The following is a 230,217-nucleotide window of genomic DNA, read 5'->3' as shown; positions in this document are numbered from 1 at the left end:
TGTCGCTGCCGGTCCGCACATGTGATCCGACGACGGTGTGATGCTTTTTCACTCCGTCGTAATTGACGAAAACGCTGGAGGCGCCGATGTTGCTGTGCTCACCGATGGTGGCATCGCCGACATAAGTGAGGTGCGGCACCTTGGAGTGCGCGCCGATGGATGCGTTCTTGGTTTCGACGAATGCGCCGAGCTTCCCGGAATCGCCGACAACGGTGCCGGGCCGCAGATAGCTGAACGGTCCGATATTCGCACCGGGACCAATCACGGCCTGATCACCGTGGGTGCGGACAACATGCGCGCCCTCGCCGACGATGACATCGGTGAGCGTGGAATCCGGTCCGATTACCGCGTCCTCACCGATGACGGTGCCGCCGAGCAACTGCACTCCCGGCCGGATCTCGGCGTCCCTCGCGATTCGCACGCTCGCGTCGACCCAGGTGGTCGCGGGATCGATGATCGTGACCCCGGCGCGCATATGCCGTTCGAGGATGTAGCGGTTGAGGGTGCGCGCGGCCTCCGACATCTGCACCCGGTCGTTGACGCCGGTGACCTTGGCCGAGTCGAGCAGGCGTGCGCCGTGCACCGGATGTCCGGCCTCGCGGGCCAGTCGCAGCACATCGGTCAGGTACAGCTCGTGCTGGGCATTGGCGGTGGACAGGCGTCCGATCATGGTGCGCAGCACGGTCGCGTCGAAGGCGTAGACACCCGAGTTGACCTCGGTGATCGCCGACTGCTCCGGGGTGGCGTCGGCATGTTCGACGATTTCGGTGACCTGGCCGTCGGCATTGCGGACGATGCGGCCGTAGCCGTTCGGGTCGTCCGGTTCGAAGGTGAGCACGGTGACCGCGGAGCGTTCGGTATAGCTGCGGTGCTCGTCGAGCAGCGCGGACAGGGTGTGCCCGTCGAGCAGCGGCACATCGGCGGAGGTGACCAGCAGGTCACCGGTGAAATCCTCGGGAACCGCCGCAAGCGCGCACTGCACCGCGTGGCCGGTTCCGAGCTGTTGTTCCTGGATGGCGGTGGTGATGTCGCGGCCGAGTTCGGTGGCGACGGCGGCGACCGCGGCGCCGACTTGTTCCCGATCGTGTCCTACCACGGTGATGAGGAACGCGGGGTCGATCTCGTTGGCCGCATGCAGCGCGTGCGCGAGCATGCTTCGACCGGCCAGCGAATGCAGCACCTTAGGAGTCTTAGACCGCATTCGCGTCCCGGCACCGGCTGCGAGAACGACGACGGCGGTCTGCTGTGGCATGGATCTCCCTCGGCTGCCTGTCATCGTGCTTGGGCTGTCGTCGTGCTTGGTCAGCGCTGTCGTCGTGCTTGTTCAGCGATGTGCGCGGCCAACGATAAGCCATCGTGCCGATGTGCTCCGCCGCCAGGACTCGAACCTGAACTATCTGAACCAAAATCAGAGGTGCTGCCATTACACTACGGCGGATTGTCACACCGGCGGATCTGCGGAACCCGCCGCTGCGCCAGCGGCACGGCATGAATCCTCGCATGAAGACCTCCCATTCGTCGAACTGCTTTGCCGAATTAGTGCGTACCCGTCGCCGCAATCTGTCCGCACCGGTCGCGTTATCTGGGCCGATGCTCTCCCGCCTCCCGGAACTTTTGCTGGTCGTCGGGTGCCTCGACTTGTTTCCGTCGCGGGCCGGCGGCCAGGTGGGGGCTGGATTCTGGGTGTGCCCGACGAGTTACCCATGTTCGTGCGAGATCGGTTGTCGCTCTGGTGGACGGGGGTGACGGCAGGGGAGCTGGAGCTGTCTGGAACAGTTGGGGCCGACGACTATTGGCATGCGCGAGGAGGCGGGACGGTGTCTTCGAGTGAGCCGCCCAAGGTGTCCCGACCGCGGATGACGGGAACACAGCGGCGACAGCAGTTGATCGAGATCGGTCGCGCATTGTTCGCCGAGCGAGGTTACGACGCGACTTCGATCGAGGAGATCGCGCAGCGGGCCCAGGTCTCCAAACCCGTGGTGTACGAACACTTCGGCGGCAAGGAGGGGCTCTACGCCGTGGTCGTGGACCGCGAGATGTCGATGCTGCTGGACATGATCACCTCCTCGCTTACGCAGAATCGGTCCAGGATCCGGCTCGAACGGGTAGCGCTCGCCCTGCTGACCTATATCGAGGAGCGCACCGACGGATTCCGAATCCTGGTGCGCGACCAGCCCGCAGCCACCGCGGAGGGCCGCTATTCGAGCCTGCTGAACGAGGCCACCAATCAGGTCGCGCATATTCTCGCCGGGGACTTCGAGCGGCGCGGCTTCGATACCAGTCTGACCGGTTTGTACGCGCAAGCACTGGTCGGCATGGTCTCGACCGCCGCGACCTGGTGGTTGGACGAGCGGAAACCGTCGAAAGAGGTTGTGGCGGCACATCTGGTGAACCTGTGCTGGAACGGACTCAGTCATCTGGAAGCCGACCCGCAGTTGAGCTCGGAATGGCGTGCGGGCACGGAGGACTGACCGCATTGGTAGCCAGTGAATTGCGCACTGTGCCCGTCCGAATGCTCGAATTCGCTGGCGGGCGCTCACCTGGTGGTACGGTTCACCCATCCTCAGGGTGCTGTTCGAGCGGTAAGTCGGTCTACTTCGGGATGTCGGTCTACTTCAGGATGGCTGGTTTTAAGGATGACAGGCGGATCTGATGGCTAGGCAAGCGCGCGCGGAGATCACCCGCGATTCGGTCCTGGCGGGCGCTGCCGATGTCTTTCTGCGCTTGGGGTATGCGAATGCGAGCCTGAGCGAGATCATCGCGCAGTCGAACGTGACCAAGGGCGCCTTGTACTTTCACTTCGGTTCGAAGGAAGAGTTGGCGCGCGCCGTGGTCGACCAGGGCAATGAGCGCCTGGTCAGTTCGTGTCAGGGATTCTTCGATCCGAGAGTGCCCGCGCTCGAGGCATGTATCGGGATCACTTATGTCGTCGCGGACCTATCCATGAACGATCCGATGGTCGGCGCGATGCTCAAGCTGACTCATCAGATCGGCGACTACCGCGGCGCCCAGGGCGACAATATCGCCAAGACCTGGGGTGATACCTACCGCGTACTAGCCGAGCGGGCCATCGCCCAGGGCGACCTCGAGGCCGATCTGGACGCCGAGGTGATCGGCTTGCTACTGCAGGAAATGACCGCTGGTGTGCACATCACGGCGGTCGGCACCGATTCGATCGATCAGATGGCGACGCGAATGGAACGCGCCTGGTACTTCCTCTTGCCGTCGATCGTTCCACCGGAGAAGCTCTCCTACTTCCGCGAATTCGCCGCCCGCCGCCTACGCCGCTACGTGCCGTAGGTCGGTCCACACCCTGCATGTCGGCAACAGTGTCACCGTGCATTGGTAGGTTGTCTGTTGCCGACTGATTTCGTGAGCACATGGGTAACTCGTCGGGTACGCCCAGAACTCGACCATCCGCTTCACCGCCGGCCCGGGACGACAGTGACGTGGCACCTACGACCGGCATGAGGCTCGGGGAGGCGGGGGAGCGGCGGTGATTAGACTCGGTTTCCGTCTTGAAAACCCCGCCTGAGCTCAGGAGTGTGTTGATGTCCACCCACCGTCCACCCCTTGCCGGACTGGCCGCGGTGGCCGGGGCCGATTCGGCCATGCGTACCGTCGCCGACCTGGTCGGGAAGTCGCCGGTCGAGCTGGTCGGGCCGTCGGCGGTGCGGCCGTTCGTCGCGGCGACGATCGCGACTCAGCGGCCGCTGGTGGTGGTGACGGCGACCGGGCGGGAAGCCGATGATCTGACGGTCGAGCTCGAGGAAATCCTCGGCGCGGCGGTCGCGCAGTTCCCGTCGTGGGAGACGCTGCCGCATGAGCGGCTGTCGCCGGGTGCCGACACCGTTGGCCGCAGGCTCGAGGTGCTGCGCCGGCTGGCGCATCCGGAGGATCCGGTATTCCCGGAACCGTTGCGGGTCGTGGTGACGACCGTTCGCTCCCTGATGCAGCCGATGGCCGCGAGCCTCGGTGATATCGAACCGATCGTGCTGCGCGTCGGTGCCGAATTCGATTTCGACGAATTGCTGTTGCGTCTGATCGAATTCGCCTACACCCGCGTCGATATGGTCGGCAAGCGCGGTGAGTTCGCGGTGCGCGGCGGCATCCTCGATCTGTTCCCGCCGACCGCGGATCATCCGGTGCGCGTGGAGTTCTGGGGCGACGAGGTGACCGAGCTGCGGCCCTTCGCGGTCGCCGACCAACGCTCGCTGACCGAGGTGACGGTGGATGTGGTCGTCGCGCCGCCGTGTCGAGAACTATTGCTCACCCGCGCCGTTCGTGAGCGCGCCGCCGAGGTCGCGGTGGCCAATGCCGCCGATGCCGCGCTGGTCGAGATGTTGGAGAAACTGGCCGAGGGCATTCCGGTCGAGGGTATGGAGGCCCTGCTGCCGGTGCTGCAGCCCGGCGAATTGCGGCTGCTCACCGAGGTTCTGCCGGACGGGACCCAGCTGCTGCTGTGTGATCCGGAGAAGATCCGCACGCGCGCGGCCGATTTGGTGCGCACCGGTGAGGAGTTCCTGGAGGCATCGTGGACCGCGGCCTCGTTCGGCGGTGCGGCGCCGCTCGGTGGGCACGGGCTCGATCTGGCCGCCTCCGGTTACCGGGCGCTGCCCGAAATCCATGACAGCGCAAACGCACTCGGTCTGCCCTGGTGGACGCTGAGCCCGCTGACCTCCGGTGATCCCGCCGAGGTGGTGCTGCCGGTGCTGGCCGGTCCGGCCGCGCGCGGTTCCGACGAGCTGGTGGCGACGATCTTCGCGTCATTGCGCGCGCATGTGCTGACCGGTGGTCGCGCGGTCGTGGTGGTCGCGGGTCACGGTACGGCGCATCGCATTCTGGAACGGCTCTCGGATGCCGACGTGCCCGCGGCGCTCTTGACCGTCGGCGCCGAGCCGACGCCCGGACTGGTCGGTGTGCTGTGCGGTTCGCTGCACGACGGATTGGTCTTCGACGACGCCGGTCTGGTTGTCGTCGCCGAATCCGACCTCACCGGTAATCGGGTCACCGCGCCCGCGGAGGGTAAGCGGCTACCGGCCAAGCGCCGCAACCAAGTCGATCCGCTGGCGCTGAACGCCGGCGATATGGTGGTGCACGATCAGCACGGCATCGGCCGGTTCGTGGAGATGATCGAGCGCACCGTCGGCGGGGCGCGGCGGGAATACCTGGTCATCGAATATGCGCCCGGGAAGCGCGGTCAACCCGGTGACCGGCTGTTCGTGCCGATGGAATCACTGGATCAGCTCTCGCGCTATGTCGGTGGCGAGATGCCGAGTCTGTCCAAACTCGGCGGGTCCGACTGGGCGAATACGAAACGCAAGGCGCGCAAGGCGGTACGCGAGATCGCCGGTGAGCTGGTGCAGCTGTATGCGGCGCGGCAGGCCGCGCCCGGACATGCGTTCGGTCCGGACAGCCCCTGGCAGAAGGAGATGGAGGACGCGTTCGCGTTCACCGAAACCGTCGACCAGATGACCGCCATCGCCGAAGTGAAGTCCGATATGGAGAAGGCGGTCCCGATGGACCGCGTCGTCTGTGGTGACGTCGGCTATGGCAAGACCGAGATCGCCGTACGCGCCGCGTTCAAGGCGGTGCAGGACGGTAAGCAGGTCGTCGTGCTGGTGCCGACAACGCTGCTGGCGCAACAGCATCTGCAGACCTTCACCGAACGCGTCTCCGGATTCCCGGTCACGGTGAAGGGTCTGTCCCGTTTCACCGATCCGGGCGAATCCCGTGCCGTGCTGGAGGGGATGGCCGACGGAGCCGTCGATATCGTGGTCGGTACGCACCGGCTGCTGCAGACCGGTGTGCGGTGGAAGGATCTCGGCCTGGTCGTCGTGGACGAGGAACAGCGTTTCGGTGTCGAGCACAAGGAGCACATCAAGGCTCTGCGCACCCACGTCGATGTGCTGACGATGTCCGCAACGCCGATTCCGCGCACCTTGGAGATGAGTCTGGCGGGCATTCGGGAGATGTCGACCATCCTGACGCCGCCGGAGGAGCGGCATCCGGTGCTCACCTATGTCGGCGGGTACAACGACAAGCAGGTCACCGCGGCCATTCGGCGGGAACTGCTGCGGGACGGCCAGGTCTTCTACGTGCACAACCGGGTCTCGTCGATCGATAAGGCCGCCAAGCGTATTCGTGATCTGGTGCCCGAGGCGCGGGTGGTGGTCGCGCACGGTCAGATGAACGAGGACATGCTCGAGAAGACCGTGCAGGGATTCTGGGAGCGCGAATTCGATGTGCTGGTCTGCACCACCATCATCGAAACCGGACTCGATATCTCCAATGCGAATACGTTGATCGTGGAACGCGCCGACGCCCTCGGTCTTTCGCAGCTGCACCAGTTGCGTGGGCGCGTCGGCCGCAGTCGTGAGCGCGGGTACGCCTACTTCCTCTACCCACCGGAGAAGCCGCTCACCGAGACCGCCTACGACCGGCTCGCCACCATTTCGCAGAATTCGGATCTCGGCGCGGGCATGGCGGTGGCCATGAAGGATCTCGAAATCCGCGGTGCCGGAAATGTGCTGGGTGCCGAGCAGTCCGGACATGTGGCCGGAGTCGGCTTCGACCTGTACGTGCGGCTGGTCGGTGAGGCGGTGGAGGCGTATCGGGCCGCCGCCGACGGTAAGCCGATTACCACCGAGGAGATCAAGGAGGTGCGCATCGACCTTCCGGTGGATGCGCACATCCCGCCCGACTACATCACCAGCGATCGGCTCCGGTTGGAGGCCTATCGCAAACTTGCTGCGGCGCAAGATGATTCGTCGGTGGAGTCCGTCGTCGAGGAGCTTGTCGACCGGTACGGACCGCTGCCCGTCGAGGTCGGCAGGCTGGTGTCGGTGGCGAAACTGCGCCTGCTGGCGCGCGAATACGATGTCACCGAAATCGCGGTCACCGGAACCACATTGAAGGTTTCACCGATGAGTCTGCCCGATTCCAAGCAGATGCGCTTGAAGCGCCTGTATCCGAGCGCGGGCTATCGCGCGGCAAGCGGTGTTGTGCAATTGCCGCTGCCCCGGGTGCAGGACAGTGTCGGTGCGGACCGGGTGCGCGACCTCGTCCTCTTGCAATTCGTCGCCGATCTGCTGCTGCAGTTGGACGGCAAGCCGAAGGGTTTCGTCGAGCTGCGCGTCGCCACCGAGGTAGCGGCTCGATGAACTCCAATCGCGAGGAAGCCGTCCTGCGGGCCGCCCGTCATGCCGCCGCCGCGGGACCGGCGAACGGCACCGGTCACCGCGAGTCCGAGCCGGTTATCGGTGCCGCCTCGGAGTCCGAACGCACCGATGCCGCGGTGGTGGCGGCCGGTCTGGCCGGAGCGGTCGACGTGATGGACCGGCTGTGGAAGTTCGGCGGCTGGGAAGTAACCCAAACCCACGACTCGCTGCGTCCCTATCTGCTCGAGGAAACCTACGAACTCCTCGACGCCATCCAGCACAACGACGCCGAAACCATCAAGGAAGAACTCGGCGACCTCTTGCTGCAGGTGCTGTTCCACTCTCGAATCGCCCAGGCGGCAGGCGAATTCACGGTCGACGATGTCGCCGCCGCACTGGTCGCCAAACTCGTCAACCGCAGCCCCCACCTCGCCGACGAGCCCATCGATCCGTCGGCCACCGTCGCGGAAAAGATCGCCGCCCAGGAAAAGGCCTGGGAGGAACGCAAATCCGCCGAAAAGTCCCGCCGCTCCTGCCTCGACGGCATAGCCATGGCCCAGCCCGCCCTCGCCCTTGCCGAAAAGATCCGCTCCCGCAGCCTCAAGGCGGGCCTCCCTGAAGACCTGATCCCGGACACCCTCCGCACCGTCGACCTGGGCGGCGAAGACAGCGCCGAAGAACGTCTTCGCAAAGCCACGCTGTCCTTCGGATCACAAATACGCGCCACCGAAGACAACGCCGAAGCCGCCCGCGGCGAGCGCACCCCACTATCGCCCGCCGACTGGCGTAAGTACTGGGCTCAGTAGCAACGCGACAGCGCACGAGCTGTCGTACCAGCCGACTATCCTGTGGGAGCAGGGGTTTGTGACCGGGTCGAGACGAAGGGTGGTGGGTGTCGTGGCGCAGCCGATCGCGTATGGCGACGTTGACCACGAGGCGGCCCTGAAGTACGCGGTGCAGCTCATCGACCATCGATGGGCTCAGGTCATCGAGGGGCGGATCGTACTGGTGTCACCGATGTGGGATCACGAGAAGGTGGTTTCCAAGATTCGCCGTCAGCTCGACGCGCGGGTCGACGAGCTGGACTGCTTGATGGGTTCCGGAAACCTGGACCTACCCGGGTCGCCGAATTGGTACATGCCAGATTTGGCTGTGATCCCGGCCGATCTCGCCGAAGGCGCGGGTGCGCTGCTGCCCGACCAGACGTTGCTGGTGGTGGAGGTGACCTCGGATTCGAATGCGGAGACCGACCGTGTCATCAAATGTAAGCGTTATGCCCAGTATGGTGCGCCGCTGTGCCTGCTGGTCGATCGACAGCGTCAGGAGTGCATTCTGTTCGCTGATCCGCATGACCTCGGTTACGCGGTCGTCGACGGTCCGCACCCCTTCGGAGCGCCGGTAAAACTGCCGTCACCGTTCGGATTGACCTTGGATACCTCCGGCTTCTGACGGGCCGACAAACTGATCGGGAGGCGTCAGGTGTTAGGCGTGTTTTCTTCGCCGGGGCATTATGTGCAGGGGCGGAATGCGACTGCGGCGCTCGGGGCGGAGATGACGCGGTTGGGTATCGGGGGGCCGGTGTTGATTGTGGCGGGGGCCAGTGCCTATCGGTTGTTGGCGCAGACGTGGCAGGAGTCGCTGACCGAGGCGAAGATCGAGTATTCGGTGCATCGGTCCGGGGGTGAATGCAGTCGGGCCGAGATCACGCGGGTGACTGCGGCTGTACAGGAGAGTGGGAGCACGGTGGTGTTGGGGGCCGGTGGGGGCAAGGTGATCGATACGGCGCGGGCCGTGGCCGATGATCTGGAGCTGCCGATGATCAGTTGCCCCACGACCGCGTCCAGTGATGCGCCGTGCAGCGCGTTGTCGGTGATCTACACCGATGCCGGGGAATTCGAGGCCTATCAGCTGGTTCGGCGGAATCCGGCATTGGTGCTCGTCGATACCTCCGCTGTCGCGCAGGCTCCGGCGCGACTGCTCATCGCGGGGATGGGTGACGCGCTCGCGACCTGGTTCGAGGCGCGGACCTGCAGTGCCGCGCGGGTCCGGAATATGCGCGGCGGCGCCTCCACCCGCAGCGCCACCGCATTGGCCGAACTCTGCTACCACACCTTGCTGGCCGACGGAACCCATGCCCTCGCCGCGGTCCGCAATCACACGGTCACCCCGGCCCTGGAACGCATCGTCGAGGCCAACACCCTGCTCTCCGGCCTCGGCTTCGAATCCTCCGGCCTCGCCGCCGCGCACGCCATCCACAACGGCCTGACCGCCGCTGTGCAAACCCACCCGTACCTGCACGGTGAAAAGGTCGCCTTCGGTGTTCTCACCCAGTTGGTGCTGGAAGGCGCCCCCACCGAAGAGATTTCCACCGTCCTCGAGTTCTGCACGTCGGTCGGCCTGCCGACCACCTTCGCCGCACTCGGCCTGGCCGAGGCCGACAATCGAACCTTGACCGCCATCGCCGACCGGGCCACCGCTCCCGGCGAGACCATCCACAACGAACCCTTCACCGTCGATACTCCGCTCGTTCTCGACGCCCTCCGCACCGCCGACGCTCTCGGCGCCAGCTGAGGTAAGTCGTCCCTGACCGGGCGCAATGACACCGAACTCTCACCTACCCGCAAGCATGTCGTCACCGTGCGGCGGGAAGTCTGTCAATAGGTCTTCGCTATCCTGGCGATGGAACCCGAAGCCAATGGCGGGCAAATCCGCCGGGGAAGGACGTTCGGTTCGGTGCCCATCAGCAGAGTCGCGGAGCATCCGCGACCGAATCATGTGCTGTTCCATTTCAGCGATACCCATTTGATCGCCGGCGACGGCAAACTGTACGGCGACGTGGACGCGGATCAGCGTCTTCGACAGCTGCTCGACCAGGCCGCGGCCAGCGGCATCCGCCCGACCGCGCTCGTTTTCACCGGTGACCTCACCGATATGGGCGAGCCGGACGCATACGAGAAGCTGCGCGCCATCGTGGAGCCGTTCGCCCGCCAACTGTGTGCGCCGATCGTATGGGTCACCGGTAATCACGACGATCGCGGCGAACTGCGCCGGGCCCTGCTCGGCGAGCGCCCGTCGACGAAGCCGCTGGATCGGGTGCACATGATCGACGGCCTGCGCATCATCGCCCTGGACACCAGCGTCCCCGGCCACCACTACGGCGAAATCCGTGACGATCAGCTGGCCTGGCTGCGATCGGTGCTCGCCGAACCCGCCCCGTTCGGCACGATTCTGGCGATGCACCACCCGCCGGTGCCGTGCGTGCTCGATCTCGCGGTCACCGTCGAACTGCGTGATCAGCGCAGGCTGGCCGATGTGCTCGACGGCAGCGATGTACGCGCGATTCTGGCTGGGCACCTACACTTTTCGACCAGCGCCACGTTCGCGGGCATCCCGGTCTCGGTCGCCTCGGCGACCTGCTACAGCCAGGATCTGGCCGTCGCCGAGGGCGGCCTACGCGGCCGCGACGGCGCGCAGGCCTTCAACTACGTGCACATCTATCCGGACACCATCGTCCACTCGGTGGTCCCGATCGATCGCGGTCCGACCGTCGGCGTCCCGGCCACCCCGGAAGCGGCGGCACGCAAGCTGGCCGAGGAGGGCATCGTGATCCCGCCCGCCGCGCGCATCCCGCGGGTCATGCGGCGCCAGGCGCAGACTCCGGAAGATGACGAGGCCGTGCACTGACCCGTTCCCATGGCGCGCGGTCCGGGAAGTACGCGGAGAGGAATTCGGATACCGCGTGCACCCGGTCGGCCTCCGCGACCTCGGGGAAACTGCCGTCGTTGAGGCAGAAGAAATCGACATCGCGATGTCGGGCGAGTCCGTCGAGCAGTGCGAGCCCACGTCGACTGGTGGTGTCGACATAGCGCATCCGCGCCACCTCCTGCGGCACGGCCCGCCCGGTGAGCATCGCGTAGTAGTGGTACAGCGAGTTCGTCACCGAAATATCGGTGGCCGCACGGAATCTGCTCGCCCTCGTCCGCGCGAAGTCGGTCGCGAATTCCTGCTCCATCTCGAGTAATACGCTGCGCCGCAGCGGAACCGGGGTGTGTTCCAGATGCCGGGTGATGATATGTCCGAATCGTCCGGCCAGCAGCTCCCGGTTCACCCGCGCCGCATTTTCGAAACCGCTGCGCCGCTCGTTATTTCGGCCCGGTCCGATTCGGGTGCCCGCTTCGATGAACCGGCTCACCCCGGCCGAGGTGAAGAACATCGACGGCCGCACCGGCCGGGCGAAGAACATATCGTCGTTCGAGTACAGGAAATGCTCGCTGAGCCCATCGATATGCTGCAGTTGGCATTCCACCGCATGGGAATTGAAGGTGGGCAGCTCGCTGGTATCGCTGAAGTGATCGATCGCGCGCACCACCGTCACCCGCGGATGCTCGTCGAGCCATTCCGGCACCGCGGAATCGGTCGCGATGAAGATCCGGCGGATCCATGGCGCGTTCTTGTATACCGAGCGCAGTGCGTACTTCAGTTCGTCGATCTGGCGGATCCGGGCGTCCGCGTCATCGCCCTCACCGACCACCACCTGGGCCAGCATTCCCGCACGGCGGGCCCGGAATTCGGGATCGGCGCCATCGACCCAGGAGAACACCAGATCGATGTCGAAGCCGACATCGGTCGGGTACGGCGCGAACATATCCGTCAGCGTCGGCCAATTGCGATCGAACAGGCGCACTTCCGTACGCTCGACATCGGCGAGGTCGAAGACATTGCGGGTGAGGGCATTCGGACGCGGACATTCGACGGTATCGCCGTGGTACTCCCACAGCTCCAGGTCCACGTAGTGCGCCGGATCGGCATCGCGACTCAACCGGAAGACATTGTGCCGCACCTCGGCACAGCCGAATCCCGCGGCGACGGCGGTGGCCGTCACCCGACGCACCATTGCCCGGTGCGCGGTATCCGTGGCCAGTGCCAGCCGATGTTCGCCATCGCGTATCAGCAGGAACGGCACCTCCGCGGCCGCCAGTTCGCCGCGCAGATAGCCCAGGTCGTCCAGCATCGCGGGGGAGACGACGAGATTGCCCGCCGTCGGCCACGCCACCATATCGACCGCGCCGGAATTCCTTGCCCCCATATCAACCATGTGTCTGCTCCCCACGTCCGTGTGTGTGCCGAAATGTCCCGTGGTGCCGCGCTACCACCCGGGCGCCGCCGCGCCCGACGTCGATGGACGTCGTCTGCGGTTACCGTGCCCGGCGCGGCCGAATTCAGAAATTCGGGACGATGCCGTAGTGCAGGAACGAAGTGATCAGCCGGGTCTCAGACGATCGGTACACCATGTCGTTCTCACCTCACTCACGGCCGGACGCCAACGCGTCTTCTTGGGGTAGTGCTGTCGGTGCGGGCAAGGCGCGGCGGCCGAGCGGTACCGAGAGCAGCACGCGGGCCGGACAGACATCGGCCGGCGAATGGAGAAGCCCTGATGAACAGGGTGCTAACAGCAATGATGCATCGACTGTGCCGACCCGTCAATCCGGACGAGCGAGGGGTGTCCCGGACAGGTGGCTCGCCGTCGTGTCCCATTGAAATTAGGGTAGCCTTGCCTGATAATCTCGAGGAAGGAGCGCGGAAGTGCGGGTAGTCATTCTGTTCGGTTCGGAGATGGGGACGGCCGAGGCCGCCGCGGAGTGCGCGGCTGATGAGCTGGCCGCGCACGACGTCTCGGTCCACGACATGACCGACTTCGATATCGACGATCTGGACACCGGCGACTTACACATCATCGTCTGCTCGACCTACGGCGATGGTGAACTACCGACCGGCGCCGAATTCTTCTTCGACGCACTAGCGGCCCGCAAACCGGATCTCACCGGGCTGACCTTCGCGGTCTTCGGGCTCGGCGATTCGGTCTACGGCGATACCTTCAACCGCGGCGGGGAGATCGCCGCCGAACTGCTCACGGCCCGCGGCGCCACCCAGATCGGCGAGCACGGACGCCATGACGCGTCAACGGAGATCCGTGTCGGGGATATGGTCCGCGACTGGACCAGGGCGCTGCCCATCACCGGAGACGCCGTATTGGTGTCCTGAGAGGTGCCTGTGAGCACTTCGGACAAAGGTCGCAGCGCCAGCGAACAAGGCGCACAGCACCTTAGACTTGCAGGCAACGTGGCACAGCCCGCCGCGTTGCAGCGATCAAGAGGTGACGAACATGGCAGCCGGAGTGAGCCCCGTGCAACGTCAAGACCACGCGACTTCCGATCATCCCGAACTGGACGTGCTGCCGGAATGGCCGCAGGAGACGATCGCAGTGCTGGTCACCACCGATCCAGCGCCGCATGCGATTCCGGTGTCCTGGCCGGTGCGCGCCGGTGACCGGCGGATTCTGCTCAGCCTGAAATTCGATCGTGGTTCGCTGGCCCGCTTGCGCGAACGGCCCGACGTCGCACTGCTGATTCTCGGCGGTGGCAATGTCGCGCTGTGCGCACGCGGGCAGGCGCGGGTTGTCGCCGAGGAAATGCCCGGCGCGACAGACTATGTCGCGGTGCAGATCGATGTCGAGGTCATCGATGACCACCGGCAGTCGGCCTTCGCCGTGGCGCACGGAATCGAACGCACCGTACTCGACGCGAGCGAATTGCATGCGCTCGAAGGACGCGTGCAGACATTGCGTGCCTGGGCCGATATCCAGAACTGAACCGGCACAACCCTGTCCGGTACAGAGTAATAATCGCGATGAAAGGCGGCGCGAACGCGTCGGATGGAAGGGGATCATGAGCGTCACATTGGCCAAAGGCGGAAATGTCTCGCTGTCGAAGCAGGCCGCCAACCTCACCAAGGTAGCGGTGGGGCTCGGTTGGGATGTGCGAACTACCACCGGGGCCGACTACGACCTCGATGCGAGCGCGCTCGCCACCGGGTCGAATCAGCGCGTGCTGTCCGATCAGCACTTCGTGTTCTACAACAATCTGCGCTCGCCCGAGGGCACGATCGAACATACCGGTGACAATCTCACCGGTGAGGGCGAAGGCGATGACGAGGTGATCAATGTCGATCTGGCGGCGACGCCGCCGACGATCACCAATATCTTCTTCCCGGTCTCCATTCACGATGCCGATGCGCGCGGACAGTCGTTCGGCCAGATCCGCAACGCCTATATCCGCGTGGTCGACGCGACCACGGGCGCCGAGCTGGCCCGGTATGACCTCACCGAGGATGCGTCCACCGAGACCGCCATGGTGTTCGGGGAGTTGTACCGGTACGGCAACGAGTGGAAGTTCCGTGCCATCGGTCAGGGGTATGCGTCCGGGCTCGCGGGCATCGCCCGCGATTACGGCGTCAACGTCTGATGGGCGTGCGGGTGGTCGGGATCGGAACCGGCCGCCCGCTCCGCCTCGAATACCGCGATCGCCGCGCGGGTCTTGCGCTTGATCGCTTGCAGCACATCGAGATCCGGCAGGTCCGCGAACTGCTCACCCAGTACTTCGGGCAGATCGGAGTAGTGCAGCACGCATTCGTCGACGCCGAGGTTCGCGCAGGCCGCGAGCAGGTCCGGATGCAGATAGCCCGCGACCGCGGTGCGCACTCCGGCGGCGGCGGCGACCATGGTGACGCGTTCGATTGCGCGCAGCAGCGGCGGAACGGGGCGGACCGGCCGCAGGGTGGCGCGGGCTTGGCCGAGCAGCAGCGAGGACAGATCATTGCAGCCGATCACCACTCGTGACACTCCGGTGGTCACGACCCGGTCGACCTCGAGCAGCAGCGACGGAATCTCGATCATGGTGGCGACCGGGCAGTCGCCGATCACGGCCCGGGTTTGCTCGATCGCCCACTGCAATTCGTCGACATAGGTGACGAAGGGAAAAAGCACGCCGATATCGGCGCCCTCGTCGCGCACCTGCGCAATACCCTCGAGTTCCGCGATGAATGCGCCGGGATAGCGGCGCGCGCGGCGAATGCCGCGTAGTCCGAGCAGTTTATGCGGCTCGTCGATGATCTCTTCGACGCCGTCGAGGGTATTGCATTCGGCGGTATCGGCCTCCATGGTGCGATACCAGATCGTCGTTCCGCTCGCCCGCTTCGCAATATGCCGCAGATATGGCACGAGATATCCCGAAACCGATTCAGGTGTCGGATATTTCCCGGCCGCGCGGAACACGTACTCACCGCGCACCATCCCGACCCCATCGAAGTGGTCGAGCAGTTCAGCGGAGATCCGCTCACAACTCAATGCCAGGCTCTGCCGCATTCCCGGCACGCTATCAGGTTGCTGCACAACACTTTCCGCCGCCCAGTCGGTCCGTATTCTACGAGGTCAGGATGGGGTGGGTAGGGATTGTGGGATGGCATGGGGGTGGGCGGAGGCGGCGGTGTCGAGCAGCGCGAAGTATCGGCGCAGCATCAGCGCGGCGGTACTGGCCAGGCCCGCGGTGAGGCCCCACCAGACGCCGGCGGCGCCGAGGCCGAGCGGAAAGGCCAGCAGCAGGGCGGTGGGTAGGCCGACGACCCAGTAACCGACCAGGGACAGGCGGAAGCCCGCCTTGGTCTCCTTCAGACCGCGCAGCAGACCGGTGCCGATGTTCTGTGCGGCATCGAAGAATTGGAGCACGATGCCGATGAGCAGCAGCGAGCGGGCCAGCCCGATCGTCGCGGTATCGCCAGGTTCGAGGAAGGGGCTCAGCACAAGCTTCGGAGCGGCGATATAGACCACGCCGGTGACCGCGGCGACGATGCCCGCGTGCTGCAGCGCCAGCCAGGCCAGTGCACGGGCATGGCCGTATTCGTCGCGCGCGATGGCATGGCTGACCAGGATGGACGCGCCGTGGGACAGGCCGATCGCGACCTGGAAGACGATATAGATGATCTGGTAGACCACATTGTGCGCGGCCAGTGCGGCCGGTCCGATGCTGCCCATCACCAGCGCGAGCACGGAGAACATGCCCGCCTCCGAACCGTAGGTGAGCGCGATCGGCGCACCGAGCTTCAGTTCGGCCCGGATGGTCGGCATGTGCAGCGGCCACGGACGTAGCGGCAGGGTGGCGCCGAGTTCCGCGTCGGCGCGCACCATCGCGAAGAAGACGCCGAAGGTGATCAGGAAGACCAGTGAGGTCGCGACGCCGATGCCGGTCAGTCCGAGTGCGGGCAATCCGACCCAACCGTGCATGAAGGTAAGGGCAAGTACCAGATTCAGCGCCACCGAGCCGAGTGTGACCAGCAGCAGCGCCTGCGGACGCTGCATACCGACCGTGTACTGCCGCAGCACTTGGAACCACAGGCAGGGCAGCAGTCCCGGCGCGAGCGCGAGCATCAGCGGCCGCGCGTCGGCGAGTACGCCCGCGTCCTGGCCGAGCCATCGCAGCGCCCAGCCGAGTCCGATCAGAACTGCGCCGCCGATGATTCCGGCGAAGGTGGCGATCAGGAAACTCGACCGGACGATATCGCGGACCTCGCCATCCGCCGATTCGCCACGCTTGTCCGCCGCACTCACCGAGGAAGCGATCTGATTTCCGGTCCCGGTGATCAGCCCGACGCACATGGTGCGAATCTGGTTGAACAGCACCATCGCCAGCCCGCCCGCGGCGACCTCGCGCACGCCGAGTGTGCCCATCAGCGCGATATTGGTGGTGGACACCGCGATCTGCGCGAGTTGGGTGAGCGCGATCGGTGCGGCCAGTGCGGTGAGCTGTCGCCCATCGGCACGGAAGGTGGCCAGATTCACCATCGCACCTCCACCGGTCGAATCCCGAAACCGATCGCCACTGGTCCCATCCCAACTCGTCGCTGAGCCCGCACATTCAGGTTGGACAGATTGAGGTTAGGTAAACCTAACAAGGTGATCATTTCAGGCGCACGGGGTGTTGCGCAAGCGTCCCGCTGTGCATCGAAAGCTCCGAGCCCGGCGCGCGGATCCCTCATCGGGCATCCACGAGTTGATCGCGTCGCGTGGGGGCGTAGCGGTCGAGCATGGCGTGTACGTCGCGTTCGGTGGCGGCGTCGAGGAGATCGCGTTCGCGCATCCACTCGTCGTCGAAAACGGTGTCGAGATACTTTTCCCCGCCGTCGCAGACGATGGTGACCACGGTCGAGCCGGGCGGGAACTCCTCGAGGCGGGTCAGTGCGGCGTGCACCGAGCCGCCCGCGGAGCCGCCGATCATCAGGCCGAGTTCGGCCGCGACCGCGCGGGCGGTGGCGAAGGCCGCGATATCGGAGACCTTGACGCCCTCATCGAGCAGCGAATAGTCCACGGCGGTGCCGATGGTGGCGCCGGGCGGGGTGCCGGTGCCGGACTGCCAGTACGGACCGCCCTGGCCGCCGAAGGCGATCGAACCAACGGGCTCCACACCGATCACCCGTGGCGTGCAGCCGAGTTGGCGCAGCCGGGTCGCGGTGCCGAACAGCGAACCGCCGGTGCCCACCGCGGAGAGCAGGATATCGACGCGCTCCACGTCCTCCAGCAATTCTTCGGCGACCGCGTAGTACCCGACCGCGTTCGCGTCGTTGTTGTGCTGTTCGGTGAAGTACGCGTCCGACAACCCGGCCGCCATCGCCTCGGCCAGATCTTCCCGCGCCGAGGTGGCCAGATTGTCGTCGCCGTCATCGGCGACGAATACCAATTCCGCACCCATTGCTCGCATCGCGCGCAATTTGTCCTTACATGCGTGGTGATCGACCACGGCGGTGAAGCGATATCCACGTTCGGCGGCTACTACCGCGAGGCCGAGCCCGGTATTCCCGGATGTCGACTCGATAATATGCCCGCCATCGCTCAGCAAACCGCGACGCTCGGCATCGTCGACCATCGCGCGCGCCATCCTGATCTTGGCCGCACCCGTCGGATTGAACTGCTCGAGTTTGAGCAGCAGCCGGGTACCGGTCGCGGTGGCCGCCAGTTCGAATAGCGGGGTGCGACCGATCAGATCCGTCACGCGCGTGACGAGCGGCATGGAGGTCTCCTCGTTCGGGCCGTAAGGGTATTGGTCGAATGGGGTGCCGGATTATCCGGCGTCGAGCGTCCAGCGGAGTCGATCGTCGGTGTCGTGCAGCACCACCTTCGGCGGAATCGGCAGTTCGTGAAAGGCCGATTCGTTCGAATCCATCTGGTAACCGGCGGTATTCGGATAGATCAGCAGATCGCCGACCTCGGCGCGGCGCGGTAGCGGGATGCGCCGCCAGCTGAGCATGTCGGACTCCAGACAGCTGGCCGCGCCGACACAGGTCGGGGTGAGTTCGCCGGGGCGCGGCGGCCAGAGTATGGGATCGGGGAGGTATTCACTGTCGAACCATTGCTCGGACAGGCTCAGGCTGGTGCCGTCGACGGTGAGCAGTTGGTAGGGGTGACCGTCGACATGGCGGGTCTTGCTGCCCTGCACCCGGAAGACGCTGGATCCGGCGCGGTCGAGCAGTGCCCGGCCGGGTTCGATGGCGAGCCGGATAGCGTTGTCGCGCAACCGTTCCGCGAGTGCGTTGTGTTCGAGAACGGCGGTGAGCATGGCCGGACCCGGGGTCGGGAAGTGGTACGGGTAGTACGAGTCGAAGGACTTCCCCGCATGGAACCACTGGCCGTTCGCATGTTCGGTGAACTCCGACCAGGCGCTCGCGGACACATAGTCGACGCCGAATCCACCGCCGATGGAGATGGTGGTGGCCGGATGGCCCAGTTTGCGCGCATCCAGGCAGCGGGCGATCAATTCGTCGGCCTGTTCGGCGCGTGCGACGGCGTCGTAGCCGGAGAGGTGGAAGCTGAAGCCCTGCAGGCGAATCGATTCGTGGCCGACCGTGCCGGAGGCGCCGATCACCGAAATCGCCCGGTCCAATTCCTCGGCGGTCATGCCGAATCGGCTCGCCGATCCATCGGGCAGTACCCGAAGCAGTACGCGCGCCGCGGTGGTCGGGGTGGTGCATGCAGCCAATCTGTGGAGCTCGTCGAGGCTGTCCACGGCGAGCAAAGCGCGGTGCCGCACCGCCAGCCACAGCAGATCATCGGATTTGGCGGGACCGGTGATCATCAGCTCGTCACCGCGAATACCTTGTGACAGTGCGGCCTTCAGTTCGCCGACACTGGAAACATCAACGCCCGCACCATATTCGGCGCAGGCACGAGCCACACAGGCCGCCTTGTTGGCCTTCTTGCCGTAGTAGACGATCCCGTCCACACCGGTCTGTTCGAAGGTCCGCTGGAACCCGTTGATATTCACCGCGACCCGCGGCGGATACATCAGATGGAATGGTCCGCCGATCGCAAAGGCGATATCGCCGAGCAGATTCGGATCGGCGAGCAGCCTGCGCTCCCAGTCGTCGGTGCGCGCGGGCAGGGCTGGCGCGCAGATGTTCAGCAGCCCCTGCACTGCCGCCAGTACCGCGGGATCGGGAGCATTTTCGGTACTCGACGGATGCTCGCCGAGTTTGACCTTGTCACGGGTCGAGCCGTTGTCGAACAGCAGCGTGCCGTCGGGTTCGGCGGTGCCGGGGGTGTGCACCTTCTTGTCGAACTCGACGGCGCTGATGTCTAGTCCCACAGGGGCACCTCCGTGCCGCGGCCCTCGGCAATGGCGCGTTCGGCGAGTGCGTGCGCGACGGCGATATCGGTCAGCACCAACCCGCTGTTGTAGACGAAGATCCGCTCGTCGTCGGAGCGCCGGGCGATCGCACGGCGACTCAGGATCTGCGGCAGTTCGGCGTCGACGGTGCGTAACCTCCCGTCGGGACCGGCCATATCGGTGCCGGTCAAGGCCATCTGCTCGGCACTGGTCGCGATTACTCGATCGGCCTCGACCAGCGTGGACGGCGCCAATCCGTAGCCGACGAGCACAACGGTGGATCCCGGTGCGAGATCCTCGGATTCGATCGCGACCTCGGTACCCGGCCCCGCCGTCGCCAACACCACATCGGCGGTGCCTGCGGCGGCACGCGGATCCTCGACGGTCTCGAGCAATGCGTGCGGATAATACGTGGCGAGGTGGTCGCGCACGGCCGCCAGCCCCTCCGGATGTGTCCCGTAGAGCATCAGCTTGCGCAGCTGTGGATTGGCGGCGAGCAAGTGCGGCAGCGCATTTCGGCCCTGGGTACCGGTGCCGATCAGCAGCACGCTCTCCGCGCCGCGGCGGGCGGTCTCGCGCACCAGCAGCGCCGAAACCGCCGGGGTGCGCAGTGCGCCGACCCTGGCACAGTCCATCATGGCGATCGGCGCGCCCGTGCTGTCGTCGTAGAGCGTGATGGTCGTGTAGTAGCGCTTGGTGCTGCGGTCGTGTCCCGGATCGAATTTGTAGGAGGTCTTCATCGCGACCACCCGGCGACGGCCGTCGCGCCCGAGCATGGCGTAGGCCACCGACCAGCCGTCCGGATTCGCGACGCTGAGTTTGCGTGGATTATCCGAATCACCTGCGGCGAAGGCGAGATACGCATCCTCCACTGCGCGCACCACATCGGCGGGCGTGATGGGCACGTCCGCGAGGTCGCTGCGGCTCAGCACACGTAGTGGTGTGCTCCGGTCACGAGTGCTCAACGGTTCCTCGATCATGTTGTGTCGTATCCAGCCTTACTGCGGTCCGGGTGGTAGCCCGTGCCGGTACACCGTCGATCGCGAGCGGGTTGCTTGCCGCTCGGAACGGGGCGACGATCCGTTGCCCATAACCATTTTCGTCGGCCTCGGCGGCCCGCCGTCGTCGTTCGGGCAGGCGGACATTGACGCGCTTGAGCCAGCGATCGGTGCCGTCGTAGCGCGCGGTGAACGGTACCCGACCGTGTACGGCCACGTCATTGTCCACCAGTAATAGCTCGCCGGGGGCGAGCGTGGCGGTGACGCAGACGCGCTCGAGCTCCGCGGTGAGGCGCGCGTACGCGAGCCGGAATTCGGCATCGGCATTGTCGAGCGGGGTGTATGCCGGATCGTAGCGAAGCGTCAAATCTGCTGTGCTGTCGGCTGATTCGGTGCTCCACAGCGTCGGCAACGGGCTTGCGGAATAGCGCTCGTGACCGGTGCCGTAGGAGACATCGGGCAGGATCGGCAGGGTCGGCGTCCCGAGCGTCCGGCGTTCGTCGTCGGATAGTTCGGCCCGGCGCACCGAGGACACGGTGGTGCCGACGCCGTCCGGATTGCGCAGACAGGCCAGCATCAGCAGGTTGGCCCGATCCGGGTGGAACGCGTCCTCGGTATGCGGGCTGAGCAGGGCTTTGCTACTGGCACCGGATTGCTCGTGTTCGTGGCCGGGGGAGGGCACGATGTTGTTGACCAGCCGCCCGCCCTGCTGGCCCTGCCAGCCGAACGGTTCACCCGCGCTGCGGGCGAGCAGCAGCATCACGATATCGAGCTCGAATGAGCTTGCGCGTCGGTCGGATTCACCACTCCAGCGGGCAGCATCGACCCAGCTCGGCGGGGTCGGGCCGAATTCGGCATCGGTCAACGGCAGGCTGCCGACGATGGTTGCACCGGCCACGGTGGCGGGCGGGCGCATGGCGATGCGTACCGCATCGGGCACCTCGCCGATGCGCGCATCGATCTGCTCGAGCAATGCCGGATCGGTCAGCGTGCGCGCGGTATCGGCTGTGCCGTCGGGCCGGGAGTCGAGCGTGATACATATCTCACGGGCGAGTGCGCGTACCGCATGTCCGGCGGTGGCCGGCAGCTCGCGCCGTTCGATATCCAGTGGGTGAAGCGTCTTACGTTCGGAGAGAACGCCTTTCACCAGGAATCCCTTCTTCGCATCGGGTCGAAAAGCGGGGGTATGACGATTCGATCTGCGAAGCTAGTGCTTCCGGCCACGTTAAGCAAGCCTTACCTAAGCGGGTCGTGGAATTGCGAACGTGCACGAACTGGAAGCGGAGTCCGCCGCAGCCGGCTGTAGCTGATCTGCGGCATCGTCTCGGGGTGGCGACTGATAGCTGTGGTGCGGCAAAACTTAACGGCCGGAACCCTATTAGGCTAGCCTGTCCTAGCTAGATTCGCTAGGTTTCGCGGTCGCGCGCGGGTGGCTCGTAGTTTTCGAGGAAGGCAGCACCATGGAATGGAATCGACGACAACTCCTGCGATCGGGACTCGGCGTCGGCGCGGTGCTGTTGGTCGCCGCGTGCTCGGACGGCGGCACTGCGGACGGCACCGCACGGCGCGGTGGCACCCTGCGGGTCGGTGCGCTCGGCAGCGCGGCGCGGATCGAACGCGATCCGCATGCGAATCTCAGCAACGACAGTGATTTCCTCATCACCTCACTGGTGTACGACGCGCTTACGGTACCGGGCGCGAACCCGAATGTTGCTGCGCGCCTTTCCAGTCGGTGGGAAGCCGATGCACAGCGGCGCCGCTGGAGTTTCACCATTGCCGACGGCGCGACCTTCCATGACGGAACCCCGGTCACCGCCGATGATGTGGTGTGGTCGCTGCGTCGTCTGCGGACCGTCGGCGGTGCGTCGAAAATGCCCGCCGACGTCGCGGACATCACCGCGGACGGGCCGAACCGCGTGGTCATCGCGGTGCCGGAACCGAATTCCCAACTGCCGCTGCTGGTTCGCTTGATGACCTTCACGGCGAAGAAGGACACCACCGATTTCACCAAGGCCATCGGCACCGGGCCGTTCCGGTTGGAGTCCTATCAGGGTGGCAATGCCCGGCTGGTACGCAACGATCGGTGGTACGGTCCGGCGCCGCTGCTGGACGCCATCGAGGTCACCATGTTCGACAGCGTGACGGCGTTGGGGAATGCGGTGCTCGGCGGGCAGATCGATCTGGCCTCGAATGTCGGTGCGATCGCGGGACGTACCGCCGAGGGCCGCGGTGATCTGCGGGTGGTGCGGCGGTCGAACGACACCATGGTCGGGGTCGCGATGCGGACCTCCGACGGGCCGTTCGCCGATGCGCGGGTGCGCGAGGCGATTCGGTTGGGCGTCGATCGCAAGGCCCTGGTCGCTCAGGTGCATTCGGGCTATGGCACCGTGGCGAACGATATCCTCGGCACCGGTGATCCCTGGTACGACAACACCATTGCGCAACGAGCCCGCGATGTGGACCGGGCGAAGGCGCTGCTGCGCGATGCCGGATTCGATACCGGGCACAGCTACCAGTTCCGCACCAAGGCCGAGGCGCCGGGCGAGGTCGAATCGGCGAAGGTGATCGCCACCCAGCTGGCCGATATCGGGCTGCGCCTCGATGTCGTGACACAGGAGTCGAATACCTTCTATGACCAGACCTGGTTGAAGGCACCGCTGTACACGGTCTCGTGGGGTACCAATGATTCGACGCTGTTCTTCGCGACCAAACTGATGTCCTCGGCATCCAATCGCAACGAAACCGCCTTCAAGGATGCTGAATTCGATGCGGCCACCGCGAAAGCCATTGCCGCGCCGGATGACTCGGAGTACGCGGCAGCCTGCCGTGATGTGCAGCGGATTCAGTACACCCGCGGCGGCTATCTGGTGTGGGGCATGGCCGACGGCATCGATATCGCGGCGTCGCGGGTGCGTGATGTGCCGACCCTCGGCGGCTTCGCGAGGGTGCAGTTGGAACGAGCCTGGCTCGCGGAGTGATGTTCTTCGCCCGGCTCCTCATCCGGCGCGTGGTCCTGCTGGTCGCGCTGCTGGCGACGGTGTTCGCGGCCGTCGATCTGCTGCCGGGCAATGCCGCCCGCGTGGTGCTCGGCCGCGATGCGACCGCGGACCAGGTCGCGGCGAAGGAGCACGAACTGGGCCTCGACCATCCGCTGCCGGTGCGGTTTCTCGAATGGATATCCGGTGTGGCGACCGGGGATTTCGGTCGCACGGCGCGCGGACGATCGATCAATGAACTACTGGCCGACAAGTTTCCGCCGACGCTGCTGCTCGGCGGACTCGCCTTCCTGGTCACGGTCGTCGCGTCGCTGCTGCTCGGCGGCTGGTGGGCGGGGCGGCGCGGCCTTGCCTCTCGGTTCCTGCAGCCGACAACCGCCGCGGCGACGGCGATTCCGGAGTTCGTCATCGCGACCTTGTTGATCCTGGTGTTCTCGTTGGCACTCGGTTGGCTGCCCGCCGTCACGATTACCGGGCGTTCCGGATTTCCGGCCGCTCCCGACATGCTGGTGCTGCCGGTGCTCGCACTGGCGATACCGCAGATCGGCTGGAATACCCGGGTGGTGCGGGCTGCGCTGCTGGATTCGGCGCGCTCGCCGCATGTGGAAAGTGCTGTGTTGGACGGACTTTCGACCATACTCGTGCTGATCCGGCACGTGCTGCCGTTCGCGCTGCCGACGATTGTGGCGAGCTTCGCGACCACCGTCGGCATGCTGCTCGGGGGTGCGCTGGTGGTGGAGACCATCTTCAACTATCCGGGCCTCGGTGCGGTGCTCGCTGGATCGGTGGCCGATCGGGATACCTCGTTGATCGCCGCGGTAGTCGCGCTGACCGGGGTGGTCATCATGGCGATGCTGGCGCTGGCGGACGGTATTCGGGCCTGGGCAGCCCGGGGGCGGATATGACCGGCGCGCAGCGGATTCCGACGATTCGGATCGGGAGGTCACAGGTGCGCAGATGCCTCACGGTTACGCCCGCGCTGGTGCTGGTCGTCGCTGCCGCGCTCGGGCCGAGTCTGGCGACTCGCCCGGCCGAGGAGGCGGTCGGGATACCGTTCGCGCGGCCGGGTGCGGATTCGGTGTTGGGCACCGACCGGCTCGGCCGGGATGTGCTGGCCCAACTGCTCTATGGCGGTTGGGGTCTGCTATTGCTGGCGGGTGTGATCGCGATCGCGGTGACGGTGCTGTCGTGCGTGCTCGGCGCGATCGCGGCACTGCGCCCTCGGGTCGGTGTATTGATCGAGGGCGTCGCCGATTTCGCGATTCTGCTCCCGGCGGTGCTCGGGATCTTGCTGGTACTGACCGCGTGGCCGGATGCGGGCGGCTACGGGCTTGTCGTGGTGGCTCTGCTCTTCGGAACTCCGTACTGCGCGAGAGTTTTCGCGGCGGCCGCCGCCGGTGTCGCGGCGAGCGGCTATGTCGAAGCCGCCCAGGCCAGCGGTGAAACTCTGCCGCACTTGGTATTTCGTGAGGTGATTCCGAATCTGCGTGAGGTATCGGCGGCCCAACTCGGCCTCCGTTTCGTCGAGGGCGTGTACGTGGTCAGCACCGCATCGTTCCTGCAACTGCCGACCACACTCGGAGCGAGCAACTGGGCGGTCATGGTGCGCGAGAACTCCTCCGGCATGCTGCTCAACCCCTGGTCCGTGCTGGCGCCGAGTCTGGCGATCGCGGTGGTCGCGGTCAGCGTGAATCTCGCGGTGACCTCGTTCGATCAGCACCGTCCGCGACGATTCGCGATACGGAGGACGCGCGGTTCCGAGTCACTGGGGCAAGCACGTGTCGACCCGCGCGAGCCGGTCGCGGGCAATGCGCTGGAGGAGCAGGGATGAATGCGTCTGTGGTCGTCGATGCGTTGGCGGTATGCGGATCGGATGGTCAGGAGTTGTTCGAGCCCACCAGTTTCAGCGTTGCGACAGGTAAGGTTACCGCGCTTACCGGTCCATCGGGTTCGGGCAAGACCACGCTGATGCGGGCACTGCTCGGGCATTTGCCAGCGGGAGCCCGGCGATCCGCGGGTTCGGCCGTGGTGGCGGGGCAGGACGTATTCGCATTGAATCCTGCTGCGCTGCAACGGTTACGACGTGATCATATCGCCTATGTCGGACAGGACCCCGGCTCGGCTCTCAATCCATTGATGCGGGTACGGGCCCTGCTCGACGAGGTCCGCCACCCCGCTGCGGCCGTCCCCGAAACCCTGGCGCTGGTCGGTCTGACCGATGAACACCTGCGCCGTCGTCCCGGTGAACTCTCCGGCGGTCAGCAGCGTCGAGTCGCTCTCGCGCGTGCGCTGGTTCGCCACACCGGGATCGTCGTTCTCGATGAACCCCTGGCCGGTCTGCACGGTTCGCTCCGTACCGAAATCGCCCGTCTGCTCGCCGATATCGCGGCACAGCGCGCTGCGGCAATCTTGTTGTCCGGCCATGACACCGCGACTATCCATGCCATCGCCGATGACGTGATCGAACTGGGCGCGGTGCATCGTGTGTCGAATTCACCGCGACCGAACGGGGGGACTACCTCGATCGTGTGGATGGGGACGGCTTCGGCGCGGCGACTCGGCCGAGCGGTCGATAACGGAAGTTCGGCTCCGCGGCCGGGCGAAGGCGCTGTTGCGGTGCGGTCGAGGACAGTCGAGTCGGCTGCGGAACCGGTACTGCGTGCGCAGGGTATCGGTGCCTCGATCGGCGGGCACGAAGTATTGGCCGATATCGATTTCGTGCTGCCGGGCGGCGCGGCACTGGCGATCGTCGGGGCGTCCGGCGCGGGGAAGACCACTCTCGCCCGCGTCATCGCAGGACTGCATCGGGAAGTGGCCGGATCACTGGAACTGCGAGGTGAGTCGATCCCGGTGGACCTCGGTCGGCGAGCTCGTAACGGCCGCAATGGTATTCAGCTTGTCACGCAGAATCCGCGCTCCGCGCTCAACCCCCGGCGCACCGTCGCCCAGACCCTCGGCCGCCCGCTACGCCGAATCGGTGGAGTACCGAAACGGCGACTGGGGCAGCACATTACCGAATTGCTCGACTCGGTCGAACTCGCATCGGACCTCGCCACCCGCTACCCGCACGAACTTTCCGGCGGCCAGCGCCAGCGGGTGGCACTTGCCAGAGCGCTCGCGGCCGAGCCTGCCGTCCTGGTCTGCGACGAGATCACCTCGGCCCTCGACCACAACACCGCTGCTTCGATCATGCTCCTGCTGGATCGCATCCGTGCTGAACGCGACAGCGGCCTACTCGTGATCACCCACGATATGACCCTGGTCATCGGTCACTGCGCCCGCCTGGTGGTCCTCGACCACGGCCGCATTGTCGAATCCGGCTCGGCGACAGCGGTCCTCACCGATCCGGCGCACATCGCAACCCGCGAACTCCTCGGTTAGGTATTTCCCGCGCACAGCTTGTGCGCACTGCACGGTAGTTCTGCGCGGCCGAATCGGCGGCTGCGTCGTCGGCGATCCGCTCGGTAGTCTCGGATCACGGAGCGCGTGACCACCGGGCATGCGCCACGGGTGGGGTCTGCAGGGGAGGGCTACATGGCGCTGGGCTCGCCACGACGCGTCTGTCACGGGGGTGGTCGTTCGGATCTGGATGATGGAGGAGTGCTCGCGAAGCTGTCCGGCGTATTGGCCGCCGCAATGGTGACCCTGCTGCTCGCCGGATGCGGTGCCGAACGCAATCTGCCGCCCATTCCCGAAGGCATCCCGCCCGGCCCCGGCACACCGCTGCCGCTGATCGATCTGGATGCGCCCGGCCGCACCGCCGTGCAGTTACGCGATTGGGCCGACGAGCAATCCGACAGACTCGGCATTCCGACTGTCGCATTGGAGGCGTACGGCTATGCCGCGGCGCTCATGGGCCGGTCCCGGCCCGACTGCGGGATCGCATGGACCACCATCGCCGGAATCGCCAGTGTGGAGAGTAAGCACGGCACCCATCGCGGTTCGGCGGTCGACGCCGAAGGCGCCGTGCGGCCGCCGATCATCGGTATCCCACTGGACGGCGCGCCGGGCGTGGCACTGGTCGAGGACACCGACGGCGGCAAGCTCGACGGCGATCCGGAGTTCGACAGGGCGCTGGGCCCACTGCAATTCATTCCGGAGACCTGGAAGCGCTGGGGTGTCGACGCCAACGGCGACGGCGTCGCCGATCCGCAGAATATCGATGACGCCGCGCTCACGGCGGCCCGTTACCTGTGCGCGAGCGGTGGCGATCTCACCTCCGAGCGCGGCTGGCAGCAGGCGCTGTTGACCTACAACCAGTCGAATGCGTATCTGTTGACTGTCCGCGATCGCGCCGCCGCCTACAGTGTCGGCCGCCGGGCATGAGCACCCGTTGGCGGAAACTACGGGTGCACATCGCGACAGTGCGCAGCGATTCGTCGGAGTGCCGGTTACTGCGCAGTCGACGAGGACGCTAGGCTCGCAGGCGCACGGCTCTTCCCGTCAGACCTACCGTGCCAACAGCCGAAGGAGTGTCGTTTTCGTGGCCATCATCGAACAGGTCGGAGCTCGCGAGATCCTCGATTCTCGCGGAAACCCCACTGTCGAGGTCGAGATCGCCCTCGACGACGGCACCCTGACTCGGGCTGCCGTGCCCTCAGGTGCCTCTACCGGTGAGCATGAGGCCGTCGAATTGCGCGACGGCGGCGAGCGCTACGGCGGCAAGGGTGTGCAGAAGGCCGTCGAGGGTGTGCTCGACGAGATCGCGCCCGCCGTCATCGGCCTGGACGCGGTGGAGCAGCGCACCGTCGACCAGGTTCTGCTGGATCTCGACGGCACCCCGGACAAGTCCCGCCTCGGTGCGAACGCCCTGCTCGGCGTCTCGCTCGCGGTGGCCCGCGCGGCCGCCGAATCCTCGGGCCTGGAGCTGTTCCGCTACCTGGGCGGCCCGAACGCGCATGTGCTTCCGGTGCCGATGATGAACATCCTCAACGGTGGCGCGCACGCCGACAGTGGCGTCGACGTCCAGGAGTTCATGGTCGCCCCGATCGGCGCGACTACCTTCAAGGAGTCGCTGCGCTGGGGTGCCGAGGTGTACCACGCGCTCAAGTCGGTACTGAAGTCCAAGGGCCTGTCCACCGGCCTCGGTGACGAGGGCGGTTTCGCGCCGTCCGTCGCGGGCACCAAGGAAGCACTCGATCTGATCGGTGTCGCGATCTCGAAGACCGGTCTGAAGCTGGGCACCGATGTCGCGCTCGCGCTCGATGTCGCCGCCACCGAGTTCTACACCGCCGGCAACGGTTACAAGTTCGAGGGCAGCATCCGCTCGGCCGCCGAGATGGCGCAGTTCTACGCCGAACTGCTCACCGCTTACCCGCTGGTCTCCATCGAGGACCCGCTCTCGGAGGACGACTGGGACGGCTGGATCGCGCTGACCGACCAGATCGGTGACAAGGTGCAGCTGGTCGGCGACGACCTGTTCGTCACCAACCCGGAGCGGCTGGAGGAGGGCATCACCAAGGGCGCGGCCAACGCGCTGCTGGTGAAGGTCAACCAGATCGGCACGCTGACCGAGACTTTGGATGCCGTTGAGCTCGCGCACCGCAACGGCTACAAGACGATGATGAGCCACCGGTCCGGTGAGACCGAGGACACCACCATCGCCGATCTGGCCGTCGCGGTCGGCAGCGGTCAGATCAAGACCGGTGCCCCGGCGCGCAGCGAGCGCGTTGCCAAGTACAACCAGCTGCTGCGCATCGAGGATGCGCTCGGCGATTCCGCACGGTACGCGGGTGACGTCGCCTTCCCGCGGTTCGCGTTCGAAGGCTAGTCAGCTAGGGGAGCGGCATGACCGAGCGACGTGCGCGTGGATCCAGTCCGGCTGGACGCGGGAACCGCCGCACGTCGCGCTCTGCCAGATCGCGCCCGGCCGCGGATTCGCCGGCGGCCGCACCGAAGCGGACGACCCGCAGGCGGTCCGAATCCGCCGACAAGGCCAAATCGCAGAAGATAGGGCTGCGCACCGGCGGACACGAGGACAGGCACGATCGCACCATCCTCGGCCTGTCTACCGGTAAAGCGGTGATCCTGGCCATCGTCGTCGGCGCACTCGCGCTGACGTTGGCCGTGCCGCTGCGCACCTATTTCACCCAGCGCGCCGAGGCCGCACACCTGGCGCAGGAGCGCATCGAACTCGAGGCCGATGTCGCCAAGTTGCGGGATCGGCGCGCGCAGCAACAGGATCCGGCGTACGTGCGCTCCGAGGCCAGGGACCGGTTGCGGCTGGTCATGCCGGGCGAGACGCCCTATATCGTCCAGGTGCCCGGTATCGAAGCACCCGCGCCGCCCGCCGCGCCGACCCAGTCGAAGGCGCCCGAGCCCTGGTACACCGAACTGTGGCGCAGTATTTCGCAACCGCAGCAGGCCCCGGCGGCCGCGGTCGCACCGGCCGGGCCACCCGCCGCGCCGCAGCCAGCACCGGAAGGACCCAGGTGACCGCACCGAACGAACGCGATCTCGAGATCATCGCCAAGCAGCTGGGACGCGAACCGCGCGGCGTACTAGCCGTTGCCTACCGCACCCCGGACGGGCTGCCCGCGGTGGTCAAGACCGCGCCGCGGCTACCCGACGGTACCCCCTTCCCGACCCTCTACTATCTGACCGATCCCCGCCTTACCGCCGAGGCGAGCAGGCAGGAATCCGCGGGCGTCATGCGGGAAATGACCGAACGCCTCGCCACCGACCTGGAATTGGCCGCCGCCTACCGCGCCGCCCACGAGAGCTATCTGGCCGAGCGCAATGCGATCGAATCGCTCGGCACCGATTTCACCGGCGGCGGCATGCCCGAGCGCGTGAAATGCCTGCACGTCCTGATCGCGCACGCCCTGGCCAAGGGACCGGGCGTCAACCCCTTCGGCGACGAAGCGGTGGCCATGGCCGCCGACCACGGCCTCCGCGGTACCGCAATCCCCGCCGACTGGCCGAAATACCACCCGCCCCATACCCCGACCGACGGGCAATGACATGGGCGTGGTGCTTTGACCGGGCTGATATGAGCGGAGCTGAGCATGAGTGATCGGGTAGCGGCAGTTGATTGCGGGACGAATTCGATCCGACTATTGATCGCCGAGGTGCTCGGCGATGGGCGGTTGGCGGATGTGCATCGGGAGATGCGCATTGTGCGGCTCGGGCAGGGGGTGGATGCGACGGGGGCGCTTGCGCCGGAGGCGATCGAGCGCACCAGGATCGCGCTCGCCGACTATGTTGCGCTGATGCGGGATGCAGGGGTCGGTCGAGTGCGGATGGTCGCGACCTCCGCGACCCGCGACGCCGCGAACCGCGAGGACTTCTTCGCCATGGCCCGTGCCGAACTCGGCACCGTGGTGGCCGGTGCGGAGGCCGAGGTGATTACCGGTGACGAGGAGGCGCGGCTGTCCTTCGCCGGTGCGGTCGGCGAATTGTCCAGCGAGGCAGGGCCTTTCGTGGTCGTCGATCTGGGCGGCGGATCCACCGAACTGGTCGTCGGCGACAGCACCGGGGTGCGGGCCGCATTCTCCGCCGATATCGGCTGTGTCCGCATCACCGAGCGCTGCCTGCCCGGCAACCCACCGACCGCCGAACAGGTCACCGCCGCACGGGAATTCGCCACCGAACGACTGGATGAAGCCTTCGCCGAGGTGCCGGTCGACGGTGTGCACACCTGGGTCGGCGTCGCGGGCACCATGACCACTCTCGCCGCTGTCGCCCTCGATCTGCCCGAATACGATTCGGAGCGAGTCCATCTCACCAGTCTCACCCTGGACCAGGTGCGCGAGGTCTGCGATCGCCTGATCGGCATGAACCACGACGAGCGCGCCGCCCTCGGCCCCATGCATCCCGGCCGCGTCGACGTGATCGGTGGCGGCGCCGTCATCACCGAGGTGCTCGCCTATGAACTGTCCCGCCGTACCGACATTTCCGCCCTCATCGTCAGCGAACACGACATCCTCGACGGCATAGCCTTGTCCATCGCCTGAGGTGTTGTCGCGGACATCCGCGAATACCCCGACGATGGGTCACTCCACCTCGTCGAGTGCGGCCGCCCAGGTATTGCACGATGACGTGGCGGCGGCGCGGTAACCGGATTCGACCCAGCGCCGACTGTTCACCCCCGTGCCGTGCGTCGGATCCTCCTCGGTATCGGATTGGATATCGATCAAATCAACGGCCTCGGCCGGGGTCAGCAGGCCACCGGCCTGCGCTGCCGCCAGCATTACCCCGGCCAGGCATTGGGCCTGGAGTTCGATGCGTCGACTGAGTTCCAGTCCGAGCGGCGACTTCTCGCCAGCGGTATCGATATCCCTATCGGCGGTGCGCAGGATGCCGGTGGCGGACTGCAGATGGTGGCCGTATTCGTGCATCACGACGAACATCAGGTACTGCGCGAGTTGTGAACCCCAACCCCGATGGATCGGATCGTCGGTCGGCCAGTACACATTGCCGCCGCAATAGAACGCGGGATCGGTGGACTGGACCTGTTTCGAGCAGCCGGCCGTCACGGTGTCGACCACCACGAGTTGCGGGGGCACGAGGCTCATGCCCGCGGCACGCAGGGCCGGATCCCAGGCCTTCGTCAAACAGTCCAACTCGGTCTGCACGAATTGCCGCTGGCCCGCCGCGCTCATCTCGATCGGCGGCAGCTGACACCGCAGCGGGGACAGTCGCAGCTCGGCGTGCAGCGTATTGGCTGTCAGGGGAGGTTCTTGGACCGCACCGACGATGGGCTCGGCGTCCACCGCCGATACCGACGCGCATCCGGTGCCGAGCAGCGACACCAGCGCGCCGATCACGGCGAGGAGCAGCGCCGCATGGGCGCTCGAGCGCTTCATCAGGTTCCCCCGTCCGGCCAACAAACGAGGTTTCCCCGTCCAGCGAGGCGAACTTTACCGGGAAATACTCCGGTTTTCTCGTCGAGTGCTGTGGGTCACCGACCGCGGCCGACAAATATTCGACGTTGCTTCGAATTCGCTGAAAGGGCGCGTGGAGCCGCGCATAGGCAAGGTGGACGCACCGGTAGGCAGATTGCTACGGCGGTCGCGCTAATCTGTCCGACGATATCGGCCGTGAGCAGGGAAACTTTATTCAGGATGCCGGAAATTCCCTGCCGTTATGGGATGGTCTGAGCATGTCCGACGCAGCAATGGCAGAGCAACCGGTTCGGGAGCGGACTCTGTTCGGTCACCCCATCGGGTTGACCAACCTCTTCGGAGTCGAACTCTGGGAGCGGTTCTCGTTCTACGGAATGCTCACCATCCTCGGGTACTACCTGTACTACTCGACGACCGAGGGTGGACTGGGGCTATCGAAGAGCACCGGGGTCGGGATCGTCGGCGCGTACGGCGGACTGGTGTATCTGTCCACAGTGCTCGGCGGGTGGATCGCCGACCGGTTGATCGGCATGGAGCGCACCGTCTTCTACGGCGGCATCGTGGTGATGGCCGGGCATATCGCGCTGGCGATCCTGCCCGGATCGATCGGTGTCGGAGTCGGCCTGGTGCTGGTCGCGCTCGGCAGCGGCGGACTGAAGGCCAATGCGTCCTCGCTGCTCGGCACCCTCTATCGGTCGGGCGATCCGCGCTTCGACGGCGGCTTTACGCTGTTCTACCTCGGCATCAACCTCGGTGCTTTCGTCGGCCCGCTGCTCACCGGTCTGCTGCAACGGAATTGGGGCTTCCACTACGGATTCGCCGCGGCCGCGGTGGGCATGGCGCTGGGACTGACGCAGTATGTGGTGTTCCGGCGCAATCTCGGCACCGCGGGCAGGCAGGTACCCAACCCGCTGCCGCGCAATGCCGCCGGGCCGATCCTCGGCATCGTGGCCGGTGCGGCCATTGTGGTCGCGCTGGCGTTGAGCACCGGGCTGGTGAACCTGGACAACCTCTCCGAGGTGACCACCGGCGTCATCATCGCGACCTCGCTCGCCTATTTCGTGCTCATGCTGACCAGTACCAAGGTGACACCGGTCGAGCGCAGCCGGGTCCGCGCCTTCATTCCGCTGTTCATCGCGAACGCGGTCTTCTGGTCGCTGTTCCAGCAGATCTTCACGGTGCTCGCGGTGTATTCCGATGAGCGGATGCGGTGGACCATCTTCGGCTGGACCGCACCGTCGAACTGGATCGGCTCGGTCGAGCCGGTGTGGATAATCTGCCTGTCGCCGCTGTTCGCGCTGATGTGGACCAAGCTGGGTAACCGCGCGCCGAGCACACCGCACAAATTCGCCCTCGGTGTTATCGGCATGGGTCTGGCGTTCTGGATGTTCGTGCTGTTCTCGGGAAGCAGCGGCAAGTCCGTGCCGGCATTGGCGGTACTGCTCGTCATGGGCGGATTCGCGGTTTCCGAGCTGCTGCTCTCCCCGATCGGTCTCTCGGTCACCGCGCAGTTGGCGCCCGAGGCGTTCCGTGCCCAGATGATGGCGCTGTACTTCTTCTCTGTTGGCATCGGAACCTCGATGTCCGGTACTTTGGCTCGGTTCTATGACGCGGACCACGAATTCGCGTACTTCGGCATCACCGGAGCAGTTGCGATCTGTGCCGGTCTGATCGTCGTCGCACTCACACCATGGGTGAGCCGACATATGGCCGGTGTGCATTAGAGAAATCGACGGAGAACCCGTCGACTACAGCAAGGAGATAGTGTTGGTGACCCCAGGAACTCGATGGGGCGGTCTGTTCCGCACCAAATCGGTCGAGCAGTCCATCCGGGATACCGATGAACCCGATTCGAAACTGCGCAAGGATCTGACCGCCTGGGACCTCACCATCTTCGGTGTCGCCGTGGTCGTCGGTGCGGGCATCTTCACGCTCACCGCGCGGACCGCGGGCAATGTCGCCGGTCCTTCGGTTTCGCTCGCCTTCGTCTTCGCCGCCATCGCCTGCGGGTTGACCGCACTGTGCTACGCCGAATTCGCCTCGACCGTTCCGGTGGCGGGCAGTGCGTACACCTTCTCCTACGCCACTTTCGGTGAACTCGTCGCGTGGATCATCGGCTGGGATCTGATTCTGGAGTTCGCGCTCGCGGTATCGGTGGTCGCCAAGGGGTGGTCGCAGTATCTCGGTGAAGTGATGGGCTCGCACTCCCCGATCGTGCATCTGGGGCCGATCGACTTCGATTGGGGTTCGGTCCTGCTCATCGCGGTCCTGGGGGTGCTGTTGGCGGTCGGCACCAAGGTGTCCTCGCGGGTTTCGGCGGTGGCCGTTGCCATCAAGCTGAGCGTTATCGCGGTGGTACTCGTTGTCGGCGCCACCTACTTCGACAAGTCGAACCTGACGCCCTACATCCCGCCGTCGCAGTCCGGCGCGGAAGGAGCGGGGCTGCACCAGTCGCTGTTCTCCTATTTCACCGGCGCCGGTCACAGCACCTTCGGTTGGTACGGTCTGCTCGCCGCGGCCAGTCTGGTGTTCTTCGCATTCATCGGTTTCGATGTCGTCGCGACCACGGCGGAGGAGACGAAGAATCCGCAGCGCTCGGTGCCGCGCGGCATCCTGGGCTCGCTGGTGATCGTCACGATTCTCTATGTCGCGGTATCGCTGATCCTCACCGGAATGGTGCCCTACACCGCGCTTTCCGGTGACCGCGCAACGCTCGCAACGGCTTTCGCGGAGCACGGCGCCACCTGGACCAAGAACATCATCTCCGTCGGCGCGCTCGCCGGACTCACCACGGTCGTCATGGTGATGTTCCTCGGACAGACCCGCGTGCTGTTCGCGATGTCGCGCGACGGATTGCTGCCGCGTCAGCTCGCACACACCGGCAAGAACGGCACTCCGGTTCGACTGACCGTCGTCGTCGGCGTCGTGTGCGCCGCGCTCGCCGGCTTCGTGGACTTCGGCACCCTCGAAGAGATGGTCAATATCGGCACTCTCTTCGCCTTCGTGCTGGTCGCCATCGGTGTCCTCATCCTGCGCCGCACCCGCCCCGAGCTTCCGCGCGGCTTCCGTGTCCCACTGGTCCCGCTCATCCCCATCCTCGGCGTGCTTGCCTGCCTATGGCTGATGCTCAACCTCTCGGTGGAGACGTGGCTACGTTTCCTCGTCTGGATGGTCCTGGGCCTGATCGTCTACTTCGCGTACGGCCGCCGCCACTCCGTCCTTGCCAACACATCGGATGGCGATTCCTCCGACGGCGCACCGGTGGGCGCCCACGATTAGGTCGTAGCACTCGGCCGCGCGATGACAGCATTACTCTGGCCACCACCGGAAATGCATTAGCCTGCAGAGAGAATTCCGGTACGGCAGTACGAGTCGGTACGCTGGCCGGGCGCCCCTATAGCCCAATTGGCAGAGGCAGCAGACTTAAAATCTGCAAAGTGTCGGTTCGAGTCCGACTGGGGGCACGAGGTGACTCCGGCGCAGGAGCAGTTCGGGAGGGGTTTCCGCGATGTCGTTGAACTCGTTTGGGGGACGAGCCGTGGGCGAGGTTCGACCGCGATAGCGCCCTCGGCGGTGTGCTGCGGGACAACGAGCTGAACCCCGACCGCGGCCGCCTGCCTTCGACAGATATCGAATGTCGTTGCGGCAATAGCCAAAAAATAGCTGATAAGAATGCGTCCTATGACAGGGACTGCCTCCAGCGAATTGACAGTTCGGCAGGCCGACTCGAACGACCGGACGGACGACGCACGGCTTGCGCGGGCGGAATTTCGGCCTGACGTCGAGGGGCTGCGCGCCGTCGCTGTCCTGGCCGTCGTTGTCTTTCATGCGGGTGCGCCCGGCATCGGTGGTGGGTTTGTCGGTGTCGACGTCTTCTTCGTCATCTCCGGGTTTCTCATCACCGGGATGTTGTGGCGTGAGGTGGCGGTTACCGGCACGATCGGGCTCGCGCGGTTCTATGGCGCTCGGGCGCGCAGGTTGCTGCCTGCGGCGGGCATCGTGCTGGTGGCGACCGCGGTCGGTGCGGCGGTGCTGTTGCCGCCGTTGCAGGCCCGCGGCGTGCTCGGCGACGGGATTGCCAGTGCGTTGTACACGGGAAACTATCGGCTTGCCCTGCACGGCACCGACTACCTCGCCGCCGACATGCCGCCCTCGCCGTTTCAGCACTACTGGTCGCTCGGGGTGGAGGAGCAGTTCTATCTGGTGTGGCCCGCGCTGATCATCGGCATAGCGTGGTTTGTGCGCCGCCGCCGGCCGGGAGCGGACGGCTCGCCGGTGCCCTATCTGGTTGTCCTCGCCGTAGTCGCCGCGGTGTCGTTCGCGTTTTCGCTGGCCTGGACCAGCACGCTGCCGTCGTGGGCGTTCTTCGCGCTACCCGCACGGGCGTGGGAGCTGGCCGTCGGTGGCATAGTGTCGCTCTCGATCCGGTTATGGCGCCGATTTCCGGCACCGCTGGCCACCGTCGCCGGGTGGCTGGGGCTGGCATTGATCCTGCTGAGTTGCATCCACTTGGACGGGCGAACACCGTATCCCGGTATCGCGGCGCTGCTGCCCGTCCTGGGCGCCGCGTTGATCGTCGCCGCGGGCTGTGCCACACCTCGGCTGGGAGTCGGTCGCCTACTGTCGGCGGCTCCGCTGCGGGCGCTCGGTCGTCTTTCGTACTCCTGGTATCTCTGGCACTGGCCGGTGCTGCTGCTCGCGCCACGGTTGGTCGGTCATCCGCTCGACGCGGTCGGCTCGGCGGGCGCGGTTGTCACGGCCGGTGGACTAGCCGCGCTCACGTTGTGGTTCGTCGAGGATCCCGCTCGTTTTGCGGCGCCGCTGCGGAATTCGGCCACGCTGAGCCTCGTCGGCGGCGGTGTTGTCACCGCGATCGCCGTCATCGCCGGGATGGTGCTGCTCATGCTCGTGCCCGTCCCGGTTGGCCGTGGCGCGGCGGCCGAGGCCCTCACGGTGGTGGCGGCGCCAGCCACGCCGCCGTCGGAAACCGTCGATCCGCACGACGCGGCGGTACAACAGGTGACCGCGCAGGTGCAGGCCGCCGTCGCGGCGTCGGCCGAATCGCATTCGGTGCCGTCGAATCTGTCCCCGGCGCTCGCCGCCGCGTCCGTCGACAAGGCGGCGGTTTTCGGAAACGGTTGCGTGCGTTCCTGGCTCGATATCGGGCAGCCCGAGTGCGCTTCGGGTGATCTCGGCTCGGCAAGCACGGTGGCGCTGGTTGGCGATTCGCACGCCGCGATGTGGAGCCCGGCGTTCGAGCAGGTTGCCGAGCAGCGGCATTGGCGGTTGGAAACACTGAGCAAGGTCACCTGCCCGCTCATGGACTTGCCCATAACCAGCCCCTATCTGGGCCGGGAGTACACCGAATGTGTGCAGTGGCGGCACCAGATCCTGGCTCGGCTGCAGGCCGAGCATCCGCGCCTGATCGTGCTGAGCATGTCCCGGCGATACGGCGGCGACTTCGGGTTCACCGCCTACGACCAAGCCTGGCTCGATGGCCTTGCCCGCCTGACCGCACAGCTGCGGGCGACCGGCGCGGATGTCCTTGTCCTGGGTCCGATTCCGGACCCGCACACCACCGTGCCCACCTGCCTATCCGACCATCTGGACGACGCGCTGATCTGTTCCCCGCCGCGGCCGGTCGCCGTGAACGATGCGGGCATCGCAGCCGAACGGGCCGCGACGGCGGCGGGCGACGGGCAGTACGTCGACCTGACCACGCTGTTCTGCACCACTGACCGCTGTCCGCTCATCACCCGCAACAACCTGATCTACCGGGACGACAATCATCTGACGGTCACCTATGCCAAGTCGCTCGCGCCGATCGTTGCCGCGCTGGCCGACCGCGCGCTCGCCCGTGGCTGAATCCGGTGCGTGCGAACGGAAACCGGATCCTCCGGCCCGACCTGATCAGAATCGCAACGCCGCAGGTGCCACCGCGCACGAGGACATCATGACGCATACGTGAGCGGCTCAGGTCGCGAGAACGGCGTGTTGCCGATCGGGGCGGCGATAGTGAATTCCACCGAATCAGGACCGTTGTCGACAGCTATTCCCGGTGCGGACCGTACTCGGCGCGCATGGGCGTAAACGGGGATTTTTCAGTGCAAATTCATCGGCTACTAATACTACGGCTATCCTCGGGTATCTCGCTGCTATCAGCGGCCAGAAATCTTATCCAGTTAACTCTTGGCACTGTGCTGGTCGAGTAATCTCTTCGGCGGGCGGACGATCCTAGATCTTCCGGAAGATTCGATGCCTACCCGGTGCTGAAGTATTCGAAAGAGGTCGCACATTTGTTCGCATTTCAAGGCTGACGCCGGCCGTCGGCAGCGCGACCCGACTGATCATGGTTAGCATTAGCTAACCAATTGCTGCCATATCGATCCGACCTGCTCCTTCGTGCTCACACAGCATGTCGTACCACGTTATAGAGATCTTGACGGAGCGGCAAGTGTCTGCGCTATATTTGCCATCGGATGCGGAACCGTGCTCGAAACTTGTGACTTTGGTCCCTGGGCTTGTGCAGGGGGCGACCTCAGGATGGACGGATGGCCGAGAGGTTCGACCGATTGGAACGTCTTGCATGTGTCGACGAAATCGGGTGCCGATCGCCATGACGGTGCTCCCCTGAGTATGCGATCCGGTTGTCGTAACGATGTTGCAAAATCTCAACAAATTGATATAGGCAACTTAACGGCAATATTTCTGAGATCCTGCAATGAATGCGATCAGCGGAGATCGAAATGAACCGATCGAAGAGCGGCAACGATGACAGTTCTGACTCGCCGAAATCGTTGCAAACCGGCTCATTCAGTTCTTCCGGAAACCCGGATTCGGGTAACGGTTCCAGCGCGCGCTCCGATGGTGATGGAGCCGCGCGAGGGCCGTCATTCGTTCTTCCGCTGACCGCTGCACAGCGGGGAATCTGGTTTGCCCAGCATCTCGCGCAATCGTCGCCGATATCTGTGGCCCAATACGTCGAGATCACCGGCGAGTTGGACGTGGAATTGCTTGCCGAGGCCTGCACAACCGCCAGTCGCGAGTTCGGATCCGGACACATGCGCCTGACCGAGGTCGACGGAGAGCCATGTCAATTCGTCGACGAGGAACACGGAGCTCAGGTATCGATCATGGACTTGCGCCGGCACCCCGATCCGGTTGCGACTGCGCACAGCATGATGATTCAGGACTATTCGGCTCCGCTGGACCTGCTGCATGACGACCTCATGACGAGCATTGTGTTCCAGGTCGGCGAGGACCATTTCCTGTGGTATCAGCGCGCGCACCATATCGCGCTCGACGGATTTGCCGCCGTGACCATGCTGCACCGGGTAACCGAGTTGTACAACGCGTGGGTGCGGTCCGAGGACGCGGCGCCGTGCACGGCGCAGAACCTGAGGAACGTCGTCGAGCAGGATTTGGCGTACCGCGGCTCCGACCGTTTCGACAACGACCGGAAGTACTGGCTGGAGCACCTGGCAGGCGCGCCTCCCGTCGTCAGCCTGGCCGGTCGCGTGGGCCGGCCGACGATTCATCCGGCGCTGGTCAGCGCGGAGCTCCCCGACGCCACCGCACAGCTGCTGGAAAATGTCGCACTCGAGCACGGCCCGAGCGTGACTCCGATCATCGTCGCGGCGTTCGCCGCCTACCTCGCGCGGATGACCGGAAGCGACGAAGTACTGCTGAGCCTGCCGGTTTCGGGTCGGCACTCTGCCGTGCTGCGCCGTTCCGGGGGGATGGTCGCAAATGTGGTCCCGCTGCGAGTGCGGGTAGCCGGCCGCAGCGTCGGTGAACTGATCGCCGCTGTGCTGAGCGAGTTGACGAGTGCTCTTCGGCGGCAGCGCTACCGCCAAGAGGACATATTTCACGATATGGGGATTGCACGCGACGAGGCGGCATCCTTCGGGCCGGCCGTGAACCTCATGATGATCGAGAACGAGGTTGTGCTGGGCAACACCACCGGCCGCCTGAACGTCCTCACCTCAGGTCCTACCGCCGACCTTTTCGTCAATATCTACCCGGGCGCGGGCCGGGACAGTACGCATATCGACTTCCAGGGAAATCCGAATGCCTACAGCCCGGAGGAACTCGCCGGCCACCACCGCCGGTTTCTCATGTTCCTGCACGAGTTCCTCGCCGGAGGAGCGGGCTGTCCGGTCAGCAGACTGCCGCTGCTCGAAGCGCAGGAACGGTCTGCGCTGCTGCCGGTGCGGGGGCCGAGCGGGGTCGAAACACGGCTGCTTCCGGAGATTCTGGCCGAGAGCGCGCGTCGCAATCGCCGCGCGTGCGCGATCGCCTCGTCCGGGCAGACACTGACATATGGCGAGCTGGACGCCAGATCCTCCCAGCTGGCCCGGCATCTGATAGCTCTGGGCTGTGGGCCGGATACGGCGGTGGCGATCATGCTGCGCCGCTCGGTGGAATCGGTCGTGGCGACATGGGCGGTCGCGAAATGCGGTGCTGCCTTCGTGCAGTTGTCCCCCGAGTATCCGTCGCAGCGGATAGCGCATGTGATCACCGATAGCGGTGCGACAGTGGCGATTACGGTCGATGCGCTGTGCGAGCTGCTGCCGCAGGAGATACACCGCGTGGTTCTCGACGACCCCGCGACCCGGTGGGAATCCGGCACCGCGGGCGGGCCGATTTCCGACGATGACCGTATCCGACCGCTACGGCCGTCCAACGTCGCCTACATCACCTATACCTCGGGATCCACCGGAACTCCGAAAGGCGTCCAGGTCACTCATACCGGTCTTGCGAATCTCGTCGCCGACCGCGCCGCGACGTACGGCATCGACGCGAGCTCCCGCGTGTCCTATGCCCTCTCGCCCAGTTTCGACGCCTCCCTGGAACAGTTTCTGACCTGCTTCGCGATCGGATCCACGTTGGTGATCGTGCCGCCGGAGGTGACTGGCGGCGAGCCGCTGACGCAACTGCTGGCCGACGAGCACGTGACGCACCTGACGCTGACGCCGACAATGCTGGCAACCGTGGACCCGCACCCGACGACCGACTTGCGAGTGGTCGTGGTCGGCGGCGACGTATGTCCACCGCACGTCATCGAACGGTGGACACCGTCGTTGTCCATGTACAACGAATACGGTCCCACCGAAACCACCGTGACCGCCGTCGGGGCCATGCTGACACCCGGCCACGCCCACACGGTCGGTGGCCCCATTCGTGGCGTCTCCGCAATGGTGCTGGACCGAACACTCCAACCGGTGCCCAAGGGCACCGCGGGCGAGTTGTATCTCGCCGGTCCGGGATTGGCCCGTGGATACAGCCAGCTGTTCGTCGAAACCGCCGCCCGGTTCGTCGCCGATCCGTACGGCGGCACCGGCGAGCGGATGTACCGCACCGGCGATATCGCCCGCTGGACCGGCGACAACGCCGAGATGACGCTGGAACTGATGGGGCGCAGCGACTTCCAGGTCAAGATCCGCGGATACCGGATCGAACCGGGTGAAATCGATGCCGCCCTCACCACACACGAGGACGTGGACATTTCCGTCACGGTGCCGGTGCAGAACAATGTCGGCACGACCGTGCTGGCGTCCTATGTTGTCCCGGTCAGCGGCCGTCGGATCGATCCGCTCGAACTCCAGCGCTTCGCCCGCGCTTCGCTGCCGCCGCATATGGTCCCGGCGGTAATCCTCGCGTTGGACAGCCTCCCGGTGAACGCCTTCGGCAAGCTCGATCGCAGTGCTTTGCCGAAGCCCGGGTTCGGGACCGCGCCGGTCGGTCGGGCGCCGACTTCAGCCCGGGAAAAGACGGTAGCAAGGCTGTTCGCCGAGGTGCTCGGCGTGCCTCGGGTCGGGGCGGACGACAGCTTCTTCGCCCTGGGCGGTGACAGCATTCTGTCGATCCGACTGGTCGCGCGGGCAAAGGCCGAGGGTCTGAGCTTCTCCACCCAGGATGTGTTCGTGCACAAGACCGTCGCGGGCCTGGCGGCCACGGCGACGGAAGTCGGCGATACACCCGCGCTGGCCGAGTTGCCCGGTGCCGGCGTAGGGCCGATGCCGTTGTCGCCGATTATGCGCGCAATGCTCGATCGAGGTCACTACGACCGGTTTGCGCAGGCCGTACTCGTGCAATTGCCCGATGGCGTCGATCGAGCGGGTCTCGTGCGCGCGGTGGGATCCCTGCTGGACCGGCACGACATGTTGCGCGCGGTATTGCGCGGCGACGATTCGGTTGACCGGTATGTCGAGGTACGCGATCGGGCATCGGTCGATCCGGACGCCGTGCTCGTCGATGTTCGGCTCGATCGACGTGACGCCACTGACGTGGACCGCCACCTGCAAAACGCCGCGGACCGATTGGACCCGGGCAATGGTGTGCTCGTTCAGGCCGTCTGGATGCAGGATCGCAACGGCTCGGGATCCGACCTGATGTGGCTGGTGATCCACCATCTCGCGGTCGACGCGGTCTCGTGGCGCATCATCCTCGCCGACCTCGCGCAGGCCTGGTCGCAGGTCACCGACGGCGGCGAAACGCATTTCGGCCCGGTCACCACCTCGTTTCGGCGGTGGGCGCACGGCCTTGTCGAGCAGGCGCCGGACAGGTCGTCGGCGGAGCTCGACCGGTGGAAAGACGTACTCGAGCGGGGCGATCAACTACTCGGATCGCGCCGTCTGGTGCCGGATCGTGACGTCGGGGCCACGGCGGGCCGGGTACATCAGCACATCCCGGCAGCGGTTGCCGAGGCGGTTCTCACCACCATTCCGGACCGCTTCCACTGCAGTGCCAACGATCCGCTGCTGGCGGCCCTGGTACTGGCACTGGGTGAGTGGCGGCGCCGGCGCGGTAGGGCGGCGGCCGCCGGAGAGCTGATCTCGCTGGAGGGACACGGCCGCGAGGAGCGGGCCGTACCCGGCGCCGATCTCGGCGCCACCGTGGGCTGGTTCACCACACGCTTCCCGGTGCGGATCGAATGGGAGCACGTCGACCTCGATGATGCGCTGGCCGGCGGCCCGAGTGCGGGACTGGCCATAAAGCAGGTGAAGGAGCAACTGCGCGCGGTGCCCGGCAACGGCATCGGCTATCAGATGGTGCGCCAACTCGATTCCGAGGGCAGCACCGGGCTCGCAGACCTGCCCGAACCTCAGATCAGTTTCAACTACCTCGGGCGGGTGGGCGTCGGTGAACACGCGGGGCCCTGGGCACCGACCACCGAATTCACCGCGCTGACCGCGACGAGCGATCCCGCGATGGCACTGGCCGCCGTGCTCGACATCAATGCGATCGCCGAGGAAGGTCGCGACGGGCTCCAACTGGACGCGACCTGGGAGTTCGCCTCGCTGGTGTTGGATGGCGCGGAGGTCGACGAGCTCGCCGGGCTGTGGGTTCGAGCCCTGGGAGCGCTTGCCGATCACGTCCGATCCGACTCCACACCCGTCTTCACCCCATCCGACTTCCCGCTCGCCGTGGTATCGCAGGACGACGTCGACAGCTGGCTGCGGGAATACCCGTCGATGACCGACGTGTGGCCGCTCACCGCCCTGCAGTCCGGGCTGCTGTTCCACACGATCTACGACCGGGACGGCGACGACGGCTACATCGTGCAGGCGGCGCTGACATTTGCCGGGCAGGTGGATGGGGAGCGGATGCGGCGGGCCGCGCAGGTACTCATCGACCGGCACGACAGCCTGCGAACCGCGTTCGTCGAAAGTGCCGATGGGCCGCGTCAGATTGTGTTGCGCGACACCGGGGTCGATTGGGGCGAATCGAGTATCACCGACATCAGCGATGCCGGGCAGCAGACAGCGGCACTTCGGCGAATCGCGACGGCGGCCGCGGCTCCGTTCGACCCGGCCCGCCCGCCGCTGGTGCGTTTCCGCCTCGTGCGCACCGGCGTCGACATGTTCCAGCTGCTGGTCACCAACCACCACCTCGTGCTGGACGGCTGGTCGATGCCCCTGCTGATCCACGAGTTGCTCTCGTTGTACACATCCGATGGCGATGCCGCCGAGCTCGGGGCCCCCCGTTCGTACCGAGAGTATCTGCGGTGGCTACAGGCGCAGGATCGCGACGCCGCGACCGCCGCATGGCGCGACAAGCTCGCCGGAATCGACAGTCCCACGCGGGTCACGGGCGGGCCGGATCGGACCGTCACCGCGCACGCCGGTGAAGTCGGCCTGAACCTGGACGCCGCGACCACCGCCGCGATTCTCGATCTGGGACGCTCGCACGGCGTCACTGCCAACACGGCCCTGCAGGTGGCGTGGGCATTGCTGGTGGCCGTCCTGACCGGACGGTCGGATGTGGTGTTCGGCAATACGATGTCGCACCGACCGCCGGAGATTCCGGATGTCGAGCGCATGGTCGGGCTGCTCGTCAACACGCTGCCCGTCCGCGTGCGGCTCCAACCCGACGAAACCGTCGGCGACCTGCTCGTCCGCGTCCAGTCCGAGCAGGCCGCGATGCTGGACCACCAGCACATCGGCTTGGCGGAGCTGCAACGGGCCACCGGTGTCACCGATATGTTCGACACCGCGACGGTGCTCGAGTCCTATCCGCTCGACCGGGAACTGTTGGCCCGCAAGCTCTCCGATGCCGGACTGCGGCTCGTCGAGATCGACGCACACGATGCCACGCCGTATCCGCTGAGTTTGCAGGTGACCCCGCCGCGGTCGAGTCGCGACGGGCGACCGGATGCCGACGAGCCCGGCACCTACACGGTGACGCTGAAATTCGCGACCGAACGATTCGATTCGGCGGATGCCCGCACGCTGCTCGAACGATTCGAGCTGCTGCTCACGCAGATCGTCATGGATCCCGCCCGGAAGGTCGCCGCGATCTCGTCCTACTGGGATTCCGAACGCGCGGAACTGCTTTCGGTCGGCAGCGCGGAACCGACCGCGGAGCTCATGCTGCGCGACATTCTGTGGGAGACCGCGCGCAGGCATCCGGATGCCGTGGCCGTCCGGTGCGGTGACACCGCGTGGACATATCGTGAGCTGGAGTGTCGCGCGGACGGTTTCGCTCGGCTGCTGGCCGGCCACGGTGCTCGCACCGAGTCGATCGTCGCATTGGCCGTACCCCGTTCGGCCGAACTGGTCGTTGCGATCTGGGCGGTGGCGAAGACCGGTGCCGCCTTCCTACCGTTGGATCCTGGCAATCCCGCCGCGCGGATCGGGGAGTTGTTATCCGACTCGCGGACCGGTCTGGGCGTGACGATCAGTGCTGTGGCACCACAGCTTCCGGATAGCGTCGACTGGTTGATCCTGGACGCCGCGGATTCGGACGCTCAGGAGGGGCTACCGCGTCCGGCCGGGGCCGACCGGCTGTCGGCCGACAATGCGGCATACGTGATCTATACCTCCGGATCGACCGGTAAACCGAAGGCGGTCCACCTCAGCCATCGAGGTCTGGCCGACCTGGTCGCGGCGCAAGTCGACGCCTTCGGCGTGGGTACGGATTCGGTGGTGTTGCAGGTCGCGTCGCCGGGATTCGACGCCTGCCTGTCGGAGCTGCTGTTGGCGCACGGCAGTGGCGCCTGTCTCGTGGTGGCGCCACCGGAGGTGTACGCCGGGACCGACCTCGAGGAATTGCTTCGGTCGCAGCAGGTTTCGCACGCGATCCTCACCCCGTCCGTGCTGAACACCATGGATCCGTCCCGGACACCATCGTTGACATCGCTCGCGGTCGTCGGCGAAGCGACCGGGCCGGACACCGTGAACCGCTGGGGCACTGGGCGACGGCTGATGAATCACTACGGACCGACCGAGTGCACGATCTGGGCGACGGGGTCGGATGCCCTCGTACCCGGCGAGCCGGTGACGATCGGTGGCCCGATCCGAGGCGCGTCCGCGATGGTTCTCGATACGTGGCTGCGACCGGTACCGGTCGGTGTCGCGGGCGAACTCTATATCGGTGGGCCCGGACTTGCCCGCGGGTATATCGATCGACCGGGCGTGACCGCGGCGCGCTTCGTCGCGGATCCGCGATCCACCCGCGGCGAGCGGATCTACCGCACCGGTGATTCCGTGCGCTGGGTGCGCGGACGCGTCGGGTTGGCCCTCGAATACTTGGGCCGCTGCGATCAGCAGGTCAAGATTCACGGCCTGCGGATCGAGCCGGGGGAAGTCGATGCCCTTATCGCGCGGCACCCGGACGTGGCGAGCGTCGCCACCGTTGTGGTGAATGGGCCTGCCGGCGAACCGGTTCTGGTGTCCTATGTCGTCTCCGCGCCGGGCGCTGCCGTGGATGTGGCGGCACTGAATGACGACCTCGCCGGCCGGCTGCCTCGTTATATGAATCCCGCGGCGATCGTGCGGCTCGACCAAATGCCGCGCACGCCTACGGGAAAGATCGATCGGACGGCATTGCAGCAGCGCGCCTTCGATTCCGACGCCGCAGGCGGTAGACCGCCGTCGACGCCGATGGAGCAGGTCGTGGCGAAACTCTTCGCCGATGTGCTCCACATCGACACGGTGTCCGCCGATAGCAACTTCTTCGCGCTCGGCGGAGACAGCATCGTTTCGATGCGGCTGGTGGCGCTGGCGAGATCCGTCGGGCTGACGCTCACGCCGCGAGACGTATTCGAAGGCAAGACAGTTGCCGCTCTCGCCGCACTGGCGGGTGGCGATGCGGCTCGCGCGGCAATCGAGGAACCCCCTCGGCTCCCGACGGCGGATCGCGCCTCGGGCTTCCTGCTCGTCGCGCTCGCCCAACAGGACATCGACCGGCTCGTGCGGCAGTACCGCGGCCTGTCCGACGTATGGCCGTTGTCGCCCACACAATCCGGGATGCACTTCCATTCGACGTTCGACCTGGATGCCGGGGACAGCTACACCGTTCAGACGATGATCGGTTTTTCCGGTGCGGTCGACGGTGAGCGCCTGCGCCGTGCCGCTCAGGCCGTGGTCGACCGGCACGATATCCTGCGGGCCGCCTTTGTGGAGACCTTGGCCGGACCGTGCCAGATTGTGCTGGACCATGCCGAGATCCCGTTCCGGGAGATCGATCTCGCCGGTGGTGGCGATGCGCGATCCCCGGCCGACCCGGGAGCGATTGCCGCAGCGGACGCGGCGGCGGGATTCGACCTGTCGGCTCCTCCGCTCCTGCGCTTCACGCTGATCCGGCTCGATGCGGGGTCTTTCCGGCTGCTCGTCACGAATCACCATGTGATCCTGGATGGCTGGTCGATGCCGTTGTTGATGCGAGAACTGCTCGACTACTACGGATCTCCCGCACATATCGACTCCGCCGGACCTGCTCCCTCCTACCGCGACTATCTGTCCTGGCTGGGGCGGCAGGACAGCGCCGCATCCAAAGCGGCATGGGCACAAGCCTTTTCGGATGTCGACGCACCCACGCGGGTGTCGCGCGGTGCCGGTGCGGCGGGCTCCGTATCCGCCGCCGAGGTCGTGGCCGAGCTGACCGCGGATCGTTTCGGAGAACTCCGTCGAGTAGTGGCGGAGACTGCCGTCACCATCAATACCGCGGTCGCCGCGGCCTGGGCCTTGAATCTGCGTCTACTCACCGGTGAGACCGATGTGATTTTCGGGTCCTCGGTGTCGGGTCGGCCCCCGGAGCTGCCGCTGGTCGATCAGACGCTCGGCATGTTCCTGAATACGATCCCCGTGCGAGTCCCGCTCGACCCCGCGATGACGGTGCGCGCATTGCTGATCGGCATTCAGGCGCGGCACGCCCGCATGCTGGAGCATCACCATATCGGCCTACCCGAGATTCACCGCAGTGTCGGCCTGCCCGAACTCTTCGATACCGCCATCACCTTCCAGTCGTTCCCCGTCGACCGGATGGCACTGCAGCAGCTCGTCGACTCGGCGGGCTTGCGGGTGGACGAACTCAGCGGTGTGGACGCGACGCCGTACCCGCTGAGCCTGGCCGTGGAGCCGGCGCAGTCCGAAGACGGCGAGGCACGGGGACTGCGGATCACCCTCCGATTCCACGACCAGGTATTCGACACCGCGTCGGCGCGCCGCATCCTCGACCGCTTCGTCGGGTTGCTGTGCCGGATCGCCGCCAACGCCGACGTGCGGCTGGTCGAGCTGCCGCTCGACGAGGACCCGGGGCCGGCGTGGCCGGTTACGGGTGCGCAAGCCGCTATCCCGGACACATTGGACCGGATACTCGCCGCGTCCGCTTCCGATGTCGCCGAACCCGATGCGATCGCGGTGCAGTGCGGTGCGGCGGTCATGACCTACCGGCAGCTCGACGAGCGATCCGCTCGGCTGGCTCGGGTCCTGCTGCGGCACGGCGTCCGGCGGGGACAGGTCGTCGCCTCGGTGCTGCCACGATCCCTGGCGGCGACGGTCACCGTGTGGGCCGTGGCGAAGACCGGTGCCGCATTCCTGCCGATCGATCCGACCCTGCCAGCGGAGCGGATCCAATTTCTGCTGTCGGACTCGGAAACCGTGCTCGGGTTGACCGACACGTCCGCCAGGAAGCATCTTCCCGACAGCGTCGACTGGCTGGTCCTCGACCAGGAGCAGACGCTCGACGCCGTGGACGCGGCTCCCGCAACACCGATCACCGATGCCGAACGCGGCGGACCGATTCGGCGGGATCAGACCGCATACGTGAGCTACACCTCCGGGTCGACCGGGACGCCCAAGGGCGTCCTCGTCAGCCATCGTGGCCTGGCCGATATGGTCGCGGCGCAGCGGCGAGTACTCGGTGTCGACCTGATGTCGGTGGTACTACAGGTCGCCTCGCCGAGCTTCGACGCCTCGGTGTTCGAGTTGTTGATGGCGCATGGCTCGGGCGGGCGACTGGTCGTATCGCCGGCCGATGTCTACGCCGGACCCGAGTTGGCGGATCTGATCAGGCGCGAACGTGTTTCGCATGCCGTGGTGACTCCCTCGGCGCTGGCGACAGTTCCGTGCGACGGTCTCGACGGGCTGCGCGTACTCGCGACAGCCGGTGAGCCGGTCGGGCCGGAACTGGTCGATCGATGGGCGCCGGATCGCACCATGGTCAACCTCTACGGGCCGAGCGAAAGCACTATCTGGGCCACCGCCAGCGACGCACTGGCTTCCGGTGTCGCGATTACGATCGGCAGACCGGTCGGCCCCGTCGCGGCCGCGGTCCTGGATACCTGGTTGCGGCCCGTGCCACACGGTGTTGCGGGTGAGCTGTACCTGTTCGGCGCCGGCCTGGCCGATGGGTACGTCGCCAGGACCGGGTTGACCGCGGCGTGGTTCGTCGCATGCCCGTTCGGGGAGCCGGGGCAGCGCATGTACCGCACCGGTGACGTGGTGCGCCGCGGCGCCGATGGCGCGATGGAGTTCTTGGGGCGCAACGATTTTCAGGTGAAGGTGCGCGGCACCAGGATCGAGCTGGGGGAGATCGACGCGGTGCTGGGTGCGCGCGCGGATGTGGCATATGCGGTCACGGTGCCGCGCCGCGATGGTCGGCGACCGGTGCAGCTGGTGTCCTATGTCGTGCCCGCGACGGGGACGCTGGTATCGGGTGAGGAGTTGCGTGCGGCGCTGACCAAGGCGCTGCCACGGTACATGGTGCCGTCCGCGGTGATGGTGCTGGACGAGGTGCCGCTGACCGCCAACGGAAAGCTGGATCGGGAGCGGCTGCCCGAGCCGGTTGCGGTGGCGCGCGAATTCCGGGCGCCGTCACCTGGTTTGGAAGAGCTGATCGCGCAGACCTTCGGGCAGGTGCTCCATGTGGACCGGGTGGGAGTCGACGACGACTTCTTCGCGCTGGGCGGCGATTCACTGAGTGCCTCGCTGGTAGTGGCGCGCATAGGCGCGGCCCTGAACGTGCGAGTGCCGGTGCGGTCGGTATTCGAGGCGCCCACTGTCGGTGGATTGGCCGCGCGCGCGGGGACACTCAGCGGTGGGGGTCGGTTGCCTTTGCGGCCCGGAGTGCACCCCGACCCCGTGCCGCTGTCGCTGGCGCAGCAGCGGATGTGGTTCCTCAACCGGTTCGAGCCGGACTCCGCGGCATACAACATTCCGGTGCTGCTGCGGCTGTCGGGACGGTTGGACACCGCGGCGCTGGTGGCCGCGCTCGCAGATGTGATGGCACGGCACGAGGTACTGCGGACGATATATCCGGAAGCCTCCGGCGACCCGCAGCAGGTCGTTCTCGACGAGCCCGCGGTGCCGGTGGAGACGGTTCGAGTGTCGGCGGATTCGGCCCCGGACGTGGTGAGCGCGTTCGTGCGGCGCGGATTCGACGTGACTGCCCGAGTGCCGATGCGGGTGGGATTGTTCGAGCTCGACAGCGACACCGGAGAATTCCTGCTGGCGCTGGTGGTCCACCACATCGCCGCCGACGGTCAGTCGATGGGGCCGCTGGCCCGTGACGTGATGGCGGCCTATGCCGCGCGACTGGCCGGGCACGCGCCGGAATGGGAGCCGCTCGCTGTGCAGTACGCGGATTTCGCGTGGTGGCAACGACAGCTGCTGGGGGCCGCGGATGATCCGGCGTCGTTGCTGTCGGAGCAGTTGGAGTTCTGGCGCTCGACGCTCGCTGGCATACCGGACCGGCTGGAACTACCGGCGGACCGACCACGCCCGACGGTCGCGTCGATGTCGGGAGGCCGGGTACCGGTGGAGATCGATGCGCGGCTGCACGAGCGGCTGCTCGCGCTGGCACGGTCGCGGGGGTCGTCGCTGTTCATGGTGATGCATGCGGCGCTGGCAACGGTATTGGGGCGGCTCGCTGGCAGCGATGACGTGGTGATCGGCACCCCGGTCGCGGGGCGCGGCGAGCCCGGTCTGGACGATCTGGTGGGGATGTTCGTGAACACGCTCGCATTGCGGACCCGGGTGGATACGGGCGAGCCGTTCACCGAGTTGCTGGCGCGCGCCCGGGAGACGGATCTGCTGGCGTTCGAGCACGCGGACGTGCCGTTCGAGCGGGTCGTGGCGGAGTTGAAACCGGAGCGGTCGACGGCGCGGCATCCGTTGTTCCAGGTCGTCTTGGCGTTCCAGAACGTGTCGACGGTCGATGTGGCGTTGCCCGGCGTCCGGGTTACCCGTGCGGATGTGGATACCGGGGCGAGCCAGTTCGACCTGCAATTGGTGCTATCCGATTCATCCGGCAATGCCGTTGTAGCGCAAGGTATCTCGGGGATGATGACCTATGCGCGGGATCTGTTCGACGAGGCGACCGCGGTGGCGATTGTCCGACGGCTGGTGCGGGTGCTGACAGCCGTCGCCGATGATCCGGCCATAGTGATCGGGGATATCGACTGGCTGGAAGCCGACGAGCGCTCGGCGCTCACATCACGGGTAGGGGCGTCGCGGGTGGGGGCGCGCACCGTGGCGGCGTTGGAGCCGTCCGGATTGCTGCCGGAGGTGTTCGCCTCGGCCGTGCGCGACAACGGCGACGGTATCGCCGTTGTCGCGGGGGATGCCGCGTTGTCGTATGCACAGCTGGAAGAACGATCGAGCCGGCTGGCGAGATTGCTGATCCGTCGTGGTGCCGGACCGGAGCGTCCGGTGCTGGTTGCGGCGGCGCGGTCGATGGAATCGGTCCTCGCGTGGTGGGCGGTGGTCCAGTCGGGTGCGGCATACGTGCCGGTGGACCCCAGCTATCCCGCCGGCCGGATCGAGCAGATGGTGTCGGATTCTGCTGCGACGCTCGGGGTTACGGTGTCGTCGGCGCGGGCCCAGCTGCCGGATTCGGTGGACTGGATCGTGCTCGACGACCCGGCCGTCGCCGCGCAGGTCGATGCGACCGCGAGCGGCCCGATCGGCGATGACGAGCGGACCCGGCCGCTGCGCGCCTCGGATATCGCCTACGTGGTCTTCACCTCCGGATCCACCGGGGTACCGAAGGGCGTCGCCATTACCCATTCCGGCATGGCCGACTTCGTCTCGGGGTGGCGCGCCGACCGCGAGTTGCGGGACACGTCCAGGGTGTTGCATTTCGCCTCGCCGTCGTTCGACGCCGCACTGATGGAGATCCTGATCGCGGTCAGCCGGGCCGGTGCGCTGGTCGTGGCGCCGACCGGGATCTACGGCGGCGGTGAGCTGGCCGAGTTCCTGCGCGTGCAGCGGATCACCCACGCCTTCATGACCCCGGCCGCGCTCGCGTCGGTGGATCCGGCCGGGCTGAACGATTTGCGGCTGGTGCTGTCCGGTGGTGAGCAGGTCCCGGCGGATCTGGTGCGGCGGTGGGCGGGCACCGACGTGGCAGGCGCCCGGAAGTTCCGGGTGCTGTACGGGCCGACCGAGGCCACGATGATCGCCACGGCGACGGGTGCGCTGCAACCGGATGACCGGGCGACGATCGGTGCCCCGCTGCCGGGAGTGCACGCGCTGGTCTTGGATGCCCGGCTCCGGCCGGTGCCGGTCGGGGTGGCCGGAGAGCTGTATCTGGCGGGCCGCGCGCTGGCGCGCGGATACCTGAACAGGGCGGCGATGAATGCGGCGCGGTTCGTGGCGCACCCGTTCGGGGCGCCGGGACACCGTATGTATCGCACCGGAGATGTGGTGCGCTGGAATATCGACGGTGCCCTGGAGTTCCTGGGGCGCAACGATTTCCAGGTCAAGATCCGCGGCTACCGGGTCGAGCTGGGCGAGATCGACACGGTGCTGAGGGCGCGGGCGGAGGTGGCGTACGCGGTCACCGTGGCGCGGCGGGACGGCACCGGTCCGATGCTGCTGGTGTCCTATGCGGTGCCGGCAGCCGGGGCGAGCCTCTCGGGCGAACAGTTGCGGGCGGCGTTGGCCGAGGTGCTGCCGTCGTACCTGGTGCCCGCCGCGGTGATGATCCTCGATGCCATCCCCCTGTCGCCGAACGGCAAGCTCGACCGCGCGGCCCTGCCCGCACCCGTCGTCCAGGCCAAGCGATTCCGGGCCCCGGCGTCACCGGTGGAGGAGGTAGTGGCCGGCGTATTCGCCGACCTCCTCGGCATCGACGGTCCCGTCGGCGCCGACGACGACTTCTTCGAATTGGGTGGCAACAGCCTGGTGGCCACTCGCGTAGCCGCGCGGATCGGTGCCGCGCTCGACGCGGCCATCCCGGCATCGATGATTTTCGAGGCGCCGACGGTCGCGAGGTTGGCCGCGCGCGCCGAATCGCAGGCCGACACCGGTCGGGTGGCGCTGATGGCACAGCAACGGCCGCCGCGAATTCCGCTGTCGTTCGCGCAGCAGCGGATGTGGTTCATGAACCGGCTCGAACCCGACGCGGCCGCCTACAGCATTCCGATCGTGTTGCGGCTGTCCGGCAAGCTGAATGTCGACGCGCTGCGCTCGGCCGTCGAGGATGTGCTGAACCGGCACGAGGTACTGCGGACGGTATACCCGTATGCCGAGGGCGAGCCGTCGCAGGTCGTCCTGCCCGTCGCCGCGGCGATCGCGCCGGTGACCGTGGCCTCGGTCACGGAACCGGAACTGGCCGAGTCGTTGTCGGCGTTCGTCTCGGCGGTGTTCGATGTGACGGTCGAGGCGCCGGTGCGGGTGCGGTTGTTCGAGCTCGGGCCGGACGAGTGGGTTCTGGCCGTGGTCGTGCATCACATTTCCTGCGACGGGTCGTCGCTGGGCCCGCTGGCACGGGACATGATGACCGCGTACGCGGCACATCTGCTCGGGGAGACACCGAGTTGGCCGCTGCTGCCGGTGCAGTACGCCGACTACGCGATCTGGCAGCGGACGGTGCTGGGTACCGAAGACGATCCCGAATCGCTGCTACGGGCCCAGATCGACTACTGGACCCTCGAATTGGCGGAGCTTCCGGTGTTGTTGGAGCTGCCGACCGACCGCCCGCGTCCGCCCGTGCAGACCTATGCGGGCGCGAGCGTACCGATAACTGTCGATGCCGATCTGCACGCGGAATTGCAGCAGGTTGCGCGAGCACACAACACGACGCTGTTCATGGTCTTCCACGCCGCGCTGGCGGCCACGCTGGCTCGCCTGGCCGATACGGACGATATCGCGATCGGCACGCCGTATGCGGGACGTGGCGAACCCGAGCTCGACGATCTGGTCGGGATGTTCGTCAACACGCTGGTGCTGCGAACCCGGTTGACCTCTGGGATGACCTTCACCCAACTGCTCGAGCACGTACGCGGGACGGATCTGGCCGCGTTCGGGCACGCCGATGTTCCGTTCGAGCGGCTGGTGCAGGAGCTGAATCCGGTGCGGTCGCATGCCCACCATCCACTGTTCCAGGTGATGTTGGCATTCCAGAACGTCGGCAGGGCCGAGTTCGAACTGCCGGGGCTCTCGGCGTCGGCGGTGACGGCCGACATCGACACCGCACTGTTCGATCTGCAGGTCACGGTGTCGGATTCCTACGACTGCACCGGTGTCCCGGCCGGTATCAGCGGCGCGGTGACCTACGCGAGCGACCTGTTCGACGCGACGACGGTGACCACGATCGTCGATCGCCTGCTGCGGTTGCTCGGCGCATTGGTGACCGATGCGGCACAGCCGGTGCACGGGGTGGACCTGCTCGGCGCCGATGAACGGGAAGCCGTTCTGACGCAGTGGAATTCGACCGATCGCAGGCTCCCACCCGGCGAGACGCTCCCCTCGGTCTTCGCTCACTCCGTGCAGTCGTGTGCGGACCGGACCGCGCTGGTATCCGGTGAACAGTCGCTGACCTATGCGGAATTCGCGTCTCGCGTATATCGGTTGGCGCGGTGGTTGATCTCCCGTGGAGTGGGTCCGGAGTCGTTGGTGGCGCTGCGGATGCGGCGCTCGGTGGACCAGGTCACCGCCATGTACGCGGTGCACGCCGCCGGCGGCGGGTACGTGCCGGTCGACCCGGACCTGCCGGCCGACCGCATCGAGTACATGCTGTCGATCGCCGCACCGGTGCTGGAGCTGTCGTCCCTCGACGGGCTGGAGCTGTCCGGATTCGATGACGCGCCGGTCACCGATGCCGATCGGCTCGCGCCGCTGCGACCGCACAATGTCGCATATGTGCTCTTCACTTCCGGGTCCACCGGGCGGCCGAAAGGTGTTGCGATATCGCATTGTTCGGTGGTGAACCAGTTGCGGTGGGTCACCGAGACCTACACGATGACGTCGAATGACGTGGTGATGCTGAAGTCCCCGGCCACATTCGACATGTCGGTGTGGGAGCTGTTCGCGACACTGGCGGTGGGAGCGCGGCTGGTGATCGTGCGAGCCGACGGGCATACCGACCCGGCTTATCTCGCCGAAACCATTGCCACCCAGCGGGTCACGATCACCGCGTTCGTGCCGTCGATGCTGGCGGTATTCGCGGACGCGGCGCCTGCGGAGGCGCTGGCGTCGGTGCGGACGCTCCTGGTGGGCGGTGAGGCATTCGGCCCCGAGGTGGTGGCTGCGGTCCGGCGGCTGGTGCCCGGGGTCGAGTTGCACAATCTGTACGGGCCGACCGAGTTCACCGTGTGCGCGACCGCGCATCGGGTGACCGAAGCCGACAGCGGGAACATGCCGATGGGCATACCGGTATGGAACGCGCGAGCATATGTACTCGACAACCGGTTGGGTCCGGTACCGCCCGGTGTCGCCGGGGAGCTGTACTTGGCTGGCTCCCAGCTCGCGCGCGGCTATCAGGCACGTCCTGGCCTCACCGCGGAACGGTTCGTGCCCGACCCGTACGGTGTCGGCCAGCGCCTGTACCGCACCGGCGACTTGGTGCGCTGGCACCGCACCGGCGAATTGGAATACCTGGGCCGCACCGATTTCCAGGTGAAGCTGCGCGGCCTGCGTATCGAGCTCGGTGAGATCGAGGCAGTACTCGCCGAGCATCCCAGCATCGCGCGGGCGATCGCTGTGGTGCGCTCCAGCGGTGCGGTGGACCACCTGGTCGGCTACCTCGTGCCCGCCGCGGGCGCGGCGGTCGACACGGCGGCGGTCTCGGCGCACGCGGCAACCAAACTGCCCGACTACATGGTGCCCACCACGATGATGGTGCTCGACACGGTGCCTCTCACCGCGTCGGGCAAGCTGGACGGCACGCGGCTACCGGATCCGGTGCTCGCGGTAGGGGAGTTCCGGGAGCCATCGTCGTGGCTGGAAGGGGAGGTCGCACGGGCCTTCGGAGCGGTACTCGGCGTGGATCGGGTGGGCGTCGATGACGACTTCTACGCATTGGGTGGTAACTCGCTGAAGTCGGTGCAAGTGGTGAGCGAGTTGCGCAAAGAACTCGACTACGAGGTTCCGATCAGTTGGATGTTGTCGGATCGTTGTCCGGCCGATCTGGCAAAGCGGATCGAGTCCGGAATGCGCTCGGGTCCCGCCGTCGACCGGACCGATGGCGGCTTCGACGTGCTGTTGCCGATCCGGACCGGCGGTGAGCTACCGCCGCTGTTCTGTCTCCACCCGGCAGTGGGCCTGTCGTGGTGTTACCGCACACTCGACCGGTACCTCTCCGAGGGGCGACCGATCTACGGTCTGCAGGCGCCACAGATCGGCGGCGAACTCCCGGGTCCGACGTCGATCGAAGAAATGGCCGTTCGCTACTTCGACGAGATTCGCGCGGTGCAGCCACACGGCCCCTATCACCTTCTCGGCTGGTCGCTGGGTGGTGCGATCGCCCATGCCATTGCCGTCGAGATGCGCGCCGCCGGTGAACAGGTCGCGCTACTGGCGCTGTTGGACGCCGAGGTGGACGGTGTCGATGGGTCGCCGCTGCGGGACGTCACGGCCGGAGAACTGATCAGCAATCTGGGTCCGGTCATGGGCGTCGATTTCGTGAACCCCGATGCGACCGCGGCGGAGGCCGCCGACCTGATCGAACGGCACCTGGGGGCCGGCCACGGTATCGACGCCGCACGGCTCGAACGCCTGACCGACGCCTACAACCTGGCGATCCGGGCGGCCGGCGCGTGGCGGCCCGCGGTCTTGGACAGCGACATGCTCTACTTCACCGCCACACGTGAAAGGCGATCCGATGCCGCGGGTCACGAGGGATGGGCGCGGGTGGTCCGCGGGCAGCTGTCGACTTTCGACATCGATGCGACCCACCTCGCCATGACCGAACCGGGTGCGATTGCCCAGATCGCCAGGATTCTCAATGCACGACTGGATCGATAACCGCGTTCAACTCGGCGAGGTGGTGGGCGCGCCGGAGCCATCGGTTCGGCTGTCCTCGGGCGGGAGGGGCGTTGTGATGCCCACTATCGCCCCGACCGACGCCCCGAGTGCGCCACCGAGCACGGCGGCGGGTCCGGCAATGACGGCCATGCCGACGGCCGCGCCGAGGAGCGGGCCGGCAACCAAGCCGGTCGGCAGGAACGGGATACCGGCGACGAACCCGGCGGCCGCGCCGACCGCGCCGGCGGCTATCGCGACGGGCGCGGACACTCCCGCGCCGATGCCCGCGCCGATTGCCGCACCGACGCTCGCGTCCACGGCGGTGACCGAGCATCGGCGGGGATCTACGGGGACGTGCTCGCAGAACGCCTGGATCGGCTCCTGATCCATGGCGGGCGGCGCGTCCGGTGCGTCCACCGCCCGGATTCGGGTCCAACTGTCGGCGCCGAGCGGATTCGCCGGGAATGAACGTTGCCCCAGCTCATGGTGCGAGAGCCAGTCCGCCGTCGTCGATGGCGTGGCGGGTGCCCGCGCGGTGTCGCCCGGGGATGCGCCGGCAACTCCTGTTCCGAGGATGACCGCAAGCGGCAACATGCTCGCAATCAATATTGGACGCGATATCGGACGCGATCCGCGCCAGCGACCGGCTTCCGGCATTCCGCACCTCCTGGGACGTCTACCTCTTAGTACTTCCGAAACTCGAGTATTTGTCGCACGTTGCGGCGCAGCTAGCTTAAGCGGCCGACGCGGCCGGATCGGGGAGAACTGTCGAATGTCGTGCACGCCAGGCAAATCTGTGGCTATGTCCAGCTGGTGGATGACCGTCAGACTGTGAGAACCATGCGGTATCGGGCCCGTCCCTGGTCCATTGCGGCATATGCCTCGGCGGCTTGATCCAGCGGCCGTTCCTGCATGCGCGTGCGCACGCCGGATTGGACCGCGAATTGCATCGTTTCCTCGATATCGCGCGCAGTGCCCGACGCGTGGCCGGTGACGCTCAGCCCGCGATTGATCAGCTGCGTCGGGCTGATCGGCAGTGGCTCGCCGGAGACGCCGATGGCGATGAGCTCACCGCGCGGCAGCAGCCCACCGACCGTTTCGGCCATGGCTGTGGCACTGCCGACAGTCCCCAGCACCACCGACACGCCGCCGAGCCCCCGCAGCGCTTCGCTGACGTCGCCGGCGGTCGAGTCGACGTAGTGGTGGGCGCCGAGCGCGCGGGCGTCCTCGGCTTTGCCCGCACCGCGGGCGATCGCGATCGTTTCGAAGCCCATCGCGTGGGCGAACTGCACGCCGAGATGGCCGAGTCCGCCGACACCCAGAATGGCGACGCGGTCGCCGGGTACCGCCTGGGATTCGCGAAGGGCGTGGAAGGTGGTGACCCCGGCACAACCCATCGGCGCGGCTTCGGCCAGGGAAAGCGCATCAGGGATGCGGGCCAGCGCATTGGCCGGGACGGTCACCGACTCGGCATATCCGCCGGGGTACTGCCAGCTAGGGACCTGGATGTTCTGGCAGTAGATGAAATCGCCCTTCCGGCATGGCACGCACTTGCCGCAATGCCCACCGAACCAGCCCACCGCAACGCGGTCGCCGACGGCGTAGTTGTCGACGCCGGCGCCGAGTTCGGCGATGGTGCCCGCGATCTCGTGCCCCGGTGTCAGCGGCCACGACATGCCAGGAATGGCTCCGCTGACGAACGCGCGGTCGGTGCCGCAGATCCCGCACGCCGAGACCGCGAGGCGCACATGGTCGCGGGGCGGTGAGTCTGTTTCGACATCGACCAGTTTCAACGCCGCACCGGCGGACTGCACGTGAACAGCATGATGAGTAGACATCGGTATCCTCGCTTTCCCTGGGGAGCGGCGGCGTCGGGGACCTCACCGCAGCGGACCGAGGCAGCGGCGCCGGAAATTCTCGAACGGTAATCGGGGACCAGATGGAATATCAGTTCTCACGGTTTATCTTTGTTGCCCTCGGCAACACCGGAGGTCATCACACGCCCCAGTGCAAAAGGCACCGGCCGAAATGATGCCGTGGAAATTATAAGTCCGCCGGTCTCGCCGTCAGCTGACAATGATCGAAGCCATGGCCTGCCGGAACGCGTGCGGCGGGCATCGTGAATCAGCTCGGGCGATTCGAGGCAGCCGATTCCTTTTCACGGCGGGCGAGGTCTACCTGATGGAAGGCGCGGCCGCCGAACAGGCCTGCCTCGATCACGCGCGCCGAGAAAGAAGGCTGATTGCCATGACCATCCCCGTCACCATGCACGCCCTGCAGCAGACGTCGCTGCACGGCCCGCAGGACATGCACCTGATCACCGACGCGAAGGTACCGGTCCCCGGACGCGGCGAGATCCTGATCCGGGTCAGTGCCGCCGGCGTCAATTTCGCCGACATCTCGCAGGCCCGCGGCACATTCCTGGGCGGCCCGAAGCCACCGTATCCGGCGGGCTTCGAAGCCGTCGGTGCGATCGTGGCCGTGGGCGAGGCAGTGACCCGCCACGAGACCGGTGACCGCGTCATCGGCGTCGGATACGGTGCTTTCGCGGAGTACATGGTGCTGCCCGCCGCCGCGGCGGTGCCGGTGCCGGTGGGCTGGCAACCGGAGCAGGCGCTGGGCCTGGTCGTGAACTGGCCCACCGCACTGGCCGCGCTCAGACCGCTGGGTCGCATTGCCGCCGGGCAGACCGTGCTGATCCATGCCGCGGCGGGCGGGACCGGCCAGGCCGCGGTGAAAATGGCCAAGCACTACGGCGCGACCGTCATCGCCACCGCTTCGCCGGGCAAACACGACACCGTGCGGGCATTGGGCGCTGACCATGTCCTCGACTCCCGAGGTGCCGATCTCGCCGCCGAGGTATTACAGCAGTTCGTCCAGCCGGGCGCGCGCCCGCTGCAGACCGCTCTTGACCGCCGCCGTGGTGGTGTCGAGGATTTCCGCGGTCTCGGCTGCCGAGAACGCCAGCACCTCGCGCAGGATCAGGATCGCGCGCTGGCGGGCGGGCAGGTGCTGCAGGCTCGCGATGAGCCGGTCGGAACCGTCGCCAATGACGACCGGCAAGAGGTGGCGAAGGAATCGAACCCCAGGTCAGCGCGGGGCGGGGCGACTCAGGCCGTCAGCGTCACCTCGCTCCACAGGTCACCGTTGACGGCGATCTTGCCGGGGACGACATCGGGTGCCTTGTCGGCTCGGATGACGGTGTGATCGTGCTGCACCAGCGAATCGACCAGCGATTTCTTGGGTATGGTCTTCGCCCATCGCTTGACCAGTCCGAACGGAATCATCGCGTAACCGTCCGTCTGCCAATCTTCTTCGATGAAACGTCGGGGGGTGGCGTTGTGCGAGCCGTGGTGTCCCACCTTGTAGAAGGCCAGGCGGGAAACAAGATCGACGTTGCGTGGCTCCGACAGCACGTGCTCCCATGCACCCTGCTGCGCGTCTCCCGGAAACAGCAGCCGGGTTCCGGCGATATCGAGCACGAAGAAGACACTGGTGTTGTTGACCGCGTTCTCGAGAATCGAGGCCGCGCGCAGCAGCCGGTCGTCATCGTCGACCAGTTCGTCCAGGTCAAGATCGGCCTTCGCCTCGAGCAGCCGGTCGGGCATGGGATTCCGTGCGATATAGCGCCGGTTGAACAGCGGTGTCGGCCTGCCCTCGGTGTCCGCGGCGTTGCTCGCGCGGACAAATGGCCACGATTGCTTCGCGGGCGGATCCATCCGCTTCAGGAATCGGGCATCGCGTGGCGGCCCGAGGATATGTGCGACGAGTCCGATGCGATCCACACTGATCGTATTCTCGGTTTCGTCCTTGTTCGGTAGGAACCGCACCCGGTGGGGTGCGGCGAACCCGCTGAAATTCCGGCCGAGCAGACGATCTGTCGCGGCGGCATTGCCTTGTGAGTTCACCGCGAACGCCTGTGCCTGTTCAGCGGTCGCCGACATCCGACGCCCGTTGCCGCGTCGTTCGATGAGCGCGAGCAGACCGTTCGCGGCCTCGGTTTGCCCGCTGCGGATCCGTCGCGCGTCTACGTCATCGGGGTCCTCGACGAACGGCACCCACACCTCGTCCACGGTCACCTGCTCCCATTCCCGGCAGGCGAATCCGGTGATGTGATCGGCGTGGTGATGGGTGGCGACCACGACATCGAGATGCGGGCGGCGGTGCGGATCGGCCTCGGTGAGGTCGGCGATGATCGCCTGCACGGAGTCCCGGATCGGGCGTGCCCGGCCCTGGCTGTGCACGCCACAGTCGACCAACATGCGCCACGTTTCGTTCTTGCGCCGCACTGTCACGGTGAAGGCGTCGCCGAATCCGACGTTGTACATCCGGACGGCAATCGTTGTCGGCGTCGACATGTCGTACCTACTCATCTGATTGTGCGTGGATCGCCGCGAAGTCGAGGCGGTGGATTGCGTGCTCGGCAGTCCACGCGCTCAATGCGTCGTCGGCTTCCAGTCGGTCGAACCAGGTACGCATCGCGGCCAGTCGCAGTTTGCCCGCTCGGTGGAACGCGATGGTGGTGTCGTCAGCCGCCGACGACTCGTCGCTGAACGGCAGCGGCTTGGCGATCACGTAGTCCACACTCCCGTCGGCGCTGACGACGAGCGCGGTGGCGGCGCGGATCACCGGTTGTTGCTTCCCCCGGCTCGCATCTTCGAGATCCGCGCGACGCTGCAACAGCTGAATGGCCAATTCGGGACGCGGCAACCGATCACCCGCCATGCGGTACGAGACGTGGATTCCCTCGCAGCTGATTTTGAACTTCGGATCCAGTCCGATTCGGGCGGCATTCGCATTGGCCCATCCGATGAGTTCTCGGGCTACCTGCTCGAAAACGGAGTGCCTGGTCGGGGAGCTGTCGCGACCGGAGGTGCCGTTGCTGTCGAGCACAGCGGGGGTACGCAATTCGCCCGGATTGCCTATCGGGTCGAGATCTTTCGATGCCGACAGGATGACCCGGGACAAATCCACCGGGTGATTGCCGTCGCCGAGGTGAAGCGGGGTATCCGGCCTTTGCCAGACCAACGCTTCATCGGTCAACGAGGTGACGCTTATCGGCCAGATGCCGCGCCGCCGCAGCGCCTCCACGAGCGTGCTGCGCAGGTGTTGCCGGTCTTCCGGATAAAGTCCGCGATCCGCGGTGACGATTGCCCGGACGACATCGCCGAATGTGACGTCCAATACCGGGAGGTAGTCGAAACTGCGCACGACCATCCCGAGCATCCGGTCCGCGGTCTTGACCGCCTCGTCGGCGATCCGGGATACCAGATCCGGGTGCAGGCGACCCGGAGGGAGCACTCCGGTGCCGCCACTGGCGATCCGCAGCAGGTCGGCGATCGCGTTCTGGTAAGCGTCCAGGTACGCGTCGAATACCGCCGCCACGAAACAAGCACCCCGTTCGTGTGGCTCCTGTGCCGCGCGAAATCGTTCGGGTGTGCGGCTGCGGTCCTTTATCGCCGAACGCAAGGCCGCGCCGCGTCCGGTGGACTCACCGAATTCCCTGGCCAAATCCAGCAGCCCCGCGCTCTTTTCGAGTTCTCCGGAAGTCGTCGCGATGGCATCCAGTACTACATCTCGGTGGGCGAAATGCTGGAACAGCGCGATCAGGTCGGCGACGGCCTCATGCCAAGCGAAGACATCCCGGTTGGTGGATTCGTTGTACAGCCGCCGGATTCGATGCACGATCGCATGCGTCACCTCGTGCGCGATGATGTCGCTCGACAGGCAGGTGAAGATGACCTGTCCGGGGAGATTCGCGCCCGGATTCTCGTCATCGGCCTGGTAGTAGCCGAACAGCAAGGCGCGCCGCTTCGGATCGAAATAGGCGTTCTGCCCCTCGAAGGCGTGCGGGACCAGCCGCAGGATCTGGTCGCGGTGCCACCGGAATCGCCGTCCCATGAATCGTTCGAACCGCTCGATGACACTCATCGCGACCGCATAGACGACCTGTTGATGCGCACGGGGATCACCTTCGCTGGGCCGAATTCCGTCCTGCGCCAATAGATATGGATCGTCCAGGTCGACCGGCTCATACCAGGCGTCACGGCTGGCGTCGAAATCGACCACCTGCACGAGGGCCCCGTCGGGTCCCGGCCCGCGGATATGTTCGAACGGGATATCGAGGGTGAGGAACTGGCCGGACAGCCGCGTCGACATCGGGTCGAAGGCGAAGGTACGCAGTCTGCGCCGGGCCGGCGGGCAGATTCCGATCGCGTGCGCCGCTAGATTCGCGGTTTCGTCCATTGCTCGTCCTCCCACATGACGTCCCGGGGGATTCGTTTTCCATAGCTCGCATCGCTTTCGCACCGCGACCGCACGCTCGCGTGCACCCTGGCGCCCGGCGGAACCCTGCGTCGGCGGTAGGTGAGCAGGGCCCAGATCCGGCCCATCCGGTGCACGTTGCCGTTCGCATGCGCGGGGCTCACCGCACAGGTATCCAGGTACGTGCCGGCGCGCAGTAGCAATCCGGCCTCCAGCGCACCGTCGGTGATCCACTTGAGCGCGATCTCGGCCAGCTTGGGATCGTCCTCGAAGGTCCCACCGACGTCGGAGTGGACACCGGCGAACCAGGCCTCGGTGAGCACCGGCCGGTCCCCCTTCGGGATGACCAGGTATTCCTCGTACGGCCGGCGCTTCTCATCGATGGAAACGGCGTGGTGTGCCTTCATCACATTGGGCACCTGCCTGGTGAAGGGCCACTTCAGTTCCCAGCGAAGCAGCCCGGCCGCCTTGACCGTGTCCCATACGCCGAGGAATTCGATGGGAATCGAGTAGCCGCCGTCCGCGGACTTCGTGCAGAACGTGCGGGCGTATCGGCGAAGTTCCGGCCAGTTCGTGGCCTTGCGGGTGTAGGCGCTGACGACATACTGGACGAGATTCTGACTGCCCGGACGCAAGAGGCCCGGCTCGTGCAGCAGTCCGGCCAAGGCGCGCGCGGTATACGCGCCGCGGCTGAAGCCGAAGATGAACACCCGGTCGCCGACCTGCCAGTGCTCGATCAGATAGGTATAGGCCTCGGCGAGATTCGAACGCAGCCCGCTGCCGACCGCCAGTCCAAGCACTCGGGAGAACCAGCGGGCCGGTGGCGACCATGCCCCCTGCGCACTGAAGGTGCCGACACCCGGGTCGTAGTAGGCGATCTGTTCGGTGGCATCGCTCAGATCCAGCATCTCGAACAGGCGGACCACATTGGTGCTACCGCTGGCGCGGACCTGATTGCCTGTTCCGTCGAGACAGATGACGATGTTCTTACCAGTGGACACGCAAAAAGTGTGGCCCCGTCGAGCCGGGAAGTATCGAGTAGTGCGGTACCCGAATTTCGCGTCGATCGGCGCTGGATTTATCGGTGTTCGTCGGCGCTGTACGTAGTCCGGCGATGCGCTCGGCGAAGAAATGGAATCTACCGCTCGATGTTATTCGATCGGAATCCGATCACATTTCCCTAGGGGGTTGAAACCGACCTTTGTTCCGCAAGAAGTTGTCGACTCAATCAACTGACCGGCGCATGATTATATCTATCCGGTGCCGGTTGTCGGGGAACGTCAATGGAAATCGGAAATGATTGGAAGTCCAATGTTCGTCAAGAAATTGATAGCGACCGCCTTTATGGCCGTCGCGGCGACCAGCATAGCCACTGTCACCGCACATGGTGAGGGGATGCTGGCCGATGTCAGCATCACTGCTGCGGATGGCCCGATCGCCTACACGACGAGTCTCGCGGCCGATCACACGAGCGCACTGGTAAGCCTCGACTCCGGCAGATTCGTCCTCGCACCCGATGCCGTCACCGTCCTGGCGGACAATGGTGCGGTAGTCGGCAGCATTCCGACGACACTGCGCACCGAGGCCGGACAGAGCCTCGCGGTGACACCCGCGCTGGACAGCACCAGCACACAATTGACCCTCACGCCGGTCGGTGGACCGACGACCGAGGCTGTCAACTCCCAGAATATGCCCGGCGTACATCAGGCATGGGGACCGATTTCGATCGCTGTCGGCGCCACCATCGGCTGCTTGGTCGGCGTTGCGATCGGTATCTGGTTCTTCCTGGTCGGCGCCATCTTCGGCTGCGCCATCGGTGCAGCCATCGGTGCAGCCATCGGCTTCTTCTCGCCGTTCCCGTGATAGGTCGAGCCGGCAAAGACCCGCATATCGGTCCCGATATGCGGGTCTTTCCTTGTGCGCGTGGGCGTTACCTGCTGAGTGCCGTCTCGCGCGCCGGTCGGCGGCGATCGGCGGTCCTGGTTCGACGGACCATCCGTCGGCGGACCTGGGGGTCGTACACGGCCAGGTCATCGTCGAACGCCAGTTGTTCCCAGAGGAATATGTCGGTGTCCGACGCCTTTTCAGTGGACTGCTGCGGAGGGTTTTCCGCCGCGGCGACATTCGGCTGGGGAGCGATCAGGCGAACCTCGAAGTTTCGCTTGCACAGGCTCATGACACCGGCGGCCAGCGCGGCACCGCATGCGGTGATCACGCCGAGCGTCGCGGCGGAATCGAGACCTGCGTTGGCGATTCGGTGCTCACCTGCGAGGTCGATTGGCGAATTGTCGCCGAAGAGCCAGCTGAAAAGTCCGGCGCGGGTCGCGGATTCGGTGATTTCGCGCAGCTCCGGTGCCTTGCCGTTGAGGTAGCTCAAGGCGGCGAGTGCGAAAAGCGCGGCCGCACCGCTGCAGCCCAGCACCAGATGGGAAAACATCCGGCTGCGGAACCAGAAAAACATGACGGTCGTGACGACCGTACCGGCGACCGCCAGGGTGGTCAGGACGGCCCAGGTGCTGCTGATGCTGACCACGGATTGGTAGGAGCCGGTGGTGAATCCGTCGATTCGGCCGAAGGCATTCGAGGTGACTGTGCCGTTGGGGCCGGTTGCCGAAATCCAGGGCTGGAACAGCAGCAGAAAGGTGAGCAGACCCAGACCCGGGGCACATAGATAGCCCCAGTCGGATCGTAGATCGAAACGTTGCGCGGTCACCTCGCCGATGAGATCGTCATCGTTCTCGGGGCGACCGAGCTGAACATCAATTTCTTGCCAAGGCGTTGTGTGTGCCATTTCTAACCACACCTGCTGTGCCACTTCCGGATTCGAGGAAGTGGGCGCTGCGGGGCATGTCCTCCTGGGACGAATAAAAGGAATTGGTACAGACGACATCGTCTGTTAACGAAAAGTTACGTTAGAACTTCGCGGGCTATGGGGCAACGTGACCCCGTCCACACAAAACTTGTGAAACGGTCGTGATCGGAGCGTCGTCGAGCCGCACGAATTCGCTGAAACTTGCTCTGTCTTAGGTGTTTTCGCGGTTGACATATCGGGCAGGAGGACGGGCGGGTGCGGCTCCGGCAACCGCGCTGGTTGTGACCTGATAGACAGCCACCTCGGGATGCCTACCAGCGCACCGAAATCGAGCTACCGGACACATGGCAGCGAACGGCACCGCCCCCGAGCCCATCCAACAGCGATTCGAGGCCGACCTCGAATCGGGCGGCTCGATCAGCCTCGCCGCGGTCAGTTCGCGCACCGCGACCAGCGCGCCATAGCTGGTGCGGCCGTGCGGTCAGTCGTGGCATGACCGTCGCGTCCTCGACCGGTCCTGGGCTCGTGTAGATGTTCGGCGAGCACGCGGTGGACCTGACCGTGCGGCATGGCCCAGATCGACGCGGCAGCGCCCAGGGTGGTCGGCGCCGGTCGGGATTTCATCCTGCGCGGTGCCGACGGTCGGATGAATTGCCGTTAGTCATGGGCCGGTGATCGGGTAGGGGCGAGCGCTTGGGCCGCGTATGCCCCGCATTTCTGTTGATTGCTCTGAAGTTGCTGCGGCGCCGTGTGGTCTCGGCCAAGATGAGTCCCGTTGGTATGCGAGTTCTTCCCGTTTCACCCACACTTACTGGAAGGGAGCTCGATCATGGCAGCACAGGACACAGCTACTGAACAGCGGTCGGCGAACGGCACGCGCCCTGGCGACGAGATGGATATAGCCAGGAGGGACGCCGAAATGGCGCAGATCCAGTGCCAGGCATACTGCAGTGAGGCGCGTATGGAGGCGCAGAACGCACGCCAGGCCGCGAACCAAGCCGAGGCCATGGCGCGTCAGGCGCAGACACAGGCACGTCAGGTAAATCATCAGGCACAGCTGGCGCAGCAGAATGCAAACCAGGCGGCGCAGCAGGCGCAGCAAGCACGTCAGCAGGCGCAACATGCCGCAAATCAGGCGCAACAGGCCCAGAGTGATGCGGATCGTGCGCAGAACAATGCACAGCAGGCCCAGTCGGAGGCCAATCAATGCCTGCAACGGGCCACCTCGGCGCAGGAACAGGCCGAGCAGGCCACCCAGTTGGCGCAGCAGGCCGAAGATCAGGCGGCGCGGGCGAACGAGCGGGCCAATCAGGCGGACATGCAGCTGAATCAGATCCGGCAGCAGACCAGGCATATGCAGTTGATCAGTCGCTGACCAGGGTGTAAACGACGTGGGGTGACCACGTAGCCGGCGACCGGCTCACACCGAGCCGAGTGGTGGGGTCGGTCGTCCGGCTGGGTACGGCAGCATCCCGGGCGACTGGCGACCATCGCCACCTACACTGGCCCGCATGTCTGTGCCACGGATGCTCGCACTGTCCGCGTTCGCCCTGCTCACGCCGCTCGCGGGGGCGGCGTGCTCATCCGAGGGGGCCGGGTACAAGTCCGAGTGTCAGGTCAGCGGTTGTACGGTGACCTTCACGCGCGGGGTGAATGCCAAGGCCAGCGTGCTCGGCATCGAGGCGGAACTCGTTGCGGTGAACGGCAATACGGTCACGTTGAAGGTGGCCGGTCAGCAGGTCGATATTCCGGTCGGCCAGACCCAACCCGCCAACGGATTCAGCGCGACGGTGCAGGAAGTCACCGATGACAAGGTCGTAATTCGGCTCACCACCGGCGTCAACGGCAATTGATCCCTAGCCGCGGGTGACGGCGTCGCCGATCGCCTGATCGAGGATGGAAAGACCGAGGGCCAGTTCGTCTTCGGTGGCGGTCAGAGGTGGGGCGATGCGGAAGACGCCGCCCATGCCGGGAAGTTGCACGATATTCATATGCAGGCCCAGTTCCAGACAGCGCCGTGTGACGAGTGCGCCGAGCGCGTCGGAGCCCTGCTTGGTTTCGCGATCGAGGACGAGCTCCAACCCGACGAGTAGGCCGCGGCCCCTGATATCGCCGACTACGCTGTGCCGCTGCCCGATTCGCGCCAGGCCGTTGTGCAGATAGGTGCCGAGTGCCGCGGCGCGCTCGTCGAGACGGTCGCGGACGAGGACGTCGAGCACGGTATTGCCGACGGCCGCGACCAGCGGATCCGAGACGTGGGTGGTGAAGAACAGGAATCCGCGATCGTGTGCCCGCTGCTCGATGTCGGCGCTGGTGATCACGGCCGCGAGCGGCAGGCCCGCGCCGAGTGTCTTGGATAGCGTCAGGATGTCCGGCACCACCCCGTCGCGTTCGAAGGCGTACCAGGATCCGGTGCGGCACAGACCGGTTTGGGCCTCGTCCAGGATCAACAGCATGCCGCGCTCGCGGCACTTGTCCCGCAGCGCGGTGAAGTAGCCGGGTGGTGGTTCGACAACGCCGCCGGAACTGAGTATCGGCTCGACCAGGCAGGCCGCGAGGCTGCCGACCGACTGGGCATCGATCAAATCGAAGGCGAAGTCGAGTTGTCGACGCCAGTCGAGTTCGCCAGCGGGCGTGGTGAAATCGGGACGATACGAATTCGGTACGGGAATGGCGAAATTCCCCGGCGCGGCCGGGCCGTAGCCCTTACGGCCCGCGCTGTAGGTGGCATTCGCCGCCGCCTGCGTCATACCGTGCCAGGAGCGTGCGAACGAGACGATCTCGTGTTTTCCGGTGACCAACTTGGCCATTCGGATCGCGGCCTCGTTCGACTCCGCACCGGTGGTCAACAGCAGGACCTTCTTCAGCGGTTCGGGCAGGGTCTCGGCCAGACGGCGGGCGAGGTCGACGACCGGGCGACTGAGCATGCCGCTGAACAGGTGGTCGAGTTCGCCGACCTGGCGTCGCACTGTCGCGACGATATCCGGATGCGAGTGTCCGAGAATGGCACTCATCTGCCCGGAGGTGAAATCCAGTATCTCCCTGCCACTTTCGGTGTACAGAAAGCTGCCTGCAGCCCGCGCGATGATCTCGCGGGTGAATTCGCCCGCCCCGGCATAGCGGACCAGGTGCCGATCGGCGTCGGTCCAGAACTCGTCGGCGGACAGTGCTGCGGAGGTGGGAGCGGCCATATTTCGACGGTAAACGCGATCCGAGCATCGGGTCCATCTCACATTTCCGGCTGCGCTGTTCGGCAGAGCCGCACAACAATGGGCCTATGCTGAATCCTTGGCGACTGCGCCTACTCAGTCAGCTCGACTCGCTCGGCACCGTCCGCGCGGTTGCGCAGGCGGCCCACCTCAGTGCGTCCAGCGTGTCCCAGCAGCTCGCGGTGCTGGAGGCCGAAACCCGCACCCAGCTGCTGGAACGCACCGGCCGCCGGGTCCGGCTCACCCCCGCCGGGTTGATGTTGGCGCGCCGCGCGCGGGCCATTCTCGATCAGATGGACAGCGTCGAGGCGGAGCTGCGCGGTCTCGGCGAGGAACCGGTCGGGTCGGTCCGACTCGGCGCATTCCAGAGCGCCATCCACTCCTTGTGCGTGCCCGTGGTGACGCGCCTCGCGCAGATGCATCCGCATCTCGATATCGAACTGATCGAACTGGAACCGCACCAGAGCATGCCCGCGCTGCGGGTCGGCGACGCCGACATCATCATCACCACAACCGATTTCGTCGAACATCCGCTCGGCTCGGATGTGGATATCGTGCCGCTGGCAACCGATCCGATCGTGCTCGTGCTGCCGCCGGCGCGCGCCGCCCGCGGGCCCGCCGATCTCGCGGCCTATGCCGATGCCCCGTGGGCGTTCGATATGCCGAAGTCGTATATGGCGAATCTGGCCACCCGGCTGTGCCGGGAATCCGGATTCGAACCGCGGGTGGTCTGCCGATTCAGCAACTACCTGATGACACTGCAGCACGTCGAAGCGGGACTTTCGATCGCCATGCTCCCCGGCCTTGCGGTCGATCCGCGCTATCGCGTCGCGACCCGGGAACTCGCCAACCCGGTCACCCGGACGATTACCGCTGTCATTCGCCGCGGCGCACCACCGCGGGCGGCTGTCGATATCGTTCTCGAGGAGTTGCGTCGGATTCGGGACCTACCGGTCGACCCCCGGCTCGCGCGTATCGCACACTCGTGAACCGCGGCAGCACCGCAAAGCCACCAACGGCGCGGCCGAACCTCGAACCCGGTGACGGTTCGGATCTGTCAGCCGTCGACCCGCGGGTCGATGGGTTCGACACCCAACTCCTCGGCGCACTGCTTATTGAGCTCGGACCAGCCGTAATTCATGGCTGCCCTGCCGACGATCGGGCCGATGGGAGTGCCCGTCAGCAGTAGTGCGGCCACGTCGAGGCAGATGTGCCAGCCTGCGGCCATCATCGCGGCCATCGCGCGATCGGAGAGCTGGTGGGTCAGGCGCAGGCGGGTGCCGGCGGTGTTGTCGGTCAGTTCCCAGCGCAATACATCACTGCCCCAGGTGAATTCGAGCAGCGTCGGCTGGTCTGCCACGGCGATCTCACCCGGCAGCTCCTGCCGGGTGTCGCCGTCGATCATGATGAGTCCGGAAAGCTGGTCAACGCTGCGGCATGAGCCACGCTGACCGGACTATCGTCGAGGTATGGGCGTTATCGGTGAACTGTTCCCGGGGCAGAAGCTGGCCGATGAGGGCAGCGAGGACAGCGACGGTCAAGTGCATCGGCCGCGCGTCGAGATCGATCTCGACGCGGGTGTGGTGCGCCTCGGTCCCGTCAGCGAGTCGACCACGGAAGAAGCTGAATAGGACTGTGCCGCAGTTAATTCCGTGCGGGTAGTGCGCATCCGTCGGGGCCGCAGACGTCGGTGTCGCCGATGGTTCGAATGACCGGTTCCCGGTCGGCCCAGGCCTGGTCCAGTGCTTGGGCGAAAACCTCGGATGGTTGGGCGCCGGATACGCCGTATTTGCGGTCGAAGACGAAGAACGGGACGCCGTGGGCGCCGAGTTGTGCGGCTTCCTGCTCGTCGGCGCGAACGGCGTCGGCGTAGGCATTCGGGTCGTCGAGGACGGCGCGCGCGGCTGACTCGTCGAGTCCGGCGGTGACGGCCAGGCGCACCAGGCGCTCGCTATCGGCGAACAGGGACTGCTCTTCGGCGAAATTCGCGTGGTAGAGGGCGTCGAGGAGGGCGTCCTGTTTGCCCTCGGCGAGGGCGGAATGCAGCAGGCGGTGCATATCGAAGGAGCTGCCGTAGTCGCGGCCCTCGGTCAGGTACGGCAGGCCGATCGCGGCGGCTTGTGCGCCGATGCCGCGTTCATTGGCGGCGGCCTGCGCCTCGGTGATCCCGTACTTGTGTGCGATCTTGGCGACCACCGGGCCGGATTCGTCGGCAGGCAGGGTCGGATCCAATTCGAACGAGCGGTGCACCACCTCGACGTCGGCGCGGTGCGGGAAGTCGACCAGTGCCTGCTCGAACCGCTTCTTGCCCAGGTAGCAGAAGGGACAGTTGATATCGGTCCAGATCTCGACCCGCACGGTCAACCTCGCTCTCGTTGGAACCCTCGGGTTTCACAACAGCTCGGTTACCGGATGTGTTCCCCGGTGACCGGTGCCTGCCAGATGCCCGCGATCGCGTCGATGAGTCCGGTGCCGTAGTCGTACCAGTTCGCGCGCGGTCCGGTCCGGCCGTCGGCGAGGGTGCGTTCGAATTCGGCGCAGCCGTGCACCATGAGGTGTCGGGCCATATCCCGACGCTCCTCGCGGACCTCCGGCGGCAGATCGGACAGGCAGCGGTCGAAGCCCTCGACGATTCGTTGCAGCGACGGTGAGCTCAGCGCTTCTTCGTACATGATGATGCGCAGTGTCGGATCGGTTATCACCTGCGCGCCGAAACGGGCGTACCAACTGGGGGAGCCGAGGTCGGCGTAGTGCTCGGTGACCGGCCGGACCAGGCACGAAACCAAGTCGTGCAGCTCGGTCGAACCGGGATGCGCGGCCAGCAGACGCATCCGGTGCTGCTCGATCGGCTCGGTATGTTTGCGCACGATCGCTCGCACCAGATCGCTCTTGGTGCCGAAGTGATATCCGACGGCGGCATTATTTCCCTGGCCCGCCGCCTCGCTGACCTGCCGATTCGAAATCGCGAAGACGCCGTGCTCGGCGAAGAGCCGCTCGGCCGCCGACAGGATGGCTTCCTTGGTGGTCGCGGTCCGGTCCGGACGGGTGATGTTGCCGCTCATGTCGTTGCTCATGGTAACCGCTCTGTTAAGTCAGTTGCAGTAAGTCAGTCACTTGATTTAATGTCCTTTGAATGGCTAACGTCCTCACCGCGCCGGAAGTCGCCACCCCACCTCGCACCAATGTCGTCGTCGCCGTGCTCGCCGCGGGCGGCATCGTGGTGTCGCTCATGCAGACCCTGGTGATTCCGTTGCTGCCGCAGTTGCCAAAACTGTTGGGGGCCAGTGCATCCGATACCGCGTGGGCGATTACCGCGACGCTGCTCGCGGCGGCTGTCGCCACGCCGGTCATGGGGCGGCTCGGCGATATGTACGGCAAACGACGGATGCTGCTGGTCAGCCTGGCACTGCTGGTGGCGGGGTCGGCGCTGGGCGGGCTCAGCGATAGCCTCGCGCCCATGGTGTGCGCTCGCGCCCTGCAGGGGCTCGCGGCCGGTGTCATCCCGTTGGGCATCAGTATCATGCGCGACGAACTGCCCGCCGAAAAGCTCGGTGCGGCAACCGCTTTGATGAGTGCGTCACTCGGCGTCGGCGGTGCGCTCGGGCTGCCCGCGGCCGCCTTCCTCGCCGAACATGCCGACTGGCATGTGCTGTTCTGGACCGCGGCGGGCGCGGGCGTGATCGTCACCGTGCTGGTCTTTCTGCTGGTGCCGGAGTCCGCGCAACGCTCCGGTGGCACCTTCGACCTGCCGGGTGCGGTGGGCCTGTCGGCGGCGCTGATCTCCCTGCTGTTGGCGGTGTCCAAGGGCGCGGGCTGGGGTTGGACCAGCGGCCTGACGCTCGGACTGTTCGCGATAGGTGTGGTGGCACTGCTGGTTTGGGGTTGGTGGGAGCTGCGTGTCACGCAGCCGCTGGTGGATCTGCGCACCACCGCGCGGCATCAGGTGCTGATCACCAACATGGCGTCGGCGGCCTTCGGATTCGCCATGCTTGCCCAGTCGCTGGTGATTCCGCAGGTGCTGCAGCTACCCGAGGCCACCGGATATGGACTCGGCCGGTCGATGATGGCCGTCGGTCTGGTGATGGCGCCGTCGGGTCTGGTGATGATGCTGATCGCCCCGCTCTCCGCGCGCATCAGCGCGCTCAGCGGCCCGCGCACCACGCTCATCGTGGGTGCGATCGTCGTGGCCGCCGGATACGGTCTCGGCATCGAATTCATGTCCGCCATCTGGGGTTTGGTGTTCGTGTCCTGCGTGATCGGCGCGGGTATCGGCCTGGCCTATGGCGCGATGCCCGCCCTGATCATGTCGGCGGTACCCGTCACCGAAACCGCCGCGGCCAATGCGCTCAACACCCTGATGCGTTCCATCGGAACCTCCATCGCCAGTGCGGTGACCGGCGTGGTGATCGCGCAGCTGACCATCTCGCTCGGCGGGACCGAACTGCCGTCGGAAAACGCGTTCCGGATGGTGTTGGTGATCGCGGCGGTCGCGGCCCTCGCCGCCGGTGCGCTCGCCGCATTCCTGCCGCGGCGGGCGGCGGTCGCCACCGACTGAGGTTCCCACTGGAGGTGAGTCGACGTGTTCTTCGCCACTTAAGCTGAGCTCATGGAGCAGCCGACCTCCTCCCGAGCCATTGCATCTCGACACGGGACCGCTCCGCCGAGAGCGATCCAAGGCCGCGCCGCGGAGCTCGCAGAGCTCCGGGCGCGACTGGGACCGCTCCGATGTTATTGGGGCTATATCGTGGCCGCGGTCGGTAGTACGGCCACACTCATCCTGCTGTTCCAGTCGTGGATCACCGCGCAAGGGCCCGACGGCAAGGTCGCCGCCAATGCCTTCGGTCGACTCGAAATAACCACGAACTACCTGAACGTCTGGTCGCAAGCGAAGCCCAAAACCCCGCCGGTCACCAGCGCGTGGGCCATTCTCGCCAGCGCCGCCATCATCATCGCGCTCTGCGCCATCCTGCTGAACATCCGCCTTCGCAGCGAGCTTCTGGCCCGCCTGACGACCTTTTCGTTGGCGTGTGCCGCGCTTTTCGTGGTCCTCTGCCTGATCTACCTCAATAGCAAAGGCGCTGAACTCAAGGCCATGACCGCGCGCACCTATGACCTGGGCGGGCAAATCGGACAGGTAATAAACTGGGCTACCGGTCGCGGCAAACTCGTTGTCCCTGGCACCGCTACCTACACCTACGCATCCGCCGGTCTTACCCACTGGGGATTTCTCGCTGTGGTGACCTCCCTCGGTTCGACCCTGGCCGCCATAGCGCAATGGCTGACCGTGCGTCGCGCGTCCGACAATCCGGTCCGCTTGTCGTGGCGGATGCCCGTTGTCGTTTCGCGATCATCTTCGAACCCCGATACCACCACCTGACGCAATTCGCTACCGAGCGAATACCTTCCGCAGCGCCGTCGCCGCGTCGAGTCGGGCGCGCTTGCTGGCGTCGAAGGGATGCCGGACGAATTCGTGAATCATCCCCGGATAGCGGGTGACCGTGACCGGAACCCCAGCCTCCTCGAGTCGCTGACCGTACTGTTCGCCCTCGTCCCGCAGGGCGTCGTATTCCGCGGTGACAATGAGCGCCGGAGGCAGTCCGGCCAGGTCGGAGGCGAGCAGTGGGGAAACCCGCGGGTCGAGCTTCTCCTCGGCATTGTTCAGGTAGCTGTCCATGAACCAGTGCTGGGCGTCGCGGCTGATATTTCCATACTTGCCCGCGTACTCCGTGATGCTGAAATTCGTTCTGCGGAAATCGAGATCCGGGTAGATCAGCAGTTGGAAGATCAGTGCCGGACCGCCGTTGTCGCGTGCCATGTGTGCGACAACCGCTGCCAGATTGCCGCCCGCACTGTCACCGCCGACGGCAATGCGAGTGGCGTCGACGCCGATACTCGCCGCGTGCTCTGCGACCCACTGTGTCGCGCGGTAGCAAGCGTCGGGTGCTGCCGGAAATTTGTGTTCCGGAGCCAGGGGATAGTCGACGGACACCACCACGCATTCGGCACCGTTCGCCAAACTGCGGCACAGTCCGTCATGGGTGTCCGGATCGCCGAGCATGAAGCCACCGCCGTGGAAGAACACCAGTGCCGGGAAGGGGCCATCGCCCTGCGGGGTATAGATCCGGAGCCCGCCTATGCCCGGGACAGTGCGGTTCTCGATATCGGCAATGGGTTCCGGATCGCCGAGCAAGGCGATCGCGCCCCGCCATCCCGCGCGAGCCTGCTCCGGGGTAAAGGTATGCACCGAGCCGAAATCCGCGCGGGCGAGACGGTCCAGATACGCCTGAACTTGGGGGTGCAGCTCTTCTCTTGTTTCGTTCATTCGCCTATCGTCTGACTTGAAGCACGCTTCAAGTCAAGGAGTGATTATTGTGCTCGATATCGCGGAGGTGGCCGCGCGTTCCGGATTGGCGCCGTCGGCGCTGCGGTACTACGAGAAGCGCGGACTCATCGAATCCGAGGGCCGCAATGGTCTACGGCGCACCTATCGTCCCGAGGTGCTCGACCGCCTTGCGCTCGTATCCTGCGCTCGCGCAGCGGGTTTCACACTCGCGCAGATCGCTCGGTTCCTCGTGGCCACACCCGCGGATACGGAAATCCGTGCGCATATGGCGCTGAAGGCCCGGCAGTTGGACGAGGACATCGCCCGACTCACCCGCATGCGCGACAGCCTCCGCCATGCCGCTACGTGTACCCACCAGCCGCTGGTCGAGTGCCCGGACTTCAAGCAGACGTTCGATGACACCCGATGGGAACCGGTCGACGCCGCAGCGCGCAGCGGGTCGTAACCGGGAATTCGCTGACGGTTGGGCGACACTGGGTCGGTGGCCGCCAACCCACCCTCGGATGCCGCCGACGCCGGCCCACCCGACGATCGCGAATCGCGTGATCGCATGCCGAGTTGGCTGCCGCGCGCGATGGTGCTGGCCTTTATCCTGCTCGGCCTGTTCGAACTCGGTAACTGGGCGGCGCATCGGCTGATCGGCCTATTCGTCATCGTGCTCGTCGCCTTCTTCGTCTCACTGGCGATGGAGCCCGCGGTCGACAACCTCGCCGCGCGCGGTATGCCGCGCGGCGTAGCCACCGGACTCGTTTTCATCCTGCTGTTCGGCTGTGTGGCGGGCTTCAGCGCGGCACTGGGCACCCTGCTGGTCGACACCGTCGGCAAGGTGGTCGATGAATTGCCCCGGCTGCTCAATGAACTCGTCGACTGGATCAACCGGACCTTCCACCAGGACTTCACGGTGGACCAGTTGCGCGAGCGGCTGCTGAAGGATTCGAATGTGATCAGCGGATACGCCGAGCGTGCCGCGAACAATGCCTGGGGACTGTCGAACACGATCCTGGGCGGGCTGGTCCGGTTCCTGATGATCGCGCTGTTCAGCATCTATCTGACCGCGGACGGACCGAAGATGCGGCGTGCGGTGTGTTCGCTGCTGCCGCCGCGCCGCCACGACACCGTGTTGCGGGCCTGGGATCTGGCCATCGAGAAGACCGGCGGATATCTCTACAGTCGCGCTGTGCTCGCGGTGATATCCGCGGTGGCACACGCGATCTTCCTGGCACTGCTCGGACTGCCCAACGCGCTCGCGCTCGGCATCTGGTTCGGCGTGATCGCCTCGTTCGTCCCGACCGTCGGCACGTATATCGCTGGAATACTGCCGATTCTGGTGGCGCTCACCATCCATCCGATCGATGCGTTGTGGATCCTGATTTTCGTGGTGGTGTATCAGCAGTTCCAGGACTACATCCTGCAGCCGCGCATTACCGCGCGTACGGTCGATGTGAATCCGGCCGTCGCGCTGCTCGCGGTGCTGGCCGGTGGTGCGCTGCTCGGCGCGGTCGGTGCGCTGCTGGCGATTCCGGCGACGGCCACCGTGCAGGCCTTTCTCGGCCTGTATGTGCGGCGCTACGATGTCGCCGACGATCCACGAATTGCGCGGACTGCGCGAAAGCCGCGCTCCGCCAAGCATATTCGGCGTTCCGACTCGTGAAACAGAGTCCGGCGAGTCGTGCTCGCCGGACTCTGTTTCGTCGCGACGTCAGGTGGCGCCGACCCCTCCGCGGCGCCAACTGCCGTTACGCGGCCGGTGTGGTCGGTACCGCGATGCGGCAGTCGGCGTCGGTTTGACGTCGGTCGCGTTCGACGATGCGGGCGTGCAGCAGCACAACCGCCTTGGCCAATTCGAGGCCGAGGTCGGCGGCCCGGATGGCGGCGATTTCCATGGCGAGCACGTAATCTTCGGGATCCGGATCGCTCAGGGTCTCGTCGAGCACCATGCCGGTCATGGCTTGCTCCCGCGTCAGCAGTCGGCCGGGCAACCAGCTGAGAGCCCAGCCGCTGCCGGTGTCGTGGGCGGTTTCGGGGGTGATGTCGCTGGTGATCAACCAGTCGGTCAGCCGTAGTGTCATGACCCCTCCCTTGGTCGATCGAAACCATCTGCCCCGGAATCGGTCTCCGGATCAGATGTGACGCTGACAACAATGCTATGGATCGCCACTTCTGGATGTCAACTAAGCATAGAAGCTATCTAATGATATTTCTCAATCAATATTGCTTAGATTCAGGCAAATTCAGTCTGATATATCTGAAATATGTTCCAATTGGGCAGCTTTGAGTGCCATCATGCGCAAACCAGGACATCGGTATCGGAGTGGCCTCGCGCAATTTCCAACCATCCGTACGGGTTCCAGCGATCGACCAGAAAACTTGCATCATCGCTATCGCTGGCTGGCGGCGTAACGTGGCTATGATGACGTCAGATGACACATCGTGAGCATTGAAATCCGAGTGCAGGGAATAGGAGGCGTGGCATGGCTGGCTCAGGGCCGGAGGGGGAGCAGGTCGGGGATCTGGTCCGTCGGCTCCGCACGGAACGCGGGTTCACCCAGGCCGCACTCGCGGCCAAGGCGGGTTGTTCGCGCAGTCTGATCCAGCAGATCGAGAACGGGACTCGGGTACCACCGCTACCGCTGCGCGAACGTCTCAGCCTGGCGCTCGGCCAGGAATTGCCCACCGCCGGCGGTATCGCCGACGACCTCGCCGGCGGCGCGTACCACGATCTGCGCATGCGCTTCAATGTCCTGCTCGGCAAGGACCCTGAACTCGTCGAGCGGGCGCTCGGCGTCGCGGGCAGTCTGATCGATGCGACCTCCGCGCGAGAGGAGATCGAACCGCTGCGCATGATCGCGGATCGACAGTTGGAGCGGGCCGAGGAAATCCTGGCGCAGATCCCCTCGCGCAGTGCGACCGTCTGGGAATGGAATACCGTCAGCGACTGGTTGATGATCCTCGAGCAGGCCAAGGCATCCGTCCGCGCGATCCACACCGCCGACCTGGGCACCATCGGCGGCGACGTCGGTGACGACTATCACGCCGCGATCCTGCGCCTGGCCGATACCACCCACCCGCCCCGCATCGATGTGCGCCGCATGTATGTCCTCGACACGATCGAGGATGTGTGGCCCTATGACGATAAATTGTGGAAACAGGCGCGGGCCGGTGTCGAGAGCGTGCTGGTCAAGCGTGAGCACGCGCGCAATGCGCAGAGCATGCTGATCGTCGACGAAAAGTACGTCGCCGTAGGTGAATACGACTATTCCCGGCAGGCGCGCGTCGCGACCAGGTTCTCGGCATTGAAGCACGATGTCGCATTCGCGGTGCGCCGGTTCGAGCGCCTTTATGAGCTCAAGCTCGCCGATTCTGGCATTGTCGTCAACGATATCGTCGCGTCAGCGGCGCTGGCCGGTTACGAGCGCCTTACCGAGGGCGATTGCCGCGGTCTGTTCCGTGCGGCACTGGAACAGAGTTGGCGCGAGATGACCGCGCCGGGAGAGCCGTCCGTCGAAGGTGAGGTGTCGTGACTCGGCAGACTGATACCGATCGGCTGCCTTGGCGGACACCGGCCCCCAGTCTTGCCGCCCGCACCAATCGCTCCGAGGAGCGCAAGCGGGAAGTGCGTCGACATCTGGGTATCCGGCCGCAGTTCGCGGGAACGGGCGATCGGACGTATTCGGATGTGCTGGACGCCTATCACGGCGAGACCGGGCTGGCACTGGCCGAAAGCGCCGTCCCGGCATTGGATCTGGCATGGCGCGAGCTGCTGCATACCCGACCGCCGGACGAATACGCCGACGGTACGCTGTATCACAAGCGGCAGCCACTGGTTTTGCGAGAATTGGCCGCGCACAAGCTGTTCGGGCGATTGACCGAACCGATCGACGGGGTTCCCGGAGTTCGGGTGTCGCCGGAGGAGGTCATCGTCTGCCCGTATTCGAGCACCATGCTGCTCGAGGAGGCGGTCGCGACGCTCGCCCGGCCCGGTGGTGTGATCGTGTATCCGGAAGGCCTGTACAAGAGTTCGGGCATTCATGTGGAGAAGTACGGTCTGCGGATGCAGGCGTGCCCGGTCGCGCCCGACGACTCCTTCAAGATCGATCCCGAGCTGCTGGCGTCCTGCCTGGATTACTTCGCCGAACGTGACGAACTGTGCGGGGTGCTGCTCACACTGCCCGGAAATCCGGTATTCACCGATTATTCGGCCGAGGAGATGCTGGCGATCGGTCGAGTGCTGGCCGAGCGTGGCGTACCGGTCATCTGCGACATGGCCTTCGATTGCATGGTGGCACAGCACATTCCGATTGCCGCAGTGGAAGTCGCCACCGACCGCGGTGTGCGTCGGCTCTATGACCAGGTGCTCACTATCACCGGAAACTCGAAGGGCTACAACGCCTTCGGTCCATGCAAGTTGGGCGCCGCGTGCTCGGGTGATGCCGAATGGCTGGCCAGGGTTCGAGAGCGGCTCACCATTTCCTTCCAGCGCGAGTCGACGCATCTGGCGCGGGCGATTGTCGGACACACACCCGAGGGTTACTTCGCGGAGAACCGCGTTCGGATGCTCGCCCAGCTGGAACGCGCGCACGGACATATCGATGCGATCAACGCGCGGCTCGGTGCGAAAGCAATTCGGCCGCTGGGCAGTCGGCAGGGCATGTTCCTCAGCGTGGTATTCGACGATGCGCTTCTCGACCAGGCGGGCGTCGGAACCAGCGCGGAGATAGCGGATCTGCTGCTGGCCGGTGCCGGCATCGATAGTGTCGCGCTGGACCGGACCGGGTCCGAGCGCCTCGGTGTTCGTTTCAACGTGCTCGCGCCACGCAAGGCGCCGGGGCATGAGTCGGCGGATCTCGTGGACGAATTATTCGACCGCCTCGAACAGTTGCTGGGTGAGATTCGCAACGGGCTGACTTATCCCAAGGTGTTGGCCGAGTGTGGTCTGCCGGTCATCGAACACGTTGCCGCGCAATGATTGTCGGGGTGCTGCGGGAGACCGCCGCCGAGGAGCGGCGCGTCGCGCTGATTCCGGATGATGTGCGCGGGCTCGCGGGCGTGCGGGTCATCGTGGAACACGATGCGGGCCGGTCCATCGGGTTCGATGACGCGGATTACGTCGCAGCCGGAGCGCAGGTGGGCGAGCGTGCGGAGATCTTCGCGCGCTCCGATGTGGTTGTTTGGGTGAAACCTCCGACGTATCAATTGGATTCGGCGCGCTCGGGTATGACCGTCCTCGGATTCCAGGACCCGCTGCATCGCCACGATGTGATTGCGGGCCTGCGCGCACGGGGTGTCGAATCCATCGGCTACGAAGCCGTTCCGCACTCCCGCCCCGATATCGACGCGCTCTCGGCGATGAGCCGGATAGCGGGGGAGGTCGCCTACGAGCAGGGGCGGCAACTCCTATCGATCGATGGGCCGGTGCGTGCGCTGATCCTCGGCTGCGGACAGGCCGGACGCTCCGCCATCGCCGCCGCGGCCGCCCACGGCGACGAGCCGACCGCGATGGGCAACCATCCGGAACAGGAATCCACGGCAATCCGGTACGGTGCCAAGGCCTTCCTGCCGAATCCGGATGCGCTGCACGCGCACTTGGCGGCGGAAACACCCGACCTGATCGTCTGCGCCGCGGTGCACCGTGGCTCCCGTGGTCCACTGCTGCTCGACGCTACCGCACTCGACGCACTCCGCCCCGGCACGGTGATCGTCGATCTCGTCGCCAAATCGGGCGGCAATTGCGTTGCCGTCGTCCCGGATCGCACCGTAACCCTGCCCAACGGCGTAGTTGTCACGCACCGGTCGAACTACCCGACCCTGCGTCCGTCGGAAGCCAGCCACGCCTACAGCGCGGCCACCGCGGCCCTGCTGCGGAATCGTTTCCCGACTGCGTTCAGCGCGGAACCATGACCGGGTCGGTGCAGCTGGCTGCCGCGTCGACCAGTGAGCAGGGTCGAGGTGCCCGGGTGGGGCGGTAGTCGCCGGGGACACCGTTGTCGCGGGTGATCGCGGTGTAGGCGGGTACCGCGTCGGTGGGCTTGCGGGTGAGCGCCGGATCGGTCAGCGCATCGACGGTGTAGAGGCCGAAACGTGGTGTGTAGCTGCCCCATTCGTAGTTGTCGGTGAGGCTCCAGTAGTTGTAGCCGATCACATTCATGCCGTCGGCCTTGGCACGTTGGACCCAGTAGATGGTGTCACGCAGATCGTCGCCGCGGGTGTAGCCGTCGGCACGGGGATTGCCGTTCTCGGTGGGCATGCCGTTCTCCACGATGTAGAGCGGCTTACCCGGAAATCGGCGGGAATAGTGTTGCAGCGCATAGTAGATGCCCTCGGGCTGCAGCGGGTTCTTCCAGAGCTCGGTCAGGTTTTCCACCTGTGCGGTGGCGGTATCCGGGGACAGGCCGTAGTAGTAGTCGATGCCGACGTAGTCGAGTCGGGCGGCGATCTTGTCGATGAACGGCATGTTGACCACATCCTCGCCGGCCGGGATGTAGGCCACATTGCTGGTGACCATGGCACCGGGCTGCACCAGGTGGATATGGTCGTAGATGGCGTTGTGCGCCTGGGCGAGTCGGTCCTGCATACCGGGCACATCGGCGATCTGGAGTCCGCCGTGGCGCAGTTCGTTCAGGCCGTAGAAGGTGGGTTCGTTGAAGGTAACCCAGAGCGGGTTGTGTGCGGCGTAGCGGTCCACGACCGTACGGGCATTGGCAAGCCAGTCCGTGACCATATCCGGGTTGTGCCAGCCACCCCGATCGACCTCCCAACCGGGGAACACCCAGTGGTCCAGGGTGATCATCGGCCGCATACCGGCGGCCTCGATCTTTCCGATCACCTTGTCGTAGAAGTGAAATCCCTCCTCCGACCACACACCCGGCTGTGGCTGCACGCGCGCCCATTCGACGCTGATCCGGTACACCTTCACACCCAAGCCCGCGGCCAGATCGATATCGGAGGCATAGCGGCTGTAGAAGTCGACCGAATCCCGGTACGGGTCATCGGTTTTGCCCGCCGCGACATATCGGCTCCAATTGCTGTCCGGCGCATGGCCTTCGGACTGATAGCCGGACGCCGCGACACCCCAGAGGAACTCCGGGCCGAGCGGGGCGACCTGCGCGGGTGGCTCCGGCCGCGCGAAGGCGGGGGAACTCGGCACGAGTGCGGCGGCCAAGGCGGCCACCCAGAGGGCGCGGAGTCGCATCGGATGGTGCTCCTGTTCATCGAGGGCTGTAAAACCGTACAATGCTCGGTTTTCGCTGACAAGACCGTGATCGGTTCGTGCCTACACTGGCCGGATGGCGAAACGGGGTCCCTACGGCAAGGGTATACAGCGACGGGAGCAGATCCTCGATGCCGTGCTGCGCACCATCGCCGAGCGTGGCTATTCGGCCACCTCGGTCGCGGAACTGGCGGAGGCGGTCGGCCTGAGCCAGAGCGGACTCCTGCACTACTTCGGCTCGAAAGAGGAGCTGTTCGTCGCCGTACTGCGCAAGCGCGACGAATCCGATGTCGCCGCATTTCGCGGCTCCGCACCCGAGGCGTTCATCGAGGTGGTCCGCCGCAATGCGGAGGTACCCGGACTGATCGAGCTGTTCACCCATATGCAGGCTGCCGCCTCGGACCCACACCACCCGGCACACGACTACATGCGCCAACGTTATCGTCTCGGCACCCAAGGCTTTTCCTACGCGCTACAGCAGATGCAGTCCGCAGGCAGCCTGTCGGCGGATATCGACACCGACGCCGCGGCAACCATGATTTTCGCCCTCGCCGACGGCCTACAGGCCCGCTGGCTGATCGACCCGACCATCGATATGGCGACCCAACTCGAACAGGCTTGGCGCCGCTACACCGGCGACTGAGTCGCACGCTACCCCGAGTCGTCCTGCAGCTTCAGGTACCAATGCGCCAGATTTTTGCGCGTCGTGGAGATGTCGGGTGATCGCCTCCGAGTGTTCGCAGCTGCCACTCACCCGAAAATACGCGCCGCCCACAAACGGCGCGGCCAACTCGTATGGGCCCGCACCCGGCGGCATCGGACAATCAGCCCGACCTTCCCGATCAGCGCTATGCCCCATCGTGCCGATGCAGGCTGCGGACCGGTGTCAGTTGGGTATTGCCCAGCCTGTCGGCCCTGAATGTATTGCGATAGTGCGGATTACGCTCAGAGCGCGCAGCGGCAGGGTGGCGACCCGTTGGCCGGAGGCGGGTCATCGCGCACTTCCGGTGCCGTCGTCGATCGACTGCCACGGCGCGGTGAGTCCGAAGCGGTTCAGGTCGTGGGTGACGATCTCTTGGATGCGTTGCAGGGCTTGGTCGTCGGTCGCTTCGATGTGGGCGATCAGTGTGTCGGTGTCGTCACTCAGTACGCATCGTCCCCATGGGGAGAACGTGACGGTGGTCTGGGTGTCGGTCGATTCGACGTGTAGTTGCACCTCCGCGCGGACTCCGCCAGCATGTCCGCGCATACGGGACGCGCGCGGCGAGCTCATTGCGCTTGCGTGCGAGGTGAATTGGTGGCGGTACCGGCCGGGGCGGTCGGTTGGGATGCGGGCTTCGATGGTCGGCATCGTCGATCACATCCGGGTTATCGTGGCCAGCCACGCGTGGACGCCGCCGGGTTCGGGGTTTATCGCGATGCTGGATTCCTCGATGGATTCGATCCGCCAGCCGTCCGCGAAAGCGGTGGTGATGTCGTCGCGGTGGAGCCGGTGCGGACCCCAGGTGCCGGGCTGGCGGTCACTGAAGCCGAGCATGAAGTAGCGGCCACCCGGAACCAACGCCGCGGCAAGACTTTCCACATAAGACCCGCGCGCCTCGGCGGTGAAGATATGGAACAGGCCGCAATCGAGCACCGTATCGAAGGTTTCGCCGAGTTCGGCCAGGTGCATGGCGTCGTGGCGGCGCAACTGCACCTCGAGGCCGCGCGCCTGAGCCTTCTGCCGTGCGAGCCGGATGGCTTGTGCCGATTGATCTATGCCGACCGCGTGGTGGCCGAGTCGCGCGGCCAGCAGCGCGTGTTCACCGGTACCGCAGCCGATATCGAGCACTCGGCCGTGTAGTCGGCCGGACTCGGCGAGTGCCTGGAAGGCGGGTTGCGGTCGGTCGATATCCCACGGCGGCTTGGCGGTGTAGAGGTCAGCGGGTCCCGCGGGTCGCGGGTGGTCGGGGTGAGGATCGTGGGTCGGCGTGAACATATGCCGTCTCCTATCGAGTGCTGGCGGAGGCCATAACCTGGTGAAATTCAATTTATCGAGACATAGTGTCTATAGTCAAGCTGGTGTGTATGCACCATGGTCGAGATGTATAGTCGGGTGGTGCCCAAGCTGTGGAACGAGACGATCGAGGCGCACCGCCAGCAGGTGCGCGACGCGATCCTGGACGGCACGGCGGAACTGGTGTTCGAGCACGGGTTGCGAGCGGTGACGATGTCGCAGGTGGCCGCGCGTGCCGGCATCGGGCGGGCGACGCTGTACAAGTACTTTTCCGACGTCGACACCATCCTGCGTACTTGGCATGCCCGCCAGATCGATACGCACATCGGTGAGCTCGTGCGTGTGCGAGACGGTGCGGGCACGGCGGGTGAACGGCTCGACGCGGTGCTGGCCGCATACGCGCATATCACCCGGCAAACCCGTAGTCACGACCGCGAATTGGTGCGATTCCTGCACCCCGACGAGCAGATCCGCAACGCACAGGAGCAGTTGCGCGCAATGATCCGGCAGCTGATCGAGGAGGGGGCCGAGGCGGGTGAACTCCGCGACGATGTACCCGCCGGCGAACTGGCCAACTATTGCCTGCACGCACTCGCCGGCGCGGCCGAACTCGGCACGGAAGCCGCTGTCGCCCGGCTGGTTTCGGTGACGATGAACGGATTACATTCCGGCGTGCGGTGAGTCGTGATCGTGTCTGGTGTCGGGGGCGCCGCCCATCATGCGCAGCATCGGAATTCCGCCGGTGCGGATGAAGATGGTGACCATAGCGCCGGCGAGGATGAGGAAGGCGATATTCAGCCAGGTGGTGTAGTTCCACCGGATGCCTTCCGACATCACCATGGCATTGCGCTCGGTGGGAATGAGACCTGTGGTGCCGAAGAGGATTTCGACGACATATCCGGCGCCGACCATGGCGGCGTAGAAGGTTCCGAGCAGGGTGAGAGTCATGCGGATGCCGTAGTACTTGCGGTAGATATTGAGGATCGGCAGGATCAGCAGGTCGGCGTAGATGAAGGCGATTACGCCGCCGAAGCTGATACCGCCGTTCCACAGCACCACGGCCAGTGGCACATTGCCGATCGAGCAGACGAACGACAGGATCGCCACCAGCGGCCCGACGATCGGTCCCCAAATGGCCGACAGCAGTGGATGATCGGTGAGGAAGAAGTTCTGCCAGAATGTCTCGGGCACCCATGCGCCGATCGCGCCCGCGATGAGCAGACCGATCACGAGGTCGCGCAGAATCGCGGCCCATTCCATCACGAATACATGGGAGACCGCGGTCAGCCCCGACCTTGACAGCAACCTTCGCGCGAAGGAGCCTTCGCCGGCGACCGCCATATCCATGGCCGCATGGCCCTCCATCGATCCGGCGAGTCCGCGATCGGCTTGGCGGCGAGCCTCGTCGACCAGCTCGGGCCGCACAAATAATCGGAAAAGGGCCGCGAGCAGCACGATCATGATGGGCCCACCGACGAATTCGGCCGCGGTGAATTGCCAGCCCATGAGCAGCGCCAATAGGACGCCGAGTTCGATGACGAGATTGGTGGAGCCGATTTCGAACGCCATCGCGGCGGTGAAGTTCGCACCCTTGCGGAACAGCGAACGAGCCAGCGCAACGGCCGCATACGAGCAGGACGAGGAGGCCGCGCCGAGCCCGGCGGCAATGGCCAGGGTGCGCGGCCGATCCTCGCCCAGCAGCCGCAGCACGGTCGACTTGCGCACCACCGCTTGCACGACGGCCGAAAGCGCGAAGCCGAGGATCAATGCCCAGAGGATCTCCCAGGTCATCGACCCGGCCAGCGATAGCGCGTGCCCGATTTCGTTCACCACGACCTCGTCTCGGTGGGGATCAGGGCGATCACGCCGACCGCCCTGCGCGGCAAGCTATACCCCCACCGGGTAACCGTCAAGCCGCCACTCGGGTTGTCGCGCTGAACTGCTGCTGGCCCGATGCGGCACCGGTCCTGGCTTGGATGCCTTTCGGATCTGCGCGCCGGATCGTCGCCGATGTGCTCGACTCGTCAGGCCGGACCGCCGCAGAATTCGTTCAGGCGCTGCGTAAGACGAGGACGGTGATTTCACTGGGCGCGAAGACCCGGAATTGCGGCCCCCAGAAGCCGGTGCCACGGCTGGTATAGAGCTGGGTTTCGCCGTGCCGGCTCAGACCCGCGACCACGGGTTGTTCGAGACGGACCAGATAGTGGAAGGGCCAGATCTGGCCGCCGTGGGTGTGACCGGAAATCTGCAGAGCCACCCCGGCCGCGGCGGCCTCGGTGACCTGCCGGGGCTGATGGGCCAGCAGGACGACCGGTGCGTCCGGGGCCGCGCCCGCGAGCGCGGCGGGGAGGTCGGGCCCGTGGCCGGGCAGGCCGACGCCGGTGGGGTCGTCGATGCCCGCGAGCACCAGCCGGTCGTCGCCGCGGGTGATCGTCTCGTGTTGGTTGTGCAGCGGCTGCCAGCCGATCGAGCTCATATGCTCGATCCAGCCCGGTGCGTCGCCGAAGTATTCGTGATTGCCGGTGATGTAGAACCGCCCGAGCGGCGCCTCGATCTTGCCGAGCGGATCGACCTGCGGATGCCGCTTCGCGACCGAACCGTCAGCGAGATCGCCTGCATGGCAAGCGATATCGGGCTGCTGGGCATTGACCACATCGACGATCTTCTCCGACCACCGCAGCCGGTCCAACGCGGCGTAGTGGGTATCGGTGATGACCACCATGCGCAGTCCGTCGAGTGCGGGGCCGAGCCCGCGGATCGCGATATCGAGGGTGCGAACCCGAGGCACCCGGCGCGCCTCGAGCACACCCCAGACCGACAGTGCGGCGGCGATCACGAATACCCCGGCGGCGACGATCCTGGAGCGCGCCGGATCGTCCACGCCGCTGATCGCCAATCCGAGCCCGACCACATTGCCGAGCACCGACCAGCTGAAAACCACCCACATCAGGCCAAGCAACGTGTCGCCGACAATGGATGCCCCATCGTGCTGCCGTGGCCCATGGCCGAGAAACATCGCCGCGGGCAGGCATAGGAAACCAGCAAGGAAAACCGCCGATCCGAGCCAGCGCAGCGGCCCGTCGGTCGTGGCACCGATCAAGGTCCACCACGGCACCAGGAAAAGCAGGGCGGGAATCGCCAGAAACAGGACGATACGCGGAACGTATTTCACGAAAGTTCAATCCTCGCGGGGGACGGCGCGGCGCACGGTCCCACCACCGGAGCACCATGGGTGCCATCGACGATAACAGCGTTCACACAACCGCGTTGGTGCCGACAATTCGCGCAGTTCAGCTCCGGCAGGGGAGTCCGCGATACGACGGATCGAGGGCTTTCTGCACGACGTAGCCGACGGTGGGAGATTTCGGTAGCGCGCCGTGGTCGTAGTCATCGTCCGGGCATAGGTCCTGCACCCAGACATTGTCGACTGTCGCCCCGATCCCGGCGGTGAGGAAGGTGGTCTCGGGTGGGGTGACGACCCGATCGAGATGGCTGGCGATAACCGTGTAGTTGACCCCGGGCTCGGTATCGCCCCCGGCATTGAGACTGCGCAGGAATTCACTGTCGATCAGTTGTTGCGGCGCGGCCACGCCCAGATACCTCGCGATCAGACCGAGAATCGGCGCCTGCGCACTTCCGGTCGGCAGCAGAAAGCCGAGCCCTTCCGCGGTGGTGCCGTGGTTGGTCGCCGCGATGGTGACCAGATGGTCCACCTTGTTATCCGCCGGATTCCGCTGATTCGCGCCGCCCTCGAAGCGCATGAATTGCCGCACCAGCGGGCCGCCCTGGGAATGCGCGACGATATCCACCTTCGGCACGCCGGTGGCTGCGCGCACCTCATCGACGAATCCCGCGATTTCTCTGGCCGAGTTGCGCATATCCGCGGTGCCGTAGACGCCGGGTTGCGCACCTCGGAGGCTGGAAATCGCGCGCCCGTAACTCAGCGAAAATACACAGTAACCCTGCGCTTTCAGCTGTGGCGCGAGCACATCCCAGGCGTTCTGATTCCCCCAGGTGCCGTGCACCAGGACAACGGGTTGGGGATGCGCCGCCGACGGGCGGCAGGTCCAGTCATTGGCACCGGCCGGTGGCACGCTCCCGTCCGAGTCGGTGTCGTCGGCATGCGCCGGAACGTGCATGCCGAAGAGCGTGCCGACGAGTACCGCGGGCACAATCATCGATAGGAGAAAGCGCGAACCTTTCGCAAACACCGCAGTGCTCCTTCGCTCACAGATCGGAAAGTGCAAACGAAACTGGCCATCGGCTCGGCGATCTGGGCCGAAACGGCTGTCGATCGCCTGGTTAATAGCATGTCGGCGAATATGTAGCAAATACCTTCGGTCGCCCGGCGCGTCGCGGAAACTACGAGCCTGCGGTGTCACGATGGTCCGTGTGGTCGTTCGACAGGAGCCCGAATTCATGCGCAGCACACCGCATTCGGTAATCGCGCTGCTCGTCGCGGCGCTGCTCGCGGCCCCGGCCTGCGGGTCCGATAACGCGCCGGCGGTTGTGCGCGGCGAGGTTGTCAGCACCACGCCGGTAGCGCAGCTGTCGGCCGAACAGGCCACGACCTATTTGGCCTCCGCGGACATGGGCACTCCCGCCCGCAATGGCGTCGATGCCTACCGCGTCGTCTACCGAACCGTCACTCCGGCGGGTGACCCCACGACGGCGAGCGGCCTGGTGGTTCTGCCGCGCACTGATGCTCGGCGGTTGCGCGTTGTCACCTATGAGCACGGCACGCTGGTGCTGAAGAGCGACGCGCCGTCGGTGAACGACACGCGCGCCGATCGGGCCCGCACCATCATGTTCGCCGCTGCGGGCTACGCGGCGATCGCGCCGGACTATCTCGGCCTCGGCGAGGGGCCGGGCCCGCATCCCTACACCCACGCGCCATCGGAAGTCAGCGCCTCGGTCGATCTACTGCGCGCCGCTCGCACCATGGTCGCCGGACAGCACGATTTCGACCCGGACATCCTGGTCACCGGTTTCTCCCAGGGCGGCCAGGCCGCGACGGCGCTGGGCAAGGCGCTACAGGGCGGTGACGCCCCCGGTTTCGGGCTGGCCGCGCTGGCACCGATCAGTGGCCCCTACGACGTCCAGCACGTCGAGACGCCCGGCGCCGTCGCGGGACGGGTCCTCCCGGCGGTCGCGGTCTTCTATCTCGCCTACTGGATCACGGCGATGAACCGGATCTACCACCTCTATGACCGGCCCGCCGACGCTTTCCAGGAACCCATCGCCGACCGCATCGAACAGCTCTTCGACGGACAGCAGAACGAGATCACCATCGGTACCGCGCTGCCCGTCCGTCCCGAACTCCTGCTGACGCCGAAGTTCCTCGCGCTGGCGCAAGATCCGACCGGAACCGCGCGCGAAGCGGTGGCCGCCAGCGACGGCACCTGCGACTGGACCCCACGCGTTCCGGTCCACCTCTACGCCGCCACCGGCGATCGAAACGTGCTCTACGCCAATGCCGAACACTGTCTGCAAGCCATGCGCACCGACCGAGTCACCCTCACCGATCTCGGCGATATCGATCACTCCGCTACCGCTCGCGTCGCGCTCCCACAGATCCTCGACTGGTTCCAACGCGAAATTCCGGCCACCTGACCGATCTCAGCGGATGCCCAGGGTGTCCGGGTCCGGACCGATGCAACCGACGATGGAACAGCGGGGCGGCCAATCCGCGAACGTCGGCGTTTGCCGAGACGGAGCAGCGGGCCGCAGCCCGGATCGACTGTGGAGCCGATGCCGAAAATAGGTGATCAGTTCGCCAGAATCCCGTGGTCAGCGGGGTTGCGGCAGGCTCACAGCGGACTGACAGGAAACGCAAAGGGGGCCCACCGGGACGACTGTGATACTCCCCAGGTGACAGTGACCAGTGCCCCGGCGTCCCTGCCCGAAACGACCCCACCCGATACGACGCCGCCCGATACGAACCTGCCCGCGACCGCGACCGCGTTGCCACCGATCCGACGATGGGAGCGCATCGGACTAGTGGTGCTGCTGATCGGGACGGCGGTGGCCTATTTGTGGAATATCACCGTCAATGCCATGGGCAATGGCTTCTATGCCGCGGCGGCCTGGTCGGGCTCGCGGGATTGGAAGGCGCTGCTGTTCGGCTCACTGGATCCCGGGAATTTCATTACGGTCGACAAGCCGCCGGTATCGCAGTGGGTAATGGGACTTTCCGGTCAGCTGTTCGGTTTCAGCAGTGCGAGCATGTTGATACCGCAGGCGCTCATGGCCGTCGCGACGGTCGCGCTGATGTATGGCGCGGTGACCAGGGCGGCGCGGAGCCGCGGTGCGGGACTGCTCGCCGGTGCCGTCTTCGCGGTGACTCCGGTGGTGGCGTTGATGTTCCGCTTCAACAATCCCGATGCGGTGATGGTCTTGCTGATGACGGCGGGCGCGTACTGCACGATCCGAGCGCTGCGGCAGGCGAGTGCGCGCTGGCTGATGCTGGCCGGTGTCGCGCTCGGCTTCGCATTCCTGGCGAAGATGCTCGAGGGATTGATGGTGTTGCCGGCATTGGGCATCGCCTATCTGATCGTCGCGCCGACCACGGTGCGCAAGCGGCTGTTGCATCTGCTGGCCGCGGGGGCTGCGCTGGTCATCTCGTCCGGCTGGTATGTCGTGCTGACCATCCTGTGGCCGGAATCCACGCGGCCGTATCTGGCCGGATCGACGGATAACACCTTCATGGATCTGGTGCTCGGCTATAACGGCTTCGCCCGCTTCCTGGGGCACAATCACAAGGGCGGCAACCGCTTCGAGCTGCCACCGGGTTACGAAATGCCGCACAATGCCGGGCCCGGACAGGGCTTCGGCGGTTTCGGGTCGGGACCGGACCGGCTGTTCACCGGCGAAATCGGCTATGAAATCTCCTGGTTGCTGCCCGCGGCGATGCTTGCCTTCGTCTTGGTGCTGGCATCCAGGTGGCGTGCGCCGCGCACCGATCTGGTCCGTGGCGCGGCATTGACCTTCGGCTTGTGGCTGATCATCGACGGCATTGCCTTCTCGACCATGAAGGGCGGCATGCACGCGTACTACACCTTGGCGATCGGGCCCGCCGTGGCCGGAATGTTCGCACTCGGTGTGCACGAAATGTGGCGACGTCGCGCTGATGCGTTCGGTCGAATCGGCTCCGCCGCACTCGTTCTCACCGCCGGTGTGTGGTCATTCGTTGTCCTGCAGCGGAATTCGGACTGGCAGCCATGGTTGCGCTGGACGATCATCGTGGTCGCGGTGCTGGTGGCGGTCGGTCTGCTCATCGCATCGCTGCCGGCGGCCGGGCAGCGGCGCCTGCGGGACCGGGTTACCTCGGTGCTGGTGATCGCGGGTGTTATCGCCGGTCTCGGTGGTTCGACGGCATACGCGGTGGCGACGCTGCCGCAGTCGCATACCGGCGGCGGCCCGACGGTCGGTCCGGCCAAGGCGCGCAAGCCCGGTTCCGAACAGCAATCCGAGCTGGGCCGGATCATGGGCGGCAACTTCGCGGAGCCGCAAGTGGTCCGCATGCTGGGCGACACCACGACCCGCTGGTCGGCCGCCGTGGACCGCTCCTCGACCGCGGCTACCCTCGAATTGGCCAGCCGCACTGCGGTTATCGCGATCGGCGGCTTCACCTCCGAGGATCCGGTGCCCACCCTCGATCAGTTCCAGGAACTGGTCCGCACCCACCAGGTTCGCTATTACCTGGCGCAGGAAGTGCAACTGCCCGATTCCTGGCGAGTGCGCAACCAAGGTGGTGACGCGACGCCGGCCCCGGCGGGCGAGCCGTGGCGGCCGGTCGGCCGCAAAGATATCGGCGATTGGGTCGCCCAGCACTACCAGGCCACGCACATCGGCAATATCGCGGTCTACGATCTGTCCGCGGCTCCGAATTGAGCGACCTGCGCCGGAAACCGCCGCGCCCAGGGCTCGAATTCGATTCGGGCGCTGTTGATTACGGTGCTGAGCAAGCGATACCAACCCGCGATGATGATCAGCTCCAGGATCTGATCGTCGGCATAGCGTTCGGCCAGCCGCGTCCAGACGGCATCGGAGATATCCCCGGTGTCGTGCAATTGGTCGGCCAGTCGAACCAGCACGCTGTCCGCGGCGGTCCAGGCCGGATTATCGGCCGGACCGCTTGCGGCGGCGTCGATTTGGGCAGTGGTCAGGCCGACGGCGGGACCCTGGACCACCGCGTGCACGCCCCATTCGTACTCGGCGCCGGCCCGAGCGCAGGTGCGATGGATGACGATCTCGCGATCGCGCGGCGGCACTCGGCCGTGGCCGAGGATTCCGGCGCCGAGCGGGCGCATCCGCGAGAAGAGTTCGTCGTGTACCGCCAGCGTGCGGAACAGCGCCAGCGGCTCGACCGCGGCTTCCGGTGGCATCCACTTCCGCAGTTGCGCATCGATATCGGGTGGGTAGGGCGGGCGCAGTGCGGCGATTCGGGGTGCGGATTCGGTGGTCATTGAGCAAACCTCGTTAGACTGGCATCATGCTTCGAAAAACAGAGCAAGGACGATGCCGATGGTAGCTTCGGAATCCGAAGCAGGCAAGGCGCCGGTGGTCGGCAAGCCTGTGCGCGGGTCGAGCACCGGCCGCCCGATCATGGCGCTGCTGGATCTGCTCGGACGGCGCTGGACGCTGCGGGTGCTGTGGGAATTGCGCGACGGTGCGAGCGTCACCTTTCGTGAATTGCAGAGTCTGACCGGCGGTGTGTCGGCCAGCGTCCTGAACGATCGGCTGCGCGAACTGCGTGCGGTGAACATTGTCGAGACCGATTCGAAGGGTTATCGCCTCACCTGTGACGGCGCCGACCTGGTCGAAGCGTTTGGGCCGCTGCAGGTTTGGGTCCAGCGCTGGTCCGATGACACCTGACGGTCGACAAACCCGACGGAGTGAGTGTATAGTCACTCACATGAGTAGGCGCGGTGTTGTACTTTCTACGTCGGAGATCCGGCGCGAAGCGGTGGTCGATGCCGCGATCGCCGAATTCGCGCAGACCGGATATCACGGGACGCCCATCAATGCCGTGGCGGCGCGGGCGAATATCTCGCCCGCCTACGTATTCAAGCTGTTTCCCGGCAAGGTCGCGCTGTTCGTCGCGGCACTGGACCGGTGCTACGAACTCGTCGAGCGAGCGCTGTCCGCCGGTGCCGCACGGGTCGCCGGTGCCGCGCCGGATGCCATCCTGTACGAAATGGGCGCGGCGTACGCGGAGTTGATCGCAGATCGAAATCTGTTGCTGCTGCAGGTGCACGCACAATCGGCGGTCGATATTCCGGAGGTCGCCGACGCGGTGCGCCGTGGGCTCGAACGCGTGACGACCTTCGCGAAGACGCGTTCCGGCGCCGACGCCGCGGCGGTGCAGCGCTTCATGGCCTACGGCCAACTCTGTCATCTGATCACCACGCTCGAGCTGGACGGCCTCGATGCCGACTGGGCGCGAATGCTGAGTGCCGGTATTCGGCACGTCGATCCGACGACGTGAGTGGGGTCGGCCGGCTGAACTTGTTGTAGCCCTTTCGCTTTCGGCGATCGAGGCGGACCTTGCCCCTGCGGGGCACTTTTTTCGACCACGGAGTGACTGTTTAGTCACTCACCTTGCATCGAAAGGCAATCCGATGAACACCCTGGCAACCCAGATTCTCCTGCCCGGCCCCGTCGATCCGACGGGCTTGCAGGTCACCCACCGCGAGCTGCCCGCACCGGGCGACGGTCAGGCCATGATCGCCGTCGAGGCCAGCGGCGTCTCCTTCGCCGAACAGCAGATGCGCCGTGCCAAGTACTACGACCAGCCGCCGTTCCCGTTCGTCCCGGGCTATGACCTGGTCGGCACGGTGACCGCGCTCGGACCCGGCGCCGATCCGACGCTGCTCGGCCGACGCGTCGCCGCATTGACCAAGATCGGCGGTTGGTCGAGTCATATCGTGCTGCCCGCCGCGGATCTGGTTCCGGTGCCCGATGGGCTGGATGCCGCCGCTGCCGAGACCTTCGTAGTGAACGGCATTACCGCATGGCAGATGTTGTATCGCATCGCCAAGGTTCGCGCGGGTCAGACCATCCTGGTGCACGGCGCCAATGGCGGCGTCGGCTCGACGCTGGTGCAGCTCGCCCGCCACGCCAGCATTCGTGTTATCGGCACGGCGTCGGCACGGCATGCCGAGGCCGTCGCGGCGCTGGGCGCGGAGGCGATCGACTACCGGGGCGATGTGGTGGCGCAGGTTCGAGCGCTTGCGCCGGGTGGGGTCGACGCCGTTTTCGACCATATCGGCGGTCCCGGGATCGTCGACTCGTTCCGCCTGCTCGCAGCCCACGGCACACTGGTCTCCTACGGCACCGCGTCCACCAAGGATGATCCGGGCAACTCGCGCTTGCCGGTACTCGCCCTGGTGGGCCGATTGATCTGGTGGAACCTCGGGCCCAACAAGCGGAATGCGCACTTCTTCAATATCTGGGCCGGTAAGCGCAACCGCACCCGGTTCCGTGCCGCGATTGCGGCCGATCTCGGCGCGGTATTCGAGTTGGCCGCGGCGGGCAGCTTGCGTGCCCAGGTGGCCGCTCGTATCCCGTTGACGGAGGCGGTGCGTGCGCTGGAGCTCGCCGAATCCGGCACCGTCACTGGGAAAGTCGTCCTCGTCACCGGAAATACGCTGCCGCACTGAACCTTCGGTCATGCCCCGGTCGTCGAGCCGGGGCGCACGATCATCAGCACCGTGACCACCGCCCACAGGAGATTGAAAATGCCGGTGAGCATGGCCAATTGGGCGGTGGCCGGGATGGTTTGCGGCAGCGCGGCGAGTATGCGGGATTGGTCGGGCAGGATCGCCAAGGCCAGGATTCCCGCGGCCACACCGGTCAGGGCAATGGATGCGGTGAGCCAAATATCGCTGAGAACGCCGAGACTTGCGGCGGTGGCCAGCCCGAAGACCGGGACGGTGAGACCGATGGTGGCGTAGACGCGGCAGATGCGGTGCAGGGTGCGGGCGACGGCCAAGCGAGCTGGGTCGGATCGGATGCGGCGGACCGTGGCGGGGAACATGCTCGCCGCCACCGCTACCGGACCGATGGCGATAATGGCCGCCAGAACATGCAGGGAGAGAAGAAGTTTCGTCACGGGCGGCGCTAGACAGCGATGGCGGGAGTGCGACCGGTATTGCGCCAGACCGTGCCGCGGCGCTCGTGGGCGAAGAGCTTTTCCACCGCATTCGCGATGCGCGGGCCCAGCTCCCGTTCCAACAGATACAGGCCGAGGTCGAGGCCCGAGGTGACGTTCGCGCCGGAGATCAGGTCGCCGTCGTCCACCACACGGGCGGCGACGGCATTGACGCCGGCACCGCTGAGGGTATCCATGGCGATGTGATGTGTTGTCGCGCAACGGCCTTTGATCAGGCCGGCCATAGCGAGCACCAGCGAGCCGCCGCACACCGTGGCCACGGTTGTATCCGTGCGCTCGACTGCTGCCCGCAGCAGTGCGGGCAACTCGGTGCCGAGGCTGCGGGCGATGATCATCGGAATGGTTTCCGGCCGTCGATCACTCGGACCGTCGGGCAGCTTGCCGACCGCGCCGGGGACCAGGATGAGGTCCGCGCGATCCGGATCCAATCGGGCGGTGGCCTCGAGCGAGATCGCGGGTATGCCGCTGGGCACCTGGCGCGCGCCCTCGGCGGAGACGAATTCCACCGTCGATTCGCCGTCGGTGACCAGACATCCGGCATCGAGCACTTCGAATGGTGCGATGACATCCAGCGGGTCGAATCCGTCGAATAGTACGAACTGGGCGCGCACCGTGGCAGCTCCTTCACGTTGTCGGTGCTGCCGACGGTAGTGATCGCGCAGCGGTGCGGGAACTGGCGAAATTGCCATATCACAACGGATTCTCGCCAACCATGCTGATCTGCAGGGAATACTAATGGCGCAGGTCACATCCATTGGCGGGAAGCTGCTGATCACCTACGGTATCGGCATGCATACGGTGGCCGTCCTTGCGCTGGACCAGGTCCTGCCCTTCGACCTGTCCACGCCGATCGAATCATTCACCCGCAGCCGCCTGCCCGACGGCCGCCCCGCCTACCGGGTCCGTGTCTGCGCCGCCACGTCGACCGTCGAAACCGAACTCTTCACGATTCGGGCGCGCTGGGGACTGGAGGCACTGGCGGAGGCCGACACGATCGTCCTACCGGGCTGTACGGACCCCACCGTCGCGGTCCCCGACGAGGTCATCGCGGCCCTGCGCGCGGCCGCGGCCAATGGCACCCGCATCGCCTCGATCTGCGTCGGCGCCTTCATCCTCGCCGCCACCGGTCTGCTCGACGGGCTGCGCGCCACCACACATTGGCTGGCGGCCCCGACGCTCGCCGCCCGCTATCCGGCTATCGACGTCGACCCCGACGTGCTCTATGTCGACAACGGCCAATTCCTCACCTCCGCGGGTGCCGCCGCTGGAATCGACCTGTGCCTGCACATGATTCGGCGCGACCACGGTTCCGCGGTGGCCGCCGACGCGGCCCGCCTCGCCGTCATGCCGTTGGAACGCGAAGGGGGACAGGCGCAGTTCATCGTGCACGACCAGCCACCGACGCCGCAGGGTGCGTCGATGGAACCGCTGCTGCGCTGGCTGGAGGAGCATGCCGCGAACGCACTCACCCTGGAAGACGTCGCGGCGCAAGCGGGTATGAGTCCACGCACGCTCAACCGCCGCTTCCGCGAACAGACCGGCACCACCCCGCTGCAGTGGCTGCACCGCGCCCGGATCCGCCAGGCCCAATACCTCCTCGAAGCCACCGATCATCCGGTCGACCGCATCGCTACCCAGGTCGGCTTCGGCTCGCCGACGGCCTTTCGCGATCGCTTCAAACGGGTGGTGGGCACCAGCCCGCACACCTACCGAACCGCATTCCAGAGCCGCGTCTACTGACGTCGACCGCACCGAGCTCGAACCAGGGTGGTCCACGCCATAATTCGAGTGCGGCGGACTACGCCTCGGTCGCGCTGGTCGCATCTCCTGCTACGAGCAGCTCGGTCGCGGTTGCGCACCCTGGCGGCAATCTCGTCGAGCACACATCCGAGCCCGAATTCGAAGCGCTGATCGGTGACGGCATCCGCGGCATCACGCAGCCGGCGAGCGAAATGCGGGTACTCGCTGCTCTCGATTACTTCACGAATATACGGCGCGACGGTTGCGCGCCACCGATCCTCGGTGAGCCCGGTGCGACCTCGCCGCGGACCGCATCGATCATCAGATCCAGCAGATCGTCACGACTGGCGCCAGAGCGGTACAGCGATGCGATGCCGGATTCGAGTGCGGTGGCGATGCGGCGTTGTCCTCGACGGAGGACATCGAAATCGTCCTCGACGGCACCTCGGGATCCCGACTCCCGCATACCTGGGTGACGCGAAACGGCAATCGGCGCTCCACCTTCGACCTCATCGAGTCCCGTTGCACGCTGCTGATCGGCCGCCACGGTGCGGCGTGGCCGCACGCCACACCGCAGGTTGCCGACCGTCTGCTCGTACCCCTGCCCGCCGTGGTCATCGAAGCCTCGGACTGGCCGGAGCGAGTCGGAATCACCGACCGCGGTGCGCTTCTCGTGCGACCCGGCCAGAGCATCGGCTGGCATGCGCCGACCACTCCGCCGGATCCGGCCGCCGGTCTCGCACGCGCGCTCGCGCGACTGCTCGACAGGACCGTGGGCCAGCCCACCTGGGCTGTTTCGGATCGTCATGTCGGGGGCACCTTATAGGCATCAGGCATAAGCGCCATGCCTGACAGCGAAATGTGAGGTACCACCATGACAGCGGAAGGGCCGTGGGAAATTCCCCCGCTCGACGACGCTCCGGATATAGCCCGCGCAATCGAGCCGCAACCGGGAATTGTGTTGGGGGACGCCAGAAATTGGCCCGGATTCGTCCTGCTGATCGTCGGCGGACTCGTAGCGATCGTCGCCGCGGTGATCGGTGCGGTCGGCTTTGCGGGTACCGCGTTCATCTTCGCGCTCATCGCCCTCGCCGCCTCGCTGACCGGAATCGCCCTCGTACTCGTCGAGCGGCGCGGTCGCCCCCGCGGTCCGCGCGCCCCGGACCAGCCCGCCCCCTGACAGCCGACCGGCCCACCCGGCACCTGATCCTCCCCGAAATTCGACCGTGAGTTCCTCGGCAACCATTGCCACTGTCGGCATCTGCCGGATTTCGGCGCTCAGCGCCGCGGCCGCGTCCCGGACGATGTCCGTGCTCAGCAGTGCTTCGATACCGGTCCTGACCTGCTCAGCCGAGATCAGCTCCGGCGGAATCACCGCTGCCACACCAGCATTACGGCAGGCGGCGGCGGTGGGAAATCGGTCCGCGCCACGCGGCAGGAGCAGGAGCGGAATCCCGTGCGTCAGTGCGGCGAGGGTGGTGCCCGCCCCGCTGTGGCAGATCACCGCTGCGCAATGCGGTAGCACGGCAGCGAGCGAAAGCTATTGTTCGACACGGATATTCGGTGGCTGTGGACCGAGTGCAGCCGGGTCGTTATTGCGGCCGACCGTCACGATCACATCGATATTCAGCGCGGACAGCCCATCCAGAATCGGCGTGAACATCGCGGGCTGATTGAAGATCGGTACGGTGCCCAGCGAAACGTAAACCGTTGGGCGGTTGCCGAGTTCGTCGATCCAGCGGGGTAGCCGAGCATCAGCCGCACCCGAGACATGCGGTCGGATCCGGCGCGCACAGGCGGCCGCCGGTCCGAGATCCGGCGGTAGGCTGCGCGGGACGGGGTCGAGATAGCCCGGACTGTCGGCCGAGCGGGCGGCCGACGATAACCACCTATGACGTATTCCGCTCGCTGATCGCGGATCGCGGCTGGAGTGCCGAGGATGCCGAAGCGTGGGTCGCGGATACGCTGGCCCAATTGCTGCTCGCGCCGACACTGGAAGGGTTCGCATGACCGAGATCAGCCTGCACGTGCACAGCTGGGGTGCCGGGCCACCGGTGGTGCTGGTGCATGGCGGGATCCTCGGTGGGCGTGAGACCTGGCGGGCGCAGCGTCCGCTCACCGAGCGGTGGACCCTGTTGGCACCGGATCGCCCCGGTCACGGCGGAAGTCCCAGTGCCAGACAGGATTTCGAGTCGGAAGCCCAACTCGTCGCCGACCAGCTGCTGGATCGGCCGGCGCATCTGGTCGGCTTCTCCTACGGCGGACTGGTCTCGCTGTACGCCGCCGCGCTGCGCCCGGAGCACATCCGATCGCTCACCGTCGTCGAACCGCCGTTGTTCGCCGTCGCGAAGGGCAATCCGGAAGTCGATGCCACGGGTAAGGCGACGCGCGACATCATCGAGGACACCTCGGCATCGCCGGAAGCCGGTTTGGCGCGGTTCTTCCCGGTCGCGGGCGTGCCGTTGCCGCTCACCGACCCCATCCCGCAGGTGCTGCTGGATGGTATGCGGCAACTCCAGGGTGCGCGCCCGCCGGACGAAGCGGAGCCACCGTTGGACGCATTGCGCGCCGCTTCGTTCCCCATCCTGGTCGTCTCGGGTGGCGACCGGCCGGTTTACGAGGCCATCTGCGACGCACTGGCCGGGCGCACCGACGCCGAGCGCGCCGTCTGTCCCGGTATGGGACATCTGGTGCCCGACACCGGCGCGCCGTTCAACGAACTGCTCGAAGACTTCTTCGTCCGCGCCGACAAGAACGCGAAATAGCCTGCGTCAGTAGCCTTTACAGGCATCCTCGGCGACGTTCTTGGTGGCGTTGAACTTATCGATCGCGGCATTGAGGGTATCGGTCGACGCGCGCCGATCGAGGGTGTCCGCCAGGGCGTTGGTGTCGTCGCGGTAGCTGCGCAGCGGTCCCGCTACGGCCAGCGGCACCTCGGAGGTCACCTTCGAGTCGATGGTGCGCGCGTTATTGCGCAACGCGGTCACGGCGTCATTGGCCTTGGAATTGGTCTCCGGATCGTTGACACCCTTGTCATTGCTCACGTCGATGTAGTCGTTGAAGGTGCGGATCGAGCTGCTGTTCGCGGTGGTGAAGGTGTCGCAGGCGGTGCCGGCCGCACGTTCGGCCGCCGCCGCGCGGGAGGAGGATGCGGCCACCGACGATGCCGTGACCTCGGAGGCATATGCGGCCAGTTCGGTCTGGTTGACCTGCGCGCTGCCATTGATCTGCTTCGAGCACGCGCCGATGGTGAGGACGCCCACCGCGGTAGCGGTCGCCGCGGCGACCAGACCGGTCCGCTCTAGTCGTCGCATGTCGGTTTTCCCTCTCTCCCCTCCGAACATCCGGCCGCTGGAGGCGCGAAGGAAGCCGGACGTAAAGACCGTACTTGTTCGCGACCGCCGACGTCAGCCGACCGGACCGATATCGATGACCAACCGATATCGAACGGCGGAAAAAGTACTGGTCAGAGCCCGCGTGGTCGGTGCGGATCACACCGGGAGCGCGACGGTTCCGGTGTGATCCGCGTCGCGGTGTCAGCGCTGGCCGAGCAGCCCGCGCATGGTGCCGATTTCGGTCTGCTGGGCGGCGACGATCGCGGTGGCGAGTGCCTTCGCGTCCGGGTTGACGCCGCCCGCGAGTTCGGTATTCGCCATGGTGATCGCGCCGGCGTGATGCTCGATCATCATTTCCAACCACTGCCGGTCGAAATCGGCACCGGATGCCGCTGCCAGTGCGTTCATCTGCTCGGTCGACATCATGCCCGGCATATTCGAGGTGGCCGGCATCGTCGTCATGCCGGGCATATTCATGGTGGTTGGCATCTCCATGCTGTGCCCACCGTGGCCGGAGCTGGTGGGTGCGGGCTTACCGAAGCTCTCGAGCAATGCGGTGATCTGCTCCATCTCCGGGGACTGCGCCTTCTCGATATCCGCGGCGAGTGCGCGCACCTGTTCGTTCTGAGTGCGGCTCGGGACCAGCCGCGCCATCTCGACCGCCTGCGCGTGGTGCGGATACATCATCTGCAGGAAGGTCACGTCGGCGTCGTTGAAATCGCTTCGGGCACCGGGCTTCCCGGGGCTCGCCGGACTCGACGAGGAGCTGTGATCCATGCCGGGCACGGACGAGTCCTTGTCATTGCTACAGCCCGCGGCGAAAAGCGCTGCGGCGGTGGTGGTTGCGGCGATGGCGATGGTGATTCGGCTACGGGTGATGAACATGTCTGTGCTCCTGAGGAATTGCGAATGAACGGTTTTCGGGCAGGCGGCAGCCGCGACCGTGGTTACGGGCGCGGTGGGTCTGTCAGATCCGCAGAATCGACAATTCGGCCAGGGACAGCACGGTCCACGGTGGTGCGCGTTCGCGCATCGGCCGCCACTGGTGCGGTTTCGACATACCGCCACCCGGTCGATCGAGGGTGATCCAGTAGAGCAGGACGAGCATCAGGGCAACCGCAACGGCGGTCAGGATGAAGACGCAGGCGTGCAAGCCGCCGTGCGGGTGGCCGCAACCGTCATCGGTGCAGTCCGGTCCGGCGGCCGTGTCGTGGTCGACGGGCAGTGCCATGGTCGCCATCGCGTGGTGGTCCTCGGCGGGCGCGACCGCGAAAACTCCGGCGTGCATGGCGACAATGCTTGCGAGCAGCACAAATACGCCGAGCAGCCGGACGAGTCCGGGGGTGCGCGAAGGCGGCTGCGGTTCGACCACAGCGTCATTCTAGAGCGCGCTCCCGCGTCGTCCGCTGATACCCCCTGGCCGTATCGGGCATCGACTAGGTGTTCGCGATATCGATGACCAGCCGAGTGGGATCGGTCAGCGTGCTGACCTCGAAGGCAGGGCGATCGGCCTGCACCCCGATAAACGATTGGGTGGTGCCCTCGAAGACCCCGCTCCGGTACACCCCGGCGACTCCCGGCACGCTGGGATCGGTGGCCGGATCGGGACCCGAATACGGTGTGACGCCATTGTCGAACGGATACGCCGACCCGGTGATCTGGACCTCCAGAATCGAGCGGCCCGCGACATCGACGACCTTGCCGCTGCCGTCCTGGACGGCCTGCTCGGTGTACTGCACGATCCAGCCGGGTGCACCCACGCCGCCGAGTTCGTAGACCACGCGATCGAAGCCCGGATGATGCCCGATCCGGATACCGGTCACGGTCAATCCCGCATCATGGGACGGGGTTCCACGCTTGGGCAGCGGATCGCGCGGTGCGGTGCCGGGCGCATCGGTGAAGGTGCCGGTCGCGGTCGGCGCGGAGGTCGTGGTGTCCGAACTGGATCCGCCGTCGCCACAGCCGACGAGTACGGTCGCGGCGGCGGCGACCAGCAGCACCATCCTGTTACGCATGTGGCTGATGGTATTGGCCGCGCCGCACACCGTCGGGGATTTGCGATGACCCGGTGTTTGGTACCGGAGTGTCGCCGACATGCCGGGGTGGGCGCGATCCATCGGCAACGATCTAGCACACTTGAGGTGTGGGAGATGTCGAGGACGTACTTGGCCGACTGCGACGGTACCCGGATGTGGAGGCGCTGAACCTCTACGCCGTCGATGCCGCCGACCGGCTGATTCTCGATGTCGCCGCGGAAGCCATCGATGCCGCTGGCAGCGGCGGGATCGTGGTGATCGGCGACGCCTACGGTGCGCTCACCCTCGGCGCGATCGCCGGGCACGATCTGCACCACGTCCGGGTCCATCAGGACCTGCTCACCGGCGAACTCGCATTGGCCAACAATGCGCGAGCGCTCGGTCTCGCGGATCGTTATGCCGTACACACGCTTTCCAAGGAGTTGCTCGCGGACGCGAAGGTCGTGCTGCTGCGACTACCGCGCATGCTCGCCGGACTGACCGAGGTCGCCGATGCCATCGCCCGCCATGCGGATCCGGAGGTGGTCGTCATCGCCGGCGGGCGCGACAAATATCTGACCAAGTCCATGAACGATGTACTGGCCGAATCGTTCTCGCAGGTGCGCGCGAGCCGGGGTCGGCAGAAGTCCCGCACACTGGTGGTCAGCGGGCCGAAACCCGTTGCCGCGCCGCCATTCCCGGTGCGCGAACGAATCGACGATATCGATATCGACGTGGTCGCGCACGGTGCCGCGTTTTCCGGCGCCAAACTGGATATCGGGACCCGATTCCTGCTGCAGCACTTCAAGTGGATGAAACCCGATGCCCGCGATGCCATCGATCTCGGTTGCGGCACCGGTATTCTGGCGGTCGCGCTGGCCAAGGCGCGACCAGGTATCCGGGTGGTCGGCACCGATCAGTCGGCCGCCGCGGTGGCGTCGGCGCGGGCGACCGCCGAGGTCAATGCGGTCGCGGATCGGGTGACCGTGGTGCGCGACGACGCGATGTCCTCGTCCGCAGACAACAGCGTCGATCTGGTGCTGTGCAATCCGCCGTTCCATGTCGGTGCGGCCGTGCACACCGGATCCGCGATCAAGATGTTCGCCGAAACCGGTCGGGTATTGCGGCCCGGCGGTGAGCTGTGGACGGTTTACAACTCACATCTGAACTATCGCGGCGTGGTCCAGCGGATGGTCGGCCAGACCGAGGTCGTCGGCCGCAATCGGAAATTCACGGTGACGCGATCCGTGCGTGGACTGCGCGACGTCCAGCGGTAGTAGAGTCCGATTTGTCCGTACCGAAGGGTTGCTCGGGAACTCCACCGGGCCGACACACGTTGGACAACCTAGTTGGATATCGAGCGACCGGCTCGCAATCGAGACGGCTCGGGACTGATCGTTTCGAGCGACCTGCAAGCAGTCGCTAGCGGCCGGCCACGGCGACATGAGCCACAACTCCAGAAAGGCATTCACGGTGCGCACCACTAGCAATCCGGTTTTCAGACAGCTCCCTCGGCAAGAGGGCAGTGGCTATGCCAGCTTCGGGTCAGGGGTGACGGGCGCGGGCCAGATGACCCAGCAGGGCCAGTACTCGCAGTACCCCCAGTACCAGCAGGCCCCGCCGACCACCAGGGCCATGACCATCGACGATGTGGTCACCAAGACCGCAATCACACTCGGTGTGCTCGCGCTGTCGGCGATCATCTCCTACGGCCTGACCAACGCGAACACCTCGCTGGCGCCGCTGTTCGTCATCGGCGGTGGTCTGGTCGGCTTCGTGCTGGTCCTCGTCGCGACGTTCGCCAGGAAGATGGACAACCCGGTCGTCGTGCTCTCGTACGCGGTCTTCGAGGGTCTGTTCGTCGGCGCGCTGTCGTTCATGTTCACCAATATCGAATTCGGCGGCGTCGGCGGCAGTGCCATGATCGCGCAGGCGGTGCTCGGCACCTTCGGTGTCTTCGCGGGCATGCTCGTGGTCTACAAGACCGGCGCGATCCGCGTCACCCCGCGCTTCACTCGAATGGTCTTCGGCGCGATGATCGGCATTCTGGTCCTGATCGTCGGCAACCTGATCGCCAGCTTCTTCATCGACGGCGGCCTGGGCCTGCGCGACGGCGGCCCGCTGGCCATCGTCTTCAGCCTCGTCGTGATCGCGGTCGCGGCCTTCAGCTTCCTGCTCGACTTCGACGCCGCCGACCAGCTCATCCGCGCCCAAGCCCCTGAGAAGGCCGCCTGGGGCGTCGCCCTCGGCCTGACCGTCACCCTGGTCTGGCTCTACATCGAAATCCTGCGCCTGCTGAGCTACTTCAATAACGACTAGCCCGATCGAAATGCAGGCGGCCACCGGAATCCCGGTGGCCGCCTTCGTCTACGCGAAACTAGCTCAGGCGCTCGATAACCATGGCCATGCCCTGGCCCCCGCCGACACACATGGTCTCCAGACCGAACTGCTTGTCGTGGGTCTGGAGATTGTTGATGAGGGTGGCGGTGATGCGGGCGCCGGTCATGCCGAACGGGTGGCCGAGGGCGATGGCGCCACCGGACACGTTCAACTTGTCGAGGTCCATGTTCAGCTCGCGGGCGGAGCCGAGGACCTGGACGGCGAATGCCTCGTTGATCTCGTACAGGTCGAGGTCGTCGATGGTCATGTCGGCCGTCTTCAGGGTCTTGCGGACCGCCTCGATCGGGCCGAGGCCCATGATCTCGGGGGACAGGCCCGAGACGCCGGTGGCGACAATGCGCGCCAGCGGGGTCAAGCCCAGCTCCTTGGCCTTGGTGTCACTCATGATGACCAGCGCGGCCGCACCGTCGTTGAGTGGGCAGGCGTTACCGGCGGTAATGGTGCCGTCCGGGCGGAACACCGGCTTGAGCTGCGAGATCTTCTCGTAGGTTGTGCCGGCGCGCGGGCCGTCGTCGGTGGTGACGATGGTGCCGTCGGGCAGGGTGACCGGGGTGATCTCCCGTTCGAAGAAGCCGGCCTTGATGGCCTCCTCGGCGCGGTTCTGCGAGCGCACGCCCCAGTGGTCCTGCTCTTCGCGGGTGATGCCGGTGTACTGGGCGACGTTCTCGGCGGTCTGACCCATGGCGATGTAGACGTCGGGCAGGATGCCGGCCGCGCGCGGATCGGTCCACACGTCCGCGCCACCTTCGGCACGCTCGGCGCTGCGGGCTTCGGCCTCGCCGAACAGCGGGTTGTGGGTGTCCGGCCAGCCGTCGGCGGAGCCCTTCGGGAACCGCGATACGGTCTCGACACCGGCGGAGATGAAGACATCGCCCTCACCGGCCTTGATGGCGTGGAAGGCCATCCGGGTGGTCTGCAGCGAGGAGGAGCAGTAGCGGTTCAGGGTGACACCGGGCACGGTGTCGTAACCGAGCTGCACGGCCACGCTGCGGGCCATATTGAAACCACCCTCACCGGCGGGCTGGCCGCAGCCCAGGATCAGATCGTCGATCCGGGTGGGGTCGAGCGCGGGAACCTTGTCCAGGGCCGCACGGACCATCTGGGCCGTGAGGTCGTCCGGCCGCATGCTCACCAGCGAGCCCTTTCCGGCGCGGCCGATCGGCGAGCGAGCATAGGAAACGATGACGGCCTCGGGCATGAGGACTCCTTTGTTGGACGGTCATAGTGCGCGCGGACGGTGTCCGATACGCGGTCTTCGAACCGTTTGTTACTTGTGCGTTCGAATCGAATCTACGTCGCGTCCTGATGGGCGGGAAGCCGGGGTAGCCTCCGCGAGTGCCTCGATCAGGACCGGGAGCAGTAGCGCGACCGCCAGTTCGTAACCCGCCGCCGAGGGGTGGAATCCGTCCTCGGAGAACAACTGCTCGGGCGCGGCGCGGAACTCCGAGGCGAGCCGATCGCCCATTGCCACCGGGATGCCACCGGCCACCGTGGTCGCGACGGATTGGGCTCGGGCCAAGCGGACGCTCCAGTTCCGCACCACGGTCCGCAGCGGCTGCGGAATTGCGGCGACGGTGCCGAGATTCGGACAGGTGCCGACCACCACGATGCTGTCGCCGCGGCGCAGCCGGGCCACCGCGGCGGCGAGGCGGCGCGCGGAGGCGCGGATGGAGTGCTTCTTGGTGACATCGTTGGCGCCGATGAGGATGACCGCGGCATCCGGCGGCGGTCCGGCGATGAACATGGCGTCGACCTGTCCGGCCAGCCCCTTCGAGGTCGCCCCGGAAATGGCCTTGGTGCTCAGCCGGATTCGCTGTCCGGTGGCCTCGGCGAGGCCGCGGGCGATGCGCACGCCCAGAACTTCCTCGGGTGAGAGGCAGCCGACCCCAGCCGCGGTCGAGTCGCCGAAGATCATCAGATGCACGTCGGCTTGCAGACCCGTGCGCCACGGTTGTGGCGCCGGGCAGCCCGCGCTGTAGATGCCGTCGGCCTCCGGTGGTTTCGAGGTATCGCGTCCGATGACGCCGCGGGCGACCCCGGCCTGCGCCATGAGCAGCCGATAGGTCGCCCACCATGCGGTCCCGGCTCCGGAACCGGCCAATACGGTTGCGGCACCCGTCACGGCCGCGGTCTTCCATACTCCCCCGCCCCGGGCCTTTTGCCGATCGTTGGGAGTCACGGCAGTTGCGTTCCGGGCCGGCGGTTCAGTGCGCCACAGCTTCTGGGCGTACCCGATGAGTTACCCATGTACCTACGAAATCAGTTGTTGCGGTTCGGGGCAACACGAGATCAGCCACACGCGGACTTCGGTGTCGACGGCTCGGTTCATGGCCCGATCGCCTGCGGTACAGACGGTCGATACCGGGCGAACTCGTGACGTGGCTCAGGCCGGCGGGTCGCCGGGAACGTCGAACCACCCGCGCACGGGGACGTTCACTGTGTCGGTGGTGACGGTGACCTCGACGCGCCCTGGGCCGGTGTCCTGGAACAGGGCGTACTGAATGCTGCCGTACAGGCCGGTGACCACGTTGTTTTCGTAGCTGCCCGTCGCGCCGTTGCTCAGATTGCGCCAGGCGATTGTGGTGTAGACCTCGCACAGCGGTGCGAGCGGATAGTTACCGGGCCCGAGACCCATCGCCGGATCCGCGCGCACATTGAGTACCGCTCGCCCCGGCCACTGCGGACTGGTATCGGCCCAGGTGCGGATGGACGTCCAGCAGAGGCCGCCGTGCGCCAGCGTCGGCACCTGTGGGAATTGCACGGTCGCGGCCTGGGCGGGCGCGACCCCGACGACGCCGACGGCCACTGCCGCTCCGGCCAGAACTGTCGCGGCGCGAGCGATGTTCGGCTGCTTCATATTTGCGATCCTAGGCAAGTGATCACCGTCATGGGCGGTTTGTCGCGCTGGACGCGCGCGCAAGGATACCGACCCCTTCTGCAACGATAGGGGGCATGCGCATCGCTGATCACGTCGTTGACCTCATCGGCAATACGCCGCTGGTTCGATTGAACTCGGTGGTGGAGTCCAACGCAGGCATTGTCGCGGCCAAGATCGAATATCTGAATCCGGGCGGTAGCTCCAAGGACCGCATTGCCGTGAAGATGATCGAGGCGGCCGAGGCCTCCGGCGCACTGCGGCCCGGCGGCACCATTGTCGAGCCGACCTCCGGTAATACCGGTGTCGGGCTCGCGCTGGTTGCCCAACAGCGCGGCTACAAGTGCGTCTTCGTCTGCCCGGACAAGGTGAGCGAGGACAAGCGCAACGTGCTGCGCGCCTATGGCGCCGAGGTCGTGGTCTGCCCGACCGCGGTGCCCCCGGACCACCCGGACAGCTACTACAGCGTCTCCGATCGGCTGGTCCGCGAGATCGACGGCGCGTGGAAGCCGGATCAGTACTCCAATCCGGGCGGCCCGGACAGCCACTACGAGACCACCGGCCCGGAGATCTGGCGCGATACCGACGGCAAGGTGACCCACTTCGTGGCAGGCGTCGGTACCGGCGGCACCATCACGGGCGCTGGCCGGTATCTGAAGGAAGTCTCCGGCGGCAAGGTGCAGATCGTCGGTGCCGATCCGGAGGGTTCGGTGTACTCCGGCGGCACCGGTCGGCCATACCTGGTCGAGGGTGTCGGCGAGGACTTCTGGCCCTCGGCCTATGACCCGGCCGTGCCGGACGAGATCATCGCCGTCTCCGATGCCGACTCCTTCGATATGACGCGCCGCCTCGCGCGCGAGGAGGGACTGCTCGTCGGCGGTTCCTGCGGGATGGCGGTGATCGCGGCCATCGAGGTCGCCCGCCGCGATCCGGATGCGCTGGTGGTCGTGCTGCTGCCCGACGGCGGCCGCGGCTACCTGTCGAAGATCTTCAACGACCAGTGGATGAGCTCGTACGGCTTCCTGCGTGATCGACTGGACGGTGCCGCGGAGCCCTTGGTCGGCGATGTGCTGCGTGGTAAGTCGGGTGCGCTGCCGGATCTGGTGCACACCCATCCGTCCGAGACGCTGCGCGATGCGATCGAGATCCTGCGCGAGTACGGGGTTTCGCAGATGCCGGTCGTCGGCGCCGAACCCCCGGTCATGGCAGGCGAGGTCGCAGGAAGCGTGACCGAGCGGGATCTGCTGTCGGCGGTCTTCGAAGGCCGCGCACACCTGACGGATTCGGTCGCCAAGCACATGAGCCCGTCCTTCCCCCTGATCGGTTCCGGCGAACCCATCTCATCCGCAACCAAGGCCCTATCCGACACCGACGCCCTCATGGTCGTGGAAGACGGCAAACCCGTAGGCGTAATCACCCGCCACGACCTCCTGGGCTTCCTCAGCACCGGTTCCATCTGACCGGATCGAGCTCAGGTGGAATCCATGGCGGCATCGCGAGAAGCCGCCGCCACCAGTGCCACCTGATCTTGATCGCGCTAGGCGCTCCGGCAGGGGCGTGAGGTGTCTTGTGCGGCACCGATGATGAGGTCGGTCCAGTGGTCGGCGAGTTGGGCGAGGCGGTACCAGGCGGCGTGGACGCGGTCGTCGGAGACCTTTTCGGCGGTGTGCAGTAGGTGGCTGGCATGGGTGTAGGCGGCGGCCATTCGATCCATGGTCGCGCCGATGGATTCGGCGCGGATGTGTGCTGTCGACTGCCGCTGCGGCACCCGGGTGATCACCCAGGTGTCGATCGCCGATACGAGTTCCGCTCGGCGGCAATCGATTCCGGCGGTGGCGAGCGGATCGTCGTGCCGCTTCCTGTGCAGCTCCGCGAGCGCACGTGCTAGCGGAATAAGGGGATGTTCAGGACCTGGGTCGGGCGGATGTCCACCGAATGCGGCAACCAATTCCCGTTGGTCCGGCAGAGTTTTCGCGCCCTCGATGATCGGCGCGCGGTTACGGACGAACATGATCTGCCCCCAGATCCAGCGACGGCGTGTACATGGTGCACCTCCGAATAGGCGGTCGGTGCACTCGGATTCGCCGCGTTGATCCGGGACGCTGCGCCTCCTGTGCCCCTGAGGCCTTCCCGAAACCGAGTGCCATTACAGCTTGGGTATTTGCCTTGGCGAATCGGTGACATGGAGATGGCACCGCGATGACCGGTAGTAACAATGTTCTCCCCCTGATGCGAGCGGGGGTGTGAAATGGGCCGACCAGTTCGCAGTACCCCGAATATGCCGGTTACCCAGTATGATTCGGCGGTTGGCTCGAATGCGGCCAGCATGGATTCCAGCACCGCTGATCCGGTTCGATGAATCCGGGCGCGGTCGGCGCGGCCGAAATCGTCTCGAATATGCGATCGTTCATGTCGATCGCGCGATAGATGTGTGCTGAAGATGCCGGACCGATCGAGCCGCCGGATCGGATCCCGGGCACCCCGTGCGCGGGGGTATCAGCCGGGCATGAGGTTGTGTTCCATGGCGAAAACCGCTGCGCCGGCACGAGTTCGGCGGCCGATCTTGTCGTAGATATGAGCCAGATGGTGGCCTACGGTGCGTTCGGAGACCACGAGGTCCGCGGCGATCTGACGGTTCGACAGCCCGCGTGCGGCCAGGCGCAGCACGTCGACCTCGCGATCGGTGAGTCCGCTCGGCCACTCGGTGCGTGGCGGGCGCAGCCCGGCGGCCTCGATGACGGCCGCGCAGGCATCTCGGTCCAGGGTGCCCGCTGCGGCTTCGGCGGTGAGTTGCGCCGCCGCCTCGCTCGGCTCGGCCGCGGGTCGATAGGGGCGGGGTTCGGTCATGGCCGCGAAAACGTCTGCGGCGGCGAGCAATCGGGCGGTCGGCGGCAGATCGTGCACGCGCACGCCACGGTGATAGCCGCTGCCGTCGAGACGTTCGTGATGGCCCGCCGCGACATCGGCCAGATCGGTGAGCCCCGGACAACGGCGCAGCACCCGGTCGGTCCAATAGCTGTGCAGCCGAACGCGTTCCCAGTCGCCCGCGCCGAGCGGACCAGGACGGTCCCAGACCGCACTGGACACACCGGCACGGCCGAGATCGTGCACGAGCGCGGCGGCCCGCAGCGTCGCGCGCTCGTCCACGTGCATACCGAATAGCGCCGCGGCGGTATCGCTGAGCTGCGCGACATGTGCCGAGTGGCCGAGCAGATAGCGGCCTTTCAGGTCGACGACGATCGCGAGGGCCAGACACAACCGGTCCCGTTCGGCGGGCTGGATCACCGTCGGCAGCCCCGGTTCGGTCGCGACGACGGCGGTCAGCAGGTCGGGTACGTCCAAGGCGCCCCACACCGCGTCCGGATCGGCATCGAAGACCGCGACCAACTCGGGGTCGAGATGCCCGCCCGCCCGGCGGCGCAGTTCGGTGAGTGCCGCGCGCTGGTCACGTCGGCCGGAGTCGATGACGGTCCCCGCCTCGGTGGCGCCCGCAGCGGCCGCACCCGACCCGATCGCGTTGGGGCCCAACGACAATACGGTCTGTTCGGCCAGATGCAGGATGCGCCCGGCCAGCGAGATGTTCTCGCCGTCCAGCCGATCAGGCGCGCCGAGTCCGTCCCAGCGCTCCTTCACCTCGGTGAGCGCGCGCACCGCCCCGTCGGGTAGGCCGAGTCGCGGACCGAGTGCCCGGCTGACCTCGCACACCGACCGGACCGCGATCGGCGCACCCTGCGGCGCCATGGTGACGAACCGGTCCCGCAGGGTGGATTGGGCCGCTGGCGCCCAGGATCCGAAATTTCGCATCTGGCCTGCGAAGACGGTGCTGTCACCGGGATCGAGCGTGTGGTATGCGCGCTGGAATTCGATGTCATCGGCATAGGAATCGGCGTTCTCCGAGGCACGGCTGGTGCAGCCGACCGCGCCCAGCAGCGCAGCATGGAACACGACCCGCCGGTCCGCTTCGTCCAACCCGATCCGATCGGCCAGCGCCGACGCGACAAGGCAGGTGGCCAAACCCTTTTCGAACGGCATCCCGGTCGCCAGGTCGGTGGTCAGCGACAGCGCGGCGAGCACCTCGGTGACTCGGATCGACGACACCCTACGACAGTAGTGTGCCGCCCGCTCGCGCGCAGGCCCAATCCGCCTGGAGAAAGGCCGCTACCGAAACGCATTCGAGTCGGTGAGCGCCTTTCCGAGCACCAACTGGTGCACCTCCGCCGTGCCCTCGTACGTGAGCACCGATTCGAGATTGTTCGCATGCCGCAGCACCGGATAGTCCAGCGTGATGCCGTTCGCGCCGAGAATGGTCCGGCATTCGCGGGCGATCGCGATGGCCTCCCGGGTGCTGTTCAACTTGCCCGCGCTGATCTGCTCCGGCAGCACCTCGCCGCGATCCTTCAGCCTGCCGACCTGCAGCGCGAGCAGCTGTCCCTTCCCGTACTCGAGCGCCATATCCGCGAGCTTCGCCTGGGTCAGCTGGTAGGCGGCCAGCGGCTTGTCGAACACCTCCCTGGTCCGCGCGTATTCGATGGTCGCCACCAGACAGTCGCGCGCCGCGCCGAGCGCGCCGAAGATAATGCCGAACCGCGCCTCGCTCAGACAGGCGAGCGGGGAGCTCAGTCCGCGCGACTGTCGCAGCACCGCATCGGCGGGCAACCGCACATCGTCGAAGTCCAGCTCCGCCGTCACCGATGCGCGCAGCGACAACTTGTGATGCATCTCGCGCGCGGTGAATCCGGGCGTATCCGCCGGGACCAGGAAGCCGCGCACCACCTGTTTGCCCTCGTCCTCGGTCTGTGCCCACACCACCGCGATATCGGCCACCGAGCCATTGGTGATCCACATCTTGGAGCCGTTGAGCACCCAGTCGGCGCCGTCGCGCTTGGCTCTGGTCCGCATGCCACCCGGATTCGAGCCGAAATCCGGTTCGGTGAGTCCGAAGCAGCCGAGCGCACGTCCGGCCGCCATCTCCGGCAGCCACTGTTGCTTCTGCTCCTCCGAGCCGAACTTGTGGATCGCGGTCATGGCCAGGGAACCCTGCACCGAGACCATGCTGCGCACACCCGAATCGACCGCCTCGAGCTCCTGGCAGGCCAGACCGTAGGCGGTCGCCGACAGGCCCGCGCATCCGTAGCCGTCCAGGTGCATACCGAGCAACCCGATATTGCCCAGTTCCGGCGCGAGTTCACGGGCCGGGAAGGTCCCGGCCTCGAACCATTCCGCGATCTGCGGCCGCAACCGATGGTTGGCGAACGTGCGGACGGTATCGCGGATCTCGCGCTCGTCCTCGGTCAACAGGGCATCGATCGCGAACAGTTCATCAACGCTCAGCATGAGCTCAACCTACCGCCGTCGCCGCGGCGAAAGCCGGGATCGGCGCACAACGGCTGATCCGAAGCCACCGGCCGGTAGCCCGCCGATCGCCGGGGCTAGGCTGACGTCCATGACTGAGCTGGGATTCTCCACCAGAGCCGTGCACGCCGGATATGACCCCGAAGCGCGCACCGGTGCGGTGAACGTGCCCATCTACGCGAGTTCGACGTTCGCCCAGGACGGGGTGGGCGGGTTGCGCGAAGGCTATGAATACGGCCGCACCGGCAACCCGACCAGGACCGCACTCGAGGCGAACCTCGCCGCGCTCGAATCGGGCCGCTACGGACGCGCATTCGCCTCCGGCATGGCCGCCACCGACTGTGCGTTGCGGGCGACGCTGCGTCCCGGTGACCACATTGTCATCCCGGACGACGCCTACGGCGGCACCTTCCGGTTGATCGACAAGGTCTTCAGCCAGTGGGGCATCGAGCATTCGCCCGCGCATGTATTCAATGTCGACGAGATGCGCGCCGCGATCCGCCCGAACACCAAGCTGATCTGGATCGAAACCCCCACCAACCCGCTGCTGAGCATCGGCGATATTCCGGCGCTGGCCGAGGTCGCACATGTCGCGGGTGCGAAACTGGTGGTGGACAACACCTTTGCCACGCCGTATCTGCAGCAGCCGCTGTTGCTCGGCGCCGATATCGTCACGCATTCGACCACCAAGTACCTCGGTGGACACTCCGACGTCGTCGGCGGCGCATTGATCACCAACGATCCGGAACTCGATGCGGCATTCGCTTTCCTGCAGAACGGTGCGGGTGCGGTCCCGGGTCCGTTCGATGCCTACCTCACCCTGCGCGGCACCAAAACCCTCGCGGTGCGGATGGATCGGCACTGCGACAACGCCGAGACCGTTGCCGAATTCCTGACCCGGCATCCGGCCATCTCCCAGGTCATCTACCCAGGACTGGCCGAGCACCCTGGCCACGCCATCGCCGATAAGCAGATGAAGCGCTTCGGCGGCATGATCTCGGTGCGGCTCAACGGCGGTAAAGAAGCGGCACACGAGTTCTGCTCGCGCACCAAGATTTTCACCCTCGCCGAATCGCTCGGCGGCGTGGAATCGCTGATCGAACATCCGGCCGCCATGACGCACGCCTCCACTGCGGGCTCGCAGCTGGAAGTGCCGGACGATCTGGTGCGGCTCTCGGTCGGCATCGAGGACGTCAGCGATCTGCTCGCCGATATCGAACAGGCTCTGGCGAACTAGGTATGCTATCGGCCGGGATCAGCGCGCGACGAGCGTGCGGATCCCGGCTGCCGGCAACAGGATCGAGATCGCGGCGAACGGGAACACTTGCCGCATGCCGCCACGCTCGGTGCAGCGCAATGCGATCGCCACCGGGCCGATTGGCTTCATGACACAATTTATGCCGAACAGCGGCCGCACCCGGATCTCCGGGATGCGGCCGCTCGTTTCGGGTCTGGTGTCGGGATGCTCCGGTCGAGCCGGTCCCGGATCCAGATCAGCTGTGGTACGGCTCCGCGCTGACCAGTGTCACCTTCATGGTCTTGCCGTTCGGCAGCGTGTACTCACGGGTGTCGCCGACCTTCGCATCGATGAGCGCGCCACCGAGCGGCGAATTCGGCGAGTAGGTCTCGAGCTTGGAATCGTTGAGCCCCTCTTCGCGGGTGGCGATGAGGAAGGTCTCGGTGTCGGATTCGTCACCGTCGTAGTAGACCTTGACGACCGAACCCGGGAGTGCGACGCCGGACTTGGTGGGCGCAACGCCGACCTTGGCGTTGTTCAGCAGCTCCTGCAGTTGCCGGATGCGCGCCTCCTGCTGACCCTGCTCCTCGCGCGCGGCGTGGTATCCGCCGTTTTCCTTGAGGTCGCCCTCTTCGCGGCGTTCGTTGATCTCGGCAGCGATGACCGGACGATTGGCGATGAGCGCGTCGAGTTCACCCTTGAGCCTGTCGTGCGACTCCGGGGTCAGCCAAGTCACTTGCGTCTCAGTCATCTCGATCACTCCCTAGTAGTTGTTCCCGGCCGCGGCCGGGTTCCCTGATCCGCTGCAGTGCCCGCAGGGGGCGGGCACGCACCAGCCGACGGCTAGTGCCATCCTGGGGAAGTTCATCGAACCCCGACAGGCCTCAGGTCCGGCAAACTCACACACCCGGAACTGACAGCGCTGGCCGCCAATGCAGCAAACACGGCTCCGAGCCCCGGAACCGTGTATCACGCCATTTTAGCATGAATCACAAACATGCAGGTCGGCGTTCGTTTTGCGGACGGTCCGGTGGTGTCTCGCCCGGAATCGGCCCGCCCGCAGGTAGCTCAGCCCATCCGCAGGTACTCGGGCACGTCATCGCTGCAGCCGTAGATGCTGCTCGACACCGGCCGGGCCGAGGCGCGGACGGTGGTCGTCAGCTCGACCGTGCCGCTGCCGGACGGCTCGATCAGCACCTCGCGGCGGCCCAATTCGGACCCGTCCCTGGCCATCGCGCGGACGAAACACACCACCGGCCGCCGCGGATCCTTGCGGGTGACCTTGAGATGGACCGAGATGGTGGAGTCGTCGACGACGGTGTAACCGAGCTGCTCGGCGTCGATATCCTCCGGTCCGTACTTCTGGAAGCCGAGGTAGGCGACCCCGAGACCGGCGGCGAGTACGACCGCGCCCAGTGCGAACGGAATCCAGCGGCGCTTCGGGCGTGGCGTGGTTCCGTACCGGTCGGCACGTCGGTCGATCGGCGTGTCACCGGGCGTTTCACTCATGCCGTCTCACTCCGGGGGGTATGTCGGAACAAAAGTCTGTCGAATGGAACTATAGGGACAGGTAGATCGGACCCCGGCGGCGGAGAGTACGAGGTATGACGGTGGTTGATGAGGTGAACGAGACGTGAGTGGCTTCCGGCTCATGGCGGTTCATGCGCACCCCGACGACGAATCGAGCAAGGGCGCCGCGACGACCGCACGGTATGCCGATGAGGGCCACGATGTCCTCGTCGTCACGCTGACCGGCGGCGAACGCGGCAGCATCCTCAACCCGGCGATGGACACCCCCGGCGTGTTGGAGCGGATCGATGAGATCAGGCGCGAGGAGATGGAGGCCGCGGCCGCCGCACTCGGTGTGCGCCAGACCTGGCTCGGTTTCGTCGACTCCGGCCTGCCCGAGGGCGATCCGCCGCCGCCGCTACCCGAGGGCTGCTTCGCGCTGGTCCCGCTGGAGGAGGCCGTCGAGGCGCTGGTCCGCGAGGTGCGCGAGTTCAAGCCTCATGTGATGACCACCTATGACGAAAACGGCGGCTACCCGCATCCGGATCACATCCGCTGCCATGAGGTCTCGATGGCCGCGTTCGAGGCGGCGGGCGATCCGGAGCGTTTCCCGGACGCGGGCGAGCCGTGGCAGCCGCTGAAGATCTATTACGACCATGGTTTCACCATGGCGCGCCTGGATGTTTTCGCCGCCGAATACGAGCGGATCGGTGAGCCGTTCCCGCTGCAGGAGTGGCTCGAACGCACGCGCGCCTTCCGGCAGGGCCGTCCGGACGGCATGACCAGGGTGACCACCCAGATCGAATGCGCCAAGTACTTCCCGCTGCGTGATGACGCGCTGCGCGCGCACGCGACGCAGATCGATCCCAACGGCGCGTTCTTCGCGATTCCGATGGAAATGCAGCAGCGGCTGTGGCCCACGGAGGAGTTCGAACTGGCCAAGTCCAGGATCGACTCCACGCTGCCGGAGACCGATCTGTTCGCCGGTATCGAAGACGAGCACCGCTGATGTTGGTCTTCCTCGCGCAATCTCCCGGCACGCCCACCGGACCCGAATTCGGCAAGGCGTCGCCGCTCGGTCTGGTGATCATTCTGGTGCTGCTCGCCGGGACCGTCTTGCTGGTGCGTTCGATGAACCGGCATATCAAGGGCCTGCCCGCGACGTTCGAGCCCGACCATCCGGAGCCGGATCAGGCGGCGGACGAGGGTACCGAACCCGGTATTGCCCGGCTCGACGAGAAGGATGTCGAATCCGACGACGGGCCTGACCAAACCTGATTTCGCAGCGGCCGTCCGAGTCTCGGGCGGCCGCTGTTGCGTTTGCCGCTTCTGTTTCATCGGTGTGGTCGCGGCACGATCCGCGGGCCGCGGGTTCCGGCACGGTTGCGAAGTGAGGATTTACCAACGAGGTCCGAGGATCTATCCGGTTCTCGGTTAACGGATCTCGCATATGACTGCGGACCGACGGCCGTTGCGGTCTGCCGGTCCGAGGTGCCGTGTGGAACTCGATAGGGCCGTTTACATCTCGACGCATTCGATCACGTGCTGGTCCGGAATGGTATCGGCGCAACCCTTTCGGGGCCTTGTGGTGCTGGTTTCCGTGATCTGCGCGGCGTTGGATCGAGTTTGGATGTCATCCCGTTGTGCTATCACTTCTGCTGACGCTTCGAGCGAAGGATGCCCATGGACAATGTGATCGGACAGATCGACCGCGCACTGGATATGACGGGTGCGATCGTGATCGCCGCCGTCGACGGCGACCGGCTCGCGGCGCCGACGCCGTGCCAGGATTGGGATGTGCACGCGGTGCTCAACCACGCCGTCGGCAATATGCACGGGTTCGCGGCCGGGGTCAGCGGTACCGACGCGGGCGCCGGACTCGAGGACGACTGGCTCGGCATCGATCCGCAGGGTGCGTTCGCCGCGGCCGCCGAGGTGGACCGCGCTGCCTGGCATCGTCCCGACGCCCTGACCGGCACTGTGCACATGGCGCTCGGTGAGATACCCGGTCCCGCGGCTGCCATGGTCCATCTCACCGAGGTCGTCGCGCACGGCGTCGATATCGCGGTGGCCATCGACCGGCCCGACCTCGCCGATGACGAACTGTGCGCCGAACTGCTGACCACCATGCGCGCCATGGGCGGGCTCGACGGCTTCCGCAAACCGGGGATGTTCGACGAGGAGATCACGGTACCCGCGGACGCGCCCGCGCACCGCCGACTGCTCGGCTATCTGGGCCGCGCCTGGTAACCGCCTGCGGCACAGCCGATCTCACGCGCGACGCACGGGATGGCGCAGGATCGTGCGGATATTCGCGGCCCGGGATCTGCGCGGATCCGAGAGATAGATCTCATGATGGCGGCCGTTCATGAGCAACCCCTCGGCGGCCATGAACGCTTCCATCCTGGCCAGCGTCTCCGGCTCGGTGGCGTACGGTCCGATATGCATGACCTGGATCGCCGCACCCTCGGTCAGACGCTCGAATGTCGCACCGGACACCATCTCGGCCGTGACCACGTCGGGCATCCGGATCATCAGCTTCCACTGCCACTGTTCGCGCGGCACCGACAGCGGCGGCTCATCGGAGTTCACCCACCACTGGCCCTCCAGCTTCGGCACCACGAAATCCCGGCCGTCCGCCTTGGCGATCTTCTTGGCACCGTATGCAGTTCGATACAGCGCCTGTACCGCCTCGGTGTACTGCTCGCCGAGGGGCGCGCCGGAGCCGGTGACCGTCAGATAGCCGTAGGTGTCGAAGGTGCGCAGTTCGGGTTCGGTGGTGGCGTCGTAGTAGTGCCGGTCGCTCTTGGCCAGGTCGAGTTTCATGGTGACGAGCGTGAACCCTCCATCGGCGGGAGAGTCAAGCTGCCCCGAGCCATCCGGTGTGGAAGTTTGGCAGTCGTGGAGGAGATCTTCCGTAAGGCTGGTGTGCGCGGTTGGGTGCATGCTCGCTGTTTCGATTGCGCTGGTGAGGCGGGGCTCGGTGCCGATGAACCGGTGGTGCTGGCGTCGGTGGTGAAGGTGGCGTTGGTGCTGGAGTTCGCTCGTCAGGTGGCGGCGGGGCAGCTCGACCCGACCGATCGGGTGCGGGCGAGCGCGGCGGACCGGCTCGGTGGCGTCGGCACCGCGGGATGTCTGGACGATGTCGAGTTCAGCCTGCGCGATGCGGCGTTCTTCGCGCTGACCGTGAGCGACAACACCGCCGCCGACCTGCTGTTCGATCGCGTCGGCCTGGACAATGTGCGCTCGCTGGTGCGCGAATTGGGGCTCACCGCGACCCGGATCGTCGGCTCGCCCAGATTTGTCGTGCAGACGATGGCAGAGGATATCGGCGCATCCGATACCGCCGACTTCGCGCGGCGCTTCCCGACCCTGAGCGTCTCAGAGGTGCTGGGCACCCGTGCCATGGACCCGCTGCGCACCACCGCGAGCACGCCGCGCGAGATGACCCGCCTGCTCACCCTGCTCGGCCAGGACCGCGCGGCGGATCCAGCCGCCTGCCGGTGGGTGCGCGACCTCATGGGCCAGCAGCTCAACTGGCACCGGCTCGCCGCGGCCTTCCCACCCGAGGTGTCGGTGTGGGGCAAGACCGGATCACTGCCCGCGATTCGCAATGAGATCGGCGTGGTGACCTATCCCGGCGGAAGCCGTTATGCCGTAGCGGTATTCACCAGAGCGGATACGCTCGCGCAGCGGCTGCCCGAGGTGGATCATGCGATCGGTGCGGCCGCACGCGCCGCGATTCACCGCATCCGTCACGATCTGCCGAATACGACATTCCACGGCCGCTGCGCCACCTCCTGAGCGGGCGCGGGCCGCGATGCGCCGTCGCCCTGGATGACCGTCACGATCAACTCGGCCATTTCGTGGACCAGCGGATGCGGTGCCGCGGCCGGCCAGGCCAGCGAAAGCCGCCAGCTCAGGGCATCGGTCAGCGGTCGCCACACGACGCGCGGTTCCGTTTGCGCGACCATGCCCTGGTCGAAGGCGACGCCGCGGCCGGAAAGCACCATGCCGAGCACGAATTCGGGATTGCGCGCGTGCTGGACGCGGGTGGGCCGGAAGCCGTGCTCCCAGCAGGTGCGCAGGGTGGCATCGTAAAGTCCGGGCGCTGCGGCCCGCGGAAAGATCACCAGACCGAGTCCGGCCAGGTCGGCGAGGGCGACCGCGGAGCGCGTCGCCAGCGGCGAATCGCGTGGCAGTACCACGCCCAGCGGTGTCTCGACCGCGGAGCCGAGCTCGAGGCCGACCACATCTACCGGATGTTGCAGCAGTCCGGCGTCGAGTTGGCGGTCGGCGAGCAGCCGGATCTGCTCGGCGGTGGTCAGCTCCTGCACATCGACACGGACGTCCCGGCTTTCGAATGCCGTGAGGATCGCCGCGAGCACCCGTCCGGCCAGTTCGGGTGGGACACCGACCCGCAGCGCATCGATCTCACCCCGATGCGCCTTGCCTACCAGCCGTTGCGCCCGATCCCAGCGGGCCAGCAGATCGCGGGCTTCGACCAGCAGGATCTGGCCCGCCTCGGTGAGTTCGACGCGTCGGCTGTCCCGGTCGAACAGCCGCGCGCCGAGATCCTGTTCGAGTTTGCGAATGCGCTGGCTCAGCGGAGGCTGCGCGATGCCAAGGCGTTCGGCCGCCCGCCCGAAATGCAGTTCTTCGGCGACGGCGACGAAGTACCGCAGCTGACGCAGGGAATCCACGCTGCGACGATAGCGTGACCGTGCCGGCTGGTCGCTCCGGAAATCAGCGCTGGAGTGCGGCAGGGTCGGGCGCGGCCCGCCAGTCCTCGCGGAGTTGGCCGGGCGTGGTGTCGAAGCGTCGGCGGAAGGCCTTGCTGAAGCTGCTCATCGAACCGAAGCCGAGGTCCGATGCGATATCGGTGATACTCCGATGCTGGTAGGCGGGGCTGCGCAGGCGGTCGCGTGCCAATCGCAGGCGTTCTTCCCGGATCACTTCGCTGGGTGTGGTGCCGACATTGCTGAACGCCAGTTGAATTTGACGCAGTGACCAGCCGAGCGCAGCCGCCACGTGCGTGCCGGTGAGGCCCGGATCTCCGGCATGGTCATGGATATACCGGCGAGCGGTCGCTTCGACATGGGCGAGCTGGGTGGGCGAGCTCGCCGGTTCGCCGAGGATCTGCATGCAGAGCAGGTCCACCAGCCGTTCGGAGACGTTGTCGAATTGGAGGTCGGTGAGTGCGGCACATTCGGAATACAGGCCGCCGAGGATCCCGTCGGTCACCCGCCCGAGCCCGGTCGTGAGATCCAAGGGGTGGTTGGGGGGAACGACGCGGTTGAGACGATGCTCGATCTCCTTGCGCGCAATGGTGATGATCACCCCGTGTGTGCCGTCGGACATGGTCATCGCGTAGGGCCGGTTGACGGCCACCAGGCCCATTGTTCCCGGGGCGAGGATCCCGTACCCGTCATCGGTGCGGAAGGACAGTTGCCCCGCGAACGGAACGATCAGCCGGTAGTCGTCGTCGGGGTCGCCGCGGATGTGGCTCGGGTTGCGAAGGTAGGTGACGGCATCCGATTTCCACCCGACGAGCTGGTAGGCGTCGGTGCGCCGCACTTGTGTGTGGCCTTGGAAGTCGGTGCGGCTCGGGAATCGGTAGCCGAGCCGACAGTGGTATGTGCTGATCAGATCGGCCCAATAGTCGGCTCGCTCATGTGGATCCACCGCACGTGTCGTGGCGGAGTCGGCTATCGCCGCTCGATTCATGAATGTCGCCTCCGATTCGACGATCATCGGTGGCCCGAGCACCGGCCCCAACTCTGGAAGCAGCCTAGTGCAGAACCGCGCGGAGCACCGCTGGAGCGAGCATTGCCGGGTTTCGAGATCTGCGCGTCGGGACAATGCTCATGCGCTTCGGGACAAGCGGGGCTGCGTGCGCAGCGGATACGGTCCGGATAGCTGATGCCCGGATCGGCCGGTACGGCTGTCGGTGCCGACCCGATTCAGCTGGTTGCGGACGATAGTCAGGAGTGCACATGCGCAGAATCGTGATCGGCGACAACGGAACCGGAAAGGGACGGGTACTGGCCGACGACAGCATCGACCCGTTGACATTGGCGCTGCTGCCCGGCGCAGAGATCCATCGGATGTGGGAACTCGACGAACTGCCCGAACTGCCGGTCGACCTGATGCCGCCGCAGACCGATACATCCTATTTCCCCGGTCCGGGTGGGCTGCGTTTCGGATTCATCTCGGTACCGCCTGGGCTGACCTATGAGCCCGACGCCGACCTGTCCGAGGAGGCGATGGCGGCCGTTGTCGCGGAAGCGGAGGCGAAACTGCCGGGGATGATGGCGGCCTTCGACCCCGCCGCGCCCGGCATGCACAGCACCGTGAGCGTTGATTTCGTCGTCGTGCTCAGCGGCGAGGGCCGCCTGCGCCTCGGCGACGGTGTCGATGTATCGCTGCGCGCGGGGGATTGCGTGGTCCAGCACGGCACACCACACGCATGGTTCAACGACGGTGCGGTGCCATTCGTCTTCTGCTACACCCTCTGCGGCGTCGCCGACCAGAATGTGCCGACGCGGCCATGACCGCCTTCCAGCAGCGTCCGCGGGGAAGGTCCCTTGGATGAGGAGCATCGGAACTCGTTGGCGCAGCTTCGAATACACCCTGGTGGCGGCCGGTCCCTGCGCCGTGGCCGTCGATCCGACGACGGTGGGCGTGACACAGAGTTTTCTCGATTGCCTGGTAGCGCGGGTCGTGGTCGAGCCAGGCGATTGTCCCTTGACCGTCGAGGCCGTTCGCGCGATCCGCTACCTGTGTCTCGTCAGCGAGGCGGCCCATATCGTCATTGCCGGAACCCCGCACCACATGACCCCGGATGGTCGATTCACCTCGGCCGCCGATCCACTGGATGTCCTAGCCCACGTCGCCGACACCCTCGACGTGCTGTCCGACCTCGCCGAACAACTGCGGGAATACGGGGAACGCGTCCACCTGATGCCGTTCGGATGGAATGTGGCCTGCCGCGCCGAAAAGTCGGTGCGGCAATGGGATTTGCCATCCATCGCCGTATCCCCCTCCGGGTATGTCGACGTGGTGCCGGATTCGGTCGGAATCGGTGATCGGGCGCTGGCATGCCCAGTTCGTTGACGGCGAGGCCGTCCCCGGACACAGTGGTCATCGGTCGTGATGGCGAGATCGCGATGCTGGAGGCACTCGCGCGCCGGGTCGCTGGGGGACAGGGCGCCGTCATGCTGGTGCAGGGCGAACCAGGTATCGGCAAGACGTCGCTATTGGACGCGGCCAGGGTGCGGTGCGCGGCAGCGGGTCTGCGTAGTCGACTCGGGGCCGCCACCGAACTACGGCAGACCGTCCCGTACGCCGCGCTGCTCTCCTGGCTCGACACCGATACGCCGGGGACAGATCCGATCCGCGCCCTGCTCGGCAGCGACGGTCGGGCGGGCGGCGGCGCGGCAAGGCCCGAGATCGTCATGACCGAGGCGATCCTCGACCACATCGAGACCTGGTGCGCGACCGGCCCGCTCGCGCTGATCATGGACGACGTCCAGTGGGCTGATACGTCCAGCGTGTCCGTATTGCAGCGGCTGTGCGCCCGCATCGATGAGCTACCGCTACTGCTGCTGCTCGGTGTCCGCGCACAAGTGCAGGACTCGCCGTTCATCGCGCTATCGGCCGAACTCCTCGCACGCCGCGCCCCGCGGATACGGCTCGGCGGGCTCGCCGACGAGGCTGCGGCGGAATTGGTATCGCAGATTGTCGGTGCCACCCCCGGCCCGGCGTTGATGCGGGAGGTGGCGGGGGCGAGCGGTAATCCCCGCTATATCACCGAATTGGTGGCCGCGTTGCAGCGCGAGCAGGCGATCACGATCATCGACGACACTGCCGAGGCAGTCACCGGGCGGCGCCCGTCCACTACACTCGCGCAGGCGATTTCGCGCCGGTTGGACTTTCTGCCGCGCCGGACACGGTACGTGCTGGCGACCGCCGCCGCGCTCGGCCCGGTTGTCGACGTCACGGAATTGGCGGCGCTACTGGACCGACCCCTCTTGGATGTGTGGAGCATCGTCAGTGACGCGATGGCGACCGGAGTGCTCGCACTTGTCGACTCCGAAGTGATGTTCCGGCATGAATTGATCCGGCAGGTGCTGTCCGATCAGTTGCCTGCCACAGTGCGCGCCGGTCTGGTGCGCACGGTTGAGCGGGTGCTGCGGACGACCAACGCGCCGATCGAGCGGATCGCGCATTATCTCGCGGTCGCCGACTACGAACTGGACGACATCAGCATCGACCGGCTGGTCGCCGTAGCCGACGAACTGGCCTGTCGAGCGCCCGAGCTGGCGCTGCGGCTGTTGCGGCGCGCGAGGACGGAGTTCGATACGCCACAGCTGATGCGCCGGTATATCGAGGCGCTGCTGCGGAGCGGGCGAGCCGCCGAGGCGGAGGCCGAGGCGCGCGTCGCACTGTCGACGCGGTCGGAGTGCCGCGACGATATCGAAATGCGCTGGTTGCTCGCCCAAGCCTGCCGAGCCGGTGGCCGCATCGCCGATGCCGTCGATATCGCCGAAACGGCACTGAGCACAACGGATCTCGATGTCGAGGCAGCGGGCCGCCTGCAAGGCATGTGCGCAGTGGACAATGTGTATCTCGAGCGGTTCGACGCCGCTGAGCGGGCTGGCCGAACGGCGATTGCGATGGGGGAATCCGGTGGGGATCCCCGCACTATCGGGTACGGCCTCACCGCCGTGGGTGCGGTCCGCTATATCCGAGGCCATCTCGCCGAGGCACTGGAGCTGAGCACTCGGATACCTGTCGCCTCGGCCGTCGGTACCGGACCGGACCAGTTCGATCCGTACGCGCTGCGGGCGGACTGTCTGATCGAGCTCGATCGCCTTGCCGATGCCGAAGAGGTGCTCGAGCAAGCGAGCGCGCGCAACCGCCGTGTCCCTGGCGTGTCCCTGGCCGCGAATCTGGTCGCCAAGGCACGGCTCTACCTGCTGGACGGTCGCTGGGATGATGCGGTGGCCGAATGCAGCGTGGGCGAGGCGGCGCCGGACGTGCTCGGATACTCGATAGTCGCGCGCACCCTGGCTGCACTCGTCGGCATTCACCGTGGCACATTCCTACCGGACGTGGACGGTATTCCCATACCGGACGACCTCGCCGGCACTACCGGCTATACGCACTTGCACCTGTGGGCCAAAGCATTGACACACGAGGCGCACGGCCATCCGGACCTCGCTTTGAAGCTGCTCGTCGACACCCATGAGCGATTGGCCGACCATTCGGCCGCGGCGACGCTCTACTACATCTTCCCGGATATCGCCCGACTGGCCGCGGACCTCGGCGATACGGATGCGGCGCGGGCGGTGGTCGTCGGCGCCGACGAACTTGTGGCACGACAGCCGACCCTTTCCAGGAGCGCAACGGCGCTATTGTGTCGCGGTCTGGCCGAGCGCGATTCCGACAGCATGTTGGCGGCGGCTCGGATTTTCCGGCGGTCCGGACGGCCGCTCTACGAAGCACACGCACATGAGCATGCCGCCGTGCTGCTGGCCGCGGCGGGGCGCGCTGTCGACGCCCGCCATTCGCTGGACACCGCGATCGGGATCTACGGCCGACTGGGGGCGTCGTGGGATACCGCCCGTACGGTCGCGCGCGTGCGACCGTACGACATCCGGCGAGGTGTACGCGGTCGGCGCAACCGGCCCAAATCCGGCTGGGCGGCGTTGACCGATGCCGAGCGCAAGGTCGCCGTGCTCGTCGCCGAAGGTTGTTCCAACTCCGGTATCGCAGCACAAATGTTCTTGTCGCACCGCACAGTTCAGTCCCACGTATCGAATATCCTCGCCAAACTCGACCTGCGATCACGGCGCGAGGTCGCCGCGAACATGCCGCGTCCGTGACCGGACGCTTCGCCCCGCCTCGGTGAGTTCGACGTGTCGACTATCGCGGTCGAAACCGCGCGGGATCGTCACTGTCACGGCCGAATCGGTCCGAGTCCGGCGACTCCGGCCAGCGTGCGGATGGCGGCATTGTCCGCGTAGGAACATCTCGATGTCGCGTAGCTCCACTGATAACTCCAGTGTTATTGATCAATCCACGAACTTTGCATTGTTCCGCTCCTGACCTGCCTAGATGCTGAATATGTCACCTCGGCACACGCGCCCGGCGACGGACCGACAAGCGTTGGGAGACCCGATGAGCAACCACCAGGTGATCGCGGACCGCGTCGAGATCGAGTCGCTGCGTGCGGAGCGCACCGACGCGGTCATGACGCGCGAGTTCGACCCGTTGGCGGGCACGCCGCACTCGGCTGCACCCGAGGTCATCAACGCCCAGGGCACGCGGTCTTCCCACAAAAGCCCATTCCCGCAAGAAAATTGGAGTATCTCGTGAACCTCGCCCTGTGGATCGCCGCCGGCCTGCTCGCTACCGTCGCCCTGGCCGGCGGCATCACCAAAACCTTCCTACCCAAGCAGAAACTGGCAGCTGCCCACGGCGGCGAGTGGACCGCCGACGCCAGCGCCGGCTTCGTCAAAACGCTCGGCATCGTCGAACTCCTGGCCGCCGTCGGCCTGATCCTGCCCGCCGTCCTCGACATCGCACCGGTCATGGTGGCCGTGACCGCCGCCGCCTGGATTCTCTTGATGTTCGGCGCCATGCGCACCCACGCCCGCCTCGATCAATACAAACTCGTGCTGGTGAATTCGGTCTACCTCGCGCTCGCATTGTTCATCGTTGTAGGCCGCCTCGCCATCGAACCGTTCTGAGACCACGGTCGCGGTTGCGTGGCGACCGCTCTAGACCGTGAACTCGGCAGCGACTGTCTGATCCTCGCCACCAGCAAGGGCAAGATCCGTCACATCGGGCTTTCGGACGTGACGGTCGAGCAGATCAAGGAGGCCGAGCAGATCGCCCCGATCGCCAGCGGGCAAAATCCGTACAACCTCAGCGATCGTCAGCACGACCTGGTCGTCGACCACACCGCCGAACGGGGCATCGCGTTCGTCCCGTTCTTCCCGCTCGCGATGGGGGTGCACGCCGGACCGTCCGGCGCAGTCGCTCGAGTGGCTCGAGAGATCGGCGCCACCGCGGCACAGACCGCGCTGGCCTGGCTGCTGCATCGCGCTCCGAACATCGTGCCGATCCCCGGCGCCCGGCAGCCCACGTGGATCGGTGAGAACGCGACCGCGCTTCGAACTCACCGGCGAGCAGTACGCCCGTCTTTCCGCCCTGGCACAGGACGAGCGATGAACACAGCCGTAACCCCGAAGGTCATCGAGGTCCGCGCGCCACGAACGATGCCGCACAGATACGACATCCTCGGGCGGTGGCCGCTCTACCGTAAGCGAGCAGCCAGCGCGAACTCCGCGACGGGCCATGAAGTCACGCTGGCATACTAGGCTGACCCGTATGGGCAGATTGAGTGACGCTACGTCGCCCTACCTTCGTCAGCATGCCGCCAACCCCGTGGACTGGTGGCTCTGGGGAGAGGAGGCGATGGCTGAGGCAAAACGGCGGGACGTACCCATTCTTCTTTCAGTGGGGTACGCATCCTGCCATTGGTAGCTTCGGCCGAACAATCACTGGTGCCATGTGATGCGCTAAGGTTACTAGTCGCATTTGCGCAGGTGGACATTGGTTTCCATGATGTTTCTGGCTACTCGTGCGGAGTTTCGATGCTGTTCCGGCGACTTGCGGCAGGCAACGACGAGACGCACCTGTCGTGCTGTTTGGGCCGCACATTTAGCTCTGCGTTCCGCTCCGGACTGGCAGTCCAACGGATGACAGCTCGGCAGATTGACGGACCAAGATTCGGCAGATTGACGCCATATGTACCGGCAGATTGACGGCGACTTCGGTATGGTTGGGAGATGCGCAAAGCTGGGGACTATCTGGCGCGGCGAGCGACCGACATCGTTGACGAAGCGCTTACCGACACGAGAGTCGTCATCATCAACGGCGCGCGCCAGACAGGCAAAAGCACCCTTGCGGACATGTGTCTACAGGGTCGCCCCGGCAGTGTCGCCCGATATCTGGACGACCCTGGGACACGATCCTCGGCAGCTGCGGATCCGGTCGCGTTTCTAGACACATCGGCCACCATGCTGATAGATGAAGTTCAACGAGTCCCCGAACTTTGGTTGGCGATCAAGCACATCGTGGATCGGGACCCACGCCCCGGGCGGTTCCTGCTTACTGGCTCAGCTCGATTGCTCGGCCTGAGTGCACTGCCCGATTCCCTGCCGGGGCGCTCTGAAACGATCGAATTGTCGCCGCTGTCGCAAGGGGAAATCGTCGGCGCACCGGATGGCTTCGTGGAGGCCACCTTCGGTGAGGGCACACGATTGCGGGTCGCGCCGTCGGAACTGCGGCGTCGGGACTATCTCGAGTTGGCTGCGCGCGGCGGATATCCGGAGGCGGTTCGGAGAGTCGCGCCACGACGCCGCGCGCAATTCTTCAAGTCATACCTCGATGACATCATGAGTCGCGATATCCACCAAGTCGCCGAAATCCAACGCGGTCCCGACATGCGGCGCCTCATCGCTGCCCTCGGCGCACAGACCGGCGGCTTGCTCAACTACAGCCGCCTGTCGTCGGACCTGGGTGTGCCGATCACCACGGTCCGTGAGTATGTCGCCATCCTCGAGACCATCTACCTGATCCGGCAGATTCCGGCCTGGTCGGCGAACGCGACAGCGCGCGCGGTTGCCACACCGAAGCTCATTTTCAATGATTCTGGTCTGGCTTCTTACCTGACTACCGGCGTCCTCAACGACACGACTACCGGTGGGCTTCTCGAAACCTTCGTTGTCGGAGAACTCGCTCGACAGCTCACCTGGAGTCAGGTCATGGTCCGCTTACACCACTATCGCGATCGCGACGGGTACGAGGTCGATGCGATACTCGAAGACAACGCAGGGCGCGTTGTGGCCATCGAGGTGAAAGCTGCGGAAACCGTCCGCACGGACGACTTTCGTTCACTGCGAGCCTTGCAACGCCGCCTCGGCGACCGTCTTCATGCGGGTTTCGTGCTCTACTGCGGAGAGCAGCAGCTCCCCTTTGGCGACGGACTATCCTGTTTACCCATCAGCGCGCTCTGGACAACACCAGCCAACTGACGACACACGTGTCGATTTGGAGGTCACGACCTGACGTCGGGCATCGACGATCCGATCCGGGTAACGGTGATGGTGCCATGGCGGGGTCATCGGTACCATCGCAATTAGTATCGGCGTCTTTGAAGTCAACAATTTCCGGTCAACTCGCGTTTACGGGATACCAGGTTGATGCATCCAAATCGGTATTATGCAACACGCATACATCAGCGTTGACAATGATAGCGTCATCGGCGTGCCTATCTGGCGGGAATCCATGCCGCAGCGAAGGTTCCTCCTCACGGAAACTTGGTGACCTATTGGATGTTGTCCGATAGACTCGTTGAGTTGTCGAGGGAGAGGCGTTGGATGAGCTTACAAGAACAAATAGAGAAGAAGTCCCGTGAGATACATACGGACGGATACGGGATGTCCATCGGAGAAGTTATCTCTCTCTATCGAGACGGAGATATTGATATACACCCGGAGTTCCAGAGGATCTTTCGGTGGAAAATAGGTCAGAAATCTAGGCTGATCGAATCTATATTGCTCGGTATACCAATTCCACCTATTTTTGTTTCGCAGCGAGACGACGGGGTGTGGGACGTAATCGACGGCGTCCAGAGGCTCTCAACGATACTTCAGTTCGTTGGTATTTATCGAGATCATAATAGTTCACTTGTTTCCCCGGATCCGCTCGAAGCAACAGAATACCTGCCTGATCTGGCGGGGTATTATTGGGAGCCCAGAGAGTTGGGTTCGAAGTGCTTCACGAGCGCAATGCAAAGGGACTTTAAAAGGTCTAAAATTGAGTTCCGCATTATCCGAAAAGAATCCGACAGAAATGCCAAGTACGATATGTTCCAGCGGCTAAACTCGGGGTCTCAACTCTCTCCACAAGAGGCGAGGAACTGCCTTCTCGTCATGCTGAACTCCGGCATGTACGCTGATATTGACAATTTATCGGACTATTTCAATTTTAAGAATTCGATAACTCTATCGGATCAAAAGGAAAGCCAGGCATACAGGCAAGAATTAGTCGTCAGGTTCTTTTCTCAGCGCGCTTTTGGTGGCAGTGAGACGGAATTGAAAAAGGAATATGGAGAGTACCTTACGGACTGGATTCGTAAAGTTGCAGAGGATGATGATCGCAGCTCAACTGGAGTGGACTCGGAGACCTTCAAGCTCTGTTTTGGCTTGATCGATCGCGCTCTGGGGGAGGATTCATTTCGTCGATTCAATGGTACGCGACATCTCGGGCCGTTCTCGATCGCCGGTTACGAGTTCATTTCCTCTGGAGTTGTGTACAACATGGACAGGTGGGCCGATCGACCCCTTGAGTTAGCCGACAGAATTAGGGCAATTTGGACCTCGCCAGACTTTAGAGATAATTCTGGGACCGGTGTTAGTCCTCGTCGTCGGGTGCCAAGGTTGATCGTACGTTCACGAATCTTCTTTGCTGAGGGCTGAGCGATGAGTGTTCGGACAGTCGGAGAACTTCAGGACTGCGTCGACGATGCGCTGGCATGGCGGCGTATCGAATTATCGGCATTGAAGGGACTTATTGAGCAGCACGACTCTAGAAATTCTATTTCTCCGACCGCTCGAGGCTTGCGTCGTGCAGGTATTGCGATGTTGTATGCACATTGGGAGGGTTTTGCTAAGGAGGCATTGCAAGGCTATGTCGACTTCGTTTCTCGTCGTCGCTTAAAATTCGCAGAGCTCAACGATGGTTTGCTGTACACGGCGTTGATGAGTATGTTCCATAGAGTCAAATCGGGAGATGCCATTGCTGCAGAAAGTATGATAGGCATGGTGCGTAGCGCGGGACAACAGCGAGCCCAATTTCCGAAAAATCAACTCGTGGATACGCAGTCAAATCTACGTTCAGCTGTACTGGCAAAAATTCTCGCGAATTCCGGGTTGCGCTCTGACATATTTGACCTCAAAGTAAACTTGATTGATCGTCGGCTCTGTGATGCGCGCAATTCGGTCGCCCATGGCCGTGGCTTATTCCCGGATGTCGGCGAATTCTCGATTTTACACGACGAAGTGATAGGGATGATGGAAATCCTACGGGACCTAGTTCTTGCATCCGCGCGATCGGAGTCTTATCGAATCGCTTAGCCAGATGCTGAGAACGCGACGTGCCTGAGACTTTCGCGGCGAAGCTGAGAAAGGCCGCTTTGTCGCGCTGTGCTGGATCGGTCAGGTCTACAAGCACTTCGACAACCTAAGCTAAGTCTAAGCCGTCCTACATGGCTGACTTGAGTCAACTCCCGCAATGGCAGCAAGACCGACGCCGTGAGGGTCCACGACTCGGTTCCGCGGCGTTGGGCCTGCGCGGTCGTCCTGCAAGTAGGTCGAGCGGTTCACATGTTGTGTGTGCCGATATGGGAGGCTGGAATGGTGAATCGATTGGGTCGTGCGACATCACCCTACCTGCGGCAACATGCCGACAACCCGGTGCATTGGCTGCAATGGGACGCCGATGCGCTGGCTGAGGCAGTCGCACGGGACGTGCCGATTCTGCTGTCGATCGGATACGCGAGTTGCCACTGGTGCCACGTAATGGCACACGAATCGTTCGAGGATGCGCGGACGGCGGCGCAGATGAACGAGAACTTCGTATGCATCAAGGTGGATCGTGAGGAGCGTCCGGATCTGGACGCGGTCTATATGAATGCCACGGTGGCGATGACCGGGCAGGGGGGCTGGCCGATGACGTGCTTCCTCACGCCCGCAGGCGAACCGTTCTACTGCGGTACCTATTACCCGAAGGTGCCGCGCGGTGGGATGCCGTCGTTCACTCAGTTGCTCGCGGCCATTACCGATACCTGGAATACCCGGCGCGACGAGGTGGACCAGGCCTCCGCACAGGTGACCGACGCGCTGCGAGCACAGGCCGCTGGACTGCCCGAAGCCGATGTGACGATTTCGGCCGAGCTGCTCGATCATGCGGTCGCGGCGGTGCTGCGTGACGAGGATCCCGAGCACGGCGGATTCGGTAGTGCGCCGAAGTTTCCGCCGTCGGCACTGCTGGCGGGGTTGCTGCGGAGTTGGGAGCGTACCGGCGATGCCGCGACCTTCGATGTGGTGAACCGGACGGCCGAAGCCATGGCGCGCGGCGGTATCTACGACCAGTTGCGCGGTGGGTTCGCCCGTTACTCCGTCGATCCCGCATGGGTGGTGCCGCATTTCGAGAAGATGCTCTATGACAATGCGCAATTGCTGCGCGCTTACGCGCATTTCGCTCGACGGACTCCCGAGCAGGGGCGAGAGTCTTTGGCACACCGGGTTACTCGTGAGACCGTGCAGTTCATCCTCGATGACCTCGGCACCGACCATGGCGGGTTCGCATCCGCGCTGGACGCCGACACCCATTTGGAGCCGGGCGGACCGGGTGTCGAAGGCGCGACCTATGTTTGGACACCGGCCGAGTTGATCGGCGAACTCGGCGCTATCGAAGGTGCCTGGGCCGCAGAGATTTTCGGAGTCACAACCGCTGGAAACTTCGAACAGGGCACCTCGGTGCTCACCCGGTACGCCGATCCGGATGCGCTGTCCGATAACGGAACGGCCGCTCGCGAACGCTTCGAACGTGTCCGCGCCAGGCTGCGCGAGGCCCGAGCGCGACGCCCCCAGCCGGACCGCGACGACAAGGTGGTGACCGCCTGGAACGGTATGGCCGTTACCGCGCTCGCTGAGGCGGGTTCCGCACTGCGGCAAGATGATTGGGTGCAGGCCGCTGTCCGCTGCGCCCGTTTCCTGCTTGCCGAGCATGTGGTGGACGGCCGGGTGCGCCGGGCATCGCTCGGCGGTGTGGTCGGCACTTCTCCCGGCGTTTTGGAGGACTACGCCTGGCTGGTCACCGGCTTGCTCTCGCTACACCAGGCCACCGGCCGACTCGACTGGCTCGAACACGCACAAAGCCTGCTGGACAAGGCAATTCAACACTTTGCCGACCCGGCCGAGCCAGGCAACTGGTTCGATACCGCCGATGATGCCGAAACCCTCGTCACCCGTCCCCGCGATCCCATCGACGGCGCGACCCCCGCAGGCGCATCCGCCTTGGCCGAGGCCCTCCTCACGGCGGCCGCCACCAGCGCTCCGGAATCCGCCCTCCGCTACCGCGAACTGGCCGACCAAACCCTGCGACGCGGCGCCGTCGTCCTCGCCCGCGCGCCCCGCTCGGCAGGCCAATGGCTGACCGTGGCCGAACCCGCCCTCCGCGGCCCGCTCCAGGTAGCCATCGCCCTGCCCGATAACTCCATCGCGGCAACGGAATTGATCGCCACCGCCCGCACCGAAGCCCCCGGCGGCACCATCGTCATCGCCGCTCCCACCAACTCCGTCCCCCTCCTGACCGACCGCCCCCCGGTCAACGACGCTCCCTCCGCCTACGTCTGCCGCGGCTCCGTCTGCGACCTCCCCGTAACAACCCCGGCCGACCTGCACGCTTCCCTGAACCGCCGCTAGCCCCCCGACACCCGTGTGTCGGGCGTAGGTTGCAGGCGCGTGCAGATACTGTGCGTAATCGCGATCAGCGATATCAGGATGGGGATTCGGTTGTCGCGGTTCGGACTTCGGCGATCGCGCTGACGGCGGCGGCATCGGTATCGGTATCGGGTTCCGCGCCATGGGCTGTCGGCGCGGTCTCCACATCGGTCCAGCAGGCGGTCGGTTCGGGCATTCCGCGCAACAGAATGTGGTCGTAGAGTCCCCATTTGGCGCGCTCTTGCGCGGCCGCCGCCTCGATGACCGCGCCGCTCACCAGGATTCGGCGCGGCACCTCCTTCGCCGCGGTGGTCAACCGCGCCGCCGCATTGACCGCATCGCCGATCACCGTGTACTCCAAGCGCGTATCGGAGCCGATATCGCCCGCGAATACCCGCCCATGCGCGACACCGATACCGATATCGAGTTCCCCGGTGGCCGTGACCTCGTCGCGAATGCGCCGCGCCGCCCGCAGCGCGGGGGTCGCATTGTCCCGCAGTGCGATCGGCGCGCCGAAGATACACAGCGCCGCGTCGCCTTCGAACTTGTTGACCAGCCCGTTGTTCTCCTCGGTCGCCGCGACCACGATCGCGAGCAGTCGATTGAGCTTGGCCACGAAATCCTGCGGCGTCAGACCGCTGGACAGTTCGACGGATCCGGTGACATCGACGAACAGCGCCGACACTTCGCGCACATCGCCGGTCAGATCGACCCCACCCGCCAATGCCCGCTCGGCGACCTCCGCGCCGACGTGACGGCCGAACACATCCCGCATCCGCTCGCGTTCCCCCAGATTGGCCGCGAGTTCATTGACCGAATTCTCCAGTCGCCCGATCTCGTTGGTGCTGCCGACCGGCACCCGAACATCCAACTCGCCCTTGGTGATCCGATCCAGTGCCCGGCGCAGCGTGCGCATCGGCGTCGCGACGGAACGGGCCAGAATGGTGGTCGCCAGCGCGCCCGCACCGATGCTGACACCGGCGAGGTAGATGGCGGCGCGGATGCGGTCCGGTGCACCGGAGGCCGGATCGGCGAGCACCGCGATCAGCATGAGCAGCGGCACCGCGCCCGCCACCGCCCAGGTCATCACGACCCGCATCAGCACCGAGGAACTCCAGTGCGCGGTGGGGCCGAGCACCCCGGACACCACCGGAATGGTCGGGCGGATAAGCCGATCGACGATCAGGAAGGTGAATCCGGCGGATTCCAGTGCGCCGAGGGTGAACAGGGCCGCGGTCACCGCCAGGCTGTTGTGTGCGGTCAGATGCGAGAGCATCGAGGCCGCAACGATCACACCGGGCAGCCATATCGCCAGCGCCCGAGTGGTGATCGCGATCGGGAGGCGCAGCAGTCGGTGCGCCTCGTCGACCGTCGGCCTGCGCCCGTCATCGAGCCACCCGAAGTACACGGTCCGGTCCCGCACGGCGAGTCCGACCCCTGCCGCGAATCCCACCACCGGATAGATCGACACCAGCATGATGATGTACCGCCAGTCCGCCCCGATCCGGCCGAGAAATCCGCTGAGCCACAGCTCGGTCACGATCACCGCAAGGCCGCTGAGATTCGCGGTGATCACCACCGCCGCCAATCCCCACCGCGCCTTCAGCGCCCAGACAACCAGTTTGGTGATCACGGTGCCCCGACATCCGCAGGTGCCGAGCCCGCCTGCGCTGGAGCGTGCGTGCGCACCGAAACCCCGACACGCACGGGCAGCCCGGAGCCGGGCAGCCACCAGTTCCAGGTTCCGAACAGCTTCATCAGCGCGGGCACCAGGACCAACCGCACGAGTGCCGCATCGATCGCCACCGCGACCGCCGGCGCCGATCCGATCTGCTTCAGCTCCAGCACGCTGGCGGTCAGGAAGCTGCCGAAGATCACCACCATGATCGCCGCCGCCGCACTGATGGGGCGGGCCGTGTGCTGGAGCCCGGCCGCCACGGCGTATTCGTTATCGGCCACGGTGCGTGCGGAGCCCTCCCAGAATTCCTTGATCCGGCGGATCAGGAACACCTCGTAGTCCATCGACAGCCCGAACAGGATCGCGAAGACCATTGTCGGCAGGAACACCTGGATGAACCCGGTGCTGTGGAACCCGAGCAGTGACTCGCCGACGCCCCACTGGAACACCGCCACCGTGAGGCCGAGGGCAGCGCCGGTGGCCAGCAGATTCATCACTATTGCCTTGATCGGCAGCGCGACGCTGCGGAAGGCAGCAATGAGGAACACGAACGAGCAGCATAGAACCAGCCCGACCACCGGTGGCAGTTTCCCGGTGATCTCGTCGGATATATCCGCGAACTCTGCCGTATTGCCGCAACTGACAATTCGGCACCCCAGCGGTGCTGGGCACCCCGAGTCAGAGCCGGGCACCCCGTACAGAGGGTGCCCGGCACACAGGCGGGGTGCCCGGATAGATCAGCGCAGGACGAGCAGCCAGATGGCGGCGTAGTGGGTGAGGGCGGCTAGGACGGTGGCGGCGTGGAAGAACTCGTGGTGGCCGAAGACGGTGGGCCAGGGGTTGGGCCATTTGGTGGCGTAGAGGATGGCGCCGCCGCTGTAGATCAGGCCGCCGATCAGCAGGAGGATCAGTGGTGCGATTCCGATGTTCGTATTGAGTTGTTCGGCCACCGGCACGATGGCCCAGCCCAGCAGTAGGTACAGCGGCACGCCGACCCAGCGGGGAGCGGTGGGCCACCACAGTTTCAATGCCACACCGGCCAGCGCGCCCAGCCACACCACCAGCAGCAGTGTCCGGCCCGTCCGCCCCGGCAGGCCGAGTAATGCGAATGGCGTATAGCTGCCCGCGATGAATACGAAGATCATCGAATGATCGGCGCGTTTCATCTGGACGCGTGCATGCGCGGTCGCCCAGGTCACCCGGTGGTAGACGGCGCTGATCCCGAACAACCCGCACACGGTCAGCCCGTAGATCAGGATGGACCAGCCTGCCGTCGCCGAGAGGGACGCCGCTGTCCAGACCAAGACGAGCACCGCGATTGCCGCGATGCCGACCGCCCAGGTGTGGATCCAGCCCCGCATCCGCGGCTTGATCAGTGTCGCAGTGCCCGGGATCGCCACCGGTGTCGCATCGGCCGTGCCGATCGTTTCGGACACGAGTCACCTCCTAGTGATACCCACCAGTAACCTACTGTACCGTAAGTTGCGGTTCCTCGTCACTGTACCCGGAACCTAGTGCGTGTGCGACGGATGCGGAGGCGGTTGCGCGGCGTGGCCACAAAGGGTGTCGAACACGCCGGATCGAACGCCCGCGGTGTGCGTGACAGGTTCGGCGCAGATCGAGTACTCATGGTGTGTGTGGCTGGGCTCGGAGACCGTAACGGACCGTAACCGTGGCGGTGCCGCGCATGCATGCTGCAGACCGAATGCGCACGGTGTGTGTGGCTGGGCTCGGAGGTGTTGGTGCGGTGTGACCATCAAGGGCGGCGCACGCGCCTGCCGATCGAACACTTGCGGTGTGTGGACGGGTTCGGAGGCGGTAGCGCGGCGTGACCATGGCGAGCGCCGCGCGTGCCGTAGCTCGAACACAGTCGATGCCGGGATCGCGCCGCTGAGGCGTAGGGTTGGTCGCCGTGGAGCTTCCGAGTCAGGTGCGTGGTCTGCCATATCGCATCTACGAGGCGCGGCTGTCCAAGCAGCTGGCCGGCAAACAACATCCTCGGCACGTCGCGGTGATGTGCGATGGTAATCGGCGCTGGGCCAGAGAAAACGGTTTCACCGATGTGAGCCACGGGCATCGGGTCGGTGCGCTGAAAATCGCCGAGCTGGTCGGCTGGTGCGCGGACGAGGGCATCGAGATGGTGACCGTCTATCTGCTGTCCACCGAGAATCTGCAGCGTGATCCCGACGAACTGGAGACCCTGTTCGAGGTCATCACCGATGTCGTCGAGGAGCTGTCCGCGCCGGAGCAGAACTGGAGTGTGCGCATCGTCGGCACGCTCGACGGCTTTCCGGAGCTGGTCGCCAAGCGGCTGCGCACCGCGGCCGAACGCACCAGTGGACGCGACGGTGTGCATGTGAATGTCGCGGTCGGCTACGGCGGTCGGCAGGAGATCGCCGATGCGGTCCGCAAGCTGGTCCGCCAGGAGATCGCGGCGGGGGAGACCGGTGAGGATCTGGTTCAGTCGATCACCGTGAACTCCATCGGCCAACACCTCTACACCTCCGGTCAGCCGGATCCCGATCTGGTCATCCGAACCTCCGGTGAACAGCGGCTTTCCGGGTTTTTGCTGTGGCAGAGCGCATACTCGGAGATATGGTTCACCGAGGCGTACTGGCCGGAATTCCGGCGGGTGGACTTCCTGCGCGCCTTGCGCGACTACGCCGCTCGGCATCGCCGGTTCGGTGTTTGATTTGCCGCGCCTGCGGCGCGAACGTCGCTCGTAAGACTCGCTCCGTTGTGGTTGCGTCGGCGAGGGTGGCTGGGGTCGAAAAGTGAACCCGCAGTGGGGGGATGGGGACACGTCTTACATCGGCTACGAGGAGTTCGGTCGGCGCTTCCTGGAATACGCGGCTTCCGAGCAGCGCATTTCCGGCGCCTTCGCCCAGTTGACCGGTGCCGCCTTCGATTTCGGCCCGATCGGTGTCGGGCCCGCCAAATTGGCGAAGGTCGCCGCGCATGTGCAACTCGGGGAGCCGAAGTTGCAACGATTCGTCGACGAGGTCATCTCCTTCGAGCTGATCATCCCGCTCGATGTCCGTCTGTTGCTCGATCTCGCCGTCGACCGGCACCGCTTCCATGTCGACGGCAATATCCACCTGCACTCGAGCGTGCGCACCGCCGAACCATTGCGCGTCATCATCGACATCGCCGAACCGCGCCCGAGCGATGTCCGCATCAATGTGGCCACCGCCACCAAACGCGGACAGCTGCTGCGCATTCTGGCCAGTGTCGACCACGAGATCCGGCGTTTCGTCGCGCGCTATATCGCTACTGAAATCCGCAAACCGCATATCGCCGCGGTGCGTGATATCGATGTCGCCGCCCGGTTGGACGCGGCGTGGAAGCTGTGACTTTCTCGCGCGGTCACCACGGCTAGAGCTTGCGCAACCGCAGCCGGTTGATGCTGTGGTCGGCGTCCTTGCGCAGCACCAGTGTCGCGCGCGGACGGGTGGGCAGGATGTTGTCCACCAGATTGGGCCGGTTGGTGGAGTCCCAGATCTCCTTCGCGGCGGCCGTCGCCTGGTCGTCGGTGAAGCCCGCGTAGTGGTGGAAATGTGCGTTCGGATCGGCGAAGGCGGTCTCGCGCAGGGTGAGAAAGCGTTGCACATACCAGTTCTCGATGTCCTCGATGCGCGCGTCGACGTAGATCGAGAAGTCGAACAGATCCGAGACCATCAATCGCGGACCGGTCTGCAAGACGTTGAGACCCTCCACGATGAGAATGTCGGGCTGAGTGACGCAGTGGAACTTGCCCGGCACGATGTCGTAGGAGATATGCGAATACACCGGCGCACATACTTCGGCCGCACCGGATTTCACCTCGGTGACGAAGCGCAGTAGTTTGCGGCGGTCGTAACTTTCCGGAAAACCCTTGCGGTGCATGATGCCGCGCCGGGTCAGTTCCGCGGTGGGATATAGGAATCCGTCGGTTGTGACCAAATCCACACGCGGATGGTGATCCCATCGCGCGAGCAGGGCCTGAAGTACGCGGGCGGTGGTGGATTTTCCGACCGCGACACTGCCCGCGACACCGATCACGAATGGCACCTGCTGATCGGGATGGGTCTCCCCGAGAAAGGTCGCGGTCGCGGCGAATAGCCGCTGACGTGCGGCGACCTGCAGGTGGATGAGGCGAGCGAGCGGGAGGTAGACCTCGGCGACCTCTTCCAGATCGATCTGTTCGCCGAGGCCGCGAAGACCGATCAGTTCTTCCTCGGTGAGCACCAGGGGAGTCGACTTACGCAGGGTCCGCCACTGTTTCCGGTCGAATTCCACATAGGGACTCGGCTCGCTCATTCGTGCCACTTACCCGACACTCCGTTCAGACAAACACGCATACGTCGCGCGTCGGCTGTATGAGATTCGGTCCAGCTCTCGCATAGCCGAATTCTGCTCTGCGTCAACATCGTGTGAAACGGGGGGTCCGATTCCGGGTGGTATCCGGTCGATGACATGGCCGTCAGCGGCTAATGTCGGCGGACATGGAAGCGCATCCCCTCGTGACCGAGTACCTGCGACTCGGCTTGGCCTTCGACCGGCTGGAAGAAGGTTTCGTCGACGCGTATACCGGCGATCCGGCGCTGCGTCGCGAGGTGGAGAACGCGCCCGCGCCCGAGCCACGCGAGTTGGCTCGGCGGGCGGTGGCGTTGCGTGCCGAACTGCCAGTGGCCGGATTGCCGCCGCAGCGGACCGAATTCCTCGACGCGCACCTGGGCGCGCTGGAATGCTCCGGTCGCAAGTTCGCCGGGGACGACATCGGGTTCGTCGACGAGGTGCGGGCGTACTTCGATGTCGATATCGCACCCGGCGATGTCGAGGACTACCGCGACGCGCACCGGCAGATGGACGAGGTGCTGCCGGGTGATGGCCCGCTCGCCGAGCGGGTGACCGCATTCCGCAAGGCCGACGAGATTCCACCGGAGCGGTTGCGGGTGTGCGTCGAGGCGTTCTCGAGTGCGCTGCGGGAGCGGGTGCGCGAGCGTTATCCGCTGCCCGACCACGAGCACGTCACCTATGAGGTGGTGGGGGATAAGCCCTGGTCCGGCTTCAACTACTACCTGGGCAACTACCACTCCCGGGTGGCGATCAACTCCGATCTCAAACAGCATATGGCGCATCTGCCGGGCCTCGTCGCGCACGAGTCCTATCCGGGACATCACACCGAGCACTGCCGCAAGGAGGCCGGTCTGGTCGCGAACGGGCAGGCGGAGCAGACGCTGTTCCTGGTGAACACCCCGCAGTGCCTGATGGCGGAGGGGCTGGCGGATCTGGCGCTGCGCTCGATCGTCGGACCCGGCTGGGGCAAGTGGGCGCAGGAAATCTACGCCGATCTCGGTCTGCGTTTCGAAGGTGAACGCGCCGAACAGCTTTCGAATGCCTCGGCCCAATTGCTCGGGGTCAGGCAGGATGCCGCGCTGTTGCTGCACGATCAGCACCGCGACGTCGACGAGGTCGTCGAATTCCTGCAGCGCTGGAGCCTGACCACGCAGGAGCGCGCCCGCCAGTCCCTGCGCTTCCTGTCCTCACCCCTCTGGCGCGCCTACATCAGCACCTACGTCGAGGGCTACCGCCTGCTCGGCGGCTGGCTGGACCGCGCCGTCGACGCCGACGACCGCGCCGACCGCTTCCGCCGCCTCCTCGACGAACCCCTCACCCCCGGCGCCCTGCGCACCATGTGATTCGGCGCTACAGGATGACGGCGCAGCCGCCGCCGCTGGAGATGGTGCAGATCAATTGGGACAGGGTGCGCAGCAGGGCATCGAGCGGGGATGTCGGGATCGAGACCAGGTTCAGCATGGCGTCTCCTCGGATCAGCGGTGTGGACGATCTCGCTCGTGAAACCGGAGGTTCAGGCCCCGGCGTTAACGCCTGTCTGCCCCCAAGAACTTGTGCCCCTTGCCCAATGGGCGTGCTCTACCTGCGGGAATAGTGCGCTGGATCGTCGGCTGCGGCTGGTTCGACGCGAGCCGCGGCCTTACGCGTCGGTGAAGGTGATGCGCACCGAGATCGGGTCTGATTCCAGTGCCTTGATCGTCCATGCCGTGGCCGATTCCGCGGCGTGGCCTTTGGCGAAGGTGTGGGCACGGGCGTCCACATTGTCATCGGGGACGAAGGCCGCGGTGCCGGTGTACCAGCGCTTGCCCTGGCGCAGCCGGACCTTCGGATTCGCGGCGATATTGCGGGCCCAGCCCGCGCGATGGCCGTGCTGGGAGATCAACCAGGCGCCCTCGTCATCGATCGAGACGGTGACCGGCACGCGGCGCGGTTGACCGGATTTGGCGCCGGTGGTCTCCAATTCGGCGAGCATCGAGGAGCGGATGCCGATCCGATCGAGTAGTCCGACAGCGGGATTGACGAGATAGCGGCCGATGATCCGCTCCCGACGGAACTTGCGTGCGGCGGCCGCGGTGGTGCGTTGACTCATAGCTGTTCTCCTTCAGCGGAAGATGACACAGGTCGTGGAGCCGTGTGCTACCAGTTTGCCCTGGTCGTCCACGACGCGGCCCTCGGCGGTCGCGGTGGTGCGGCCGACGTGGATGGTGGTGCCGGTCGCGATGAGGCGACGGCCGTCGGTGGGTACGGCACGGATGTAGTTGATCTTCAGCTCCAGCGTGGTAAAGCCGACACCGGCGTCGAGCGTGGTGTGCACCGCGCAGCCCATCACCGAATCGAGCAGAGTGGCGCAGATGCCGCCGTGTGTGGTCCCGAGCGGATTGGCGAAGTCGGGCCGGGTCCGCAGGCCGAAGACCGCCTTGCCGAACTCGAGTTCCTCGACCTCCATCCCGAGCAGATCGCCGATGAACGGTGGCCGCGATTCCGCCGTCATCGCGGTACGCAGCAGTTCGAGTCCCGACAGCTGCGCCAGATCGGTCGGTGTGCTCATGAAATCCCGTCCTTTCTGTGAACCGATCGGTCCACATCTGTCATGATTGGAGCATGGACCGATCGGTTCATGCAAGCATGGGCGAGGAGGGCGGCGATGACCTTGGGTCCGCGCGACCGACTGATCGAGAGCGCCATCGATCTGGTACGCGAACAGGGCGTGCACGCCGCCGGGCTGGCCGCCCTGCTCGAACGCAGTCACGCCTCCCGCAACTCGCTCTACCAGCACTTTCCATCCGGTAAGGGCGAGCTGGTCGAGATCGCGACCAAGACGGCGGGTGAGCGTCTCGCCGCGGTGATGGACAAGATCACCGGCTCCGGCTCGGCCGAGCAATGGATCGTCGCGCTCATCGGCTGGTGGCAGCGCGCGCTCGAAAGGTCCGCGTTCACCGCGGGATGTCCGATCGTCGGCGCCGCGCTCGCCGAATCCGAACCGCGGGTGCAGGCCGCCGCGGGCACCGTCTTCACCGACTGGACCGACCAGCTCGCGAACGGATTGCGCGACAAGGGTTTATCGGCAGAGGAGGCGCGGTCGCTGGCCGGATTCGTGATCAGTGCGTTGGAGGGCGCCGTCATTCAATCCCGGGCGTTGAAATCCACTCGGCCGCTCGACGATGCGCAAGTCCATCTCACCGCGTTGTTGCGGTCCGCTGTTCCCGGGGCCTGACGGGTCTCGGCCCGCCACCGGACACCGGATAAGATGAGGTCACGCGACTGGCGCACTCGAGGTGGAAGCAACCACCGGGAAGCACCCTCGCCCCGCACCGCGCGCCTGGGTGCCGGGCCCATGGGCTTCGGGGTGCGCAGCCCGGGGCATCCGGACGACGGAGGTTGCGATGCATACCGAGACACAGAACCCCCTGATCGGCGCGGCGTGGACGGCCAATAGACTCGACCGGGTGACGCAGACGACCGCCTCTGTCAATACCCGATCCCTCGGTGAGCTCGATCCGGAGCTCGCTGCCGCGATGGCAGGTGAACTCGCCCGCGAACGCGACACCCTCGAGATGATCGCCTCGGAGAACTTCGTGCCGCGCGCGGTGCTGCAGGCGCAGGGCAGCGTGCTCACCAATAAGTACGCCGAGGGCTACCCCGGCCGTCGCTACTACGGTGGCTGCGAGCACGTCGATGTCGTCGAGACCCTCGCCCGCGATCGCGCCAAGGAACTCTTCGGCGCCGAATTCGCCAATGTGCAGCCGCATTCCGGCGCGCAGGCGAATGCCGCGGTGCTGATGGCGCTGATGGAGCCGGGCGACCGGCTGCTGGGCCTCGACCTCGCGCACGGCGGTCACCTCACCCACGGCATGCGGCTGAACTTCTCCGGCAAGCTCTACGAGGTGCACTCGTACGGGGTCAGCAAGGAAGACCACCGCATCGATATGGAGGAGCTGCGCAAGACCGCGCTCGGCGCACGGCCGAAGGTGATCGTGGCGGGCTGGTCGGCCTACCCGCGGCACCAGGATTTCGCCGCGTTCCGCGAGATCGCCGATGAGGTCGGCGCGAAGCTGTGGGTTGATATGGCGCACTTCGCGGGTCTGGTCGCGGCCGGTCTGCATCCCTCGCCGGTGCCCTACGCCGATGTGGTGTCCTCCACCGTGCACAAGACGCTCGGCGGTCCGCGCTCCGGGCTGATCCTGGCCAAGCAGGAGTACGCCAAGAAGCTCAACAGCTCGGTGTTCCCCGGCCAGCAGGGTGGTCCGCTCATGCACGTGATCGCCGCCAAGGCCGTCGCGTTCAAGATCGCGGCGGGCGCCGAATTCAAGGAGCGTCAGGAGCGCACCCTCTCCGGTGCGAAGATTCTGGCCGAACGGCTCGGCGGCGCGGATGTCAAGGACAAGGGCATCAGCGTGCTCACCGGCGGCACCGATGTGCACTTGGTGCTGGTAGACCTGCGCAACTCCGAGATCGACGGTCAGCAGGGTGAGGATTTGCTGCACGAAATCGGAATCACGGTGAACCGCAATGCCGTTCCGTTCGATCCGCGCCCGCCGATGGTCACCTCCGGTCTGCGCATCGGCACCGCCGCCTTGGCCACCCGCGGCTTCGGCGATGCCGAATTCACCGAGGTCGCCGATATCATCGCCACCGCACTGGCTGGCGGCTCCGATGTCGATGCCCTGCGTGCCCGCGTTACCAAGCTGGCCCGGGACCTGCCCCTCTACAACGGCCTCGAGGACTGGCACCTGCTCGGCTGAGCCACTCGTCCCGATTCGCCTGGGAATCCGGCTGCGCACCAACGGCATCCGCGCGCGGCGGTTCCCAGGCGAATTCAGGTGTGCCACGACTGATATCGCATGAGTGCGCCGAGCTCGGCTCAGCCGCGGCATGATTCGGGCCGCCTGCCGTGGTCTGCGCGGCCCGGCTCGATCGGATCTGGTTCGGCGGCAACCGGCAATCAAGATCAAGTGGATCCATGGCGGCATCGCGAGAAGGCTCCGCCATCGGTGCCGCCTGATCTTGATCCGGCCGTGCTACCCGTCGATGCGGGCTTTCGCTCGCACGATGGATTCGTCGAGGTAGCGGGTGATGTCGGCGCTGGTGGCGGGGCGGATCATGAGTGCGCGGTTGGCGGGGACTTCGCAGTAGCGGCCGGCCTTGGTGTCGATCCAGCGGAGTTTTCCGGTGCGCAGGGGCTCGGCGTTGCGGGGGCCGACCAGGACAGTGGCGGTACCACTGGTAGCGCAGGGTTGGCGCCAGAAGCGGCGGTAGCGATCCTGGATGGCGCGGGATGGGGAGCTGGCGAAGGGGTCGGGGCGGTCGTCGCTGAGATCGTCGAGGAGATAGCTCTTCTCGGCCGCGGTGCCGGGCGGCGGATCGGGGAGCAGGCGGATCAGTTCGGTGGCGAGTTGGTCGACGCGGACGCGGCGGAGCCGGACCTTGCCGCCATCCGGTCCCGGTGCCTGTAATGCGATGACGCCCGGTCCGGTGCGGGTGGCGCAGCCGAGGGCGCGCAGTTCGAGCGCACCGCGGGTGTTGTCGACGCCGAAGAGTTCGATGCGCCATTCGGGTTTGGCGAGCACCCCGACGGCGCGCTGCAGCGACGCATTGTCCTCGCGAGCCAGCTCGGCACGGAATTGCCGCTGGTAGGCGCGATATTCATGGAGTCCGGGAAAGCGGCTGGTGAAGCGAAACGGAAAGGGCATGCGATCGAGGCCGGTGCCGAACCAGGCCGCCGCGAACTGCTCGGCGGACAAGGTCCACTGCGTCATCATTGCGCCCCGAGTACGGGCGGCACGGTCTTGTCCACCTCACCGATGAGCTCTGCGCCGTGCTCCTCGGTGCGCAGGTACCTCGCCGACTGGTGTTCACCGTCCTCGCCCCGTCGCGCACGCGCGCCCGGCGGAAACATCCCGGAGTATGCGGCGGAACCCGCTGTGCCGATCCGGCTCGGCGTGCTGGCGGCGGGCTGAGCCGCCGTCGCCCCCGGTGCGGTACCCGGCACCGACTTACCAGGACTCGCAGTCCCACCGGTGTCGGACGCACCGCCGGGATTCGGGGAGGCACCCGTCGGGCTGGAGGTCACCGGCGTGATCCCGGTCGAGGTGACGGTGGTCGGCAAGAACTGCGTGCCGGCCGTCGACGGGATGGTCGAATTCGGGGATGTATGCGTGTACGAGGTCGGTGTGGTCGACGTACCGCTGCTCTGTGTCGACGAAATGGATTGCGGGTCAACAGCTTCAGATCTATCCGACTGCTCCACCCGACGAGTGTCCCCGCTCTTGTTCGGATCGCCACTCGTACCGGTGTCCTCCGCCTTACCGGCATCCCCAGCCGCATCGGTGTCTTCCGCCTTGCCCGAATCCCCTGCATGGCCGTTGTCTTCCGTCTTGCCGGAATCTCCAGCCTTACCGGAACCCTCACTCCCACCCGGCGAAGCCCCCGGCCCAACCCCCGACACCCCGGATATCGGGTTGACCGGCGGTGGCAACGTCGGAATCTGCGGGGCAGCACTTCCATAAGGCTGGATATAGAGCGTGCTCATATCATCGCGAGCCTGCTCCTCCTGCGAATTCCGAAACTCCGGCCCCCGCGGACTATTCGAGGTGTCCACCACCGGCGGCACGGCCACCTTGAACCGCCCCGCTGCACTCGCGGCCGCCGATAGCGGCGTCGACTGCTGATCCAGCGACTCACCGAGCTCACCGACGCGCGCGGCATAATCCCGAATGCCGCGCACCGCCCGGTCGGCCGCGGCGCCCTCCCATTGTTGGTCCACCGCTTGCTGAATCGCGGTTTCGAACTGTTGTCCGGCCTTGGTCACCGCTGCCGCGATGGCGGTCCAGGCATCGAACGCGCCGTCGAGTCCGTCCGGATTCATCTGGTCGGCCGCCTGTTTGATCTCCGCGTGCGAAAAGTTCTGCGCGTTCTCGGGATTGGTGATCGCGCGGCCGTCCATCTGTGCTGTCATGGCCGAGCCAGCCCCTTCCGTCAGTGCCGTCTGACCTTATAGACGCACTCGACCCCACCCCGGTTCCATCGAAACACAGCCGATCCCGCCACGCCAGACCATGCGGTCGGCCGAACGGCGGGGTTGTACTGCTGTCAGTTCGCATCGGCGGCTGTGACCAGCGCCGGGTAGTCCGGCAGCTCGATGGTCTTGACGTTCTCGGTCATATTCACCATCTTGTCGAACATCCACGAGTGCAGGAACCAGTTGCGGAACTTGATGCCGAGCGCGGTCTTCGGTGCGAAGAAGCGCCCCGCATTGCTGTAGTCCGCGAGTTTGGTGAGCGCCTGCATGCGCTCGTCGTAGCGTGCGAAGGCCGCCGGGTAGTCACCGTCGGCGAGCGCGAGTTCACCGGCGATGATGTAGGCGCCCTGCACCGCGAGCCCGGTTCCGAAGCCGCCCAGGGTGTTTCCGTAGCCCGAGTCGCCGACCAGTGCGATCCTGCCGCGGCTGAAGCTCTTCATCTTGCGCACCATGCTGATCGAGTCCAGGAAGAAGTCGTCGAAATCGTCCATTTCGGCGAGCATGCGCGGTGCCTCCCAGCCGACGTCGGCGAAGGTCTCCCTGACGATTCGCCGCTGTGCCTCGGCATCGTCGCGGGCGTAATCGAGTTCGGGCGAGGCGAAGATGTAGAGCTGCTGTGCCTTCGAGCCGCCGGTGATGACGCATTTGCCCGGCTCGTTGTAGCCGTAGGCGGTCATCCGCTCGGGGGTGCCCTCCGACTTGGTCGCCCATGGGCTCGCACCCGCGACGCAGTAGTAATGGCCGAGGTGCTTGACGAATTCCTTTTCCGGTCCGAATGCCAGACGCCGTACCCGCGAATGGATTCCGTCGGCGCCGAAGACCAGATCGAAGCCGCGCGGCGTGCCCTTCTCGAATTCGACCCACACGCCGTCATCGGTTTCGGTCAGTGCGCTGATCGAGTCGCCGAAGACGTATTCGCAGTCCCGGTAGGTCTTTTCGTACATGATCCGAGCCAGATCGCCGCGCAGGATCTCTACGTCGCCACCGGTGAAATCGCCGGAGATCACGGCCTGCTGCGCACCCGCGCCGTCGACGATCGCGATATCGGTCGTGCCGGTCCGGTGCGCGTAGATGTCGTCGAGGATGCCCATGTGCTCCAGCACCTTGTGGTGCGTTTCGCCGGTGAAGTCGACGGCCTGGCCGCCGGGCCGCAGCGACGAGGCGCGCTCCACCACGGTGACATCGAACCCGTAGCGGTTCAGCCAGTAGGCGAGTGCGGGTCCCGCGATGCTCGCGCCGGAGATGAGAACGGTTTTGGTGCGCATGATGTCTCCCGAGGTAGTTATCTGCGTCCGATGGAATCTGTATCCGGTGGACACGAATTAGAGTATGGTGGACACAGTTACTTGTCAACACGGAATGCGTAAGGATGTGGAAATGCCTGCACCGACCACCGTCGAACTGCTCTGGGGCACCCAGCAGCGGCCCAAGCGCGGCCCCAAGCCCGCGCTGTCACTGGAGGGGATCGTCGCGGAGGCCATTGCCCTCGCCGATGCCGAAGGGCTCGCGAACCTGTCCATGCAGCGCCTGGCCGAACGCCTCGGGTTTACCAAGATGTCGCTGTACCGGTACGTGCCCGGCAAGGAGCAGCTGACCGCGCTGATGGTGGATGCCGCAATCGGAGGCCCGCCGGATGTTGGTGCGGCGCATCAGGATTCGGGTGATGAGCCGTGGCGAGCCGGACTGCGCCGCTGGGCCGAGACGATCTTCGAGCGCTACAGCGCACACCCCTGGTCGATCGGTCTGACCATCGGTGTGCGTGCCATCGGCCCCAATGAAATGGGCTGGATGAACGCGGCGCTGACCGCGCTCGCCGGCACCGGGTTGACCGGCCCCGAGCAACTCGACACCATCGTGCTGCTCAACGGGCACATCCGCAGCCTGGTGCAGCAGGTGACGACCGCGGACCGGCAGGAAACGGCACAGCAGATCGCGGGCCGGTTCGCGGAGATGATGGCCGCGGCCGGCGACCGATTTCCCCTGGTCTCGGCTGCCTTCGCCGAGGAGGCCGCCGCCACCGGCGAACCACCCGCGGCCGAGGGCCCTGGCGATGCGTTGAGCTTCGGCATCGACCGAATTCTCGACGGCCTGGGTGTCCTCATCACCGACCGTGGCGGCTTAGGCTCGGTGCATGAGCGAGCGTAGCGAGCGAACATCCAACACAGCGACAACGTCGGTCATGCCGGAGCCCAGCGCTGGCGAGGCGCAGCCATGAGTGACGAACTCGAACTCGAGCAGGACGCGATCACCACGGTGCGGGAGTTCTTCGCCGCACTCGAGATCGGTGCGGTGGGGGAGGCACTAGAACTCCTGCACCCCGATATCGTCTGGAAGAACACCTCACTGCCGACGGTCGGCGGCGGCCTCACGCGCAAGATCCTGCGCGGGCTGAACCGTGACACCATCGGTTTCGCCGCCGAAATGCATCACATCGCCGCCGACGGTGACTTCGTACTGACCGACCGCACCGATATCCTGCGCGTGGGCCCGCTGCGGATCGCGTTCTGGGTCTGCGGCACCTTCGAACTGCGCGACGGTCGAATCATCCTGTGGGACGACCACTTCAGCTGGGAGAACTTCCTGCGCGGCACCGTCGTCGGCCTCGTCCGCGCCGCGTTGCCCCCGCGCTGAGGTCAGGTGTGCTTGGCCAGGTAGTCGAGGTAGTAGGGCCGCAGGACTTCGGCGATCTTGCCGTCGCCCGCGTGGATATAGTCGTCGATCATCGGCAATACGTATTTGATATCGGCCTCGCTCTCGCCGAGATCGCCCGCGGCGGCCTCGGCGGCGGGGATGGATTTCAGTAGCCGCCACAGATATTTGATGTCGCCGCGCCGCGCCGCGAGCCGGACCGCACGGTCGTGCAGTTCCTTCGACGACAGCTTCTCCAACTCCTCGTTACCGGCCATACCTGCGACTCTATCTCTCCGACGCCGACCCTTTCGAGTGATCTGCAAGCAGTCACCAGCATGGGGTTAACGACAAATTCACGGACACGCCTACCTGTGCCCGAGCGCGGACCCCGCAGTCGGCGGTAGCGTCGTTGGTGCGGGCCGCGTCGTTGTGGCTCGTACGGGAGGTCCTGAACCGTGACTGAGCTATTCAGTACGAGGGGGCCGGCACCCGGCCCTCGTGGCATCTGACGCAAGTCGGATCCCATCAGGACGGACCGGTCCAGCGAGATCGTTCGTGCGGGTGCCGCGCGAACATAAAGGAGCCCACCGTGACTGCTGCACGCTCCGTTCCCGCTCCCTCGGCGAAATCCAGCTCCGCGAAAGGCGAAGCCGCCGCGAAGGGGGCCCGCCCCTCGCATTCCCAGAAATCCTTCGTCATCGACACCTCGGTTCTACTGTCGGATCCCTGGGCTTTCACCAGGTTCGGCGAGCACGATGTCGTATTACCGCTGGTCGTGATCAGCGAACTCGAAGGTAAGCGTCATCATCACGAACTGGGCTGGTTCGCGCGGGAAGCCCTGCGCAACCTCGACGATCTGCGTCTGCAGCACGGCAGGCTGGATCAGCAGGTGCCGATCGGCACCGAGGGCGGAACGCTGCAGGTGGAACTCAACCACACCGACCCCGCGGTACTCCCGGTCGGCTTCCGCACCGACACCAATGACTCCCGCATCCTGGCCTGTGCGCTCAATCTGGCGGCCGAGGGCCATCAGGTGGTGCTGGTATCCAAGGACATTCCCTTGCGCGTCAAGGCGAGTGCGGTGGGTTTGCACGCCGACGAGTACCACGCCCAGGACGTGGTGACTTCCGGCTGGTCCGGAATGGCGGAGATCGATGTCTCCAAAACGCTGATCGATCAGCTCTACACCGAGGCTGTGATCGATCTGGACGAGGCGCGGGAACTGCCGTGCCACACCGGAATCCGGTTGCTCGGCGCAAGCTCCAGCGCCCTTGGCCGGGTCACGCCGGACAAGCGGGTGCAGTTGGTCCGTGAACGCGAGGCGTTCGGACTGCACGGCCGCTCGGCCGAACAGCGCATCGCGCTGGATCTGCTGCTGGACGAGAGCGTCGGCATCGTCTCGCTCGGCGGCCGGGCCGGTACCGGCAAGTCGGCGCTGGCCTTGACGGCGGGTTTGGAGGCCGTGCTCGAGCGGCGCACACAACGCAAGGTGGTGGTGTTCCGTCCGCTGTACGCGGTCGGTGGGCAGGATCTCGGCTATCTGCCGGGCTCGGAGAGCGAGAAGATGGGCCCGTGGGCGCAGGCGGTCTTCGACACGCTCGACGGGTTGGCCAGTCGTGAGGTGATGGAGGAGGTGCTCAGCCGCGATATGTTGGAAGTCTTGCCGCTCACCCACATTCGCGGTCGCTCGCTGCACGATTCGTTCGTGATCGTGGACGAGGCACAGTCGCTGGAGCGCAACGTTCTGCTGACGGTGCTCAGCCGATTGGGCACCGGATCGCGCGTCGTGCTCACCCATGATGTGGCCCAGCGTGACAATCTGCGGGTCGGCCGGCACGACGGTGTCGCGGCGGTGATCGAAAAGCTCAAGGGGCATCCGCTTTTCGCGCACATCACGCTGACCCGTAGCGAACGGTCGCCGATCGCGGCGCTGGTCACCGAGATGTTGGAGGAGTACGGCCCGAGCGCCTAACGGGCAGTAGCAACTATCCAGGGTGTGTTTCCCATCACAATCGAGCGGGTAATATTCGCGTGATACCTGTTCAGTGGCGGCCCGGTGAGTCTTATAAGATTCGCCGGGCCGTTGCTGGACATCGGCCTAGCCGTAGCGACTGCTTGCAGGTCGCTCGAAACAACACAGCAACGCGCGACGTCACCGCGTCCGCGGTGGCATCGGTAGCCACTTTCGAGAGGATGGAAATGCACCACTTCGCTCGACGAACGGCTGGATTCACCGCGGTCACCGCGGCCGCGGCACTGCTGCTGGCCGCCGGCTGCAGCAATGACGACGACAAGGACAAGAGTTCCGCTGCGTCCATGACGACCACCTCGGCGGCCGCTGCGCACGGTGAGGAGCATATGTCCGGAGCCGCGGAGGAGACCAAAATCGCCACGCAGGGCGGGGACGTCACCGTCTCCGGCATCATCTTCGACAAATATGTGCAGTCCGGTGGTCCGACCGGCCCGCTCGGCGCTCCGCTGAAGGAGGACGAGGATGCGCCCAACGACGGCAAGTGGCAGGACTTCACCGGCGGTGCGGTCGTCTGGAGCAAGGACAGCGGTGCGCACATCGTCTGGGGCGAAATTCGTCAGGCGTGGGAGGACAACGGCGGCCCCGACGGCAAGCTCGGCTACCCGACCAGCGACGAGAAGGATATCCCCGGCGGCAAGCAGAGCGATTTCGTCGGCGGCACCATCACCTGGGTGGACGGCGTGACGACTGTCACACCCAAGTCCTGATCCGCGCTCGGCGTCCGGGCGCTCGCGTGCCAGTATTGTCGAGTGCTCGCGGTTCGCTCGAAAGAGCTGGTGCTTGTACGCTCGGACGCCGGTACCGATTCCTATTCGTAGATCCCCGCATTGCGGGGCCCAGCCGCTAGGTTGTGCTAGTGCAAACTCTCTTGACCGATCGCGAACTACTCGCGTCCCTCGCCGATGAGGTGGAGCTGAATCTGCGCCGCCACATCGCCGCCGCCGAAGAGTGGCAGCCCCACGATTACGTGCCGTGGGACGACGGCCGCAATTTCCGGTTCCTCGGCGGGATCGATTGGGAGCCGGAGCAATCCGATTTGAGCGAGGTCGCGAAGCTGGCGCTGACGGTCAGCGTGCTCATCGCGGACAACCTGCCCTCGTACCACCGCGAGGTCGGTAAGTACCTGCGCACCGGATCGTGGTGGCGCTGGGTGGGCCGCTGGACGGCCGAGGAGAACCGGCACGAGATCATGATTCGCAACTACCTCATGGTCACCCGGTCGGTCGACCCGGTGCAGTTGGAGCGGTTGCGGATGGACCATATGACCAAGGGATTCCGGCGTCCCGCACTGCACCTGCTCGACGTGCTTGCCACCTGCGCGCTCGAGGAGGTGGCCGCCGCCATCCGGCATCGCAACACCGCCGCGCTCGGGGAGAACAAGATGGTCACCGCCATCGCCGAGCGCATCGCGATCGACGATGAACTGCAGTCGATCTTCTTCGCGGAATTGGTCAGCGCGGCGTTCAGCCTCGCGCCGGATCAGACGATGCGCGCCATCGCCGACAGCGTGGCGCGGTTCCAGGTGCCTACAGTGACGCTATCCGATGGGCGCAGCAGCGACGATGTGCTCGCCGAGGCGGGCATCTACGACCGCGCCGAGGAGGGCGAATTGGTTTTCGGTCCGCTGCTGGAGCGGTGGGAGTTCTTCACCCGCACCGATATCGGTGCAGAGGGCGAGAAGGCACGCGCGGAACTCGCGCATTTGCGGACCGGATCACTGGCCTGACGGTCGCATACACGATGTGATTGATACCGGTCGGCGCAGCGGATTTGTGCGCCGGTCGGTTATCTTTCTCGCTGCGGCGGAAATGCTCGACCTCGCTGCCAACGCATTCGTCGCGGGTCCCGGCATGAAGCTGTGACGACCCGCGCCGGCTATGGAGCAGTGCGTATGCAGTCGAACGTCACGTCGGATCGGTATCGAGGGTGTCCAACGTGACGCTCGACTGCCTATTCGGCTGATTCCGGCTACTTTCGGTCCTCGACCTTGGCCATCGACAACACATCCAAACGGCGATCGAGTTCTTCCAGAGTCAGCTTCTCGTCGATCAGACCGCGATCGATCACGGTCTGGCGGATGGTCTTCTTTTGCTTCAACGCCTCTTTGGCGACCGCCGCCGCCTCTTCGTAACCGATGGCGGAGTTCAGCGGCGTCACAATCGACGGTGATGATTCCGCGAGAGTGCGCAGATGGTCCTCGTCGGCGACCAGTCCGCGAATGCACTTATCGGCGAAGAGTCGGGACACATTGGCGAGCAGCCGAATCGACTCGAGCAGATTGCGCGCCATCACCGGGATATAGACGTTCAACTCGAACGCGCCGTTCGCACCGGAGAACGCGACCGCTGCGTCATTGCCGATCACCTGCGCGGCGACCTGCGTAACCGCCTCGGGCAGTACCGGATTCACCTTGCCGGGCATGATCGAACTGCCGGGCTGCAGATCCGGCAGCCGGAGTTCGCCGAGACCGGTCAGCGGGCCCGAACCCATCCAGCGAATATCGTTGGCGATCTTGGTGAGGCTCACCGCGATGGTGCGCAGTGCACCCGAGGCCTCGACCAGACCGTCACGGGCCGCCTGTGCCTCGAAGTGGTCCTGCGCCTCGGAGAGTGCATCGATATCGGTCGACAACACCAGTTCGGCAACGACTTTCGCGCCGAAACCCGCAGGTGCGTTGAGACCGGTGCCGACCGCGGTACCGCCGATCGGCAGCTCGCCGAGTCGCGGCAGCGTCGCCATGATGCGTTCGATACTCGCCGCGACCTGGCGGGTGTAGCCGCCGAACTCCTGGCCGAGGGTCACCGGCACGGCGTCCATGAGGTGGGTGCGGCCGGACTTCACCACCGTGCGCCATTCGGTCGACTTGTCCAGCAGCGCCAGCCGCAGATGGTCCAGCGCCGGGATCAGATCCTTGATCGCGGCCTCGGTGGCAGCGAGATGGGTGGCGGTGGGGAAGGTGTCGTTCGACGACTGGGACATGTTCACGTCGTCGTTCGGGTGCACGGTTACGCCATTGGCCTTCGCGATCGAGGCGATCACCTCATTGGCGTTCATATTCGAGCTGGTGCCCGAGCCGGTCTGGAAGACGTCGATCGGGAACTGGTCGTCGTGCAGACCGTCGGCGATCTCATCGGCGGCGGCGATGATGGCATCCGCCTTGACCGGATCGAGCAGTCCGAGATCCTTGTTCACCTTGGCACATGCGGCCTTGAGCAGGCCGAGCGCCCGGATCTGCGCCCGCTCCAGCCCGCGCCCGCTGATCGGAAAGTTCTCCACGGCCCGCTGGGTCTGCGCTCGCCACAACGCGTGCACGGGAACCCGAACTTCCCCCATCGTGTCGTGCTCGATCCGGAACTGCGTCTCCTCGGTCGTCATAAATCCGACCCTATGCCGCAGTCGCCCCCCATGGGGCAGCCACGCCTGAGTCGATTCGCACACCGCCCCCACCCGCTCCCCGGGAATAACCCGCCCGCCCCGCCCTCCAGCCCGACCGTTCGGAACTGGGCACCCTGTCTCCGAGCCGGGCACCCCTGGTAAAGGGTGCCCGGCCTATACACGGGTGTCCGGTTGAACCAGGGCCGGGGCGTGCGGGCGTCATCTTCCACCTGATTTTGATCGACGGTGGGTGGCATGTGGTGCGCGCGGGGTTCGTCGTAACTGATATGAGTGATTTCGCTGAGGTGTCGAGGGTGGGGCGGTATCGGGGGATCGGCTATTGGGTTGTGACGGTGCTCGTCGTGGTGGAGTCAGGGGTGGGCGGGCTTTGGGATATCGCGCGCGTTCAGTTCGTTCGCGGTCTTATTGTGGATCTCGGCTATCCCACGTATTTCCTTGTGCTACTGGGGATTTGGAAGTTGCTGGGGGCGGTGGCGTTGCTTGCGCCGGGGGCCGGCCTGGTCAAGGAGTGGGCTTATGCGGGTGCGTTCTTCGTGTACACGGGGGCCATCGTGTCGCACTTGACGACCGGTTACGAGCGGGGCGAGGTGATTGTGCTGCTCATGTTCACCGCGTTGACGATCGCCTCCTGGGCGCTGCGGCCGCCGGACCGGCGCGCATGCTCGGACGAGGTTCACGGCCGTTCATAGAATCCATCGATCCGGCCACGGGCGACTGCCTTCGCGGCGGCGAAGATATCGCGGGGTTTTACTGTCGCGGCGGATTTGCCACCGACGGTGGTGATCGGTTCGGCCATGGCGAAGAGTTGGAAGGCATAGCGGTGTGGTCCGTGGCCTTTGATCGGGGCCGGACCTTGGTAGCCGCGGCCCCAGCCGGAGCGCAGGATGCTGACGCCGGATGCGGGATCCTCGGCACGCAGCGCGTCCCGAGGCAGTTCGGCGAGGGTCGGTTCCAGCAGGGCTACGCAATGGACGAACGGCGATCCTGTTGGTGCGTCCGGATCTTCGACGACCAAGAGTAGTTGGGCGGTGCCGTCGGGTGTGGCCCAGGCCAGCGCGGGGGAAACGTCGCGGCCACCGATTCGTTTGGACGCGTGCACCTTTGGAAGTGGTGACTCGTGGGTGAAATCCGGGCTCGTGACTTCGAAGATCGGGTCCGCGGCCAGGTTCGGCAGATGCCAGGCGAGGCCATGGTCTCCGGCGCGTCGGTTCTTCAACAACTTCCCGAGGATGGCCATCGGATCTCCTTGGTCGGTAGGGGATTTCGGAGCTTACCGGTGTCGCCGTGGATCGCGCACAGCGCGGAAAATGCGTCGAGCCCGTTCCGATCGGACCGGGCTCGACACATTCGGGCACATCAGGGCAGCGGCGGGACCGCATCCTCGTCGCCGATGAAATCGACCGAGGAGTACTCGCGGAGCTTGGTGAGACGGTGGTAGGCGTCGATCATGCGGACGGTGCCGGACTTGGAGCGCATGACGATGGACTGGGTGGAGGCGCCGCCGGGGTAGTAGCGCACGCCGCGTAATAGGTCGCCGTCGGTGACGCCGGTGGCGCAGAAGAAGACGTTGTCGCCCGCGACCAGGTCATTGGTGGTGAGAACACGGCTGAGGTCGTGGCCGGCGTCGATGGCCTTCTGGCGCTCCTCGTCGTCCTTCGGGGCGAGCATGCCCTGCAGTTCACCGCCCATACAGCGCAGGGCGGCGGCGGCGATAATGCCCTCGGGGGTGCCGCCGATGCCGACCAGGATGTCGGTGCCGGAGTCGGGGCGGGCGCAGGCGATGGCGCCCGCGACGTCACCGTCGGAGATCAGGCGGATGCGGGCGCCCGAGTCGCGGACCTGCTGGATCAGCTCGGCGTGGCGCGGCCGGTCCAGGATGCAAACGGTGAGATCGGACTTCGACAGACCCTTGGCCTTGGCCACCCGGCCGATGTTCTCGCCGATCGGCGCGGAGATATCGATCACACCCGCCGCATCGGGGCCGACCGCGATCTTGTGCATGTAGAACACCGCGGACGGGTCGAACATAGCGCCGCGCTCGGCGACCGCGAGCACCGCGATGGCGCCCGGCGAACCCTTCGACATCAGGGTGGTGCCATCGATCGGGTCGACCGCGAAGTCGACCTCGGGACCGGTGCCGTCGCCGACCAGCTCACCGTTGTAGAGCATGGGCGCTTCGTCTTTCTCGCCCTCACCGATGACCACGATGCCGCGCATGGAAACAGAGCTGACCAGCTGCCGCATGGCGTCGACGGCCGCGCCGTCGCCACCTTCCTTGTCGCCGCGGCCGACCCAGCGGCCCGCGGCCATCGCACCGGCCTCGGTGACCCGGACCAGTTCGAGCGCGAGGTTGCGGTCCGGCGCCTCGCGGCGGCTGGGTGCGGGCGAAGATGCCGTCATAACGGTGTGCCTCCTACGGTCGTTGCTACTGGTGATTCTCTCAGAAGCGCGACCCTTCCCGATCAGGTGCTACCCGTAGCGATTGCTCGCAGGTCGCTCGAAAAGGTCGGCTCCGGAGCTCGGACCACCTCTGCGGGAGTGGGCCCGAACGGGCGTGGATACTGGGAGCGTGTCGTACCAAAAGCCACGAATTCTCCACGACTACCGGGATCTGTTCTGGTCGCTGATCCCGTTGGTGCTGATCGCCGTGGTTTTCGCCGGGCTCGCGAGCCAGTGCAGCTTCGCCGCGAAGGGGCCGACACAGGGGCATATTCCGAACTTCGATGTGACGGCCGCGCTCGCCAATGATGCGAAGACGATGCCCTTCCCGATCCGCAATCCCAGCCTGCCCGAACACTGGACACCGAACTCCGGTAGCCGCGACACGATCACCACCACTGGCGGCGGGCCGGTCAGCACTGTCGGTTACATCACACCGCAGGGCACCTATATGCGGATGAGCCAGAGCAGCGCGACCGAGGAGGCGCTGTCGCGCTTCGTGCTCGGCTCCCGGTACGGCACCGGTACCGAGCAGGTCGGCGACCAGAAATGGGTCGTCTACGCCGAGCAGGGTTCCGAGACGGCATGGATCGCCGACTTCGGCCGATCCCGCGTGCTCATCACCGGCGCGGGCAACCACGCCGCCTTCAGCACCCTCGCCACCGCCATCGCCGCCGCCCAGCCGCTCATGCGCTAGTCAGAGCGGCGCCACCCACGTCAAACCGGCGGCCTCTGCCGCGGCGCCGAGGCGCTTGTCATACGTGACGAACGCGATCAGATCGGTGGCTAGTTCCAGTGCGGTGGCCAGGTGCAGCGCATCGAGGCTCCGGACTGTTGCGGGTGACACCGCTGCGGCATTGGCCCGTACGATCCCATCCATTTCGAGCCTGTCCACCCGAGCAAGGACGGCCGGTACGTGAATGAGGTCGGCCGGTTCGGCCACCCGCACTGCGCGGACCAGTTCGACTTCCACCAGCGACGAAGCAACCCAGGGCTCGTCGGGGCGATCATCGAGCCAGCTTGCGAGTGTGGCCGATTCTGATTCCAGATGGACCAACTTCACCAGAGCACTGGTGTCCAGATAGATCATCAGTAGCGCTCGTCGTCGCGCAGATCCTGCAGTGCCGCGCTCGCGGTGCCCTCCGCATCGATCGGTGCACCGTTCAGCCGTCGGCGTACCTCGGCAAGCAGGTCCGCACGACCCCTGGTGGCCGGGCGCATCCGGCGCTCGACGAGCAACCGCGCCCGGACATCTCGTTCGGGGTCGACTGGGACGATCCGGCCGATGATGGTGCCGCGCTCGGTGATATCGATGGTTTCCCCCGCTTTGACCAGCGCCAGGCATCGAGCTGTGTGATGTGAGAGTTCTCGGATAGGGATAGCGGTCATCAGTCCATTGTGGCACAAATTTGTGACACAACGGTGGCGCGGCGGACGCTCATTCGTCGCTCTCGAGATCGGTACGCGAGAGCGCGTTCTCGACCCGCTGACGCGCACCCGCCAGATGTTCTTCGCAGCGGGTGGCCAGTGCCTCACCGCGCTCCCACAGCGCCAGGGATTCGTCCAGGTCGAGCCCGCCCTGTTCGAGCATTTTGACGACGTTGACCAGTTCGTCGCGGGCGCGTTCGTAGCCGAAGGTGGAGATCTCGGCCAGCTCGTCGTCCTTGCCGGGGTCGGCCAAGGTCAGTTCCTCCCTGTATCGGTTGTGCCGAGTGCTTGGGTGCCGAGCGCGGCGGCGGTGATGGCACCGTCGGCGACCCGGATCCGCAGCTGACTGCCTGCGGGCGCGTCCTCGATCGAGCGGACCACATGCCGCTGCTTACCGCTGACGCGCTGCACGACAGCGTAACCACGCGCCAGCGTCGCGGCCGGGCCCACCGCGGTGAGTTTTTCGCGCAGATGGCGGGTTGCGGTGGTTTCGGTGTTGATCAGGTGTTCGGCGGTGCGGCGGGCGGCAACGCGCAGGCGTTCGATCTCGTCATAGCGGCGGTCGAGTTCGCGCAGCGGGTCGGCCAGCACGGGCCGGGAACGGAGCTGGGCCAATGCCCTTGTTTCGCGGTCGACCCAGCCGCGCAGCGCGGCGGCGGCACGCGCACGCATATCGCGGACCCCGGCCAGTTCGGCGGCCGCATCGGGCACGATGCGCTTGGCGGCATCGGTGGGGGTGGTGGCGCGCAGATCGGCGACGAGATCGCACAGCGGGTTATCGGGTTCGTGTCCGATCGCGCTGACGATCGGGGTGGTCGCGGCGACGATCGCGCGGCACAGCGTCTCATCGGAAAAGGGCAGCAGATCCTCGACGCTGCCGCCGCCGCGGGCCAGCACGATGACCTCGACGGCCGGATCGCGATCGAGTCCGGCCAAGGCCTGCACCATCTGCGGTACCGCGGTCGGACCCTGCACCGCGGTATTGCGGATTTCGAAACATACTGCGGGCCAGCGGTTTCGGGCCACGGTCAGCACATCGCGCTCGGCCGCGCTGGCTCGGCCGGTGATCAGGCCGATTGTCTTGGGCAGGAACGGGATCGGCCGCTTCAGCCGGGGATCGAATAGTCCCTCCGCGGCGAGCAGTTCCTTCAACCGTTCGATGCGGGCCAGCAGCTCACCGATGCCGACCGGGCGAATCTCCATGGCGCGCAACGAAATCGTGCCGCGACCGGTGAAGAATGCGAGCTTGCCGTAGACCACGACTCGGCTGCCCTCCTGCAGTGGAACAGCGGAGCGGCGAATGAGATCCGGATGACAGGTCACCGACAGCGACATATCGGCGGCCGTATCCCGCAACACCAGGAATGCGGTGCTGGTGCCGGGACGCAGATTGATCTGGGTGACCTGGCCCTCCACCCAGATGCTGCCCAGCCGATCGATCCACTGGGCGACCTTGATGGCCACCGAACGCACCGGCCACGGGTGTTCGGCGGAGTTGGCGGGAGCCGCTCGGTCGGGTTGGCCGGCGGATTCCCGGCCAACCGTCGACGAGGGCGTCGGGGGTTCGTTCACTGAGCCCGCACGGTGGCGATCCGATTCGTCAGCATGGTCACGAACGGCGCCCTGGCGCGCGTCTGCTGTTCGTAATCGAGCAGGGCGTTCAGGTCATCGACGGTCAGCATGCGCAGGCGGGCGCGCAGCTGGGCCAGGGTCATATTGGCGTAGTCGTACCGGGTGGCCACCTCTGGCTCGACGATCGCGGGCTGGGGCTCGGGCTCGGGCTGGGGCTGGGGCTCGAGCTCGGGTTCGGGCTGGGGTGCCTCGGAAACCTCGGTCTCCGGCACGGCGATGATCTGTACCGAGGCGGCGTGACCATTGGTCTCACCGGCACGGGCGGCATCGGCGGCGAAATCGGTCGATTCGTCGTCGGCGTACAGGTCGAAACGGCTGGTGCGGGCGGAAGCGGTGAACTCCGGCTCGGCGTCCTCGTCGAAGGTGGCCCAGTCGGGCTGTTCGACGGGGGTGTTCGTGAGACGGTCGAATACGCCGTCGCCCTTGAGGGCGAGGCTCGTCACGAACTGCTGGACGTGCATGGTGGTCTGCAACATCTGACTGATCGCGGTGATCGGGAAATTCATTGCGGCAGTTGGTAGCCGACGGGTTTCCTCGATGGCGTATACGGCGGCGCCGGCGGCGACACGGGCCAGGAACGGTGGTCGAAACATGCTCCTAGCCTGCCCGATACGGGATGCTATGCAAAGCACTGGTGTCACAGACACGGAATCTATTTGGCGTTGCGGGGCCCTACCGGGCTGCGCAGGCTGCCTCCGCGGACCTGACCGCGCACGTACCGGGTGCTGCGTCGGTCGACCGCCTTTTCGCCCGGTGCGAGTGTGGCGAAAACGACGTAACCGGCCGCCCGGCACGCATCGGCCGCACGTAAGCTGAGGGGCATGTCTTCGGCCATCCCCCTGAACGTCGGAATCGCCCGCTCGGCCGGTTCCGGATCCGCCGATGCCGACGGTGGTAAGCGCGTGCTGCTAGCCGAGCCGCGCGGCTACTGCGCCGGTGTGGACCGCGCGGTCGAGACGGTGGAGAAGGCGCTGGACAAGCACGGCGCGCCGATCTATGTGCGCAAGGAGATCGTGCACAACCGTCACGTGGTCGAAACGCTGCGCGAGCAGGGCGTGATCTTCGTCGACGAGACCGACGAGGTGCCCGAGGGCGCACTGGTCGTCTTCTCCGCGCACGGTGTCTCACCCGCGGTGCACGAGTCGGCGGCGGCGCGCAACCTGCGCACGATCGATGCGACCTGCCCGCTGGTGACCAAGGTGCATCAGGAGGCCAAGCGCTTCGCCCGCGACGACTACGACATTCTGCTGATCGGTCACGAGGGGCACGAGGAGGTCGAGGGCACTGCGGGGGAGGCGCCTGAACATGTGCAGCTCGTCGACGGTCCGGATGCGGTCGACCGGGTCACCGTGCGCGACGAGTCCAAGGTGATCTGGCTCTCCCAGACCACGCTCAGCGTCGACGAGACCATGGAGACGGTGCAGCGGCTGCGGCAGCGGTTCCCGGCGCTGCAGGATCCGCCGAGCGACGACATCTGCTACGCCACCCAGAACCGGCAGGTCGCGGTCAAGGCAATGGCGCCGGAATGCGATCTGGTGATCGTGGTCGGCTCGCGCAATTCGTCGAATTCGGTGCGCTTGGTCGAGGTCGCGCTCGGCGCCGGCGCGAAGGCCGCGTACCTGGTGGACTACGCCCGCGAGGTCGATCCGGCATGGCTGGCCGGCGTGCGCACGGTCGGCATCACCTCGGGTGCGTCCGTGCCCGACATCCTGGTGCGCGGCGTGCTGGATATGTTGGCGGAACACGGATTCGGTGAGGTGCAGCCGGTAACGACCGCCAACGAGACGTTGGTATTCGCGCTGCCGCGGGAGTTGCGCGCGTCACGTCGCTGAGCTGCGCCGAGGGCTTTCAGCATCCTGCAACGCTGGTATTCGCGTTGCAGGATGCTGTGCGTTTGTGTGATGAGTTGGCGAATCTCGTGTGGAGCTGATGTCCGACCCGTCTGGGTTCCTGTCTGCGTTGTGCTGTTGCGTTGCGCCGAGAGATCGCAGGGCTCCGCGCAACGCCGCTGAGTTGCGGCAGCAGCTTTCGAGGCAGTGCACGGGAGCCGTCGCGTGTGCCGCTGTCGGACGGCGCCTCGGGCGATGAGGTGTTCGGCTACAGGTTCTCCGGCCGACGTCGTTCGGTGCGGCTCGAATCGCGTTCGCGGTAGCGGACATTGGGCTGAGGGTGCGGTGGTGGGGCTTCACCGCGCCGCCTGCTCGCGGCGGCCCGGCTCGGATCCCCCTCGGCCCGAGGAGGTGCTGCCGCGGGGCGTCCGGCTCGGCTCGGGTCGCCCTCGTTTCGGGCGGCTGCGGCGCCGGGGCGGGCGGTGCGGGCGTTCGATCGGCGGTCGCGGCTCGGGCGTTCGTCACCCCGTGCGCTCTTTGCGGCGCCGCCCACGCGCGGCGGGGCGTCCGCGACTTCGGAAGCACCGCGACGGGACGGGCGCGGCAGGTGCAGATCGGTATCGAGGTCGGTGGTATCGGCCTGGGGACGGCGGGTGCGGCGGCGCGCTGCATCGGGGAGCGAGTCGTCCTCGGTGCGCTCCGGCCTAGTGCGTTTGGGTGTGTTCCGGCGGCCCCAGCTGGTGCCGCGACGGGCTTCGTCGGCGCGTCCCGCGGCCTCCTCGCGCCTGTGTAGCAGGATCCGCCCGGCGCCGACAGCCAGCACCAGCACGGTGGCCAGCGCCATGATCGGAAAGCGATTCACCAGCGGGATCGCCAGATTCAGCAGGATGTCCTTGAGACCGGTCGAGGCGTGACCGATGAGCTGCTGATATGCCAGCGGCACCGCGACGAACAGCAGTAGCGGTGGCAGCACCATCGTCGTGAAGATGCCCCGATAGCGAACGGCGAGCACCGCAGCGACGCAGCCGACGACGTATAACGTGTTGAACGTCCCGGTCAGCTCGTCAATCTCGCCGTGGGCATCGATCAGGAAACCCAGAAACGTGCACGCCACCGCGATCAGAACAGCTGCCCCGGCCGGAATACCCGGCACCGAGGGCAGGATCGAACGATGCGGCGCGGGCACCCGGGTTTGCACACGTTGGGAAGCAGCCACACCATGACACTAACTGCCGCCGCGCTCGGTGGTGTTATGGCACGGCGGTCGCGGGGGCTGATCGTCGGTGTCGGCGAAGCCGACCGCTCGTGGCAGTGAATCCACCCGATGGATTGCCGGGACCTCCTGCTCGGCTATTTCCAGATCGTGGAGTTTGCGTGCGGTAACCATCACCCGCGACTCCACCGAGGCCACGGTGTAGTTGAAAGCGTCTACGGCCTTACCGAGTTGCGCGCCCAGGCGGTCCAGATGTCGGCCGGTCATGCCGAGCCGGTTGTAGAGCTCGCGGCCCAATTGCTGAACGGTTGCCATGTCGCGGGACAGTGCTTCCTGCCGCCAGCCGAAGGCGACCGTACGCAGCAACGCGATCAACGTCGTGGGAGTAGCGAGGATCACGTTGCGGCCGAAGGCGTACTCGAGCAGGCCGGAATCGGTGGTCAGTGCGGCATCGAGGAACGGGTCGCCCGGCACGAACAGCACCACGAACTCCGGCGCGGGATCGAAGGCCAGCCAATACCCCTTATCGGCCAGCTGATCGATATGGGCACGCAGATGCTTGGCATGGCGGCCGAGCAGTTCGGCGCGCTCGTCCGGGTCGTCGGCCATGGTGGCATCGAGATAGGCGGTGAACGGCACCTTGGCGTCCACCACGATCTGCCTGCCGCCCGCCAGTTCGACCACGAGGTCCGGCCGCACCATGCCGGTGCGTTCCGTCGTGCCGTCGCTGCGCGCGGCCCGGCTCACCTGGGTGTCGAAATCGCAGTGCCGGGTCATACCCGCCAGTTCCACCACCCGTTCCAATTGGATCTCGCCCCAGCGCCCGCGCACCTGCGGCGCGCGCAGTGCGGCGACCAGCTGACTGGTCTGGCTGGTGAGCTGATGTGAGGTGCGTTGCATGCCCGCGACCTGTTCGCGCAGACTCGAATAGGCATTGATGCGGTGATGTTCGACCTGTTGGATGTGCTGATTCAGCGCGCCGACCGCTTCGCGCAGCGGATCGACCATGGCGCCGATGGCATGCGAATGTCGGCGTGCCGCATCCTCATTCGCCGCGGTGAGCGATTGCCGCAGCAGGCGCTCGTTATCGCTGGCGGCGGCCAGTCTCGCCTCCGCCGCCGTCGCGCGCTGCCCGGCACGCGCGGCATGCCCGAGCCAGCCGAGCCCCACCCCGGCGGCGAACACCAGCATCAGTGCGACGAGCATCGGTGCGGTCATAGCGCAGATAGTGCCCCATGGCACCGACAAGTTCGAAACCCGAGAGCTATCGGGCAGCAGCGCGTCGACGAGTGGACGGGAGCCGCGGATTCGTACTATGTGGTCGGTTGCGGTGGGTCGTACAGCAAACTCGGAAAAAACGCCGCCGACACGCCGCACGGAATTGCCGGAATCCGACACGACGGGCGCGGCAATTGGAGTGTGTCGGTGCGATCGCCTACGGTTTCGCGGCATGCGGATGCTGCACACCTCGGACTGGCACATCGGGCGCACATTCCATGGGGTCGATCTGCTTGCCGATCAGGCCGCCGCGCTCGCGGCGATCGCCGAATTGGTGGCCGCGGAATCCGTCGACGTCGTCGTACTGCCGGGGGACGTGTACGACCGGTCCATTCCGAGCGCTGACGCGATCGCGGTGTGTATCCAGGGATTCGAGGCCATCCGTGCGGCCGGCGCCCAGATCATCGCGACGTCCGGCAATCACGATTCCCCGACACGGCTCGGTGCCGGTGCGAGTTTCGCGGCGGCGGGCGGTCTGCATCTGCGCACCACGGTCGCTGCCGCCGATCAACCGGTGCTGTTGTCCGACGCGCACGGTGCGATCGCCTGCTACGGTATCCCCTATCTGGAGCCCGAGATCACCCGCGCCGAACTCGATGTGCCGCAGGCACGTTCGCATGCGGAGATCCTGGATGCGGCAATGAGCCGGATCCGAGCCGATATCGCCGAGCGCCCCGGCACCCGTACCGTGGTGCTCGCCCACGCCTTCGTGGTCGGTGGTGAGGCGACCGGTTCCGAGCGTTCGATTTCGGTAGGCGGCGTGGAGACCGTGCCGCTGTCGGCATTCGACGGTATCGACTATGTGGCGCTCGGACATCTGCATTCACCGCAGACACTGTCGCAATCGGTGCGCTATTCCGGTTCCCCGCTGCCGTATTCGTTCGCCGAGACCTCGCACCGCAAGGCGGTCTGGCTGGTCGACCTGGATGCCACCGGCCTGCATGCGGTGCGGCGCCGCGACCTCCCGCAAGTGCGCGGTCTGAGTCGTCTCACCGGCACGCTCGACGAATTGCTCGGTGACACAGCCTATGCCGAGGCCGAGGAGCACTATGTCTCGGCGACGCTCACCGACTACGCCCGCCCCGTCGACGCCATGCGCACACTGCGCGAACGCTTCCCACACGCGGTGCATGTGGAATGGTCACGCCCGGATGGCAATCCAGAACTGCGCTACCGTGACCGTGTGCACGGCCGCCGCGATACCGAGGTAGCGCAGAGCTTCCTCACCGACGTCCGCGGCGAACCCACCCCGGGCGAAATGGCATGGCTGGAACGAGCACTCGCCGCCGCCGTGGCCGAACCCGACCGGGTGTTGCCCGCAGCGGTCACACTTGCCGGGGAACTGTCCGCATGAGTGGCGATCGGTCGGCGGACAACGCGCTCGAGCCAGTCGCTTGCCTCGGAGAATCCGTGCCGGGCAGCGTCGGGGTGGTAGCGCTGTCCACACCCCGCGTGTCCGCAGCCGAGCACCGGCATCTGATATCGCGGCAGGTCCGTGTGGATCGGCGCAGCGTCCGCACAATTCGTTGCCGACCGGACGACGCGGCGGATGGTGTTCGCGGCGACTGCGGTTACCAGGAGCGCTGAGTGAGGCTGCACCGGCTGGAGATGACCGCATTCGGCCCGTTCGCCGAGACCACGGTTGTCGACTTCGACGCGCTCGGTGCGGATGGACTGTTCCTGCTGCACGGGCAGACCGGTGCCGGAAAGACAACGGTGCTGGATGCGATCGCCTTCGCGCTGTACGGCAGTGTGCCGGGCGCACGCGGCGAAAGCAAACGGCTGCATTCCGATCATGCCGACGAGCAGACGCCGCCGCGGGTGGTGCTGGAAGCGACGCTGGGTGGCCGACGAGTGCGGTTGACGCGCTCGCCGGAATTCCAGCGGCCGAGTAAGCGGGCCAAAAGCGGCTGGGTCAAGGAAAATGCCGCCGCGACGCTGGAATGGCTGGACGGACGCGGCGCGAACCTCGCTCGCCTGACCGATATCGGCGACGAGATCATCAGGCTGCTCGGCATGAGCGCGGACCAGTTCTTCCAAGTCGTGCTGCTGCCCCAGGGCGATTTCGCGCGATTCCTGCGCGCGGAGAACGAGGAACGCGAGAAGCTGCTCGAAAAGCTCTTCGACACCGAGCGTTTCGGCAGTGCCGAGCAGTGGTTGGCGGATAAGCGCAGGGCCTCGGCCGCGGATGTGGACTCGCGCAAGCAGAGCATCGATCGGTTGATCGCGCAGGTCGCGGTGGCGGCGGGGGAGACGGCGGCCGAACCCGTCGGGCCGCTGGAGGCGGTCGGCTGGTCGCAAGATCTGCTCGTGACCGCGCGTACCGAACTGAGCACGACCGCGGCGGAAGCCGAACGCTGCCAACAGGAATCGGCCCGCCTCATGTCCCGGGCCGAGGAACAGCGCCGTCTGCACGAACTGCGCCGCCGCATGACCGCGGCCCGCGAGCGGCTCGACGAATACGCGGCCACCGCCGCGCACCGCGCCGCTCTGCAGGCCGAACTCGAGTCGGCCCACCGTGCCGCGCCGGTCGTCGAGGCCGTCGATGCGGCCCGCGCCGCGGTAATGCACGCCAGGCGCAAATCCGACGAAACCCGCCGTATCGCCGCACGATTGGCCGCGCTGCTCGCCGAACCCGCGGGCGCGGATATCGCAGGTAATGAGCTGATCACGGTGGAGCCCGACGCGGACGGGACGCCGGTCGTCGTCGCCGGCGCTGACGTCGATGCGGCCATCAGACGGTGGAGCGCCCAGATCGGCGCGCTCGACGAAGTGCGCGCCGACGCGACCACCGCGACCCGGCTCACCTCCGAACTCGCCACGCTGCGCGAGGAAGACACCGCACTCACCGGCCGGGTGGACAAACTGACTCGGATGCGTCGGCAACTGCCCGAATCGATCGCCACCATCGAGACCCGGCTGCGTGAAACCGCCCAGGCCGCAGCGGAACTGCCCACCCTGACCGCCGAATGCGAACGCCTGCAGGCTGCGGCCAGGGCGGCGGTCGAACTCGCCGGTCGCAGCACAACTCTCGACCACGCCCGGATCGAATGGGAATCGGCCCGCGCCGCACATCTGGATGCCAGGGAACGCGTACTCGACCTGCGCGAGCGCAGGTTGGCCGGTATGGCCGCCGAACTCGCCGGTCAGCTGATCGACGGCGAGCCGTGCACGGTCTGCGGTTCCGCCGAGCACCCCGCACCGGCCCGCGCCACAGCCAGCGCGGTATCGAAGGAGGCCGAGGATGCGGCGGCCACCGCCGAACGCGCGGCCGAGGACTCCCGCGACCGCGTGCAGGCCCGAATCACGGATCTGGAACGCGAAATCGATACGCTCATCGCTCGCGGCGGCGATGCCGATGGCGTGGAGCTGGCCGCCGCCCTGCGCGCGGCCACCGACCGCTACGAAGACGCTGCCGAACTCGCCACCCTTTCCGACAGCCTCACCGCCGAACTGTCGCGCCTGCGCACCGACGAATCGCGCCTGCACGACGAACTCCGCGAATCCGATACCCGCCGCAGCACCGTCACCACCCGAATCGCCGCCGCCGCCGCGCGCCTCACCGAACTCACCGACCGCCTGCGCGCCGCCGCGGGCGCCGACGAAACGATCGACCGCCGCCGCACTCGCCTCGACACCCTGATCGGCGACGCCACCGCCCTCCGTGACGCCCGCAGCGACGAGTCGGCTGCGGCCGATCAGGTCACGATGGTCGCCGACCGAGTCGAAAGCCTCGCGCTGACAGCGGGGTTCGTCATCGAGCAGGCAGACAGTTCCGTCGCGACGCACGGTCCGAATGCTTCGCGGGTCACCGATCCCGAGGGCGCGGGCAATAGCGATGCGGTCACCGATGGCTTCCGTGCTGGAGCGGTATCCCATTCGACCGAGGGGAGCGAGGTCACCAGGGGTGCGGCAGCCGAGGCCGGCACGCGGCGGCGCGACGACGTCGCCTTGTTGACGGCATACGCGCGAGTGGTCAACGCTGCCTCACGAACCTCGCAGCGGTGCAACGAGATCGAAGCGGAATTGGTCGCCGCGGATCGGGCTCGCGCACATGCCGAGGCCGTGCTCGCCGAGCCGGAGATCCGAGCTGCCGCATCGAGCGAACCCGGCGATCTCGCGGAGTTGCAGTCCGCTGTGTCGGCCGCGCAGACCCAACTGAACGCAGCCGTCGCCGCGCACGCCGAGGCCGCCCGGCGGGTGAACCTGCTGGAGGATCTGGGTGGTCAGCTGTGGGCCGCGGTCGATCGGATCGCTCCGGTCCAGCGTGCCCACGAGGAGCTGGCGGCGCTCGCGGAGGTCGTCGCGGGCCGAGGCGAGAACAATCGTCGAATGTCGCTGCGCTCCTATGTACTTGCCGCCCGGCTGGAAGAGGTGGCCTTGGCGGGTTCGGTTCGCCTGCGTCGAATGTCGGGCGGCCGCTACGAGTTCGTGCACTCCGACAAGGCGGGCCCGCGCGGTCGTCGTGGTGGCCTCGGCCTCGATATCCGCGACGACTACACCGGCGCTGTCCGCCCCGCCAAAACCCTGTCCGGTGGCGAATCCTTCATGGCCGCACTGTCATTGGCGCTCGGCCTCGCCGACACCGTGGCGGCCGAATCCGGCGGCGTGGTGCTCGACACCATCTTCATCGACGAGGGTTTCGGCGGACTGGATGCCGACACCCTCGACGCCGTCATGGGCGTGCTCGACGAACTCCGTGCTGGCGGGCGCGTGGTCGGCGTGGTCAGCCACGTCGACGAAATGCGCCAGCGTATTCCGAGCCGGTTGCACGTCATCCGCGGGCGAGCAGGCTCGCACCTTCGTACCACTGTCGCCTGAGCAGACCGTCATTGCGTGGCAAGCGTGACAACTGCGCCGGGACGATATCGGCCTTGATCCGCGCGGCCTCGACACGAAGCAGCACAATCGCCGCCAGCACCGCAATGGTGACAGCGAGCGCGAGCAGTCGCTGCTTCCATGATCCGCCCTGCCGAGACTTCGGGCCGCCCGCCAGGATCCAGCCGTGCGCGGTGACAGCCAGCCACCACAGCAACACGATGACCTCGAACCACGCGTCCCGCACGAAGCAGGCGAGGAGGGTGACCAAGCCCGATCGTGATCGCCGTCGTGGTGACGGCCAGGTGGCGTCGCCGCAGCATCGAGTACCCGATGCCGAGCAGCGACGCGTTGCCGAGTGCGACCGCCTGGGTCGCACGGTCGGTACACCTGCATCGTTCGGTCCATTCGTCGGCCTTTCCGAGGCACCTCGCGGAAATCCGAAGTCAGGCACCGTTTCCGGAACGAGTACCCGTCGGACGTATCCCGGCCGCGTCCGAGCGAGACCCCTCGACTGCTCGGTCACCCCGTTCGGTAGATCCTCACCTTGGTTCGAACATGCTCTCCCGAGCGCTTCCGGACCGGTCCGGAGTAGCTGTCCATACGCTGGTTCGCGTATCCTGAGTCCCAATTGCATTGGTAGAGAGGGATTTCGCGTGTAGCCGAAGGGTTCGGGGCCGCCGCATACGCTGCGCGTTGCTCATACTCAACGGCTGTGGTTCGTCGCCACCAGACGAACCGTCGGACATATTCCTGGAATATCCGAGTTCGACCGAAGTCGTCGGGCGACCGATATCGCGGTCGCGAAGCCGAGGACCGCTTCGCGGGCATGGTTGTGCGGCGGGATGGCCGCGGCGGGCTAGTGCACGGCCGCGGCATTATTCGTCGCTCGGCGTAAGCGGCTAGCGGACCGAGCTCAGGGGCCGTCGAGGAGTTGGAGATCGCGGGGGACGATGGTGGTCGACTGGATGAGTTCCTGCAGCAGGTTGTGATTGAGCATATTGCCGATCGGTTCGGTGAGTTGATCCCTGGTCAGCCCGGGAACCGGTTCGTGACCGCAGGCGCGCGCGTACTTCTCATCCGAGAGGCGCGCACGGACGCGTCCGATCACATCGGCGACATGTCGGTCGGTCCAGCCCGCGTCCGGTTGCAGCGCGTGCAACAGCGCGGCGGTCTCCTTCCAGGTCCACGGCTGTGGCCAGCGTTCCTGGTAGAGATACGGCTGGCCGAGTGCGACGAGCGCCAGCTTCTCGTCCGGTTCCAGCGGCCACGGCTCGGGCTGCTCGGTGAGGTGCTCATGCCTGGGTGCGGGCAGATCGCCGTCGAGGCCGGTGACGTAGATCTCGAGCAGGTGTTCGCGATTGTGGGATCCGCGAATGAACATCGGCGTGTAGCCGGTGTCGAGCGGGAATGGTTCCTCACCCTCGAAGACGAGCCGGGCCTGCGGCAATCGAATGGGCACGCTGCCGATATTGTCGAGATGCCAGTGGCTGCGCCGGTAGGTCAGGGTTCCGTGCACACGGCTGATCCGCAGGTCGTCCCCGCCGACGCCGACATCCACCTGTTCGAGATTGCGGCCGAATTCGATGAAGTTCCCGTCATGCGGCGTGCCGTGGACTCCGCCGGCCATCGACAGCACCGAGATCGTGCCCGGCGCGGTGCCGCCGGCTCCTCTCGCCAATCCGTGATCCGACGGGGACATCGGATACACGCCTTTGCGTCTCGGCTTTCCCTGCGGCACGACGACCTCCTTGTCTTCGGTCTGGTCCGATCCGAGCGTCGCACCGGGTGCACCGGACCGGTCCGCGCGTCATCTGGTCAGGCTGGCCGCCACGGTTGTCGCGAGATCGGTGACGGTCGCGCAGCGCTGCTCGGCCGGCTGCGATGCGTGGAACTTGACCACGACGACTTCGGCCCGATCACTGCTCGATGTGCCACGGAAGCGGCGGTACTGGATCTGCACGATGCAGTCGTCGGTGTCCTTGGCACCGGATCGGCGAAAGCTCGGCAGACCCGCGAGGGTCAGCGGCTGTCCGGCCTCCGCGGTCTTCGGCGCGTCACGGTCGTAGCGCACCGTGACGTGACCGTCGATGGTGCTGTTCCAACGGCACGACCACCGAGCGAATCCGGGGGCGGGATGCACCGCGTCGACGCCCGCCACCCGGGACAGGGTCGGTACGTCCACCAGGGCGCAGGCGTCGCGCCATGCCAACGATCCGGTCGGGAAGGTGCCGGGTCGGCGCGGGATCGGGTCGTGCAACAACATATCTCGTGCGTGGTCGGCGGTGATATCGGCCAGCACACACGGGTCCGGGCCGTTGGGCGTCTTGCGTTCGCCGACTATCGCGACATTCGCACTGCCCGAAAGCATCAGGGTCCGAACGCATCTGGTGCTGCCCGCGGGTTCCGATGCGATGGTGACATTTCCGACGCGGGTGAACGACACCTGCGAGGTCTGCTCGGGCGCTTCGACGGACAGCGTCAGCCGGACCTGGCCGATATCCGGGTGGAAATCCTCACCCCACTGTCGCACGCGCAGATCGCAGCTATCGAAGTTGGCACCGTCGCTGCTCAGATCGATCCGCCCGAACTCGGCCAGCGTCGTCGGTTCGAGCAGCGCGCACGGGTCGGCCGATTGCGGATCGCCGAACGGATCCGGCGCCGCGACACCGGGCATTGCCACACCAGCCGCCACCAGCAGCGCCACCACAATCACCTCGGCGGCGCCGAGCGCAACCCGTCGCAGCAGCGTGCGATCCCAGTCGCGCGGCGTCTGCTCGAGGCTCGCGAAGCGGGCCGCGGCCGTTGCGGCAGCGGGGCGGTGGTTCGGGTTGGGCAGCGTCAGCTGGGTGAGCAGGGCCTCGAACGGCCCCGGTCGGCGCTGCCGTTCGGTGACCGCGAGCAGCGAGGTCGCGAGTGCGTAGACATCCGACTTGGGGCCGGTGGGACCGCCAGCCGCGACCTCGGGTGCCAGATACCGCCACTTGCCACGCGCGGCCTCGAGATCCGGGGTGTCGCCGGTGCCCGCATTGCGCAGGTCGAGCGAGCTGCCGAAGTCGGTCAGGAAGGCGTCACCGTCATCGGCGAGGATGATGTTCTCCGGGGAGATATCGCAGTGCAGGATGCCGCGATCGTGGCAGTGTGCCAGCGCGCTCGCGATCTGTTCGCCGACCACGGCGGCGCGGGCCGGGCCGAGTTTGCGTTGGTCACGCGCGATCTCGGCGAGTGAGTAACCCGGCACGTACTCCGTTATCAGCCAGCACACGTTGTCGTGCTCGAAGATGTTGAATACGCCGACGATATGTTGATGCCGCAGGGCCGCCGCATTGCGCGCGGCGGTGCGCAGCCGCCGGGCACTGTCCGGATCGTCCGGGCGCGGACATTTGAGCACAACATCGCGGCCCAGATCCGCATCCGTCGCCCGCCAGGCCATCCCCTCGCCACCGAGCGTGAACAGTTCCCGCAATGTGTATCGGCCCGCGATGCGGTCTCCGACGCCAACCATGCGCCCGCCCTCGTATTCGGCCCATATCCCGATATTCCGGCCCAAATCTCGCGAAGGCAGTGTAACGCCCGGCGCTACATTCCGTTGTGCTGCTCGGCAATTCGAATTGTCGCGGGTGCCCACCGGTTGACTTGTTCGCGCCCGCCATAGGGGTCTATGGCGGATTTCCGCTAGCGTCCGATGCGGGTTGCTGCCATTGTGGATTAAGTGACGATCACGGCTTTGGATTTCGAGCGCTGCTATCGGGCGGTGTCGACCCGGGACTCCCGATTCGACGGCCAGTTCTTCACCGCCGTGCGAACTACCGGAATCTATTGCCGCCCTTCATGTCCGGCGATCACGCCGAAACCTTCCAACGTGACGTTCCTGCCGACGGCCGCTGCGGCGCAGCAGGCAGGATACCGGGCCTGCCGTCGCTGTCTACCCGATGCCGCACCCGGCTCACCGCTGTGGAATACCCGCGCCGACCTGGCCGCGCGGGCCATGCGACTGATCGGCGACGGCGTCATCGAGCGCGGTGGCGTGCCCGCGCTGGCCGCTTCGCTGGGCTATTCGCAGCGCCAGCTGACCCGGGTGCTCACCACCGAACTGGGGGCCGGTCCGCTGGCATTGGCCAGGGCACATCGCGCGCACACCGCGCGGCTGCTGATCCAGACCACGACCATGCCGATGTCCGATATCGCCTTCGCGGCCGGATTCGCCAGCATTCGCCAGTTCAACGACACGGTCCGCGAGGTGTTCGCGGTCAGTCCGACCACCATGCGCACCGAGGCGCAGCGGGTGACCCGCTCCGGCAGCCACCTCGTACCCGCCACCAATGGCGCACTGACGTTGCGGCTGCCCTTTCGGGAGCCGCTGGACCGGGGCTGGCTCGAGTGGTTCCTCTCCTCGCATGTCGTACCGGGTATGGAACTGTGGGAGGACCGCGCCTACACCCGCAGCCTGCGCACCCCGCACGGACATGCGACGACGCGGCTGAGTTTCCAGCGCGACCACGTGCGCGCCGAACTGTCCCTGCACGATATGCGCGATCTCGCACCGACCGTCGCCCGACTGCGGCACCTGCTGGACCTGGATGCGGACCCGGTCGGCGTCGATGAGGCGCTCGGCGCGCTGCCCGCCGCTACCGACGTCATCGTGACGTCCGGACGAGATCTCCCGGACGCCGGTGCGGCACCGGCCGAACACCCCTTCAATGTCGGTGCGGCCACCGCCCGCCGTGCTCAGGCGCGCCCGCCGTTCACGCCCGGTATCCGTGTGCCCGGCTCTTTCGATGGCCCGGAGTTGTTGCTGCGCACCATGATCGGTCAGCAGATTTCGGTATCCGCCGCCGCCACCCACACCGCCCGGCTGGTCGCGGCGCTCGGTGAGCCGATCGACGGGCCGGTCGCACGTCTGTTCCCGACACCGGCCGTGATCGCCGAACGCGGAGCCGAGGTATTGACCGGTCCGGCGCGACGGACCCGCTCGATTATCGGCGCGGCCTCGGCTCTCGCCGCCGGCGATCTGGTGCTGCACCAGGGACGCACCGCCACCGACCTGCGCCGGGACCTACTGGCACTGGACGGTGTCGGACCGTGGACCGCCGACTATGTGACCATGCGGCTGCTGGCCGATCCGGATGTCCTGCTCGACACCGATCTCGTTGTCCGCCAAGGCGCCACCCTGCTCGGCGTCGATCTCACCGATACCGCACGCTGGGCACCGTGGCGTTCATATCTATCCATGCAGCTATGGAAGGCCGCGCTCGCCGGACGCAAAGCCGAACCCCCGAAAGCCTCCGCGACGAAGTCCGTCGCCGCACCGAAAGCGAAGACTCGATCGTGACAACCGATTTCGCGACCTGCGACACTCCGATCGGCGCGTTCACCGCGCTGGTCGATGCCGATGGTGCCGTACTCGCCTCCGGCTGGACCGTCGACGCCGAGAACTTGCGGCAGCTGATCCACCCGAGTCTGCGGCCCGGTGAGTTACGCGAACGCGATGATCTCGGCGCGGTGACCCGCGCGATCACCGCCTACCATCGCGGCGAGCTGACCGCGATCGATGCGATCGAGGTGCGTCAGCGATCCGGTGAATTCCTCATGTACGCATGGGAAGTGTTGCGCAAGATCCCCGCGGGCGATCCGGTCACCTATACCGAATACGCCGCCATTTCCGGGCGTCCCGATGCCACCCGTGCCGCCGCCAATGCCTGCGCCCGCAATGCCGCGGCGCTTTTCGTGCCGTGCCACCGAGTCCTGCGCATCGGGGGAGCGCTCGGCGGGTTCCGGTGGGGCCTGCCGGTCAAGCGTCGGCTGTTGGATCACGAGCGTGGCGAAGCCCAGTTGACCATCGAATAGTCGTACACCGGAACGCTCACCCGGACGACGACCGCGCGGCAGATGTGGCAGCGCGGCATCGATGCCCATCCGGGTGCGAATCCGCTCCCGTTCAGCAGCAGCGATTCTGCGGACTGGTATCCGCATCCGCGTGGCGCCGCCGCCAGTACTCGCGCTCCGACGGAATCTCACGACTGGGGTGATTGCGTTGCAGATGGTCCACATAGCGCTGGTAATCCTGGCCACCCAGCACCGCATTGAACCATGAGGCGAATGCGCGAACCTTTGCGGCACAGACATTTCCGGCGACCCGCAGCCGCCGAATGGCGGCCGGTCGAGGCGACCGGCCGTCATTCGGCGGCGCTGCTGCGGTCAATGTACGGCTGGTTCCGCTGTCGCGCCCTTGGCATGTGCGGCGCCCGGTGCCCGGACCTGCCCCGATTCGATCAGGGCGTCCCATTCCTTCTGCACCGCCTTCTCTTCGGCAGTGGCGATGAAGCCACGCGGTGCGAAGATCTTCGACGGTTCTTCCGGCGTTTCGCTGCTCGGTCCGCCGCCCGCCCGCCAGGCTCGGTAGCAGACCACTACACCGACCACCGCGACGACCAACACCAGCACCGCGAAGATGATCGACAACGTGCCCTGGATGAACGTGTTGCGCACGATCTTGTCCATATCGCCGGCATTCTTGGCTTGCCCCAACACCTTTCCGGCAGCGCGGGCGGCACTGTACTGACTGTGCTGCTTCCAGTAGCCGAGCTTCGGATCGGCGGAGAAGATCTTCTGCCAGGACGCGGTCATGGTCACGGTCAGATCCCAGATCAGCGGTAGCGCGGGGATCCACGCCCACTTCACCAGGCCCTTCTTGATCAGAATGGTCAGCACGACGGTGAGTGCGATCGCGGCAAGCAGCTGATTAGCGATGCCGAACAGCGGGTAGAGCGTGTAGATGCCGCCGAGCGGATCGGTGACACCCATCAACAGCACCGACCCCCAGGCCGCGACCACAATGGCCGAGCACAGCCACGCACCGGGCCGCCACGACGGATCCTTGAACTTCTTCGCCGGACCACCCAGATTGCCGAGCGAATCCGAAAGCATGAAGCGCGCGACACGGGTACCGGCGTCGATGGTGGTGAGGATGAACAGCGCCTCGAACATGATCGCGAAGTGGTACCAGAACGCCTTCAGCCCGGAGCCGCCCAGGAATCCGGACATCACCTGGGACATGCCGATCGCCAGCGTCGGCGCGCCACCGGTGCGCGAGATGATGCTGGTCTCGCCGACATCCTTTGCGGTCTGGGTCAACTCACCCGCGGTGATCGGATCACCGCTCAGACCGAGGGAATTGGTATAGGCGGCGGCCTTCTCGGCGGTGCCGCCGGTGAGTCCGGCGCCCGCGTTCATGGCGAAGTACAGGTGCTGGTCGATAATGCTCGCGGTGATCATCGCCATGACCGCGACGAACGACTCCATCAGCATGCCGCCGTAGCCGATCATCCGAGCATGCGACTGCTTCTCCAGCAGTTTGGGCGTGGTACCCGAGGACACCAGGGAGTGGAATCCCGACAGCGCACCGCATGCGATGGTGATGAACAGGAACGGGAACAGGCTGCCCGCGAAGGACGGACCGTTGCTGTTGTGCGCGAACTGCGATACGGCAGGAGCCTTCAACACCGGCATGGTGAATACGATGCCGAGGGCGAGTAGGCCGATGGTGCCGATCTTCATGAACGTCGACAGGTAATCGCGCGGCGCGAGCAGCAGCCACACCGGCAGCACCGAGGCGATGAAACCGTAGATGATCAGCAGCCAGGCGATGGTGGTGCCGGACAGCGTGAACAGGTCTCGGCCCCAGCCGGATTCGGAAACCCAACGCCCGGAGATGATGACGAAAAGCAGCAGTGCGAAGCCGACGATGGATACCTCGCCCACCCGGCCCGGCCGCACGAAGCGCAGGTACAGACCCATGAACAGGGCGATCGGGATGGTCATGCCGATGGAGAACACGCCCCACGGGCTGCCGCCGTGCAGCGCGCCGTCCGGACCCTTGACCGCGGCCAGTGCCTGCACGACCACGATGCCGAGCACCGCGAGCAGGATCATCATGATCACCAGCACGGCAATGATCGCGGCGACGCCGCCGATCGGACCGAGTTCGTCGCGGGCCATCTGTCCGAGGCTGCGCCCACGGCGCTTCGACGAGGCCCACAGCACCAGGTAGTCCTGCACCGCGCCCGCGAGGACAACACCGACGATGATCCAGATGGTGCCCGGGAGATAACCCATTTGCGCGGCCAGCACCGGTCCGACCAGTGGACCGGCACCCGCGATGGCGGCGAAGTGGTGTCCGAAGAGCACCCGCCGGTCCATCGGCATGTAGTCTTTGCCGTTCTCCAATTCCTCGGCGGGGGTGGCCACATCGTCGCGTGGCTTGGTGATCCGGTATTCGATCAGCCTGGCGTAGAACTGGTAGGCGGTCACATAGGTGCAGATCGCCGCGACCACGATCCAGACGGCGTTGACGTTCTCACCGCGCGAGATGGCGAGGACGGCCCAGGCGATCGCCCCGACGACCGCGATTGCTCCGAAGATCGCCTTCTTCCGTGGTGTGATCGGGGAGTGATCGACCACCCCGACGGGCGGCAGATCGGGATCCGTCCGCAAATATTCGATTGTCGCCATCCGCTTACTCTCCTGTAAAACGCGCAGGATGCTGCTCAAACATGTGACAACGTAGCCGATCGGTGCTGCCGATCGGGCTGGTTTCCCATCGGCTTTGGACAACGTTAAGTTTTGTTCGTGTGTCGGCCGTCACGTCGGTGTTGCCGAACGTATGCTGCCATGCGATTCCGCCAAGCTCCACACCCGCCTGGAGGAGGGCTCTCGTTGCGCAGGCGTACGCTGCTCGGTTCGGTGCTGGCCGCGCCGCTGCTCGCCACCGCCGGCTGCGGATCCGATGACGACGCGCTGACCTTCTTCTTTCAGGCCAGGCCGGAGGAGGCGCGGGTCCGGCTGAAGATCATCGACGAGTTCCAGCGGCGGCATCCGGATATCCGCATTCGCACCATCATGTCCGGGCCGGATCCGCTACAGCAGATGCTCACCTACTGCGCGGGTGGCAAATGTCCCGACGTCATGATGGCGTGGGAGTTGCTTTATGCCGGACTCGCCGAGCGCGGGGTGCTGCTGGATCTGCGCACGCTGCTCGATCGGGAGCCCGAATACGCTGCCGCACTGCGTACCGACAGTTATCCGGCGCTCTATGACACCTTTACCTACGGTGGTGGGCAGTACGCGTTGCCGGAACAGTGGTCCGGGGTATTTCTCTACTACAACCGGAAGCTGTTCGCCGCTGCCGGAGTGACCGCGCCGACCCGGTGGCGGGATGCCTGGTCGTTCGCCGAATTCCTCGATGCCGCAAGGGAACTCACGCTTCATGAGGCATCGGGGCGGACCCCGCAGTGGGGGTTCGCCGACGCCTGGGTGCCGTACTTCTCGGCCGCGTGTTTCGGTATGAACAATGGGGCCGAGTGGTTCTCACCGTCGGTGGATCCGACCAGGACCAATCTCGGTGATCCTCGGTTCGCCGAGGGGTTCCAGTTCTATGCCGATCTCGCGGTTCGCCATCGGGTTGCACCGAAAGTCGCTGACCAGCAGTCGGTTTCGGCCCCAGATCTGTTCCGCCGCGGGCGGGCGGCGATGGCGATGGGTGGGCACTGGCTGTATTCCGAGTTCGCAGGACAGGATGATGTGCCCATCGATGTCACGGTGTTGCCGGTCGGCCCGCATGGCGGGCCGGGGGCGATCACCGATGTCGGCAGCACCGGGTTGTCGATTGCGGCGGACAGTCCGCGCATCGAACAGGCATGGGAATTCGTCAAATTCGCGACCGGGCCGGTGGGACAGGCCATTATCGCGGCCTCCGGACTGTTCGTGCCCGTGCTGAAATCCGCAATGGGCTCGCCTGGCTTCGCGGCCGCGCATCGCGAGATAGGCAACCTCCAGGTGTTCACGGAGGGGCCGGAGCATTCCCGAGCGCTGCCGGTTACTCCGGTGTGGGGCAAGGTTTCCGCGCTGTTGGAGCGCGGTGGCAACCGGGTGCTACGCGGTGCCGCGACCGCCGAGTCCGTGAGCGCGTCCCTGACCGCCGACATCGATAAACTCCTGGAATCCTCGTGACTATCCGGCTTCGGCAAACCGTGAATGGTGCGCCACACGAAAAGGGGCAGCTGGCGCGGCGGCGCGAGCGGGCGGGTTGGGTGTTCGTCGCGCCGAATCTGGCGGCGGTAGTGGTGTTCTTGCTGTTCCCGCTGGGGGTTTCGTTGTATCTGAGTCTGCACTCGTGGGATTTGTTCAGTGCGCCGCGGTTTGTCGGAACAGCGAACTATCGGCGGCTCTTCGCTTCGGATCCGTTGTTTCTCATCGCATTGCGCAATACCACGGTGTTCACGGTGCTGACGCTGGTGCCGACGGTGGTGATCGGACTCGCCGTTGCCGCCGTGCTCAACCGAAAGCTGGCCGGTATCGGGATCTTTCGGACCATCGCGTTCCTGCCGTTGGTCGCCTCGACAGTGGCCATGGCCGTGGTGTGGCGCTTCATCTTCACCACCGATGACGGGCTGCTCAATATCATGCTCGGCTGGGTCGGGATCGATCCGGTGCCCTGGCTGACCGACCCGGATTGGGCGCTGGTCTCGCTCAGCATCGTGACCGTGTGGAAGAGTGTGCCTTTCGCGACGGTCATCCTGCTGGCCGCGATGCAGGGGGTGCCCGAGACGCTGTACGAGGCGGCGCGCATCGATGGCGCAGGGGCACTGCGCCGGTTCTGGTCGGTGACGCTGCCGTTGATTCGTGGGCCGCTGTCTTTCGTTTTCGTTATCACCATCATCAACTCGGTGCAGGCCTTCGATCAGGCCTATGCGCTGACCGGCGGTAGCGGCGGGCCGGAGACCGGGACCTATCTGCTCGGAATCATGTTGTTCCAGAACGCCTTCGGGTTCTACGAGGTCGGCTATGCGGCGGCGCTGGCCTGGGTGATCTTCGCGATTCTGCTGGTACTGACGCTATTGCAGTTGCGGTTCGCGCGCCGCACGGAGGTGGAATTGTGAATACGTACGAGATCGTTCGGCGGTCGCTTCCGATGCGGATCGGTGTGTGGGCACGCAGTACCGGTCGGGTGGAACGGGCCGTGCTGCGCCGGACGGTACGCGGTGTCCTGCTCTACCTGGCGCTCATCGGCATCGCCTGGTGTGCGCTGTTTCCGATCCTGTGGGCACTGTCGGGCTCGTTGAAGCGCGATGGCGAGATCACCGAGCCGACACCGGTTCCCGCGCATCCGCAGTGGTCCAACTATGGCAAGGTCTTCGACCTGCTCCCGCTGGGACGGATGCTGGTCAATACCGCGTGCTACGCGTTGTGTGTCACCGCGGGGCAGGTATTTTTCTGTTCGCTTGCAGGATATGCGTTCGCGCGCTTGCGATTTCGCGGACGCGACGTGCTTTTCCTTGCATACCTGGGCACGTTGATGGTGCCGCTGACGGTTACCGTGATCCCGCAATTCCTGATCATGCGCGCTTTCGGCTGGGTGGACACACCATGGGCGATGATCGTTCCCGGCCTGTTCGGCAGCGCCTTCGGTACCTATCTGATGCGCCAATTCTTCCGAACGTTGCCCGCCGAACTCGAGGAGGCGGCGATTGTCGACGGCTGCACCACTTGGCAGGTCTTCTGGCGAGTGCTGTTGCCGCACACCCGTCCTGCGCTCACGGTGCTCGGGGTGCTCACCTGGATCACCGTCTGGAACGACTTCCTGTGGCCGCTGATCATGATCCAGCGCAACGACATTGCCACCGCCACCTTGGGTTTGGTCCGGCTGCAGGGCCAGTACCACACGCAATGGCCGATTCTCATGGCCGCGGCGGTGGTCGTCGTGCTGCCACTGGTGGTGGTGTACGCGATCGCACAGCGGGCGTTCGTCCGTGGTATCGCGGCATCGGGTCTCGGTGGACGTTGACGGCCGCGCTGCCGACGGCCGCCGTCGTCCACGCGAATTACTCGCCCCAGTAGGTGCCGAAGCTCCAGAGGTTGCCCTCCGGATCCCGGACGGTGAAGCCGCGCGAACCGTAGTCCTCATCGCGCAGGCCGCGCACCACCTCCGCGCCCGCGGCCACCGCACGGTCGTGCAGGGCATCGGGTTGCTCGCAGACGAGGTAGATCGAATCGGTACCCGGCCCGCGGGCGCAGAACGGGTTGTCGCCCTTGCCGATGGAACTGAACATGATTCCGCCGCCGAGTGGCCAGCGCAGCTGACCGTGCTCGATGAACGACGGATCGTCCTCGCTGGCGTAGAGCGCGACCTCTTCGAAGCCGAATGCGCCGGTCAGAAAGGCCACCACGGCGCGCGCGTCGGTGAAGTTGAGGCACGGCCAGACGGCGGTGCGGGTTGCTGTGGACGGTGCGGAATTCACTGGTGTCGTCATGCATCCAGCCTCACTCGCGGGACCTCGCCGGGTCTTGGACGGATGGAATCTGCTTCCGATTCATGGTCGACAGCTGTGGGCGGTTGATCATTTCGGATAGTTGTTCGCTCGCCGCCGTGGCGCTGAAGTCCTGGCTCGGCAGAAATCAACCAGGGATCAGCCAGTCGATGTCTCTGCCGTCAGCCACGCGGTTGGGCTGCAACCGGCCAGTTCCGCGAAGTCGCGGTCGAGGTGGGCTTGGTCGTAGTAACCGCAGGTTGCGGCGACCTGGGCAATGGTCACGTACGACGGTGTGTGGCCGAGGATTCGTCGGGCGCGTTCGAAGCGGGCGATCCGAGCGGCGAGTTTCGGACCGAGCCCGAACTCCGCACCGAAGCGGCGAGCCAGATGTTGGCGGCTCCAACCGATCTGCTCGGCGAGCCGCCCGATCTGTGCCGCACCATCGGATTCGACCAAAGTTCGCCAGGCCCAAGTCAATTCGGGCGTCACCAGTCGATCGTGACAGGCCAGCGCGGTCAATACCCGATCACAGGCGGCGAACCGCTCCGGCCAACTCGACAGCTCCTGCAGTTCCTCCCATAGCTGCCGCCCGACCGGCCCGGCCACCTCGGCGCATTCCACCGACGTATTCCACAGCGCACTCGCGGGCATCCCGAATAGGGCCCGGCTCCCGAGCGGGGTCAATTCGATCCCGATCCCTTCCTGATAGCCGCTGTGCGAAATGACCGCCGAATTGGCCTGCAGCCCACTGAGCACACACCGGTAATCCTCCGGCGACTGCCGCGCATCGGTCTGCGCCACCACGGCGATACTCGGCCCGATCGACACGATGAACGTCATATGCCGCGACGGCAGTCCCCGATGCAATCCGGGTGCGAACCCGCTCAGGCGATACCCGACGTACCCATCGATGAACGCCGCGAGCGCGGGTGCCGGACGCGCCGTCACCACTTCGGTGGTCGGCTCCATACCGGCCAACGCTACGCCGCCGGTCGGCTGTCGCAAGCCGAGTGGATGGACACCGGACCCGGTCGCCGGGCCGTCGCGGCTGATCCGGATGGCGAACATCACGGTGCGATCGACAGCGGTTCGGTGAGAGCGTTTCGCCGGTCGGCCGATGAGCTGCGATGCGCGCACAGTTCGGTGGACGAACTCGCCGACACCCCGCGTCGTGCGTGGACTCGGCTAGTCCGACGAGAGCGCCTCGCATCCCGACCCGCCGCAGCGGTGAGATTCCGCACTCGGCGCGGTAAATAGATGGGCGTTGTCGCAGCGCCGGGCTACCGTTACCGCTCCTAAGGATTTTGGAGGTGTTATGCGGCGGGTGCAATACCAGCGCAGCGGTGGTCCAGAGGTACTCGAGGTCGTATCGGCCGAGGTGCCGACGCCCGGCCCGGGTGAACTGCTGGTCCGGGTCGAGGCGATTGGTGTCACCCTGCCGGTGGTTCGCAAGGTGCGTGAGCCGCGGGAGCCGATCGCCCTGGGCGGCGAGGTCGCGGGCGAGGTGGTCGCGGTCGGGGAGGGCGTGACCAGCTGTATGCCCGGCTACCGGGTGACCGGATTGGTCTTCGGCCACGGCTACGCCGATTACGCACTGCTATCGGCCGCGATGGCCTCGCCGATTCCCGACGGCGCCTCCGCCGTCGATGCGGTCGCATTGGTCCGCAGCGGTTTGGTCGCACTGGGTGCCCTCGATGCCGCGAATCCCGAGCCGGACGAGTCTGCCCTGATCACCGCCGCCGCCAGCGGCGTCGGCCACCTCGCCCTGCAGTTGGCGCGGGTGCGCGGCGCCGCGCGTGTGGTTGCGGCGGTATCGGACCTCGCCAAGGCCGACTTCCTGCGCGATCTCGGTGCCGACGAGGTAGTCGCCTACGACCAGGAATCCTGGGGTGCGCCGGTCGACTACGTCCTCGACGCGGTCGGTGGCGACCTGCTCGCACCGGCCATCGCCGCGCTGGCCCCCGGCGGCCGACTCGTCGCTTACAGTTCGGGCGGCGGCACCATCCAGGCCTACGACCTGCTCGTCGGTGCGAAATCGGTCATCGGCTTCCAAATGGCCCGCATTGCCCGCAACTCCCCGGACCTGTACGAACACTGGCGCCAAGAACTCTGGCAATACTTCGCCTCCGGCCTGCTCCGCCCGATTGTGCACGCGGAGTTCCCGCTGGAAGACGCCGCCGAGGCGCACGCCGTCATCGAGGACCGCTCGAACCTCGGCAAGGTCATCCTGATCCCGTGACGCATTAGCGTGCGTCTGGGTGCGTGACCGGCGACAGCGTCACCAGATCCTCGAGTCCGACGAAGTCCGCTGGGTCGACGGTGAAAAGCGGCAGCTCGTGCGCGGAGGCGATTGCCGCGATCATCAGATCAATCCTGCGCGGTTTCGGATTTCGCCCCGCTGCGAGCACTGCCGCAGCGACGTGGCCGTAGCGGCGGGCCGCGCGAGTGTCGAATGGCAGCGGCTCGAACAGTGCCTCCGCGTTTTGCACACGTTCGATTCGTCGGGCACGTTCGCCTGGGTCTGTTGTGAAATGCGGTCCGGCGGTGAGTTCTGCCATCGTCATCGAGCTGATGAGGATCTCGGCAGGCAGCTCGTCGGGGTCGACCGCGTCGATGAGGATCAAGACGTTGGTATCGGCAAGACCTCGCTCGTGGCTAGCGCACGTCAGCGCCTCGCCCGGTCGGGCGCTGCGGAAGGCCGATGTCGCGCCGCGTAGACTCTCATTCTCGTGAGCGAGCGTGCGAGCGAACCATTCAACACAGCGTCCGAGACGTACGCGGCTGCCGAGCGAAGCGAGGTAGCCGCGTGAGTCTCACCCTCGGAATCGTCGGCCTGCCCAATGTCGGAAAGTCGACGCTGTTCAATGCGCTGACCAAGAACGACGTGCTGGCCGCGAACTATCCGTTCGCGACGATCGAGCCGAATGTCGGGGTGGTTCCGCTGCCCGACCCGCGACTGGACAAGCTGGCCGAGATCTTCGGTTCCCAGCGCATCCTGCCCGCCGTGGTGTCGTTCGTCGATATCGCGGGCATTGTGAAGGGTGCGTCCGAGGGCGCGGGACTCGGCAATAAATTCCTCGCCAATATCCGCGAGGCGGATGCCATCTGCCAGGTGGTGCGCGTCTTCGCCGACGATGACGTGGTGCACGTCGACGGGCGCGTCGACCCGCTCGCCGATATCGAGGTGATCGAGACCGAGCTGATCATCGCCGATATGCAGACGCTGGAGAAGGCGATCCCGCGGCTGGAGAAGGAAGCCAAGGTCAAGAAGGACCGCAAACCGCTGCTCGACGCGGCCAAGGCCGCCCAGGAAGTGCTCGACAGCGGCAAGACGCTCTTCTCCGCGCGCGCCGAACTGGATGGCGAACTGCTGAAAGAACTTTCGCTGCTCACCAGCAAACCGTTCCTCTACGTCTTCAACGCCGACGAGTCGGTACTCACCGACGAAACCAAGGTCGCCGAACTGAAAGCCGCTGTCGCACCGGCGGATTCGGTTTTCCTCGACGCCAAGGTCGAAGCCGAACTCCTCGAGCTCGACGACGAATCCGCCCTGGAGTTGTTGGAGTCGATCGGCCAATCCGAGCCGGGCCTGCACGCCTTGGCCCGCACCGGTTTCCACACCCTCGGTCTGCAGACCTACCTCACCGCCGGTCCGAAAGAGGCCCGCGCCTGGACAATCCACCAGGGCGACACCGCCCCCAAGGCCGCCGGCGTCATCCACACCGACTTCGAACGCGGCTTCATCAAGGCCGAAGTGGTCGCCTACGACGACCTCATCGCAGCAGGCTCCATGGCCGCCGCCAAAGCCGCGGGCAAGGTCCGCATGGAAGGCAAGGACTACGTCATGGCCGACGGCGACGTAGTCGAGTTCCGAACCGGAATAGCGTCACCGTCCAAGAGCAAGTAGCGCTTGTGGGCTGGTGAGAAGCCCGCGAGCCGGCTGAGCCCCACCCGGAACCGGGTGGGGCTCAGCCGTTTTTTCTGGTGGTCATTGCAGCGTGACCGTTTTGTTCAACGTGGCGGATCTCTTCCTGGGTCGTGCGCTGCGGCCGAGCAGGTTCGGCCCTGGCCGCTTCTAACAGCGCGACATGCGGCATTTGCGGATGTTGTCGGCTAGAGGCGTGTCGCCGTGCGGACGAGGTCGGCGATGGCTTTGGATCTGCTGTGTGGTGGCCAGGCTATGACGGTCGTGACGGCCGGTGCGTCCGGCACCGGCACGATGGCGTGATCGTCGCGTAGCTGGGCGCGGAGCGACTCGGGCATGACCGCGCAGGCCCGTCCGAGCCTGATCAGCTGGGTCAGCTGGGTATGGTCGCGAACCTGCGGGCCGGGGCCGTCCGGATAAGTTCCATCCGGTCGAGGCCAGCGCGGCAGGGGCAGGTCCGTCAGGGCGTTGACCTCGGCCGTCGATAGGTGGGGTCGGTTGGCGAGGGGGTGCCCGGCGGGCAGGACCACGACCTGCTGTTCGGTGTGCAGGTCCTCGGTGTCGAATCCGGTCGTCGTGTCGTAGGGCCGGTGGAGTAGAGCGACGTCGGCACTTCCGTTGCGTAGCATGCTTTCCGCTTCGCCAGGCCCGCACAGCACCACCTCGACGGTGACAGCGCCGGGTTCGGTGGCGTAGGCGTCCAGCAGCTTCGACAACAGTTCGCTCGACGCTCCTGCCTTGGTGGCCAGCACCACGCCGGGCCGGTCGGCAGCGGCGCGGCGGGTGCGGCGCTCGGCGGCTTCGACCGCTTCGAGAGCGAGCCGGGCCTCCCGCAGCAGCACCGACCCGGCCTTGGTCAACGTGATCGCGCGCGAACCGCGGTACAGCAGAACGACTCCGAGTCGCCGTTCCAGCTGCTGGATCGCCCGCGACAGCGGTGGTTGCGCCATCGCGAGCCGTTGTGCCGCCCGCCCGAAGTGCAACTCCTCGGCGACGGCGACAAAGTATCGCAACTCCCGCGTCTCCACCATGTCATCGTATCCGGCGCTTACCACGGCCAATACCCGTGCGGTATCGTCGTCCACCCGATCGGTCTTGGAAGCCCCACCCGAGTCCGCAGCATGATCGACGGCATGAGTGAATCGACGATCGTGCTGGTGACCGGCGCGAACAAAGGAATCGGATACGAGATCGCGGCGGGCCTGGGCGCCCTCGGCTGGCGAGTCGGTGTGGGCGCGAGGGATCGGCAACGCCGCGAGACCGCGGTGGAGAAGTTGTGCGCGGCCGGGACCGATGCGTTCGGCGTGCCGCTCGACGTGGACGACGACGCGAGTGTCGCCGCCGCGGCCGAGCTGATCGCCGACCACGCCGGAGGGCTCGACGTCTTGGTCAACAATGCCGCGATCACCGGCGCTATGCCGCAGACACCCACCACGCTCGATCCCGCGACCGTGCGAACTGTCGTGGAAACCAACGTGATCGGCGTCATCCGGGTCACCAACGCGATGCTGCCCATGCTGCGCGGCTCGGCTTCACCGCGCATCGTCAACATGTCCAGCAGCGTCGGCTCGCTCGCCCTGCAGACCACGCCCGGCATCGACATGGGCCCGCTTCCCACTGCGTACGCGGCGTCGAAGGCCTTCCTCAACGCCGTCACCATCCAATACGTCAAGGAACTGAGCGACACCAACATCCTGATCAACTCCGGCTGCCCCGGCTTCACCGCCACCGACCTCAACGGTTTCCGAGGCGTCCGCACACCACAACAAGGGGCGGCGATCGCGATTCGGCTCGCGACCCTGCCCGACGACGGACCGACCGGCGGATTCTTCGACGACGCCGGAACCGTGCCCTGGTGACCACGAGTGGCTGCAAAGCCACGGCGTCATCCCCGTCGCATACGGTGACGGCGTCATGGACCGGCTCGAGGCCGCTGCACCCAACGGCATCCATGCCTTCATCGACACCTACGGCGACGGGTACGTCGAACTGGCCTTCGCTCTCGGCGTGGCACCCGAGCGAATCGACACCATCACCGATTTCGCAGCAGCCGCAAAGTACGGGGTCAAAACCGAACCCGGAACCAAGAACAGGCCGGCCGCCGAGGTGCTCGCCGAACTCGCCGGCCTGATCGCCGCCGGACACCTCGCAGTCCCGATCGCGAACGTCTACCCGTTGACGCAGGTCCGTCAGGCCTACACCGAACTCGAACGCTTCACTGTGGCCAGAGGTTATTCGGCTTCGGGACTTGACTCGGCCAGGCCGGGTAGCCCCGTGTTGGCGGCGGGGCGTCGGAAGTGGTTGCATGCCAGCGCTATTCATCGTTCGTCGAACGGAGGGACGAGATCGTTGGCTCACGGTTTCTGGTCGATGTCAAGTGGGTCGAGTTCAGATTCGATGTGTAGCGGATCAGTGTCTGCCAGGCAGCTCGTGTATCGCTGCTGGTAGCGACTCTGCTGAGCCACATCCGGCGATCCTGGTGGGGCTCAGTCGTTTTCGCTGATCGGCGGCGTAGCCATTCCGAACCGCGCCGCACAAGGCCGATCGGGTCCACCGTGCGCCACTCCGGGGTCTGGTCCACCGCCGCGTAGTGAATGCGCAGCTTGTGTCCGGCGAAAACCGCGCGCCGGACCTCGGTCACTACGGCGTCGGGCACCTCCTCGGCAACCAGTCGGCGCGAGAGGAGGTCGGTCTCCGGGTCGATAAGCAATCGCTGGGCCGCGCCGGCCGCGGTGGCCCGATAGCTTTCGGGTAGTGCGTCGACCACCTTGCGCATGGCCGAAGCGAGCGCCGAGCCGAGGCCGAATGCCTGTGCGCCGCGCCGTGATCCGGCGACCAGCAGGGCAAGCGCCTCGTCGTGGTTCAGCCCGGTGAGCTCGGTCTGGAAACCGGGTAACAATGCGAAACCGCCGTGCCGCCCGCGTTCGGCGTAGACCGGGACGCCGGCTGCGGACAGCGCCTCGATGTCGCGCAGCACCGTACGAGTGGATACCTCCAGCTCGCGGGCCAGCGCGGCCGCGGACGGCCGTCCGTGCTGGCCCAGCAGCAGCACCAGAAAGTCGCCACCGAGCCGAATGACCTGGGCAGGTACTTCATCGAGCGCGCCGACGCGGGCGACGTCGACGGGCTGGTGGCGTTGTATGAGCCGAACGCTGGGGCTTGGCTCTTCGCGGTCGGCGCGCCTGGGCTGCGCGCGGGTCAGGAGAGCCAGTCGGCGTAACGGGTGGGGGCTAGGTGGGCGTCCTTGTCGGTGAGGACGTCACCCTTGACGGCGGCGAACATGCCGGCGGTGGGGTCGGTGACGACGGTACGGTTGTCGCCCTGATAGGACAGGGTGATTCGGCCCAGTTCATCCAGGGCGAAGATCTCGGGCCCGGCGATTTTGCGAACGCCGTTCAACGGGGCACCTGCGGCGACCTCTGCTACCGCGGCGGCGACGTCCTTTGCGGCGATCGGCTGGATCGGTGTGGCGGGCAACCTGACAGTGTCACCGTCGGTGGTCCAGGAGAGGACGGCGTCGATGAACTCCATGAACTGCGTCGCTCGAACGATGGAGTAGGGGATCGGCCCAGCCGCCAGGATGTTCTCCTGGAGCACCTTGGCTCGGTAGTAGTCCAGCTCAGGCACCAGCTCCGCGCCGACGATCGAGAGGATCACGAAATGGCCGACGCCCCCCTTCTGGGCGGCGGTCAGCAGGTTGTCCATCGAGGTCTGGAAGAAGGTGAGGGAGGTTTCGTCGAAGGTCGGGGAATTGGTCAAGTTGACGATGCCGTCGGCGCCGGCCAGCGCTTCGTCGAGTCCCTTGCCGCTGATGACATCGACCCCGGTGGAATGCGAGTGCGGTACCGCCTCATGTCCGGCGGCGTTGAGATTCTTGACGACCTGAGATCCGATCAGTCCGGTGCCGCCGATGACTGCGAACTTCATGAGATTCCTTTCGTCGGGAGTATCGACCTGCCTGATTCCGCGAATCTCTAGGTACTGCCTGCGCTTGTGCAGGCCAGCCCGCTGTGGGCTCCTAGGGTGTGGCGCGGTAGAGCTCGGCTGCGGTGTGTCGCCGAGGAACGTCTGGAGATACCGCAGCGTCGTGTCGGGTTCATCGTGGATCATGTGCAGCGCGCGCCGATGGTTCGTACGACGGCCTGGACCACAAGGCGTCGTATGTGCTGCCGACCAGGGGCGGCATCGATTATGCCATCGTGCAGTCAGCGCAGGTCCATGCCGTAATCGAGGAACGATCGTGCGGATGACGCGGCCCGGGGCGAGACCGGCGTGACGCGACGTGATCCGGGCGAAGCAACCGGGGCGTATACCGCCGACCGGCCGGGGTCGGGCCCCGGCGGGCAAGGAACCAGAGCAGCGTTGACATCGCGTAGCCTGCACGCCTCCCGCATGCGCGAACCCCGCGTCGACAACGGCGCGGTTCGCCCGCACGCAGGACGCGGCCCAGGCTGACGGTGGCTTTCAGTTGGGAGCCGGCGGGCACCTCGAACGATGGGTTGCCGCTGAACGAGGTGTAGGTCCGCCAGCGCCTCGGGGTTTTCACGGCAAGATTGCCCGCGGCGAATCGGCGGGCCGGCGCCGAAACCGTTCTCATCAATTCCGGAAAAGCCGATCATGCTGACACCGAAGAACTTTCGGTTGCACCCGGCAGTGCGGTGCATCCGGATCGCTTCGGTCAGTCGTGGGCGGTGTGGGGGTGGAGCAGGATGACCGGGATTTCGCGCTCGGTCCATGCTTGGTAGGCGTCGACCAGTCTCGGCCATAGACGAGCGCGCTGTTGCGCGTCGGCGGTAACCGCGCGCACGGCATGGCGTTCGCGCCCGATCTGGATGTGGGTGTCGGGGTCGGCAAACAAGTTGCGGTACCACTGCGGGTGTTCGGCGCGTCCGCCCTGGGACGCGACAATGATTGTGTCGGCGCCATCGGTGATGTAGAGCAGTGGCGTGGTGTAGGTGGTGCCGGATTTCCGGCCTCGATGTTCGAGCAGCAGCGTTGGTACCGGTTTGCGGAATCCGGCGCCGATGCGCCATTTTCCGCCGATGCGTCCACCTGTGCGTTTGTAGACCCAAACCTGGGTCTTGCCCATGTATTTGAAGATCTTCGGCAAAACCGGCGAGTCGAGTTGCCTGGGGCGTGGTGGAGTTGCGGTCATTGTCTTCCTTCGATCCGGCCAACCGAGCTAGACCATACATCCAGTGGCATGTGTATGGTCAAGCCTTGTGTGCACGACATCTCCGGCGCCGTCCCCTTGGATCGCCCCGGCCTTCCACTTCCCGGCCCAGATGGTGTGGTCAGTCGACGCCGAGCGGTGGCCGGTGCAGAACGAGTTTGGTGGTGTGGGCTCGATAGGCGTTGGGAGCGTCGTCCCAGTCGGCGAGCAGGGTGGTGACGGTTTCGGCGGGGAAACCCGTGCGCGCGACGAACTCCAGCAGGGCCGGTAGGACCGGACGCACCTGGGAGACACCGATTTTCAAGGTCGCGTCGTTTGCGTACATGTGCATCAGCGGCACCTTCGTGCCCGGCGGGAGGTAGTAGCCGACCGGGGTGCAGATTCCACCGGGTTCCAGTGCGCGCAGGGCTGCGTCGACACCGGCACTGCTGGACGTTCCCTCGACGACGATGTCGTAGCGGCGCGATGGCAGATCCGCCCGGCGTAGCTTTCCCTTCTTGACCGGATGTGCTCGGGCACCGAGCTTTTCGGCGATCGCGAGACGTTCGGACCGATGATCGACGTAGTCGACGACCTCGGCACCGTGTGCGACGGCCAGTCCGGCGGCGTAGAGGCCGATGCTCTGGGCCGCGCCACCGAGGATGAGCACCGATCCGCCGGGTCGTTCGGCCAGGGGCGCAACGACGCAGCGCCACGCGTCGGCGAGGTTGTCGCTGGCGGCGGCGACCCGAAGTGGATCGAGTCCGGCGGGCAGGCGCACGAGCATGTGGTCGGCATAGGGGATGCGCAGGCGGTCGGCTACCATGCCGCCCCACGGTCCGCTTGCGGGTCCGAATCCGAAGGCGGCCAGCGGGCCGGTGCGGGTGGTAGTGCATTTCGCGGTGAGCCCGCGCAGGCATTCGAGGCACTCACCGCACGACACCGCCCACGGCACGACGACGAAGTCGCCGCGCGTGAGCCCGGTTACGCCCGAACCGATTTCGAGTACCTCGGCGACGCATTCATGACCGATGCCGAATGGGCCCTGGAATGGGACCGGTCCGCAGATGCCGGAGACGACGGGGTCGATCAGTCCGGCTCGGATGCCCAGTTGCATGGCGCGGGAGACGTGGCGGTGGATGGGCAGCGTGTCACCGTCGCAGCGGCCGGCGACGAATGGGCGCACGATCGCATCCCGCGCATCGGTCAGGACCGGATCGGGCCGCTCGCGCCACTCGAGGTGGTTGGTGCGCAGGAAGTTCAGCTCCCGCATCAGCCGCGCACCTGTGCCGCGAGCGCCTTCAGTTCGGCGAAGCGCACGACGGTGCCCGCCGCGCCCCAGGTGCCCTCGGGCTGCTCGTGGATGAGCACCCAGACCCGCAGCCCGTCCTCGGCGCCGAGCCCGGCGGTTGCCAGCATGTCGGCGGTCGCCGCCTTGATCAGGCCTTCCTTGCGTCGATCGGATAGCGCACCCGCCGGCACGGTGATATCGATCCGGAAGCGCGGTAGGTCGTCCTCGGCGCTGCGGAAGCCGCCGCCTGGCACTTCGTCGATGCGGCACCACGCCTGCGCGCGGAAGAACGCGGTGTCGGGTGCGCCTTCCCACTTCAGCAAGGTTGCGGACAGTGTCTGCTGCAACGTTGCGCGGGTCTCGGCGGACAAGACGCCTTCGGGCAGGGTGAGCTGGATCATCGGCATCGGGAACACCTCCGTTATAACGACTGTTATATGTCGTGCACGGTACGCTATGACAGTCGTTATGGGCAAGGGAGATGCGATGGCGCAGTCGGACGCGCGAGATCGGATGGTGGCCGGTGCGGCCGATATGCTGCGCCGACGCGGGCTGAACGCGACCAGCGTTCGGGAACTGGCCAAGCACTCCGGCGCGCCCCTCGGCTCGACCTACCACTACTTCCCCGGTGGCAAATCTCAGCTCGCCGCCGAAGCGGTCCGCTTCGCCGACGCCTTGGCGGCGCGCAAACTAGTCGAGGAACTCCCCGCCGGTCCCGTTGCCGGACTACGCGCTTTTGTGGACATATGGCGAAAAGTGGTGGTGGACAGCGGATTTCGCGCCGGATGCCCGGTACTGGCCGTCTCGGTCGAAGACCAGCCGGACGCCGACGAACCCCGCCGCGCGGCGGCCGCGGCCTTCAACCATTGGACCGAGCTACTCGCCGAATCCCTCCGCGCGCACGGCGCAACACCCGCTGCCGCCGACCGAACCGCTACCCTCATCGTCGCCGCCATCGAAGGCACAGTCGCCATGTGCCGAGCCGAGCGCAGCACCCGCCCCCTCGATCGAACAGCGGATGCCCTCGAAAACGTCGTCCTGGCCATAACCGACCAGGCAGCAGACTAGGTCGCACCCGGTTGCGATCTCGGCGGTGCCGCGGTGATCCGGAGCCGAAGCTGAAAGCTGATGCACCACAGTATGATTCGGTACTTCTTGACGTCACGTTGAAGTCGAATGCCGCGAACTCGACGACGGTCCGCTCCGGAGCCCCCTCGAATCAATCCGCAGTCCGACGACCTCGGCGCAGGAGCATCCGACACGAGAACGCCAGTTCCGCTGAGGTGTATCGCCCGAATCCATTCGAAATCCACAACCACTCAACCCCGACCGCGTCCTGGTGATCGGCCAAATGCGAAAAGCGTTGCCGGATCAGCAATGTGGCTCAGCCGCGAACCTCGAAGGACGCCATCTCGACGATACCGGGCACCCCGTGTAGCAGCCGGGCACCCGCTATACGGGGTGCCTGGCTGTTACACGGGGTGCCCGGTATGGCGAGGGGTGAATTCGAAGTGGTGCGGGCACGGTGTGTATTCGAGGGGTGGTGTCGGTGTGTGCGCAACGCGGGGGCGCGCGAGTAGGATTGTGCTGGTCAGAGTGGTTTTATCGGTGCGGGATGTTGCCGATAGGGCGGTGTGAAAGAGCAAGGCTCGGGGCTGTTATCGACTTATAGGACTGATCATGTCTCGTTTTTCGGTTTTTGTTGTAGCTGCCGCCGCTGTGACTGCTGCGGTGCTGTCTCCGGTGAGTGCGCAGGCTGATCCGAATGATCCCGGTACACCCTGTGGGGACAATATGGTGGTGAATACTCGTGGCGAGTGCGTTGCCATCGGTAGTTTCTGCACATTGTCGGACGGCATGGTGATCGGGACCATTGGGCGAGATGGGCGGTGCGTTATTCCTCGTATGAATACTTGATATCGTCGAATTCCACTGCCGCACCTGATTTTGTTTGGGTGCATGGTGCTTTCGTGCGGCAAGATTGAATTGATCGGAGTTTCACGGGGCGCGGTTCAGCGGCCTCGGGGGTATTTGGTTACTACGGTGCCGTCGGGGTTGGCGGCCAGGTAAGCGCCGCCGTAGTCGTCGGTCAGGTAGACCATGACCGTCGGTTGGTTGTTGTTGAACGTCCAGGAGGGGTCGACGATCACGTAGCGCAGCGTTGGGGTGGGTATGCCGAGGCTTTCGTCGGCGGTGCGGAGAAGGTCGGGGAGGATATCCCAGTTGATCGAACTAAGCTTCACGGTGGATTTGTCCGAGAGCGGGCCGCCTGCGCCCTTTCTGGTGGCTGTGCCGTCGCGGTAGACGAAGAGATCGTAGAGGTCGGGTTTGTTTTTGACCGGGGCGCCGACGTTGGCGTAAGTCGGATAGAACGTCGCTTCGTTGAATTCTTCGCCGCCGGATACCTTTTCGAGTGCGGTGATGGCCTGTCGGATGCCGGTCGGGGTCAGCAGGTCGACGGGTTTGCCGGTCACGGGTGTGCCGGATGTCGGGCTCACGGCTCGGCTGGTGGCGGGGGACTCATTGGTCACGGGTGGATTGCTCGCAATGGCCTGGTTGCCGCTCGAATCGGGGCGTAGGGCCACGATCACTATCGTGGCGACAACCGCGGTGACGACCGCGACCGCCGCGAGGCCGATGCCGATCCCACGTGAGAGTGGTTTGCGTGCAGGGGGATTCGTGGAGTCATACCGATACGGCGCGGATATTGCGTTGGGTGCCATGCCGCTGGATCCGCGGTGCTCGCCTGCGCCAAGGGGGACCGTTGCGTTGGGCGTATTGAACGCACGAGGTGCGCCTGCGCCGGGTGTATGGAATCCGCCGGGTGTGCCGACGACACCGGGCGTGTTGAATCCGCCAAATGCGCTGGCTGCGCCGGGTGTGCTGGTCGCGGGTGTGTTGAATGTGGCGGGGGTGTTGAATCCGCTTGCGCCGGGTGTGTTGAATGCGGCGGGGGTGTTGAATCCGCTTGCGCCCGGTGTGTTGAATGCGGCGGGGGTGTTGAATCCGCTTGCGCCCGGTGTGTTGAATGCGCCGGGGGTGCGGGCTGAGTCTGGCGTATCGAATATGCCAGGAGTGGTGGTTGCGCCAGGTGTATTGAATCCGCCGGGTGTGTTGCCTGCGTCGGGTGTGTTGGCTGCGGCCGGCGTATCGAATGCGCCAGGAGTGTTTGCTGCGCCGGGTGTATTGAATCCGCCGGGTGTGTTGCCTGCGTCCGGTGTGCCGAATCTGCCGGTGACGTTGCCGGCGTCGGGTGTGTTGGCTGCGGCCGGTGTATCGAATGTGCCAGGAGTGGTGGTTGCGCCGGGTGTATGGAATCCGTCGGGTGTGTTGGCTGCGTCCGGTGTGCCGAGTCTGCCGGTGACGTTGCCGGCGTCGGGTGTGCTGGCTGCGGCCGGTGTTTTGAAGCTGTCTGGTGCGTTGGCTGCGGCCGGCGTATCGAATGTGCCAGGAGTGGTGGCTGCGCCAGGTGTGCCGAATCCGTCAGGTGTTCTGCCTGCGCTGGGCGTACCGAATCCGTCAGGTGCACTTCCCGTGCTCAGCGCGCTGAATCCGCCCGGCGCGTCGGCCGCGCCGGGAGTACCGAACCCGCCGGGTCCGCCAAATGCCCCCGCCCCAGCCGCATCGAACATGCCCGGTGCACCGGCAAACCCAACCGCCTGCGCAAGCATCAGATCCACCTGCTCGGCAGTCGGCCGCCGGTTCGGATCAGGCACCAGCAGCGCCGTCAAGACCGCGGTCAGCACCCCCGCCTGCTGCGGCCGCGGAACCGCACCGCTGATGACGGCCGCCAGCGTGGCAACGGTCGACTCCCGCCGCATCGGGTGAAACCCTTCCACGGCGACATACAGCAGCAGACCGAACGACCACAGATCGGAGGCCGTTTGCCCCTCCTGCCCGCTGAGCCGTTCCGGCGCAACATAATCCAGCGAGCCGACCACACTGCCGGTGGAGGTCAGGCCGTTCATGCCGTTGATCGCCGCGATACCGAAGTCGGTCAAGACCGGTGAGCCGTCTTCGCGCAGTAGCACATTCGCCGGTTTGATATCGCGGTGCAGTACACCCACTTGATGTGCGGCGCGGAGGGCGGCGAGAATGCCGCGGCCGAGGTGTGCCACCTGGGTGGGCGGCATCGGTCCAGCCGCGAGATGATCGGCGAGACTCCGTCCGCGAACCAGTTCCATGACGATCCACGGATGTGTCACCTCGGGTGAATCCACGATGTGGTGGATGGCGACGACATTCGGATGACCGATCCGAGCCAGCGCCCTGGCCTCCCGCAGCACCCGCTCGCGATGCACTTCGGGTGACCTTTTCCCATCGGTCTCCGCCCGCACCTCCTTGAGCGCGACCTCACGATGTAGCGCGAGATCATACGCACGCCACACCGTCCCCATCCCGCCGCTACCGAGCGGCTCGAGCAACTCGAAACGCCCGTCGACCACTGCACGCCCGGAAACCACAGCGCAAGCCTATGTGCACCGCCGCACCCACGCGACGGTGGCCGACATTGCGTTGCTGCCGCCCATCTATTCGCGCGCCGCGCACGTTTTCGTATGCCGCGCACGCATTCGCTCCGCACATTCATGCGCGGCACGAAACCAGGTGCGCGGCGCTGTGAATTATGTCCCGGTGGTTACCAACTGGTCGACGAAGACGCGGTAGTTGTGCGATGCCGGCCACGGTTCGCCGGTGTTGCCTTCCTCCTCCGAATCGGTGTCGGTCTCACTCCGGGGCAGTCGGCGAAACTCGCTCTGGCACTCCGGCTTCCAGACTCCGATGTCGGCCGGGCTCCGTCTTCCTCATCTCGCCTCCCTATTGTCGTCCGCCGCACCTTCGAGCAGCTCATCGAAACAACTCGCGTACCGCACCACCGTGACTCGCATGTCCTCGGTGGAGATTCGGGTATCGGTGCGCCGGACCGCGATCTCGTGCGCGGCGCGATTATGGCCCACCGTTACCCGCGTGGACGACGGCCGGATCGGCGAGTTGCTGATGGCTCGCCCGCGGCCATCCAAACCTCAGGAACGCACGTCAACGGGCTGCGGTGCGGGCGGCCGCGTTTCGCGCGGCGCTTCGGCGCGAGTATTCAGCCACGCACCGACGAACATCAGTGCGGCGCCGAGCGCCTGCGTCGACGAGATGGACTCGCCGAGCAACAGCCATGCGCAGCTGAGACCGAAGGCGGGCACGAGGAACATCGCCGCAGCCGCGGTGGCCGGGCCGACCTGCCCCACCGCGCGGTAGTAGAGGACATACGCCAGGGCGGTGGGCAGTACGCCGAGATAGGCCTGATTGAGCCAGAATTCGAGGTTCAGTTCGGACCACCGGACAGCGGGCAGTTCGGGAGCGGCGACGAGTCCGAGCGCGCAGGTGCCCGCGGCAGTGGCATACACGGTGACGGTCGGGGCGGACAGCCGCGCCAACAGGGGCGCCCCGAGCATCGTGTAACCGGCCCAGCAGGCCGCCGCCGCGACAAAGACCAGATCGCCGAGTAGTCGATGGGATCCGGTCGCGGGAATGCCGAGGAAGAACACGCCCGCACCGGCGATGGCCACGGTCAGCCCGACCATTCGGATGCGAGACAATCGGGCGCGGCCGAGCAAGGCGGTCACCGCGACCGTGAAAATCGGGGCGGCCATCGGGACGATCACGCTGCCGTCCGCCGCGGGGGCGAGGGCCAGCCCCAGGAAGAACAGAAAGTTGTAGCCGAATACGCCGACCAGCCCGAGCCCGGCCGCACGCGCGGCATCAGCGGCGGGCAGGCGCGGCGCCCGCAGCACAATGAGCAGCACGACCGTGCCGATCAGGAACCGTAGAAATCCGGCAACCGTGTGCGGCACCTCGTTCACCGCAAGCTTCGAAGAGGCGAACGCACTGCCCCACAGCGCCATGACCAGGACCAATAGCAATCGGATACGCACAGGTCGATCATCGGTGGGGGCCGCGTCCGAGTATTGAACGCTGGTGCGGCGACAATGGAGAGGTGACCGAGCACGAATGGGTCGACTACCGGCGGATGGCGGACCGCCCGGTCGAGGTCATGCATGCGCATTTCGAACGGCACGTTTACGACCTGCACAGCCACGAGACGTACTCGTTCGGACTGACCGAATTCGGCGCGCAGACCTTCGACTGCCGTGGCGAGACGCGCACCAGCGCCGCGGGCATGGTGATGGCCTTCAATCCGGACGAGCCGCACGACGGTCACAGCACGACCGAACTCGGCTTCACCTATTGGATCGCGCATATCGGATCCGAGCTGATCACCGATCTGCTCTCCGACCGCGCGGGCCGTCCGACCGGTCTGCCGTTGTTCACCGACCCGGTGCTCCGGGATCCGGTGCTGACCGCCGCACTCGGCCGGCTTTGCGCGAGTCTGATCGGCCCGGCCACCGAACTCGCTGCCGACGAGGCATTGGCCGCCTCGGTCGCGGCACTGGTGCAGCGCGGTACCCGAATGCCGACGAGAACCGCTGAGGTACCCGCCGGTTCGGCCGCCGATATCGCCCGGCGAGTCCGCGGGGTACTGCACGACCGCTATCTCGACCCCATCTCCATGGACGATCTGGCCGAGGCCGCCGATTGCAGCAGATTCGCGCTGTACCGCGCCTTCCGTGCCAATTACGGTCTGGCGCCGAGCGATTACCAAAGGTTGCTCCGGTTGCGCACGGCGCGCAGACTGATCGCCGCGGGCCGACCGATCAGCGAGGCGGCGATCGAGGCCGGATTCGCCGATCAAGCCCATCTGACCCGCTGGTTCCGGCGTTGCTACGGCATTACCCCCGGGGTGTATTTCGACGCGGGTCAGTCGACGGGTTCGAGCGTCGCACCGGTGAATGTCACGAAATCCGGTCCCTCGGTGAAACTTTCGGAATTTTCCTCACCGATGTAGAGGTCCAGATGCCGTGGGCCGCCGAGTCCCGGCGTGAACTCGTCGCCGATCGTCCAGGTTGCCGCACTGAATCTGCCACATGCGCTGTCGGATTCGCGCCCGGTGCCCCCACAATCGCTGAGCCGCAATCGAGTTCCAGGTTCGATGTCGTCCGCGGCGGCACTCTCGAACGGATGCAGCGCCTCGCCCCGGGTGTCACGCGGTTCGGTGTCGAGCCAGAAGCCGACATCGTAGGACCAGTTCAGATATTGCCCCGCGTGTCCGCCGCTGGTGATCCGGCCGGTGCCCTCATCGCGCACTAGCTCGATGAAATCCTCTGGTAGTGTACCGATTTCGACATCGGCATCGGTGCATTCGAGATCGCTGCAGCCGCTTACGGTTTCGAGTGGTCCGGAGTGATAGGACTCGACCGCGGTGTAGTACACCGTTACCGTCCAGCCGTCCCATTCGTCGGCCTCGGTATCGAGTCCACAGCCGACGGCGAGCGGCGACGCCACGAACAGTGACGCCGCGACCACCCCGAATCCGAACCTCACCGTAGCGATATTGCCTGATCGCGCGGGTGCCGCGCCACTCGGCGGACTACCGGGCGGCGGGCGGGCGCGGCCACGGATTCTCCTCGAGATGCTCTATCGACATGTTGAACCGGGAGATGAGCCCGCTCAACTGCGTGATATCGGCGGCCGTCCAGTCGGCCACGACCGCGCCGATGCCCTCGTGACTCTGCTCGCGATCGGCGGCCACCAATTCCAGGCCCTTGGCGCTGGCCCGGATCTTGCGGGCGATGCCGCCGTCCGGATCGGGGACGCGCTCGACCAGCTCCTGCTTCAGCATCGCGGCGACCTGCCGGTTGATGGTCGAGATATCGAGCTGGAACGCCTCCGACAGCTCGCGCAGGCTGAGCGGGGCAGCCATTTCCAGTCTGGTCAGGATCAGATATGCCGACCGGTCGAGCTGGAATCCGGGCCGCCGCAGCAGCGAGGCCGGAAAGTGCCGGGAGAGCAGGGTCAACTCGAAGACGAGGCGGGCGAGCGCTTCGGCATCCTCGGGACCTGATTCGGACATGGCCCACACTATGTCGGCTGAATCACGTCGATGGCAAATTGTGCACGATACATACGATATGTACCGTACATATCCATGACTGTAGCAGTCGACGCGTCTTCGACCGTCACCGAGAACGACGCCCGGCGCCGTCCCGCATCCGGCCTGCTCATCGCGACCCTCGGCATGGTCGGTGTCGTCGTATCGCTGATGCAGACGCTGGTCATTCCGATCATTCCCACCCTGCCGACGCTGCTGGACACCTCGGCGTCCAATGCGTCCTGGGTGATCACCGCGACCCTGCTGGCCGGTGCGGTGGCGACCCCGATCAGTGGCCGACTCGGCGATATGTTCGGCAAGCGCCGGGTGCTGTTCGCCAATCTGGTGTCGCTGGTCGCCGGTTCGGTGGTGTGTGGACTGTTCTCCTCGCTGGTTCCCGAAATCATCGGACGCTCGCTGCAGGGTGCGGCGGTCGGCGCGATCCCGCTCGGTATCAGCATCATGCGTGATGAATTGCCCGCCGAGAAGGTGGGTTCGGCAATGGCGATCATGAGTGCCACGCTCGGTGTCGGCGGTGCGCTCGGCCTGCCGCTGGCGGCGGCCATCGCGCAGAATGCGGACTGGCACATGCTGTTCTGGACCGCGGCCGGACTCGGTGTGGTCTGCGCCGCACTGGTTTTCGTCTTCGTGCCGGAGTCGCCGGTGCGCACGCCCGCGCGTTTCGATTTCGGTGGCGCGGTCGGGCTGTCGATTGCGTTGCTGGCCCTGCTGATTCCGATCACCAAGGGCGCGGACTGGGGTTGGGGCAGTGCGAGCATTCTCGGCCTGTTCGCGCTGTCGGCGGTGGTATTCCTCGTTTGGGGCTACTACGAACTGAAGCGGCGCTCGCCGCTGGTCGACCTGCGGGTGTCGGCGCGGCCGCGGGTACTGTTCACCAACGCCGCTTCCATCGCGGTCGGATTCGCGCTCTACGGCATGTCGTTGACCTTCCCGCAGCTGATGATGGCACCGGAGCAGACCGGATACGGCTTCGGTCTTTCCATGGTCAACGCCGGATTGGCGCTGGCCCCAACGGGGTTCGTGATGATCCTGTTGTCGCCGGTGTCGGCGCGGCTGTCGGCGGCACGCGGCCCGAAGGTCACGCTGGCGCTCGGTTCGGCGGTGATCGCGATCGGCTATCTATGTGCCGTGGTGCTGATGAACAGCGTGTGGGAGCTCATGGTCGCGGCCATGATCGTCGCGGGCGGTGTCGGTCTGGCCTACGCCGCGATGCCCGCGCTGATCATGGGCGCGGTGCCGCTCACGGAGACCGCGGCCGCCAACGGCCTCAATTCGCTGATGCGCTCGATCGGCACCTCGACCTCGTCGGCGGTGATGAGCGTGGTGCTCGCCCATATGACAATGCAACTCGGCACGCATGTACTGCCCTCACGCGACGGTTTCCACACCACCTTCCTGATCGCCACGGCCGCCGCCCTGGTCGCCATCGGGCTCACACTGATCATTCCGATGCGCAAGGCGGCCGATGCCGCCGATAAGGCCGGGCACGCCTGACCGAACGACTACGGGACCGATCCTCAACGGCGAGGATCGGTCCCCCTGTCGTTTGCCTGCCCGGCGGTGAATTCGGCGAATCGTGCCGCGATCCGGTCCGGAAATTCGCCGTTGACGGCGTAGTTCGCGAAGTAGCCGACCTTCGCGCCGGGCTTGCCGATATTGGGCTCGAGGAAAAACTCGTCGGCTGTCATCGATCCGACCTCAGCCGCTGGGTCGGTTCAGTCGACCGGCACCAGGGTGTACATCCACCACGGCCGGTGCGGGAATTCGAACATGAAGACGTTCAATGTCATTCGGCGCAGCTCGCGCCGCGCCGGATCGCGCACATGGACCCAGGGCCTGGCGATATCGGCCGGTGCGACATCGGTGAGCCACAACCGCTCCCACTCCGGCGCCGCTCGGCAGGCGGAGATGATCTTGTCGAGCCGCTCCTGCGGCACCAGGCCCGGCGCCATCATCCGCAGCGCGTAGACCATCAAATGCGCTTCCTTGTGCCACTCGTGCACGGACTTTCTGGCCTGCGGATTCAGCATCGTCCACTCGAGGATATTGCCGCCGGGCTCGAGCCCGGGAAATAGCCGCAGGTAAGCGGAGTTCGCGGCGACCAGATCGAAGGTAGGCACGAGCTGGAACCAGGCGGGCTGGGCGATGCTGCGCAAGGTGCGCAGATCGCTGGGCAGCGGTGCGCTGGGGACGGGGCCGAAGGTATCCGGAAACTGGCTCGCCCGAGTGAGGCTCACGATGTGGTCACGGAAGTACATCGGCACACCCAGCGCGTCGAACAAGCTGCCCAGCGTTGCGGAGGTCGGTGCGACAACGCCCTGTTCGAAATCCTCGATCACCCTCAGCGGGAATCCGGTGGCTGCGGCCATCGCGGCCTGGGTCAGTCCGGCCGCTTCCCGGCGCTCGCGCAGATAGCTGGCGATCGAAGGGCGGGTATCCGCCATGGTGATATGCCTCCTGATTCCCTTGGGATCAAGAGCTGATCCCCCCGTTCACATACCCGGGTCCAGCAGCCTAACTTCGCCCCAAAAGCCTTGCCGCGACGTTCGATAACGCTTTCGATAACACTAAGGTGCGAGTGCCACCGACTCGGTATAGCGCCGCGCGAGGGTGCGCAGGTGTGCCACCAGTTCCGGCGGGCCGTCGACCCGGAAGTCCATCATCAGCATGCTCAGGTAGATGGCAATGGTCTCCAGCGCATCCGCACCGGTCAGCAGGATGCAGGTGGTGGCGTCGACGGCCTCGACAACGCCGACGGCCGGGTTGATCCGGGCGATCACCGTCTCGGCGGGCGCCAGGACCGTCACCCGCGCGTGCACTTTCCAACCTGTGCTTGCGATATGGCGCATGACGAAGGCCACCAGATCGTCATCGGGCAGTGCGCGTGCGGCGAAGCGGCGTGTCCCGGCGACGGCGCGCGGTATCCGAGCGACGGGAACCGCGCGCCAGGAATGGGTTTCGAGGTCGTAGGCGACCAGATACCAGCGGCGCTGCCAATTGATCAGTCGGTACGGCTCGATTTCGTGGTCCGCGTCGGGATCCGGACCGATCCGCACGGTGGCGCCGTCGCGGATAGCGCTCGCGAGGGTGGTCAGTATCGCGGCCGGGACCGGGGCATCCGGTTCCCGCGAGCCGGTGGTCGCCGGTCCGATGGCGGTCGCGTTGCGCAGCGCGGTCACCTTGCGCTGCAGGCGCTTCGGCAGGATCTGTTCGAGCTTCGCCAGTGCGCGGGCGGCGTTGTCGGTGATATCGGCGATGCCGGTGGAGCCGTCCTCGGCCAGGCCGATGGCCACGGCCACCGCGACGGCCTCGTCGTCGTCGAGCAGCAGCGGCGGCATGGTGCTGCCGCGCCCGAGCCGGTAGCCGCCGATCGCACCCCGCTCGGCATGCACCGGATAGCCGAGTTCGCGCAGTCGCTGGATGTCATTGCGCAGGGTCCGGTCCGTGATATCGAGCCGTTCGGCCAGCTCACGGCCGGTATGCGCGCGGTCCTGCAGCAGCGAGAGCAGGCGGAGAACCCGCGTTGTGGTGGCCGCCACCGTCGCCTCCCGAAATTTTCTTGGATGCAGCCGATGTATTAGGAACGAAACTAGCCTAATGGACTCATAGGCTTGGTGACATCAGCAAGAAGGACCGAGTACCTCCCGAAAGGCCCGCCATGAACATCACCACCGCCGCCACCGCCACTCTGCGCCCCGTCTGGCGCGATGTCCTCGCCACCTCCTACCGTGCACTCACCGATGTGGTCGCCGGTATCCGTGACGACCAGTGGCAGCTGCCGACGCCGTGCTCGGAATGGGATGTCACGCAGGTGATTCAGCACGCGGCGGGCGATCAGCTCGCCTACGCCGAGGCGCTCGGTATCGGAACCGGCCCCGCCGACAACCCCTTCGCACCGTCCGGCGCCATCGACGGTACGGCCGCCGAGTTGGTGCGCGATGCGGTCGAACAGACCGCGATCGCATGGGCCACGGTCACCGACGAGACCGAGACCGTCCCCACCCCGCTGCCGCACGGTGCGCTGCCGACCCCGGTTGCCGCGGTCATGTGCGCACTGGACGCGGCCGTGCACGCCTGGGATATCGCGATCGCGACCGGGCAGCCGTCGCCGTTGCACGATGAACTCGCCGGTCACCTGCTCACCGCCGCGCGGACCGCGAATCCGGCGCCCGGCGGCGGTCCGGAGGCGGAAATCGTCGAGCCGCTGCGTCAGTGGGGTGCGTATGCCGCGATCGTCGACGGCGCGGCGGATGACACGGTGGTCGCCGAGTTGCTGCGCTACCTGGGTCGCGACCCGCGAGCGTGATTCGAACGCCGTCTGAGCGTGCACGCGAAAAGTGCACGCTCAGAATCATTTCCGTCAGCGAGCGGTGACGAAACCCTCCGTTACCATCCAATCCCGAGCCACCTCGGCCGGTTCGCGGCCATCCACGTCGACCTGGCGATTCAATTCGGTGATCGCCGCATTGGTCAGCTTCTTCGATATCGGTGCCATGATGTCGGCGACCTGTGGATGCGCATCGGCGAAGGACTTCCGCATCACCAGTGCCGCATTGTATTTCGGGAAGAAGCCGAGATCGTCTTTCAGCAGGACGAGTCCGAGGGCCGGGATCCGGCCGTCGGTGGCGGCGACCGAGCCGAACCGGCATTGCCTGGCATCGGCGGTGGCCTGATAGACCACCGCATCCTGCACGATCTGCTTGTGTACCTTGCCGATATCGATGCCGTATTTGCGCGCCATGCCGGGATATCCGTCCTGGCGCACATTGAATTCGGTGCCGACGCACGTCGCGGCGGCGGCCGGATCGGTAGCGATCAATCGGGCGTAATCGGACAGCGTGACAACACCGGTCTCCTTCGCGGTGCCCGCGCTCATCACCAGCGCGTAGGTGTTGTTCATGGGGGCCATATCCGTCCACACGATGCCGTGTGCGGCCAGATCCGCATCGCGGACCGCCTCGAACTGCCCGACCTCATCCGGAACCGGTGTCTCGTTGCCGAGATAGTTGATCCACCCGGTGCCGGTGTATTCGTAGGAGATATCGATCTGACCGTGCAGCTGGGCGTCGCGAACACTGTTGGAGCCCTGGATATTCGTCAGATCCCGGACCTGCGCGCCCGCCGCGGACAGGGCGAATTCGATGATATAGCCGAGGATGTTCTGCTCGGTGAAGTCCTTGGAGCCCACCGTAATCGCGATGCCCTCGAGCGCCGGCACCGGTCGAATACTGCCGGGACCCACCCGCAGTGGTACCGCACTACCGGACTGTAATCCGCAGGCGCTCAAGACGAACACCGCCGCGAGGCCGAGCATCCACGCCCTCACCTCAACCCCCTGGGTCCCAAGTACTGTTCGGCCAATGCGCCGAGCCAGTCGACGAGCAGCGCCAGCGCCACCGCGAGGACGGCCCCGACCGCCAGCGTGACGTTATCGCGCAGCTTGTACCCGGTATCGATCAGAATGCCGAGACCACCCGCGCTCACCAGGAACGACAGCGTCGCGGTGCCCACGGCGAGCACGAGCGAGGTGCGCAGCCCGGCGAGAATGTAGGGGATGGCGAGTGGAAATTCGATGCGGCGCAGTACCGTCAGCGCCGACATGCCCTGGCCGCGCCCGGCATCGACGACCGCGGCATCCACCTGCTGATAGCCCAGGATCGTATTGCGCAGCACCGGAAGCAGCGAATAGAACGCGATCGGCGCGACGCCGATCCAGAACCCGGTGGTGCGGGTGGCGAGGTAGAACAGCACGATCAGACCGATCGCGGGTGCGGCGGCGCCGATATTGGCGATGCCGACGAAAAGCGGTGCCAGACGGCGGTATCCGGGCCGGGTGAGCAGTGTGCCCAGCGGCACCGCCACCGCGATGACGATCAGCACGACTGTCGCGGTGATCAGCACATGCTGCCAGGTGACGGTCGCGATATTGGATACGCTGATACTGGCCTGCTGGGTGACGGTGAGATCGCGCCGGAATGCCCACACCAGCACGCCCGCGGTCAGTAAGAGTACGAGCGCCGGTTGGACGAGCAGCCGAATGCGCTCGGCCCGGCGCAGTGTCGTCGGCGATGCCGTGGCCGGTGCGGTGGTCGCCGTGGTCATGTCGTCGCATCCGTCTCCGCGCCCACATGGGTGGCGCGCATGGCCGACAGATGGCCGACGAGCGTGTCGATCGTGATCAATCCGGCGTATTCACCGCGTCGACCGGTGACGACCGCGGTCGCGGTCTGCTCGGCGAGCAAGGCCTCCAACGCATCCTGCAGTGTCGACTGCAGCGGCAACTGCTCACCGACCGGCGAGCCGACCTCGTGCAATGAATTCGCCCGTGCCAGTTGTTCACTCGACACCCAGCGCAGCGGCCGCTGCTGCGCGTCGAGGATCAATGCCCACGGCCAGTCCCGTCCGGCCAGCGCGGCACGGACGCTGACGACCGAATCGGAGTCCAGGGCCGTCGGACAGTTGCCGAGTTCGACATCGCGGACCCGGGTCAGGGTGAGCTGTTTGAGCGAAGCATCCGCGCCGACGAAACCGGCCACGGTCTCATCCGCGGGATCGGCCAGGATCGCCGCCGGGGTGTCGTACTGCAGAATCCGAGATCGATTGCCCAGCACCGCGATTCGATCGCCGAGCTTCACCGCCTCGTTGAAGTCGTGGGTGACGAACACGATGGTCTTGCCCAGTTCGGATTGCAGGCGCAGCAGTTCGTCCTGCAGCAGGCCGCGGGTGATCGGATCGACCGCGCCGAACGGCTCGTCCATCAGCAGCACCGGCGGATCGGCCGCCAAGGCACGCGCCACGCCGACACGCTGCTGCTGGCCGCCCGAAAGCTGTCTGGGGTAGCGGTTGCGGTAGGTATCGGGATCGAGGCCGACCAGCTCGAGCATTTCGTCGGTCCGCGCGGCGACCTTCTTGCGGTTCCATCCGATCAGACCGGGCACGGTCGCAACGTTTTTCGCGACCGTCAGATGCGGGAACAGCCCGGCCTGCTGGATGGAATAGCCTATGCCCCTGCGCAATTGGTCCGGATTCACGCCGGTGACGTCGCGTCCGCCGATCATGATGGTGCCCGAGGTCGGTTCGATCAGGCGGTTGATCATCCGCATGGTGGTGGTCTTACCGCAGCCGGACGGCCCGACCAGGACGACGATTTCGCCTGCCGGGATGGTCAGCGAAACCCGGTCGACGGCCGGATCGCGTTGGCCCGGATAGTGTTTGGTGACCTCGTCGAGCACGATCTCGACGCCGGATACCGCCGATGCCGTACTGTCGCCGCGGATTTCGGTATCAGTCACGTATTCCCCTCGAGGTGGTGAGACGCCCGACGATGACGAAGATCCCATCGAGGATCAGCGCGAGCACGACGATCAGCATCGTGCCGACCAGCGCCTGCGGCACCGCATTCGGACTGCCGAGGCGGGCGAGGCCGGAGAAGATCAGATTGCCGAGTCCGGGCCCCTTGGCATAGGCGGCAATGGCCAGAATGCCCATGATCATCTGGGTGCTGACCCGCATCCCGGTCAGAATCGATGGCCAGGCCAGCGGCAGTTCGATGCGCGCGAGCACCCGGAGCCGATTCATGCCGACCCCGCGCGCGGCGTCCACGATCGCCGGATCCACCGAGGCCAACCCGATGATGGTGTTGCGCAGAATCGGCAGCAGGGCATAGAGCACCAGAGCGGTGACGGTCGGGCCGACGCCGAGTCCGAGGAATGGAATCAGCAGTCCGAGCAGCGCGAACGATGGGACAGTGAGTACGGCGCTTGCCAGCGCCGTAGCCGCCGAGGATCCGAACGGGCTCCGGTAGACCAGTACCCCTATCAGCACGGCCACGATCGTCGCGAGCAGCAACGACTGCACCACCGCCGAGACATGCAAATACGAATCGGTGATCAGCTGTGCGCGTCGATGCACCACGAACGTCCACAGTGTGTCCAGGGCCGTACCTCCGTTCGTGAAACGTGTCAACAAGTGCGGCACGCTTGCACGACCTGACGAATTACTCCATCAGAGTTGGCCTGCAACCGAAGTCGCAGGTCTGCTCGTGGCAGTACCGCCGCCCTGCAACGCCGGGTCTTATCTGGTTTCCATCGAGCTTTTGACGTCGGACACAACTTGTGTAGACGACCTACCAAAACGATTTCCCGACATACGGTTTGGTTTTCGCCGCATCCCAAGACCACCGCAGGCTATCACCGAATGTCATGCGTCGACAGGAAATTCGGACAGTCCCCAACCTCGACCACATCCGCGGAACCTCGGGGCCGGTCCGTTCGTCCTAATAGTCAAGAGTCGAATCCTGGAGGGGAGCATGTCGGTGCATGAGACGGCCGAGCGGCGACGATATGTCTGGCCGGTGCTCGGCCTGGTAGTTGTTGCGTTGGTCGCGGCCGGTGTGGTCGGGGTGCGCTGGTGGCAGGATCACGCAGAGCCCGCGATAGCCGGAGACCGCTTGACCGCATTTCCCGCGATCGACAGGTCCGGGCTCGACCCCGCACAGGCACGGATCGTCGCGGTCCTGGAACGGGAATTCAAGGCACCTGGCGACGGTCCGAAGTACGCCGAGGGAGCCGACGAACCGTGGTGCGCCGACTTCGTGAGCTGGGTGCTGCGGGAGGCGGATGCGCCGTTGGCCAATCCGAATTCCGGATCCTGGCGGATTCCGGGCGTGTACACGCTGCAGGAGTACTACCAGGACGCGGATCGCTTCGCGCCGATCGGTTCGGGATATCGGCCGCGCACCGGTGACGTGCTGCTCTACGCCGAGGGGAGTCCCTTCAGCCAGCACACGAATTTCGTGCTCACGGCCACGAACGGGACCGTGACCACGATGGGTGGCAACGAATTCGGCGAGGTCGCGATCCACCGTTTCGCACTGGCGGAGATACCTGGGGTGGTGGGATTCGGCCGATTGTGAATAGTGTTGGTACTCAGCCGGTCTTTCCAGTGGCTATGCCTTGTCGGCGGGTCCTCCGCTAGCACTTACCATTGACTAGGCGGCGCCCGGCAGCGCCGTCTACGGTCCCTGTCCTGCTACCCCCTCATCAGCAGGACAGGGACCCCTGGGTGGGGGATGTCGGCCCGACCTCGCCGAAATCTGCGTCGCGTACCGTGTCGGTTGTCCGTTGAGAGGTGAGGGTTTCGGAAACTCTGATGCTGCCAATCGAGGAAAAGGCCGGTGATCCCGTGTGGATCGACTATGCCGACTTCGGGGAACGGTTCGTCACCCACGCGGTGACGGCGGAACGGATCGAGGCCGCGGTCTCCGCGATGACCGATCACGGCGTGACCATCGGCCCCTTCTCCCTCGGACCAGTGGGTTTGGCCGGATTCATGGCCGAGGGCAAGGTGGGCAAGCCGGTCATTCTGCGCAACGGCCCGCATATCACCTTCGAGGTGACCGTGCCGCTGACGATGTCGGTCAAGGTGCTGCTCGGCGGGCGGAAATTGCGGCTGGAGGCGGTCGCCGAAATCGATCTCACGCTGCATGCGCGCACCGCGGATCCGCTGCTCATCGTCATCGATATCCCGCCGATCGGCTCGCGAGATGTCAGCTTCGTACTGCGCGCCCAGGCCATCGAATCGGCCTGGGAATGGTTGCTCGATCCGATCGCCGGAGTGGTGCAGCGCGAGGTCGCAAATCGGGTGAATGCGATGCTCGCCGAACCGCAGGCGCGGCGCGGCCGGATCTTCGACGTCGAGGCCATTATCAACGGCGTCCGTTCCGAACACCTCTACCAGGCCGCATTCGACTGGATCGGCTACGACGAATTCGGATATCAGTTCTTCTCCCGCATCGTGACCCGTGATCGGGTCTTCGAATTCATCGAGCACATGGCGGGCCGTCCGATCGAGGTCGGGCCGCTGCGCGCCGGACCGCGTGACTCCGCCACGGTCACGGTGCAGGGCAACGTTCGTACGCCGCGGTTGACGGATCGCTCGGACGAGCCGGTGGCCTTCGATCTGACCCTGCCGGTGAGCCTGGATATCACCGTCGATGTGCTCAAGGCCAACCACTATCGCGCCGATGTCGAGATACCGCTGGTGCTGATCGCGCGCGCGGCCGATCCGCTGCTGGTCGTCATCGATGTGCCGCCGCCGGCGGCCGATGAGCTGCGGCTGGAGTTCAAGGCGCGCGGGATGCGGGCCGCGACGCTGGGTGTGCTGGCCGGTATCAAGAAACAGGTCGTCGAGCAGGTGGCCGGGGTGGTGCGCGAAGAGCTCAGCGATAGCTCGGGCCGCACAATCGATGTCGCGGCGCGGATCGACGGCATCGCCTAGAACCCCACGCTTGACCGGTGTGACAAGTGTGAATTCCTGTTTCCAGTGGGTCTAGCGGTTCCAATGTGAATATGGTGAAATGAGTGCACGTTCGAGGCTCCCGGCGCGCGAGTGGACCTTGGGGAAGGTGCGCCGGGCACGCTACCTGTCCATGTCGGGTTTGCGCGAAGGAGTCCTGCGATGCGTTCCATTTCTGTGTCTCGCCGCCAGCTGTTCGCCTACACCGCCGCGGCCGCCGCCGTCGGAATCGCCGCGCCCAACGCTTCGGCGGCCGGTGTGCTCGGCACTCTCGTCGACTACGCGGGTGGCGTTCCCGCCGCCGGTGCGATTCGGGATGACGGTCACCTCGGCGTCATCCGCTACGTCTCCGATCGCCGTCCGGGCGCCGAATGGATGGAGGGTAAGCCGCTACGCGCCAAGGAGGTCGATCAACTGCATGCTGCCGGGCTGACGATCGTGTCGAACTACCAGTTCGGCAAGGGCGCGACCGCCGACTGGCGCGGTGGGCTGGAGGCGGGTAAGAAGCATGCCGATCGTGGCCTGGAACTGCACCTCGCTGCGGGCGGTCCGGAGAACCGGCCGATCTACGCCTCCATCGACGACAATCCGACCCCGGCCGATTTCGCGACGATGATCGCGCCCTACATCCTCGGTTGGGAGTCGGTGCTCGGCAAACAGAACGTCGGCATCTACGCCAACGCGCCGACTATCGACCTCGCTCGCGCCGCCGGCCTGGGGACCTGGTACTGGCAGCACAACTGGGGCACCCCCAAGGGCTACATACACCCCGCCGCACACCTACACCAGATCGAAATCGACAGCCACGCCATCGACGGCGTCGCCGTAGACATCAACAACATCCTCACCCCCGAATACGGCCAGTGGTGATCCGAATCGGTGGCGGCGGCTTCCCTCGCCCGATGCCCGCCATGAATTCCACCTGATCTCGATGGGTTCAGGTTTGGCAGTGACGGGTGGGGGCTAGGCGGAGTTCGGGTTCGTCGTCGGGGACGACGCGGAGGGTGGGGCGGTTGTCGGGGGCCTCGTGGTCCCCGCGCCAGGAGAAGAGGGACCAGCGGGAGATACCGGAGAAGGCGGAGCCGAGGCTGCCGATGGAGAAGGACGAGATCACCGAACCGAGGGAACCGACGGCTCCGATGGACAGCACCGAACCCACACTGCCGATCGAGAGGATCGAATAGGCCGAGCCGATGGACAGGATCGAGCCTTCGGAGCGGATGGACAGGATCGATCGATGCGAACGCCTGCTCCGGATCGAATGACCCGGGTGGATCGCGGAACGGGACCGAAGCGAATCATCGACAGTCGCCATGGCTTTGGTCTACCACAGTCCCTTCATGACGGCGCGCTATCGCGACGATTCGCACAATGTGTGTCGACAGCAGCGAAGCCCGGTGACCCGTCAGGGCCACCGGGCTTCGCAAGCACTTACTAAGCGACGACGAAGAAGCCCAGCATCGGCAGGAATGAGCAGGTGCGCGGGTCGGCGTCATCGGCCTTGGTAGTCAGCGAACCGCCGACGACCGCGACGACCCGGCCCGAGCCGGTGTTGACGATCGCCGAGAGCGTGGCCGGACCGTCCGGGTTGATCTTCGCCTCATCGGTCAACGGCTGGACGCCGGACTGACGGGTGTCGAGGTTCAGCCACTGGACCGTCATCGGCGGATTCTGCTCCGGTGTCGGCCCCTTGGTGCCGAGTGCGGTGAAGACGAATCCGGTCTGACCGGCCTGCGGTCCGGGCGGCGGCAGCTCGGCCGGTCCGGGGACGGCGAGCGCGGTGCCGACCGAATCGGCACCGGGGCCGATGCAGCCCTTGCCGATGCTCGGGTAGAGGAACTGCGAGATGGCCGGGCCGCCCTGCGGGACCTCCGGGCCACCGCCACCGCTGCCGTCCAGGAAGGTGATGATCCGTTCCAGCGTGGACTTGATCTGCGGCGGCAGGTTCAGCGCGTTGAGCAGCGCCCGGACCTGATCGAGGATGGTGTTCTTCGGGGCATCCGCGATGGGCTTGGCATCGGCCGGCCCGGCGATGGCGCCGACAATGGCCGGGGCCAGCGAGGCGATCGCATCGATCGGGACGCCCTCGGGAATCATCGGAATGGTGTTCCTCGATGCGACGGGCGCGGGGGCCGGTGCCGCGACTGCCGTCGACGGCACAGCGAGCGAAGCGCTCGCTGTGATGGCGAGCGCGGACAACATGATCCGCGATCCTCGGGTGCGAAGCACTGGTCTAGCCGTCCTTAACCTCGGGTACATCACAGGAGCGATGCAAAAAGCCATCGTTTCGGGGTCACTCTAGGGACATGACTGCCGTGTTGTACAGCCGCCGTGCCCCTACTTCTGTTGTGGACGATCAGTGTTATCAGACGGTAGCGCTTGTCTCGTGTTACCAGAGTTAAAGGTGATGCAAATGTTATCAATGATTATCTGCTGCCGGGGCAGACTGTGCGGTACGAAAGCTACCTGTTCCGGGCCCGATCGCGCACGCTGTGTCGACAAATGAGCGGAGCCCGCAAGCCACCTCGTCCGGGCTCGACCGCCCATGCCGTGTCGATGAGGAATGAGCGGAGCCCAGCGTGGTCACGCAAGCTACCTCCTCCGGGCTCGACCGTTCATGCCGGGGTCGGTCCGGGGGATTGCTGGGATCTCTCACGGCGGCGGTTAGGCTAGGCACAGCCTTCCCGGAACCGACTCGAAAGCTTGCGAATTGAACCGAAGCCTCCGATTGGCTGTGCCGGTGCTCGGTCTGTCCGTGTTGGCCAGGCTGCTGTGGATGTTGCTGTCGAAGAACGGGATGAATCTCGTCGATCTGCACGTCTATGTCGACGGTTCGGCGGACCTGCTGACCGACCGCCTCTACGACTTCACCTACGCCGAGAAGACCCCGGACTTCCCGCTGCCGTTCACCTACCCGCCGTTCGCGGCGCTGGTGTTCTTCCCGCTGCACTATTTCCCGTTCACCGTGATCGCGGTGTTCTGGCTGCTTGCCATTGCCGTCGCGCTGTATGCAGTGGTGTGGATCGCCTTCGAATTGATCCTCGGCGCGGAGCGGATGCGCGAGCCGCGGTGGCGCACCGCCGCGGTCTGGTGGACGGCGATCGGTATCTGGATGGAGCCGGTGCGGACCACGATCGACTACGGCCAGGTCAATGTGTTCCTGGTGCTCGGGGCCATGCTCGCGGTGCGCAGTTCGAGATGGTGGCTGTCCGGCGGCCTGATCGGTGTGATCGCGGGAATCAAACTGACACCAGCGATTTCGGGGCTGTACTTCGTGGCCCGACGCCGCTGGGGGACCGCGCTGTGGTCGGCGGTGGTTTTCGGTGCGACGGTCGGGGTCAGCTTCCTGATCAACCACAAGGAGGCCGGGCGGTACTTCGGCACGCTGCTCGGTGATGCGGATCGGATCGGTCCGGTGGGCTCGGTCTGGAATCAGTCGCTGCGCGGCGCCTCGAGTCGTCTACTCGGCCATGACGTGAAATCCGGACCGTGGTGGCTGGCGGCCGTCGTGATCGTGGCCGCGCTGGCCTTCCTCGCTTGGCGCGCACTGGGGCCCGACGATCGGTTGGGCACCCTGATCATCGTGCAGCTGTTCGGGCTGATGGTTTCGCCCATCTCGTGGTCGCATCACTTCGTCTGGCTGCTGCCCACGGTGATGTGGTTGGTGTACGGGCCGCTGCGGCAGGCGCCGGGCGCTCGGATCCTCGCCGGGTATTGGCTGGTCACCACATTGGTCGGCGTGCCATGGGTGCTCTCGTTCGCCCAGCCGTCGATCTGGACCATCTCGCGGCCGGGGGTGCTGTCGTGGCTCGGCACCGTAGATGTGGTCGGCGTGCTGGCGCTCTACGCCTGGGTGATCTGGTCCGGGCGCATGGTCAATCGGATTGCGCCGCAAGCCGATCTATCTCGCGAGCCAGCGACACGTCCAGTGCGGTGAGTCCGCCCGAGTCGTGGGTCGAGAGGGTAAAACTCACGCGACGCCAGCGGATATCGATATCCGGATGATGGTTCGCGTTCTCGGCGACTTCGGCGACCCGACGCACGAGTTCGATGCCCGCCGGGAAGGTCTTGGCCTCGATCGTGCGGGTGATGGTGTCGCCGGACCGGGTCCAATCCGACAATTCGGTCAAAGCCTCGGTGAGTTCCGCCTCAGTTAGTTTCGGAGCGCTCATGCCTGCACCTCGCTGACGCTCGGCTCCGGCATGACCGCTCGGGCGGCTGTGTTGTTTGTTCGCTCACTGCGTTCGCTCATATCCGAGTTGTACCCCGACGGCCGCAAAGGCATCACTCGATCCGAGGGTGCGCGAAATCGCTCGATCAGGCGGCGCGGGCTTTCGCGAGGCCCTTCTTCAGTTCCTTACCGCAGCAACCGGCCGCTTCCAGGCGTTTCATCCGCATGATGACGACAGGGCACTTCAAGCAGCGCGTTTTTTTGCGACAGCACTTCTTCTTGGGTTTCAGGCTGGAAACCTTCTTCGCCTTGACCTTGCCCATAGTTGGTTAGCATACCCTTAGCCCGGTGCGTGGTCTGCGAACCACCGGGATGCCGGTACTGTGTAACTGGCCGCAATGCCCGGTGAGTTTCGATTCTCCACCTGTTTGCAGGGTGCCTGGCGTGATCGTCAGAACCCGGAGGAGGAAGCCTGCGTAACCACGCAGGGGCCCGACCACGCCAAACAACGGGTGCAGCCGACGTCAACACCCAACAGCAGGAGGATTGAGGCGTGTCGTCTGCACGCGATTTTCGCAACGTCGCCATCGTGGCCCACGTCGACCACGGCAAGACGACGCTGGTCGACGCCATGCTGCGCCAGTCCGGCGCCTTCGCCGAGCGCGCCGAACTCGTCGATCGTGTGATGGACTCCGGTGACCTGGAGCGCGAGAAGGGCATCACCATTCTCGCCAAGAACACCGCGGTGCACCGGCACCACCCGGATGGTTCGGTCACCGTGATCAACGTCATCGATACCCCCGGCCACGCCGACTTCGGCGGCGAGGTCGAGCGCGGTCTGTCCATGGTCGACGGTGTCGTGCTGCTGGTCGACGCCTCCGAGGGACCGCTGCCGCAGACCCGCTTCGTGCTGCGCAAGGCGCTGGCCGCGAAGCTGCCGGTCATCCTGGTGGTGAACAAGACCGACCGCCCCGACGCCCGCATCGAAGAGGTCGTCGAGGAGAGCCACGATCTGCTGCTCGACCTCGCCTCCGATCTGGACGACGAGGCCGCCGAGGCCGCCGAACTCGCGCTGGACCTGCCGGTCCTCTACGCCTCCGGCCGTGAGGGCAAGGCCTCCAAACAACGTCCCGAGAACGGCAGCGCGCCGGATGCGGAGAACCTGGACGCCCTGTTCGACGTGCTGATGGAGAACATCCCGGCGCCCAAGGGCGATCCGAGCGCACCGCTGCAGGCGCACGTCACCAACCTCGATGCCTCGGCCTTCCTCGGTCGGCTCGCGCTGGTCCGCATCTACAGCGGTGAGCTGCGCAAGGGCCAGAACGTCGCGTGGATGCATGCCGACGGCGTCAAGCAGGTCAAGATCACCGAGTTGCTGCAGACCGTCGGCGTCGAGCGGCAGCCCGGTGAGGTCGCGGTGGCCGGAGATATCGTCGCCATCGCGGGTATCGCGGACATCATGATCGGCGACACCCTCGCCGATGTCGACAATCCCGTTGCGCTGCCACGCATTACGGTCGACGAGCCCGCCATCTCGGTAACCATCGGTACCAATACCTCGCCGCTGGTCGGCCGGGTGCAGGGTCACAAGTTGACCGCTCGCATGGTGAAGTCGCGGCTGGACGCCGAACTGGTCGGCAATGTCTCGCTGCGCGTGCTCGATATCGGCCGCCCGGATGCCTGGGAGGTGCAGGGCCGCGGTGAGCTGGCGCTGGCCATCCTGGTCGAAACGATGCGTCGCGAAGGCTTCGAGTTGACCGTCGGCAAGCCGCAGGTGGTCACCAAGCAGGTCGACGGCAAGGTCCACGAGCCCTACGAAGAGCTGACCATCGACTGCCCCGACGAGTACCTCGGCGCGATCACCCAGCTACTGGCCGCCCGCAAGGGCAAGATGGTCCAGATGAACAACCACGCCGCGGGTTGGGTGCGGATGGAGTTCATCGTTCCCTCGCGCGGTCTGATCGGCTTCCGCACCGACTTCCTCACCGAGACCCGCGGCACCGGTATCGCCAATGCGGTCTCGCACGGCTACGCCCCGTGGGCCGGTGAGATCCGGGCCCGCCACACCGGTTCGCTGGTCTCCGACCGGGCGGGTTCGGTGACCCCGTTCGCCATGATCCAGCTGGCCGATCGCGGTCAGTTCTTCGTGGAACCGGGTGCGGATACCTACGAGGGTCATGTCGTCGGCATCAACCCGCGTGCCGAGGATCTCGATATCAATGTCACCCGCGAGAAGAAGCTGACCAATATGCGCAGCTCGACGGCCGATGTGATGGAGACGCTCGCCAAGCCGCTGCAGCTCGACCTGGAAGCGGCGATGGAGTTCTGTGCCGCCGATGAATGTGTCGAGGTCACACCGGAGATCGTGCGGGTGCGCAAGGTCATCCTCGGTGCCACCGAACGTGGGCGCGAACTGTCGCGACGGAAGGCTCGGGACCGGGCTGCGCTGTAACGGGCATGGGTCTTTTCGGCAAAGTCGTGGATACCCAGCGAGTGAGCGGCGTCGGCACGCTGTTCGGCCGCGCGGCCGCGCGGCCAAGTAGAGTGCGGCACGTGAGCACGGGGGCTATACGACGCGCGATGCTGATCAAGATGGCGGCGCTTGCCTCCATCGGATCTTTGGCCGTGGTGCTCGCCGGCTGCACCGCGAATCCGCCACCGCCGATCGAGAGCACCGACAGCCCGAAGACGACGCCGGCCAAACCCGGCAAGAACACTGTCGTGGTGGCCATCGATGACATCGGCATCGGGTTCAATCCGCATTTGCGTTCCGACCAGTCACCGGCCACCGCCGCGGTGAGTTCGATGGTGTTGCCCAGCCCGTTCCGGCCGGTGCCGAATCCGGCGGTGCCCGGCGCCACCGAATGGGTGCCCGATACCGCGCTGATGGTCTCGGCCGAGGTGACCGCGCAGGAACCGTTCACCATCACCTATACGCTGCGCAACCAGGCGAACTGGTCCGATGGCGCGCCGATTGCGGCGGAGGACTTCCGGTTCCTGTGGCAGCAGATGATCACCCAGCCGGGTGTCGTCGATCCGGCGGGCTATCGGCACATTGCCGATATCAGCTCCTCCGGCGGCGGTAAGACGGTCACCGTCACGATGACCGAGCCGTATCCGGCCTGGCGTGAGCTGTTCACGAATCTGCTGCCCTCCCATCTGATCAAGGATCAGCCCGGCGGTTTCGCCACTGGACTTGTCGAGGGAGTTCAGGTGTCGGGTGGCAACTTCCGCATCAAATCGACCGACCGCGGCCGCGATGAGATCCTGCTCGAACGCAACGATCGGTACTGGGGAACCCCGGCCGCACCGGATCAGATTCTGTTGCGCCGCGGCGGAACTCCCGCGCAGCTGGCCGATTCGTTGCGCACCGGTGACGCGCAGATGGCGCTGGTGCACGGCGGTGTCGCGACCCAGGCGCAGTTGGCGGCGATCCCGTCGGTGCGCACCGCGATCATGCCGCAGTCGCGTGAGCTGCAATTCGTCATCAATGGGCGCAGTGGCGATCTCAGCGATCCGCGGGTGCGCCGCGGGGTGACCGCGCTGATCGATCCGACGCTGCTGGCCACGGTCGCCGGGCAGACCGGTAGCTGGGTCGAGCCGGTGCGTGCGCAGATCCTGACACCGTCGGACCCGGGGTACACGCCGACCGCGCCGCCGCGGGCGTCCGCGGAGGAGGCGTTCGCGCTGCTCGCCGAGGCGGGTTATGGCCGGGCGCCGGAGACACCGCCGGTGCAGTCACCGACCTCACCCGCGCCGCGCCCCCGATCGGTCGCGAAAAACGGTAAGGCACTGGCGATTCGGATCGGCGCGGTGACCGGTGACGCTACCGCGCTCGCCGTCGCGAATACCGCGGCGGACCAATTGCGCAGTGCCGGAATCGATGCCAGCGTGCGCAGTCTCGCGGCGGACACCCTCTACGGCAAGGAACTCCTCGAGAGCGGCGTGGACGCCATCGTCGGCTGGGAGGTCGCCGGTTCGGATCCGGCGACCGTGCTCGCATCGCGTTACGGCTGCCCGCCGGTGGATACCGCTGCGAGCAACGGGGATTCGCAGACCGCCGTCGAGGCGGCCAAGAAGGCGCCGAGCAATTTGTCGGGCATCTGTGATCCTGGACTGCAGCCCTCGATCGACGAGTCATTGCGCGGTGTCGAGGTCGGTCGGGTGCTGGCCGATGCCGAGCCGCGGCTGTGGGCATTGGCGACGGTACTGCCGATCGTGCAGGACAATGTGGTCGCCGCATCCGGACCGCGCGTCGACGGTGCATCGTTGAGCGGTGCCATTCAGGTCGGCATCTTCGGTGATGCGGCGATGTGGCGCAGGATCCCATGACCGGTGGACTGCTGCTGGTGCACGCCCACCCGGACGACGAGTCCATCACCACCGGGGGCACCATCGCGCACTACCGCCACCGCGGCGTACCCGTCACGGTGGTGACCTGCACCCTTGGTGAAGAGGGCGAGGTGATCGGCGACGAGTGGGCGCTGCTGACCGCTGAGCACGCCGATCAGTTGGGTGGCCACCGGATCACGGAACTGACCGAGGCGTTGGCCGCGCTGAAGGCCGGTCCGCCACACTTCCTCGGCGGTGCGGGCCGCTGGCGCGACTCCGGTATGGCGGGCACCGCGGCGGCGGAGCATCCGCGGGCCTTCGTGCATTCCGGTGCCGCCGCGGTGGCAGCGTTGACCGCGATCGTGCTGGAACTGCGGCCCGAGGTGGTGATCGGCTATGACCCGCGCGGCGGCTACGGACATCCGGACCATATTCGGGCGCACTCGGTCACCTCGGCGGCGGTGACCGCGGCGGCCGAGCAGGGGTGGGACACCCCGAAGTTCTATTGGACGGTCACCGACGCCGATATGTTGCGTCTGCACACCGAGGCGCTGGCCCGGCGGACCGTTGCGGGGTTGCCCGGCGCATTGCCGCGCGGCTGGCGGCTGCCCGCCGCCGGTGAACTCGCGAGCGTGCCGAGTCATACGGTGACGACCACCATCGACGTGTCCGATGCGCTGGCCGCCAAGCGCGCCGCGCTGCGGGCACATGCCACACAAGTGATGGTCGCGCCGTCGGGACGGGAGTTCGCGCTGTCCAACAATGTTGCGCAGCCGGTACTTCCGGAAGAGCACTACGTCTTGGTCCGTGGTACGCGCGGTCCGGTGGGGGCGGACGGGCGAGAACACGATTTGTTCGCGGGCCTGTAGGTTTCCTGGCGTTGCTCGAGGGTTGCTGTCGCGGCTAATTCTGGCGGCGAGTACCGTCTCTGTGATCTCGGACATCGATGCGGAGGACATGGCGGTTTATGACAGCGGTCGGCGACAAGGCCCACCTCAGCATCGAGGATCACGGATACCACAAGAGTCTCAAACCGCGTCAACTCCAGATGATCGCCATGGGCGGCGCGATCGGCACCGGTCTGTTCCTCGGCGCGGGTGGTCGGCTCTCGAGTGCTGGACCAGGGCTGTTCCTGGTCTACGCGGTCTGCGGTGTCTTCGTATTCTTCATTCTGCGCGCGCTCGGTGAGCTGGTGCTGCACCGGCCTTCGTCGGGTTCGTTCGTTTCCTATGCCCGTGAATTCTTCGGTGAGAAGGCCGCATTCATCGCCGGATGGATGTACTTCCTCAATTGGTCGATGACCGGGATCGCCGATACCACCGCGATTGCCCAATATTTTCACTACTGGGCCGGATTCACGCATGTTCCGCAGTGGGTGCTTGCGCTCATCGCGCTGGTGCTCGTCCTCGGGGTCAATCTGGTCTCGGTCAAGTGGTTCGGTGAGATGGAATTCTGGGCCGCGTTGGTCAAGGTCGCCGCACTGAGTGCGTTCCTGATCATCGGCACGGTATTCCTGATCGGCCGGTTCACCGTCGAGGGCGCGGCGACCGGTCCGAGCGTGGTCACCGCACACGGCGGACTGTTTCCGACCGGGCTCCTGCCGCTGGTCGTGGTGACCTCGGGCGTCGTATTCGCTTATGCCGCTGTGGAATTGGTGGGCACCGCAGCGGGGGAGACGGAGAATCCGGCGAAGATCATGCCGCGCGCGATCAATTCGGTCATCCTGCGGATCGCGGTCTTCTACGTCGGCTCGCTCGTGTTGCTCGGACTGCTGCTGCCCTACACCGCCTTCAAGTCCGGTGAGAGCCCGTTCGTCACCTTCTTCACCATGCTCGGGGTGCCCGGTATCGGCAGCGTCATGAATGTCGTGGTGCTGACGGCCGCCTTCTCCAGTCTGAATGCGGGACTGTACTCCACCGGGCGCATTCTGCGGTCGATGTCGATGAACGGCAGCGCGCCCGAGTTCACCGGGGTGATGGGCAGCAATGGTGTGCCCTATGGCGGCATCATGCTGACCAGCCTGATCGCGCTGTGCGGTATCGCGCTCAATGGCATCGTGCCCGAGCGTGCCTTCGAAATCGTGCTGAATATGGCCTCGCTCGGCATTATCGCCTCCTGGGCCACCATTGTGCTGTGCCAACTGCAGCTGTGGCGCTGGTGGAAACAGGGCAAACTCCGGCGGCCGCAGTTCCGCATGTGGGGTGCGCCGTGGACGGGCCTGATCACGCTGGTATTCCTGTTCTTCGTGGTGGTGCTCACCGGCATCGACTATCCGGTCGGCACCTGGACCGTCGCCTCGCTCGTGGTGCTCATCCCGGCGCTGATCATCGGCTGGTTCGCCGCTCGCAAGCGGGTGCTCGCGATCGCGGAGATGCGCAGGGGCGACACCGGTGAGTTCCCCGTTGTCGCGAACATCCCCATTGAAGGTGAGTGATTTCGGAATAGACTCCGGTCATGTACAACTGGGATCTGCAGAACGCCATCGCTGCCTTTGTGGACAGCCTGCGCCCCGGCGCGCAGCAACAGCACGACATCTACATGTCGGTGTTGTACGCGTTCGTCGATATGCAGAGCCATCTGCTCACCCTTCTCGGTTTCCCGCCGGTCGCGTGAGCGAGCGTCAGCGGGTGAACCATCGATACAGCGCGCCGACGCGCACGGTGGAGCCGAGCGTCAGCGGGGCGGAGCCGTGAGCGAGCGTCAGCGGGTGAACCATCGATACAGCGCGCCGACGCGCACGGTGGAGCCGAGCGTCAGCGAGGCGGAGCCGTGAGCGTCACCTTCGACAAGGCATCGAACCGCACCTACGGCGCTCACGAATCCCTGCCCCTCGGTCCGGTGATCATCAGCATCTTGGTCCTGGATGCCCTGATCACCCTCGCCCTGGAGGTCCTCTACCTCCCCGCCTACATCGACACCGTCGCCTTCCCCCTGTCCGCAGTGCTGGCCGGAGTGGTGAACATCCTGCTGGTCATGGGAGTGCGTTCCATAAGCCACCGCGTCAGCGTCATGATCCTCCCCCTCGTTGCCTGGACCCTCGGGTTCCTGACCTGCTCCGTCAGCGGCCCCGGTGGCGACATCCTCCTGGGCAGCGACTGGCGCACCCTTCTCCTCCTGCTCTGCGGTTTGGTACCACCCCTGCTCTACATCTACTTCCGAACGAACGCCGGTCTGTTCACCACCCACTGAGTCTCGTCGAGGCTAACTCCCAGCCTCGTCGGTCCATTCGCTCGACGTATGCGTCGTCGGCTGCCTGGATCTCGTCCCCTGTCATCGGCCGGTGCGGATTGTCTTGTGCGGGTGGTGCATCGGCGGATCCGTCGCTGTCGAAGTGCGGCATCTCGACGGCGCGATGTTCGACGCAGCGCGTCCGCGGCAGCCGGGTCGACGGATGTGATCGTGTCCAATAGTGCTTCCTGATTCGAGACAGGGGTGGCGATGGCGGCGCCGTCGGACGCAATAGGCCTCAGTCGAGGCGAATGGCCAGGCTGGCGATTATGGCGTCGGTGCGGGCGCGGAGGGCGGCGGCCAGAACGGGGCCGCGCGGGTTGTGGAGGGGACGGTGGTACCAGTGGATGGCTTCTACCTGGGCCAGCAGAACGGTGACTTGGCGGCCGGTTCGGGTTCGGGTTCGGACGTAGCCGACCAGGGTGGTGATGAGGCTGCGGCGTGGACTTGGCAGGACGGTGAGGGGGACGCCCGGATCCCACTGCTTCCACTGGGCGCTGAGTCTGCGGGTGTCGGCGGGGTCGATTTCGGCTGCGACGGCCACGATTTCGCCGTCGAAGGCCTGGGCCGCGCGCAGAGCTCGGGCGGTCACCTCGCTGACCGCGACCACCGGAACCACGATGAGCATCGGTTCCTGATCCGGTGATTGTGGTGGGAGGACGGGGATGCGGCCGAGGCCGAGCTGATCGGCGACGCCGCGGTAGTAGTTTTCGGTGCGGGCGAACAGCGTTATCAACGCGGGCACGATGATCAGCAGTAGCCAGGCGCCCTCCTCGAACTTCTCGATGAGCAGAACCACGGCCGCTACCGCGGTGAGCAGTGCGCCGAAGCCGTTGAGGACGGCGCGCGGAATCCACCCCGGGCCGCGCTGCTTGCGCCAGTGCCGCACCAGCCCGGTCTGGCTGATGGTGAACCCGATGAAGACGCCGACCGCGTAAACCGGTAGCAGGCGGTGGGTTTCGGCGTGCACGATCAGCAGCACGGCGGCGGCCAGAATGGCAAGGGCCGTAACACCGTAGCGGAATACCGGCCGCTCGGAGCGCAACGCGAACATGTGGGCGACCCGGTGGTCTTTCGCCAGCAGTGAAAGCAATACCGGCAGTCCGCCGAAACTGGTATTCGCGGCCAGGCACAGCGCCAGCGTGACGGCCAGACTCGTCACATAGAACGGCCATCCGGTCCCGAATGCCGCCGCGGACAATTGCGCGAGCAGAGTGACATCGCCGCGCGGCACCGCGTGATGATGGCGGATGAGCAGTGCCAACCCGAGCAGCATCGTGCACAGCAGCACGCCGAGCGCGACCTCGGTGTGCTGGGCCCGTTGCACCGAGGGCGTCCGGAACGACGGTACGGCATTGGCAATCGCCTCGACCCCGGTCAGCGCCGAACATCCGGCGGAAAATGCCTTGAGCAGCAACAGAATTCCGATGGTGTCGAACGGTACGATCGGCCCGAGATCGGTGCCGATCACCGCGACCGGTGTCGTGCGGAATAGTCCGACCACAATCAGCGCGAGAATTGCGACGATGAACAGCAGTGCCGGCCCCATCAGCACTTTCGCCGACTCGGCCACCCCGATCAGATTGATCACGGTGAGCACCGCGAGTCCGCTCAGCGTCATCAGAAGCAGATGATCGGCCAGCGCCGGAAACGCACTGGCCAAACTGGCCGCACCGGCCGCGAGGCTTACCGCGACGGTGAGCACATAGTCGACCACCAGACTCGCCGCCGCGAGCAGACTGGCACCGCGCCCGAGATCCTTCTTCGCCACCGCGTAGGACCCGCCGCCATCCGGATGTACGGCGATTACCTGCCGATACGACAGCACCAATACCAGCAACAGGGCCGCGATCGCCAGCGATACCGGCAGCGTCCACGACACCGCCGCCGCGCCCGCCGCGACAAGCACCAGCACGATCGCCTCGGGCCCATACGCCACGCTGGACAGTGCATCCAGCGATAACGCCGCCAAACCGCCGATCGCGGTCAGTCGATATTTGTCGCCGCGCTGCATTCGCCGCACGCGGCGATCGGCAATGGGCAACTCCCGCGTCGGCGATGTCGGGGTCTCGACCACGCTCACCATTGAACTCGGCGTGGAGCTGGCAATCGTTCAGCGACACCGTGCGAGTCGGGACGAACGGTTGGATCGACTCGGTCGCGCTCTATTCTCGGAGCCGACGGTCTCAGACAGCTAGGTACGGAGCGATGATGGAACGGCGCATGATCGGGGAACTCGTCCAGGTGCCCGCCGGTGCGATCCACGTTCGGCAGGACGGGCCCGCCGACGGCAAGCCCATCGTATTGCTGCACGGTTTCGAGGGTTCGGTGCACTGGTGGGACAGGCTGGTCCCACTGCTGGCCGACACCTACCGGGTGATCCGGGTCGATCTGCTCGGATTCGGTTGTACCACCGGAGAACCCGGCTTCGATCAGCGCTCGCAGAGCGAAATGCTGACGGCCGTGCTCGAGCGGCTGGATATCACCGATGCCACCGCGGTCGGACATTCGTGGGGTGCGGACAGCGCGCTCGGACTCGCCGAGCTGTCCGGTCGGGTCAGCGAGGTCGTCGTGGTCGATCAGGCCCCGGACTGCGCTGAGATCCGAATTCTTCAGGTACTGCGCCCGGTATTGCGGCTGCTCGCATTGGCACCGATCGGACGGGCGGTGCATGCGCTGCTCAACACCGACCGGGTCTTGCGCCGCGCGCTGGCCGCCGGATTCGCGCCCGGATTCGATCCGGATATCGCCGGGCCGGGCTGGTCCCAGCTGCGCTCGGATCACCGGGCGATGTCCTGGCGCGCCAATCGCGCCGTCTTGGTGGAACGTCCGCAGGCCCTGGCCGCACGGCCGCTGGATACGCAGCTCCGCGCGCTCGACCTGCCCGCCTTGGTGATTCACGGAAAGCACGACAGCCTCTACCGTTGGCGCAACACCCTCGACCGATACGCCGCGGCGGGCGCACGGATCGAGGTGATCGACGCCGCGGGCCACTCACCCAATGTCGAAACTCCAGACCGGGTGGCCGCGATACTTCGTGACTTCCTCGCCGACCCGAGCCGATCACGCTCGGCCGCCAGCTGATTCGCCGTTCGGTCGCCGGACGGGACGGGGCGTCAGCGGGTGCCGAGGCGGCCGGGGGTTGCCGATTCGATGAGGTCCCACGCTTGTTCGAGCGGAATGTCGACCACGAGATACCGCTTCTTACCGGCTGCGGTGGCGGCCACTACGGTGGCGATGCCGGAGCGGCGCTGCCAAAAGGATTGGCGGACAGTCCAACCGATAATGCCGGGGGCCTCCAGGCAGTCGCGGTCGCGGTCGAGCGAGCCGGAACGGGTGATGAGCCAGGCCGGACTGCTCTCGGTGGCGGGTAGCACGGCGTGGCCGAGGCCGCGATAACGGTCGGCGGCCAGCGCGGCGGCGATCGCGGCCGTGAGCGCGGGCAGCAGCCACCACCATGGTGAAAAGTCCACTCCGGCAAGGGAACTGATCAGCATCGCGGCCGCCGGGATCAGGATCGGGCTCAGCGCACGGGTGTACCGACGGCGGCGAGCGGCCGGGCCATGCGCGATCAGCGGTGCGGTGCTCGCCGTCGCGGCACCGGCAGGCCTGGCACCCCGGGGTGCCAGCAATTCCGCGAGGGTGCTCTCGATCGCGGAACGCGGCGCCTGGGGTAAGATTTTCTGACGCGGGCTCTGGCCGGTCATGATGGCTTCGAGTTCGGCGGCACCGGCCAGGCGAAGCAGTAGCGGCTCGTTGACGGTCGCGCCGCGGAAACGAGCTAGGTCCAAGGTGATCTGTCTGGTCGTGAACAGTCCGTGGCGCAGGTGCAATGTGCGGTCGTTGTCGAGCACCCGCAGCCCGAAATACGTTGTCAGATAACGTGTACACGCGGCGAGACTGACAATCACCACGATCGCGCCGATCAGCAGTGCGATGGCGACAGCGATCAGCACCGCGCTACCGTCCTCGATATTGCGCACGGTGTCCGAACTGAACACAATTTCGCCGAACCCGTACTGAAATGCCAAACCGACAATGGGTGCGATGATCGCGAAACCGGTCAGCGACAGCGGCGCGTAACGCACCCAGCTAGCTCGCCAGTGTCCGATCTCCCGGGCGTTCCCGGACACCGGCAGGTCTTTCCGGAGCGGCGTCTCGATTGGAATCTGTTGCCCGGCAGCGGATTCCGGTGCGGCGTCGAGCGCCGTATGCGCGAGCAGCGCTGCCCGCAACCCCGGCACCACATCGGCATCCAACGCATCGAGCTTGAATTTCTCACCCGAATCCGCGTGCTGCCCGGTCCCTATCGCCAAGACCGCGAGCCCGAGCACCCGATGCAACAGATCGGCCTCGATGTCGACCGACCGGATCCGTGACCGCGGTACCGACAGTTTCTTGCGCCGAATCAACCCGGTCCGCAACTCGACGTGTGTCGGCCCGACTCGATAGGTGGTGGTGAACCAGCGCGTCAACGCGAAGCCGACGATCGCCGCCAATGCGATGAGCCCCCACAAATGGTTGCCGGTATTTGTGCCGAGGATCACCGACCCGATCAGCACGGGGATGAACTTCACGACCTCGTTGATGGGGTGTACCAACAACATTCGCTTATCCAGCCGCAACCAGGGCTGCTCCGCATCCGGCGCGAGATCGGTCTGCGGTAGGTAGGTATTCACGTCGCATCCCCGCGGTGCAATGCGGCGATTTCGGTCAACCGCGTGACAGTTTGTTCGGCGACCGGTAGATCGAGCGCGGAGATCCGCACCGCACCGGCCGAGGACGCCGTCGTCACGGTCACCGTCGCCAACCCGAGCAATCGCTCCAGCGGCCCGCGCTCGGTATCGACGGTCTGCACCCGGGAGATGGGCGCCACCCGGCTCGCCACGGTCAACCACCCGACTCGGGTGTATACCGCCTCATCGGTCACCTCCCACCGATGCACCGCGTACCGCCACAGCGGCACCACCCCGATGGTCAGCGCCGCGAGTGCGAGCCCCGCCGCGAACACCACCAGCTGCGCCCCGCGGTGCCCGGAGTCGACGGCAACCCAGACGATCAGAGCCACGACGGGAACAACCCACCCCATCGCGGCCTGAATCGTCCACAAGAGCTTGGCCTTGGGGCTGGGACGCCAGGCCGGATCGGCCATGATCGTGCGCGGCTGCGACATGCTGCCATGGTTGCACGTCACGGCCCGGCCGTGTCCTCGCTCCGCGTCCCCAACCCACCTACCTGCACGGGAATAATTCGCCCCGACAACCCGGAATACTGCGCGAAACACCACAGTTATCACCCCTCACAAGCACTGGAGGGAGACAGCCCAGGATGTGTAGCGCATGATCGAGGGCGTGACCGAGCTAGCGACCCCGAGCATCCCGCCCGCACCGCCAACGCCGTCGGCTATGCGCCGTGCGCTGCGGCGGGCCCGCGACGGTGTGACACTGAATGTGGACGAGGCCGCCGTCCTGCTGCACGCACGCGGTGACGACCTCGTCGACCTGTGTCGCAGCGCCGCCAGGGTGCGCGATGCCGGACTGGAATCGGCGGGTCGGCCCAAGACCATCAGCTATTCGCGCAACGTCTTCATCCCGCTGACCAAGCTCTGCCGGGACAAATGCCACTACTGCACCTTCGTCACGGTGCCCGGCAAGCTGCGCGCCGAGGGCAAGGGTATGTTCCTGGAGCCCGACGAGGTGCTGGATATCGCGCGTCGCGGTGCCGAGCTCGGCTGCAAGGAGGCGCTGTTCACCCTCGGCGACCGGCCCGAGGACCGCTGGCCGGAGGCCGCGCAGTGGCTCGACGAACGCGGTTACGACTCCACACTGGACTACTTGCGCGCCGTCTCGATCATGGTGCTCGAGGAGACCGGTCTGCTGCCGCATCTGAATCCGGGCGTCATGAGCTGGGCGGAGATCTCGCGGCTCAAGCCGGTGGCGCAGTCCATGGGCATGATGCTCGAGACCACCGCCACCCGCCTGTTCACCGAAAAGGGCAACTGCCACTACGGAAGTCCGGATAAGGATCCGGCGGTGCGGCTGCGCGCGATTACCGACGCCGGTCGGCTCTCGGTGCCCTACACCACCGGCATTCTGGTCGGCATCGGCGAAACGCTGACCGAGCGCGCCGACTCGATCATGGCGATTCGCAAGCAGCACAAGGCCTTCGGACATATCCAGGAGGTGATCATCCAGAACTTCCGCGCCAAGGACGACACCGCCATGCGTGATGTTCCGGACGCGGGTATGGCGGAGTTCCGGGCCACCATCGCGGTTACCCGGCTGCTGCTCGGCCCCGACGTTCCGGTGCAGGCGCCGCCGAACCTGGTGTCGCACGAGGAATGCCGGGCCCTGATAGATGCGGGCATCGATGACTGGGGCGGCGTCTCGCCGGTCACCCCCGACCACGTGAACCCGGAACGGCCCTGGCCGAACCTCGATACGTTGCGCGAGATCACCGAGGCCGCGGGCTACCGACTCGTCGAACGCACCTCGGCGCATCCGAAATACGTGCGCGCGGGCAACCCATGGGTCGATCCGCGCATCGGCGCCCACGTGGCCGCGCTCACCGATCCGAAAACCGGTCTGGCGAATCCGGATGCGATGCCGGTCGGCCTGCCCTGGCAGGAACCGGACGAGTCGTGGGACTCCGCGGGCCGCATCGATCTCAATATCTCGATCGATACCGAGGGCCGAAACACCGAGAGCCGCAGCGATTCCGCTCTCGGTCAGGATGTGGTCGGGGCCTTCGGCGACTGGGACACCATTCGCGAACAGGCCCGTGATCTGGCCGTAGCGGCACCCGAGCGGCTCGATTCCGAGGTGCTCGCCGCGCTGCGCGCCGCGGAAAACGATCCGGCCGGGCTCACCGACGCCGAATACCTCGCGCTGGCAACGGCCGACGGACCGGCACTGGATGCGGTGGCCGCACTCGCCGACCAACTGCGCCGCGAGGTCAACGGCGACGATGTCACCTATGTGGTGAACCGGAATATCAACTTCACCAATATCTGCTACACCGGCTGCCGCTTCTGCGCATTCGCCCAGCGCAAGGGCGATGCCGATGCCTTCACCCTGAGCATGGACGAGGTCGCCGACCGTGCCTGGGAGGCGCACGTCGACGGCGCGACCGAAATCTGCATGCAGGGCGGCATCGATCCGGACCTCCCGGTCACCGGCTATGCCGATCTGGTCCGCGCGATCAAACAGCGGGTGCCATCGATGCATGTGCACGCGTTCAGCCCGATGGAGATCGTGAACGGCGCCTCGCGC

General features: G+C 65.9%; 204 protein-coding genes, 2 tRNA genes and 6 pseudogenes (2 of these 212 running past the window's edge). 108 read left to right on the top strand and 104 right to left on the bottom strand.

Features of this window, described 5'->3' with window-relative positions; genetic code table 11:
• Together glmU and AB0L58_RS10530 are read right to left on the bottom strand one after the other, a co-directional pair.
• Positions 1-1,252, bottom strand: partial view of a bifunctional UDP-N-acetylglucosamine diphosphorylase/glucosamine-1-phosphate N-acetyltransferase GlmU gene (gene glmU, locus AB0L58_RS10535; protein ID WP_364384291.1) — the 5' portion only. 239 nt of this gene lie to the left of the window's left edge; the window shows 1,252 of its 1,491 coding nt (coding positions 1-1,252); it begins with the start codon at positions 1,250-1,252; its stop codon lies off the left edge, out of view.
• 115 nt (positions 1,253-1,367) lie between these two features.
• Positions 1,368-1,438: transfer RNA gene (locus tag AB0L58_RS10530), tRNA-Gln, on the bottom strand.
• A gap of 418 nt (positions 1,439-1,856) precedes the next feature.
• Here AB0L58_RS10530 and AB0L58_RS10525 point away from each other — a divergent pair.
• From AB0L58_RS10525 to AB0L58_RS10495, 7 genes are all read left to right on the top strand, one after another.
• On the top strand, positions 1,857-2,471 hold the full coding sequence (locus tag AB0L58_RS10525) for a TetR/AcrR family transcriptional regulator (protein WP_364384602.1): 615 nt from the start codon (positions 1,857-1,859) through the stop codon (positions 2,469-2,471).
• A gap of 181 nt (positions 2,472-2,652) precedes the next feature.
• A complete protein-coding gene (locus AB0L58_RS10520) occupies positions 2,653-3,300 on the top strand; it encodes a TetR/AcrR family transcriptional regulator (protein WP_364384288.1) in 648 nt (215 codons plus the stop codon).
• Between the two features lie 251 nt (positions 3,301-3,551).
• The gene (mfd, locus tag AB0L58_RS10515) at positions 3,552-7,163 is read left to right on the top strand and encodes a transcription-repair coupling factor (protein ID WP_364384285.1); all 3,612 of its coding nucleotides are present in this window, start codon (positions 3,552-3,554) and stop codon (positions 7,161-7,163) included.
• Between the two features lie 170 nt (positions 7,164-7,333).
• Positions 7,334-7,966 carry a MazG family protein gene (locus AB0L58_RS10510; RefSeq protein ID WP_364384599.1) on the top strand — a complete coding sequence of 211 codons (633 nt, stop codon included), beginning with the start codon at positions 7,334-7,336 and terminating at the stop codon, positions 7,964-7,966.
• 91 nt (positions 7,967-8,057) lie between these two features.
• The gene (locus AB0L58_RS10505; protein ID WP_364384282.1) at positions 8,058-8,609 is read left to right on the top strand and encodes a Uma2 family endonuclease; all 552 of its coding nucleotides are present in this window, start codon (positions 8,058-8,060) and stop codon (positions 8,607-8,609) included.
• A 39-nt stretch (positions 8,610-8,648) separates the two neighbouring features.
• The gene (locus AB0L58_RS10500; protein WP_364384279.1) at positions 8,649-9,731 is read left to right on the top strand and encodes a glycerol dehydrogenase; all 1,083 of its coding nucleotides are present in this window, start codon (positions 8,649-8,651) and stop codon (positions 9,729-9,731) included.
• 162 nt (positions 9,732-9,893) lie between these two features.
• Positions 9,894-10,844, top strand: coding sequence for a phosphodiesterase (locus tag AB0L58_RS10495; protein WP_364384276.1), 951 nt, complete (start codon positions 9,894-9,896; stop codon positions 10,842-10,844).
• Here the strand turns inward: AB0L58_RS10495 and AB0L58_RS10490 are convergent.
• Positions 10,795-12,216, bottom strand: coding sequence for a stealth family protein (locus AB0L58_RS10490; protein ID WP_364384597.1), 1,422 nt, complete (start codon positions 12,214-12,216; stop codon positions 10,795-10,797). The genes AB0L58_RS10495 and AB0L58_RS10490 overlap by 50 nt on opposite strands.
• 527 nt (positions 12,217-12,743) lie before the next feature.
• Between AB0L58_RS10490 and AB0L58_RS10485 the strand changes: the two genes are divergently transcribed.
• The 3 genes from AB0L58_RS10485 (at position 12,744) to AB0L58_RS10475 (ending at position 14,461) form a co-directional block, all read left to right on the top strand.
• Entirely contained in the window at positions 12,744-13,202 is a 459-nt protein-coding gene (locus AB0L58_RS10485) for a flavodoxin domain-containing protein (protein WP_364384273.1), read from the top strand.
• A gap of 121 nt (positions 13,203-13,323) precedes the next feature.
• Positions 13,324-13,809 carry a hypothetical protein gene (locus AB0L58_RS10480; protein WP_364384270.1) on the top strand — a complete coding sequence of 162 codons (486 nt, stop codon included), beginning with the start codon at positions 13,324-13,326 and terminating at the stop codon, positions 13,807-13,809.
• A 76-nt stretch (positions 13,810-13,885) separates the two neighbouring features.
• Positions 13,886-14,461 carry a TerD family protein gene (locus AB0L58_RS10475; RefSeq protein WP_364384267.1) on the top strand — a complete coding sequence of 192 codons (576 nt, stop codon included), beginning with the start codon at positions 13,886-13,888 and terminating at the stop codon, positions 14,459-14,461.
• Here AB0L58_RS10475 and AB0L58_RS10470 read toward each other — a convergent pair.
• The 6 genes from AB0L58_RS10470 to AB0L58_RS10445 form a co-directional block, all read right to left on the bottom strand.
• Positions 14,443-15,360, bottom strand: a complete 918-nt coding sequence (locus tag AB0L58_RS10470; RefSeq protein ID WP_364384264.1) for a putative PEP-binding protein — start codon at positions 15,358-15,360, stop codon at positions 14,443-14,445. The two genes, AB0L58_RS10475 and AB0L58_RS10470, sit on opposite strands and share 19 nt — an antisense overlap.
• A gap of 66 nt (positions 15,361-15,426) precedes the next feature.
• Positions 15,427-16,833 carry an MATE family efflux transporter gene (locus tag AB0L58_RS10465; RefSeq protein ID WP_364384261.1) on the bottom strand — a complete coding sequence of 469 codons (1,407 nt, stop codon included), beginning with the start codon at positions 16,831-16,833 and terminating at the stop codon, positions 15,427-15,429.
• A 190-nt stretch (positions 16,834-17,023) separates the two neighbouring features.
• On the bottom strand, positions 17,024-18,055 hold the full coding sequence (locus AB0L58_RS10460; protein ID WP_364384258.1) for a cysteine synthase family protein: 1,032 nt from the start codon (positions 18,053-18,055) through the stop codon (positions 17,024-17,026).
• Positions 18,056-18,106: 51 nt separating this feature from the next.
• On the bottom strand, positions 18,107-19,627 hold the full coding sequence (locus tag AB0L58_RS10455) for a Y4yA family PLP-dependent enzyme (protein WP_364384255.1): 1,521 nt from the start codon (positions 19,625-19,627) through the stop codon (positions 18,107-18,109).
• Entirely contained in the window at positions 19,618-20,628 is a 1,011-nt protein-coding gene (locus AB0L58_RS10450) for an ornithine cyclodeaminase family protein (RefSeq protein ID WP_364384252.1), read from the bottom strand. Before AB0L58_RS10450 ends, AB0L58_RS10455 begins: the two co-directional genes overlap by 10 nt.
• Positions 20,600-21,793, bottom strand: coding sequence for a TauD/TfdA family dioxygenase (locus AB0L58_RS10445; RefSeq protein WP_364384249.1), 1,194 nt, complete (start codon positions 21,791-21,793; stop codon positions 20,600-20,602). The genes AB0L58_RS10450 and AB0L58_RS10445 overlap by 29 nt, the downstream gene beginning before the upstream one ends.
• Before the next feature lie 313 nt (positions 21,794-22,106).
• Between AB0L58_RS10445 and AB0L58_RS10440 the strand changes: the two genes are divergently transcribed.
• From AB0L58_RS10440 to AB0L58_RS10400, 9 genes are all read left to right on the top strand, one after another.
• Positions 22,107-23,624, top strand: a complete 1,518-nt coding sequence (locus AB0L58_RS10440; protein ID WP_364384246.1) for an ABC transporter substrate-binding protein — start codon at positions 22,107-22,109, stop codon at positions 23,622-23,624.
• On the top strand, positions 23,624-24,547 hold the full coding sequence (locus tag AB0L58_RS10435; RefSeq protein ID WP_364384594.1) for an ABC transporter permease: 924 nt from the start codon (positions 23,624-23,626) through the stop codon (positions 24,545-24,547). The genes AB0L58_RS10440 and AB0L58_RS10435 overlap by 1 nt, the downstream gene beginning before the upstream one ends.
• A gap of 44 nt (positions 24,548-24,591) precedes the next feature.
• Positions 24,592-25,473 carry an ABC transporter permease subunit gene (locus tag AB0L58_RS10430; RefSeq protein WP_364384243.1) on the top strand — a complete coding sequence of 294 codons (882 nt, stop codon included), beginning with the start codon at positions 24,592-24,594 and terminating at the stop codon, positions 25,471-25,473.
• Positions 25,470-27,023 (top strand): ATP-binding cassette domain-containing protein, encoded by a 1,554-nt coding sequence (locus AB0L58_RS10425; protein WP_364384240.1) that lies wholly within the window; start codon positions 25,470-25,472, stop codon positions 27,021-27,023. The genes AB0L58_RS10430 and AB0L58_RS10425 overlap by 4 nt, the downstream gene beginning before the upstream one ends.
• A gap of 255 nt (positions 27,024-27,278) precedes the next feature.
• Positions 27,279-27,968, top strand: a complete 690-nt coding sequence (locus AB0L58_RS10420; protein WP_364384591.1) for a lytic murein transglycosylase — start codon at positions 27,279-27,281, stop codon at positions 27,966-27,968.
• A 157-nt stretch (positions 27,969-28,125) separates the two neighbouring features.
• Positions 28,126-29,412: a phosphopyruvate hydratase gene (gene eno, locus AB0L58_RS10415; protein ID WP_364384237.1), complete on the top strand. Its 1,287-nt coding sequence runs from the start codon at positions 28,126-28,128 to the stop codon at positions 29,410-29,412.
• Between the two features lie 17 nt (positions 29,413-29,429).
• A complete protein-coding gene (locus AB0L58_RS10410; protein ID WP_364384234.1) occupies positions 29,430-30,077 on the top strand; it encodes a septum formation initiator family protein in 648 nt (215 codons plus the stop codon).
• Positions 30,074-30,604 (top strand): DUF501 domain-containing protein, encoded by a 531-nt coding sequence (locus AB0L58_RS10405; RefSeq protein WP_364384231.1) that lies wholly within the window; start codon positions 30,074-30,076, stop codon positions 30,602-30,604. The genes AB0L58_RS10410 and AB0L58_RS10405 overlap by 4 nt, the downstream gene beginning before the upstream one ends.
• 45 nt (positions 30,605-30,649) lie before the next feature.
• Positions 30,650-31,597 carry a Ppx/GppA phosphatase family protein gene (locus AB0L58_RS10400; protein WP_364384228.1) on the top strand — a complete coding sequence of 316 codons (948 nt, stop codon included), beginning with the start codon at positions 30,650-30,652 and terminating at the stop codon, positions 31,595-31,597.
• A gap of 39 nt (positions 31,598-31,636) precedes the next feature.
• Here AB0L58_RS10400 and AB0L58_RS10395 read toward each other — a convergent pair whose 3' ends face one another.
• Positions 31,637-32,449, bottom strand: coding sequence for a neutral zinc metallopeptidase (locus tag AB0L58_RS10395; protein ID WP_364384225.1), 813 nt, complete (start codon positions 32,447-32,449; stop codon positions 31,637-31,639).
• A gap of 296 nt (positions 32,450-32,745) precedes the next feature.
• Here AB0L58_RS10395 and AB0L58_RS10390 point away from each other — a divergent pair, with 296 nt between their 5' ends.
• The 5 genes and pseudogenes from AB0L58_RS10390 to AB0L58_RS10370 form a co-directional block, all read left to right on the top strand.
• Positions 32,746-34,212 carry a peptide MFS transporter gene (locus AB0L58_RS10390; RefSeq protein WP_364384222.1) on the top strand — a complete coding sequence of 489 codons (1,467 nt, stop codon included), beginning with the start codon at positions 32,746-32,748 and terminating at the stop codon, positions 34,210-34,212.
• Positions 34,213-34,258: 46 nt separating this feature from the next.
• Positions 34,259-35,767, top strand: a complete 1,509-nt coding sequence (locus AB0L58_RS10385) for an amino acid permease (RefSeq protein WP_364384220.1) — start codon at positions 34,259-34,261, stop codon at positions 35,765-35,767.
• A gap of 111 nt (positions 35,768-35,878) precedes the next feature.
• Positions 35,879-35,952 (top strand) — tRNA-Leu (locus tag AB0L58_RS10380).
• A gap of 217 nt (positions 35,953-36,169) precedes the next feature.
• Positions 36,170-38,353 (top strand): acyltransferase family protein, encoded by a 2,184-nt coding sequence (locus AB0L58_RS10375; protein ID WP_364384217.1) that lies wholly within the window; start codon positions 36,170-36,172, stop codon positions 38,351-38,353.
• A 1,034-nt stretch (positions 38,354-39,387) separates the two neighbouring features.
• Positions 39,388-57,462 (top strand): annotated as a pseudogene (locus AB0L58_RS10370) (amino acid adenylation domain-containing protein); the annotation flags it as partial.
• A gap of 6 nt (positions 57,463-57,468) precedes the next feature.
• Here the strand turns inward: AB0L58_RS10370 and AB0L58_RS10365 are convergent.
• A complete protein-coding gene (locus AB0L58_RS10365) occupies positions 57,469-58,056 on the bottom strand; it encodes a hypothetical protein (protein ID WP_364384214.1) in 588 nt (195 codons plus the stop codon).
• A gap of 230 nt (positions 58,057-58,286) precedes the next feature.
• Positions 58,287-59,300 carry an alcohol dehydrogenase catalytic domain-containing protein gene (locus tag AB0L58_RS10360; protein WP_364384211.1) on the bottom strand — a complete coding sequence of 338 codons (1,014 nt, stop codon included), beginning with the start codon at positions 59,298-59,300 and terminating at the stop codon, positions 58,287-58,289.
• Between the two features lie 238 nt (positions 59,301-59,538).
• Between AB0L58_RS10360 and AB0L58_RS10355 the strand changes: the two are divergent.
• A pseudogene (locus tag AB0L58_RS10355) lies at positions 59,539-60,276 on the top strand (alcohol dehydrogenase catalytic domain-containing protein); the annotation flags it as partial.
• Between the two features lie 54 nt (positions 60,277-60,330).
• Here the strand turns inward: AB0L58_RS10355 and AB0L58_RS10350 are convergent.
• The 4 genes and pseudogenes from AB0L58_RS10350 to AB0L58_RS10335 form a co-directional block, all read right to left on the bottom strand.
• A pseudogene (locus tag AB0L58_RS10350) lies at positions 60,331-60,501 on the bottom strand (sigma factor-like helix-turn-helix DNA-binding protein); the annotation flags it as partial.
• 71 nt (positions 60,502-60,572) lie between these two features.
• The gene (locus tag AB0L58_RS10345) at positions 60,573-61,835 is read right to left on the bottom strand and encodes a hypothetical protein (protein ID WP_364384208.1); all 1,263 of its coding nucleotides are present in this window, start codon (positions 61,833-61,835) and stop codon (positions 60,573-60,575) included.
• A complete protein-coding gene (locus AB0L58_RS10340; protein WP_364384205.1) occupies positions 61,828-63,708 on the bottom strand; it encodes a hypothetical protein in 1,881 nt (626 codons plus the stop codon). Before AB0L58_RS10340 ends, AB0L58_RS10345 begins: the two co-directional genes overlap by 8 nt.
• Positions 63,687-64,727 (bottom strand): DUF2235 domain-containing protein, encoded by a 1,041-nt coding sequence (locus tag AB0L58_RS10335; protein WP_364384202.1) that lies wholly within the window; start codon positions 64,725-64,727, stop codon positions 63,687-63,689. The genes AB0L58_RS10340 and AB0L58_RS10335 overlap by 22 nt, the downstream gene beginning before the upstream one ends.
• 295 nt (positions 64,728-65,022) lie before the next feature.
• On the opposite strand from AB0L58_RS10335, the gene AB0L58_RS10330 reads away from it, so the two are divergent.
• A complete protein-coding gene (locus tag AB0L58_RS10330; RefSeq protein ID WP_364384200.1) occupies positions 65,023-65,589 on the top strand; it encodes a hypothetical protein in 567 nt (188 codons plus the stop codon).
• A gap of 67 nt (positions 65,590-65,656) precedes the next feature.
• Here AB0L58_RS10330 and AB0L58_RS10325 read toward each other — a convergent pair whose 3' ends face one another.
• Positions 65,657-66,517 (bottom strand): hypothetical protein, encoded by an 861-nt coding sequence (locus AB0L58_RS10325; RefSeq protein WP_364384197.1) that lies wholly within the window; start codon positions 66,515-66,517, stop codon positions 65,657-65,659.
• A gap of 850 nt (positions 66,518-67,367) precedes the next feature.
• Here AB0L58_RS10325 and AB0L58_RS10320 point away from each other — a divergent pair.
• Both AB0L58_RS10320 and AB0L58_RS10315 read left to right on the top strand, forming a co-directional pair.
• Positions 67,368-67,913, top strand: a complete 546-nt coding sequence (locus tag AB0L58_RS10320; RefSeq protein WP_364384194.1) for an alanine-zipper protein — start codon at positions 67,368-67,370, stop codon at positions 67,911-67,913.
• A gap of 136 nt (positions 67,914-68,049) precedes the next feature.
• Positions 68,050-68,391 carry a hypothetical protein gene (locus AB0L58_RS10315; RefSeq protein WP_364384191.1) on the top strand — a complete coding sequence of 114 codons (342 nt, stop codon included), beginning with the start codon at positions 68,050-68,052 and terminating at the stop codon, positions 68,389-68,391.
• Positions 68,392-68,394: 3 nt separating this feature from the next.
• Here AB0L58_RS10315 and AB0L58_RS10310 read toward each other — a convergent pair whose 3' ends face one another.
• Positions 68,395-69,729: an aspartate aminotransferase family protein gene (locus AB0L58_RS10310; RefSeq protein WP_364384188.1), complete on the bottom strand. Its 1,335-nt coding sequence runs from the start codon at positions 69,727-69,729 to the stop codon at positions 68,395-68,397.
• Positions 69,730-69,815: 86 nt separating this feature from the next.
• Here AB0L58_RS10310 and AB0L58_RS10305 point away from each other — a divergent pair, with 86 nt between their 5' ends.
• Positions 69,816-70,736 (top strand): LysR substrate-binding domain-containing protein, encoded by a 921-nt coding sequence (locus AB0L58_RS10305; protein ID WP_364384185.1) that lies wholly within the window; start codon positions 69,816-69,818, stop codon positions 70,734-70,736.
• 68 nt (positions 70,737-70,804) lie between these two features.
• Here AB0L58_RS10305 and AB0L58_RS10300 read toward each other — a convergent pair whose 3' ends face one another.
• Complete coding sequence (locus tag AB0L58_RS10300) at positions 70,805-71,152, bottom strand: SRPBCC domain-containing protein (protein ID WP_364384182.1); 348 nt, start codon at positions 71,150-71,152, stop codon at positions 70,805-70,807.
• A gap of 64 nt (positions 71,153-71,216) precedes the next feature.
• On the opposite strand from AB0L58_RS10300, the gene AB0L58_RS10295 reads away from it, so the two are divergent.
• Positions 71,217-71,378 carry a hypothetical protein gene (locus AB0L58_RS10295; RefSeq protein WP_364384179.1) on the top strand — a complete coding sequence of 54 codons (162 nt, stop codon included), beginning with the start codon at positions 71,217-71,219 and terminating at the stop codon, positions 71,376-71,378.
• Positions 71,379-71,391: 13 nt separating this feature from the next.
• On the opposite strand, the gene AB0L58_RS10290 is transcribed toward AB0L58_RS10295, so the two are convergent.
• Positions 71,392-72,111, bottom strand: coding sequence for a DsbA family oxidoreductase (locus AB0L58_RS10290; RefSeq protein WP_364384176.1), 720 nt, complete (start codon positions 72,109-72,111; stop codon positions 71,392-71,394).
• A 41-nt stretch (positions 72,112-72,152) separates the two neighbouring features.
• Positions 72,153-72,809, bottom strand: a complete 657-nt coding sequence (locus tag AB0L58_RS10285; RefSeq protein WP_364384173.1) for a TetR/AcrR family transcriptional regulator — start codon at positions 72,807-72,809, stop codon at positions 72,153-72,155.
• 71 nt (positions 72,810-72,880) lie between these two features.
• Here AB0L58_RS10285 and AB0L58_RS10280 point away from each other — a divergent pair, with 71 nt between their 5' ends.
• A complete protein-coding gene (locus tag AB0L58_RS10280) occupies positions 72,881-74,302 on the top strand; it encodes an MFS transporter (protein ID WP_364384170.1) in 1,422 nt (473 codons plus the stop codon).
• 189 nt (positions 74,303-74,491) lie between these two features.
• Positions 74,492-75,124, top strand: coding sequence for a hypothetical protein (locus tag AB0L58_RS10275; protein ID WP_364384167.1), 633 nt, complete (start codon positions 74,492-74,494; stop codon positions 75,122-75,124).
• A 9-nt stretch (positions 75,125-75,133) separates the two neighbouring features.
• Here the strand turns inward: AB0L58_RS10275 and AB0L58_RS10270 are convergent, their stop codons facing one another.
• On the bottom strand, positions 75,134-76,069 hold the full coding sequence (locus tag AB0L58_RS10270; protein ID WP_364384164.1) for an alpha/beta hydrolase: 936 nt from the start codon (positions 76,067-76,069) through the stop codon (positions 75,134-75,136).
• 49 nt (positions 76,070-76,118) lie between these two features.
• Between AB0L58_RS10270 and AB0L58_RS10265 the strand changes: the two genes are divergently transcribed.
• Positions 76,119-76,535 (top strand): MerR family transcriptional regulator, encoded by a 417-nt coding sequence (locus AB0L58_RS10265; RefSeq protein ID WP_364384161.1) that lies wholly within the window; start codon positions 76,119-76,121, stop codon positions 76,533-76,535.
• 36 nt (positions 76,536-76,571) lie between these two features.
• Entirely contained in the window at positions 76,572-77,741 is a 1,170-nt protein-coding gene (locus tag AB0L58_RS10260; protein WP_364384158.1) for an AI-2E family transporter, read from the top strand.
• A gap of 85 nt (positions 77,742-77,826) precedes the next feature.
• Here the strand turns inward: AB0L58_RS10260 and AB0L58_RS10255 are convergent, their stop codons facing one another.
• On the bottom strand, positions 77,827-78,159 hold the full coding sequence (locus AB0L58_RS10255) for a hypothetical protein (RefSeq protein ID WP_364384155.1): 333 nt from the start codon (positions 78,157-78,159) through the stop codon (positions 77,827-77,829).
• 402 nt (positions 78,160-78,561) lie between these two features.
• Here AB0L58_RS10255 and AB0L58_RS10250 point away from each other — a divergent pair, with 402 nt between their 5' ends.
• Genes AB0L58_RS10250 through AB0L58_RS10240 form a run of 3 tightly spaced genes read left to right on the top strand, consistent with a single transcriptional unit; the run spans position 78,562 to position 81,988 of the window.
• Positions 78,562-79,611, top strand: coding sequence for a helix-turn-helix transcriptional regulator (locus AB0L58_RS10250; RefSeq protein ID WP_364384152.1), 1,050 nt, complete (start codon positions 78,562-78,564; stop codon positions 79,609-79,611).
• Complete coding sequence (locus tag AB0L58_RS10245; protein ID WP_364384150.1) at positions 79,608-81,056, top strand: pyridoxal phosphate-dependent aminotransferase; 1,449 nt, start codon at positions 79,608-79,610, stop codon at positions 81,054-81,056. The genes AB0L58_RS10250 and AB0L58_RS10245 overlap by 4 nt, the downstream gene beginning before the upstream one ends.
• Positions 81,053-81,988, top strand: coding sequence for a hypothetical protein (locus AB0L58_RS10240; RefSeq protein ID WP_364384147.1), 936 nt, complete (start codon positions 81,053-81,055; stop codon positions 81,986-81,988). The genes AB0L58_RS10245 and AB0L58_RS10240 overlap by 4 nt, the downstream gene beginning before the upstream one ends.
• Here the strand turns inward: AB0L58_RS10240 and AB0L58_RS10235 are convergent.
• Positions 81,972-83,279 (bottom strand): family 1 glycosylhydrolase, encoded by a 1,308-nt coding sequence (locus AB0L58_RS10235; RefSeq protein WP_364384144.1) that lies wholly within the window; start codon positions 83,277-83,279, stop codon positions 81,972-81,974. The genes AB0L58_RS10240 and AB0L58_RS10235 overlap by 17 nt on opposite strands.
• Before the next feature lie 94 nt (positions 83,280-83,373).
• Between AB0L58_RS10235 and AB0L58_RS10230 the strand changes: the two genes are divergently transcribed.
• Positions 83,374-83,940: a helix-turn-helix domain-containing protein gene (locus AB0L58_RS10230; protein WP_364384141.1), complete on the top strand. Its 567-nt coding sequence runs from the start codon at positions 83,374-83,376 to the stop codon at positions 83,938-83,940.
• Positions 83,941-84,288: 348 nt separating this feature from the next.
• Here AB0L58_RS10230 and AB0L58_RS10225 read toward each other — a convergent pair whose 3' ends face one another.
• Positions 84,289-84,648 carry a DUF2218 domain-containing protein gene (locus AB0L58_RS10225; RefSeq protein ID WP_364384138.1) on the bottom strand — a complete coding sequence of 120 codons (360 nt, stop codon included), beginning with the start codon at positions 84,646-84,648 and terminating at the stop codon, positions 84,289-84,291.
• 6 nt (positions 84,649-84,654) lie between these two features.
• Positions 84,655-85,275, bottom strand: coding sequence for a class I SAM-dependent methyltransferase (locus AB0L58_RS10220; protein ID WP_364384136.1), 621 nt, complete (start codon positions 85,273-85,275; stop codon positions 84,655-84,657).
• A gap of 105 nt (positions 85,276-85,380) precedes the next feature.
• Here AB0L58_RS10220 and AB0L58_RS10215 point away from each other — a divergent pair, with 105 nt between their 5' ends.
• Positions 85,381-85,974: a TetR/AcrR family transcriptional regulator gene (locus AB0L58_RS10215; RefSeq protein WP_364384133.1), complete on the top strand. Its 594-nt coding sequence runs from the start codon at positions 85,381-85,383 to the stop codon at positions 85,972-85,974.
• Here AB0L58_RS10215 and AB0L58_RS10210 read toward each other — a convergent pair.
• The 3 genes from AB0L58_RS10210 to AB0L58_RS10200 all read right to left on the bottom strand — a co-directional run bounded on the left by AB0L58_RS10210 (position 85,954) and on the right by AB0L58_RS10200 (position 89,504).
• A complete protein-coding gene (locus AB0L58_RS10210; RefSeq protein ID WP_364384131.1) occupies positions 85,954-87,126 on the bottom strand; it encodes a permease in 1,173 nt (390 codons plus the stop codon). The genes AB0L58_RS10215 and AB0L58_RS10210 overlap by 21 nt on opposite strands.
• Positions 87,127-87,343: 217 nt before the next feature.
• Positions 87,344-88,465 carry a metallophosphoesterase gene (locus tag AB0L58_RS10205; RefSeq protein ID WP_364384128.1) on the bottom strand — a complete coding sequence of 374 codons (1,122 nt, stop codon included), beginning with the start codon at positions 88,463-88,465 and terminating at the stop codon, positions 87,344-87,346.
• Between the two features lie 118 nt (positions 88,466-88,583).
• Positions 88,584-89,504 (bottom strand): alpha/beta fold hydrolase, encoded by a 921-nt coding sequence (locus AB0L58_RS10200; protein WP_364384125.1) that lies wholly within the window; start codon positions 89,502-89,504, stop codon positions 88,584-88,586.
• Positions 89,505-89,685: 181 nt separating this feature from the next.
• On the opposite strand from AB0L58_RS10200, the gene AB0L58_RS10195 reads away from it, so the two are divergent.
• Both AB0L58_RS10195 and AB0L58_RS10190 read left to right on the top strand, forming a co-directional pair.
• Positions 89,686-90,906, top strand: coding sequence for a hypothetical protein (locus tag AB0L58_RS10195; protein ID WP_364384122.1), 1,221 nt, complete (start codon positions 89,686-89,688; stop codon positions 90,904-90,906).
• A gap of 258 nt (positions 90,907-91,164) precedes the next feature.
• Complete coding sequence (locus tag AB0L58_RS10190; RefSeq protein ID WP_364384119.1) at positions 91,165-93,186, top strand: glycosyltransferase family 39 protein; 2,022 nt, start codon at positions 91,165-91,167, stop codon at positions 93,184-93,186.
• Here the strand turns inward: AB0L58_RS10190 and AB0L58_RS10185 are convergent.
• Positions 93,159-93,761: a carboxymuconolactone decarboxylase family protein gene (locus AB0L58_RS10185; protein WP_364384116.1), complete on the bottom strand. Its 603-nt coding sequence runs from the start codon at positions 93,759-93,761 to the stop codon at positions 93,159-93,161. The two genes, AB0L58_RS10190 and AB0L58_RS10185, sit on opposite strands and share 28 nt — an antisense overlap.
• A 58-nt stretch (positions 93,762-93,819) precedes the next feature.
• On the opposite strand from AB0L58_RS10185, the gene AB0L58_RS10180 reads away from it, so the two are divergent.
• The 3 genes from AB0L58_RS10180 to AB0L58_RS10170 all read left to right on the top strand — a co-directional run bounded on the left by AB0L58_RS10180 (position 93,820) and on the right by AB0L58_RS10170 (position 95,957).
• Positions 93,820-94,170: a helix-turn-helix domain-containing protein gene (locus AB0L58_RS10180; RefSeq protein ID WP_364384113.1), complete on the top strand. Its 351-nt coding sequence runs from the start codon at positions 93,820-93,822 to the stop codon at positions 94,168-94,170.
• Positions 94,171-94,210: 40 nt separating this feature from the next.
• Positions 94,211-94,783, top strand: a complete 573-nt coding sequence (locus AB0L58_RS10175) for a TetR/AcrR family transcriptional regulator (RefSeq protein ID WP_364384110.1) — start codon at positions 94,211-94,213, stop codon at positions 94,781-94,783.
• Positions 94,784-94,916: 133 nt separating this feature from the next.
• Positions 94,917-95,957: a medium chain dehydrogenase/reductase family protein gene (locus tag AB0L58_RS10170; protein ID WP_364384107.1), complete on the top strand. Its 1,041-nt coding sequence runs from the start codon at positions 94,917-94,919 to the stop codon at positions 95,955-95,957.
• 8 nt (positions 95,958-95,965) lie between these two features.
• Here AB0L58_RS10170 and AB0L58_RS10165 read toward each other — a convergent pair whose 3' ends face one another.
• Positions 95,966-96,409, bottom strand: a complete 444-nt coding sequence (locus tag AB0L58_RS10165) for a hypothetical protein (protein WP_364384104.1) — start codon at positions 96,407-96,409, stop codon at positions 95,966-95,968.
• Between the two features lie 8 nt (positions 96,410-96,417).
• Positions 96,418-97,080, bottom strand: a complete 663-nt coding sequence (locus tag AB0L58_RS10160) for a DJ-1/PfpI family protein (protein WP_364384101.1) — start codon at positions 97,078-97,080, stop codon at positions 96,418-96,420.
• 178 nt (positions 97,081-97,258) lie between these two features.
• On the opposite strand from AB0L58_RS10160, the gene AB0L58_RS10155 reads away from it, so the two are divergent.
• Positions 97,259-98,209, top strand: coding sequence for a helix-turn-helix domain-containing protein (locus tag AB0L58_RS10155; RefSeq protein WP_364384588.1), 951 nt, complete (start codon positions 97,259-97,261; stop codon positions 98,207-98,209).
• Here AB0L58_RS10155 and AB0L58_RS10150 read toward each other — a convergent pair.
• Positions 98,203-98,445, bottom strand: a complete 243-nt coding sequence (locus AB0L58_RS10150) for a hypothetical protein (RefSeq protein WP_364384586.1) — start codon at positions 98,443-98,445, stop codon at positions 98,203-98,205. The two genes, AB0L58_RS10155 and AB0L58_RS10150, sit on opposite strands and share 7 nt — an antisense overlap.
• A 167-nt stretch (positions 98,446-98,612) precedes the next feature.
• Between AB0L58_RS10150 and AB0L58_RS10145 the strand changes: the two genes are divergently transcribed.
• Together AB0L58_RS10145 and AB0L58_RS10140 are read left to right on the top strand one after the other, a co-directional pair.
• Positions 98,613-99,035 (top strand): hypothetical protein, encoded by a 423-nt coding sequence (locus AB0L58_RS10145; protein WP_364384098.1) that lies wholly within the window; start codon positions 98,613-98,615, stop codon positions 99,033-99,035.
• Positions 99,036-99,083: 48 nt separating this feature from the next.
• Positions 99,084-99,389, top strand: a complete 306-nt coding sequence (locus AB0L58_RS10140) for a hypothetical protein (RefSeq protein ID WP_364384609.1) — start codon at positions 99,084-99,086, stop codon at positions 99,387-99,389.
• Positions 99,390-99,449: 60 nt separating this feature from the next.
• Here AB0L58_RS10140 and AB0L58_RS10135 read toward each other — a convergent pair.
• Positions 99,450-99,734 (bottom strand): annotated as a pseudogene (locus tag AB0L58_RS10135) (nucleotide disphospho-sugar-binding domain-containing protein); the annotation flags it as partial.
• 15 nt (positions 99,735-99,749) lie between these two features.
• Entirely contained in the window at positions 99,750-99,872 is a 123-nt protein-coding gene (locus AB0L58_RS10130) for a hypothetical protein (RefSeq protein WP_364384095.1), read from the bottom strand.
• A gap of 343 nt (positions 99,873-100,215) precedes the next feature.
• Here AB0L58_RS10130 and AB0L58_RS10125 point away from each other — a divergent pair, with 343 nt between their 5' ends.
• Positions 100,216-100,974, top strand: coding sequence for an alpha/beta hydrolase (locus AB0L58_RS10125; protein WP_364384092.1), 759 nt, complete (start codon positions 100,216-100,218; stop codon positions 100,972-100,974).
• Positions 100,975-100,980: 6 nt separating this feature from the next.
• On the opposite strand, the gene AB0L58_RS10120 is transcribed toward AB0L58_RS10125, so the two are convergent.
• The 4 genes from AB0L58_RS10120 to AB0L58_RS10105 all read right to left on the bottom strand — a co-directional run bounded on the left by AB0L58_RS10120 (position 100,981) and on the right by AB0L58_RS10105 (position 103,559).
• Entirely contained in the window at positions 100,981-101,523 is a 543-nt protein-coding gene (locus AB0L58_RS10120; protein ID WP_364384089.1) for a hypothetical protein, read from the bottom strand.
• A 222-nt stretch (positions 101,524-101,745) separates the two neighbouring features.
• The gene (locus AB0L58_RS10115) at positions 101,746-102,429 is read right to left on the bottom strand and encodes a DUF305 domain-containing protein (protein ID WP_364384086.1); all 684 of its coding nucleotides are present in this window, start codon (positions 102,427-102,429) and stop codon (positions 101,746-101,748) included.
• Between the two features lie 82 nt (positions 102,430-102,511).
• Positions 102,512-102,916: a DUF6153 family protein gene (locus AB0L58_RS10110; protein ID WP_364384084.1), complete on the bottom strand. Its 405-nt coding sequence runs from the start codon at positions 102,914-102,916 to the stop codon at positions 102,512-102,514.
• A 64-nt stretch (positions 102,917-102,980) separates the two neighbouring features.
• Entirely contained in the window at positions 102,981-103,559 is a 579-nt protein-coding gene (locus AB0L58_RS10105) for a hypothetical protein (RefSeq protein WP_364384081.1), read from the bottom strand.
• A gap of 128 nt (positions 103,560-103,687) precedes the next feature.
• Here AB0L58_RS10105 and AB0L58_RS10100 point away from each other — a divergent pair, with 128 nt between their 5' ends.
• Both AB0L58_RS10100 and AB0L58_RS10095 read left to right on the top strand, forming a co-directional pair.
• Positions 103,688-104,836, top strand: coding sequence for a methyltransferase (locus AB0L58_RS10100; protein WP_364384078.1), 1,149 nt, complete (start codon positions 103,688-103,690; stop codon positions 104,834-104,836).
• A 196-nt stretch (positions 104,837-105,032) separates the two neighbouring features.
• Positions 105,033-105,878 carry a Bax inhibitor-1/YccA family protein gene (locus tag AB0L58_RS10095; RefSeq protein WP_364384075.1) on the top strand — a complete coding sequence of 282 codons (846 nt, stop codon included), beginning with the start codon at positions 105,033-105,035 and terminating at the stop codon, positions 105,876-105,878.
• A gap of 58 nt (positions 105,879-105,936) precedes the next feature.
• Here AB0L58_RS10095 and AB0L58_RS10090 read toward each other — a convergent pair whose 3' ends face one another.
• The 3 genes from AB0L58_RS10090 to AB0L58_RS10080 form a co-directional block, all read right to left on the bottom strand.
• Positions 105,937-107,157 carry an acetyl-CoA C-acetyltransferase gene (locus AB0L58_RS10090; protein ID WP_364384072.1) on the bottom strand — a complete coding sequence of 407 codons (1,221 nt, stop codon included), beginning with the start codon at positions 107,155-107,157 and terminating at the stop codon, positions 105,937-105,939.
• Positions 107,158-107,226: 69 nt separating this feature from the next.
• Positions 107,227-108,081, bottom strand: coding sequence for an SGNH/GDSL hydrolase family protein (locus AB0L58_RS10085; protein WP_364384069.1), 855 nt, complete (start codon positions 108,079-108,081; stop codon positions 107,227-107,229).
• A 261-nt stretch (positions 108,082-108,342) separates the two neighbouring features.
• Positions 108,343-108,816 carry a hypothetical protein gene (locus AB0L58_RS10080; protein WP_364384066.1) on the bottom strand — a complete coding sequence of 158 codons (474 nt, stop codon included), beginning with the start codon at positions 108,814-108,816 and terminating at the stop codon, positions 108,343-108,345.
• A 95-nt stretch (positions 108,817-108,911) separates the two neighbouring features.
• Between AB0L58_RS10080 and AB0L58_RS10075 the strand changes: the two genes are divergently transcribed.
• Positions 108,912-110,294, top strand: coding sequence for a cystathionine beta-synthase (locus AB0L58_RS10075; protein WP_364384063.1), 1,383 nt, complete (start codon positions 108,912-108,914; stop codon positions 110,292-110,294).
• A 77-nt stretch (positions 110,295-110,371) separates the two neighbouring features.
• Here the strand turns inward: AB0L58_RS10075 and AB0L58_RS10070 are convergent, their stop codons facing one another.
• From AB0L58_RS10070 to AB0L58_RS10060, 3 genes are all read right to left on the bottom strand, one after another.
• The gene (locus AB0L58_RS10070) at positions 110,372-110,845 is read right to left on the bottom strand and encodes a DUF4254 domain-containing protein (RefSeq protein WP_364384060.1); all 474 of its coding nucleotides are present in this window, start codon (positions 110,843-110,845) and stop codon (positions 110,372-110,374) included.
• A gap of 485 nt (positions 110,846-111,330) precedes the next feature.
• The gene (locus AB0L58_RS10065) at positions 111,331-112,932 is read right to left on the bottom strand and encodes an HD domain-containing phosphohydrolase (RefSeq protein WP_364384057.1); all 1,602 of its coding nucleotides are present in this window, start codon (positions 112,930-112,932) and stop codon (positions 111,331-111,333) included.
• Positions 112,933-112,992: 60 nt separating this feature from the next.
• Positions 112,993-114,168 carry an acyl-CoA dehydrogenase family protein gene (locus AB0L58_RS10060; RefSeq protein WP_364384054.1) on the bottom strand — a complete coding sequence of 392 codons (1,176 nt, stop codon included), beginning with the start codon at positions 114,166-114,168 and terminating at the stop codon, positions 112,993-112,995.
• A gap of 109 nt (positions 114,169-114,277) precedes the next feature.
• Here AB0L58_RS10060 and AB0L58_RS10055 point away from each other — a divergent pair, with 109 nt between their 5' ends.
• On the top strand, positions 114,278-115,423 hold the full coding sequence (locus tag AB0L58_RS10055; protein WP_364384051.1) for a cystathionine gamma-synthase: 1,146 nt from the start codon (positions 114,278-114,280) through the stop codon (positions 115,421-115,423).
• 18 nt (positions 115,424-115,441) lie between these two features.
• On the opposite strand, the gene AB0L58_RS10050 is transcribed toward AB0L58_RS10055, so the two are convergent.
• The 3 genes from AB0L58_RS10050 to AB0L58_RS10040 all read right to left on the bottom strand — a co-directional run bounded on the left by AB0L58_RS10050 (position 115,442) and on the right by AB0L58_RS10040 (position 116,932).
• Positions 115,442-115,603: a hypothetical protein gene (locus AB0L58_RS10050; RefSeq protein ID WP_364384048.1), complete on the bottom strand. Its 162-nt coding sequence runs from the start codon at positions 115,601-115,603 to the stop codon at positions 115,442-115,444.
• Positions 115,604-115,679: 76 nt separating this feature from the next.
• Complete coding sequence (gene greA, locus AB0L58_RS10045; protein ID WP_040695247.1) at positions 115,680-116,174, bottom strand: transcription elongation factor GreA; 495 nt, start codon at positions 116,172-116,174, stop codon at positions 115,680-115,682.
• Between the two features lie 317 nt (positions 116,175-116,491).
• The gene (locus AB0L58_RS10040; protein WP_364384045.1) at positions 116,492-116,932 is read right to left on the bottom strand and encodes a DUF4307 domain-containing protein; all 441 of its coding nucleotides are present in this window, start codon (positions 116,930-116,932) and stop codon (positions 116,492-116,494) included.
• Positions 116,933-117,074: 142 nt separating this feature from the next.
• Between AB0L58_RS10040 and mca the strand changes: the two genes are divergently transcribed.
• The 3 genes from mca (at position 117,075) to AB0L58_RS10025 (ending at position 119,182) form a co-directional block, all read left to right on the top strand.
• Positions 117,075-117,941 (top strand): mycothiol conjugate amidase Mca, encoded by an 867-nt coding sequence (gene mca, locus AB0L58_RS10035; protein ID WP_364384583.1) that lies wholly within the window; start codon positions 117,075-117,077, stop codon positions 117,939-117,941.
• Positions 117,941-118,210, top strand: coding sequence for a hypothetical protein (locus tag AB0L58_RS10030; protein WP_364384042.1), 270 nt, complete (start codon positions 117,941-117,943; stop codon positions 118,208-118,210). The genes mca and AB0L58_RS10030 overlap by 1 nt, the downstream gene beginning before the upstream one ends.
• 405 nt (positions 118,211-118,615) lie before the next feature.
• Positions 118,616-119,182, top strand: a complete 567-nt coding sequence (locus AB0L58_RS10025) for a TIGR03086 family metal-binding protein (RefSeq protein ID WP_364384040.1) — start codon at positions 118,616-118,618, stop codon at positions 119,180-119,182.
• Between the two features lie 21 nt (positions 119,183-119,203).
• On the opposite strand, the gene AB0L58_RS10020 is transcribed toward AB0L58_RS10025, so the two are convergent.
• Positions 119,204-119,758, bottom strand: a complete 555-nt coding sequence (locus AB0L58_RS10020; RefSeq protein ID WP_364384037.1) for a GyrI-like domain-containing protein — start codon at positions 119,756-119,758, stop codon at positions 119,204-119,206.
• A gap of 75 nt (positions 119,759-119,833) precedes the next feature.
• On the opposite strand from AB0L58_RS10020, the gene AB0L58_RS10015 reads away from it, so the two are divergent.
• Positions 119,834-120,736: a serine hydrolase gene (locus AB0L58_RS10015; protein WP_364384580.1), complete on the top strand. Its 903-nt coding sequence runs from the start codon at positions 119,834-119,836 to the stop codon at positions 120,734-120,736.
• Here the strand turns inward: AB0L58_RS10015 and AB0L58_RS10010 are convergent.
• Positions 120,688-121,635, bottom strand: coding sequence for a LysR substrate-binding domain-containing protein (locus AB0L58_RS10010; protein ID WP_364384034.1), 948 nt, complete (start codon positions 121,633-121,635; stop codon positions 120,688-120,690). The two genes, AB0L58_RS10015 and AB0L58_RS10010, sit on opposite strands and share 49 nt — an antisense overlap.
• 43 nt (positions 121,636-121,678) lie before the next feature.
• Complete coding sequence (locus AB0L58_RS10005) at positions 121,679-122,659, bottom strand: helix-turn-helix domain-containing protein (protein WP_364384031.1); 981 nt, start codon at positions 122,657-122,659, stop codon at positions 121,679-121,681.
• Positions 122,660-122,928: 269 nt separating this feature from the next.
• Here AB0L58_RS10005 and AB0L58_RS10000 point away from each other — a divergent pair, with 269 nt between their 5' ends.
• The 11 genes and pseudogenes from AB0L58_RS10000 to AB0L58_RS09950 all read left to right on the top strand — a co-directional run bounded on the left by AB0L58_RS10000 (position 122,929) and on the right by AB0L58_RS09950 (position 134,496).
• The gene (locus AB0L58_RS10000) at positions 122,929-123,486 is read left to right on the top strand and encodes a cupin domain-containing protein (protein ID WP_364384028.1); all 558 of its coding nucleotides are present in this window, start codon (positions 122,929-122,931) and stop codon (positions 123,484-123,486) included.
• A gap of 37 nt (positions 123,487-123,523) precedes the next feature.
• Positions 123,524-124,048 (top strand): hypothetical protein, encoded by a 525-nt coding sequence (locus tag AB0L58_RS09995; RefSeq protein ID WP_364384026.1) that lies wholly within the window; start codon positions 123,524-123,526, stop codon positions 124,046-124,048.
• Positions 124,033-126,822: an AAA family ATPase gene (locus AB0L58_RS09990; RefSeq protein WP_364384023.1), complete on the top strand. Its 2,790-nt coding sequence runs from the start codon at positions 124,033-124,035 to the stop codon at positions 126,820-126,822. Before AB0L58_RS09995 ends, AB0L58_RS09990 begins: the two co-directional genes overlap by 16 nt.
• A 295-nt stretch (positions 126,823-127,117) precedes the next feature.
• Positions 127,118-127,315 carry a hypothetical protein gene (locus AB0L58_RS09985; RefSeq protein ID WP_364384020.1) on the top strand — a complete coding sequence of 66 codons (198 nt, stop codon included), beginning with the start codon at positions 127,118-127,120 and terminating at the stop codon, positions 127,313-127,315.
• Entirely contained in the window at positions 127,312-127,689 is a 378-nt protein-coding gene (locus AB0L58_RS09980; protein WP_364384017.1) for a DoxX family protein, read from the top strand. The genes AB0L58_RS09985 and AB0L58_RS09980 overlap by 4 nt, the downstream gene beginning before the upstream one ends.
• Positions 127,690-127,707: 18 nt before the next feature.
• Entirely contained in the window at positions 127,708-128,322 is a 615-nt protein-coding gene (locus AB0L58_RS09975) for an aldo/keto reductase (RefSeq protein WP_364384013.1), read from the top strand.
• Positions 128,323-128,332: 10 nt separating this feature from the next.
• Positions 128,333-128,479, top strand: a pseudogene (locus AB0L58_RS09970) (DUF255 domain-containing protein); the annotation flags it as partial.
• A gap of 314 nt (positions 128,480-128,793) precedes the next feature.
• On the top strand, positions 128,794-130,041 hold the full coding sequence (locus AB0L58_RS09965; protein WP_364384010.1) for an ATP-binding protein: 1,248 nt from the start codon (positions 128,794-128,796) through the stop codon (positions 130,039-130,041).
• Between the two features lie 345 nt (positions 130,042-130,386).
• Positions 130,387-131,487 (top strand): DUF262 domain-containing protein, encoded by a 1,101-nt coding sequence (locus AB0L58_RS09960; RefSeq protein WP_364384007.1) that lies wholly within the window; start codon positions 130,387-130,389, stop codon positions 131,485-131,487.
• 3 nt (positions 131,488-131,490) lie between these two features.
• Positions 131,491-132,144, top strand: a complete 654-nt coding sequence (locus tag AB0L58_RS09955; RefSeq protein WP_364384004.1) for an MAE_28990/MAE_18760 family HEPN-like nuclease — start codon at positions 131,491-131,493, stop codon at positions 132,142-132,144.
• A 279-nt stretch (positions 132,145-132,423) separates the two neighbouring features.
• The gene (locus tag AB0L58_RS09950; RefSeq protein ID WP_364384001.1) at positions 132,424-134,496 is read left to right on the top strand and encodes a thioredoxin domain-containing protein; all 2,073 of its coding nucleotides are present in this window, start codon (positions 132,424-132,426) and stop codon (positions 134,494-134,496) included.
• 73 nt (positions 134,497-134,569) lie between these two features.
• On the opposite strand, the gene AB0L58_RS09945 is transcribed toward AB0L58_RS09950, so the two are convergent.
• Genes AB0L58_RS09945 through AB0L58_RS09935 form a run of 3 tightly spaced genes read right to left on the bottom strand, consistent with a single transcriptional unit; the run spans position 134,570 to position 137,628 of the window.
• Positions 134,570-136,147, bottom strand: a complete 1,578-nt coding sequence (locus AB0L58_RS09945) for an adenylate/guanylate cyclase domain-containing protein (RefSeq protein ID WP_364383998.1) — start codon at positions 136,145-136,147, stop codon at positions 134,570-134,572.
• Positions 136,144-136,911, bottom strand: a complete 768-nt coding sequence (locus tag AB0L58_RS09940; RefSeq protein ID WP_364384577.1) for an MMPL family transporter — start codon at positions 136,909-136,911, stop codon at positions 136,144-136,146. The genes AB0L58_RS09945 and AB0L58_RS09940 overlap by 4 nt, the downstream gene beginning before the upstream one ends.
• Positions 136,912-136,929: 18 nt before the next feature.
• Positions 136,930-137,628: a hemolysin III family protein gene (locus AB0L58_RS09935; RefSeq protein ID WP_364383995.1), complete on the bottom strand. Its 699-nt coding sequence runs from the start codon at positions 137,626-137,628 to the stop codon at positions 136,930-136,932.
• Between the two features lie 467 nt (positions 137,629-138,095).
• Here AB0L58_RS09935 and AB0L58_RS09930 point away from each other — a divergent pair, with 467 nt between their 5' ends.
• A complete protein-coding gene (locus tag AB0L58_RS09930; protein WP_364383992.1) occupies positions 138,096-138,884 on the top strand; it encodes an isoprenyl transferase in 789 nt (262 codons plus the stop codon).
• Between the two features lie 82 nt (positions 138,885-138,966).
• Positions 138,967-139,545: a hypothetical protein gene (locus AB0L58_RS09925; protein ID WP_364383989.1), complete on the top strand. Its 579-nt coding sequence runs from the start codon at positions 138,967-138,969 to the stop codon at positions 139,543-139,545.
• Between the two features lie 22 nt (positions 139,546-139,567).
• On the opposite strand, the gene coaA is transcribed toward AB0L58_RS09925, so the two are convergent.
• Positions 139,568-140,500: a type I pantothenate kinase gene (gene coaA, locus AB0L58_RS09920; RefSeq protein WP_364383986.1), complete on the bottom strand. Its 933-nt coding sequence runs from the start codon at positions 140,498-140,500 to the stop codon at positions 139,568-139,570.
• Positions 140,501-140,676: 176 nt separating this feature from the next.
• Between coaA and AB0L58_RS09915 the strand changes: the two genes are divergently transcribed.
• Positions 140,677-141,873 carry a DUF885 domain-containing protein gene (locus tag AB0L58_RS09915; protein ID WP_364383983.1) on the top strand — a complete coding sequence of 399 codons (1,197 nt, stop codon included), beginning with the start codon at positions 140,677-140,679 and terminating at the stop codon, positions 141,871-141,873.
• Between the two features lie 296 nt (positions 141,874-142,169).
• On the opposite strand, the gene AB0L58_RS09910 is transcribed toward AB0L58_RS09915, so the two are convergent.
• Positions 142,170-142,619: a nitroreductase family deazaflavin-dependent oxidoreductase gene (locus AB0L58_RS09910; protein WP_364383980.1), complete on the bottom strand. Its 450-nt coding sequence runs from the start codon at positions 142,617-142,619 to the stop codon at positions 142,170-142,172.
• 12 nt (positions 142,620-142,631) lie between these two features.
• Positions 142,632-143,078: a PaaI family thioesterase gene (locus AB0L58_RS09905; protein WP_364383977.1), complete on the bottom strand. Its 447-nt coding sequence runs from the start codon at positions 143,076-143,078 to the stop codon at positions 142,632-142,634.
• 96 nt (positions 143,079-143,174) lie between these two features.
• On the opposite strand from AB0L58_RS09905, the gene AB0L58_RS09900 reads away from it, so the two are divergent.
• Together AB0L58_RS09900 and glyA are read left to right on the top strand one after the other, a co-directional pair.
• Positions 143,175-143,744 carry a TetR/AcrR family transcriptional regulator gene (locus AB0L58_RS09900; protein ID WP_364383974.1) on the top strand — a complete coding sequence of 190 codons (570 nt, stop codon included), beginning with the start codon at positions 143,175-143,177 and terminating at the stop codon, positions 143,742-143,744.
• 232 nt (positions 143,745-143,976) lie between these two features.
• Positions 143,977-145,272, top strand: a complete 1,296-nt coding sequence (glyA, locus tag AB0L58_RS09895; protein ID WP_364384573.1) for a serine hydroxymethyltransferase — start codon at positions 143,977-143,979, stop codon at positions 145,270-145,272.
• Between the two features lie 276 nt (positions 145,273-145,548).
• Here the strand turns inward: glyA and AB0L58_RS09890 are convergent, their stop codons facing one another.
• The 3 genes from AB0L58_RS09890 to AB0L58_RS09880 all read right to left on the bottom strand — a co-directional run bounded on the left by AB0L58_RS09890 (position 145,549) and on the right by AB0L58_RS09880 (position 148,813).
• Positions 145,549-146,289, bottom strand: a complete 741-nt coding sequence (locus AB0L58_RS09890) for an ESX secretion-associated protein EspG (protein ID WP_364383972.1) — start codon at positions 146,287-146,289, stop codon at positions 145,549-145,551.
• Positions 146,286-147,485 carry a hypothetical protein gene (locus tag AB0L58_RS09885; protein WP_364383969.1) on the bottom strand — a complete coding sequence of 400 codons (1,200 nt, stop codon included), beginning with the start codon at positions 147,483-147,485 and terminating at the stop codon, positions 146,286-146,288. The genes AB0L58_RS09890 and AB0L58_RS09885 overlap by 4 nt, the downstream gene beginning before the upstream one ends.
• Before the next feature lie 134 nt (positions 147,486-147,619).
• Positions 147,620-148,813 (bottom strand): FAD-dependent monooxygenase, encoded by a 1,194-nt coding sequence (locus tag AB0L58_RS09880; RefSeq protein ID WP_364383966.1) that lies wholly within the window; start codon positions 148,811-148,813, stop codon positions 147,620-147,622.
• Positions 148,814-148,925: 112 nt separating this feature from the next.
• On the opposite strand from AB0L58_RS09880, the gene AB0L58_RS09875 reads away from it, so the two are divergent.
• Both AB0L58_RS09875 and AB0L58_RS09870 read left to right on the top strand, forming a co-directional pair.
• A complete protein-coding gene (locus tag AB0L58_RS09875; protein WP_364383963.1) occupies positions 148,926-149,693 on the top strand; it encodes a TetR/AcrR family transcriptional regulator in 768 nt (255 codons plus the stop codon).
• Between the two features lie 66 nt (positions 149,694-149,759).
• Positions 149,760-150,179 carry a limonene-1,2-epoxide hydrolase family protein gene (locus tag AB0L58_RS09870; RefSeq protein WP_364383960.1) on the top strand — a complete coding sequence of 140 codons (420 nt, stop codon included), beginning with the start codon at positions 149,760-149,762 and terminating at the stop codon, positions 150,177-150,179.
• A 2-nt stretch (positions 150,180-150,181) separates the two neighbouring features.
• On the opposite strand, the gene AB0L58_RS09865 is transcribed toward AB0L58_RS09870, so the two are convergent.
• Entirely contained in the window at positions 150,182-150,454 is a 273-nt protein-coding gene (locus tag AB0L58_RS09865) for a hypothetical protein (protein WP_364383958.1), read from the bottom strand.
• A 314-nt stretch (positions 150,455-150,768) separates the two neighbouring features.
• Between AB0L58_RS09865 and AB0L58_RS09860 the strand changes: the two genes are divergently transcribed.
• From AB0L58_RS09860 to AB0L58_RS09850, 3 genes are all read left to right on the top strand, one after another.
• Entirely contained in the window at positions 150,769-152,151 is a 1,383-nt protein-coding gene (locus AB0L58_RS09860) for a PhoH family protein (protein ID WP_364383955.1), read from the top strand.
• A 221-nt stretch (positions 152,152-152,372) separates the two neighbouring features.
• Positions 152,373-152,918, top strand: a complete 546-nt coding sequence (locus tag AB0L58_RS09855; RefSeq protein WP_364383952.1) for an esterase — start codon at positions 152,373-152,375, stop codon at positions 152,916-152,918.
• Positions 152,919-153,067: 149 nt separating this feature from the next.
• Complete coding sequence (locus tag AB0L58_RS09850) at positions 153,068-153,937, top strand: acyl-ACP desaturase (RefSeq protein ID WP_364383950.1); 870 nt, start codon at positions 153,068-153,070, stop codon at positions 153,935-153,937.
• 242 nt (positions 153,938-154,179) lie between these two features.
• Here the strand turns inward: AB0L58_RS09850 and AB0L58_RS09845 are convergent, their stop codons facing one another.
• Positions 154,180-155,586 carry a class II fumarate hydratase gene (locus AB0L58_RS09845; protein ID WP_364383948.1) on the bottom strand — a complete coding sequence of 469 codons (1,407 nt, stop codon included), beginning with the start codon at positions 155,584-155,586 and terminating at the stop codon, positions 154,180-154,182.
• Between the two features lie 287 nt (positions 155,587-155,873).
• On the opposite strand from AB0L58_RS09845, the gene AB0L58_RS09840 reads away from it, so the two are divergent.
• Entirely contained in the window at positions 155,874-156,296 is a 423-nt protein-coding gene (locus AB0L58_RS09840) for a DoxX family protein (protein ID WP_364383945.1), read from the top strand.
• Here AB0L58_RS09840 and AB0L58_RS09835 read toward each other — a convergent pair.
• Both AB0L58_RS09835 and glpX read right to left on the bottom strand, forming a co-directional pair.
• The gene (locus AB0L58_RS09835; RefSeq protein WP_364383943.1) at positions 156,281-156,844 is read right to left on the bottom strand and encodes a YbhB/YbcL family Raf kinase inhibitor-like protein; all 564 of its coding nucleotides are present in this window, start codon (positions 156,842-156,844) and stop codon (positions 156,281-156,283) included. The genes AB0L58_RS09840 and AB0L58_RS09835 overlap by 16 nt on opposite strands.
• A 119-nt stretch (positions 156,845-156,963) precedes the next feature.
• The gene (gene glpX, locus AB0L58_RS09830) at positions 156,964-158,007 is read right to left on the bottom strand and encodes a class II fructose-bisphosphatase (protein WP_364383940.1); all 1,044 of its coding nucleotides are present in this window, start codon (positions 158,005-158,007) and stop codon (positions 156,964-156,966) included.
• Between the two features lie 169 nt (positions 158,008-158,176).
• Between glpX and AB0L58_RS09825 the strand changes: the two genes are divergently transcribed.
• Entirely contained in the window at positions 158,177-158,743 is a 567-nt protein-coding gene (locus tag AB0L58_RS09825; RefSeq protein ID WP_364383937.1) for a DUF4245 domain-containing protein, read from the top strand.
• Here the strand turns inward: AB0L58_RS09825 and AB0L58_RS09820 are convergent, their stop codons facing one another.
• The 5 genes from AB0L58_RS09820 to AB0L58_RS09800 form a co-directional block, all read right to left on the bottom strand.
• Positions 158,744-159,136 carry a type II toxin-antitoxin system VapC family toxin gene (locus AB0L58_RS09820; protein ID WP_364383934.1) on the bottom strand — a complete coding sequence of 131 codons (393 nt, stop codon included), beginning with the start codon at positions 159,134-159,136 and terminating at the stop codon, positions 158,744-158,746.
• Complete coding sequence (locus AB0L58_RS09815; RefSeq protein ID WP_364383931.1) at positions 159,136-159,435, bottom strand: hypothetical protein; 300 nt, start codon at positions 159,433-159,435, stop codon at positions 159,136-159,138. The genes AB0L58_RS09820 and AB0L58_RS09815 overlap by 1 nt, the downstream gene beginning before the upstream one ends.
• Positions 159,436-159,484: 49 nt before the next feature.
• The gene (locus tag AB0L58_RS09810) at positions 159,485-159,727 is read right to left on the bottom strand and encodes an exodeoxyribonuclease VII small subunit (protein WP_364383928.1); all 243 of its coding nucleotides are present in this window, start codon (positions 159,725-159,727) and stop codon (positions 159,485-159,487) included.
• Positions 159,728-159,729: 2 nt separating this feature from the next.
• Positions 159,730-160,947 carry an exodeoxyribonuclease VII large subunit gene (gene xseA / locus AB0L58_RS09805; RefSeq protein ID WP_364384571.1) on the bottom strand — a complete coding sequence of 406 codons (1,218 nt, stop codon included), beginning with the start codon at positions 160,945-160,947 and terminating at the stop codon, positions 159,730-159,732.
• 95 nt (positions 160,948-161,042) lie between these two features.
• On the bottom strand, positions 161,043-161,699 hold the full coding sequence (locus AB0L58_RS09800; protein ID WP_364383926.1) for a lipid droplet-associated protein: 657 nt from the start codon (positions 161,697-161,699) through the stop codon (positions 161,043-161,045).
• Positions 161,700-161,927: 228 nt separating this feature from the next.
• On the opposite strand from AB0L58_RS09800, the gene AB0L58_RS09795 reads away from it, so the two are divergent.
• On the top strand, positions 161,928-162,938 hold the full coding sequence (locus tag AB0L58_RS09795; protein ID WP_364383923.1) for a 4-hydroxy-3-methylbut-2-enyl diphosphate reductase: 1,011 nt from the start codon (positions 161,928-161,930) through the stop codon (positions 162,936-162,938).
• A 265-nt stretch (positions 162,939-163,203) separates the two neighbouring features.
• Here the strand turns inward: AB0L58_RS09795 and AB0L58_RS09790 are convergent, their stop codons facing one another.
• Both AB0L58_RS09790 and AB0L58_RS09785 read right to left on the bottom strand, forming a co-directional pair.
• The gene (locus tag AB0L58_RS09790) at positions 163,204-164,151 is read right to left on the bottom strand and encodes a DUF6542 domain-containing protein (protein ID WP_364383920.1); all 948 of its coding nucleotides are present in this window, start codon (positions 164,149-164,151) and stop codon (positions 163,204-163,206) included.
• Positions 164,152-164,160: 9 nt separating this feature from the next.
• Positions 164,161-165,366 (bottom strand): DNA recombination protein RmuC, encoded by a 1,206-nt coding sequence (locus tag AB0L58_RS09785; protein WP_364383917.1) that lies wholly within the window; start codon positions 165,364-165,366, stop codon positions 164,161-164,163.
• Positions 165,367-165,598: 232 nt separating this feature from the next.
• Here AB0L58_RS09785 and AB0L58_RS09780 point away from each other — a divergent pair, with 232 nt between their 5' ends.
• Positions 165,599-166,780 (top strand): exonuclease SbcCD subunit D, encoded by a 1,182-nt coding sequence (locus AB0L58_RS09780; protein ID WP_364383914.1) that lies wholly within the window; start codon positions 165,599-165,601, stop codon positions 166,778-166,780.
• A 233-nt stretch (positions 166,781-167,013) separates the two neighbouring features.
• A complete protein-coding gene (locus AB0L58_RS09775; RefSeq protein ID WP_364383911.1) occupies positions 167,014-170,247 on the top strand; it encodes an AAA family ATPase in 3,234 nt (1,077 codons plus the stop codon).
• Here the strand turns inward: AB0L58_RS09775 and AB0L58_RS09770 are convergent.
• From AB0L58_RS09770 to AB0L58_RS09760, 3 genes are all read right to left on the bottom strand, one after another.
• Complete coding sequence (locus AB0L58_RS09770) at positions 170,201-170,515, bottom strand: hypothetical protein (RefSeq protein ID WP_364383909.1); 315 nt, start codon at positions 170,513-170,515, stop codon at positions 170,201-170,203. The two genes, AB0L58_RS09775 and AB0L58_RS09770, sit on opposite strands and share 47 nt — an antisense overlap.
• Before the next feature lie 645 nt (positions 170,516-171,160).
• Positions 171,161-171,946 (bottom strand): hypothetical protein, encoded by a 786-nt coding sequence (locus AB0L58_RS09765; RefSeq protein ID WP_364383906.1) that lies wholly within the window; start codon positions 171,944-171,946, stop codon positions 171,161-171,163.
• 108 nt (positions 171,947-172,054) lie between these two features.
• Positions 172,055-173,749 carry a serine/threonine-protein kinase gene (locus tag AB0L58_RS09760; protein ID WP_364383904.1) on the bottom strand — a complete coding sequence of 565 codons (1,695 nt, stop codon included), beginning with the start codon at positions 173,747-173,749 and terminating at the stop codon, positions 172,055-172,057.
• A 207-nt stretch (positions 173,750-173,956) separates the two neighbouring features.
• Here AB0L58_RS09760 and AB0L58_RS09755 point away from each other — a divergent pair, with 207 nt between their 5' ends.
• Both AB0L58_RS09755 and AB0L58_RS09750 read left to right on the top strand, forming a co-directional pair.
• A complete protein-coding gene (locus AB0L58_RS09755) occupies positions 173,957-175,576 on the top strand; it encodes an Ada metal-binding domain-containing protein (protein ID WP_364383901.1) in 1,620 nt (539 codons plus the stop codon).
• Positions 175,573-176,091, top strand: a complete 519-nt coding sequence (locus AB0L58_RS09750) for a methylated-DNA--[protein]-cysteine S-methyltransferase (protein WP_364383898.1) — start codon at positions 175,573-175,575, stop codon at positions 176,089-176,091. The genes AB0L58_RS09755 and AB0L58_RS09750 overlap by 4 nt, the downstream gene beginning before the upstream one ends.
• Before the next feature lie 91 nt (positions 176,092-176,182).
• Here AB0L58_RS09750 and AB0L58_RS09745 read toward each other — a convergent pair whose 3' ends face one another.
• Together AB0L58_RS09745 and AB0L58_RS09740 are read right to left on the bottom strand one after the other, a co-directional pair.
• On the bottom strand, positions 176,183-176,386 hold the full coding sequence (locus AB0L58_RS09745; RefSeq protein ID WP_364384568.1) for a YbdD/YjiX family protein: 204 nt from the start codon (positions 176,384-176,386) through the stop codon (positions 176,183-176,185).
• Between the two features lie 56 nt (positions 176,387-176,442).
• A complete protein-coding gene (locus tag AB0L58_RS09740; protein WP_364383895.1) occupies positions 176,443-178,755 on the bottom strand; it encodes a carbon starvation CstA family protein in 2,313 nt (770 codons plus the stop codon).
• 159 nt (positions 178,756-178,914) lie between these two features.
• Here AB0L58_RS09740 and AB0L58_RS09735 point away from each other — a divergent pair, with 159 nt between their 5' ends.
• From AB0L58_RS09735 to AB0L58_RS09725, 3 genes are read left to right on the top strand one after another with little or no spacing between them, the layout of a single operon-like run.
• Positions 178,915-180,252, top strand: coding sequence for a sugar ABC transporter substrate-binding protein (locus tag AB0L58_RS09735; protein ID WP_364383892.1), 1,338 nt, complete (start codon positions 178,915-178,917; stop codon positions 180,250-180,252).
• A 50-nt stretch (positions 180,253-180,302) separates the two neighbouring features.
• On the top strand, positions 180,303-181,181 hold the full coding sequence (locus AB0L58_RS09730; RefSeq protein WP_364384565.1) for a sugar ABC transporter permease: 879 nt from the start codon (positions 180,303-180,305) through the stop codon (positions 181,179-181,181).
• A 32-nt stretch (positions 181,182-181,213) separates the two neighbouring features.
• The gene (locus AB0L58_RS09725) at positions 181,214-182,086 is read left to right on the top strand and encodes a carbohydrate ABC transporter permease (RefSeq protein ID WP_364384562.1); all 873 of its coding nucleotides are present in this window, start codon (positions 181,214-181,216) and stop codon (positions 182,084-182,086) included.
• A 37-nt stretch (positions 182,087-182,123) separates the two neighbouring features.
• Here the strand turns inward: AB0L58_RS09725 and AB0L58_RS09720 are convergent, their stop codons facing one another.
• A complete protein-coding gene (locus AB0L58_RS09720) occupies positions 182,124-182,552 on the bottom strand; it encodes a VOC family protein (protein ID WP_364383889.1) in 429 nt (142 codons plus the stop codon).
• A gap of 156 nt (positions 182,553-182,708) precedes the next feature.
• Positions 182,709-183,620, bottom strand: a complete 912-nt coding sequence (locus AB0L58_RS09715) for a helix-turn-helix domain-containing protein (RefSeq protein ID WP_364384559.1) — start codon at positions 183,618-183,620, stop codon at positions 182,709-182,711.
• 247 nt (positions 183,621-183,867) lie between these two features.
• On the opposite strand from AB0L58_RS09715, the gene AB0L58_RS09710 reads away from it, so the two are divergent.
• Positions 183,868-184,791, top strand: a complete 924-nt coding sequence (locus tag AB0L58_RS09710) for a zinc-binding dehydrogenase (protein ID WP_364383886.1) — start codon at positions 183,868-183,870, stop codon at positions 184,789-184,791.
• Positions 184,792-184,795: 4 nt separating this feature from the next.
• On the opposite strand, the gene AB0L58_RS09705 is transcribed toward AB0L58_RS09710, so the two are convergent.
• A complete protein-coding gene (locus AB0L58_RS09705; RefSeq protein WP_364383883.1) occupies positions 184,796-185,176 on the bottom strand; it encodes a type II toxin-antitoxin system VapC family toxin in 381 nt (126 codons plus the stop codon).
• 182 nt (positions 185,177-185,358) lie between these two features.
• Here AB0L58_RS09705 and ychF point away from each other — a divergent pair, with 182 nt between their 5' ends.
• The gene (gene ychF / locus AB0L58_RS09700; protein WP_364383880.1) at positions 185,359-186,459 is read left to right on the top strand and encodes a redox-regulated ATPase YchF; all 1,101 of its coding nucleotides are present in this window, start codon (positions 185,359-185,361) and stop codon (positions 186,457-186,459) included.
• 206 nt (positions 186,460-186,665) lie between these two features.
• Here the strand turns inward: ychF and AB0L58_RS09695 are convergent, their stop codons facing one another.
• Positions 186,666-187,562 (bottom strand): LysR family transcriptional regulator, encoded by an 897-nt coding sequence (locus tag AB0L58_RS09695; RefSeq protein ID WP_364383876.1) that lies wholly within the window; start codon positions 187,560-187,562, stop codon positions 186,666-186,668.
• 48 nt (positions 187,563-187,610) lie between these two features.
• Between AB0L58_RS09695 and AB0L58_RS09690 the strand changes: the two genes are divergently transcribed.
• Both AB0L58_RS09690 and AB0L58_RS09685 read left to right on the top strand, forming a co-directional pair.
• Positions 187,611-188,336, top strand: a complete 726-nt coding sequence (locus AB0L58_RS09690) for an SDR family NAD(P)-dependent oxidoreductase (protein WP_364383873.1) — start codon at positions 187,611-187,613, stop codon at positions 188,334-188,336.
• Positions 188,337-188,391: 55 nt separating this feature from the next.
• On the top strand, positions 188,392-188,925 hold the full coding sequence (locus tag AB0L58_RS09685) for a zinc-binding dehydrogenase (RefSeq protein WP_364383870.1): 534 nt from the start codon (positions 188,392-188,394) through the stop codon (positions 188,923-188,925).
• A gap of 64 nt (positions 188,926-188,989) precedes the next feature.
• Here AB0L58_RS09685 and AB0L58_RS09680 read toward each other — a convergent pair.
• Positions 188,990-189,529, bottom strand: a pseudogene (locus AB0L58_RS09680) (HTH domain-containing protein); the annotation flags it as partial.
• On the opposite strand from AB0L58_RS09680, the gene AB0L58_RS09675 reads away from it, so the two are divergent.
• The gene (locus tag AB0L58_RS09675) at positions 189,509-189,697 is read left to right on the top strand and encodes a hypothetical protein (protein WP_364383867.1); all 189 of its coding nucleotides are present in this window, start codon (positions 189,509-189,511) and stop codon (positions 189,695-189,697) included. The pseudogene AB0L58_RS09680 and the gene AB0L58_RS09675 overlap by 21 nt on opposite strands.
• On the opposite strand, the gene AB0L58_RS09670 is transcribed toward AB0L58_RS09675, so the two are convergent.
• The 4 genes from AB0L58_RS09670 to AB0L58_RS09655 all read right to left on the bottom strand — a co-directional run bounded on the left by AB0L58_RS09670 (position 189,676) and on the right by AB0L58_RS09655 (position 193,327).
• On the bottom strand, positions 189,676-190,404 hold the full coding sequence (locus AB0L58_RS09670; RefSeq protein WP_364383864.1) for an SDR family oxidoreductase: 729 nt from the start codon (positions 190,402-190,404) through the stop codon (positions 189,676-189,678). The two genes, AB0L58_RS09675 and AB0L58_RS09670, sit on opposite strands and share 22 nt — an antisense overlap.
• Positions 190,405-191,155: 751 nt before the next feature.
• Positions 191,156-191,632: a nitroreductase/quinone reductase family protein gene (locus AB0L58_RS09665; RefSeq protein ID WP_364383861.1), complete on the bottom strand. Its 477-nt coding sequence runs from the start codon at positions 191,630-191,632 to the stop codon at positions 191,156-191,158.
• 139 nt (positions 191,633-191,771) lie between these two features.
• A complete protein-coding gene (locus AB0L58_RS09660) occupies positions 191,772-192,902 on the bottom strand; it encodes an alcohol dehydrogenase catalytic domain-containing protein (protein WP_364383858.1) in 1,131 nt (376 codons plus the stop codon).
• Positions 192,902-193,327, bottom strand: coding sequence for a tautomerase family protein (locus AB0L58_RS09655; RefSeq protein ID WP_364383855.1), 426 nt, complete (start codon positions 193,325-193,327; stop codon positions 192,902-192,904). The genes AB0L58_RS09660 and AB0L58_RS09655 overlap by 1 nt, the downstream gene beginning before the upstream one ends.
• A 79-nt stretch (positions 193,328-193,406) precedes the next feature.
• Between AB0L58_RS09655 and AB0L58_RS09650 the strand changes: the two genes are divergently transcribed.
• A complete protein-coding gene (locus tag AB0L58_RS09650; RefSeq protein ID WP_364383852.1) occupies positions 193,407-193,988 on the top strand; it encodes a TetR family transcriptional regulator in 582 nt (193 codons plus the stop codon).
• Positions 193,989-194,932: 944 nt separating this feature from the next.
• Here AB0L58_RS09650 and AB0L58_RS09645 read toward each other — a convergent pair.
• The 3 genes from AB0L58_RS09645 to AB0L58_RS09635 form a co-directional block, all read right to left on the bottom strand.
• A complete protein-coding gene (locus AB0L58_RS09645) occupies positions 194,933-197,383 on the bottom strand; it encodes a protein kinase (protein WP_364383848.1) in 2,451 nt (816 codons plus the stop codon).
• Between the two features lie 339 nt (positions 197,384-197,722).
• Positions 197,723-197,875, bottom strand: a complete 153-nt coding sequence (locus AB0L58_RS09640) for a hypothetical protein (RefSeq protein ID WP_364383845.1) — start codon at positions 197,873-197,875, stop codon at positions 197,723-197,725.
• A 66-nt stretch (positions 197,876-197,941) separates the two neighbouring features.
• Positions 197,942-198,844 (bottom strand): DMT family transporter, encoded by a 903-nt coding sequence (locus AB0L58_RS09635; protein ID WP_364383842.1) that lies wholly within the window; start codon positions 198,842-198,844, stop codon positions 197,942-197,944.
• Between the two features lie 62 nt (positions 198,845-198,906).
• Between AB0L58_RS09635 and AB0L58_RS09630 the strand changes: the two genes are divergently transcribed.
• Positions 198,907-199,815 (top strand): AraC family transcriptional regulator, encoded by a 909-nt coding sequence (locus AB0L58_RS09630; protein ID WP_364383839.1) that lies wholly within the window; start codon positions 198,907-198,909, stop codon positions 199,813-199,815.
• On the opposite strand, the gene AB0L58_RS09625 is transcribed toward AB0L58_RS09630, so the two are convergent.
• Positions 199,728-200,351, bottom strand: a complete 624-nt coding sequence (locus AB0L58_RS09625) for a hypothetical protein (protein ID WP_364383836.1) — start codon at positions 200,349-200,351, stop codon at positions 199,728-199,730. The two genes, AB0L58_RS09630 and AB0L58_RS09625, sit on opposite strands and share 88 nt — an antisense overlap.
• A 46-nt stretch (positions 200,352-200,397) precedes the next feature.
• Positions 200,398-200,880 carry a MarR family transcriptional regulator gene (locus AB0L58_RS09620; protein ID WP_364383834.1) on the bottom strand — a complete coding sequence of 161 codons (483 nt, stop codon included), beginning with the start codon at positions 200,878-200,880 and terminating at the stop codon, positions 200,398-200,400.
• Between the two features lie 75 nt (positions 200,881-200,955).
• On the opposite strand from AB0L58_RS09620, the gene AB0L58_RS09615 reads away from it, so the two are divergent.
• Positions 200,956-202,413 carry an MFS transporter gene (locus tag AB0L58_RS09615; RefSeq protein ID WP_364383832.1) on the top strand — a complete coding sequence of 486 codons (1,458 nt, stop codon included), beginning with the start codon at positions 200,956-200,958 and terminating at the stop codon, positions 202,411-202,413.
• A gap of 23 nt (positions 202,414-202,436) precedes the next feature.
• Here the strand turns inward: AB0L58_RS09615 and AB0L58_RS09610 are convergent, their stop codons facing one another.
• From AB0L58_RS09610 to AB0L58_RS09600, 3 genes are all read right to left on the bottom strand, one after another.
• A complete protein-coding gene (locus AB0L58_RS09610) occupies positions 202,437-202,607 on the bottom strand; it encodes a hypothetical protein (protein WP_364383830.1) in 171 nt (56 codons plus the stop codon).
• A gap of 27 nt (positions 202,608-202,634) precedes the next feature.
• Positions 202,635-203,363 (bottom strand): helix-turn-helix domain-containing protein, encoded by a 729-nt coding sequence (locus AB0L58_RS09605; protein WP_364383827.1) that lies wholly within the window; start codon positions 203,361-203,363, stop codon positions 202,635-202,637.
• Positions 203,364-203,486: 123 nt separating this feature from the next.
• On the bottom strand, positions 203,487-204,458 hold the full coding sequence (locus AB0L58_RS09600; RefSeq protein ID WP_364383825.1) for a WYL domain-containing protein: 972 nt from the start codon (positions 204,456-204,458) through the stop codon (positions 203,487-203,489).
• A 119-nt stretch (positions 204,459-204,577) separates the two neighbouring features.
• Here AB0L58_RS09600 and AB0L58_RS09595 point away from each other — a divergent pair, with 119 nt between their 5' ends.
• Positions 204,578-205,225 (top strand): TIGR03086 family metal-binding protein, encoded by a 648-nt coding sequence (locus AB0L58_RS09595; protein ID WP_364383822.1) that lies wholly within the window; start codon positions 204,578-204,580, stop codon positions 205,223-205,225.
• A 54-nt stretch (positions 205,226-205,279) separates the two neighbouring features.
• Here AB0L58_RS09595 and AB0L58_RS09590 read toward each other — a convergent pair whose 3' ends face one another.
• From AB0L58_RS09590 to AB0L58_RS09575, 4 genes are read right to left on the bottom strand one after another with little or no spacing between them, the layout of a single operon-like run.
• On the bottom strand, positions 205,280-206,233 hold the full coding sequence (locus AB0L58_RS09590; protein ID WP_364384556.1) for a glycine betaine ABC transporter substrate-binding protein: 954 nt from the start codon (positions 206,231-206,233) through the stop codon (positions 205,280-205,282).
• Between the two features lie 8 nt (positions 206,234-206,241).
• Entirely contained in the window at positions 206,242-207,021 is a 780-nt protein-coding gene (locus AB0L58_RS09585; protein WP_364383819.1) for an ABC transporter permease subunit, read from the bottom strand.
• Positions 207,018-208,211 (bottom strand): ATP-binding cassette domain-containing protein, encoded by a 1,194-nt coding sequence (locus tag AB0L58_RS09580; protein ID WP_364383816.1) that lies wholly within the window; start codon positions 208,209-208,211, stop codon positions 207,018-207,020. The genes AB0L58_RS09585 and AB0L58_RS09580 overlap by 4 nt, the downstream gene beginning before the upstream one ends.
• Positions 208,204-208,854, bottom strand: coding sequence for an ABC transporter permease (locus AB0L58_RS09575; protein ID WP_364384553.1), 651 nt, complete (start codon positions 208,852-208,854; stop codon positions 208,204-208,206). Before AB0L58_RS09575 ends, AB0L58_RS09580 begins: the two co-directional genes overlap by 8 nt.
• A gap of 373 nt (positions 208,855-209,227) precedes the next feature.
• Between AB0L58_RS09575 and AB0L58_RS09570 the strand changes: the two genes are divergently transcribed.
• The 3 genes from AB0L58_RS09570 (at position 209,228) to AB0L58_RS09560 (ending at position 212,085) form a co-directional block, all read left to right on the top strand.
• Positions 209,228-209,833, top strand: a complete 606-nt coding sequence (locus AB0L58_RS09570) for a CHAP domain-containing protein (RefSeq protein ID WP_364383813.1) — start codon at positions 209,228-209,230, stop codon at positions 209,831-209,833.
• A gap of 236 nt (positions 209,834-210,069) precedes the next feature.
• Entirely contained in the window at positions 210,070-211,197 is a 1,128-nt protein-coding gene (locus tag AB0L58_RS09565; protein ID WP_364383810.1) for a hypothetical protein, read from the top strand.
• Positions 211,198-211,377: 180 nt separating this feature from the next.
• Positions 211,378-212,085, top strand: coding sequence for a DUF1906 domain-containing protein (locus tag AB0L58_RS09560; protein WP_364383807.1), 708 nt, complete (start codon positions 211,378-211,380; stop codon positions 212,083-212,085).
• 67 nt (positions 212,086-212,152) lie between these two features.
• Here the strand turns inward: AB0L58_RS09560 and AB0L58_RS09555 are convergent, their stop codons facing one another.
• The gene (locus AB0L58_RS09555) at positions 212,153-212,530 is read right to left on the bottom strand and encodes a hypothetical protein (protein WP_364383805.1); all 378 of its coding nucleotides are present in this window, start codon (positions 212,528-212,530) and stop codon (positions 212,153-212,155) included.
• Between the two features lie 119 nt (positions 212,531-212,649).
• Positions 212,650-213,417: a hypothetical protein gene (locus tag AB0L58_RS09550; protein WP_364383802.1), complete on the bottom strand. Its 768-nt coding sequence runs from the start codon at positions 213,415-213,417 to the stop codon at positions 212,650-212,652.
• A gap of 508 nt (positions 213,418-213,925) precedes the next feature.
• Here AB0L58_RS09550 and AB0L58_RS09545 point away from each other — a divergent pair.
• A complete protein-coding gene (locus AB0L58_RS09545; RefSeq protein WP_364383799.1) occupies positions 213,926-215,152 on the top strand; it encodes a mannosyltransferase in 1,227 nt (408 codons plus the stop codon).
• Here the strand turns inward: AB0L58_RS09545 and AB0L58_RS09540 are convergent.
• Together AB0L58_RS09540 and AB0L58_RS09535 are read right to left on the bottom strand one after the other, a co-directional pair.
• A complete protein-coding gene (locus tag AB0L58_RS09540) occupies positions 215,091-215,387 on the bottom strand; it encodes a 4a-hydroxytetrahydrobiopterin dehydratase (RefSeq protein WP_364383796.1) in 297 nt (98 codons plus the stop codon). The two genes, AB0L58_RS09545 and AB0L58_RS09540, sit on opposite strands and share 62 nt — an antisense overlap.
• Before the next feature lie 145 nt (positions 215,388-215,532).
• Entirely contained in the window at positions 215,533-215,709 is a 177-nt protein-coding gene (locus AB0L58_RS09535; protein ID WP_364383793.1) for a hypothetical protein, read from the bottom strand.
• Positions 215,710-215,939: 230 nt separating this feature from the next.
• Between AB0L58_RS09535 and typA the strand changes: the two genes are divergently transcribed.
• From typA to AB0L58_RS09505, 6 genes are all read left to right on the top strand, one after another.
• Complete coding sequence (gene typA / locus AB0L58_RS09530) at positions 215,940-217,838, top strand: translational GTPase TypA (protein WP_364383790.1); 1,899 nt, start codon at positions 215,940-215,942, stop codon at positions 217,836-217,838.
• 140 nt (positions 217,839-217,978) lie between these two features.
• Positions 217,979-219,718, top strand: a complete 1,740-nt coding sequence (locus tag AB0L58_RS09525; RefSeq protein ID WP_364384550.1) for an ABC transporter family substrate-binding protein — start codon at positions 217,979-217,981, stop codon at positions 219,716-219,718.
• Entirely contained in the window at positions 219,715-220,587 is an 873-nt protein-coding gene (gene mshB, locus AB0L58_RS09520; RefSeq protein ID WP_364383786.1) for an N-acetyl-1-D-myo-inositol-2-amino-2-deoxy-alpha-D-glucopyranoside deacetylase, read from the top strand. The genes AB0L58_RS09525 and mshB overlap by 4 nt, the downstream gene beginning before the upstream one ends.
• A 98-nt stretch (positions 220,588-220,685) precedes the next feature.
• On the top strand, positions 220,686-222,152 hold the full coding sequence (locus AB0L58_RS09515; protein WP_364383784.1) for an amino acid permease: 1,467 nt from the start codon (positions 220,686-220,688) through the stop codon (positions 222,150-222,152).
• Positions 222,153-222,172: 20 nt separating this feature from the next.
• Positions 222,173-222,331 (top strand): hypothetical protein, encoded by a 159-nt coding sequence (locus AB0L58_RS09510; protein WP_364383781.1) that lies wholly within the window; start codon positions 222,173-222,175, stop codon positions 222,329-222,331.
• A 156-nt stretch (positions 222,332-222,487) separates the two neighbouring features.
• Positions 222,488-222,907, top strand: a complete 420-nt coding sequence (locus AB0L58_RS09505) for a hypothetical protein (RefSeq protein ID WP_364383779.1) — start codon at positions 222,488-222,490, stop codon at positions 222,905-222,907.
• 277 nt (positions 222,908-223,184) lie between these two features.
• On the opposite strand, the gene AB0L58_RS09500 is transcribed toward AB0L58_RS09505, so the two are convergent.
• A complete protein-coding gene (locus AB0L58_RS09500; protein ID WP_364384547.1) occupies positions 223,185-224,960 on the bottom strand; it encodes an APC family permease in 1,776 nt (591 codons plus the stop codon).
• A 209-nt stretch (positions 224,961-225,169) separates the two neighbouring features.
• Between AB0L58_RS09500 and AB0L58_RS09495 the strand changes: the two genes are divergently transcribed.
• The gene (locus tag AB0L58_RS09495; RefSeq protein ID WP_364383776.1) at positions 225,170-226,030 is read left to right on the top strand and encodes an alpha/beta hydrolase; all 861 of its coding nucleotides are present in this window, start codon (positions 225,170-225,172) and stop codon (positions 226,028-226,030) included.
• A gap of 32 nt (positions 226,031-226,062) precedes the next feature.
• Here the strand turns inward: AB0L58_RS09495 and AB0L58_RS09490 are convergent, their stop codons facing one another.
• A complete protein-coding gene (locus AB0L58_RS09490) occupies positions 226,063-227,553 on the bottom strand; it encodes a PH domain-containing protein (RefSeq protein ID WP_364384544.1) in 1,491 nt (496 codons plus the stop codon).
• A 68-nt stretch (positions 227,554-227,621) separates the two neighbouring features.
• The gene (locus tag AB0L58_RS09485; protein WP_364383773.1) at positions 227,622-228,119 is read right to left on the bottom strand and encodes a PH domain-containing protein; all 498 of its coding nucleotides are present in this window, start codon (positions 228,117-228,119) and stop codon (positions 227,622-227,624) included.
• A 166-nt stretch (positions 228,120-228,285) separates the two neighbouring features.
• Here AB0L58_RS09485 and AB0L58_RS09480 point away from each other — a divergent pair, with 166 nt between their 5' ends.
• On the top strand, positions 228,286-230,217 hold the 5' portion of the coding sequence (locus AB0L58_RS09480) for a bifunctional FO biosynthesis protein CofGH (protein WP_364383770.1). The gene runs 672 nt beyond the window's last position; 1,932 of the gene's 2,604 nt are visible here — the first part of the coding sequence; its start codon is at positions 228,286-228,288; its stop codon lies beyond the right edge, outside the window.

Origin of the sequence: Nocardia sp. NPDC052112, from assembly GCF_040680135.1 — a bacterium.
Lineage (GTDB): Bacteria > Actinomycetota > Actinomycetes > Mycobacteriales > Mycobacteriaceae > Nocardia.
The sequence above is the reverse complement of the archived record's forward strand: the minus strand, read 5'-3'. Positions and strand labels throughout refer to the sequence as shown.

Coding starts and splice junctions, on each gene's coding strand:
- AB0L58_RS10525 (WP_364384602.1), top strand. CDS start 1,857: ATGACGGGAACACAGCGGCGACAGCAGTTGATCGAGATCGGTCGCGCA.
- AB0L58_RS10520 (WP_364384288.1), top strand. CDS start 2,653: ATGGCTAGGCAAGCGCGCGCGGAGATCACCCGCGATTCGGTCCTGGCG.
- mfd (WP_364384285.1), top strand. CDS start 3,552: ATGTCCACCCACCGTCCACCCCTTGCCGGACTGGCCGCGGTGGCCGGG.
- AB0L58_RS10510 (WP_364384599.1), top strand. CDS start 7,334: ATGGACCGGCTGTGGAAGTTCGGCGGCTGGGAAGTAACCCAAACCCAC.
- AB0L58_RS10490 (WP_364384597.1), bottom strand. CDS start 12,216: ATGGTGGCGTGGCCGACGGCGGGCAATCTCGTCGTCTCCCCCGCGATG.
- AB0L58_RS10480 (WP_364384270.1), top strand. CDS start 13,324: ATGGCAGCCGGAGTGAGCCCCGTGCAACGTCAAGACCACGCGACTTCC.
- AB0L58_RS10475 (WP_364384267.1), top strand. CDS start 13,886: ATGAGCGTCACATTGGCCAAAGGCGGAAATGTCTCGCTGTCGAAGCAG.
- AB0L58_RS10470 (WP_364384264.1), bottom strand. CDS start 15,360: ATGCGGCAGAGCCTGGCATTGAGTTGTGAGCGGATCTCCGCTGAACTG.
- AB0L58_RS10465 (WP_364384261.1), bottom strand. CDS start 16,833: ATGGTGAATCTGGCCACCTTCCGTGCCGATGGGCGACAGCTCACCGCA.
- AB0L58_RS10460 (WP_364384258.1), bottom strand. CDS start 18,055: ATGCCGCTCGTCACGCGCGTGACGGATCTGATCGGTCGCACCCCGCTA.
- AB0L58_RS10450 (WP_364384252.1), bottom strand. CDS start 20,628: ATGATCGAGGAACCGTTGAGCACTCGTGACCGGAGCACACCACTACGT.
- AB0L58_RS10440 (WP_364384246.1), top strand. CDS start 22,107: ATGGAATGGAATCGACGACAACTCCTGCGATCGGGACTCGGCGTCGGC.
- AB0L58_RS10435 (WP_364384594.1), top strand. CDS start 23,624: ATGTTCTTCGCCCGGCTCCTCATCCGGCGCGTGGTCCTGCTGGTCGCG.
- AB0L58_RS10425 (WP_364384240.1), top strand. CDS start 25,470: ATGAATGCGTCTGTGGTCGTCGATGCGTTGGCGGTATGCGGATCGGAT.
- AB0L58_RS10420 (WP_364384591.1), top strand. CDS start 27,279: ATGGTGACCCTGCTGCTCGCCGGATGCGGTGCCGAACGCAATCTGCCG.
- AB0L58_RS10410 (WP_364384234.1), top strand. CDS start 29,430: ATGACCGAGCGACGTGCGCGTGGATCCAGTCCGGCTGGACGCGGGAAC.
- AB0L58_RS10400 (WP_364384228.1), top strand. CDS start 30,650: ATGAGTGATCGGGTAGCGGCAGTTGATTGCGGGACGAATTCGATCCGA.
- AB0L58_RS10395 (WP_364384225.1), bottom strand. CDS start 32,449: ATGAAGCGCTCGAGCGCCCATGCGGCGCTGCTCCTCGCCGTGATCGGC.
- AB0L58_RS10390 (WP_364384222.1), top strand. CDS start 32,746: ATGTCCGACGCAGCAATGGCAGAGCAACCGGTTCGGGAGCGGACTCTG.
- AB0L58_RS10375 (WP_364384217.1), top strand. CDS start 36,170: ATGACAGGGACTGCCTCCAGCGAATTGACAGTTCGGCAGGCCGACTCG.
- AB0L58_RS10365 (WP_364384214.1), bottom strand. CDS start 58,056: ATGTTGCCGCTTGCGGTCATCCTCGGAACAGGAGTTGCCGGCGCATCC.
- AB0L58_RS10360 (WP_364384211.1), bottom strand. CDS start 59,300: ATGTCTACTCATCATGCTGTTCACGTGCAGTCCGCCGGTGCGGCGTTG.
- AB0L58_RS10345 (WP_364384208.1), bottom strand. CDS start 61,835: ATGAGTAGGTACGACATGTCGACGCCGACAACGATTGCCGTCCGGATG.
- AB0L58_RS10340 (WP_364384205.1), bottom strand. CDS start 63,708: ATGGACGAAACCGCGAATCTAGCGGCGCACGCGATCGGAATCTGCCCG.
- AB0L58_RS10330 (WP_364384200.1), top strand. CDS start 65,023: ATGATTGGAAGTCCAATGTTCGTCAAGAAATTGATAGCGACCGCCTTT.
- AB0L58_RS10325 (WP_364384197.1), bottom strand. CDS start 66,517: ATGGCACACACAACGCCTTGGCAAGAAATTGATGTTCAGCTCGGTCGC.
- AB0L58_RS10320 (WP_364384194.1), top strand. CDS start 67,368: ATGGCAGCACAGGACACAGCTACTGAACAGCGGTCGGCGAACGGCACG.
- AB0L58_RS10315 (WP_364384191.1), top strand. CDS start 68,050: ATGTCTGTGCCACGGATGCTCGCACTGTCCGCGTTCGCCCTGCTCACG.
- AB0L58_RS10310 (WP_364384188.1), bottom strand. CDS start 69,729: ATGGCCGCTCCCACCTCCGCAGCACTGTCCGCCGACGAGTTCTGGACC.
- AB0L58_RS10305 (WP_364384185.1), top strand. CDS start 69,816: ATGCTGAATCCTTGGCGACTGCGCCTACTCAGTCAGCTCGACTCGCTC.
- AB0L58_RS10300 (WP_364384182.1), bottom strand. CDS start 71,152: ATGATCGACGGCGACACCCGGCAGGAGCTGCCGGGTGAGATCGCCGTG.
- AB0L58_RS10295 (WP_364384179.1), top strand. CDS start 71,217: ATGGGCGTTATCGGTGAACTGTTCCCGGGGCAGAAGCTGGCCGATGAG.
- AB0L58_RS10285 (WP_364384173.1), bottom strand. CDS start 72,809: ATGAGCGGCAACATCACCCGTCCGGACCGGACCGCGACCACCAAGGAA.
- AB0L58_RS10280 (WP_364384170.1), top strand. CDS start 72,881: ATGGCTAACGTCCTCACCGCGCCGGAAGTCGCCACCCCACCTCGCACC.
- AB0L58_RS10270 (WP_364384164.1), bottom strand. CDS start 76,069: ATGAACGAAACAAGAGAAGAGCTGCACCCCCAAGTTCAGGCGTATCTG.
- AB0L58_RS10255 (WP_364384155.1), bottom strand. CDS start 78,159: ATGACACTACGGCTGACCGACTGGTTGATCACCAGCGACATCACCCCC.
- AB0L58_RS10250 (WP_364384152.1), top strand. CDS start 78,562: ATGGCTGGCTCAGGGCCGGAGGGGGAGCAGGTCGGGGATCTGGTCCGT.
- AB0L58_RS10240 (WP_364384147.1), top strand. CDS start 81,053: ATGATTGTCGGGGTGCTGCGGGAGACCGCCGCCGAGGAGCGGCGCGTC.
- AB0L58_RS10235 (WP_364384144.1), bottom strand. CDS start 83,279: ATGCGACTCCGCGCCCTCTGGGTGGCCGCCTTGGCCGCCGCACTCGTG.
- AB0L58_RS10230 (WP_364384141.1), top strand. CDS start 83,374: ATGGCGAAACGGGGTCCCTACGGCAAGGGTATACAGCGACGGGAGCAG.
- AB0L58_RS10225 (WP_364384138.1), bottom strand. CDS start 84,648: ATGCCGACCATCGAAGCCCGCATCCCAACCGACCGCCCCGGCCGGTAC.
- AB0L58_RS10220 (WP_364384136.1), bottom strand. CDS start 85,275: ATGTTCACGCCGACCCACGATCCTCACCCCGACCACCCGCGACCCGCG.
- AB0L58_RS10215 (WP_364384133.1), top strand. CDS start 85,381: ATGTATAGTCGGGTGGTGCCCAAGCTGTGGAACGAGACGATCGAGGCG.
- AB0L58_RS10185 (WP_364384116.1), bottom strand. CDS start 93,761: ATGACCACCGAATCCGCACCCCGAATCGCCGCACTGCGCCCGCCCTAC.
- AB0L58_RS10180 (WP_364384113.1), top strand. CDS start 93,820: ATGGTAGCTTCGGAATCCGAAGCAGGCAAGGCGCCGGTGGTCGGCAAG.
- AB0L58_RS10175 (WP_364384110.1), top strand. CDS start 94,211: ATGAGTAGGCGCGGTGTTGTACTTTCTACGTCGGAGATCCGGCGCGAA.
- AB0L58_RS10170 (WP_364384107.1), top strand. CDS start 94,917: ATGAACACCCTGGCAACCCAGATTCTCCTGCCCGGCCCCGTCGATCCG.
- AB0L58_RS10155 (WP_364384588.1), top strand. CDS start 97,259: ATGCATACGGTGGCCGTCCTTGCGCTGGACCAGGTCCTGCCCTTCGAC.
- AB0L58_RS10140 (WP_364384609.1), top strand. CDS start 99,084: ATGACAGCGGAAGGGCCGTGGGAAATTCCCCCGCTCGACGACGCTCCG.
- AB0L58_RS10130 (WP_364384095.1), bottom strand. CDS start 99,872: ATGTTCACGCCGATTCTGGATGGGCTGTCCGCGCTGAATATCGATGTG.
- AB0L58_RS10125 (WP_364384092.1), top strand. CDS start 100,216: ATGACCGAGATCAGCCTGCACGTGCACAGCTGGGGTGCCGGGCCACCG.
- AB0L58_RS10120 (WP_364384089.1), bottom strand. CDS start 101,523: ATGCGACGACTAGAGCGGACCGGTCTGGTCGCCGCGGCGACCGCTACC.
- AB0L58_RS10115 (WP_364384086.1), bottom strand. CDS start 102,429: ATGTTCATCACCCGTAGCCGAATCACCATCGCCATCGCCGCAACCACC.
- AB0L58_RS10105 (WP_364384081.1), bottom strand. CDS start 103,559: ATGCGTAACAGGATGGTGCTGCTGGTCGCCGCCGCCGCGACCGTACTC.
- AB0L58_RS10090 (WP_364384072.1), bottom strand. CDS start 107,157: ATGCCCGAGGCCGTCATCGTTTCCTATGCTCGCTCGCCGATCGGCCGC.
- AB0L58_RS10080 (WP_364384066.1), bottom strand. CDS start 108,816: ATGAAGCAGCCGAACATCGCTCGCGCCGCGACAGTTCTGGCCGGAGCG.
- AB0L58_RS10075 (WP_364384063.1), top strand. CDS start 108,912: ATGCGCATCGCTGATCACGTCGTTGACCTCATCGGCAATACGCCGCTG.
- AB0L58_RS10070 (WP_364384060.1), bottom strand. CDS start 110,845: ATGTTCGTCCGTAACCGCGCGCCGATCATCGAGGGCGCGAAAACTCTG.
- AB0L58_RS10060 (WP_364384054.1), bottom strand. CDS start 114,168: ATGCTGAGCGTTGATGAACTGTTCGCGATCGATGCCCTGTTGACCGAG.
- AB0L58_RS10055 (WP_364384051.1), top strand. CDS start 114,278: ATGACTGAGCTGGGATTCTCCACCAGAGCCGTGCACGCCGGATATGAC.
- greA (WP_040695247.1), bottom strand. CDS start 116,174: ATGACTGAGACGCAAGTGACTTGGCTGACCCCGGAGTCGCACGACAGG.
- AB0L58_RS10040 (WP_364384045.1), bottom strand. CDS start 116,932: ATGAGTGAAACGCCCGGTGACACGCCGATCGACCGACGTGCCGACCGG.
- mca (WP_364384583.1), top strand. CDS start 117,075: ATGGCGGTTCATGCGCACCCCGACGACGAATCGAGCAAGGGCGCCGCG.
- AB0L58_RS10030 (WP_364384042.1), top strand. CDS start 117,941: ATGTTGGTCTTCCTCGCGCAATCTCCCGGCACGCCCACCGGACCCGAA.
- AB0L58_RS10025 (WP_364384040.1), top strand. CDS start 118,616: ATGGACAATGTGATCGGACAGATCGACCGCGCACTGGATATGACGGGT.
- AB0L58_RS10020 (WP_364384037.1), bottom strand. CDS start 119,758: ATGAAACTCGACCTGGCCAAGAGCGACCGGCACTACTACGACGCCACC.
- AB0L58_RS10005 (WP_364384031.1), bottom strand. CDS start 122,659: ATGAATCGAGCGGCGATAGCCGACTCCGCCACGACACGTGCGGTGGAT.
- AB0L58_RS10000 (WP_364384028.1), top strand. CDS start 122,929: ATGCGCAGAATCGTGATCGGCGACAACGGAACCGGAAAGGGACGGGTA.
- AB0L58_RS09995 (WP_364384026.1), top strand. CDS start 123,524: ATGAGGAGCATCGGAACTCGTTGGCGCAGCTTCGAATACACCCTGGTG.
- AB0L58_RS09990 (WP_364384023.1), top strand. CDS start 124,033: ATGCCCAGTTCGTTGACGGCGAGGCCGTCCCCGGACACAGTGGTCATC.
- AB0L58_RS09985 (WP_364384020.1), top strand. CDS start 127,118: ATGAGCAACCACCAGGTGATCGCGGACCGCGTCGAGATCGAGTCGCTG.
- AB0L58_RS09965 (WP_364384010.1), top strand. CDS start 128,794: ATGCGCAAAGCTGGGGACTATCTGGCGCGGCGAGCGACCGACATCGTT.
- AB0L58_RS09960 (WP_364384007.1), top strand. CDS start 130,387: ATGAGCTTACAAGAACAAATAGAGAAGAAGTCCCGTGAGATACATACG.
- AB0L58_RS09955 (WP_364384004.1), top strand. CDS start 131,491: ATGAGTGTTCGGACAGTCGGAGAACTTCAGGACTGCGTCGACGATGCG.
- AB0L58_RS09950 (WP_364384001.1), top strand. CDS start 132,424: ATGGTGAATCGATTGGGTCGTGCGACATCACCCTACCTGCGGCAACAT.
- AB0L58_RS09915 (WP_364383983.1), top strand. CDS start 140,677: ATGGAAGCGCATCCCCTCGTGACCGAGTACCTGCGACTCGGCTTGGCC.
- AB0L58_RS09910 (WP_364383980.1), bottom strand. CDS start 142,619: ATGAGTCAACGCACCACCGCGGCCGCCGCACGCAAGTTCCGTCGGGAG.
- AB0L58_RS09905 (WP_364383977.1), bottom strand. CDS start 143,078: ATGAGCACACCGACCGATCTGGCGCAGCTGTCGGGACTCGAACTGCTG.
- AB0L58_RS09900 (WP_364383974.1), top strand. CDS start 143,175: ATGACCTTGGGTCCGCGCGACCGACTGATCGAGAGCGCCATCGATCTG.
- AB0L58_RS09890 (WP_364383972.1), bottom strand. CDS start 146,289: ATGATGACGCAGTGGACCTTGTCCGCCGAGCAGTTCGCGGCGGCCTGG.
- AB0L58_RS09885 (WP_364383969.1), bottom strand. CDS start 147,485: ATGACAGCACAGATGGACGGCCGCGCGATCACCAATCCCGAGAACGCG.
- AB0L58_RS09880 (WP_364383966.1), bottom strand. CDS start 148,813: ATGCGCACCAAAACCGTTCTCATCTCCGGCGCGAGCATCGCGGGACCC.
- AB0L58_RS09875 (WP_364383963.1), top strand. CDS start 148,926: ATGCCTGCACCGACCACCGTCGAACTGCTCTGGGGCACCCAGCAGCGG.
- AB0L58_RS09870 (WP_364383960.1), top strand. CDS start 149,760: ATGAGTGACGAACTCGAACTCGAGCAGGACGCGATCACCACGGTGCGG.
- AB0L58_RS09865 (WP_364383958.1), bottom strand. CDS start 150,454: ATGGCCGGTAACGAGGAGTTGGAGAAGCTGTCGTCGAAGGAACTGCAC.
- AB0L58_RS09855 (WP_364383952.1), top strand. CDS start 152,373: ATGGAAATGCACCACTTCGCTCGACGAACGGCTGGATTCACCGCGGTC.
- AB0L58_RS09845 (WP_364383948.1), bottom strand. CDS start 155,586: ATGACGACCGAGGAGACGCAGTTCCGGATCGAGCACGACACGATGGGG.
- AB0L58_RS09840 (WP_364383945.1), top strand. CDS start 155,874: ATGAGTGATTTCGCTGAGGTGTCGAGGGTGGGGCGGTATCGGGGGATC.
- AB0L58_RS09835 (WP_364383943.1), bottom strand. CDS start 156,844: ATGGCCATCCTCGGGAAGTTGTTGAAGAACCGACGCGCCGGAGACCAT.
- glpX (WP_364383940.1), bottom strand. CDS start 158,007: ATGACGGCATCTTCGCCCGCACCCAGCCGCCGCGAGGCGCCGGACCGC.
- AB0L58_RS09820 (WP_364383934.1), bottom strand. CDS start 159,136: ATGATCTATCTGGACACCAGTGCTCTGGTGAAGTTGGTCCATCTGGAA.
- AB0L58_RS09815 (WP_364383931.1), bottom strand. CDS start 159,435: ATGACCGCTATCCCTATCCGAGAACTCTCACATCACACAGCTCGATGC.
- AB0L58_RS09800 (WP_364383926.1), bottom strand. CDS start 161,699: ATGTTTCGACCACCGTTCCTGGCCCGTGTCGCCGCCGGCGCCGCCGTA.
- AB0L58_RS09795 (WP_364383923.1), top strand. CDS start 161,928: ATGTCTTCGGCCATCCCCCTGAACGTCGGAATCGCCCGCTCGGCCGGT.
- AB0L58_RS09785 (WP_364383917.1), bottom strand. CDS start 165,366: ATGACCGCACCGATGCTCGTCGCACTGATGCTGGTGTTCGCCGCCGGG.
- AB0L58_RS09780 (WP_364383914.1), top strand. CDS start 165,599: ATGCGGATGCTGCACACCTCGGACTGGCACATCGGGCGCACATTCCAT.
- AB0L58_RS09765 (WP_364383906.1), bottom strand. CDS start 171,946: ATGTCCCCGTCGGATCACGGATTGGCGAGAGGAGCCGGCGGCACCGCG.
- AB0L58_RS09760 (WP_364383904.1), bottom strand. CDS start 173,749: ATGGTTGGCGTCGGAGACCGCATCGCGGGCCGATACACATTGCGGGAA.
- AB0L58_RS09740 (WP_364383895.1), bottom strand. CDS start 178,755: ATGGCGACAATCGAATATTTGCGGACGGATCCCGATCTGCCGCCCGTC.
- AB0L58_RS09735 (WP_364383892.1), top strand. CDS start 178,915: ATGCGATTCCGCCAAGCTCCACACCCGCCTGGAGGAGGGCTCTCGTTG.
- AB0L58_RS09725 (WP_364384562.1), top strand. CDS start 181,214: ATGCGGATCGGTGTGTGGGCACGCAGTACCGGTCGGGTGGAACGGGCC.
- AB0L58_RS09720 (WP_364383889.1), bottom strand. CDS start 182,552: ATGACGACACCAGTGAATTCCGCACCGTCCACAGCAACCCGCACCGCC.
- AB0L58_RS09715 (WP_364384559.1), bottom strand. CDS start 183,620: ATGTTCGCCATCCGGATCAGCCGCGACGGCCCGGCGACCGGGTCCGGT.
- AB0L58_RS09710 (WP_364383886.1), top strand. CDS start 183,868: ATGCGGCGGGTGCAATACCAGCGCAGCGGTGGTCCAGAGGTACTCGAG.
- AB0L58_RS09690 (WP_364383873.1), top strand. CDS start 187,611: ATGAGTGAATCGACGATCGTGCTGGTGACCGGCGCGAACAAAGGAATC.
- AB0L58_RS09685 (WP_364383870.1), top strand. CDS start 188,392: ATGGACCGGCTCGAGGCCGCTGCACCCAACGGCATCCATGCCTTCATC.
- AB0L58_RS09670 (WP_364383864.1), bottom strand. CDS start 190,404: ATGAAGTTCGCAGTCATCGGCGGCACCGGACTGATCGGATCTCAGGTC.
- AB0L58_RS09665 (WP_364383861.1), bottom strand. CDS start 191,632: ATGACCGCAACTCCACCACGCCCCAGGCAACTCGACTCGCCGGTTTTG.
- AB0L58_RS09660 (WP_364383858.1), bottom strand. CDS start 192,902: ATGCGGGAGCTGAACTTCCTGCGCACCAACCACCTCGAGTGGCGCGAG.
- AB0L58_RS09655 (WP_364383855.1), bottom strand. CDS start 193,327: ATGCCGATGATCCAGCTCACCCTGCCCGAAGGCGTCTTGTCCGCCGAG.
- AB0L58_RS09650 (WP_364383852.1), top strand. CDS start 193,407: ATGGCGCAGTCGGACGCGCGAGATCGGATGGTGGCCGGTGCGGCCGAT.
- AB0L58_RS09620 (WP_364383834.1), bottom strand. CDS start 200,880: ATGTCCGAATCAGGTCCCGAGGATGCCGAAGCGCTCGCCCGCCTCGTC.
- AB0L58_RS09615 (WP_364383832.1), top strand. CDS start 200,956: ATGACTGTAGCAGTCGACGCGTCTTCGACCGTCACCGAGAACGACGCC.
- AB0L58_RS09610 (WP_364383830.1), bottom strand. CDS start 202,607: ATGACAGCCGACGAGTTTTTCCTCGAGCCCAATATCGGCAAGCCCGGC.
- AB0L58_RS09605 (WP_364383827.1), bottom strand. CDS start 203,363: ATGGCGGATACCCGCCCTTCGATCGCCAGCTATCTGCGCGAGCGCCGG.
- AB0L58_RS09595 (WP_364383822.1), top strand. CDS start 204,578: ATGAACATCACCACCGCCGCCACCGCCACTCTGCGCCCCGTCTGGCGC.
- AB0L58_RS09590 (WP_364384556.1), bottom strand. CDS start 206,233: ATGCTCGGCCTCGCGGCGGTGTTCGTCTTGAGCGCCTGCGGATTACAG.
- AB0L58_RS09585 (WP_364383819.1), bottom strand. CDS start 207,021: ATGACCACGGCGACCACCGCACCGGCCACGGCATCGCCGACGACACTG.
- AB0L58_RS09570 (WP_364383813.1), top strand. CDS start 209,228: ATGTCGGTGCATGAGACGGCCGAGCGGCGACGATATGTCTGGCCGGTG.
- AB0L58_RS09565 (WP_364383810.1), top strand. CDS start 210,070: ATGCTGCCAATCGAGGAAAAGGCCGGTGATCCCGTGTGGATCGACTAT.
- AB0L58_RS09560 (WP_364383807.1), top strand. CDS start 211,378: ATGCGTTCCATTTCTGTGTCTCGCCGCCAGCTGTTCGCCTACACCGCC.
- AB0L58_RS09555 (WP_364383805.1), bottom strand. CDS start 212,530: ATGGCGACTGTCGATGATTCGCTTCGGTCCCGTTCCGCGATCCACCCG.
- AB0L58_RS09550 (WP_364383802.1), bottom strand. CDS start 213,417: ATGTTGTCCGCGCTCGCCATCACAGCGAGCGCTTCGCTCGCTGTGCCG.
- AB0L58_RS09540 (WP_364383796.1), bottom strand. CDS start 215,387: ATGAGCGCTCCGAAACTAACTGAGGCGGAACTCACCGAGGCTTTGACC.
- AB0L58_RS09535 (WP_364383793.1), bottom strand. CDS start 215,709: ATGGGCAAGGTCAAGGCGAAGAAGGTTTCCAGCCTGAAACCCAAGAAG.
- AB0L58_RS09525 (WP_364384550.1), top strand. CDS start 217,979: ATGGCGGCGCTTGCCTCCATCGGATCTTTGGCCGTGGTGCTCGCCGGC.
- mshB (WP_364383786.1), top strand. CDS start 219,715: ATGACCGGTGGACTGCTGCTGGTGCACGCCCACCCGGACGACGAGTCC.
- AB0L58_RS09515 (WP_364383784.1), top strand. CDS start 220,686: ATGACAGCGGTCGGCGACAAGGCCCACCTCAGCATCGAGGATCACGGA.
- AB0L58_RS09510 (WP_364383781.1), top strand. CDS start 222,173: ATGTACAACTGGGATCTGCAGAACGCCATCGCTGCCTTTGTGGACAGC.
- AB0L58_RS09500 (WP_364384547.1), bottom strand. CDS start 224,960: ATGCAGCGCGGCGACAAATATCGACTGACCGCGATCGGCGGTTTGGCG.
- AB0L58_RS09495 (WP_364383776.1), top strand. CDS start 225,170: ATGATCGGGGAACTCGTCCAGGTGCCCGCCGGTGCGATCCACGTTCGG.
- AB0L58_RS09490 (WP_364384544.1), bottom strand. CDS start 227,553: ATGTTGTTGGTACACCCCATCAACGAGGTCGTGAAGTTCATCCCCGTG.
- AB0L58_RS09485 (WP_364383773.1), bottom strand. CDS start 228,119: ATGTCGCAGCCGCGCACGATCATGGCCGATCCGGCCTGGCGTCCCAGC.